Raw genomic sequence first — 230,686 nt, 5'->3', positions numbered from 1 at the left:
AAGGCGGAAGAGATGGCGCAGCAGCGATGGTAGAAGTAGCTAAAGCTATTGACGGAATAGAAGACCCAGTTAAGAAAAATCAGGTTGGGGTTAAAGTTCTAGCCACTATGTTTGAAGATCAAGGTCAAAATTTAACAAACACTTTAATTGAAGCTTCTAAGAAAACAAAAGATCTTCAACAAAACCAAGACAACTTAAATGAATCTGTTAAAAAATTAGATGCAAATCCAGCTGTAAAGTTCCAAAAAGCGATGGGTGATTTACAAATGGCTCTTGAACCTATACTAGGAGTAATTGCTGATGTTGTTGCTAGTATCGCTGATTGGATTTCTAATAATCCAGAATTAGCATCGACATTAGCAGCAGTTGCAACGGCTATTGGAGTAATTTCAGGGGCACTTATGGCTATTGCACCAATTGTTGTATCGGTCATGGGGGTATTTGAAATTGGGGCCGCCGCGGCACTAGGTATAGTTGCTATTGTTCCTATTATCATAGCTGCTATAGTTGCTCTAGGAGTGGCTATTTATAAAAACTGGGATGATATTAAAAATTGGACAATAGAAGCATGGGATTCTATTAAAGAGTACTTAGTAGAGCTTTGGGACGGGATATCCCAATCCTGTAGTGAAGCATGGTCTTCATTTTTAGAAGTAATGCATGAATTTTTTGATCCGATAGGTCAATTTTTTAGTGATTTATGGGAGGGTGTAAAGCAGGCGTGTAGCGATGCATGGAATTCTACTGTTGAATTCTTTTCTGAAGCATGGTCTTCTTTCATAGAAATGATGCATAGTTTCTTTGATCCGATAGGTGAATTCTTTAGTAGTTTATGGTCTGGCATTGTTGAAACTGCTTCCTCTTGGTGGTCCTCTTTAGTTGGAACGGCGTCTGAATTGTGGGGAACATTAACGCAAGCATGGCAAGAAACATGGGATACAATTCTTACTGTTTTAGATCCAATTATTTCGGCAGTTTCTACCGTTTTAGAAGCTGGTTGGTTGTTAATACAGGCAGGTGCACAAATTGCATGGGCGGCAATCTGTCAATATATTATTCAACCGATTCAGGAAGCATACGACTGGGTAAGTACACAAATCGGTGAAATGGTCACTTGGCTTGGTACACAATGGGAAATTGCAAAAGCTATGGCACAAATTGCTTGGGGACTATTTAAGCAATATATTATTCAACCTGTTCTAGACACTTGGAACTTAGTAAAAGAAAAGTTCAGTGATTTAGTTTCTTGGCTAAATTCACAATGGGAGACAGTTAAATCATATACATCAGCAGCATGGGGGTTATTTAAACAATATATTATAAAACCTGTACAAGATACTTGGAATTTAGTAAAAGAAAAGTTTAGTGATTTATCCAATTGGATGTTAGGAATTTGGGCGAAAATAAAAGGTTATACACTAGAAGCGTGGAAGATGGTTTACACATACATCGTTGAACCAGTTATTTCAGCTTATAATTCTGCAAAAGAGAAATTCAATGATATGTACAACACAGCACGGGAAAAATTTGATTCTGTTAAGAATGCAGCTCAAGAAAAATTTGAAGCGGCAAAACATTTTATTATAGATCCAATTAAAGATGCAGTTGACAGTATAGAAAAATTCATTGGGAAGATTAAAGGATTCTTTAGTGACTTGAAGTTAAAAATTCCAAAACCAGAAATGCCACCTCTTCCACACTTTAGCTTACAAACAAGCACGAAAAATGTTTTAGGTAAAGATATTACATTTCCGTCAGGAATTAATATTGATTGGCGCGCAAAAGGTGGTATCTTTACTAAACCAACTATCTTTGGAATGAATGGCGGAAACTTGCAGGGTGCAGGAGAAGCGGGGCGAGAAGCAGTGCTTCCTCTGAATAAAAAGACACTTGGAGATATTGGTGCAGGAATTGTGGCAGCCATGCCACGACAACAATTTGCTATGCCGAGAGAAATAAATCAACTAATGGGTGACATGGGCCGTATGATGGCTAGTTCTGTGAGTCAATTATCAGGATTAAAGAGTGTCATGAGTGGTGTGTATGGAAGCATGTCAAATAGTAGACAAGCTATGGCAAGCAGCGTATCAAATCAAGTGATTAATTACGGATCTGGTTCGTCTTCTAGTGGTGGAGTTATTCCAATGCTTGGTGGAGATTTAGTTATTGAAGTGCCTGTTAATTTAGAAGGGAGAGACGTGGCACGCGGTACTTATCGCTATACAACCGAGTATCAAGAAAGAGAAGCAAAAAGAAACTCAGCCTTTTAGGTTTGGGTTTCTTTTATTTTATAAAGAAATGAGGTGTTGGCATGAGTTCTTTTACTTTTAACCACCAACGAAAGGAGTACATTCAAATAGAAAAGGGATGGAGTCCACCAACATGGGCACCTTTAAAACGTAATTTCTTAAAAACACCTGGATATCCAGGTGCAAGATTATTAGGAACGGATACAGATCCTCGTCCACTTCCTGTCCCTGTAGGAATTATCGTTCCAGATGGAACAGATTTAGAAACGTTAAAAGAAGAAATAGCAGCATGGTTAATTACAGAAGAAGCAGTTGAGCTAGTATTTGATGCAACTCCTGATAGAACATATTTAGTTGTGATTGATGAAGATTTTAATCCTGATGATTTCGTTACGTTAGGTAAAGGCACTTTGAAGTTTATTTGTCCGATGCCATATAAATTAGGACCTACTCGAACAGTAGATTTTCAAACAGGTGCGCTTGGGTTAACGGCAAATGTTCAAAACAAAGGAACCGTTCATTCTAATCCTATTATTGAGATTGACATTAAAAAACCAAACACTTTTTTAGATGTATGGTTTGGTGGGATATCTTTAAGTAATCGAGATTATTTTCGTATCGGTATGCCACTCAAAACTGTAGAAAAGCCTGTGGAAAGGAATCAACGTATAGTATGGGATGAAATGGCCACTACTGTTGGATGGAGTAAAGTCAGTTCAATGGAAGATGGTGAACCGGTTGGTGAAATGAAATCAGATAAATACCAATTCTATTGTTCTGATTTTGGGACTGGAACGGGAAAAGGATGGCACGGTGCAGCTGTCAAAAAGAGTATACCTGGTGGTCCAGTACAAGATTTTATTATGCAAGCCTACGTTACATGTAAGAGTAAGAAAATCAATGAAATGGGCCGAGTTGAGATAGCGATATTAGACGAAAACAGTAAGGTGCTTTCAAAAATTGCTATGAATGATCTCTTTTGGCAAGCTGAACAAAATTTTGGAACGATGGTTATTGGATACGATAACAAGCCAGGGAAAACAGGGCTGATTTATGAGAGTGGTGATTATCCGAATACATGGAATCAATATTTTGGACGATTGTGGATAGCTAGAACAGGAAATGTATGGGAAGCGTATATTTCGAAATTTCTTCCTGGGACAGAAAAAGATGATTCAGAGCGTTTTGCACGGTGGACAGATGAAAATAACTATCACATGGAAAAAGCAGCTCAAATACAGATTAGCATTATGCAATGGCAGGATGTACCACCAGTAGAAGCAATGTCAGTTAGTGATTTAAAGTTTTGGAAAGTGAATTTAAATACGAAAAACACACCGCCTTATATAGTAGATGTTGGCGATAAAGTCGTAATTGATACCGAAAATAGTCATGTAACGATTGAAGGGAAGGATGCGATTAATATTAAGGACATTTTCAGTAATTTTCCTATCATTAATAAAGGTATGAATACACTAGAAATTATGCCTTATGATATCGGAACAGCAAAGGTTACATATAGGGAGCGATTTAGATGAGAACGCCAAGTGGAGTCTTACATATTATTGATTTTAAAACTAGCCAAATCGTTTCAGCTATACAACCAAAAGATTATTGGGATGATAAACGTCATTGGGAAATCAAGAATAATATCGATACTTTAGAGTTTAAAGTATTTGATAACACGAAATATGCAGCAACACTTATGCAACAAAACTTAGTATTAAAAGAAGTAAGGGATGGGCGTATTGTTCCGTATGTAATCACTGAAGTAGAAAAAGACCCTGACGATAGATCCGTAATTACTTATGCATCAGGTGCATGGATTAATCTTGCTAAAGATGACTATATTCGTCCGCAGAAAATTGAAGGTAAGACAGTAAATGAATTTATGGATGTTGCTCTTGTAGGTACAAAATGGAAGCGTGGTAAAACGGAGTATGCTGGATTTCATTCTATGACTATTGATGAATTTATAGATCCATTGAGTTTCTTAAAAAAGATTGCTTCCCTATTTGAACTAGAAATTATATACCGTGTTGAAGTGGTTGGTTCTCGAATTGCAGGTTGGTATGTAGACATGGTGAAAAAAAGAGGTAGAGAAACAGGAAAGGAAGTCACGTTAGGTAAAGATTTAGTTGGAATTAAACGTATTGAAAACTCACAAAACATTTGTACAGCTTTAATTGGCTTTATCAAGAAAGAAGGTGGAGAAGTTCTCACTATCTCAGATATAAATAAGGGTATTCCATATATTGTGGATAACGATGCATTTCAACGTTGGAATGAAAAAGGTAAACACAAATTTGGATTTTATACTCCAGAAACAGAAGAAGATATAACACCAGAACGCTTGTTGACTCTTATGAAAACAGAGTTAGCAAAACGCGTGAATACCTCTGTCTCTTATGATGTTCAAGCACAGAGTATAGGGCGTGTATTTGGACTGGCTCACGAGTTAATCAATGAAGGAGATACAATCCGAATTAAAGATGTTGGATTCGCACCTAAGCTTTATTTAGAAGCAAGGGCAATCGCCGGTGATGAATCACATACTGATCCTTCACAAGATAAATACGCATTTGGTGATTACCGTGAGATTACAGATCCAAATGAAGAACTACGAAAGATTTACAATCGTATTCTTAGTTCACTAGGAAGTAAGCAAGAACTGATAGATCAGTTAGATGAATTAGTGAAAAAAGCAAATGAAACAGCTAATAATGCTAAGAAAGAATCAGAAGTAGCAAAAACACTGGCTGAAAAAGTTCAAGAGAATCTTAAAAATAATACGGTAAATATAATTGAAGCTAAAAATCCACCGACCGATAACCTTATAATAGGCAAGACACTATGGCGAGATATTAGCGACGGTAAACCAGGTATTTTAAAAGTGTGGAACGGTAAAGGTTGGGAGCTTCTTATTCCTGATGTGGAAACTATCAAGACAGAAACAATGGAACAGGTTAATAAAGATATTAAACTTACAAAAGAAGAATTAAATAAAAAAGTGGAAGAAGCGCAAAAAGAAGCTTCGGGACAATTCAAGGAAGTTAAAAATAGTCTCCAAGAAGTTTCGCAAACTATTAAAAATGTACAAAACTCTCAAGGTGAAATTAATAAAACTGTTTCTGAAATGAAACAAACTAACGAGGGTTTTACTAAATCTATTGAGTCCTTAACAAAAAAAGATGGAGAAATCACTGAAAAATTAAATACAGTGGTAGAGACTGCTGAAGGTACGAAAAAGACAATCTCTGAGGTGCAGAAAACAACAAATGATCTAAAGAAAACCACCACTGAAATTACAGAAAAAGCTGGTCAGATTAGTGAGAAGTTGGAGGGCGTAGAAAAGAAAGTTAATAACGATAAAGCTGGAGGACGTAATCTTTTATTAAATTCAAATGCTAAATATGAAAAAGCAGATTATTTAATTAATCAATATTCTCTAACTGAAAATTTCTCTACAGGTGAGGAATATACTTTTGTAATTAAAGGGAGTGTCCCTGCAGGTCAAAAGTTCGGGATTTGGCAAAATGGCGGTTCAAATAATGTTGGATATGCAACAAGTGTTTATGCAAATGGAATTACCTATGTAACTTTTAAAGCTGTAGCAGCAACGAGTGGAAATGAAAGAAAGTTGAGTCTGTATAACTTTCCAAGTAACACTACAAAAGCCATTGTAGAATGGGTTGCTTTATATAAAGGTAATAAGCCACAGGATTGGACACCAGCTCCAGAAAATCAAGTAACGAGCGATGAATTCACTAAGAAAACAACCGAGATTGAAAAAAGTGTGGATGGTATTAAAGAAAGTATTAAAACGGTAGAAAAAACACAAACCTCTTTTAATGAACGTGTTAACACTGTAGAAAAGAATGCAGAAGGAACAACTGCAAGTGTTAAGAAATTACAGGAAACACAAACTGAGCAAGGGAAAACATTAACTCAGGCGGCCACAACGATACAGCAACACTCTGAAGCATTGAAATTAACAATGAAAAAGAAAGATGTTGAGGATTATGTAGGCGGTTTAGGTACTGTCAACGAGTTGCGTGATGCTGATTTTAAGTTAGGACAGAAATATTGGTTTTGGAATAGCGGTAATGGGGCTATTGGTTCTGTTGATACGAATTTAAAATACAAAGGTATGAATACATTTGCAATTACCGTTACTGGCCAGACTCAGGATCGTTGGTGGGGACTTACAAGCCAATTCATTGAGTGTCAGGTTAACGAAGAATTTGTTGCATCAGGTTATTTCAATACTGATGGGAAAACACCTATTGATAGTGGTGGTGCATTTATTGAAATTGAATGGTGGACCGGTGACAAAAAAACTCGCATTAAAACAGCTAAAACAAATATCAAGGTTGTAAATCATACATGGGTTCGTGCTGTATGTTCAGATAAAGCGCCAGCCAATACATCGTTTGTGAGATGGCGTTATTATGTTACAAGAAATGGGCGTTTATGGTGTACTGCACCTATGTTACAACGTGGCATCATAGCTACAGAATTTTGGTTACATCCGAAAGATCAAACGGATGTTGATAAAATGCTAGAAGATATAGCTAATAGAGTAGCTACTGAGAAATACAATCAGAAAGTTACAGAGTTAGAAAGAAGTATTGGCGCAAATGAAAAAGGTATTACAATTGTTTCTAGAAAACAAGAAACGTTTATAAATGAGACTTATAATGCCTATGCAAGGAAAACGGAATCTAGGTTAGAAGTTTTAGATGAAGGGATTTTAGCGCAGATTTTAAAGGACGGAATTGTCACTGCCATCAATATGTCCCCTGGGAAAATTACAATCAATGCTGCAAAACTGGATATTAATGCAGATACAATGGTCAAATGGCTAACAGCAAAAGGTATTGATACGAATCTTATTAGAATTAACGGTGATAAGATAACCATTGATAAAGATGGTGTAACTGTTAAAATGCTAGATTTTCTATTCCAAGACGAATGGGGAACAAAAACAACTGCAGTATCAAGACGAAACCTAATAGCAGATCCCGACTTTTCTAGTGTTACAAAGAAAAACATTGGACATAACGATTATTATGGCTTTGAAGGTGGATACGGTCTTACTTGGAGGTCATGGGGAAATGTCGTAATAGAAAAGAATACACATATATTCGATTACGAGCAAATGGTGAATGCTACAAGGGTAGACATGTATAACTATCCAGAAGCGATCGTGAATAATGGGATACATCCTGGAAATGAATACACAGTATCTGCTCACTTTAGAGCATCTATGATAAATGGTGTACGTAAAACAGGGAAACCACGCTTACATGTATGTTGTGTTAAATTCCGAGACAATGTAAGTTACGATATATGGAATGAACAAAAAATGGACTTTCCTGAGCCGTCTACATTTTATGGAGAAATCAGAAGATATTCATTTACCTTCAAAGTGCCGAAAAACTATATTCCGCAACAACATGCATTGATTATTAAAGTTTGTTCTGGAAGTGCTGACATGAGACAAGGGACAGCGATTTGTGTAAGTGGTGTAACGCTATACAGTGGCAAATATGCATCTATGTATAATTGGGATCGTGCAGCAGCAGAAAGAGCGGATGGCATTCAGCCGTTTAACGCACTTGCTATAGGTGGTGTGAATAATAATATAACTCCAGCACCAGACGGACAAACGTTTGATATAAGTACTGAAAAAGAAGTTAAAATCTTTAGGAATATACGAGCAATGCAGGGAGTTAACTTAGGTGGGGGTGGATTCCAACAATGGGGGCATATTCGTTTTACAGACGGTAATGCTGGAGCAGGTTTTTATGCGAGTACTCCAAGTGGTTGGAAATTTAATGCACTTGGATAGAAAGGAGAAGTAAGAATGGATGAGAATCAAATGATGCCACTTCAAGCAGGTGAAAGCTTTCCTTTTATGGGGAGGCTGGTGGATGCAGAGCGTACAGAGACAGGGATTTTTGTTCAAATACCTGCTGATATGTTAAATAATGCAGGTCTGCTAAACGGTGTTAGCAGGGTCGAAGTATGGAGAGAAATGGATGGGACAGTAAAGTTTCGAATTGCTACGTTGTGTGAAATATGTAAACGCGGAGCGCGTTTGTACCCACTAGATATGGGATTTGCGAAAAAGAATATTTGTTTAGAGTGTTATGCATCACTTACAGGGAACTACCCATCTCAAGAACCGCCAACACCAACTAATGAAAATAACACACAAACAGAGCAGGAGCAGCCATAAGCTGGTCTTTTTTTATTGTCAAAAAAGGAGATGAGAACAGTGGAAGATGCAATTTTCAACTCAGTTATTCAACAAGGTGCATTTGCAGCGTTATTTGTGTGGATGCTATTTACTACACAAAAAAAGAATGAGCAGCGTGAAGAAAAGTATCAACAAGTAATTGATAGAAACCAACAAGTAATAGAAGAGCAAGCAAAGGCTTTTGGATCTATCTCTAAAGATGTAACAGAAATCAAACAAAAACTATTTGAAGGAGATGTTCAATAATGGGGTATATCGTCGATATTTCAAAATGGAATGGTAATATTAACTGGGATGTAGCAGCACTGCAATTAGACTTAGTAATTGCTAGGGTGCAAGATGGTTCTAACGTAGTTGATCATATGTATCAAAGTTATGTTGGTGAAATGAAAAAACGTGGTGTTTCTTTTGGTAACTATGCGTTTTGTCGATTCGTTTCTGAAAATGATGCACGTGTAGAAGCTCGTGACTTTTGGAATCGTGGGGATAAAGAAGCATTGTTCTGGGTAGCTGATGTGGAAGTGAAAACAATGGGGAATATGTTAGCTGGAACGTTAGCTTTTATTGATGAATTACGCCAGTTAGGTGCTAAAAAGGTTGGTCTATATGTTGGTCATCATACATATAAAGAGTTCCAGGCGGATAAAGTAAACGCTGATTTTGTATGGATTCCCCGATATGGTGGGAATAGACCAGCTTATCCATGTGATATCTGGCAATACACAGAGACAGGTAATGTACCTGGTATCGGTAAGTGTGATTTGAACCAATTGATTGGCAGTAAACCGTTAGCTTGGTTTACAGGAGAGGAACAAACAGAAAAATTTGTTGCTAATGGTGGCTATCAATACGTTAAATCTGGTGGATTTGGCATTTCACTGGTTCAGGAAGTCGTAAATGCTATGAATGAGCGTGGAACAAAAGGGAAGGTTGTCTCTGATCCATTAACTGGTTTAGCTTACTTACAAACTGAAGTACTACCTAATGGCGAGCTTGATAAGATTACAGCTTGGATGGATGAAAGAAACTGGTGGTACGAGTACATTAAAAAATAAAACAAAAGAATAGTTTTATTAATAAAAATTATTATCTGGTTCTATATGTAGATAATTATATATTGATTTTCATCTTTATAAATGTTAGGGTAAATATACACCGTTTCTTATTTATCTATGAGTACTGTCTGTAGAACGAATAGAATAATTTGAAAAAAATCCCCTTTTGCACCTATATGCAGAAGGGGATTTTAATATTTATGAGATTTAAAATTTACTTTTAGATAACGCTTTAAGTATTGGCTTTACAATTAAACCTATTAAACGAAAGCCTTTAAATATAGAGCGTACAACTTTCATGAAGATGCTCCCCCTAAATTAAAGGACATATCTTATTCCTCTATTTCTTTTATACCGCTTCCTTGCTTTCATTATGTATACCCCTTTTAGAAAGTGTTGTAATTAATTAACATATTGTACCATAACATAAATTATAAATGTTAGATATATAAATTTTGTATCTTTACCGTGGAATTCATTTATTGTATTAATGAAGAATATGAAATACATGTTTGGAAATGAAAATAAATTTATAGGATGTGAAATGACAATATAATAGAAGGAAAAATACAACATACGATTCTCTTTTTGGCAGAGTATGTAGATATAGATAAGGAATTTACAATTGATGAGAAGGTAAATGTGAATGGTTCACTACGATTTAAGATACACAATAGCCAAAGAGAAACATATCATATAACGATAAATGAAACTTATGTATATGTATGGTAACTGTATATATTACTACAATACAGTATACTCATAGGAGGTAGGTATGTGTTTGATAAAAATGAAATAAAAAAAACAAATGAAGTACTTCAAGCTAATGCATTAGATCCAAATATAATTGGCCCTACACTGTCCCCTATCCCACCATTTACTTTACCAACAGGTCCAACAGGTCCAACAGGTCCAACGGGTCCAACGGGTCCAACAGGTCCAACAGGTCCAACAGGTCCAACAGGTCCAACGGGTCCAACAGGTCCAACAGGTCCAACAGGTCCAACAGGTCCAACAGGTCCAACAGGTCCAACAGGTCCAACAGGTCCAACAGGCCCAACAGGTCCAACAGGTCCAACAGGTCCAACAGGTCTAACAGGCCCAACAGGTCCAACAGGTCTAACAGGCCCAACAGGTCTAACAGGCCCAACAGGTCCAACAGGTCCAACAGGTCCAACAGGTCTAACAGGTCTAACAGGCCCAACGGGAGCAACTGAAGGCTGTCTTTGTGATTGCTGTGTTTTCCCTATGCAGGAGGTTTTGCAACAACTTGTCGGGCAGACTGTGCTTCTTACCACTATTGCAGACGCACCAAACGTAGCCCCTCGTTTCTTTTTATTCAATATTACTTCCGTGAATGATTTTTTAGTTACAGTTACAGATCCAGTTAGCACCACAACCTTCGTGGTCAATATTTCTGATGTAATAGGGGTAGGGTTTTCACTAACAGTACCACCTCTAACATTACTTCCACCTGCCGATTTAGGGTGCGAATGTGATTGTCGTGAACGACCAATTAGAGAATTACTAGATACACTGATTGGTTCTACAGTGAATCTTTTAGTAAGTAATGGTTCTATTGCAACAGGCTTTAATGTGGAACAAACAGCTCTTGGTATATTGATAGGTACTTTGCCAATACCTATAAATCCACCTCCACCTACACTCTTTAGATTCGCTATTTCAACTTGTAAAATTACAGCTGTGGATATAACTCCTACGGGGACATAGTTCATTTCTTTCAAGAAGTCCCGTTGCAATTTTTCTAAACTTGAGGAAAAATATATATATAGAAGAAAAATGAAAAATTCATTAGCTTTGTTATCACCCTGTTGGTAACAACCTCATGCGCCTAATGGCAACAAAAAACATCTACTTCGTCCCATTCGGTCAAGATGCACCAGAGAAGAAACCAAACTCAATGGTAGCTCGTATGGAATTACTGGAAGATACAGTATTAGAAGCGCTGCAAGGGAAGCAATTGCAACCTGTGGTCGTAGAAAAATTCAGATATATGAATTAAAAAACGAAAAAAAACGGACAATTTTTGATGAAACCATCATTCTTACTGTAGAATATGATAAAATTAACGTTATTAAGATTAGAAGGGGTATTGTATACTCCTTCTGATTCTAAGTTATAGAAGGATTGGTATCTAGAAAGGGGCATAGTGATGGAAAAGCAAAAAACTTTTCATGTCGCTGTAGTTGGAGCAACCGGCGCAGTTGGTGAACAAATGTTAAATACTTTAGAGAAACGAGAATTTCCAATCGGGAAATTAACGTTACTTTCATCTAAACGATCTGCAGGTAAGAAACTTGTATTTAAAGGCGAAGAATTTACGGTTCAAGAGGCAACTCCTGAAAGCTTTGAAGGAGTAGATATCGCACTATTTAGTGCTGGTGGATCTGTATCGAAACAATTAGCCCCAGAAGCAGCAAAACGCGGTGCGATTGTTGTTGATAATACAAGTGCATTCCGTATGACAGAAAACGTGCCACTTGTTGTACCTGAAGTAAATGAAAACGACTTAAAAGAACATAATGGTATTATTGCAAATCCAAACTGTTCTACAATTCAAATGGTAGTAGCTCTTGAGCCAGTTCGTCAGCAATATGGTTTAAAACGAGTAATCGTTTCCACATATCAAGCTGTATCAGGTGCTGGTGCGGCAGCTATTGAAGAACTGCATGAACAATCACAAGCAATCTTAAATGGCGAAGAAGTTAAGGCAAATGTTCTTCCTGTATCAGGTGATAAGAAGCATTTCCCAATTGCTTTTAATGCGATTCCACAGATTGATAAATTCCAAGATAATGGATTTACGTTTGAAGAAATGAAAATGATTAACGAAACGAAAAAAATTATGCATATGCCTGAATTAGAAGTAGCGGCAACATGTGTACGTTTACCAGTTGTATCAGGACACTCTGAGTCTGTTTACATCGAAGTAGAAAAAGAAGGCGTAACAGTAGCAGAATTAAAGAGCTTACTTGCAAATGCGGAAGGTATTGTTCTGCAAGATAATCCAGAAGAGCAGTTATATCCAATGCCAGCTACTGCAGTAGGTAAAAACGAAGTATTCGTTGGAAGAATCCGTAAAGATTTAAATAACGATAAAGGATTCCATCTTTGGGTCGTATCTGATAACTTATTAAAAGGCGCTGCATGGAATTCTGTTCAAATTGCAGAGCGCTTAGTAAAATTACAATTAGTGTAAACGGCTAAGAGAAGGTGCAAAATATGAAAATAATTGTTCAAAAATTTGGTGGCACATCAGTACGTGATGACAATGGACGTAAGCATGCGCTTCATCATATAAAAAAATCATTAGCTGCTGGTTATAAAGTAGTTACTGTCGTATCTGCTATGGGCCGTAAAGGTGAACCATATGCAACGGATACGTTATTAAGTCTTGTAAATCAAGAGGAATCTACTATTTCTAAACGTGAGCAAGATTTATTATTATCGTGTGGAGAGTTAATCTCTGCAATTGTTTTCTCTAATATGTTGAATGAGAACGGTATAAAAGCAGCAGCATTAAATGGTGCACAAGCTGGTTTTGTAACGAATAATGACTTTACGAATGCAAAGATTATTGAAATGAATTGCGATCGTATACATGAAGAGTTAGAAAATGTAGATGTAATTGTCGTTACAGGATTCCAAGGGCAAACAAAAAAAGGTGATACGACAACACTTGGACGCGGAGGTAGTGATACTTCAGCTTCAGCATTAGGTGTTGCACTTCATGCTGAATACATCGATATATTCACTGATGTAGAAGGTGTTATGACTGCGGATCCTCGTATTGTAAAAGATGCACGTCATCTTCAAACTGTAACGTATAACGAAATTTGTAACATGGCTTATCAAGGTGCGAAAGTCGTTCATCCACGTGCAGTTGAAATTGCGATGCATGCAAAAGTGCCACTTCGTGTACGTTCTACGTATTCTGATAGTGAAGGTACGCTTATTTCAGCATATGACGGTGCTACAAGAGGTCGTGATGTAGAAGAACGTCCTGTTACAGGCATTGCCCACGTATCAAACGTAACGCAAATTAAAGTGCTTGCAAAAGAAACGGCATATGATTTGCAACAACATGTGTTTAAAGAGATGGCGAACGAAGGAATAAGTGTTGATTTAATTAATATTTCACCTACTGGCGTAGCATATACGGTGAGTGATAATGTATCAAGTCATGCAGTTAAATTATTACAGAACCTTGGATATGAGCCAATTGTGACAGAACATTGTGCGAAAGTATCTATCGTTGGGGCTGGAATGGCAGGATACCCAGGGGTTACTGCGAAAATCGTTACAGCTTTAGCGGAAAAAGGTATTCAAATCCTGCAATCGGCAGATAGTCATACAACAATTTGGGTTCTTGTAAAAGAAACTGATTTAGTGGAGGCTGTAAATGCATTACATAGTGCGTTTGAGCTTTCAAAAGAAAAGCAACTGGAACAATAAGGAGTGAGACCATGATAGATTTTGGGACAATTGCAACCGCGATGGTAACACCGTTTGATATAAACGGGAATATCGATTTTGCAAAGACAACGAAATTGGTAAATTATTTAATTGATAACGGTACAACAGCAATCGTGGTAGGAGGAACGACAGGAGAATCTCCTACATTAACTTCAGAAGAGAAAGTAGCGTTATATCGCCATGTCGTATCTGTTGTCGATAAAAGAGTGCCCGTAATCGCTGGAACAGGTAGCAATAATACGCATGCTTCTATTGACTTAACTAAAAAGGCAACAGAAGTTGGTGTGGATGCAGTAATGCTAGTAGCACCGTATTATAACAAACCGAGTCAAGAAGGAATGTATCAGCATTTTAAAGCAATTGCTGAAAGCACGCCGCTTCCGGTTATGCTATATAACGTTCCAGGACGATCTATTGTACAAATCTCCGTTGATACAGTTGTTCGTTTATCAGAAATAGAAAACATTGTTGCTATTAAAGATGCCGGCGGCGATGTGTTAACAATGACAGAAATCATTGAAAAAACAGCGGACGACTTTGCGGTATACAGCGGTGATGACGGTTTAACGTTACCAGCTATGGCAGTTGGAGCGAAAGGTATCGTTTCGGTAGCCTCTCATGTTATCGGAAACGAAATGCAAGAAATGATTACAGCATTTCAAGCAGGAGAATTTAAGAAGGCGCAAAAATTACATCAATTACTTGTAAGAGTAACTGATTCATTATTTATGGCGCCAAGTCCAACTCCAGTAAAAACAGCGTTACAAATGGTTGGATTAGATGTAGGTTCTGTACGTTTACCACTTCTTCCATTAACAGAAGAAGAAAGAGTAACGTTACAATCTGTAATGCAATCTATCCCTCGTTAATAAAAAATGACCTAGTGTAGAACTAGGTCATTTTTTATTATATGCAAATCTTTTCCTCTTTTTCTCACTTATATGTGTTCTTATAAGAATATTAATCGCTTCTTCATTATGTGTATAAGAAAATAATCGTACCCCTTTAACTGAGTCGAAAAATGATAGATATTATGGAATAAACGTAATAAACTACGGTGTTTGTTTTTAGAGAAATCCCCTCAAATTTGACGTAATTCATAAAAAAACTCCATTTTGTAAGTGTTTTTGTTGGATTCTAGAAAAATAAATCTTGAAACTCCCTATTATGAAATGAATTTAGCGTATGTATGGCTAGTTCTTCAAAATAATATGGAGTTTAAAATCGAAGTAAATATAAAGGAAATACGTTCGATACTTTTGTTGTCATTCCGTTCTTTTACTCTTTCTTTCGCACGATTTAACTTGTGTTCTATTTCTTGTATCAGGTATAATATGGCTAAGTAGCTTAGTACGGGTATGCTTAGCAAAATTGGGAAAAATTATAGTTTAATTAAATTTTCATATCATATCGAATAAGATATTTGATTTATATAATGAAAGAGAGGTGAAACCTGGTTTAAAAAATAAACAAGGACATGATATCGCATAACGGTAAGGACATTCGTCTTGGACGGTGAAAATATGGTGGTTGTAGAGTTTCCCCTGGTGTCTCTGCAATTTTAGTGAAATCAGTGTTTGCAAGATTTTTAAACCAGGCAACAACATGAAGAGAAAAGAGAATGAGTCTGTTAAAGTATTTGCTCTTGGTGGAGTAGGTGAAATCGGGAAAAACATGTACTGTGTTGAAATTGATTCTGAAATCTTTATCGTAGATGCAGGGTTAATGTTCCCGGGAGATGAAATGTTTGGAATTGATATCGTTATTCCTGATATTACATATTTAGTGGAAAATCAAGAGCGAGTAAAAGGTTTATTTATTACTCACGGTCATGAAGATCATATTGGTGGAATTGTGTATGTGCTTCGTAAATTATCTATTCCAGTCTATGCAACGAAATTAACAGTAGGACTTATACAAGAAAAACTTGGTGAAGCGGGCATGTTAGGCCGTGTAGACCTAAAAACAATCGATTCAAATTCAACAGTAGAATTTAACACTACAACGGTGTCATTCTTCGGAACGACACATAGTATTCCGGATTCTGTTGGCGTTTGTTTCCATACATCAAAAGGTGCAGTCGTATATACGGGAGACTTTAAATTCGATCAAACTCCAATTGGAAATAGTGGAGCAGACCTTGGGAAAATGGCGCAAATCGGAAATGAAGGCGTACTTTGCTTATTATCTGATAGTACAAACGCAGAGCGCCCAGGCTATACAGGTTCAGAAAAAGAAGTTGGTGTAGAAATCTCTAAAGTGTTCTACGGCGCAGAAGGTCGTATTATCGTTGCTTCATTTGCATCGAATGTACATCGTATTCAACAAGTATTTGATGCAGCTGCTGAAACAGGGCGAAAAGTAGCGGTAGTAGGACGTAGTATGGTGAAAGTAGTAGACATTGCAAGACGTCTTGGTTATTTAGATGTTCCAGAAGGTATGGTTATTTCATTACAAGAAGTAGACAACTTCCCAGAGAAAAAGGTAGCTATTTTAACGACAGGTAGTCAAGGTGAACCGATGGCTGCTCTATCTAGAATGGCAAAACAAGCACATAAACAAATTTCAATTCGTAAAGGTGATACTGTTATCATTGCTGCTTCGCCAATTCCGGGTAATGAAATATCTGTATCAAAAATTATTGATTTGTTATTTAGAGCTGGAGCTGAAGTTGTTTATTACGGCGAACGAAAAGTTCACGTGTCAGGTCACGGTAGCCAAGAAGAATTAAAATTAATGTTAAATTTAATGAAACCAAAGTACTTTGTACCCGTACATGGTGAGTTCCGTATGCAAAAAGCACATGCATATTTAGCTGAAGATGTAGGTATTACAAGAGAGAATATCTTTATCGTAGAAAAAGGCGATGTAATTGCTTTTGGTGACGATGAAGCAAACTTAGTCGGTAAAGTACAAGCTGGTAATGTTTTAATTGATGGATTAGGTGTAGGTGACGTTGGTAATATCGTTCTTCGAGATAGAAAGATGTTATCTCAAGATGGGATACTAGTAGTTGTTGTAACGCTTGGTAAAGATGAAAAGAAAATTATCTCTGGTCCAGAAATCATTTCACGTGGTTTCGTATATGTTCGTGAATCAGAAGCGTTAATTGAACGATCTACAGAGATTGTACGTATGATTGTTGAGCAGTCAATTAAAGAATATTCAATTGAATGGTCAATGTTAAAACAAAATATTCGTGAATTATTAGGACAGTTCTTGTACGAAGAGACAAAGAGAAAACCTATGATTTTACCGATTATTATGGAAGTATAAAAAGATCACCCTTATGGGTGATCTTTTTTCTTTTTAACCCTATCGAATGAAATTTATAACTTAAGAAATAATAGTTATATACGAGTGAAAGGGGATGCGAAATGACAGAACGTGATCGATATACAAATGAAGAAAAAGAAGCTGAGCCAAAAGAAGCTGGAAAAGAGGCTTCAATAGTTGAAAAAATTCAACAGCTTGGACAGACAAATGTACCACAGATGAATGAATCACGTATTCATTGTTTAACGATTATCGGACAAGTGGAAGGTCATGTTCAATTACCACCGCAAAATAAAACAACAAAATATGAGCATATCATTCCGCAAATTGTTGCGATTGAACAAAATCCGAAAATTGAAGGTTTGCTTTTAATATTAAATACAGTTGGAGGTGACGTTGAAGCTGGGCTAGCAATTTCTGAAATGGTAGCTTCACTTTCAAAACCAACAGTATCTCTAGTTTTAGGTGGGGGACATTCCATCGGTGTACCAATTGCTGTTTCTACTGACTATTCGTTTATTGCGGAAACTGCGACGATGACAATTCATCCAATTCGTTTAACAGGTCTTGTCATAGGTGTGCCACAAACATTTGAGTATTTGGATAAGATGCAAGAAAGAGTCATTCGTTTTGTGACGAAGCACTCGAAAGTAACAGAAGATCGTTTTAAAGAGCTTATGTTTGCGAAAGGAAATTTAACGCGAGATATTGGGACGAATGTAATTGGTGGGGATGCAGTAAAGTACGGTCTTATAGATGATGTCGGCGGTATTGGAAATGCGATTCGAAAATTAAACGAATTAATAGATGTTCGTGCGGAAGATAGTACAGAAGGGACAATGCTACAATGATTTTATATACAATTATGCCAGAGCAACTTGTGTATCCGGTCGATTATTCACAATGTGAAAGTCAAAAAGTTGTAAATATAAATGGTGTGGAATTAATGGTTTCTGAAGAGGAACATGGATGTTATTCTATTGTACGTGTGCTAAGTACGGACCCACTTCACTATTTAGAGTTTGAGCCCGGTCAGAAAATAACCTTTTAGCAAAAAGAAGGATTTTGTTTAGAAGCTATGGTATAATATAAAAAACAAGACGGTTGAGCAGCCATGAGTAGGCTGCTTTCTTCTGTTTATTTAGCATTTTACAAGAAGTGTAAAAATAGAAGATATAAAGACCTGAAAAATAGAGAAAACAGACATATAAATAGAGCATTTTGAAGGGAGCTTTACTTATATGTAGAACACGAGGTGAAGAAATGGCAAAACAAAAGCAAAGAGGGACGAAGGCAAAGGCAAGACGTACGATAAAGCCAACTTTGTATTATGAAATCGTCGGTTTAACTCTTTTTGCACTTTCAATCATTACGATTTTACAGCTAGGCGTTGTAGGGAAATCGTTTGTGTTATTTTTTCGCTTCTTCTTTGGTGAGTGGTACATAATTGGTGTGTTAGGTGTAATAGCTTTATCGGTTTCCTTTGTTATAAAACGCGGATGGCCGAACCTTTTAAATAAACGATTAATTGGATTTTATTTAATTGTATTGGCGATATTAATGTTTAGTCATATTACATTATTTAACCTTCTTACAAAAGATGGAGCAGTGCAAAATACTTCTGTTATTGTGAGTACGAAAGATAACTTCTTTCTTGAAATGAAAAAGGGGCCAGATAGCGTTCATTTAGGTGGTGGTATGTTTGGTGCGCTTATGTTCGCAACATGTTACTTCTTATTTGACGAAGTAGGAGCTTATATCATTGGTATTATTCTAGTTATTCTCGGTATACTTTGTATAACAAATAAGCATATTGGAGAAGTGTTAGCTCCAGTTGGTAGAATTCTTAGAAGTCAGTTTCAAGTGATGCAAGGGGATTATAAAGATTGGAGAGCCAAAAGAACGGCTGAACAAACAGAAAAGAAAAAAACAACAAGAAGCACAAGAAGCAAACGTGCTGCAGAACAAGAAGAAATTATTGAGCCGATGGAAGAAATCTCAATTGATCCTCCGATTATTTCGAATTTCACTGAGAATTATCCTGTAAATGAAGAAGAGGATAAACGAATCGAAGTAGAGCAAGAAGAGTTGATCACTTCACCGTTTATTGAAGAGACTCCGCCAATTGAAGAACCAAAGAAAAAGCGTGGAGAAAAAATTGTTGAATCGTTAGAGAGTGAAGCGCAAGCACCTCCTATGCAATTTTCAAATGTAGAAAATAAAGATTACAAGCTTCCTTCACTTGATATATTAAAATTTCCAAAGAATAAGCAAGTTACAAATGAAAATGCGGAAATTTATGAGAATGCTCGTAAATTAGAACGTACATTCCAAAGTTTTGGAGTGAAAGCGAAAGTAACAAAAGTGCATAGAGGTCCTGCAGTTACAAAATATGAAGTGTATCCTGATATGGGGGTAAAGGTAAGTAAAATTGTCAGTTTAAGTGATGATTTAGCCCTTGCTTTAGCTGCAAAGGACATTCGTATTGAAGCGCCAATTCCCGGGAAATCAGCTGTAGGGATCGAAGTTCCAAACTCAGAGGTTTCGATGGTAACGCTGAGGGAAGTTCTTGACTCTAAGGCTAATAATCATCCGGAAGAGAAGTTGTTAATTGGTCTTGGCCGAGATATTACAGGTGAAGCTGTATTAGCCCGTCTAAATAAAATGCCTCATTTACTCGTAGCTGGTGCGACAGGTAGCGGGAAAAGTGTATGTATTAACGGTATTATTGTTAGTATTTTAATGCGTGCAAAACCACATGAAGTAAAATTAATGATGATTGACCCGAAAATGGTAGAGCTAAATGTATATAACGGTGTGCCTCATTTGTTAACGCCAGTTGTAACTGATCCGAAAAAAGCATCGCAAGCATTGAAAAAAGTTGTGAGTGAAATGGAACGTCGTTATGAATTGTTTGCTCATAGTGGTACACGTAACATTGAAGGATACAACGATTATATAAAAGAGCATAATAGTCAATCAGAAGCGAAACAACCCGAATTACCTTATATTGTAGTAATTGTGGACGAGTTAGCAGATTTAATGATGGTTGCTTCGTCTGATGTAGAGGATGCAATTATGCGTCTAGCGCAAATGGCTCGTGCTGCTGGTATTCATTTAATTATTGCAACGCAACGTCCGTCAGTTGACGTTATTACGGGTGTTATTAAAGCAAATATTCCATCACGTATTGCATTCGCTGTATCTTCTCAAACAGATTCTCGTACAATTCTTGACGGTGGTGGTGCAGAGAAGCTACTAGGTCGTGGAGACATGCTGTTTATACCAATTGGTGCATCGAAACCTGTACGTGTACAAGGCGCATTTCTATCAGATGATGAAGTTGAGAGAGTTGTAGAATATGTTATTGGACAGCAAAAAGCACAATATCAAGAAGATATGATTCCGCAAGATGTTCCTGATACGAAGCAGGAAGTAGAAGATGAATTATATGATGAAGCGGTTCAACTTGTAGTGGAAATGCAAACAGCATCTGTTTCTATGTTACAACGTAGGTTTAGAGTAGGTTATACGCGAGCTGCTCGCCTAATTGATGCAATGGAAATGAATGGTGTAGTAGGTCCGTATGAAGGGAGTAAACCGAGGGAAGTACTCATTAATGATGTACAAGAAAAAAGTTCTTAAAAAAAGCCTAATTGTTTTTACAATTAGGCTTTTTTATATAGTGTTTTTGTTATATACTATACTCAGCGATAAAGAAAGGGCTTACATTTAGGGGTGCCCTTTAGAATACGAATACTTTTAGTATGTTTTATGTAAATGTTCGATATTTAATGCAGAAAAATGTTAGATTTTGTTGACACGTATGAGAGCAAGTGGTAAGATTACTTCGAAAAGAATCACTGCCTCATATAATCTTGGAGATAAGGTCCATAAGTTTCTACCTGGCAACCATGAATTGCTAGACTATGAGGGGAAAAGTGTGTAACAAAGGATGTAAAGGATCTTTGTGCCGAACTTTTTCTCGAAATGAGGAATGTTTATGGTGCAAAGTTTTTTTTATGCAATAAAGAGTGAAAATTTTATTTTAAAAAATTATTATTATTTATTCGACAATTACACTTATTTTGGTGTTTAGTCATTTGTACTATGTTGTAAGTTGAAAAAAAGAGAAAAGAAGTCTTACATCAGAGGTCGAATAATTGAAATGCGGGGGAGTCTTATGTCAGTAAAATCTGATAGTCGTCACCTATATCTACGGGTGATTGATCACATCAAAGAAAAAATTAAAGATGGCGCTTATAAAGAACGACAAAAGTTACCATCAGAGTTTGATTTAGCGAAAGAACTTGGCGTAAGTAGAGCGACTTTAAGGGAAGCGTTGCGTATTTTAGAAGAAGAAAATGTTGTCATTCGTAGACATGGTGTAGGGACATTTGTAAATGCAAAGCCATTATTTTCTTCTGGAATAGAACAACTTTCTAGTATTACAGATATGATTTCTAGTGTGGGGAAAACACCAGGAACAATCTTTTTATCATCATCTACTACAACTTTAACAGAAGAGGAAAAAGAGAAGTTTAATAGTGAAGATGGTTTTAATGCAGTGATGATTGAACGCGTGCGTACAGCAGATGGGGAACCTGTTGTGTATTGTATCGATAAACTTGCAAAAGAAATATTGCCAGACTTATCGGGTTACAATGAGGAATCATTATTAACGGTGATACATAATAACACGCATAAGCGCATAACATATGCGGTTGCTCACATTGAGCCAATTGGCTATCACCCTAAAATCTCACCAATTTTAGAATGTGAGCCTGAAACAGCACTGCTTGTATTAAAACAAATGCACTATGATCAAAATGATGAGCCAATCTTATATTCTATCAATTACTTTAGAGCTGATAAATTTAGCTTCCACGTATTAAGAAAGCGTATGTAGGTAAATTCCTTTTTAGGGAGGTGACAGCAAGAAGTAAGGAACAGCAGCGTAAGAATAAATAAATATATATCATTTTTGGAGGGGTTTCTAGTATGAAGAAAAAAGCAGGCCTTTTATTATCATTAACTTTAGCAGCAAGTACAGTTTTAGGTGCATGTGGTAACTCGGATAAGGCGAGCAGTGACAAGAAAGACACGAAAGACAATAAAGATTTCAAGGTTGGTCTTGTAACGGATGTTGGGGGCGTTGATGATAAGTCATTTAACCAATCTTCTTGGGAAGGGTTACAAAAGTTTGGTAAAGATAATGGTTTAAAAGAAAAGACAAATTATCGTTACCTTCAGTCTGAAAAAGAAGCTGATTATATTCCGAATTTAAAAAAATTCTCAAAAGATAAATATGATTTAACATTCGGAATTGGTTATAAATTAGAAGGTGCAATTAAAGAAGTAGCAAAAGAATCTTCAAAACAACAATTTGCAATCGTAGATACTGTTGTAGATGCACCGAACGTAACGAGCATTACGTTTAAAGATCATGAAGGATCATTCCTTGTAGGTGCGGTAGCAGCTATGTCAACAAAATCGAATAAAGTAGGATTTGTTGGTGGAATGAAAAGTGATTTAATTAGTAAATTTGAAAATGGATTTAAAGCTGGTGCAAAGGCAGTAAATCCAAACATTGAAATCGTATCTGAATATGCAGAAGCATTCGATAAGCCTGAAAAAGGTACAGTTCTTGCTTCAGCAATGTATGGTCAAGGCGTAGACGTAATTTATCATGCTGCTGGTGGTACAGGTAACGGTGTGTTCACAGAAGCGAAAAACCGTAAGAAAAAAGGTGAAAATGTTTGGGTAATCGGTGTTGACCGTGACCAACATCAAGAAGGTATGCCTGAAAATGTAACATTAACTTCAATGATTAAACGTGTTGATGTAGCAGTAGAAAAAGTAGCTAAAGAAGCAAAAGATGGGAATTTAAAAGGTGGAAAAATTGAAGAGTTTGGCTTAAAAGATGACGGTATTGGTATTTCAAAAACAACTGATAACGTGAAAAAAGTTAACCCTGAAATTTTAACAAAAGTAGAAGAGCTTGAAAAGAAAATTACAGCCGGTGAAATTAAAGTGCCAGCTACAGATAAAGAGTATAAAGAATACGAAGCTTCTCTAAAAAAATAAATAGAGAAATAGCAAAGGTTAGTTCATAGAACTAACCTTTGTATGTATAAAACTTCCGAATTGCTTAATAAGTTAATAGTGTAATAGGGAATGTTCCCTGTTAAAAGGAGGAACACAATGGAATACGTAATTGAGATGAATAACATTACGAAAGTATTCCCAGGCATTGTAGCGAATGATGATATTACGCTGCAAGTAAAGCAGGGTGAGATACATGCTTTACTTGGAGAAAATGGTGCAGGGAAATCCACATTAATGAATGTACTATTTGGTTTGTACCAACCAGAGCAGGGTGAAATTAAAATTAAAGGTAAACCTGTAAAAATCACAAATCCGAATATAGCAAATGACCTTGGTATTGGAATGGTCCATCAACACTTTATGCTTGTTCATAATTTTACAGTTACAGAGAATATTATTCTCGGAAATGAACCGAAGAAAAAAGGGAAAATTGCTGTTGAGGAAGCTGCTAAAGAAATTCAAAAACTGTCTGAACAATACGGTTTATCTGTAGATCCATATGCGAAAATACAGGATATTTCAGTTGGTATGCAGCAGCGTGTTGAGATTTTGAAAACTCTTTACCGCGGTGCAGAAATTTTGATATTTGATGAACCAACAGCTGTGTTAACACCGCAAGAAATTCATGAGCTAATTCAAATTATGAAAAAGCTTGTGCAAGAAGGAAAATCTATTGTTCTTATTACACATAAGTTGAAAGAAATTATGGAAGTTTGCGATCGTTGTACGATTATTCGTAAAGGAAAAGGGATTGGAACGGTTGACGTTGCAAATACGGATGAAAATAAACTTGCAGAATTAATGGTCGGACGTCAAGTGAATTTTAAAACAGAAAAAATAGACGCGAAGCCAAAAGAAGAGGTACTTTCAATTGCAAACCTTGTTGTTCACGATGCACGTCAACTACCTGCTGTAAAAGGCCTTGACTTAACTGTTCGTGCGGGGGAAATTGTTGGGATTGCAGGGATTGATGGAAACGGACAAAGTGAATTAATAGAAGCAATTACTGGTTTACGAAAAGTTGAGTCAGGTTCTATTGCAATTAAAGGAAAAGAAATAACAAATTGGCCTGTTAGAAGAATAACAGAAGAAGGAATTGGTCATATTCCAGAAGATCGTCATAAACACGGACTCGTTCTTGATTTTTCTGTTAGAGATAATATAGTTCTGCAAACGTATTATAAAAATCCATTTTCAAAGAAAGGGATTTTAAATTTCAGCAAAATTACAGAAAAAGCAAAGGCTCTTATTGAACAGTTTGATGTGCGTACACCTAGTGAGCAAACGTTAGCACGCGCTCTATCTGGGGGGAATCAACAAAAAGCAATTATTGCACGTGAAGTAGACCGAAATCCAGATTTATTAATTGCGGCACAGCCAACACGTGGTTTAGATGTAGGAGCAATTGAATTTATTCATAAGAGATTAATAGAGCAAAGGGATAAAGGAAAAGGTGTATTACTTTTATCATTAGAGTTAGATGAAATCTTAAATGTTAGCGATCGAATTGCTGTTATTTATGAAGGGGAAATTGTAGCAATAGTTGATGCGAAAGAAACGAATGAACAACAGCTTGGATTGTTAATGGCTGGAGGAACAAAGAAGGAGCAGGTGGGTACAAATGGCTAAAAAGCTTTTAACAGAACGAACGATAAATATTTTAGTCCCAGTACTATCCGTTATTTTCGGCTTACTTGTAGGAGCGATTGTAATGCTAGTTAGTGGCTATGATCCAATTGTTGGTTATAGTGCACTTTGGACAGGAATGTTCGGCAGCGCAAGTGCGATTGGTGAAACGCTTCGTACAATGATACCGCTTATTCTTGCTGGCTTATCGGTGGCGTTTGCATTTCGTACAGGTTTATTTAATATCGGGGTAGAGGGTCAATTGTTAGTTGGTTGGCTTGCAGCGGTTTGGTTCGGTTATGCAGTCTCACTACCAGCTTTCCTTCATATTCCATTATCTATTTTATTTGCAGCATTGGTGGGCGGAATTTGGGGCTTCATTCCGGGATATTTAAAAGGGAAGTTTCAAGTGAATGAAGTTATTGTAACTATTATGATGAACTATATCGCGTTGTATGTAACGTATGACATCATTAAGCGTTTCTTACATGCGGGTAATGACAAAACGTATGATATTAAAGAGAGTGCGTCACTATCTTCAGACTGGCTTGCTTCTATTACTGATGGTTCACGTCTACACTGGGGAATTATTGTAGCAATTTTAATCGCTATTTTAATGTGGTTCTTATTAGATCGAACAACTTTAGGTTACGAATTAAAGTCAGTAGGATTTAATCAGCATGCTTCTCAATATGCAGGTATGAAAGTTTCTCGTAATGTAGTATTCTCCATGACAATTGCTGGTGCATTTGCGGGGATTGGTGGAGCGATGGAAGGATTAGGGACATTCCAGAGTATGACAGCGATGTCTTCGTTTACAGGAGTAGGATTTGATGGGATTGCCGTAGCATTACTTGGAGGGAATAATCCGTTTGGTATAATCCTTTCAGCTTTATTATTTGGTGGTTTGAAAAGTGCTTCCCCTCAAATGAACTTTGAGGCAGATGTACCGTCAGAGCTTATTAATGTAATTATTGCATGTATCATCTTCTTTGTTGCATGTAGTTATGTGTTAAGATGGGCGCTTACACGCATGAGCAAGGAGGGGAAATAAATGAGCTTTTTAGATATATTAGCCATTCTTGTGACGGGTACGTTATATACATCGGCACCTATCATTTTCACAGCACTAGGTGGTGTATTTAGTGAACGATCGGGTGTTGTAAATATCGGATTAGAAGGACTAATGCTATTTGGTGCATTTATTGGAGTCGTTACAAACTTATTAATGGGTGATACTTGGGGAACGATGACTCCGTGGATTGCGTTACTATTTGCGGCAATTGGTAGTGGATTATTTGCATTACTTCATGCGGTAGCTTCTATTACATTCCGAGCAGATCAAGTTGTAAGTGGTGTAGCCATTAACTTCTTATCTCTTGGTTTAACAGTATTTGCAATTAAGAAGATTTTTGATAAAGGGCAGACTGACTTTATTCAGTATCGTATTGAAAAGATTGATATTCCAGGCCTTTCGGATATTCCGGTTTTAGGGAAAATATTTTTCTCGAACGTACCAATAACGTCATATATTGCCATTATTTTAGCATTCGTTGTTTGGTATGTTATTTATAAAACACCGTTCGGTCTTCGTCTACGTGCTGTTGGTGAACACCCAATGGCAGCGGATACGATGGGGATTAACGTATATAAAATGCGCTATATTGGAGTCTGTATTTCAGGAGTGTTTGCTGGAATTGGTGGAGCGATTTTTGCAATGTCAATTTCTAATAACTTCTCAGGGGCAACTATTACAGGACAAGGTTTCTTAGCTTTAGCTGCTATGATTTTTGGAAAGTGGAATCCACTAGGCGCACTAGGTGCAGCTCTATTCTTTGGTTTTGCGCAATCTCTAAGTGTAACGGGCGGAACAATCCCTGTATTAGACCAAATTCCAAGTGTTTTATTAACGATATTACCATATGTATTCACAATATTAGCGCTTGTCGGTTTTGTAGGTCGTTCTGAAGCTCCTAAAGCATTAGGAACTCCTTATGAAAAAGGAAAACGATAAGTATTTTATAAGTATAAAAAAGCTCGCACATTAGTGTGGGCTTTTTTACATAGAATATATTTAATACGGAATTTTACTATGTTCCTTACATATTAAAGTTTTTAGAAAGAATCATATGTAAGCATAATAAGGGAGAAAAGTTGATTTTTCATTTCTAAAAACTGTATATTGAAGAGGAATATTCCTATATACGTAAAGGAGGGCTATAAATGAAACTAATGGAACAACAACTACATGAGTTAGGTGGTTTGCGCGTACATATTATTCCGACTGATAAATATAAAACGAATACCTTTGTATTTCGTTTTAAAGCGCCTTTAAATGAGGAGACGGTGACAGAGCGTGCCCTATTGCCATACGTATTGCAAAGTGCGACAGAAAAATTACCTTCTGTAATTCGTCTTCGTCAATATTTAGAAGAATTATACGGATCTTCTTTAGCGGTAGATGTAAGTAAAAAAGGGGAAGACCATATTATCTCCATTTATGTAGACATTGCAAATGAAGTTTATTTACATGATGCACCACCGTTATTTGAAAAAGCGCTTTCTATGTTGTCAGATATTGTGTTACATCCAGCAACGGAGGGGAACGGTTTCCTATCTTCTATCGTAGAAAGTGAAAAAAGAGCACTGTTACAGAGAATTGAAGCTACTTATGATGATAAAATGCGTTATGCAAACGAGCGTTTAATTGAAGAAATGTGCAAAGTAGAACCGTATCGTTTAAGTGCAAATGGAAAAAAAGAGAGTGTTATGTCTATTACAAATGAAAGTTTGTATCAATATTATCAAAAGGTGTTAGCGGAAGATGAAATGGATCTATATATTATTGGTGATATTTCAGAAAACGCCGTTGATCTTGTAAGTAAGTATTTTTCTATTTCAACTCGTCCAGTGAGAGAAAGAAATGTACTCCTTCATAGACGAAACAATGAAGAAAAAGAAGTTGTTGAAAAACAAGAATTAAAACAAAGTAAATTACACATCGGTTATCGTACATTTGTCACATATAAAGATGAAGATTATTTTGCATTGCAATTGTTCAATGGATTGTTTGGTGGCTTTTCTCATTCGAAGTTATTCGTAAATGTGCGTGAAAAAAATAGTTTAGCGTACTATGCAGCATCGCGCTTTGAAAGTCATAAAGGTTTATTATTTGTTATGTCAGGAATCGAAGCGAAAAATTATGAAAAAGCAGTTGAGATTATTAAAGAACAAATGCTTGCGATGCAAAACGGAGAGTTTTCTGAAGAAGAAATACATCAAACAAAAAGTGTCATCCAAAATCAAATATTAGAGGCAATTGATACACCACGTGGCTTTGTAGAAATGCTATATCATGGTATTATTTCAGATCGTACACGTCCAGTTGAAGAATGGCTTACAGGTATAGAAAGTGTGACGAAAGAAGAAATTGTAAAAGTTGCTAAAAATATTGAACTAGATACAATTTACTTTTTACAAGGAACGGAGGGAGAGTAAATGGAGAAAATTGTTTATGAGCAATTAAAAGAAACACTCTATTATGAAAAACTTCCTAATGGATTAGATGTATATGTTTTACCGAAACAAGGATTTAATAAAACATTTGCGACGTTTACGACGAAATATGGTTCTGTAGATAATACATTTGTACCATTAGGGAAAGAAGAAATGATTCGTGTGCCTGATGGAATTGCACATTTTCTTGAGCATAAATTATTTGAAAAAGAAGATCACGATGCTTTCCAATTGTTTAGTAAACAAGGAGCATCGGCAAATGCTTTTACATCCTTTACACGAACAGCTTACCTTTTTTCATGTACTTCAAACGTAGAACGAAATTTAAATACATTGCTAAACTTCGTGCAAGAGCCTTATTTCTCTGAAAAAACGGTTGAAAAAGAGAAGGGGATAATTGGGCAAGAAATTCAAATGTATCAAGATAACCCAGATTGGCGTTTGTACTTCGGGTTAATTGATAGCTTGTTTGTAAAACACCCAATTAAAATTGATATTGCAGGGACAATCGAATCTATTAGTAAAATTACGAAAGATTTATTGTATGAATGTTATGAAACATTTTATCATCCGAGCAATATGTTATTATTTGTTGTGGGTGCAATTGATCCAGAGAAAACAATGGATTTAGTACGTGAAAATCAAGCGAAAAAAGATTATAAAAACCAGCCAGAAATTGTGCGTTCATTTGAAGAAGAACCAAATGAGGTAAATGAAAAGAAAAAAATTATTTCAATGCCTGTGCAAACACCGAAATGTTTAGTTGGTATTAAAGCGACTAATTTAAAGGAAAAGGGGCAAGCGCTTTTAAAACAAGAAATTGCGCTTACGTTACTCTTAGATTATTTATTTGGAAAAAGTTCTGTTCATTACGAAACTTTATATAATGAAGGGCTTATTGATGATTCATTCTCGTATGACTATACAGAAGAAAATAACTTCGGTTTTGCAATGGTTGGCGGTGATACGAAACAACCTGATGAATTGGCAAATCGTTTAAAAGATATTTTATTAAAAACAGATTATGATCAATTAGATGCGGCGGCATTAGAACGAGTGAAGAAAAAGAAAATTGGTGGTTTTTTACGCTCGTTGAATTCACCAGAATATATTGCAAATCAATTTACACGATACGCGTTTAATGAATCTAGCCTATTTGACGCATTGACTGTATTAGAAGGACTAACCGTTCAAGACTTACAAGAAGTAGCGAAATTATTGTTATCAGAAGACAAAATGAGTATTTGTCAGGTGTTACCGAAAAAATAAAATTAAAAAGATACCCTCATCTTATCATTGAAAAATTGTAAGATGAGGGTATTATTTAGTTATGTGAAAATTGAACTTGTAGAGATAAGAGAGGGACTTTATGAAAAAGTATGCGTTAGTAACTGGAGGGAGCGGAGGAATTGGCTCTGCTATTTCGAAACAATTAATTCAAGATGGATATACAGTTTATGTTCATTACAATAACAGTGAAGAAAAGGTATTGGAATTGCAGAAGGCATGGGGAGAAGTTATCCCTGTTCAAGCGAATTTAGCTTCTAGTGATGGAGCAGAGCAATTGTGGGGACAAATTGAACATCCTATTGATGTTATTGTATACGCAGCTGGGAAGAGTATTTTTGGACTAGTAACAGATGTAACAAACGATGAATTGGATTATATGGTAGAACTTCAAGTGAAGAACGTATATAAATTACTTTCTATGGCACTTCCGCCTATGATCGGGAGAAGAAGTGGTAATATTGTAATTGTTTCATCTATATGGGGACAAATAGGGGCTTCTTGTGAAGTGCTTTATTCAATGGTAAAAGGGGCACAAAATTCATATGTGAAAGCTTTAGCGAAAGAAGTTTCTTTAAGTGGATTACGTGTGAATGCAGTAGCACCAGGAGCAATTGAAACGGAAATGTTAAGTGTTTTTTCTGAAGAAGATAAAATGGGAATTGCTGAAGATATACCATTAGGTAGAATAGGATTACCAGAAGAAGTAGCGAAAACAGTTTCATTCCTCGTATCACCAGGAGCGTCTTACATAACTGGACAAATTATCGGAGTGAATGGCGGTTGGCACTGCTAAAAAATTCTTACATAAAAAATGAATAGTTGCACAAATTAAGGATGATTTTATTACTCAATAGTGAGGTGCTTAATTATGTCAGTATTAGATAATTTTGATCAGTGGAAGAGCTTTTTAGGAGAACGTTTAGAGCAAGCGCAAGACAAAGGTTTAGATGGCGGTGCGGTATCAGATATGGCGTTTCGTGTTGGCGACTATCTTGCTAATGAAGTAGAAGGACGCAATGACCAAGAGAAATTATTAGCTGAGCTTTGGAAAGTTGCTGATGAACAGGAGCAACATACAATTGCAAATTTAATGGTTAAGTTCGTACAACATAAGTAAAAGTAGAGAGGAGATTCTCCTCTCTACTTTTTTTGTATAATAATTACACAGGGTAGATTATACATTTAGCTTCCCTATTAAGGTGAAATCATATAATATAGTACGTAGGTGTAAAGTAAGCAAGGGGAGTGATCTTGGATGATTGAATGGTATTTTGAATATGAAATACATAAAAACCGACCTGGCTTGCTTGGTGACGTTTCTTCGTTAATCGGTATGCTCGGCATTAATATTGTCACAATTAATGGTGTAGATAATGCACGACGTGGGTTACTTCTTATGTGTGATAATCAAGAGCAAATCTCTAGACTTGAATCAATTTTAAATACGATGGATAACATAACGGTAACGAAATATCGTCCGCCCAAGCTAAGAGATAAGCTAGCGGTTAGGCATGGTAGGTACATACAACGAGATGCAGATGATAAGAAAACATTTCGATTTGTGCGTGATGAATTAGGCTTACTTGTAGACTTTATGGCAGAAATTATGAAAAAAGAAGGCCATAAACTAATTGGGATACGCGGAATGCCTCGTGTCGGAAAAACAGAATCCATTGTTGCTGCAAGTGTTTGTGCAAATAAAAGATGGTTATTTGTATCATCTACTCTTATTAAGCAAACTGTTCGTAGTCAATTAATTGAAGATGAGTATAGCGATGACAATATTTTCATCCTAGATGGAATTGTGTCAACGAAGCGTGCTAACGAAAGACATTGGCAGCTCGTTCGTGAAATTATGAGATTGCCTGCAACGAAAGTTGTGGAACATCCTGATGTATTTGTGAGTCAGTCAGAATACACATTGGATGATTTTGATTATATTATCGAGTTGCGTAACGATTATGATGAAGAAATTCAATATAATTTAGTAGATGAAATTGAGCAAGGTACGCAAAATAATTTCTCTATGTTTGACTTTTAAAGAAATATTGAGGTGTTAGTAGTGACGGAATTGGGACAAAAGCTGAAAGAAGCAAGAGAAGCGAAAGGCTTGTCTATTGATCAGCTGCATGAGATTACAAAAATTCAAAAACGCCATTTAGTGGCAATTGAAGAAGGCAATTATGATGTATTGCCAGGAGCTTTTTATGCGCGTGCATTCATTAAACAATACGCAGATGCGGTTGGATTAAATGGAGAGGAACTGCTCGTAGAACATCAGAGTACGATACCACAATCTGAAAAGCGTGAAGTTCCACAAGTATCAACGGGACAAAAAACACAAGAAACAATGCAAAAATCTTCATCATGGCCAATTGCAGATCACATGCCGAAAATCTTAGTTGCGCTGTTAGTAATCGCAGTTGGAGTGGTAATCTGGTTTGTGTTTCAAGCGTTAACTGGAAAAGATGATGAAAAAGTTCCGAGCGCTCAAAGTGAGAAAATTGAAGTTCAAAAAGCGAAAGATTCTCCGTTAGATACGAAGAAAGATGAAGTGAAAGCGGAAGAGCCAAAAAAAGAGGAACCAAAGAAAGAAGAACCAAAGAAAGAGGAGCAACCAGCACAACCAACTGGACAGCAAGAAGTGAAAGTAGTTGGAACAACTGGAAAGGTATCTACTTTGGAAATTCATAATAATAAAACATTAGAACTGGAATTATCGGGTAAAGGTGCGAGTTATGTAGATGTTAAAGATGAAGCTGGGAATGTGATTCTAAACGCTACAGTACAAGAGGGCCAAATAGAAAAACGTGATGTATCAACATTAAAAGAAGTGCGACTTAATATTGGAAATGCAACGAATGTTGAAGTTAAACTGAATGGCCAAGTGGTCGCTTATCCATTGGATCCAGAAAAAGAACTTCACCAAAGATTGGTGATAAAAAACCAAGGGATAGAGCAACCTGCACAATAACAGTCATCGCTTCGATGACTTTTTTTCGATGAACAAATGTTTTTGATATGATGGAGGAATAGCTGTGAATTTACCAAATAAAATTACAATATCTAGAATCTTCTTAATTCCAATTTTTATGGTAATTATGTTAGCACCCTTTGATTGGGGTTCATACAAAATTGGTGATGTTGATTTACCGATTCAACATTTAGTGGGGGCACTTATCTTTATCATTGCTTCAGCTACAGATTGGATTGATGGACATTACGCAAGAAAATATAATCTTGTAACGAATTTAGGGAAGTTTCTTGACCCGTTAGCTGATAAATTACTTGTTTCGGCAGCACTTATTACATTGGTAGAGATGCAATATGTACCGGCTTGGATTGTTATTGTAATTATCAGTCGTGAGTTTGCGGTAACTGGTTTACGTCTTGTACTTGCTGGAACAGGGGAAGTAGTTGCAGCAAACCAGCTAGGAAAAATTAAGACATGGACACAAATTATTGCAATTGCAGCATATTTATTACACGATGTACCTTTAAATTTAATCCATATTCCAGTTGCGGATATCTTCATATGGATTGCATTAATCTTTACTGTTATTTCAGGATGGGATTATTTCTGGAAAAATAGAGCTGCTTTTGTAAACTCAAAATAGAAGTTTATGGGGGAATTGGGATGAATGCTGAGATTATTGCGGTTGGAACTGAATTATTACTTGGACAAATTGCAAATACAAATGCCCAGTTTTTATCTGAAAAGTTAGCTTCAATCGGAATTAACGTGTACTATCATACTGTTGTTGGTGATAATAATAAGCGATTGCAAAAGGCGATTGAAGCTGCGGAAGAACGTGCTGATATACTTATTTTTACAGGTGGATTAGGACCGACAAAAGATGATTTAACGAAAGAAACGATAGCTACTAGTTTAGATGAAGAGCTTGTGTATGATGAAAAGGCATTAGCCTTAATAAGTAATTACTTTAAGCGTACAGGCCGTGAATTTACGGAGAATAATAAAAAGCAAGCGCTCGTTTTAAATGGAGCAACAGTATTTGCAAATGACCACGGTATGGCGCCGGGTATGGGGGTAAATAAGAACGGAAAAGTTTATATTTTATTACCAGGGCCGCCAAAAGAAATGAAACCAATGTATGTAAGTTACGTAGAGCCTTTTTTACGTAATTTTACAACAGGAGAAAACATTTATTCTCGTGTGCTTCGTTTCTTCGGTATTGGGGAGTCCCAATTAGAGGTGAAAGTTCAAGATTTAATTGATGGACAAACAAACCCAACAATCGCCCCGTTAGCAAATGATGGAGAAGTGACATTACGTTTAACCGCTAAGCATCAAAATGTTAGCGAAGCGGAGAAACTAATTCAACATGTGGAAGATTTGATTTTAGAAAGAGTAGGAGAATTTTTCTACGGATATGACCAAGAATTTTTGCATTATAAGGCAATCGAGTTATTGAAGAGAAAAGGGTTAACTTTAGCGTGTGCAGAAAGTTTAACAGGTGGTCTTTTTGGAAATCAAGTAACTGAAAACGCTGGTGTTTCTTCTGTGTTTAAAGGCGGTGTCATTTGTTATCATAATGATGTGAAGCAACATGTTTTACGTGTGCCTGAAGAAGTGTTGCATACTGATGGTGCAGTTAGTAAAGAATGTGCTCGTTATCTTGCTGAAAATGTTAAGGATGTACTAAAAGCGGATATCGGAATTAGTTTCACTGGTGTAGCAGGGCCAGATGCTTCAGAACAGAAAGAACCAGGAACAGTATTTGTTGGGCTTTCGATTAAGGATGAACCAACTGTAGTCTTTCCTCTTAATTTAAGCGGAAGTCGTCAACAAATTAGAGAACGAACAGCAAAATATGGATTTTATCATTTATATAAAAAGCTAGAAGAGATATAAGTTTCTTCTAGTTTTTTTACGGTTAAATTTAGATATTATTTGATAGAAAATAAAAAAATCGAATAAATGTTCGTTTTTTGTTGGCAAATTGAATTGAAAATAGGTATAATAAGATTAGCAATTCAGTTAAGGAGGAATTTTGAATGAGTGATCGTCAAGCAGCGTTAGATATGGCGTTAAAACAAATAGAGAAGCAATTCGGTAAAGGTTCAATTATGAAATTAGGAGAACAAGCGGAGCGTAGAGTTTCTACGGTTTCTAGTGGTTCTTTAGCACTTGATGTGGCACTAGGGGTAGGCGGATATCCACGTGGCCGTATTATCGAAATTTACGGACCTGAAAGTTCAGGTAAAACGACAGTTTCATTACATGCAATTGCAGAAGTACAACGTCAAGGTGGACAAGCAGCATTCATCGATGCGGAGCACGCAATGGATCCTGTATATGCACAAAAATTAGGCGTTAACATAGATGAATTACTATTATCACAGCCTGATACAGGGGAGCAAGGATTAGAAATCGCGGAAGCACTTGTACGAAGTGGTGCGGTTGACATTATCGTAATTGACTCTGTAGCAGCTCTTGTACCGAAAGCAGAGATTGAAGGCGACATGGGTGACTCACACGTAGGTTTACAAGCACGTTTAATGTCACAAGCACTTCGTAAGCTTTCAGGAGCAATCAACAAATCAAAAACAATTGCAATCTTTATTAACCAAATTCGTGAAAAAGTTGGGGTTATGTTCGGAAATCAACTACAAGTTGCTTAATCAAAGTGATGTACTTGAGTCTTTATTTGTCTTCTTCGACTAAGTCTTTATAAGGGATTTCTTATAGGGAGAGATTAAAGTGGCAGTGACAATTGGAAATAGAACTTATCGAAACATAGAACAATGGCAAGTGGATTTTATTGTGAAACATGCGGATAGAAAATTGAAAGATATAGGTAAAGAAATTAATCTTGATGAAAGGCGAGTAGGTGAAATATTAAAGTTACTCGGAATTAAAAGAACCAGACATAGAAAGATTTACTTGCCTAAAACCGCAGAAGTTGAACAAGAATTGAAAAATCCATATTTATCACATGTTGAAATTGCTATTAAGTATGGCGTATCCGATACATGTGTTGCTAAGAGGAGAAAAGAGCTTAATGTAAAGGTCAGAAAGAAAAATTATGATACTTTACTGGAACAACAGGTTGAACAGATGTTGTTAAGTTTAGATCTGGCGTTCATTAAGCAAAAAAGAATCGATAAGTGGTCTATTGATTTCTACTTAGGTAGAAAATATTGTTTAGATGTCCATGGGAAATGGGCACACTCACTCAAAAAGATAAAAGAACGAGATAAAAGAAAACTTTTATTTATGGAAGAGGGCTGCTATAAATATCTTGTTATACATGAAGAAGAGTTAGCAAATAAAGAAAAAGTCTTACAAAAGATTAAGGAGTTTACCATGGGTTTCCCTTGCTAGTGATAGCATGTTAAAAAACCTTGTGAACCTTATTGCCTAAGGGTGTAACTATCCATATAGTTGCTAACGGTGAAGCCCACCATTATTTAGGGTAATACCGTGCCAAGCTCCATAGTGATATGGGGAAGGTGTAGAGACTACCGAAAAGGACTTTTAGTTAACTGAGTAGGGTACGGCAGATGATAGGCTACTGCTGGAAGTGCAAGGCTCTCTGTAAAGAGATGAAGAGATAGTCCAGACTATAGAGATGGAAAATCTATAGATAGTGCCAGAAACAACTCCAGGTGGTCGTGCGTTGAAATTCTATTCAACTGTTCGTCTTGAAGTGCGTCGTGCGGAGCAATTAAAGCAAGGTAACGACATCGTTGGTAATAAAACAAAAGTAAAAGTAGTGAAAAATAAAGTAGCACCACCATTCCGTGTTGCTGAAGTTGATATTATGTACGGAGAAGGTATTTCAAGAGAAGGTGAAATCTTGGATATGGCTTCTGAGCTTGATATCGTTCAAAAGAGCGGTGCTTGGTATTCTTATAATGAAGAACGCCTAGGACAAGGTCGTGAAAATTCGAAGCAGTTCTTAAAAGAAAATACAGATTTAAGAGAAGAAATTGCCTTCTTTATTCGTGAGCATCACGGAATTAGTGAAGATTCTGGTGCTGAGGGCGCAGAAGATTCAACTCTTCTTGATTAAAAAAATAAAAGACACGGCCTCGTGTCTTTTATTTTTTTATCTACTATTAAGGAGCATAATATTATAGATAAAAAATATTTTTTTACTTCAAATGCGTTGTGTAAAGAGGGATATTTAAATATTTTAAGTAAAAGAAATGGTAATTACTAAGGTTTTCCAGTATAGTAGGCTCCTTACTTTTAAAATTTAGGTCACATTCAAGGCTGAAGGCAAAGAAAGTAAAAGTAGACAACGCTTGACAATGAAAATTACGATAGATACAATGAGAATGTATATTTTTTCTTATATACAATATACTCTTCTCAAGAAGAGAAGTAATATTCGGAGTAAGGTTTAAATCTTACCGAAATAATAATATGACATTTTAATTGTGAAATGAAGAAAGTCCCTTAAAAAAGCGGGACGACGGTCTTTGCTGTATGTTGTAATTCAATGTACATGCCGACAGTCTTTTTTCATTCATAGCAAGGGGAGGTGAAATCATGACGAGTACAGTTTGGATACTCATCTCCATTTTGCTTGCAACAGTCGGTGCAGTTGTTGGCTTTTTTGTTCGAAAGTCTATTGCTGAAGCGAAGATTAATGGTGCGGCTAATGAAGCGAGACGTATTTTAGACGAAGCGAATCGTGATGCTGAAGCACTTAAGAAAGAAGCGCTTTTAGAAGCAAAGGATGAAATTCATACACTTCGTACAGAAGCTGAATTAGAAATTCGTGACCGTAGAAGCGAATTACAAAAACAAGAAAATCGTTTAATGCAAAAAGAAGAGAACCTTGATCGTAAAGACGAAACGCTCGATAAACGCGAGCAACAGTTAGAGAAGAAAGAGGAATCTCTTGTAGCGAGACAACAACAGATTGAAGAGTTGGAAAGCAAAGTGGGAGAGTTAGTTCAAAAGCAACAAACAGAATTAGAGCGCATTTCCAATCTGACACGCGAACAAGCGAAAGCAATTATTCTTGGTAAAGTAGAAAGTGAAGTTTCTCATGAAATCGCTGTTATGGTAAAAGAAAGTGAAGTTCGCGCGAAAGAAGAAGCGGATAAGAAAGCAAAAGAGATTTTATCTCTTGCAATGCAAAGATGTGCAGCTGATCATGTTGCTGAAACAACCGTTTCGGTTGTAAATCTTCCAAATGACGAAATGAAGGGACGTATTATCGGGCGTGAAGGTCGTAATATTCGTACGTTAGAAACGTTAACGGGTATTGACTTAATTATCGATGATACACCAGAGGCGGTAATCCTTTCTGGATTCGACCCAATTCGTCGTGAAACAGCTCGTATCGCTCTTGATAAACTAGTGCAGGACGGACGTATTCACCCAGCGCGTATTGAAGAGATGGTCGAAAAATCAAGACGTGAAGTGGACGAGTATATTCGCGAAGTCGGAGAGCAAACAACGTTTGAAGTGGGTGTTCACGGATTACATCCAGATTTAATTAAAATTTTAGGTCGTTTAAAATACCGTACAAGTTATGGTCAAAACGTCTTAAAACACTCTATGGAAGTTGCATATTTAACTGGACTTATGGCGGCAGAGCTTGGCGAGGATGAAAAACTAGCAAGACGTGCAGGTCTATTACATGATATCGGAAAAGCGATTGACCATGAAGTAGAAGGAAGCCACGTTGAAATTGGTGTTGAACTTGCAACGAAATATAAAGAGCATCCTGTAGTTATAAACAGTATCGCATCTCACCATGGTGACACAGAACCAACTTCTATCATTGCAGTTTTAGTTGCAGCAGCAGATGCTTTATCAGCTGCAAGACCGGGAGCTCGTAGTGAAACACTTGAAAACTATATTCGTCGTCTTGAAAAGTTAGAAGAGATTTCAGAGTCTTATGAAGGCGTTGAAAAGTCATTTGCAATTCAAGCAGGACGTGAAGTTCGTATTTTGGTAAAACCAGATACAATCGATGACTTAGAAGCTCATCGTTTAGCTCGTGATATCCGAAAACGTATTGAAAATGAACTGGATTACCCAGGACATATTAAAGTAACTGTTATTCGTGAAACACGTGCAGTGGAATACGCAAAATAAAGTGGTGAAACACCACTTTATTTTTTTGTGTTGGAATTGGATAAAATAAAGACAGTTAGTTATATAGTATAAAAGTGAAACAAACTTATAATAAACATATTATAAGGAATTTACTTGATGCTATAGCAATAAAAAATGCAGTACATAGAAAGGGTAAGACATATGAGAATATTATTTGTTGGGGATGTAGTAGGATCTCCTGGTAGAGGTATGATTCAACAATACGTACCGGCATTAAAGAAAAAATATACACCTACAGTAACAATCATTAATGGAGAAAACGCAGCAGGTGGCCGTGGGATTACAGAAAAAATATATCGAAACTTTTTAGAATGTGGGGCGCAAGCAGTTACACTTGGAAACCACGCTTGGGATAATCGTGAAGTATTTGAATTCATCGATGATGCAAAATATCTTGCAAGACCAGCTAACTTCCCAGAAGGAACTCCAGGAAAAGGACTTATCTTTGTGAACTGTAATGGAACAGAAGTTGCAGTTATTAACTTACAAGGACGTACTTTCCTTCCTCCGATTGATTGTCCATTCCGTAAAGTGGATGAATTAATTAATATTGCGAAAAAACGTACGAATATTATCTTTGTTGATTTCCATGCGGAGACTACAAGTGAAAAACAAGCGCTAGGTTGGTATGTAGATGGGCGTGCTACAGCAGTAGTAGGTACGCATACGCATGTCCCTACAGCAGATAACCGTATTTTACCAAGCGGAACAGCATACATTACAGATGTTGGGATGACAGGGCCATATGACGGAATATTAGGTATGGACAGAGAAGCAGTATTGAAGAAGTTTTTAACAAACTTACCAGTACGATTTGAAGTAACAAATGGTAGAACGCAATTAAGTGCAGTGTTAATTGATGTGGATCCAAATACAGGAAAAGCAAAGAAAATTGAACGTATTTTAATTAATGACGATCAACCATTTTTTGAGTAAATTCTCGTTAAATTTTAGATAAGTTATTATATTTTAATTTTTTAGAAAAATTACGAAAATTTAGCAGGAATACGCGCCATTCCTCGTGAATATAAGTTAAAGTGAAATAATTGCTAATACTTTTTAAAGAAACGAGGAGGAAACGCGGAATGGAAATATTAAAAGTTAAAGCAACGTCGGTCCCTAATTCTGTAGCTGGTGCACTTGCAGGTGTTATTCGCGAACGCGGAACAGCAGAAATTCAAGCTATTGGTGCAGGTGCATTGAACCAAGCGGTAAAGGCAGTAGCAATTGCAAGAGGATTTGTAGCGCCTAGTGGTTTGGACCTGATTTGTATCCCAGCGTTTACAGATATTATGATTGATGGCGAAGAGCGTACAGCAATAAAATTAATTGTAGAACCTCGTTAAGTTTTAAACAACCTGTTTGCAGTATGCAAACAGGTTGTTTTTATAATGGAGGAATGAAAATGAAAATTTTTGATGCTCATTGTGACGTGCTTCTTCAGTTATGGAGTGCACAAGGGAAAAGGAATTTTAACGATGATTCACAATTACATATTACATTTGAACAGTTAAAGAGAAGAAAAGGAAGTATACAATGTTTTGCTATATATGTACCAGAAACAGTGGCATATGAAAACCGATTTGAAGCAGCATTACAAATGGTAGATATTTTTTATAATGAAATTTTATCCCTACCAGGTGTAAAGTTTATTCAGACAAAAGATGATATTAACATGTTAAAACAGGACGAGGTTGGAGCGATATTAACACTAGAAGGATGCGAAGCAATTGGAAAAGAAGCAATGAAATTACGGTTGTTGTATCGCCTAGGAGTACGTTCTTTTGGACTAACATGGAATTATGCCAATCTCTTAGCTGATGGTGCGCTAGAGACACGTGGGGCGGGTTTAACGTATTTTGGTAAACAGGTTGTACAAGAACTGAATGCGCTACATGTATGGACTGATGTGTCTCATCTGAATGAAAGAAGTTTTTGGGATGTTATAGAGATTGCAAAAAATCCTATTGCTTCCCACTCAAATTGTATGAAACTTTGCGAGCACCCACGTAATTTAAACGATGAACAACTTAAAGTTCTTATAAAGAAAAATGGCATGATCGGTGTCACTTTTGTACCGCAGTTTCTAACGAATGAAAATGAAGCAAATATAACAGATATAGTAAGACATATCGAATATATTTGTTCATTAGGTGGAGAGTACAATATAGGATTTGGTTCAGATTTTGATGGGATTTTAGAAACAGTTGTAAATGTATCAGTTTATCGAGATTATGAAAATGTAATGAATGAGCTTTGTAAACACTATGCTGCATCTACTGTAGAACGATTTTTATATGATAATTTTGTAGAACATATGAGTTTTTAAGTTTTGGTTTAAAATTCAGAAAAATTAAAATTAATTCATTTGATTTTATTGCTTTTTTTAAGACCTAATACTAGAATGAAAAACAAAATAGCTTTATACTAAAGATTCAGGGAAATCAGAAGAGGCATAATTTGCGTCCGTTGTAGTTTATTTGCATAAAAAATGCTAAACTATTACTGTAAAAAAATACACTACAATGAATGCAGCCAAAAGGGGTGTAGGAGATGATTAGTCAACTTTCATGGAAAGTTGGAGGCCAACAAGGTGAAGGAATTGAAAGTACAGGAGAAATCTTCTGTATTGCATTAAACCGATTAGGATATTACCTATACGGTTACCGCCACTTCTCATCACGTATAAAAGGCGGCCATACAAATAATAAAATTCGTGTAAGTACAACAGAAGTACGAGCGATCTCAGATGATTTAGATATTTTAATTGCTTTTGACCAAGAAACAATTGATTTTAATTTCCACGAACTACGTCCAGGTGGAATTGTAGTTGCGGATGCGAAATTTAATCCAACAATACCTGACAATACAGATGTAAATCTATATGTGATACCGTTTACAGATATTGCTTCAGAATTAGGCACATCATTAATGAAAAACATGGTTGCTGTTGGAGCATCAAGTGCAGTATTAGGATTAGATGAAACAGCTTATTTAGATGTTGTTGAAGAAATCTTTGGTCGTAAAGGAGAGCAAGTCGTTCAAAAGAATATGGACGCAATTAAACGCGGCTCTCAATATATGAAAGAATTACTAGGTGAGAAAGTAAACATGATGCAGCTTGAAAAAGCTGATGGTAAAAAACGCATGTTTATGATTGGAAACGATGCAATCGCATTTGGTGCGGTAGCTGGTGGTGCTCGTTTTATGTCAGCATACCCAATCACACCTGCATCAGAAATTATGGAATACTTAATTAAAAAATTACCGAAAGTCGGCGGAACAGTAATCCAAACTGAGGATGAAATCGCAGCTTGTACAATGGCAATCGGTGCAAACTATGCTGGTGTTCGTACATTAACGGCATCTGCTGGTCCAGGTCTTTCATTAATGATGGAAGCAATCGGTTTAGCAGGTATTACAGAAACTCCATTAGTAATTGTTGATACACAACGTGGCGGCCCAAGTACAGGATTACCAACTAAGCAAGAACAGTCTGACTTAATGGCGATGATTTACGGTACGCATGGTGAAATTCCAAAAATCGTAATGGCGCCAAGTACAGTTGAAGAAGCTTTCTATGACATTGTAGAAGCATTTAACTTATCTGAAGAATATCAAGTTCCTGTTATTTTCTTAACAGATTTACAGCTTTCTTTAGGAAAACAAACAGTAGAACCACTTAAATTAGATAAAGTGGAAATTCGTCGTGGTAAGCTTGATTTAGAAGTAGAATTACCAGAACGTGAAAATAAAGCATACTTCAAGCGTTATGAAGTAACAGAAGGCGGCGTTTCACCACGTGTTTTACCTGGTATGAAAAATGGTGTTCACCATGTTACAGGTGTAGAACATGATGAAACTGGAAAACCATCGGAATCAGCAATAAACCGTAAAGATCAAATGGACAAACGTTTCCGTAAAATGGAGAACTTGAAGTTTAATACCCCTGTTTATAAAAATGTTAAGCATGAAGAAGCAGACGTATTGCTTGTTGGATTTAACTCAACTCGTGGTGCGATCGAAGAGGCAATGACGCGTTTAGAACAAGAGGGTATGAAAGTAAACCATGCTCATGTGCGTTTAATTCACCCGTTCCCAACAGCTGAAATCGATCCACTTGTGAAAAAGGCGAAGCGTGTTGTAGTAGTAGAAAACAATGCAACAGGTCAGCTTGCTAACATTATGAAAATGAATCTTGGTAATGGTGAGAAAATTTCTAGTCTTTTAAAATATGATGGAAACCCATTCTTGCCGAAAGAGATTTACAACGAATGCAAAAAAGGGGTTGTATTAAATGGCAACATTTAAGGACTTTCGTAACAGTGTAAAGCCAAACTGGTGCCCAGGTTGCGGAGACTTCTCAGTGCAAGCTGCAATTCAACGTGCGGCAGCTAACGTTGGCCTAAATCCAGATGAACTTGCTGTTATTTCTGGTATCGGCTGTTCAGGCCGTATTTCAGGTTATATTAATTCATATGGTGTGCATAGTATTCATGGTCGTGCCCTTCCAATTGCGCAAGGTGTGAAAATGGCAAATCGTGATTTAACAGTTATCGCTTCAGGTGGTGACGGTGATGGGTTTGCGATTGGTATGGGTCATACAATCCATTCTATTCGTCGTAATATCGACATTACGTACATCGTAATGGATAACCAAATTTACGGATTAACAAAAGGGCAAACTTCACCACGTAGTGAAGCTGGATTTAAAACGAAAAGCACACCACAAGGTTCAATTGAACCATCACTAAATGTAATGGAAATGGCCTTAACAGCTGGTGCGACATTTGTGGCGCAAAGCTTTTCGAGTGATTTAAAAGAATTAACACAAATTATTGAAGCTGGTATTAACCATAAAGGATTTTCATTAATTAACGTATTTAGCCCATGTGTTACTTACAATAAAGTAAATACTTACGATTGGTTTAAAGAGAATTTAACGAAACTAAGCACAGTAGAGGGATATGATCCATCTAATCGCATGATGGCTATGCAAACTTTAATGGAAAATAACGGTTTAGTAACAGGGTTAATTTATCAAAATACTAAGCAACCATCATATCAAGAACTTGTTAAAGGCTATAGTGAAGAGCCTTTAGTGAAATCTGATTTAAATATGGATCAGAAAATGTTTGATGAGCTTGTTGCTGAATTTATGTAATGTAAGAAGAGGAGGTTGCCGATTTGGTAACCTTTTTTTATGTACAAAAATATAGGGTAGCCTTATTTACTTAGAAAATTCAGAATGATAAAATAATATATAAATCGTTGTATGAAAATGGCAAGTTCATTGCTTATGAAATGTAAGATAATAAAGGGCCTCTTTATTGTTAAAATTGGCGAAATACATCATACTATGGTAATGTTTATAGGGATAAAGCAATATGCTTTTTGGTAGGACAACAAGAAATGATAAAAAGGGAATGTCTATTTGCGTGGGGAAGACTTCATTCTTATGAATGATTAGATTGATTACTCAAGTTTCAAAGGACAAGTTATCTCTCAAGCTATCTAACCATTTTTGAGGTGAGTCTAGGCGCATTAAAATGGACTATAGAGTATGTATAGTTAAGGGTGAAAGGAGATTACCGATGAACGAGCAACAACGATTAGCAAGTCAACAAGCAAATTCCTCTACGAAAAAAGAAGAGAAAGATTATAGTAAATACTTTGAAAATGTATATCAACCACCTTCCTTAAAGGATGCGAAAAAGCGTGGGAAAGAAGAAGTTAAAATTGAACGGGATTTTGGCTTACCTGAAGAGTTTCGCAATTTTGGTACAGGAAGAAAGTTCTATATTCGTACATATGGTTGTCAAATGAATGAGCATGATACGGAAGTAATGGCAGGTATTTTCACCGCACTTGGATATGAACCAACTTTTTCAACTGAGGATGCAGATGTAGTTTTATTAAACACTTGTGCAATTCGTGAAAATGCTGAAAATAAGGTGTTTGGTGAGCTAGGCCATTTAAAGTCACTCAAACGAAGAAATCCAGACCTTTTAATTGGTGTATGTGGTTGTATGTCTCAAGAGGAATCTGTTGTAAATAAAATTATGCAAAAAAATCAGCATGTAGATATGGTATTTGGAACGCATAATATTCATAGATTACCGTACATTCTAAAAGATGCGATGTTCTCGAAAGAGACGGTAGTTGAAGTATGGTCAAAAGAAGGTGACGTAATTGAAAACCTTCCGAAAGTACGTCGTGGTGATATTAAAGCTTGGGTAAATATTATGTATGGCTGTGATAAATTCTGTACGTATTGTATTGTACCGTATACACGCGGAAAAGAGCGAAGTAGACGTCCAGAAGATATTATCCAAGAGATTCGTCATTTAGCTGCAAATGGTTATAAAGAAATTACTTTACTTGGTCAAAACGTAAATGCATATGGTAAAGACTTTGAAGATATAGAATACGGTCTTGGCGATTTAATGGACGAACTTCGTAAAGTTGATATTGCCCGTATTCGTTTTACAACGAGCCATCCACGTGATTTCGATGATCACTTAATTGAAGTGCTTGGAAAAGGTGGCAACCTAGTAGAACATATCCATTTACCAGTTCAATCTGGAAGTACGGATATGTTGAAAATTATGGCACGTAAATATTCGCGTGAGCATTATTTAGAACTTGTAAGAAAAATTAAAGAAGCAATTCCAGATGCAGTATTAACAACAGATATTATCGTTGGTTTTCCAAATGAAACAGATGAGCAATTTGAAGAAACGATGTCGTTATATCGTGAAGTAGGGTTTGATACTGCCTTTACATTCATTTACTCTCCTCGCGAAGGTACACCAGCTGCAAAAATGAAAGATAATGTACCGATGGAAGTAAAGAAAGAACGTCTTCAACGCTTAAATACACTAGTAAATACGTTGGCAATTGAAAAGAATAGTCGTTACAAAGGTCAAATTGTAGAAGTGTTAGTTGATGGGGAAAGTAAAAATAATCCGGAAGTACTTGCAGGTTATACTCGTACGAATAAACTTGTAAACTTCGTCGCTTCAAAATCTTTAATTGGTCAGCTTGTGAAAGTAAAAATAACGGAAGCAAAAACTTGGTCTCTTAACGGGGAATTAGTTGAAGAGCCGATTGAGGTGAAATAATAGATGAAAGTATATTCGAAAGATGACATTGTTGAACAAGCGAAAGAATTAGCAAAAATGATTTCTGAAACAGAAGAAGTTGATTTTTTTAAGAAAGCAGAGGCGCAAATTCATAAAAATGAAAATGTAAAGCGCGCAATCGATGAAATTAAAGCACTGCAAAAACAAGCAGTAAACTTGCAACATTACGGGAAATGGGAAGCTTTAAAAAAGGTAGAAGCTGAAATTGATGCATTGCAAGATAAGTTAGACAGTATTCCAGTCGTACAACAATTTAAATCTTCACAAACATACGTAAATGACTTATTACAGTTAGTTGCTAGTACAATTTCTAACAACGTAACAGATGAAATATTAATTTCAACTGGTGGTGATGTACTAAAGGGTGAAACTGGCGCAGCGGTAGAAAGTAAAAAAGGAAATTGTGGTTGTTAAAGAGATGTCATATTGACATCTCTTTTTTTGTGGATTAAACGTAAGGTCTTCTCAAAAAAAGAATGACACATTCCGCTATTGTCACGCATATGATTAAGTGAATAGTGATTGAGGAGGGTTACGAATGTCCGAATTTAGAGAGATTATTACAAAAGCAGTGGTTGGAAAAGGACGTAAGTATACAAAGTCAACGCATACATGTGAATCGAATAATGAGCCAACAAGTATTTTAGGGTGCTGGGTAATTAACCACTCGTACGAAGCAAGAAAGAATGGAAAACATGTGGAAATTGAAGGTTTCTATGATGTGAACACTTGGTATTCATTTGATGGAAATACAAAGACTGAAGTTGTAACAGAACGTGTGAACTACACGGACGAAGTAAGTATTGGTTATCGTGATAAAAACTTTTCTGGTGACGATTTAGAAATTATTGCTCGTGTTATTCAGCCGCCAAATTGTTTAGAAGCACTTGTATCACCAAATGGTAATAAAATTGTTGTAACTGTAGAACGTGAATTTGTAACAGAAGTAGTTGGAGAAACGAAAATTTGTGTAAGTGTAAATCCTGAAGGCTGCGTAGAATCAGATGATGATTTCCAAATTGCTGATGATGAATTTGAAGAATTAGATCCGAACTTTATCGTTGATGCAGAAGAAGAGTAATAGAAAGCTAGGGAGAAGTTCTTCCTAGCTTTTTACTTTACATAAGTGGCGCTGAATGAACATGATTCTTTATGAAATATGTTATAATGAAGAAAGACTCCTGAAATAGGAGATAAGAGTGTCCGTGAAATGCGACATATATGAAAATAGATTATCATGTAAGAATTATGGAGGAAAAGTATGACTCAATATACGCCTATGATACAGCAATATTTAAAGGTTAAGGCAGATTATCAAGATGCCTTTTTATTTTTTCGCTTAGGCGATTTTTATGAAATGTTCTTTGAGGATGCTGTTAAAGCAGCCCATGAACTTGAAATTACATTAACGAGCCGAGATGGCGGTAGTAGTGAACGTATACCAATGTGCGGTGTACCATATCATGCGGCTAAAAACTATATTGAACAACTTGTTGAAAAAGGATATAAAGTAGCTGTTTGTGAGCAAGTAGAAGATCCGAAAACAGCTAAAGGTGTAGTACGTCGTGAAGTAGTACAATTAATTACGCCAGGAACGATGATGGAAGGGCGTACAATTGATGAGAAAGAAAACAACTTCTTAGCCGCATTAACACATTTTGAAGATGGATCATATGCATTAGCTTGTAACGACTTAACGACTGGACAAAATACAGTAACGTTACTGACTGGTTCAGTAGAAGATATTTTATTAGAAGTGTATGCAACTGGTTCGAAAGAAATTGTTGTTGATTCTTCATTTTCTAAAGATGAACTAAACAAGTTAACTGAAACATTGAAAATGACGATTTCGTATGAAGATGCAACGGCAATTCCGGAAGGATTAGAACATCTTGTGAAAAATGTTTCACAAGCAAAATTAATTAAAGCAGTTGGACGTTTATTTAACTATGTAATAAGAACGCAAAAACGTTCTTTAGATCATTTGCAACCAGTAGAAATTTATTATACGAATCAATTTATGAAAATTGATGTACATTCAAAGCGAAATTTAGAACTGACAGAAACACTTCGGACGAAAGAAAAAACAGGATCACTATTATGGTTATTGGACAAGACGAAAACAGCTATGGGTGGTCGTATGTTAAAACAGTGGATGGAACGTCCACTTATACAGAAAGAAAGAATTGAAGAGCGTTTAGAAATGGTTGAAACGTTTGTAAATGATTACTTCTTACGTGAAGATTTAAAAGAAAAGTTAAAAGAAGTATATGATTTAGAACGCTTAGCAGGAAAAGTTGCATTTGGTAACGTAAATGCAAGAGACTTATTACAATTAAGACGTTCATTACTTCAAGTGCCAGCTATTTTAGAAGCAATTAGTTTGTTAGATAACGCTTATGCATCGAGATTAATTCAAGGTGCAGATCCATGTGAAAGCTTAACAGAATTACTAGGAAGAAGTATTCAAGAAAACCCACCGCTTTCAATTAAAGATGGAGATATTATTAAAGATGGTTATAATGACAAGCTTGATCAATATCGTTACGTGAGTAAAAACGGGAAAACGTGGATTGCTGAGCTTGAAAAAAGAGAACGTGATATTACTGGAATTAAATCGTTAAAAATCGGATACAACCGTATTTTCGGTTACTACATTGAAGTAACGAAAGCGAATCTTGCAGCACTTCCAGAAGGTCGCTATGAACGTAAACAGACGCTTGCTAATGCTGAACGTTTCATTACAGATGAACTGAAAGAAAAAGAAACGTTAATCTTGGAAGCTGAAGAAAAAATCGTACAGCTAGAATACGATTTATTTACAGCACTTCGTGAAGAAGTAAAAGTATTTATTCCGAAATTACAACATTTAGCGAAAGTAATTAGTGAATTAGACGTACTGCAAAGTTTTGCGACAGTTAGTGAAGAAGAACAGTTTGTAAAACCTGTACTGACAACGAAGCGCGAAATCTTTATTAAAGATGGTCGTCATCCTGTCGTTGAAAAAGTATTGAACGGGAAATTGTATGTACCGAATGATTGTATTATGCCAGAGAATATGGATGTCTTTTTAATTACAGGGCCGAACATGTCTGGTAAAAGTACGTATATGAGACAATTAGCACTTGTAACGGTTATGTCGCAAATCGGTTGTTTCGTACCAGCAACAGAAGCAGTATTACCTGTATTTGATCAAATCTTTACGAGAATTGGTGCAGCGGATGATTTAATATCAGGTCAAAGTACATTTATGGTCGAAATGTTAGAAGCGAAAAATGCAATTGCAAACGCATCAGAAAGAAGTTTAATTTTATTCGATGAAATTGGACGCGGTACATCTACCTATGATGGTATGGCACTTGCACAAGCAATTATTGAACATATTCATGACCAAATTGGTGCAAAAACGTTATTCTCTACGCATTATCACGAATTAACGGTGTTAGAAGAGAGTTTAGATCAACTGAAAAATGTACACGTTTCAGCAATTGAAGAGAATGGAAAAGTAGTATTCCTTCATAAAATTCAAGACGGGGCAGCAGATAAAAGTTACGGAATTCACGTTGCGCAACTTGCAGAGCTTCCAGATAGCTTAATCGCCCGCGCGAAAGAAGTGTTAGCACAGCTAGAAGGACAGGAAGAAATTATTATTCCAAAACGAGTAGAAGTGAAAGTACAAGAAGCTGCTCCAGAACCTGTAGTTGTAAAAGAGGAAATAGCAGAAATACAGGAAACGAAAGTAGAGACTGAAGAAGAATCGCAACTATCTTTCTTTGGAGGAGAACAGTCTTCGAAGAAACAAGACAAACCTCTGCTAGATCAAAAAGAAACAGCAGTATTGGCGCAAATTAAAAAAATCGATTTACTTGATATGACACCTTTAGAAGCGATGAACGAATTGTATCGCTTACAGAAAAAGTTAAAGAAAGGGTGAGTAAGTAGATGGGGAAAATTCGCAAACTCGATGACCAACTCTCTAACTTAATTGCGGCAGGGGAAGTAGTAGAGCGCCCTGCTTCAGTCGTAAAAGAACTTGTGGAAAATTCTATCGATGCGAATAGTACATCTATTGAAATCCACTTAGAAGAAGCTGGGTTATCGAAAATTCGTATCATTGATAACGGTGATGGTATTGCAGAAGAAGACTGTATCGTCGCTTTTGAACGCCATGCGACGAGTAAAATTAAAGATGAAAACGATCTGTTTCGCATAAGAACACTCGGTTTCCGCGGTGAGGCATTGCCGAGTATTGCCTCTGTTAGTGAATTAGAATTAATTACTAGCACAGGTGATGCGCCTGGTACACACCTCATAATTAAAGGTGGAGACATTATAAAGCAAGAGAAGACTGCGAGCCGAAAAGGAACAGATATTACAGTACAAAACTTATTCTTTAATACACCAGCGCGTCTTAAATATATGAAAACCATTCATACGGAGCTCGGGAATATTACAGATATCGTGTATCGTATTGCAATGTCACATCCAGAAGTATCGTTAAAACTGTTTCATAATGAAAAGAAATTGCTTCATACATCAGGTAACGGTGATGTAAGACAAGTACTTGCATCGATTTACAGTATTCAAGTTGCGAAGAAGCTTGTTCCAATTGAAGCTGAATCTTTAGACTTTACAATTAAAGGTTATGTAACATTACCAGAAGTAACGAGAGCATCTCGTAATTATATGTCAACGATCGTAAATGGTCGTTACGTTCGAAACTTTGTACTAATGAAAGCAATTCAGCAAGGATACCATACATTACTGCCAGTCGGCCGGTATCCAATTGGCTTCTTATCGATTGAAATGGATCCAATGCTAGTTGACGTTAACGTACATCCAGCGAAGTTAGAGGTTCGTTTTAGTAAAGAACAAGAATTGCTAAAGCTGATCGAAGAAACATTGCAAGCTGCATTTAAAAAAATACAGCTCATTCCAGATGCAGGCGTAACAACGAAGAAAAAAGAAAAAGACGAAAGTGTGCAAGAACAGTTCCAGTTTGAGCATGCGAAGCCGAAAGAACCATCTATGCCGGACATTGTTTTACCAACTGGCATGGATGCAAAACAAGAAGAACCGCAGGCTGTGAAACAGCCACCACAACTGTGGCAACCGCCGAAACAAGAATGGCAACCACCACAGTCGCTCATAAGAGAAGAACAAAGTTGGCAACCATCCACTAAACCGATAATCGAAGAACCAATTCAAGAAGAGAAATCGTGGGACAGTAATGAAGAGGATTTTGAACTAGAGGAATTAGAAGAAGAAGTTCGGGAAATAAAAGAGATTGAAATGAACGGGAATGACTTACCACCACTTTATCCAATTGGACAAATGCATGGAACATATATTTTCGCTCAAAATGATAAAGGCTTATATATGATTGACCAGCATGCCGCGCAGGAACGTATTAATTATGAATACTTCCGTGATAAAGTAGGAAGGGTAGCGCAAGAAGTACAAGAGTTACTTGTACCGTACCGTATTGATCTATCTCTTACTGAATTTTTACGTGTCGAAGAACAGTTAGAAGAACTAAAAAAAGTCGGGCTATTTTTAGAACAATTCGGCCATCAATCTTTTATCGTCCGCTCGCATCCAACATGGTTCCCGAAAGGACAAGAAACAGAAATTATCGATGAAATGATGGAGCAAGTTGTTAAACTAAAAAAAGTGGATATTAAAAAGTTACGTGAAGAAGCAGCCATCATGATGAGCTGTAAAGCATCCATTAAAGCGAATCAATATTTAACGAACGATCAAATATTTGCCTTACTGGAAGAATTACGTACAACAACAAACCCATACACATGCCCACACGGAAGACCGATTCTTGTGCATCATTCTACTTATGAGTTGGAGAAGATGTTTAAGAGGGTTATGTAGAGTGAATAAATTATATTTCAAAAGGGAGCAACATTTACTGTTGCTCCCTTTTCATATGTAGATTTAATAGTTAAACGAGAATAAGGTGGAGTAATTTTGCAGTTTATTTCTTGGTTGCGTTAGCTTAAATTTATCTATGTATAAAAAAGCGCTGTATACAGCACTTTTTAAAATGTGCATGAATTGTATCATTACTAACTAAATAACTATGCATGGCCAAATGTTGCTTCTTATTTGGCTAATTGTTATAAAGGTCTATACAATTACTTATTTTTATTATTATTAATTTTTTCAGTGTATAGAACTTGCTCTTTATAGTGCTTCTTAATTGGGAAGTTATGTGTACCTGTGCCGTTCTTGAATTTTTTATCAATGGGGTTCTTTAGAGGAACTGTTGTAGTTTCAGTAAATTCATATGGGTAATTTATTTTAGATTTATCTTCAAACATGAAAATGCCTCCTTTTAGGATCTCCTAAATTCTTTACTATAACATGATATGCATATAGATATTTTTTGGACTAGTTATTTATATAGGTTAATGGAATTTAATTACATAACTACTGAAACATTTTAAAGGAAAACAATTTGAGAAAGAAATGGTATGAATAGCTGTTGGCTCCTATTGTTGTTTTTTTGTTTGACAGCACAGTGAATTATGTATATAAATTCAATATAGATTGTTTTTATAATATGGTTTATATGGGATTTTCCTGATAATATAATGTGGAATATTATAGTGTTATTAGGTTATTAGGAACATTTAATGCTGTTTCATAACTGAAAGGGAATTGAAAAAAAACTGAAACTTTTCTCATAAAAATTCAATCTAACTTGAAAAATGAAAGGAAAATGAAATTTTCCAAAAGATATTCTTTGTTAAGATAAAAAGCATACATACAAAAAGTATTGACATATCTTAAAAATGTATTTTCAAGATATAGTGGGGGAAAAGATGAGATTAGAAAAACAATTAATAAAAAAGATGTATTATGAAACATTCCTAATGGAGAATGAAACAAAACCAACTCTTGACGTACTTGGACAAGCTTATGTAAACGAAGAAAAAAATGAGATTTCTGATGGGTCTTATATTCGTTTTGCACAAGGTGAATTTTATTATCGTCATCAAGATTTTGAAGCAGCTATTTTTAAATGGGAGAAGGTTAGTAATGAATTAGCACCATGGGCACAAAAAAATATTGCGGATGCTTATTTCGAACTGAATCAGTTATCATTTGCTGAAAATATTTATACTTCTATTACTACTGATAATAAAATATTGATGACCGAAATTAGACTACAATTACTTTCTCTTTACATTGAGCAAAATAATTTTGACTCAGCTTTCGGTGTTATTAAAGAAGCAGTTTCTTTAAATCCTGATTATCCGAATGTCACAAAAATTGCCCGTTCCTTTTATGAGGAACAGCAAGATTTTGATAGTGCAGTAGAGCTTGCTGTGAATGAGTTAATTCGCATAGAATCGTATCCTTGGTTTGAGGTGTTAAAAGGATATATCGATAAAGGGTTTACTAAACATATTTCACCAGACTATTTTTATGATGCATTAGCTACATTAAATAATGTAGATCAAGTACAATTTACGCAAATGGTTTCATCACTCTGGAACAGTTATAAAAATGAAAAAAATTACTTATTGTGGCTTAACACAATAAATGAATTTTTCTTACATATTGAAATACATTCGTCCGATATATGGAACAAAGTTTCTGCTCTTTACGAAGAAACGTACTTTGCATTAATTCAAGGTCAATATACGCTTAGACAATTAAACGATATCATTCCAAATCTGTTAGCAAATTGGTTAAAGGTAGTCAATCCATCTTATGCTGTATTTCCATCTGCAGCTGTATTGGCATGGGATGAGATTTTCCCTTCCAAAATAGATTCAGCAAATATAGAACATGCGGAAAACTTACTGTCACATTCTATTAATCATGTAAATGGCTTAGAGTACAGCTTACACCTTTTTGAATCTATTACACAGTGGGCACAAAAGCAGAATATAGAAATAGGTCACCGATTTAAATGGTTAGTTGACGAGCTCGCAGATTTAAGAACAAATCGTATTTTAGTAACGGGAACTTCAGGGAACGGAAAAACTACATTTATTAACTCTATATTAGGAGAAAATATATTAGAAAAATCAATTTCAAATGTAGTAGTTTTAAAAAATGATGCTCATATAGAAATAAACGCTATAACAGACTCAGCAATTACAACAACGGAAGATGTCTCTGATTACCATAATATGATGTCTCAGCACCATCAAACATATAGAGATAGAGCGTGTGTTGAATTTAAATTACCATGTAGATTTTTAAATGAAAATAAACTTACATTTGTAGTGACACCTGGCTTTAATAGGAATAACGACACTAGAGATGAGATATTCGAATATTTAAATTCTGTAGACGAATTACTGTTCGTATTGAATGCGGATTCACCTTTTACTGATAAAGAACGTGACATTCTATTAAGTATTCAAGAGCATACGCCAAATTTACAAATTCATTTCTTATTAAATAAAATCGATAACATTTACAGTGAAGCAGAAGTGAAAAGGGTATTACATGATACGGCAACGAGAATAAACACATATTTCCCGTATGCGAGAATTTTCCCTTATTCCTCGTTATATACAAGTAGTCAACAATTAAATGATTTAACTGAGTTTATTCATTTTAACTTTAATCATAAAAATATCGATGCAGAACGTACTGAAAAGTTATTATTTTTCATTCGAAAAACAATTACATATCTTTTGGATAAACGTGTTGAGAAAGAAAATAATCTGGTGGATGCTATTAATTGGAATGAAGATATGCTAGTGAAACTAAACGGTAGCATTAATAACCTTACTACATTTGAGAGGGAAAAAATTCATTTCATTACACAATCATATCGTTCAATGAAGACTGAAATTACAAATGATCTTACTGAAAATATTCCGAAGATATTAAAGAGCTGTTCTAATTTAATTAGTGAAGAAAGTGATTTCGGGCACATGGATACGGAACTAAATAAAGCAATGAATGAAAGAGTGCATAAATATTTAGAACAAACTGTGTTACCTAATCTGGCTCTTTCTATGCAAAATTGGATTGCAACTTCTAATAATGAGCTTCTTCAAAGTCAAACGTATTTAGAAGAACTTAGTGAAGGGCTTAATTCACTATTTGGAGAAAATAGAATACAGTTAGAATGTGACTTTAAAGTACTTGATGACTGGCGCAGAGATACTGACAGGATGACGACTAGAATACAAATGGATGAAGTAAATATTTTACGTCGATTTACGCCAGCACAATTTTTACTGAAAAGTGCCGGTAAATTATTTGGAGTTCTTCCTAAAAATAAATCTATGCTATATAACAAATACAAACAGTATGTAGAAAATGAAGATTATACTGAAGTAACGGCTTCTATTATGAAGAAATTTTTCTTGCAATTTGAGCTGTTTGAAAACACACAAGAGCGAGATATTAATATATTCTTTAGGAATCCATTTAACTCCTTAAAGCAAGCTGTAGAAAACACGCATTTAGAAATACAAGAAAAACAAGAGATATTACATAAGATGAAATCAAATCCTGAAATCTATCACGATTCTATCATGCTCTTTGAATTGAGATTGCGTCAATGTGAAGTGATTTTAAATATAGGTGATGATAATACTTTTGCGGATGTAGTTTTAGAAACAAGCGTAGAATAAAAAATCTGATGTGTTATAAGAAAGTAAAAAGGAACAACTGTAATAAGTTGCTCCTTTTTCATATAGATTATTTTTCTGTTTCTTTAATTTTAGTTTGTACTTCGCCAGTTTTAATTTTATTACTTTCTGAGAAACGTAATAAATCGCCTTCAATAATTTTGTCAGACATTCGTAATTCATTTTGTGCACGTTTAATGAGGGCTTGAGCTTCTTTTTTTGGTAAATCTACAATTTCACCTGTTATACGGTCGTAGAAAGTGTTGTTTTTGTATGCATACTTATCTGTAACGAAGCTACCATCACGTAAAACAACAAAGCCAGTATATTCATCTGAAAACATATCATGGCCAAAACGGATATCATTCGTAGAATCAACACCTAATAAATTTAGAATAGTAGGTTTCATATCGATTTGTCCCGTAGGCTTTGAAATAGTTTGACCTTCTGTTTGTCCAGGAATATGAATATATAAAGGTGTACGTTGTAAATTTAAAGTATCAAATTCTGTTATTTGATCTTTTTCTAAAAACTGTGCCATTGCACGATTATGTTTTTCGGAAATGCCATAATGATCACCGTATAACATAATAATAGAATTATCGTAAAGCCCCTCGGCCTTTAGACGTTCAATAAATTTTTTAATGGATTCGTCTAAGTAACGTGCTGTTACGATGTAACGATCAAATACGCCATTACCAGAGTTGTATGGTTCAATGAATTTTGTATCTTCATCATACGTAAATGGATAATGGTTTGTTAAAGTAAGGAAACGAGCATAGAATGGTTGATTAACAGTTTTTAATATATCTACTGATTGATCAAAGTATTCGATATCTTTTAATCCCCAATTTAAATTTGTTTCTGGCGTGATTTTGTAATCAAGTTCATTATAGTAACGGTCATAACCAAGAGCGGAGTACATAATATTACGATTCCAAAATGTTGCGTTATTCGCATGAAATACAGAAGTGAAATAACCTTGCTGACGTAAAATTTCTGGAGTTGCAGTATAATCATTGTTACCGTGTGTAAAGAATACAGCTCCTCGATTTAATGGATACAACGACGTATCGATTAGAAATTCAGAATCAGATGTTTTCCCTTGACCAGTTTGATGGAAAAAGTTATCAAAGTAATAACTTTCATTTATGAATTCATTTAGGAATGGTGTAACTTCTTGCCCGTTCACTGATGCGCCTATTAAGAAGGTCTGCAAGGATTCAAGAGTGACGACAATTACGTTTTTTCCTTTCGCTGCACCAAACATATTAGGGTTTGGCTCGCTTTGATTTGCTTTTACGTAGTTTTCAGTTTCTTGTAATTTACTACTATCAGCAAGTGCTTTTTGTGACCCAGCTTTTACTTGCAGTGTTAAGTCATATACTTGGTGAGTATATAAGCCTAAATTTTTGACAAGCATGACTCGGTCGAATGATCTTGTTAATAATTCAGGGCGCTCTTTTTCTGCAAGATGTAGATTCGCAAAGAATACACCAATCGTTAAAAGAAAGTATAACAAGCGCGTAGAATGAGTTACACGTTCTGTTTTAAAGACCAATGATTTCTTTTTTAATAAAATAAAGAAGAAAACAATGTCTACGAATGCGAGTATAATTTTGTAGTTTAATATTTCTATAATACTGCCGCCTAATTGGCCAAAGTTTGAGGTTTGTCCAAGTACTGGTAATGTAACGAAATCATTATAAAAATCATAGAACATTACATTTCCAACAAGCACGATTGTTAATAAGAAATTAATACAGAGCGCTATATAATTTCGCTTTTCACCAGTTGCAAATAATGCTAATCCAACAAATGCTAATGATGCGGCTAGAGGGCTAATAAACAAAATGAGCTCTTGCGTCGAAGACTCGATTTTTAAATCAAAACTGAATCGCGTAATAAGATATGTTTTTAACCATACCGCTAAAGCCATTATTATAACAAAACTTATATTTTGCATTTGTAAATTTATTTTGTTCTTCATTTTTACACCTTCTTTATATAATTTATTTAACTAAAGTTATATATTATGTTTTTATAACTATTAGAGTGTAATGAACCATTTAGACTTTGTTTTCTAAAGGGAATAATTTGAAGTATTCATATATATAATGGGGTTTTTTAAAGCGTAGTAGCATAAATATAACTCTTTTTGAGAAACGGGCAGAACAAGTCATAGTTGTAGTGAAATTGACTTATAGACATCCTACCATATTAAACACTATGATGATGTTACAAAATATCGAACAAATAAAAGTGAAAATGGATAGAGACTTTTAAAACGGTTGACATTCAATTTATTAGAATTGAATGTCAATCGTTTTAAATATACAGTTATATTACATATGTATTTTGTAAAATCAAGATTTTTTGTCTGTTAATCATTAGCCGTGAAGGGTAGGGGACTTATTAATATACTTTTACTATATAAGTAAAGTGTTTTGAAATTGAAAATATTTGATTGACATCTTAATGATAAAAATTAAATGTCAGATAAGTACTTTCCAACATACAGACCACTTGCAGCTGCTTGAGATAATGAATGCGTAAAGCCTGAACAATCTCCAATTAAAAATAGCCCATGTACACTAGTTTCAAAATGATTATTAATTTTTATCGTAGGAGCATAGAACTTTCCATCAATTCCATATAGTAAAGTATGTTGATCGATAGGCTCTTGTATAAATTGTTCTAAACGTAATAAAAATTCTTTTAGCCCTTCAATATATAATTGAGGAATTTCTTGATTCAAATCTCCATAATCTCCCTGTAGTGTAGGTTGTATACGATTATGTTCCATGCTGTTTTCCACCGTAGGTTGTTTCTTTAGTAAGTCCTCTAAGCGCTGTATAACAATCCGATCTCGTCCTTGGTTAATGCCTTGAATAATTGAACTTGCGTATACATTTGCTTCTTTGAGAGTTGGAAAATAGCGAGGAATAAATAAAGTGAAATTTAAGTTAGAAGTGCCAGTTCCTTGCTCTCGAAAATTTTGACCGTCAGGCATAACTAAACATTCTTCGTACTTTCGAATGATTCGTCCTTTTGGATTCATACAGTAAGTAGTTGCTATGAAATGCTCACCTTGATAAGAAAGTTTTGTTTCAAAAGTATCTTTTAATATAGAGCGTAATTGATGTTCTTTCATTTCTACTCTAATTCCTAAATCTACACGTGTTTGCTCCTGAGAAATATTTAGGGAACTGCACATTTCTTTTAACCAATCGGCCCCAGAGCGCCCAGTTGCAAATACTAGTTGCTTAGTTTGAACTGTTCCTTGATTTGTATCTATTGTAAAATGATCTTCCTGTTTCAGAATATGTTGTACATCTATATGAAATTGGATCTTTATTTTCGTCAGTAAAAATTCATAGAGCTGCTGAAAAATGTTACTGGAAAGTGTAGTACCAAGATGTCTTACTTCTGTTGTTAGCATTTGTAAACCACACGCTTCAGCTCTCTTAGTGAGACTTGAATTTTCAGTAGAATATTTTGAAACCGAACTTCCACCAAACTGACATAGAATTTCATCTACTTCAGCCATGAGTTGTATAAAACCCTCTTTACCGACTTTTTTCTCAAGTTCTCCGCCAAATCCGTTTGTATAATTAAATTTCCCTTCAGATTTGCCTAAACCACCAAACCCGAAATATTTATCACATGTAGTACAATTACACACTTTTCCTTCGTCTAAAGGACAATGGCGATCTTCTAGCGCTTTACCTTTATCAAGAATTAAAACTTTTTTGTTACTTTTAGCTAGTGAATACGCCATAAAAATGCTACTTACTCCAGCGCCGATAATCGTAACATCATACATATTTTTCCACCTGCTAACGAATAGTTTGTTTTTTATTTTTCTAGTGTATAACAATTTTATGAAGTTAAGAAATAGCTTTTATTAATAAAGTGGGAGTTTTTGAACTTGATGCTTTATTAATTTCTACGAGTGGTGGAGTAAATACAAAAATTTTTATTTGAAAGAAGAAACAGTTTAAAAAATAACTATGTCATATGATTAATAACATCTTACATAGAAAAAAACAGACCTTTTAAGTGAAGAGGTCTGTTAATGATTTTAAATCTTATTTAGCAAACACATGATTACCAATCACTGCTACTGTTTGACGTGTCGTAATCCACTTGTCCGTTGATGTTTTTGGATTGTAGAAATAAATCCAGTCTGAATCTACTCCATTTGTGGAGATAGCCTCTTCTACAGCCATTTTTGCTTCTGCACTTGCAGGTTGATTAATTCTTCCATCTGTAACAGGAGTAAATGCATATCCGTATTTAATAGGTTCATAAATAACGCCTGTTATTGTATTTGGAAAACCTTTTGCATTTACACGATTTAGTATAACTTTCGCTACTGCTACTTTTCCTTTATACGATTCGCCACCTGCTTCAGCAGTAACTAAGCGTGCCATTAAGTCTTTTTCTTTTTGTGAAATACTTAAGTTGATTTTTAAATGTTGTCCTGTATAAAGCTTGTTTCCGACTGTATTGTTCATTTGTTTTATAGATTGGACAGTGACATTGTAACGCTTTGCTATCGTTTCTAATGAATCTCCCGGTTGTACTTGATAAATAATTTGTTCAGAAATGTTCGCAGGCTTGGCGTTTTGAGGAACAGTGATTTCATTTGATTTCACGGACCCTGGAATATGTAACTGTTCGCCAATAAAGGTTTTATCGTTTCCTTTATTATTAGCCTGTTTAATGGATTGTATTGAAACTCCGTATTGTTTACTAATGCCCCAAAGTGTATCGTTCTTTTTTACTGTATGAATGATAGAAGCTTCAGCTGTACTTTGACTACATACGAATGTAATTGCAGCTGCAGATAAAGGGATTATATGTTTTAGTTTTAGTAATTTCATTGTAAATCCTCCTAAGAAAAAATTAAGGTGAAACTATTAAGTAATGTAGTTTGAAATGTATATATGCGTAATATATTAATGTAAGTATATTAGCACATATAAAATAAATAATCACTATAAGTTTCATATTCGTGTAGTGTAGAGTCCGAATATGAAATATTGCATATGAAAATACATTGAAGTTCATATTTCTGATTACTATAATCTATTTAGTAGAAAGGGAATACGTTATAGAAACGAAATCATTATAGATTAATATAATGATTAATTATTAATAGGAGGATTAATGCAATGGAAATATTTCGAAAAATGTGTGCGTCAACTGTAATCATTACAACACTTTTAGGAACAGGGGGTACTATCAATAGTGTACATGCTGATTCTATAGAACAGCAGATTAAATCAGGGATAGAACAAGAAACAGATAAGCAAATCATTGTAAAATTTAAAGCGGATTTGGATTTGCCATATGAAGATGGTATTGAAAAACAAATACAATCTCAAACGAATGATAAAGTAATAAAAGATCTTTTGACAGAATATCCAGATGTAACATTTACTCGTTTATTCACATCTGTAAGCCCGGAACAAATACAAAACCTTGAAGTGAAAGCACCTAATCATGTATCTACAAGTTTATTAAACTACTATATTCTTCAAAATCAAAATAGTGGGTATGAAGAAGAAATAGTAGATAAGTTAAAGGCATCTTCTTTAATAGAAGATGCGTATATGAAGAAACAAGAGAAAATAATGCCACCTGAAGTGCAATCATCAAGTGTAGCTCTTAATCCTAGTAACAATCCTAGATTTAAAAAACAAGGTTATCTTGAAGCGGCCCCATACGGTATTAATGCGCCTTTCGCCTGGGGAATTCAAGGCGGTAATGGAAATGGTATCACTTTTGTTGATATGGAATACGGATGGTTATTAAATCATGAGGATTTATTACATCAAAAAATTGAGTTAATGTCTGGAAGAAATATAGATCAGCATGTCGGTCATGGGACGTCTGTACTAGGAATTGTATCCTCTGAGGACAATGAAGTTGGGAATATTGGGATTGCGCCAAAAGCGAAAGCAAAGGTTATCTCTCAAATAAGAGATAATGGACAGTATAATACGGCTGATGCAATATTAAGCGCTGTAAATCAGTTAGAAGCTGGGGATGTTTTATTGTTAGAGGCACAAGCATCTTTCGATGGATATGGTGATAAATATTTACCTGTTGAAGTACAACCAGATATCTTTGATGCAATTCGTGCTGGTACAGATAAAGGGATTGTAATTATAGAGGCCGGAGCAAATGGGTGGAATGATTTAGACCAGTTCAAAGATAGAAAAGGTAAGCAAGTCTTAAATCGTAATAGTAAAGATTTTAAAGATTCGGGTGCAATTATGGTAGGAGCTGGCTCTTCATCTTTCCCTCATGAACGTATGTGGTTTTCGAATTATGGAAGCCGTATTGATGTGTACGGATGGGGAGAAAATGTAGATACAACTACAGCCGAGCAAAGTAGAAGTGCTGTAAATCTTTATACTTCAAGCTTTAGCGGAACATCTAGTGCTTCGCCAATTATTGCTGGGGCAGCGACTTTAGTACAAAGCATTGCTAAAGAAAATTTAGGACAACCATATAGACCAAGTGAACTAAGAGCAATATTAAGTAACCAGAGCACAGGAACAAAATCTAAAGATCCATATGCAGATAAAATTGGTGTTTTACCAGATTTGAAGTCTATACTAGCAAACTTAGGCTATGAACAAAGAAAACCAAACGGTGGGAATGAATTACAAGTAACAGAAAATGAACCAAATAATGAGCCTAGACAGGCAAATAAAGTTAACTTTCATACACCGGTGAAAGGAACGCTACATAATAGTGATAGAGTAGATGTATTTACTTTCCAAATTGATTCGCCGGAAAATATTAATATTTCTTTACTAAATGAACAAAATATCGGAATGACATGGGTACTTCATCATGAATCAGATTTAAATAACTATGTAGCATATGGTGAAAATGAAGGCAATGTAGTTAAAGGAACTTATAATGCAAAGCCAGGTAAATATTATTTATACGTCTATAAATATGAGAATAAAAATGGTTCATACGTATTGAACATAAAATAAGTAAAAGGAACTTCAGATGAAGTTCCTTTAAATTTTTCTAATTTAGTATATGTGAATGATTTTTTAACTTTACTTCTATGCAATATTTCATATTGATGAAATGTTATTTATTTTTTCTGAGCTAGCTTATATTATATTCAATAAGTTTGATATAAAAACAGAAAGAGAGAGGGATAATAATGAGCAATAAGAAGTTAATTTTGAAATTATTCATATGTAGTACAATATTTATCACATTTGTATTTGCTTTACATGATAAGAGAGTAGTTGCAGCTAGCTCTGTTAATGAGCTTGAAAATTTGTCAAAATGGATGCAACCTATACCTGATAATATCCCGTTAGCACGAATTTCAATTCCAGGAACACACGATAGTGGGACGTTCAAGTTGCAAAATCCGATTAAGCAAGTATGGGGAATGACGCAAGAATATGATTTTCGCTATCAAATGGACCATGGAGCTCGCATTTTTGATATAAGAGGACGTTTAACAGATGATAATACGATAGTTCTTCATCATGGGCCATTATATCTTTATGTAACACTGCATGAATTCATAAATGAAGCGAAACAATTTTTAAAAGATAACCCGAGTGAAACAATTATTATGTCTTTAAAAAAAGAGTATGAGGATATGAAAGGGGCAGAAGATTCATTTAGTAGCACGTTTGAAAAAAAATATTTTGTTGATCCTATTTTTTTAAAAACAGAAGGAAATATAAAGCTTGGAGATGCTCGTGGGAAAATTGTACTACTAAAAAGATATAGTGGTAGTAATGAATCTGGAGGATATAATAATTTTTATTGGCCGGATAATGAGACGTTTACCACAACTGTAAATCAAAATGTAAATGTAACAGTACAAGATAAATATAAAGTGAGTTATGATGAGAAAGTAAAATCTATTAAAGATACAATGAATGAAACGATGAACAATAGTGAGGATTTAAATCATCTATATATAAATTTTACAAGCTTGTCTTCTGGTGGTACAGCATGGAATAGTCCATATTACTATGCCTCTTATATAAATCCTGAAATTGCAAACCATATAAAACAAAAGAATCCTGCGAGAGTAGGCTGGGTAATTCAAGACTACATAAATGAAAAGTGGTCACCATTATTGTATCAAGAAGTTATAAGAGCGAATAAGTCATTAATAAAAGAATAAAGATGATGAGAGTGAGAAGCGATAAAATATATCGCTTCTTTTTATTTTTAAAGTGGATGAGTAAAAAAACACGAAAGTGGTTGGTTCGCTTTTTACAAACATCTATTATGATAAGAGAAGAAAGGTAGTATGTTATCAACGTTTTAAAGAGGAAGGTTTTTATGTAAGTTCTTTAATTAAAATAGATGGGTCTTAGAGAGGTGAAAAGACAATGAGTTTTGCAATTTCACTAGTCGTTATTATTGTAATTGTATCGCTATTTGGGACTGTACTAGTTGCAAGAAACGTGGAGGAGAATTACGGAAAGTCTACAAAGAGAAATGTGAAAAACTTATCAACTATTTATATTATCCTTCTTTTCGTACTACTTGTTGGAGTAACGTGGTATGCAGTAGTGATTTAATAGTTTTTAAAGAAAAAGGTTAATATTGTGTATGATGGAGGAAGATGATTTTGATAAAAAATGAACGTCACGTTTTAATTGTTTTTCCGCATCCAGATGATGAGTCATATTGCGTGGCGGGTACAATTTTAGCTTATGTCCAGCGGAATGTTCCTCTAACTTATGTTTGCTTAACGTTAGGTGAAATGGGGAGAGCGATGGGAAATCCTCCTTTTGCAACACGTGAATCATTATATGCTATAAGAGAGAAAGAACTAAAGAGGGCTACAAATATTTTAGGTATTAAAGATTTACGTATGATGGGATATCGTGATAAGACCCTTGAATTTGAAATTCCTGGAGAGTTAAGACGTGTAATACAAAAATGTGTAGAAGAATTGAATCCTTCATTGGTCATTTCTTTTTATCCGGGATATGCAGTTCATCCAGATCATGATGCAACAGGAGAAGCGGTGGCTGCGGCTTTAGCTACTATTCAGGAAAATAAAAGACCAACGTTTTATGCGGTAGCTTTTTCAAATAATCATGAAGTGGAAATAGGTCCGCCACATTTTAAAAATGAAGTGAAAGAATATGTTCCAAAAAAGCTAGAAGCATTGCAAGCACATGCATCACAGTTTACGACTAAAGTAACAGAACTAAAAAGAGAGTATGAAGATGGTGTACCGGAAACAGTCGAGTGGTTAGAAAGAGAACCGTTTTGGATATATTCATTCAAAGATAAAAATAAGTGATGCTACAGCTGAAGGTGATGAATATGTATTTTGTATATAAGAATCGAAAGGTTTTTTATAATATAGAAGGATCAGGTCCAGTCATATTGTTTTTACATGGGCTTGGAGGAAACGCAAATAATTGGTTATATCAAAGGCAATATTTTAAGGGAAAATGGACAGTGATCTCACTTGATTTACCAGGACATGGAAAATCTGGAGGGCTAGAAATTAACTTTAAAGAATATGTAAATGTTTTGTATGAGTTATGCAATTATTTAAAGTTACAAAAAGTAGTCATTTGTGGACTTTCAAAAGGGGCTAGAGTAGGTGTTGATTTTGCTATCCAATATCCAGAATGTGTTTCTAGCTTAATTATTGTAAATGCATTTCCCTATTTGGAGCCTGAGGATCGAAAGAAGCGGCTTGAAGTATATGATTTGCTTAGCTTACATGATAACGGGAAAAAATGGGCGGATACATTGTTGAAGGCGATGGGAGTAGCGAATAATGAAGTAATTGTCAGGGGATTTTATCAATCTTTACAGTTTATTAATCCGGTGCATATTCAAAGATTATTTGCTGAATTAGTAGATTATGATCAAAGACCATTTCTTTCGAATATTACATGTTCCGCTTTAATTATAAGAGGGGAAAATGATGATTTTGTTCCCGAGAAATATGTAAGAGAGTTTGAAAGCCGTTTGAAAAATACAACTTTTATTGAGTTTAAAAATAGTGGACACTTACCTTATTTAGAAAAGCCAAGTAGCTTTAATATGACAGTAGAAAGATTTTTAAATCATGTAATTAATTAATTAATTAATACTATTATTACAGTCAATACTGTTATTAGTGAGTAAAATATAGTTAGTTTTGAGAGGGGGCAACTATATGGAATGGAAACCAAATCGTGCAGATAAGACACCTGTATATAAACAAATTGCGGATTATATTGAAAGAGGCATTTCTTCAGGCGAATTTCCTTCTGATAGTAAGTTACCTTCTGAGCGTATGTTAGCAAAGAAATTACAGGTGAACCGGAGTACAATAGTAGCTGCGTATGAAGAATTAAAATCACTTGGAGTAGTAGAACGACAAAAGGGAAGCGGAACACGGGTCAATACAGATATATGGGGTGTCTCACATAAACGAATACCGAACTGGGGTAGGTACGTGGAGGATGGATCGTTCTTACCTAACGTACCACTCGTTCAACAAATTCGAACGGAAACACAAAAAGATGATTTAATTAATTTAGCAAGTGGTGAACTGTCACCAGAATTAATTCCAAGTGATAGATTTCGAACAATTTTGTCGGAGAAAACATTTATGGAAAACCTCGGCTATGACCATCCACTTGGAAATGAGATGTTGAGAAAAACAATTGCAGCACATGTTCAGCAATATAAACAAATTGAAGCAGATTCAAGCTCTATTCTTATTACGTCAGGAGCACAACAGGCGCTTAATCTTATCGTTCAATGTTTATTAAAACCTGGCGATGCGATTGCGATTGAAGATCCGTCATATTGTTTTTCGCTTCCAATGTTTAAATCGGCCGGTTTAAACATATTTCATTTACCTGTTGATGAGCATGGAATGAATCCAGATGACTTAATAGATTTGCACAAAAAGCATCGCATTCGTATGGTATTTTTGAATCCAGATTATCAAAATCCAACAGGTACTGTGCTTTCATTAGCGAGACGTAAAAAAATTTTAGAACTGTCTTCTGAGTTCGGTATACCAATTGTAGAAGATGATCCGTATAGTTTAATTTCTTTTAATGGAGAAGTGAACCCGACATTAAAATCAATGGACCAAAATGGAAATGTTCTTTATATAAGTTCATTATCAAAAATTGTTGCATCAGGATTACGTATTGGATGGATAATTGGTCCTACACGTGTAATTGAGCGTTTAGCAGATGCAAAGCAACAAGTTGATTTTGGCCATAGTGTATTTACGCAGTGGGTAGCAAATCAATTTTTAGAATCAAAGGATTTTCATACACATATTACGATACTTCGTGGACAATTGAAGCAAAGAAGAGATGAATTAATTGCAGAGCTTGAAGGAACATTGGGAGACCGAGTTGAATGTTTCGTGCCAGAGGGTGGAATACATGTATGGTGTAAAGTGAAAGGAAAGTTTGATGAATATCACTTATTAGGTGAATCTATACGGAATGGTGTCGCATTTGTTCCGGGCAGTGTTTTAGGTTCGAAAAATGAATATATACGATTTACGTTTGGTAGAGCGAATATAGAACAAATTCAACTTGGAATTAAACGGTTTGCCGACACGCTACATGAGATTTCATAATATGGATGTGTGATAGTGAAATGAGGGAAAGAAATGAAGTACGTGACGCTTTTACTTCAAGTAGGCGTGCTATATGTATTTAGCCTAGTGGGTACGTGGATTCAAGGAGTATTCCATCTATCAATGCCAGGAAGTTTAATAGGGATGTTAATGCTGTTCCTGCTCCTTTCCACTCGCATTTTACCGTTAAAATGGTTTGAGTTAGGTGCGGAAAAGTTAATCGTATTTTTACCGTTATTTTTAATCCCTTCGACAACAGGGCTGATGGAATACGGGTCTTTTCTTTTCAGTAAGGGGAGTATTATATTCCTTTTAGTAGTTGCAAGTACTGTAGTAACTTTGATTGTTTCAGGGTATATAAGTCAATTATTAATAACAACAAAAAAATAAAATCGACAAGGTGCACGATTCAAATGGTCTTAATTATTATTACTGTAGCAATTTATTTCTTGGCGACAAAGCTATATGAAAAATTTACGTTTGCATTTACGTTACCGGTGTTAACAGTTACGGCAATTATGATTTGTTTATTTTTCATTTTTGGTATTTCTCATCATGAGTATAGGGAAAATGGAGGAGACATTCTTTCAAGCTTATTGAGCCCTGCAATTGTAGCATTAGCCATACCTCTATTTAAAGAGCGAAAGATACTTATGAAAAATTTTTTATCGATACTTATTGGAGTAGTGATAGGTATAGTGGCTGTAACGAGTATGAATGTAGTGATTGGCGGAATTTTAAATATAGATAAGGAACTTATATTAACTACTTTACCACAGTTAGCAACGATGCCTATTGCCCTATCATTAGCGGATCAAATTGGTGGTATTCCATCTATGACTTCTAGTTTTGTAGTTGTTGCAGGAATAACAGGCGCTATGATCGGACCAACAGTACTTAAGTTTTTCAGTATAACAAGTACGATTGGAAAAGGAGTTGGAATGGGCTGTGCATCACATATTATCGGTGTGAGCCGTCTCGTGAAGGAAGGCGAGAAAGAGGCGACAATCGGTTCGGTGACGATGATTGTAACTGGAATACTCATTAGTATATTCATACCGTATGGAACGAAATTTATATTTTAAAATGTAATGGAGATGATGAAAATGACAACATGGTTTATAGTTACATTATTTATTTTTGGCGCTCTTAAAGTGCTAGTTTCTAGTATGCCCACTTCTGTTGTAGAATCAATTATTAGTAGATTTGAATTGCATCAAAAGCTTGAGGCGGAAAATACTTCTATATCGATAGATGGAAAAAATATAGAGGGAGAAATGAAACTACAAGTTATTCATGAATTTAATGAGGCTTTGTTTTTAGATAAACATTATTTCCCGCCGCAAGGAGAAGGGACACCAATAGTCATTGATACGAAGAAAGGGAATAAAGAGATTAGATTTTCTCTATATAGCTATGAGGAACATGTTGATGTCATTAAGCAATATAAGAAGAAAGTCGTTGCCTATCGTTTACGCTCTAAAAGCCTTCAAACATTGGCACCATTGGCAATAACGGAAGAGTATGCTTAAGAAGGGACCTATAATGGTCTCTTTATTTTTTTATCCAATTATATACGTTCCAAATAAAAGAATGAAAAATCATATAACCAAATAAAGAATATGTATGGTTCCAATTCGCACTATGTACAAATAAACCTAAACTTTCAGCAACCTGTTCAAAAAGGCTAGCACAAATACCGATTGAAATAATAAATAAAATTCTAGAAACTTTAGATAATTTTTTTGAAATGTGTATAAAGATAACTGTTAAAATCGGCAGTACGAACAATGTAAAAGCTATATTAACCGAAAATGTGGATGAGAAGGGCCTAGCCGGAAAGGAATATATTTGTTTATGAACAAAAAAGGCATCTAAGCAAGTTCCAATAATAGAAGAGAGAAAGATTGTAACTACTAATGCTAGAAACTCATTCTTCTTCTCGGAGGAGGACATTTTTCTTTGCGAGAATGGCGAGTTCAATTTTTTCGAGTGTTTTGCAGTAGTCTTCTGTAATTTGTCCATTTATATTTTCCTCCTTATCAACTAAGTAATTTACAACTTGCCAATCGGTAAACCAATCTTCACTGTCAACTTCTTCATGCTTCATATCTCGCCATGCATAGATGAGTGCAGGGCTGTATATGCGATAAGCGCCATTTCGTAACTGGCATTTCTTTATTCGGCGCTTATAAAACTCACGGGAAAAAGATTCATTTACACTTGAAAATAAATGGGGCCAGTAATCTTTCCTTGATCCTGTATGTGGATGGTGTTGAGCCCAGCTTATTATTTGAGATAAAACATGTGTATCTCGAAATAATAATGAGTACAATCTTTTTCCGATTAATATCCGTTCATGTAAGGAAGTGAAATGTTTCATTGTATCACCAAATAGTAATACTTTTTGTTTCTTATCATTTTCGTAGAATGGGAAAAGAATATGATTAAACTGAAAGAAATCAAAGAGTTTAAATCCAATACTATTTAGTACAGTCTTTTTAAATTGTACATTTTGAATCACTCTTTTTTCTAAGTAGTTTTGTTCATTAATAATAGTTGCAATCGCTAATGTTTTTTTGTTGCCTGTTTTCCAAAAATCGTTCCACATCGTTTCCATAAATGTAGAAACATTTAGGTGAGGGAGAAGGTGAAATAACTTTTGTGATCTCTTTACACTTTGTTCGTAAAGTAAAAATTGAGGGTATACATCTTGGAAAATAAGCCAATTCCCTCTTTCTAAAAAAGAAAAAAATATGAATTGATCTTTCTCTGATAAAATTCTCGTATATAAATCGCCCTTTAAATCAGTCATATTCCAACCGCCGTTACGTGATACCATATGCCCAAGCAGTGCCCAATGTATTTCTGGATATTGAATGTAAAATTGGTAGTATGCGCGTGTTCTTGTAACATTATTTTTATTTAGCTGTTCTGTTTGTATTTTTATTTTGTTGATGATGAGTTGCTCTTCTTTCGTTAATTTATACATGGTATCAGAAGGAATAAGTTTGCTTTTTTGTTTCAATTCATTTTTTACATCGAATAGGGAAAGAGGCAGTGCTTTGGAAGGTCCGTTATATGTATGATATGAATTGTTTCGGTCCATTCCGTTACCTCCCTTTTTCATAAATTTAAACATGATTATTGGCTATGAATCATTCTATTTATTTTATTACGAGTATAAGAAATAAATGAGCGGTGTTTTTTACAAGGAATTTATTTATCATGCAAACAGTATAAAAAATCTTACTGTTGTGAGGTGAAATGAAAAACAGAAACTAAGTTTAATAGTTTCTGTTTTTTTATTTTGTCAATTAAATGTAACAAACGACGATTATGATTTGAATCAATTGAAAATAATTCAATAAATATTATTTAAATTGAGATGTTTCGTAGGAGGAAAAGGAATGTTAAATAAAATAATTTTAATTACTGGTGGTACAGGTTCGTGGGGGCATGAACTTATAAAACAACTATTAGAAAAATCACCGAAAGAAATTAGAGTTTTTTCAAGAAATGAAACGGTCCAGTTTGAAATGCAGCAACAGTTTATAAATGATGATAGGCTAAAATTTATTATTGGAGATATTCGTGATAAAGATCAACTAGTCTATGCATGCCAAGGTGTACATTATGTATTCCATCTTGCAGCTTTAAAACACGTTCCAGTATGTGAGTATTATCCTTATGAAGCTATAAAAACTAACATACATGGTACGCAAAATGTAATTGAAGCCTCTACACAGACGCAAGTTGAAAAAGTTATATATGTTTCAACGGATAAAGCAGCTGATCCATCAAATACGTATGGGATGACAAAAGCAATTGGTGAAAAATTAATGGTTCATGCGAATATACAAACGAAGAAAACAAAATTCATTTGTGTTCGTGGTGGAAATGTTTTAGGAACGAGTGGAAGTGTAGTACCGCTTTTTAAACAACAAATTAAAAGATCTTCACAAGTAGGGATTACCGATGCGAATATGACTAGATTTTTCTTAACAGTTGAAGATGCTGTTGGATTGTTATTTAAAGCAGTATATCAAGGTAGAGGCGGGGAAATCTTTGTTATGAAAATGCCGGCATGTAAAATAACAGATTTAGCAGAAATATTAATTGAAGATTCAAAAAAAGAAAACATTAAGGTGAAAGAGGTAGGGATAAGACCGGGTGAAAAATTAAGTGAAATGCTTCTATCTGAGGTAGAGAGTAAAACAAGTATAAGTTTTGATCAAAATTATTTTGTGGTACTACCGACGATTCCTATCGAAGGACTTCAAGAATATTATTCTAGCTATCCGCTAGTGGATGTGAAGAGTTTTAGTTCTCAACAAGACTTGCTTGCAAAACATGAGGTGAAACAAATGCTATTAAAAGGAGGGTTTTTGCGATGAAAAAAAATGCGAGCCTTTTAATAACTGGTGCAAATGGTTTCACAGGACGCCATGCTTGCCACTATTTTTTAGAGCAGGGCTTTCATGTAATTCCTATGTTTCAAAATCGTGCACATAGAGAAAAAATTAGAAATGGTATTACGTGTAATTTAACTAATAAGAGCGAAGTAATGAAGGTAATGAAACAAATAAAGCCAGACTACGTATTGCATTTAGCAGGAAGGAATTCGGTTATAGAATCTTGGACAGCTGCTCTTGAGTATATAGAGATTAATGTAATAGGAACGTTATATTTATTAGAAGCAATTAAGCAAGAAGCCTCGCATTGTAGAACATTAGTTATAGGATCTGCTTTGCAAGCAGATAGTATGAACGAAATAAAAATTTCAAATCCATATAGTTTAAGTAAAACGATGCAAGTCATTATCGCAGAGGCTTGGGGAGGATTAATGGATTCAAATATTATCATTGCAAAGCCCTCAAACTTAATTGGTCCAGGGGAATCGAATGGCATTTGTTCGATTCTCGCAAAGAAAATGATAGATATAGAATCAGGTAGAAGTAAAGCCATTATTGAAGTAAACAGTTTGAAAGATAGTAGAGATTTTCTAGATGTACGTGATGCGATTAAAGCGTATCATGTGTTATTACGAGATGGAATAAATGGAAAACAATATAATATCGGATCAGGAGTAAAACAATCTTTATTAAATGTACTAGAACAATATAAAGAATTAACACAGCTAAATTTTTTTATAGAGGAAACAGGGAAAAGTGGGAGCGACTCAAATGAGAGTTTAGCAATAGAGGAAATAAAAAGGTTAGGTTGGATCCCAGAAATTGAATTTCATCAATCATTAAAAGATGTACTTGAGTATGCGAAGTGTAGTGACATCTGCATGCAATGAAAAATAAAAAAGGGTGTAAGAAATATATGAATGATTATGAAATAATAGATAATCAAAATACGCTATTTCTTTCAATTGTTGATACGTTGGATTGGAGAGATGAAGAAGCGCATGTATTGCGTCTGTATGAGGCAATACATAAATATCAAGCGTATGTAGAAGAAAAAAGGGTTAATCAAATAAAGTCAGCATTAGAGACGGAAACTAGGTATGTGATTCAAATCTTTGCTCAATACGAGTGTAGTGAGTATGGAAATGATTTTTATGAACTCATTAACGATCTTTTACAAGATATAGAGGTGGAGTTAAAGATTTATATAAAAAATAATAAGTTTATTTACATTTAAAAGGTAAAGAGAAAGCTAGATTTTTAATAATAAAGGTGGGTATAAGTTATGAGCAAAACGATTCTTTTTACTGGGGGCGGTACAGCCGGACACGTTATGATTAATATTGTATTAATTCCTAAATTTATAGAGAAAGGCTGGAGAGTCGAGTATATTGGATCCAAAAATGGAATTGAAAAATCATTAGTGCAAAATGTTAAATACAATAGTGTTTCAACGGGAAAGCTTAGGAGATATTGGGATTGGGAGAATTTTAAAGATCCTTTTAAAATTATACGCGGTTGTTTACAAAGTTATAATTTAATTAAGAAAACAAAGCCTGACGTTATCTTTTCAGCAGGAGGATTTGTTTCAGTTCCTGTAGCTATAGGAGCATGGTTAAATCGTGTGCCTATAATTATACGTGAACCAGATAGCACATTAGGGCTTGCCAATAAAATAGCATTACCTTTTGCTACAAAGCTATGCACAACATTTCCTCAGACAGGAGAAAATGTAAGTAATGAGAAGAAGGTTTATGTAGGACCAATTGTAAGGGAAGAAATTGAGAAGGGTAACGTATTACGAGGAAGAAGATATTGTGAATTTCAGCAAGATAAACCAGTATTATTAATTATGGGTGGGAGTCAGGGTGCTAAGTGGATAAATGATATGGTAAGGGAATGTGTAGATACAATACTATTAAACTTTAATATTATTCATATATGTGGTAAAGGGAAGGTAGACCCATCTATTGGCATGGAGGGATATATGCAATTTGAATATATAGGCGACGAGTTGCCGCATATACTAAATATGGCAAGTGTTGTAGTTTCTAGAGCGGGTTCTACTGCTATTTCTGAATTGTTATTTTTGAAGAAACCGATGTTGCTTATCCCGTTAACTAACAGTTCCAGTAGGGGAGATCAAGTTTTAAATGCTGAATATTTTTCACGGCAAGGATATGCGGAAGTTATACTCCAAGACAGAGTAAGTACGAATACATTTATACATGCAGTAAATAAGTTGTATACAAATAAGGAGAAATATATTCAAAACATGAATGGATATAAGAAAACAAATGATGAGGGAATTCATCAAATAATAGATATAATAAATGAAGTGGTGAAGTAATAGAAATGTAAATAGAAAAACAAAAGGAAAGAAGGTATCTTCTTTCCTTTTTGCTATATTTGTTCTAATTAGTTATGTACTATGGGTGAATGCCGTTTTCTAATAGCTCAGTAAATGCATGAATATGGATAGGTTTACTGTAATAATAACCTTGAATAAACTGACATTTATTTTTTTGAAGGAAATTTACGTGCTCTTTCGTTTCTACACCTTCAGCAATGACAGACATTCCTAATGTATTTGCTAATGTGATGATCGTTTTAATAATTTCCATTCCATCATCACATGTTTCAGACATTGTAATAAATTCTCTCGGGATTTTTAACGTATCAATTGGATACAAAGGTAAGTAGGCTAGCGAAGAATAACCTGTACCAAAATCGTCGATAGAAATGTGAATCCCTAAACTTTTTAGTGTACGCAGTTTTATCAATGTTTCTCGCTCATCCATCATTGCAATTCGCTCTGTTAATTCAAGATCAAGAGAGCTTGCTGGTAAACCTGTATTTGTTAAAGTAGAAGAAATAGATTTTACAAAATCCTCTTGTTCAAATTCCTTAGCAGATAAATTTACACCTATTTTTAAATGTGAATATCCGAGTGCGTGCCAACGTTTCATTTGTTTACAAGCCTGCTCTAATGTCCATTTACCTATTGAAATAATTTGTAGTGTTTCTTCTGCAATCGGAATAAACTCGTATGGAGAAATAATACCTAATTCAGGATGATTCCACCTAATTAAAGCTTCTGCACCGATAATTTTATTAGATTCACTATCAACTTGAGGTTGATACAAAAGGAACAATTCTTCATTTTGTAGTGCGTTTGGTAAATCTTTTTCTAATCGCAATCGTCTTTCAATTTTTTTAGCGATTACATCGTCATAAATAGATACAGAGTTAAGTTCTTTTGCTTTTGCATCATACATTGCAACATTAGCGTTTTTCAGAAGTGTAGCGGTATCGATTCCGGAATGTGGATAAATAGCGATGCCGATACTCAGTGATAAAGTTAATTTATGCTCATGTATGATAAATGACTTTTTCATGCATTTAAATAATTGGTTACATAATTGGAATAAGTAATCTTCGTCAGTATAGTTTTCAATTATGATTGTAAATTCATCGCCACCGATTCTTGAAAGATGAGTATGTGATGGAAGACATGATTGGAATCGCTTTGCTACTTCTTCTAATATGTAATCTCCTGATGAATGTCCAAGTGTATCGTTAATTGCTTTAAAGCGATCTAAATCTAAATATAATAATGCAAACTCGCTTTCTGTTATTTCAGCATTTTTTATAACTCTCTTTAATTTCTTATGGAAAAAGGCACGGTTACCAATTTTCGTTACAGTGTCATGGAATGCTAAATATTTTATTTCTTCTTGCTGTTTTTTTAGTGCAGTAATATCTTTCACCATAATATAGCTTCCTGAAATTTGTCCGTCTATTATAATAGGAATGATTGTAACGTATAAAAAATAAGTAAAGCCATCTTTATATTGAGAACTAAGTTGTAAGAATGCCGATTCTTGTTGTTTCACTTTTTCTAATGCCAATGCTAGCTTATGCTTATCTTCATCTAAAATGATCGAAAAACAAGTTTCACCTAGTAACTCATCCGTTGGTGCCCCAAGTAGTACACTCCCAGCCTTATTTACATTTAAGAATATTCCATTTAAATCAATGGTGAAGATAGGGTCAGGATGATATTCATATAATGATTTAAACTTTTGCTGTTTTTGAGAAAGAGCCTCTGATTTATGAACTAGATCAGACGTCCGTAAAGTAACTTTTTCTTCTAGTTGGGCATTAAATGCCTGCAAACGTTTTGTTAAGGAATTGTTTTGCATACGTACGATAGAATGACGAATGAGTACGAAAATAAAAGTAATACAATTTCCTGTAATGAGAGTTGAAGATGATGTTTGTTCTTTTAATGTAAACCCGATTAGTATTGCAACAGCAAGATAGGGAAATACAACTAAAGCTTTTTTTCCTATTATAGGGTTTACAATGAAATAATTTTTATGGCTATTATGATCTTCTGAAATAGAGCCAGCTATTGCAATAAGTAATATAGGTATTCTATATAAAAGACGTAATAATGTTATTGTTTCTGTTGATAAGTGGTTATTTAAGTAAAAATAAATATAGTTAAAAGTTGCAGAACTTATTAATACAAAAATAAATATATAAATTTTCCGTTTGGAATTAAAAATTGTTGGACGGAAAAAGAGACTAACACCTAGCAGTAGAAATAATAAATCTGCAATTGGATATAAAAATGAAAGGAAAACATCTCCTAGTGAAAGAGCGAATATATTTAAATTTGGTTGATTAAATAAATACCATTCTAATGTAAATATGGAAGTAAGCACTATGCATATATCACAAATAAAGAACGCTTTTTCCCATTTATTGCATTCCTTTAAGATTTTATAGGAGAAAGCGATAAGACAGAAAAATAGAAAAAACATGTAAAATACATCAGAAACCGTAAAACGATGTATTGGAATTTCGAAGAAGCTATCTTGATATGTATATACTATTTTCCCTAATAAAAAACTACCAATTGCTATTGTAATACATATCCAAAACGGATTTGAACTGACTTTTTTAGAATATATAGAGTAAATCAGTGATACAAATGTAATGGCTTCGACGACAAGTGAAGCGAAGCGTACATCTGAATTTGAAAAATGAGTAGGGAACAGATAGAAAAACATAAAATAGATTGAATAGCATATTAATGTTCCGATTAATATACATAATTGTAAATTTTTATTTAATTTCAATGAAATCACCTTCTTTAATTATGCACTATGTTCGTTATATCTATACATAATAATATTATTTAAGAATTGTATCAGATTTCCTTATAAAAATCATGTTTATAAGGAAAGTGTTAAAGAGTGTAAGTATTCTTAAGGTTGAAAAAATATTGTGGTTGATAGTATAGACTGTATCAAGACTTTAAATAGAAATTGTATATTTAGTCATCTTTTGAATTGTAAAGTTTTTTTAGTGATTTGTAAGTGGAGATGCAAAATTGCATATAAAATGATGGGGATTTTTATTTTTAGTCTGAAAATTAATATTTGTAGAAATGTTAGGGAAAGATATAAAATAAGAACGTGTATTCTTACAGAGTGGAATAGTATTGCCACTAAATAGGGAGGTTTTTTTATGATATATCGAATTAAAGATGCAGAAATATACTATGAAATTGTGGGGGAGGGTAAACCGGTCATTATCATACATGGCTGCGCTCCTGACCATAGGTTAATGATGAAATGTATGGAATCAGTATTTCAGAAATATGAAGGTTATAAGCGAATATATATTGATTTACCTGGAATGGGAAAATCGAATGCTCCAAATTGGATAAATAGTTCAAATCGTATAGTAGATGTGCTTATCACATTTATTGAGGAAATCATTTCTACTGAAAAATTTTTATTGGTAGGAGAATCATATGGAGGCTATTTAGCCAAAGGTATACTTACAAAGATGTTTGAGAGAGTTAGCGGATTATTATTAGTATGTCCTGTTGTTGTAGCGGAGCCAGAAAAAAGGATTCTTCCAGATAAACAGGTAATTGTACAAGATCAGGAATTTTTAAATACGCTCACTTCCGCAGAAAGAGAGGAGTTTTGTGAGTTAGCTGTAATAGCAAATGAATATACATATAAGCGATTTAAAGAAGAAATTAAGCCTGGGTTAGATGTTGCTAATTATGAATTTATTGAAAGGTTGCAAAAGAATTACTCTCTTACTATGGATTTTCAGCATGAAAAATATGAAAATCCCGTTCTTTTACTGACTGGAAGACAAGATATATCAGTAGGTTATCAAAATATTATAGAAATTATTGAAGAATATCCAAGGGCAACATTAGCAGTGTTAGATATGGCAGGGCATAATTTACAAATTGAGCAGCCTGAATTATTTGAGAGTTTAGTAGGAGAATGGATTAGACGAACAAATCAGCACAGTTTATAAAGTATTTTAGTATTACCCCTAAGTGTTGAAATGGGATAAATGAACGTGATTTATTAACTTATCTCGCTATTTGCCGGGCAGCCCGATTAGTGAGGGCTGATTAAAGTTTCACTTTATAAAAAATTTTAAGGAGAAATTATGAGCACATATATTTATATGGTTAGACATGGTGAATCACCAAAACTAGAAGGAAATGAAAGAATGCGTGGATTAACTGAGAGGGGACATATGGATGCCCGTGGAGTAACTGACATATTAAAAGCGGAGAGGATTGATACTTTTATTTCCAGTCCTTATAATCGGGCTATGCTAACGATAGAGGAGTCAGCTAATTTCCATGAAAAAGAAATAGTAGTATATGAAAATCTTAAAGAGTGTATGTTTTCAAGTGAGGATCAGGTTATATCAGACAAGGAGTTGTATCCACTTGTACAGAAGATGTTCTCTAATCCGGACTTTGCACGAACGGAAGGAGAGTCATATGCAGATTGCCAGAGAAGAGTAGTGAAAGTATTAAAAGAAATCTTAATGGATTTTCGAGGATGCAAAATTGTAATTGGTACACATGGGCTTGTTATGACATTAATGATGAACTATTTTGATAAACAATATGGTTTTGAATTTTTAATGAATACGTCAAAACCGGATATATATAAGATGGAGTTTAAAGAAGAACAATTAATGAATGTAAAGAGATTATGGAAAGCGGAATAAAATTAGTTGCATGGATTTTGTTGTAAAAGTTACTTTTATAGCAAAGTCTTTTTTTGAATAGAAAGCATCTTTATCAACTATTTTTAGAATGTTAAATCAATAAGTAATTATTCAGTATTTGAATAAATTATTGGGAAATTGGTTTAGGGAAACAATTTTAAATGTGTCAAAACTCCAAACGTTGGATTTATATTCAATAGGAGAAAAAGATGTAGAATTTTGTCTTACAGTCCCCGTTTACTTTTCATTTCATTACATATAGGCTTTGTGGTGTAAGGGAGGACATTACCTTTACGCAAAATCTATAAGGAGGTCATTGTAATGAAACAGATTAAAAAGTTTGCGGGAGTTGCTTTAGCGGGGACGATTGGATTAAGTGGACTACTGTTTTTAGAACCAAGTGTAAGCGTTGCGGAAGCACAGCAAGTGAAAGTAGAAAATTTCAATACAATTGATGTAACGATGAATCTAAATGAATTGTATGTATTAAGTGGCAGAAGCATTGATATTCTTTCTGGAGATAAAGAAGCAATTCAGTTAAATAAATACACAATTAGTTTTAATAAACCTGGGAAGTATGTGATTAAAGTAAATGGCTGTATTTATGATGATGTATATACTTTTATTGTAAATGAGTAGTATATATTCTTAAATTGCGAGATAAAAACAGAAACACCCTATTTGCGATGAGAGTCGTAAATAGGGTGGATTTATTTGTATTAAGCTGTACTTTAAATATGTTCGCTAATTTTCTTTTTGCCATGTAAAGTATGTAAAAGTGTTTGAAACATCTTAAATGATTGCTGAAAGATTGGACTTTGAATAAAGGTGTACAGAAAAGTTACGATGAAAACAGGACCTCCTAGCATAAATCCAATAACTAGTACAATACATTCTACTATGATTCTAGCACGGCTAATAGAAAGTCCTGTTTTGTCTGAAATAGTAAGCATGAATCCATCACGGGGTCCAGCGCCAATCCCAGCCGCAACGTACATACCTCCCCCGATACCTGTAATGGCAATACCAGAAAATAAAATGAGTAAGTTTATCCATAAATAATTACTAGCGTCTGGAAGCATGTTTGATTGTAAGAAAAAGTCCATAATGGGACCGATAAGTAGTGCATTCAAAAATGTCCCCACATTTATATATTTTCGATCTACTAGTAAAGATATTAGAACGAGACATAACCCACATATGACACTCCACGTACCGATGGTCCATCCAAACTTTTGGTAGAGAGCCATATTTAAAACTTCCCAAGGGTGCAAGCCGAGAAATTTAACTTTGACTGCAAGAGCGTTTCCAAGGCCAAAGAAAATTAATCCTAAGAAAAAAAGAAAATAGCGAAAGAGAGTTAGCCTCATCTTTACAACCTCCCATATTTTATAATTATGTATGTTACCTGTTACAGTTTTAATGTACAAATATTATGTCTTTTTATCATTCGTTTAAAAGTGTTAACTATGTAAATGAAATATACATCTTCACAGTCAAAAAAGTTAAAATATTTCGTTTTAAGGATTATAATGGAGGGAGAAACATAAAAGGGAGTGAATGAACTTGAAACAAGAACTTATTGAAAGATTTACGAGATATGTAAAAATTGATACGCAATCAAATGAAGAAAGTCATACAGTACCAACAACACCAGGACAAATTGAGTTTGGTAAGTTATTAGTGGAAGAGCTAAAAGAAATTGGTTTAACAGAAGTAACGATGGATGATAATGGCTATGTAATGGCAACACTTCCAGCTAATACGGACAAGGATGTTCCTGTAATCGGATTTTTAGCCCATTTAGATACGGCAACAGACTTTACAGGGAAAAACGTCAAACCACAAATTCATGAAAATTTTGATGGTAATGCAATTACGTTAAATGAAGAGCTAAATGTTGTGTTAACACCAGAGCAGTTCCCGGAATTACCATCATATAAAGGACATACCATTATTACAACTGATGGTACAACACTTCTAGGAGCAGATGATAAAGCTGGTCTTACAGAAATTATGGTTGCAATGAACCATTTAATACATAATCCGCAAATTAAGCACGGGAAAATAAGAGTAGCATTTACACCGGATGAAGAAATTGGTCGTGGGCCAGCGCATTTTGATGTAGAAGCGTTTGGTGCATCATTCGCTTATACGATGGATGGAGGTCCATTAGGTGGTTTAGAGTATGAAAGTTTTAATGCTGCAGGTGCTAAGTTAACGTTTAACGGAACGAATACACATCCTGGAACAGCGAAAAATAAAATGCGCAATGCTACTAAACTTGCTATGGAGTTTAATGGGTATTTACCAGTAGAAGAGGCGCCAGAATATACAGAAGGCTATGAAGGATTCTATCATTTACTTTCTTTAAATGGTGATGTTGAGCAAAGTAAAGCGTATTATATTATTCGAGACTTTGATCGTGAAAATTTTGAGGCACGTAAAAATAACGTTAAAAATATTGTGAAGACTATGCAAGAAAAATATGGCGAAGATGCAGTCGTTTTAGAAATGAATGATCAATACTATAACATGCTTGAAAAAATTGAACCGGTAAGAGAAATTGTTGATATTGCATATGAAGCAATGAAAAGTTTAGACATTGAACCAAATATTCATCCGATTCGCGGAGGCACAGATGGATCACAATTATCATATATGGGATTACCGACGCCGAATATTTTCACTGGTGGTGAAAACTATCACGGTAAATTTGAGTATGTTTCGGTAGATACTATGGAAAAAGCCGTTCAAGTCATTGTGGAAATTGCAAGACGTTTTGAGGAGCAAGCTTAAAAAAGAACCAAGTAGTACGAATGTGCTACTTGGTTCTTTTAATATAGTACTCGCCACAAATAAAAAGTCGCATAAGACTCCCAATTAGCCCAGTTTGCCGCGAAATCTTTTATTTCATTTTTTGTCGGTTTATTTTCGGAACCTGTTATAAATTTAATTGCATTATGCAGACCAACATCATCAATTGGAAAAGCCGAAGGAAATCTTAAACAACGCATTAAAACATAGTTGGCAGTCCATGGTCCTATACCATGGATAGCAGTTAATTGTTTCTCAGCAACCTTTACATCTTGTGTTTGCAGTAAATCCTCTTTTGATAATTTTCTCTCTGTAATAAGCTTCGCAATACCGATTAAATATTCACATTTTCTAGTCGTCATTTTTAATTGTTGAAGATTTTCTACATGTAGATTTGCAATTGTTTCAGGTGATGGGAATATCCAATGTTTTCTACCGTCCCATTCTACATAACTTCCAAATTGCTCAACTAATCTCCTTTTTAGCGTATAAGCATATGTTAGGTTAATTTGTTGACCGATAATTCCCCAGGAAAGTGCCTCAAATAAGTCTGGAATGCCTAAAGTACGAAGGCCATAATATTGTTCAATTGGTCCTTGAAGGAGTAAATCATGTTTAGCTAATGTATAAAATGGGGCTAAATCAGTAGTTAAATCAAACCATTCTTTTACATAGTTAACTACAGCTTCACGTATCGATTTTTCAGATGTATATGGTTCTTCTAAACAACGTATTTGAATATTTCCATCTGTATTCACACTAATTTCAACTAAAGGATTTACATCTTGAACAGGGATAACTTTATAAATTTTGTTATCTTCAATATGGAACATACATTCATTGTTAGAACGTGATAGATAACGTAAATTTTCTTGGAAACAAAATTCTTTTGGAACTGCTATAGATAATGCGCTATTATATTCTGTTGTCATATGAATTCCACCTGCAACTTTTCTAATATAAGCAATTTTTTCTTCATTTCTAATCCGCCCCTAAATCCGGTTAGTTTCCCATTCTTCCCAATAACGCGGTGACAAGGAATGGTAATAAGAAGAGGGTTAGCAGCAATAGCAGAAGCAACGGCGCGCACAGCTTTAGGTTTTTGAATTCTTTCAGCAATTTCTGTATAAGAATATGTCTTTCCATAAGGAATTTCACGTACCGTATTCCAAACAGATAATTGAAAATTAGTTCCATAAGCATCGATAGGAAATGTGAAAGTTTCTCGCTTGTTTTCTAAATACTCGATAACTTCTTGCGTATATATTTGCAAGTAATCTGGACTATGGGTCAATATATGTTGGGGCAGTTTTTTTCTAGCCCATATATTTAATTCTTCAAAGTTTTCGTCTTGTGATCCAATGAAACATAGTCCATTTTCAGTTGCAGCAATATGAAATCGCCAATTTTTATGTGTAAGTAGCGTCCAATATATATAATTATTTTTGTAGGAATTCATTATCGTATCCCTCTTTCATTTCGTTCTTTTTTCGATATTCAGTAGGAGTAAATCCGGTTTTCTTTTTAAATAAAGTAGCGAAATACTCTGGGTTTTCTATCCCGACAGCAGTACTAATTTCTTTAATAGATTGATTTGTTTGTAAAAGGTATTCGGTTGCTTTAAGAACCCTCAATTGTTGTATATATTCTATAGGAGTTAACCCTATTATTCTTTTGAAAGTACGTTGTAAATGAAAAGGGCTACCGTGACACATTTCCGCAAGCATGTCGAGAGTTAAGGATTCGTCATAATGCTTTTCGATATAGTCTTTAATTTGTTCTACCCACTCTTCATTAGGTAAAGTGATCCCATTTGGCTTACAACGTTTGCACGGGCGAAAGTTTTCACTTAATGCTTGCTCTGCATGATGAAAAATTCGTACATTGTTTCTATTTGGTATTCTTGATTTGCATGATGGTCTGCAAAAGATTCCAGTTGATTTCACAGCATAAAAGAATTTGTTATCATATGAAGAATCATTATGAATAATTGCATGCCAATACTCACTCGTTAATGTTATCCCTTCATTGTGCAAAGAACATCACCTCTGAAATTAGTATAACCTGAATAAAGTGCGTATGTACGTATTTACAAATGTAAGAGCAAGATTACAAAGATGAAAATATGATTGTTTTTCTATTTTGTGATAGCATGAACTTTGAAAGTGAACATCAAGAGGAGGACTATAAGTGAAGTTAATTTCATGGAATGTAAATGGTTTACGTGCAGTTATTGCAAAGGGTGGATTTTTAGAATATCTCGAAGAATCCAATGCAGATATATTTTGTCTACAAGAGATTAAATTACAAAGTGGCCAAATTGATTTAAATCTAGAGGGATATTATACATACTGGAATTACGCTGTGAAAAAAGGGTATTCGGGAACGGCTATTTTTACAAAAAAAGAACCGCTTTCTGTTACATACGGCTTAGGAATTGAAGAGCACGATCAAGAAGGAAGAATCATTACTTTAGAATTTGAAGATTTTTATATGATAACGTTATATACACCAAATTCCAAACGTGGATTAGAGCGATTAGATTACAGAATGAAATGGGAAGATGATTTCAGGTCCTATATCAAACGATTAGATGAGAAGAAACCAGTTATTTTTTGTGGAGACTTAAATGTTGCTCATAAAGAAATCGATTTGAAAAATCCGAAAAGTAATCGTAAAAATCCTGGATTCTCTGATGAGGAACGAGAGAAATTTTCATGTATTTTAGAAGAAGGATTTATTGATACATATCGTTACCTTTATCCTAATCAAGAAGGTGCATACTCGTGGTGGTCGTATCGTATGGGCGCGAGAGCGAAAAATATCGGATGGCGTTTAGATTATTTTGTTGTTTCGGAAAGAATGAAAGACCAAATAACAGAAGCGAAAATTAATAGTGAAGTAATGGGGTCAGACCATTGTCCAGTTGAATTACATATAAATTTCTAAAAAAAGAAGTATCTCCCTAATATTAGGGAGATACTTCTTTTTTTAATTCAGTTTGTTAAAATTTTTCAAATCATTCTTGAAATAATTTCATATTAAATATATACTTAGTAACGATAATCATTATCAGTGAAAATGATTATCAAGTGATGAAGGCGTAAAAGAATTATAGTCTAGGGGAAGTGAACGGGAATGAGTTCTGGATAAAATTATTAATCTAATGAAATATATATATGGGACAAGGTTCATATAGTTAAATTTTATTGAGAATATAGTTTGAAAATTCGAGAGGAGACATATAAAGATGAACAAGAAATTATTTACTTTAGGGATGGTTACAGTTTTAAGTGTAGGTTTAGCGGCATGTAATAGTGCGGATAAAACTTCAGGCGAGCAAAAACAACAGACAAAAGCTACGGAAACGAAAAAAGATGAAAAACGAAAAATCACATATTTAGGTAAAGAGTATACAGTGCCAGCAAAAGTAGATAAAATTGCGACAGCTAGTTTAGAGTCAATGGAAGATGCGGCAGTACTTGGAATTAAACCAGTTGGTGCCATTACTGTAGGTGGTAAATTACCAAAATATCTTGAAAAAGAGTTAGAAGGTGCTAAATCTGTTGGTGAGAAAATGCAACCCAATTTCGAAACATTACTACAATTAAAACCAGATGTTATTACATCGAGTACGAAATTCCCAGCAGAAACAGCTGAAAAGTTTACGAAAGTAGCTCCTACATTCCCGGTATCACACGTTTCAACAAATTGGGAAGATAACTTAAAGTTAATGGGAGAATTAACTGGTAAAAAAGATAAAGCAGAAAAAATTATTAAGGATTACAATTCGGACGCTGAAAAAGCAAAAGCAAAACTAGGAGATAAGTTAAAAGATAAAAAAGTACTTGTCATAAGACTAAGAGCAAATGAATTATTCCTATATCCAGAAGGAGTATACTTCAACCCTGTAATTTATAAAGATCTTGGACTAACTGCTCCAGAACAATTGAAAACTGTAAAAGCACAAGAGAAAATTTCATTTGAAAAACTTGCTGAACTTAACCCAGATTATATTTTCTTACAATATGAGGCAAGTGAAAATAAAAACCCGAAAGTGTTAGAAGAAATTGAAAGTAATCCAATTTGGCAAAGTATGAATGCTGCGAAGGAAAAGAAAGTATTTGTAAATGTTGTAGATCCAATGGCACAAGGTGGTACAGCTTGGAGTAAAACAGCATTCTTAAAAGAAGCCGTGAAAAATTTATCTAAATAATACAATAAGTAAGGTGCGTTGAATGATATGCAGAAAACAAATGCAGTACCAGTAACTATATTATGTATAGCACCCATACTCATCTTATTTACAATTATACTTTCGATTTTGTATGGGGCAAAAAGTATTGACGCTGAAACAGTGTGGAACGCATTATTTCATTTTGATTCAAGCGATGTAAATCATAATATTATTATTACTTCACGTTTACCAAGGGTAGTTGCAGCTCTTTTAGTCGGAGCATTTCTAGCCATATCAGGAGCACTTATGCAGGGGATGACAAGAAACTATCTTGCATCCCCTTCTATTATGGGTGTGACGGATGGCGCTGCCTTTGTTATTACACTTAGCATGATTTTTCTTCCGGGAATGTCATCAATTGGTATGGTTGTATGTTCAATGATTGGTTCTGCACTAGGAGCCGGTATCGTATTTGGTTTTGGTTCGCTCCTTCAAAATGGCTTATCACCAGTTAGGTTAGCGATTATAGGAACAGTTATTGGAACATTTTTAAGTAGTGTATCGGCTGCAATGGCTTCGTATTTCCAAATTTCTCAAAATGTTAGTTTTTGGTTTAATGCAAAGTTAGATCAAGTAGATCCTAATATCATTAAAATCACGATACCGTTTGGGATAATTGGAATAATTTTAGCATTGTTAATATCAAAATCAATTACCATTCTTTCATTAGGCGAAGAGGTTTCTATTAATTTAGGGCAACGTACAAAACTAGTTAAAGCGATGGCAATTTTATCGGTAATTTTCTTAACAGGAACAGCAGTTGCTTTAGTGGGGAAAGTTGGTTTTGTAGGTTTAATTATTCCGCACATTACGCGCTTTATAATTGGGGTAGATTATAAGTGGATTTTGCCATGTGCAGGTGTTATTGGTGGCGTTTTCTTAGCGTTATGTGACGTTTTGAGTAGATTTATAAACTATCCATTTGAAACACCTATTGGAGTCGTTACCTCTTTAATTGGAATTCCTTTCTTCCTTTATTTAATCCGTACTAGAGGAGGAGAGAGACATGCTTAAAAGTTCAAGTCAACGTTTCGGAATGACGATGGGGATTATTATATTTTTAATACTATGTGCTATTTATATTAGTTTAACAAATGGTACGTTCGACATTACGATTACAGATGTATTTAAAACACTTTTTAGAATTGATCCAGTACCAGAACATGATTTAGTTATTTTTGAGTTTCGCCTTCCGCGCATCGTAATTGCTGGATTAGTAGGATTAGGCCTTGGTGTTGCGGGTGCCGTTATTCAAGGGATTACGAGAAATGGGTTGGCGGACCCAGGTATTTTAGGCGTAAATGCCGGAGCAGGAACAGCGATTGTCATTTTTATGTTTTTCTTTCAAGGGCAATTAAAAAGCACAGACTGGGTTTCTATTATGATGATGCCAATGTTTGGTTTAGTAGGCGGATTAGGTGCAGCTATCATCATTTATCTGTTTTCTTGGAAAAACGGTAAATTAGATTCGCAGCGACTTTTATTAACAGGGATTGCAATTGGATCAGGATTTGGAGCCTTTTCTATGTACTTATCACTCAAAATGAAGTCAACTGATTTTGAAATGGCCGCAGTGTGGGTGTCTGGAAGCATATATAGTGCAAACTGGAAGTATATTGTGGCTATGTTACCATGGCTTATTATCTTAATTCCGCTTATACAAAAGAAAGCTTATTTATTAGATTTATTTCAATTGGAAGAAACGAGTATTACAAGTTTAGGTGTTTCAGTAGAAAGAGAGAAATCGATTTTACTATTAAGTAGTATCGGGCTTGTGAGCGCATGTGTTGCTGTTTCAGGGAGTATCGGTTTTATTGGCTTAATGGCACCGCATATAGCGAAAAGGCTTGTCGGTATTCAACATAAGTATATAATTCCTACGTGCGGCGTAATCGGAATGTTTCTTGTAATTGCTTCAGACTTTATTGCGAAAACAGTTTTTACACCTGTAGAGCTACCAGTTGGAATCGTTATTTCTATTGTCGGTGTACCGTATTTCTTATATTTACTTTATAAGGCGAAAGCGTAAGAGGAGGAATAAAAGTGAGTATTTTAAGTGCAAAAAATTTAGAAACAAGTTATGAAAAGCTTACAGTGTTTCGCGATTTAAATGTGGAAATACAAGAAGGAAAAGTAACGACAATTATAGGTCCAAACGGTTGCGGTAAATCGACATTGTTAAAAACAATGGGAAGAATTTTAAAACAAAAAAGCGGTAAAGTATATTTGCAAGGACAGGATTTACATACAATTCCAACGAAAGAAATTGCGAAGCAGTTAGCTTTACTCCCGCAAACTCCAATTGCACCAGGTGAGCTTAAAGTGGAAGAATTAATTTCTTATGGACGCTATCCACATCGAAATAACGTAAATAAGTTAACGACAAAAGATAAAGAAATGATTGATTGGGCATTAGATATAACGAAAACTTCTGAATTTCGAACGAGACAAATTGCAAATTTATCAGGTGGTCAAAGACAAAAGGTATGGCTAGCGATGGCATTAGCACAAGAGACAGAAGTGTTGCTATTAGATGAGCCAACTACATACCTTGATATGTCTCATCAATTAGATGTATTACAAATTGTGGAGAAGTTAAATAAAGAACATAATTGTACGGTTGTTATGGTATTACATGATATTAACCATGCATCAAGGTTTTCAGATGAAATTATTGCAATGAAGGAAGGAGAAATTGTTACAACTGGTAGCCCGGAAGAAATCATTACAAATGAAGTGTTAAAAGAAGTATTTCATATTGATGCACGTGTCATGATTGATCCGTATAACGGGGCTCCTGTTTGTTTCGGATATGATAGCGTTGTATCTGAAGAAGAAAAAATCGAAATATATGTAACAAGTTAAAAAAGAGGGGGAATAGGGTGAATACTACAGTTGAAAAACAGCAGATTATAACATCTAATACAGAGCAGTGGAAAATGTATTCAAAATTAGAAGGTAAGGAATATCAAATTCATATTTCAAAGCCGAGGCAACCAGCACCGGATTCAGGATATCCTGTCATTTACGTATTAGATGGCAATGCCTTTTTTCAAACATTTCATGAAGCAGTTAAAATACAATCAGTAAGAGCGGAAAAAACCGGTGTTTCACCAGCTATTATAGTAGCAGTGGGTTATCCAATTGAAGGCGCATTTTCAGGGGAAGAAAGGTGCTATGATTTTACGCCTAGCGTAATTTCAAAAGATGCCCCTTTAAAACCAGACGGTAAACCGTGGCCTAAAACAGGAGGAGCACATAATTTCTATACTTTTATTGAAGAAGAACTGAAACCACAAATTGAAAAGAATTTTGAGATTGATAAAAGTAAGCAAACGTTATTTGGACATTCTTTAGGTGGACTATTTGCTCTTTATATACTATTTACAAACTTAAATGCTTTTCAAAATTATTTTATTAGTAGTCCATCTATATGGTGGAATAATAAATCCGTACTTGAAAAAGAAGAGAACCTTATACATGAATTAAACAATGCTAAGTTTGAAACAGGAGTGTTCCTTACAGTTGGGTCACTAGAACGAGAGCATATGGTTGTAGGTGCAAATGAATTATCAGAGCGCCTTCTCCAAGTAAACCACGATAAACTTAAATTTAAGTTTTATGAAGCTGAAGGGGAGAATCATGCATCTGTTGTGCCGACGTCTTTAAGTAAAGGATTGAGGTTTATTAGTTACGTATAGGAAAAAAGGTTATGGATAAAACATTCCATAACCTTTTTTAATATGTAGAATTGTCCTTTTCGAAAGTTTTGTTTCAACTTTTCGTCTAAAGAGACAAAAAGTTGTCACAAATCGGTCACAATTAGCATAAACATAAAATAGACGAAATGAACTTATTTCCAAAAAGGCTTGGTTTATTTCAATCATGATTCGTAGAGTTGAAAAAGCATGGATTAAAAGTTCACTATATTCCCAAGGAGGTAGATCGTATGAAAACAATTCTTGCTATCGCTGGACTTATTTGGGTTTTATCGCATGGCATCCCAATTTATGAAGGAGAACAAATTCGCAGTGCTCTGAATAAAAATTTTAATGAATATCATATCATTAATCGGCAAGATAATGTTGTGACAGTTCGAGTGAATGATTGTTTTCATACGGTAACCGTTGAAGGAACTTCAGTAGTGAATGATACAAAAGTATGTGATCAGCAATAATTATATATGGAAAGAAAAATTCTAGGGTTAAATATCTGAAAATTAAAATTAAAAAATTATAGACGAAGAATAAGCGGGGGCGGTTAATCCCCGCTTATTCTTGTTTCACTTTATTGAATTTTGATGAGAGATATAATGATTTTGTGACAAAAAGGAAAGGGTATACTGAAAATTGAGATTAAGAAGCTAATGAGTTGTTAAGAATAATCATAAAGTGTAAATATACTCTTATGGGGTATCATGCGTAGATATTTAATGCTATAATTGGTATACTCATAAAAAACAATTGTTTTATTGAATGAAGAGAAACTTTAAGAAGGTGATAATATGGATCATAAAGAGCATGAAGCAGTAACACATAGATCAGAAAAAGAAAAAGAACAGATTATAAATAGATTAAAGAGAATTGAAGGACAGGTCCGCGGTATTCAAAATATGATTGAAAATGATCGTTATTGCGTGGATATTTTAGTGCAAATTTCAGCGATTAATGCAGCGATGAAAAAAGTAGGAATGGGTGTATTAAAAAACCATACAAGTCATTGTGTTTCAGGTGCTATTAAAGATGGCAATGGTGACGAAGCAATTGAAGAATTAATGACTGTATTTGAACGTTTTTCAAAAGCGTAAAAACAAGCTAGTATGTCACTGGCTTGTTTTTTTGTTTACCTTCATAATAAGATCTCGGCGTATTGATGTGAAAAAGTGTGTGTAAAATAAACTATTAGAAAATAATTGAAAAATCATGATATAAAACCATTGATTACCTTAGGGGGGTATGGTAAGATGTAATTGTGATTAACAAACAATGAATAAACAAGAGGAGGATTTTAAATGGAACAGTTAACATTACAGGTTGAAGGTATGTCTTGTGGACATTGTGTAAATGCTATCGAAAGCAGTGTGAAAGAGCTAAACGGTGTTGAACAAGTGAAGGTTCAATTAGCAGAAGGAACTGTTGAAGTTACTATCGACTCGTCTGCCGTAACATTAAAAGATATCGTTGCTGTAATCGAAGACCAAGGATACGATGTTCAATAATTATTTTTAGATATGGAAATAAATCGTACTTTAAATAAAGTACGATTTATTTTGCTAATCATTATACCTCATAAGGGTATATAGAGGTGAGAGACATGAATGAAAAAAAAGAGGCCAATCTTCAAATATCGGGAATGACATGTGCGGCATGTGCAAATAGAATTGAAAAAGGTCTAAAAAAAGTAGAAGGTGTTCATGAGGCAAATGTAAATTTTGCACTTGAAAAAACAAAAATAATGTACGATCCAACTAAAACAAATCCGCAACAGTTTAAAGAAAAAGTTGAATCGTTAGGATATGGAATTGTAAGTGATAAAGCTGAATTTACTGTTTCAGGAATGACATGTGCAGCATGTGCAAATAGAGTTGAAAAGCGTTTAAATAAGTTAGATGGTGTGAACAAAGCGACAGTAAATTTTGCTTTAGAATCAGCTACAGTAGACTTTAATCCTGATGAAGTTAATGTAAATGAAATGAAGAGTACGATTACGAAGCTAGGATATAAATTAGAAGTGAAACCAGATGATCAAGATGCATCAACTGATCATCGATTACAAGAAATTGAAAGACAAAAGAAGAAGTTTATTATTTCGTTTATTTTATCTTTCCCATTATTGTGGGCAATGGTTAGTCATTTCTCATTTACGTCGTTTATTTATTTACCAGATATGTTAATGAACCCTTGGGTGCAACTAGCACTTGCAACTCCTGTTCAATTTATCATTGGTGGACAGTTTTATGTTGGAGCTTATAAAGCGTTACGTAATAAAAGTGCGAATATGGATGTTCTCGTGGCGCTTGGAACGTCGGCCGCGTATTTCTATAGTGTATATTTAAGTATTCAATCTATTGGTTCTTCGAAACATATGACAGATTTATATTTTGAAACGAGTGCGGTACTTATTACATTAATTATTTTAGGTAAATTATTTGAAGCGAAAGCAAAAGGGCGCTCATCAGAAGCAATTAAAAAATTGATGGGTTTACAAGCGAAGACAGCTACAGTTGTGCGAGATGGAACAGAAATAAAAATTTTGATTGAAGAAGTAGTAGCTGGTGATATCGTCTATGTAAAGCCTGGTGAAAAAATACCAGTAGATGGTGAGATTGTAGAAGGAAAGTCAGCAATTGATGAATCGATGTTAACGGGTGAAAGTATTCCTGTTGATAAGTCAATTGGGGATGTAGTAATAGGTTCGACAATAAATAAAAATGGATTTTTAAAAGTGAAAGCAACTAAGGTAGGAAGAGATACTGCATTAGCTCAAATTATTAAAGTAGTAGAAGAGGCACAAGGTTCAAAAGCTCCTATTCAAAGGGTAGCAGATCAAATTTCAGGTATTTTCGTACCGGTTGTAGTTGTGATTGCGATTATCACATTTGCAGTATGGATGATATTTGTTACACCTGGTGATTTTGGCGGAGCACTTGAGAAAATGATAGCAGTACTTGTTATTGCTTGTCCATGTGCATTAGGTCTTGCAACGCCTACATCTATTATGGCAGGATCAGGAAGATCGGCTGAGTATGGTATTTTATTTAAAGGTGGAGAGCATTTAGAAGCAACGCACCGATTAGATACGGTTATTTTAGATAAAACGGGTACAGTGACAAATGGGAAGCCGGTATTAACAGATGTAATTGTAGCAGATGGATTCAATGAAAATGAACTGCTTAGATTAGTAGGGGCAGCAGAAAGAAATTCTGAACATCCGCTTGCAGAAGCGATTGTAGAAGGAATTAAAGAAAAGAAAATTGATATCCCAAGTTCAGAAACGTTTGAAGCGATTCCGGGATTTGGTATCGAATCAGTTGTAGAAGGAAAACACTTATTAATTGGTACACGTCGATTAATGAAGAAATTCAATATTGATATTGAAGAAGTTTCTAAATCAATGGAAGCGCTAGAACGAGAAGGAAAAACAGCAATGCTTATTGCAATCGATAAAGAATATGCTGGTATAGTTGCCGTTGCAGATACTGTGAAAGATACTTCAAAAGCAGCTATCGCAAGACTGAAAAAAATGGGTCTAGACGTTGTGATGATTACAGGAGATAATACACAAACTGCTCAGGCAATTGCAAAGCAAGTTGGTATTGATCACGTAATTGCAGAAGTATTGCCAGAAGGAAAAGCAGAAGAAGTGAAAAAACTGCAAACAAATGGTAAGAAAGTAGCGATGGTTGGAGACGGGATAAATGATGCTCCTGCTCTTGCTACAGCGAACATTGGTATGGCAATTGGAACGGGAACGGATGTAGCGATGGAAGCAGCGGATATAACGTTAATCCGTGGTGACTTAAATAGTATTGCTGATGCGATATTTATGAGTAAAATGACGATAAGAAATATTAAACAAAATTTATTCTGGGCATTAGCTTATAACGCGTTAGGAATTCCAATTGCGGCATTAGGTTTCTTAGCCCCTTGGGTTGCTGGAGCAGCGATGGCATTTAGTTCTGTATCCGTTGTATTAAATGCATTACGATTACAAAGAGTTAAATTAAAATCTTAAAAAGCTACATTAAGTAATTGAATAGAATTAAAAAACAATACTTGAATAAGTATTGTTTTTTTGTTCGTATAGAAATTAAAACGATATAATAAAGCAGAAATATAGAATCGTATGTAGTAGAAAAGTTAAGAGGTAGTTTGGTAAGGAGACTTATATATGTTAAAAGATATTATAATTAGAACATTCCAGAAAAAAGATTTAGATCAAGTATTACAATTGTTCTATGAAACAGTTCATACGGTTAATGCAAAAGATTATAATGAGTTACAGCTACAGGCGTGGGCACCGGAGCGACTAGATAGAGAAAATTGGTTACAGTCTTTAGAAAAGAATATTAGCTATGTAGCCGATCATAAAGGTATGATTGTGGGGTTTGGGGATTATAACGATGATCGTTACGTAGATCGTTTATTTACGCATAAAGATTATCAAGGGAAAAGAGTCGCTTCATACATACTACAGAAGTTAGAAAAAGAAGCAGTGAACCTAGGGCATAGGGAGATATATACAGAGGCGAGCATTACCGCAAAACCTTTTTTTGAAAGTAAAGATTTTATTTGCATAAAAGAACAAAAGAAACAGCATAATGGTCAGATTTTTATTAATTATGTTATGAAAAAATATCCTTCTCATAAATGAGAAGGATATTTTTCATTATTTTACAGCTTCTTTTAGTTCTTTACCAGCTTTGAAAGCAGGTACTTTAGAAGCTGCGATTTGCATTTCTTCACCAGTTTGTGGGTTACGGCCTGTACGAGCAGCTCTTTCGCGAACTTCGAATGTACCGAATCCGATAAGTTGTACTTTTTCACCAGCAGCTAAAGTGTTAGTGATTGATTCTACTACAGTTTGTACAACTACAGTAGCTTCTTTTTGAGAAATCTCAGCATTTTGTGCTACGTTTTTAATTAATTCTGTTTTGTTCATGTTTTTCACCTCATATGTAAATAATGCTATTTAAGTTGTTATTATAACGTATAAAACATTCGAGAACAAGTGTACGTACATATATTCGCAAAAAAAATGAAATTTGTAATATTTTTAGGGTTCTTTATAGACATTCTATTTAAGCCGACAGAGATTTGTTCTTCATTTCAGTCTTCTCTTGATAAGAAGATAGTTTCTTATTATAAGATATGAAGTAAGGTAGTGCTACAAATAACATACCTCCTACTAAATTTCCAAAGAAAACAAAAATAAAGTTTGGAAAATATTCAGCCCAAGTGAAATGACCGGCAAAAATTGCGGCTGGGATGACAAACATATTTGCTACAACGTGTTGAAATCCAATCGCAACAAAAGTCATAACTGGGAACCAAATACCGATAATCTTTCCGATAAATTCTTTACTTCCCATACTGAGCCAAACAGCTAAACAAACGAGCCAATTACATCCGATTGCAGAAATAAATGCTTGCAATGGTGTATCTTGTAGTTTCGCTTGAGCGATAGAAATAGTTTTCGCTAAAAAAGCTCCTTCAGTTAAGCCAACGATATGACCGAAAAAATAGGCTACAAATACAGCTCCTATGAAATTGCTAAATGTAACAATAACTAAATTTCGTATGAAATAAAATAAAGTAATTTTCTTTTGGAGCCAGGCCATAGAAACTGTCATCATGTTACCAGTTACTAGTTCACCGCCTGCAAGAATAACGAGAATAAGACCAACAGGGAATACAGCAGCGCCTAGAAAACTAGAAAATGATCCCCAATATTTTGGCATTGTCCCAATAACATGAATATCGAGTAAATACCCTAATGCGATAAAAGCACCGCCAAAAAAACCGAGAATTAGCATAGGGAGTAATGATAAATGAGCTTTTTTCCTTCCGGAATTCGCAGCAAGTTCCGTAATTTCTTCTGGTGTAAATACAGACATGAATAACCCCTCCGTAATAAAATGATGGAATGAATAGAAAAAGATTCGAAAATATATGTATTATAAAAATATGGTATGACTTCTGTATAAAATTGTCAAAGTGAATAGGGAGGAAATTACATATTAATAACATTGTTCATGTTGTCACATTAATGTAACAATAAGGATTTAAAGTGTTTCTAGAGGTGAAAACATGAATACGAATCATGTAAAAAAAGAACGAAAAAAATCAATCGTAAAGATATTTATTATTAGTTTTATAAGTATATTAATGATACTAGTAAGTTTGTATTATTATGCGACAGAAATAGAACGAAAACTAGTAACAGTTACATGGAATGAAATAGAAGCTTCTGCAATTCCTAAAGAATTTAATAATAAAAAAATGTTACAGTTTTCAGATGTACATTTAGGGCCAGAGTTTACATTGAAGCAACTTGAACATTTGGTGGAGAAGATGAATGAATTACATCCAGATATAGTAGTTTTTACCGGAGATTTAATAGATAAATTTGGTTCTTATAGTGCAGAAAGAGAGGAAGCGAAGGCTATTTTGCAGAAAATTTATGCTCCCTTAGGGAAATATGCTGTGTTTGGGAATCATGATAGGGGCGGGGGCGGTAGTTTATTTTACAAAAGATATATGGAGGAAGCTGGTTTTTCTGTATTAGTAAATGAAGTGCAGAAAATTAAAGTGGAAAACGGCAAATATATTACAATATCAGGTTTGGATGATTTTCTATTAGGGAAGCCGAAAATAGATTCAACTTTAAAAAACTTGAAACAAAATGATTTTAACATGTTATTAGTACATGAGCCGGATGTTGTAACCAAAATAAATCGTTACCCAGTTGATCTTCAACTGTCAGGACATAGTCACGGAGGACAAGTCCAAATCCCTTTTGTAGGTCCGTTAATTACTACCAAACTAGCTGAGAGCTATGTTGAAGGTATGTATGAAGTGGAGGGGAAGAGTAAGCAGTTATATTTATATGTAAATCGTGGTATTGGGACTACTAGGATGCCTGTTAGATTTTGTAGTGTACCTGAACTTTCAGTTTTTGTGTTGAAGCAAAAGAGTGACTAGAATATTTAACAATATGATTCGGAGGAACGTGCGATGTTGGGCGATGGAAAACAGTTTCTTGAAACTTTAGATGTGACAAAGTAGTTTTCATAAATAAAAAACAACAATAGGACCTATAAAGGGTCCTATTGCTGTTTTTATCCTGCATTGATTGCCCATAAATGTCCGATTGATGGGGGCTAATTATAGTTTTACTTTGTTATTTTTGCAAGGAAAGACCATCAAAATATGTTCTATAGTTATTTGAGAATTCGAAGTTGTTTTTTGCATCCCAATTAATAGACCAAGACATTAGGCCGCGGAATGCAGGATAGCCACTCTGGTTAGAAAGTTTATACTTTCCTCCGAACGGAACTCCTTTAATGATATAATTTAAAGCTTTTTTCATTTCAGTTGGCGAAATGTATCCACCACTTGGAGCTGCCGCTGGTGCTGCTGGAAGCCCAATCATGACTTGATCTGAACGAAGAGCTGGGAAAATGTTATTTGCATTACCACCTACAGGAAAACCATGTAAGAGCATATCTGCCATAGCGACCTCGTAGTCTGCAGTACCTTGATTGTAGTTATTACCGTCCATTCCAATCCCGCTACCAGCGTTGTAGTGTTGAACATGAATGTATGTTAGTTTATCTTTCACTCCGTAAATAATTGGTAAATATGCACCCCATATGCTTCCATATGCGCTATAACCGCCTTGAACATAAGCTGTTTCAGGAGCCATGCTTAATAGAAAATCTGGACCATAATGATCTGAGATTGTTCGAATAGCTGATATAAGATTTACGATTTGGGGAGTAGTTGGATTTTTGAAATTAGTATCATTTCCGTTTAAGTAAATACCTGATTCAAGGTCAATATCTATTCCATCAAAACCGTATTTATCGATTAGAGACTGTATGGAATTAATAAAACGATCCTTAGCGGCATTGTCAGGAAGTAAAACGACTCCATTTTGTCCACCTATTGAAAGAACTACTTTCTTTCCTTTACTTTTTAAATAAGAAATATCTGATTTGAAGTCTGCATCTGTACCATACACAGGAGAAAATTCAACAGTGGAACGATCACCACCAGTTTCACCAAAAGATACATTGATTACATCCCATTTTGGTGAAACGTCTTTTAATTTAATAATGCCAGTACCGTTATCAAAGTTATGCCAATATCCAACGAGTAATTTTGAACCTAAATTGTTTGCTGCTTGTGCTTGGAAAGGGGATAGCGGTAGAAGTAAGAACATTACTAAAATACAACAAAAAAATTTGAACTTGTTTAACATATCAACACTCCTATACAAAAAGTTGTCTAGATGTATAATCTTGTTTATTTAATAATATCTGAAAATTCTTTCTTTTGTAAGGGGACTATAATTTTCTCAACAATTGTGTATGGGGAAGTATTAAACCTAATGTAATAATTTTTGAAGAAGGTTGAATTGCAATTGTTAAATTCAGAATATTTTGATATATTTTAAAGTATAGGACAAAATCTTTCGCACAGTACTCTTACATAAGTTTCAAAATTTAGTTTGGAAGGGGATGTACAAGATTTGGATAAAAATCTAAAGAAAGACCTCAAAATACGCCACATTACAATGATTTCAATTGGCGGCGTAATAGGGGCTGGTTTGTTTGTTGGAAGTGGTGCAGTTGTACATTCGGCAGGACCAGGTTCTATCGTTTCATATGCATTAGCAGGACTTCTAGTCATTTTCGTCATGAGAATGCTAGGAGAAATGGCAGCTGTTAATCCGACAAGTGGTTCATTTGCAACGTATGCAAGAGAAGCGATTGGTCCTTGGGCGGGTTATACAATAGGCTGGTTATACTGGTTTTTTTGGGTAATTGTTATTGCAATAGAAGCCACAGCAGGTGCTGGTATTATCCAATATTGGATTCCACAAATACCGCTTTGGTTATTAAGTTTAATATTAACAATTTTATTAACGCTGACGAACGTTTTTTCGGTGAAATCATTTGGAGAGTTTGAATATTGGTTTTCTTTTATTAAAGTAATAAGTATTGTTTTGTTCCTTTGTCTAGGTCTTGCTGTTATTTTAGGATTTGTTCCAGGAACAGAAGCACCCGGCACTTCGAATTTAATTGGACAAGGTGGATTTATGCCAAACGGTATAAGTTCGGTCCTGCTTGGAATTACTGTTGTTATATTTTCATTTATGGGATCAGAGATTGTAGCAGTAGCCGCAGGTGAATCTGCAGAACCTGTAAAAGCAGTAAAAACAGCAACAAACAGTGTGATTTGGCGTATTCTTGTATTTTTTATTGGGTCTATAGCGGTAGTTGTCACGCTACTGCCATGGAATTCAGCAAACATATTAAAAAGTCCATTTGTAGCTGTACTTGAACATATAGGAATACCAGCGGCAGCACAAATTATGAATTTTATCGTTTTAACAGCTGTACTTTCTTGCTTAAATTCAGGCTTATATACAAATTCAAGAATGCTTTTTTCAATGGCAGAAAGAGGAGATGCTCCAAAGTCATTTTTAAAATTGAACAGTAGTGGTGTTCCCGTTCGAGCGGTTTTATTTGGAACTTTCTTCGCTTATATTGGAGTTGTGTTTAGTTACATTTCTCCAGATAAAGTCTTTTTGTTTTTAGTGAATGCATCTGGCGGGATTGCGTTACTAGTTTATCTCGTTATTGCAGTTTCGCATTTAAAGATGCGTAAAAAAATGGGGAAAGTAGAACAACAAAATTTGAAAGTGAAAATGTGGCTTTTTCCGTATGTAACGTATGTTACAATTGCTGCTATTATAGCAGTTTTAGTTGCGATGTTCGCAATTGATACTTTACGTTCACAAGCATTTTTAACAATGTTTGTTACTGTTCTTATAATACTTTCTTATTTTATTTTTAATAGAAATAAAAATATCACAGTTTTGCATCCTAAAAGTAAGAATGAGGAATCTGTTCGATTCTAATTTTCTTATTTTCGAAGAGAGTTACACCCAATCATTGCTATAAAAGAATCATATATAATCATAGAAACAAGTAATTACTATTGTCATAGTGAATATAAACTTTTTTCTTGACTTTTTATACGAAGGCGAGCAAAATGGTAAAAAAGGAAGGGGGGATGATGATGGAAGAGTATGTATTAGAGCTGTATAACCTGTTATATACGACAGAATGGCAAGATATTGTTTCGTTTCTAGGAATCGTATTTTGCATGAAAATTGTAATTGTATATATGGAAGAGCAAGGTATGTTCTATTCCTTCTCATCTCCGTTCGATGTGCAGCGCGAGCCGTTGCTAAACTATGCCAATGTGAATTACGAACAATTTCCTTTTGTAGTTTTCTTTATGATTCGATTTATTACAGCAATTGTAAGGAAAAAGGAAAGTGACGATGAAGAGTGCCACTCAACTTGTAATATAGCGAATGTTTTTTAAGCTAAATACAAGGAGGAGATTTATATGTGGTTTCGATTTCTTATGATTGGTTTCTTTTCATTAACAGCAATTTCATTAATGGGATATCAAGTGTCTGAAATTTTTCAAGCATATAGCGATACATTTTTTAACAAAAACTAATCGCATTGCTATTTGGATAATAAAGCGATAAAATCCTTCTTAAGAAGTTTTATTAAGAAGGATTTTTTTCTTTGTCTTGTCTTGCTGTGTCAAACTATTGTCACATTTACACTGTGAATAATATGTTAAAATAGTGAGGTTATGTATACATACTTGAAGGAAGAGGGAGTGACCATTTTGGTGGATCAATCAACAAATCAGAAAAGCTATGCTCCTATTGTGATAACGCTTTCTGTAATTGTAAATGCGATTATTTTATTTTTGTTCTTTGGACCTGTTGGCTATGAAGGAGAAGTACATTTTGATGTAACGATTTTACCAATGTTAAACGCGATTTTTAATAGCTTTACGTTCGTATTTTTATTAGCAGCGTTATTCTCTATTATTAAAAAGAATGTGAAAATGCATCGTGGTTTTATCCTTGCAGCATTTACGACAACTTTACTATTTTGTGTGTCGTATTTATCGTATCATTACTTAGCACCGGCAACACATTTTGGCGGAGAAGGATTCATTAAATATGTGTATTTCATCATTTTAATTACACATATTATCCTAGCAGCAATTATCGTACCACTTGCATTGTTTGCGCTTGTATTTGGTTTTACAAATCAATTAACACGTCACCGTAAAATTGTACGTTGGACGATGCCGATTTGGTTATATGTAAGTTTATCTGGTGTTATTGTTTACTTAATGATCTCACCTTATTACCAATAAAAAAATCTCAGCCTGTAGGCTGGGATTTTTTTATTAAGCAAATATTTTTGTGAAATGAAAAAAATATGGTATACAAAAGTATAGTTGCTTTTCATATAGAAGGGATGGTAAAGAAATATGCAAAATTTTGTATTTCGTAATCCAACGAAACTTATTTTCGGTAAAGGTCAATTAGAACAGTTAAAAACTGAAATTCCACAGTTCGGTAAAAAAGTTCTTCTCGTATACGGGGGAGGCAGCATTAAAAGAAACGGTATTTATGATAATGTAATTTCTATTTTAAAGGATATTAATGCAGAAGTATTTGAATTAACAGGTGTTGAACCGAATCCACGTGTATCAACTGTAAAGAAAGGGATTCAAATTTGTAAAGAGAATGGTGTTGAATTTATTTTAGCAGTTGGTGGAGGGAGTGTAATCGACTGTACGAAGGCAATTGCAGCTGGTAGTAAGTACGATGGAGATGTATGGGATATTGTAACGAAAAAAACATTTGCTAATGAGGCATTACCATTTGGTACTGTACTTACTCTTGCAGCAACAGGATCTGAAATGAATGCAGGCTCGGTAATTACAAACTGGGAAACGAATGAAAAGTATGGATGGGGTAGCCCGGTTACTTTCCCGCAGTTTTCGATTTTAGATCCAGTTCATACTACTTCTGTACCGAAAGATCAAACAATTTACGGTATGGTAGATATTATGTCGCACGTATTAGAACAATATTTCCATCATGGAACGAATACAGAACTACAAGATCGTTATTGTGAAGCTGTTTTAAAAACAGTAATTGAGACAGCTCCTAAGCTTTTAAGTGATTTAGAAAATTATGAGCATAGAGAAACTATTTTATATTGTGGTACTATGGCGTTAAACGGCATTTTAGCAATGGGAGTAAAAGGAGATTGGGCGACTCATAATATTGAGCATGCAGTTTCTGCTGTTCATGATATACCACACGGGGGTGGCCTTGCGATTTTATTCCCGAACTGGATGAAGCATGTTGTAGAGGAAAATGTAAGTCGTTTTAAACAGTTTGCTATTCGAGTATTCAATGTAGAAACAGATGGAAAGACTGATCGAGAAATTGCGTTAGAAGGAATTCAGGCGTTACGTCAATTTTGGACTTCAATTGAGGCGCCAGTAACATTATCTGATTACGCTATTGGAGAAAATGAAATTGATTTAATGGCGGATAAAGCGATGGCGTATGGTGAATTTGGTAACTTTAAAAAATTAAATAAAGATGATGTTTTAAGTATATATAAAGCTTCTTTATAAGTGAATTTAGAAAAGAAACCTATTTGATTGTTTGATCGAATAGGTTTCTTTTTGCTGTTTATAAACGTTTTTGGATGTTTTTGATTATTTTTGATTGTTTACGGTTGATTTTTGTGACCGTTTTCATTATACTGTAATCAAAGAAGAGGTGAATAAAATGTTAACTCCTGAACGTCATCAAATGATATTGCAACTTGTAAAAGAACAGAAAGTTGTAAAATTACAGCAATTAGTTGAAAGAACAGAAAGCTCTGAATCGACAATTCGCCGTGATTTAGCGCAATTGGAAAAGCAAAGGTTATTAAAAAGAGTTCATGGTGGTGCCGCTGTTTTAACAGGAAAAGGGCAAGAACCAACGATGGTTGAAAAATCATCCAAAAACATTCAAATAAAACAACAAATTGCTAAGTATGCGGCTAGCGTTATTGAACAAGGTGATTGTATTTATTTAGATGCAGGAAGTACAACATTTGAAATGATTCCATTTTTAATAAATAAAGATGTTACTGTCGTTACGAATGGACTTATGCATATTGAAGCTTTAGTTGAAAATAATATTCGTGCGTATTTACTAGGCGGAATGATGAAGAGTAGGACGAAAGCTTTAATCGGTGCTATGGCACAGGAAAGTATGCAGAAGTATCGTTTTGATAAATGTTTTTTAGGTGCAAATGGTGTACATGAACAGCTTGGCTTTACAACGCCAGATCCAGAAGAAGCGCTCTTAAAACAAATGGCATTAACATTAGCAAACGAAGGATATTTCTTAATTGATGAAAGTAAGTTTTCAGAAGTTGCATTTGCGAAAATTGCAAATGTTGAAGAAGCAAATATTATTACAAACCATTTAGAAATTGATTTAGAAAAATATAAACAACAAACCAATGTAATTGAGGCTGATAAACAATGATCTATACAGTTACTTTAAACCCATCTATTGATTATGTAGTGCAAGTTTCTTCTTTTGATTTAGGAACAATAAATCGAGCGGAGAAAGATATGAAGTTTCCTGGAGGAAAAGGAATTAATGTTTCTCGTGTTCTTCAGCGTTTAGGTGTTAAAAATATAGCACTTGGATTTACTGGTGGATTTACTGGTCAATTTATTAAAGAGGTATTACAGACGGAAGGTGTAACAACAAACTTCGTCCAAGTAGATGAAGATACTCGCATTAATGTGAAAATAAAAGGGGAAGAAGAAACAGAATTAAATGGCCAAGGTCCTATTGTAACAAAAGAGCAGTTCGAACAGTTAATGAAAAAAATTGAGAGTATGCAACCTGGAGATTGTGTTGTACTTGCTGGGAGTGTACCGGTCTCTATTCCAAGTACCTTTTACGAATCAATTGCTGCGTTTGGAGCTGAAAAAGGTATTCGTGTAGTAGTAGATGCAAGTGGAAGCGCACTGCAACATGTAATTAAAAATAAGCCATTTTTAATTAAGCCAAACCATCATGAACTTGGTGAGTTGTTTGGAGTGGAGCTTTCAACAGTAGAGGACGTTTTACCTTATGGAAGAAAATTAATTGAACAAGGTGTAAAACACGTTATCGTATCGATGGCTGGAGAGGGAGCTTTATTATTTACGGCAGAAGGTATATATGAAGCGACTGTTCCAAGAGGTGTTGTAATTAATTCAGTTGGGGCCGGAGATTCTCTTGTTGCAGGGTTTGTAGGCAAATATGAACAGACAAAAGATATTGAAAAGGCATTTCAATACGGCGTTGCAACAGGGAGTGCAACAGCATTTTCAGCTGATTTATGTAAGAAGGAAAAAGTAGAAGAATTATTGTCGCAAGTAATTGTAGCTAAGCGATAGGGGGAAGCAACATATGAAAATTACAGAACTATTAAAAAGGGATACAGTCATTATGGATTTGACAGCTTCAAATAAAGAAGCTGTCATAGATGAATTAGTTGAGAAATTAAACGGGGCAAATCGTTTAAATAGTAAAACGGAATTTAAAGAAGCTATTTTAAAGCGGGAGTCCCAAAGTACGACTGGAATAGGGGAAGGTATTGCAATACCTCATGCGAAGACAAAGGCTGTTAAACAACCATCGATTTGTTTTGGTAGAAGTGTAAGCGGTATCAATTATGAGTCGCTTGACGGACAGCCAGCACACTTATTCTTTATGATTGCTGCAAGTGAAGGAGCGAATAATACTCATTTAGAAACGTTGTCTCGTTTATCGACATTATTAATGGATGAAGGATTTCGCAAGCAACTATTAGAAGCAAAGGATGAAAGTGAGCTTCTTCAACTATTTGATGAAAAAGAGAATGAAAAAGAAGAAGAGACTGAAGTCGCAAAACCAGAAGGAAATGAACCGTACGTACTTGCTGTTACAGCGTGTCCAACTGGAATCGCTCACACATATATGGCAGCGGATAGCTTAAAAGCAAAAGCGACAGAGTTAGGAATAGCGATTAAAGTTGAAACAAACGGATCAACAGGTATTAAAAACGGTTTAACGAAAGAGGATATTGAACGTGCAACAGCTATTATTGTTGCGGCGGATAAACAAGTAGAAATGAATCGTTTTGCTGGTAAACATGTCATTCAAGTGCCAGTTGCTGATGGGATTCGAAAAACGGAAAATCTGCTTAAGCGAGCTGTCAAACAAGATGCACCAATCTTTAAAGGTGTAAAAGAGGACGGGAAATCAGAAAGTATTGAGGGAGAAAAAGGATTAGGAATTTATAAGCATTTAATGAGCGGTGTAAGTAATATGCTTCCATTCGTTGTTGGCGGCGGGATTTTAATAGCGCTAGCGTTTTCGTTTGGTGGTATAAAGGCGGAAGGTCCTTTAGCTGAATTGTTCATGTCAATTGGTGGAGGAAAAACAGGTGCGTTTTTATTCCTTGTACCAATTTCAGCTGGATTTATTGCAAGTTCTATTGCTGATCGTCCTGGTTTTATGCCTGGTGTTGTAGGTGGATTTTTAGCGGCGAATGCGAATGCTGGATTTTTAGGTGGGTTAATTGCTGGTTTCTTAGCTGGATATGTTGTTTTAGGGTTGAAAAGATTATTTTCAGGACTACCAGTACAATTAGAAGGAATTAAACCTGTATTGTTATATCCAGTCTTTGGATTATTGATTACAGGAGTTGTAATGCAAAAAGTAGTAATTCCGCCTGTAGTAGCATTAAATGAAATGTTGACAGGGTGGTTAAATGGTTTAAACGGTACGAATGCTATATTACTAGGTCTTATTTTAGGTGGTATGATGGCAATTGATATGGGGGGGCCAATTAATAAAGCGGCATTTACGTTTGGTATTGCTGCAATAGAAGCACAGAATTTTGGAGTGCACTCAGCAGTTATGGCTGGTGGGATGGTACCGCCACTTGCGATTGCATTCGCAACTACATTCTTTAAATCAAAGTTTACAGAAGCGGAACGTAAATCTGGTTTAACCAATTATATTATGGGAGCATCGTTCATTACAGAAGGTGCGATTCCGTTTGCTGCTGCAGATCCGGTTCGAGTAATCGTAAGTTGTGTTGTTGGTTCAAGTATTGCAGGTGCGTTATCTATGTTATTCCAAATTACATTACCGGCACCGCATGGTGGATTATTTGTAATAGCGTTAGTAAATAAACCGTTACTATATATTTTCTCTATATTAATTGGAACAATTGTTTCGGCTGTTATGCTAGGTGTTTGGAAAAAGAAAGTTCAATAACAAATAAAAAGAGAGCAGTTTTTAGTAGCTGCTCTCTTTTTATTACAAAAAAATAGGTTAACAATTGAATATTGATGTTTTTTGGTAAAAGATGTAACGAATTGTGAATTTTTTGTAACAAAAAAGTAACACTGTAATTTTTTCTGGAAAAAAGTTCTTGTGCTCGTATATGAAAAATATATGAAAACCACTGGAGATTGTATGAGGAATACATTTTATTAATATGGAAATTTATGTTACAACTCGTTAATCGTATATTACGAATGCTTTGTAATTGTGTGATTTCTAAAAATTCTAAAAATCTGTTGCTATAATGAAAATACGAAAACAAAGCAAATGGAGGCTATTCATGAAAAAATTATTAAGTATAGCAACAGCAGCAGTTTTTGGTCTTGGGATTTTTGCGGGTTCTGCTAAAGCGGAAACAATTGTAACAACAGACGTATTAAATGTTAGAGAAAACCCAAATGTAGAGTCAAAGCTTGTAGGTAAAGTGTTAAGTGGGAATACACTAGATGTTATAAATACAGAGAATGGATGGACAAAAATTAAGTTAAACGGTAAGGAAGCGTTTGTAAGTGCTGATTTTACAAAGAGCACATATTATGTAACGGCGGGCGTATTAAATGTTCGTGCTGGAGCGAATACTGATTCTGAAATTTTAGGTAAACTTAATAAAAATGATGTGATTGAAACGACGAATCAAGTTCAAAATGAATGGTTACAATTCGACTACAATGGAAAAGTCGGATATGTTCACGTGCCATTTTTAACAGGAACGGCACCTGTAATTGAAAAGAAAGAGGTTGTAGCTCAAGAAGAAGCGCCGGTTAAAAATAATACAGCAGTTAAGAATAAAGAGTCTGTTAAGAGTAACGATTCTATTAAGAATGTAGAATCAAGTAAACCTGTGGTAAAAGAAAAGCCGGCTGCAAAACCAGTTGCGAAATCTACTGAAACAAGTGCGCCTACTGGTGGTCGTGAAATTACAGTAGAAGCGACGGCATATACAGCAGATCCGAGTGAGAATGGTTCGTATGGTGGTCGTGTATTAACTGCAATGGGGCATGATTTAACAGCAAATCCAAATATGAAAGTAATTGCTGTTGATCCGAAAGTAATTCCGCTTGGATCAAAAGTATGGGTAGAAGGATATGGAGAAGCGATTGCTGGAGACACCGGTGGTGCGATTAAAGGAAATCGTATTGATGTATTAGTCGGTTCAGATGGTAGTGCTAATAGCTGGGGGCGCAAATCTGTAAAAGTGAAAGTTATACAATAGGTTATCGATATTAATATAAAAAGCGGTTGCTTGAAACTATGTAAGCAGCCGCTTTTTATGGATTATTGAAATGGATAAATAGTTTTACCTGTGATAATTTTATATGCACTGCAAAATTGCGTTTGTATATATTCTGTATTTTTATTTTCTGGATGTAATGTTGTTTCATGGAGAGTAGAATGAAAAGCCCGTAGTAAACAATTTAGGGCGAAGTATAATTCCTCTTGTGAACAATTTTGTTCTTTTGTAGAAGTGGCTAAAATGAGGTCTTTTGTCAAAGATGAAAAATTGATGGTGGATTGTTTCATAGTTAACTCATCCTCTCGAAACTATTTTTATCATGTATATGCAGAATTGGACAAACTATGTTCTTTTTTCTGTGTAATTTCATGTACCGAAATGAAAGAACTTGCAATCATGCCGTTAAAATTGGTAAGATTGGGTATAATCAATAGATGGAGTATATTACATAAAGAGAGTTGAATGATATGGGAGAAGTGCAACGTGAAAAAGTTGCTGTCATCATTGGACCAACTGCTGTTGGAAAGACGAAGTTAAGTATCGATCTTGCCAAAGCGTTGAACGGTGAAATTATTAGTGGTGATTCCATGCAGATCTATCGAACGATGGATATTGGAACTGCAAAGGTAACAAAAGCAGAGATGGACGGAATTCCACATTATATGATCGATATAAAAAATCCGGAAGATTCATTTTCTGTCGCGGAATTTCAAGAACGTGTTCGCAAGCATATTCGAGAAATTACAGAACGTGGTAAATTACCAATTATAGTTGGTGGGACCGGTCTTTATATACAATCTGTTTTATTCGATTATCAGTTTACAGATGATGCTGGTGATGTGATATACCGAGAGCAAATGGAAAAGTTAGCTTTAGAACGCGGTGTGGAATATGTACATAAAAAATTGCAAGAAGTAGATCCAGAAAGTGCGGAGCGTATTCATGCAAATAATGCACGACGTGTCATTCGGGCGTTAGAAATTTTCCACATGACGGGTGAAAAAATGAGTGACCAAATTGAGAAACAAGAAAAAGAGTTACTCTATGATGTTTCATTAATTGGCTTGACAATGGATCGAGAAATGCTATACGATCGCATTAACTTACGAGTGGATTTGATGATGGAACAAGGCCTATTAGAGGAAGTAGAAGGGCTGTATAATAGAGGGATACGAGATTGTCAATCTATTCAAGCGATTGGATATAAAGAAATCTATGATTATTTTGAGAATCGAGCCTCTTTAGAAGATGCGGTGTCACAATTAAAGACGAATTCGCGTCGTTATGCAAAACGTCAATTAACGTGGTTCCGTAATAAAATGGATGTCACGTGGTTTGATGTTACAGACGGTGAAAAAACGTCAGAAATTTTACGATACATAGAAGGAAAGTTACAAGTAAAGTCGAATAATAGTAAGTAGAGAAAAAGAGGAGGATTCGACATGAAGCAATCAATCAATATTCAAGATCAGTTTTTAAATCAACTCCGTAAAGAAAATACGTTTGTTACGCTGTACTTATTAAATGGTTTCCAGCTTCGTGGATTAATTAAAGGATTTGATAATTTTACAGTCCTGCTGGAAACAGAAGGTAAGCAGCAGCTTATTTATAAACATGCAATTTCTACATTTGTACCACAAAAAAATGTTTCAATTGAATTAGAATAGTAATGAATTATTGTACATAACAAAAAAGAGCGAGTTTCCTCGCTCTTTTTTTATTTGTCATAAACAATATATGATGAAATTTAAGCGATTCTAAATACAGTAAGGCGGATATTAGTATTTCCTGTCGCGGGGATTGTAATCTCATTAAGAGTAGATTGGACAGAAATTCTTGCACCAGCTGCTAATGTTTCGATTGTAGTAAATGAAAGTGAGTCGCCTATTAAATTTGAAGAGAAATTATCAGTTGCGACTGCTCCATTAATTGAAATGCCTACTCCGAGTGGAGCGCATCCTGGCGCAGTTGTAGAAATGGATACGCTAATTACATAAATACCACCGTTAATAACAGTAACTGTATCTGTGCCGTTGAAGATAATATTGTTTACGTTAATTGCAGTACTAAAAATAAAGTTATTAAATTGCAGTACTGTTTGCTGAATATTGTTTGTTACAACAATTGTTGCTATAGGGAAGCTAGGTCCAGTTGGCCCAGTAGGTCCGGTAGGTCCACCAGAAGGTCCAGTAGGTCCAGTAACTCCTATGCCAGTAGCGCCGGTAGCACCCGTTGGTCCTTGAATGCCTTGAGGTCCGGTAGCGCCCGTGTTACCTTGAACACCCTGAGGTCCAGTAGCACCCGTGTTACCTTGAACGCCTTGAGGTCCAGTAGCGCCGGTAGCACCCGTGTTACCTTGAACGCCTTGAGGTCCAGTAGCGCCGGTAGCACCCGTGTTACCTTGAACACCCTGAGGTCCAGTAGCACCCGTGTTACCTTGAACGCCTTGAGGTCCAGTAGCACCGGTAGCACCCGTGTTACCTTGAACGCCTTGAGGTCCAGTAGCGCCGGTAGCACCCGTGTTACCTTGAATGCCTTGAGGTCCAGTGGCACCGGTAGCACCGGTAGCACCCGTGTTACCTTGAACACCTTGAGGTCCAGTGGCACCAGTAGCACCCGTGGCACCCGTGGCACCCGTGTTACCTTGAACACCTTGAGGTCCAGTAGCGCCGGTAGCACCCGTGTTACCTTGAACACCTTGAGGTCCAGTAGCGCCGGTAGCACCCGTGTTACCTTGAACACCTTGAGGTCCAGTAGCGCCGGTAGCACCCGTGTTACCTTGAGCACCTTGAGGTCCAGTAGCGCCGGTAGCACCCGTGTTACCTTGAACGCCTTGAGGTCCAGTAGCACCGGTAGCACCCGTGTTACCTTGAACACCTTGAGGTCCAGTGGCACCAGTAGCACCAGTAGCACCAGTAGCACCCGTGTTACCTTGAACACCTTGAGGTCCAGTAGCACCGGTAGCACCCGTGTTACCTTGAACACCTTGAGGTCCAGTGGCACCAGTAGCACCCGTGTTACCTTGAACACCTTGAGGTCCAGTAGCACCCGTGTTACCTTGAGCACCTTGAGGTCCAGTAGCACCCGTGTTACCTTGAACGCCTTGAGGTCCAGTAGCACCGGTAGCACCCGTGTTACCTTGAACACCTTGAGGTCCAGTAGCGCCGGTAGCACCCGTGTTACCTTGAACACCTTGAGGTCCAGTGGCACCAGTAGCACCCGTGGCACCCGTGTTACCTTGAACACCTTGAGGTCCAGTGGCACCGGTAGCACCAGCAGGTCCTTGAGCACCTTGAGGTCCAGTAGCGCCAGTAGCACCCGTGTTACCTTGAGGTCCCTGAGGTCCAGTAGGTCCAGGAGGCCCGCCAGAAGGTCCGGTAGGTCCGGTAACTCCTATACCAGTAGCGCCAGTGGCACCGGTAGCACCCGTGTTACCTTGAGGTCCAGTAGCACCAGTAGCGCCCGTGTTACCTTGAACACCTTGAGGTCCAGTAGCGCCGGTAGCGCCCGTGTTACCTCGAGGCCCAGTGGCACCGGTAGCACCCGTGTTACCTTGAGGTCCGGTAGCACCAGTAGCACCTGTGTTACCTCGAGGCCCAGTGGCACCGGTAGCACCCGTGTTACCTTGAGGTCCGGTAGCACCAGTAGCACCTGTGTTACCTCGAGGCCCAGTGGCACCGGTAGCACCCGTGTTACCTTGAGGTCCAGTAGCGCCGGTAGCGCCCGTGTTACCTCGAGGCCCAGTGGCGCCGGTAGCACCAGTAGCACCCGTGTTACCTTGAGGTCCGGTAGCACCAGTAGCGCCAGTGTTACCTCGAGGCCCAGTGGCGCCGGTAGCACCAGTAGCACCCGTGTTACCTTGAGGTCCAGTAGCGCCGGTAGCGCCCGTGTTACCTCGAGGCCCAGTGGCGCCGGTAGCACCAGTAGCACCTGTGTTACCTTGAGGTCCAGTAGCGCCGGTAGCGCCCGTGTTACCTCGAGGTCCAGTGGCACCGGTAGCGCCAGTAGCACCCGTGTTACCTTGAGGTCCAGTAGCGCCGGTAGCGCCCGTGTTACCTCGAGGTCCAGTGGCACCGGTAGCACCAGTAGCGCCTGCTGGTCCAGTAGGTCCGGTAGGTCCTTGAATAAACGAAGCGGAATTAACTAGAGCAGTTTGTAATGCTGCTATTAATTTAAGGAGCTCTTGAAGTGTGCAAGGGTCAATTCGGAATAATTTTGTAATGTATAGTAAATAGTTAATGAGATTTTGAAGCTCAATAAATACAGCGCTTGCTACAAAGGTTGGATTTCTTAATATAGTTATTAAGTTTTTAATGATAGCTAACCCTTGTGCTTTCAGGGAGGAAGTAGCGTCTAGTGAACAAATAAATTTACTCAGTAGGTTCAATGTATCGATTAGATCTTCAATATTTTGGGGAGATGGATTTGCGAAAAGTGTTGGGATTATTTTTGTTAAATCAATAATAATCGCACGAAATGTTCTAAGTTGAGCTTTAGTAATTGGGATTGATGGAGTATTTGGGATTCGTCCGGCGCTACTTGGAAAGCATGGTTTGGAGAATTTGTTTTGATTGTCGTTATAACGAGACATTAAATCTCTCCTTTCTCACGAAAATGTGAACGAAACTCATCATAGTAGATGCAGAAATTAGTTAAATGGTCATAGTAAAATCGTTTGTTTAAAGAAAAAATAGAAAAAACGCCTTACAATAAGGCGTTTTTTCTATTTTCTGCGTATTGATAATATCGCTTTAATGAAATTTTTGATTTGAATCCAGCGAGTTTTATAATTTCTGATTCAGGAGTTTCTTTTTTTATTAAGTTTAAAATATAGGTGTTACGAAAATGTTGTCCTGAAATTCCTTTACGTAAATTGGCTCTAGCCACTTCGAGGCGAATCATTTTTTGTATAGCAATTTCCGTTAATGCCTTTGGTGCATCATTTTCATATACCCACCTGTATGTTCCACGGTTAAAATCGAATGCGACAAATAATGGATCATCACTATGGTATTTAGGACGAACTGGTTCCGGGATGCTTTTGTAATAATTATATAGTTGTTTTTTGTCTTCTTTTGCTAATGTAATTGTTCTTTCTACACCTGCGGTTGCTGGGATTGATAATGTGTTAGTTTCAAAGTGAACGTGATGCATTGTTAATGCTGTAAGTTCCTGTAAGGATAAACCGTAGTCAATCAATAGATTTAAAATAGCAATATTGCGATCCATTAATAAGGGGCGCACAGGAAGTTGTTTTTCTGAAAGTCCTTCTAATGAAGTGACTATATACTTTAACCTTTTTTCTTCATCAGGTGAAATGAAATCTTCGTTACGAAGTGTACGGTCTGGTTGAATAGATATCTCCATATTTTTCAATGGATTAGGAATGTTTAGAAAATGATGCATTCTATTTAGTACAATAAATACACGATGCATCGTTTTTTCTGAGTAATGTCGATTCGTTTTTAAATCGGAAAAGTAATCTTCGTAGTCTTTTGTACAAAGTGTAGCCCATATATTACTGGAAGGGAGCTTTTTGTTTTTTTCTAACCAATGTCCGAAGTCTTCAACGTCATAAACATAACGTTTAATAGTTGAGGGTTTTCGGCCTTTATTCAATAAAAAAATAGAAAAGGCTTGTATTGTATCATGGAATTCCGTTGTCTCCATAGTCCCACCACCTTAATTATTTCTTATATTATAGCAAACTTTTCTGAAAATAGGCATTTACAAGGGGGACAGGAATAATAATATTTGGTGAGTGGATAAAATGAGGTGATTGTATGGAACAATCGATGCGAAAGAAAAACAACAATCAAATTAATATTGTGTTAAACCATCGAAAGAAAATTTCTTTGCCAGCCGCAGAAAATAAAACGGTAATTTCAAATGAAACTGCAATTAAACATGAAATGCTGCAGAGAATTGAAGAAGAGATGGGGAAGCTTGTTGGGATGGATGATATAAAAAAGATAATAAAAGAAATATATGCTTGGATTTATGTGAATAAAAAAAGACAAGAGAAGGGATTGAAGTCAGAGAAGCAAGTACTTCATATGCTGTTTAAAGGGAATCCAGGTACAGGGAAGACAACTGTTGCTAGAATGATAGGGAAATTGCTGTTTGAGATGAATATTCTATCGAAAGGCCACTTGGTTGAAGCTGAACGTGCTGATCTTGTAGGAGAGTACATCGGCCATACAGCTCAAAAAACAAGAGACTTAATAAAAAAAGCAATGGGAGGTATTTTGTTTATTGATGAGGCGTATTCTTTAGCTCGAGGAGGAGAGAAGGACTTTGGAAAAGAAGCAATTGATACGCTTGTAAAACATATGGAAGATAAACAACATGGTTTTGTATTGATTTTAGCTGGATATTCAAGAGAGATGAATCACTTTCTTTCATTAAATCCAGGGCTGCAATCTCGTTTTCCATTTATTATTGAATTTGCGGATTACTCGGTAAATCAGTTGTTGGAAATTGGGAAAAGAATGTATGAAGATCGTGAATATCAGTTATCGAAAGAGGCTGAATGGAAATTTAGGGATCATTTACATGCTGTAAAGTATTCGTCGCAAATTACATCGTTTAGTAATGGGCGGTATGTACGGAATATTGTTGAAAAATCAATTCGTACACAGGCGATGCGGTTGTTGCAAGAAGATGCCTATGATAAAAATGATTTAATTGGAATATCGAGTATGGATTTGATGCTCGAAGAGGAGACGCACAGTACATAAACTGTGCGTCGATTTTTGTGTATAAGTTCGTTTACTCTTTTTTTTCTTTTTCTTGGTGTACTTTATGGAAGTGTTCCATTTTAGCGCTCTTTTCGTGTGCTGAATTAGGATCGTGTCCAAATTGATTTACTGAGCTTTTTTGAGCTCCTTTATTAACGTGGTTTGTCATTTGTATTCACCTCACTTTAAAAATTAGTATAAACATTATATAAAGAAAAAATCGTTAGAAAAGAAAAACCTCTTTACGATATGTAAAGAGGTTAGATTGCTATTTATGGATTGAACGTTCTTTCGTTTCGATACGTCTGTGTGGTAAATGCCATTTGTAATGAATAGAAACCATGCGGAAGCAAACAATTAAAATGAATAAAATGTAAAGAGCCCAATCGCTAACAATAATTTGAGCGCCAATTAAAAAACCTGCTAAAATTGTCCAAAAGGCATATACTTCAGCTCGAAGAACGAGAGGTTTCCTGCGGGCTAAAAGATCGCGAATGATACCGCCGCCAATACCAGTTAAAACAGCTGCTACAATTGTGGCGCTAATTGGTAAATTTAATTTTTGGGCATATAATGCTCCTTGTACAGCAAATGCTGATAAGCCGATAGCGTCAGTGATATTTTCCCACTTTTTCCAATGTCTAATTAACTTATTTGGAAAAAGAAAAATAATAGTCATTGATAAAAGTGCGATTTGGAATAACATGTCTTGTTGCCAAAACGCGACAATCGGATAACCGATTAATAAATTACGAAGGGCACCTCCCCCAAATGCGGTTGCCATTCCTAAAATATACACCCCGAAAATATCATAATCCTCTTCCATTGCAACAATGGCTCCGCTTAGTGCGAAAGCGATTGTGCCTATGATGCTAAAAATCTCCCATGCCATGAATTTTCTCCCCCGCTAACTAGATGAAATGTGCTTCCTCTGCTATTATATTAGAAGGTTTAAATTTCGAAAAGGATGAGTGAACATATTTGATGGAAGAAAAAGAAAAAGTCATATTAGTAGGCTGTCAATTGCCACAAGATGATGATGAAAAATTTATGCATTCCATGAAAGAGCTTGCATCACTAGCGAAGACTGCACGAGCAGAATTGTTAGTGTCAACAACGCAAAAACGACCAAAGTTTCATCCGGCAACTTACATAGGTAAAGGGAAATTAGAAGAGCTTACAATGTTAACTGAAGAATTAGAGCCGGATGTTATTGTATTTAATAATGAATTAACGCCGAGTCAAATTCGGAATTTATCCTCAGTATTAAATGCGAGAGTAATTGATCGAACGCAACTAATACTGGATATTTTTGCGCAACGTGCGAAGTCGAGGGAAGGTAAGCTTCAAGTAGAATTAGCTCAGTTGCAATATACAATGCCGCGTCTTATGGGGCAAGGATTGTCCTTATCGCGTCTTGGTGGTGGTATTGGAACGAGAGGACCAGGTGAGACGAAATTAGAGACGGATCGTCGTCATATTCGATCCCGTATTGATGAAATAAAGAAACAACTTGCAGTTGTTGTGGAACATCGAAAAAGATATCGTGAGAGAAGAAAAGATAATAAAGTATTTCAAGTTTCGTTAATAGGGTATACAAATGCAGGGAAATCGACACTGTTTAATAGATTAACGGAAGCTGATACGTTTGAAGAAAACCTTCTGTTTGCAACATTAGACCCAACGACGAGGAAGATGCCGTTACCTTCTGGTTATACAGTATTACTAACTGATACTGTTGGTTTTATACAAGATTTACCCACTTCATTAATCGCTGCTTTTCGTTCGACACTGGAAGAAGCGGGGGAAGCAGATGTCATTTTACATGTAGTTGATTCCGCGGATCCTAACTACATAGGGCATGAAAAAACAGTAAAACGATTATTATCAGAACTTGAAATTAACCATATTCCTATTATTACGTTATATAATAAAAAAGATGAATTACATCAAAACTTTATTCCGTTTCCGAAAAGTGATTTCTTAATGACTAGTGCTTTTGAAGAAAGTGATTTATTGCGTATAAAAGAAGCGATAGAAACGAAGATGAAGAAAGAAATGGATTGTTATCGAGTGGAAATCCCTCCGAGTGAAGGTAAGTTGTTAACGCTTTTAAAGACGGAAACTCTATTAGCAAAGATGGAGTTTCTAGAAGATAAATTTGTATATGATTGTGCAGGGTATATTTTTACTCATTCATCGCTTAATGTGCAATTAAAGAGATTTTTAGTGGAAGAAGGAGAAAATAAAAATGTTTGATCGTTTGAAAAATGGAGAAAAAATTGCTCCAATTGTAAAAGAAGTAGAGAGTCAGATTACAGAAGTACATAAACGTGCGGATGAAGTGATTGAAAGCAATCAGTTTCGTGTATTAGAAAGTTTTCGGAAACATAAAATTAGTGACTCGCATTTTATCCCGACAACAGGTTATGGTTATGATGATATTGGCCGTGATACGTTAGAAAAAGTGTATGCTGATGTATTTGGGGCGGAAGCTGGACTTGTTCGTCCGCAAATTATTTCAGGTACTCACGCTATCTCTACAGCGTTATTTGGTATTTTACGCCCGGGAGATGAGTTATTGTATATCACTGGGAAACCGTATGATACGTTAGAGGAAATTGTTGGTGTACGTGGGAAAGGTGTAGGTTCATTTAAAGAATATAATATCGGTTACAATGCAGTTCCGCTAACTAGTGCTGGGCTTGTTGATTTTGAGGCTGTTGCAGCGGCGATTCATAATAATACGAAAATGATCGGTATTCAGCGTTCGAAAGGTTATGCTACTCGTCCATCGTTTACTATTTCTCAAATTAAAGAGATGATCGCGTTTGTTAAAGAAATTAAACCTGATGTTGTTGTGTTTGTAGATAACTGTTATGGCGAGTTTATTGAAGAGCAAGAGCCATGTCATGTTGGTGCAGATTTAATGGCGGGTTCGCTTATTAAAAACCCGGGCGGCGGAATTGTTAAAACTGGTGGTTATATTGTCGGGAAAGAACAGTATGTTGAAGCGTGTGCATATCGTTTAACGTCTCCGGGAATTGGTGCGGAAGCTGGAGCGTCTTTATACAGTCTGCAAGAAATGTATCAAGGGTTCTTCTTAGCGCCACATGTTGCAGGACAAGCGCTGAAAGGTGCAATTTTTACAGCTGCGTTTTTAGAAAAGTTAGGAATGAACACGTCACCAGCGTGGAATGCGCCAAGAACAGACTTAATTCAATCGGTTCAATTTGATGATAAAGACCGTATGATTGCCTTCTGCCAAGCGATTCAATATGCATCTCCAATTAATTCGCATTTTACTCCGTATGCAAACTATATGCCAGGTTATGAAGATGATGTAATCATGGCGGCGGGAACGTTTATTCAAGGTGCAAGTATTGAATTGTCTGCTGATGGTCCAATTAGACCACCGTATGTTGCGTATGTGCAAGGTGGCTTAACGTATTCGCATGTTAAAATTGCGATTTGTTCTGCGATTGACGAATTGATTGAAAAGAATTTATTAATAATTTCTTAATGGGAAGCTGTCGATTTTGGCAGCTTTTTTCGTATAAAAGTAATGATTTATGCGATTAGAAAAAAGAATGAAAAAATTCATAAAAAAATTATAAAAAATCATGTAAGAAAAGCTAACATCTATTGACACTAAACATAACATGGTATAAAATGAGAAGCAGTTAAGGCGAAGGAGGAACTGAAAAATGAAAGAAGATAGACGTTCTGCCCCGCTGTTTCCTATTGGTATTGTTATGGATTTAACACAATTGTCTGCACGTCAAATTCGCTACTATGAAGAGCATAATCTTGTTTCTCCAACCCGTACAAAGGGGAATCGTAGATTATTTTCATTTAACGATGTAGATAAGTTGTTAGAAATTAAAGATTTGTTAGATCAAGGCCTGAATATGGCTGGTATTAAACAAGTGTTACTAATGAAAGAAAATCAAACAGAAGCAGTGAAAGTAAAAGAAGAAACGAAAGAAATTTCAAAAACTGAGCTTCGCAAAATACTTCGAGATGAACTACAACATACAGGTAGATTCAATCGAACTTCATTGCGACAAGGTGACATTTCAAGATTTTTTCACTAAAGATAACTGATTCTGAAGGCGATTAGAGGGACTAAGGAGGAATTTATAATGTCTAGATACACAAAAGAAGATATTTTCCGTTTGGCGAAAGAAGAGAATGTAAAGTATATCCGTTTACAATTTACGGACCTTTTAGGGGTAATTAAAAACGTAGAGATTCCAGTGAGACAATTAACGAAAGCTCTTGATAACAAAATGATGTTTGATGGATCTTCGATTGAAGGTTTCGTACGTATTGAAGAGTCTGATATGTATTTATATCCTGATTTAGACACTTGGGTAATTTTCCCTTGGACAGCTGAAAAAGGTAAAGTAGCTCGACTAATCTGTGATATTTACAATGCAGATGGCACTCCATTTGATGGAGACCCACGTAACAACTTAAAACGTGTGTTAAAAGAAATGGAAGCTTTAGGATTTTCAGACTTCAATCTTGGACCAGAGCCAGAATTCTTCCTATTTAAGGTTGATGAAAAAGGAAATCCAACATTAGAACTAAACGATAACGGTGGATACTTCGACCTTGCGCCGATGGATCTAGGAGAAAACTGTCGTCGTGATATCGTTCTTGAACTTGAAGAAATGGGATTTGAAATTGAAGCATCTCACCATGAGGTTGCTCCAGGACAGCACGAAATTGACTTTAAATATGCAAATGCAATTCGCTCATGTGATGACATTCAAACATTCAAACTTGTTGTAAAAACAATTGCTCGTAAACATGGTTTACACGCAACGTTTATGCCAAAACCACTATACGGTGTGAACGGTTCAGGTATGCACTGTAACTTATCATTATTTAAAAATGGTGAGAACGTATTCTTTGATGCAAACGGTGACTTACAATTAAGTGATGATGCTCGTCACTTCATCGCAGGTATTTTAAAACATGCACCAGCATTTACAGCGATAGCAAACCCAACTGTAAACTCATATAAACGTCTAGTACCTGGATATGAAGCGCCTTGTTACGTAGCATGGTCTGCACAAAACCGTAGTCCGTTAGTACGTATCCCTGCATCTCGTGGTATTAGTACACGCGTAGAAGTGCGTAGTGTTGACCCAGCTGCAAACCCATATTTAGTAATGGCTACATTATTAGCTGCAGGTCTTGATGGAATTAAAAACAAATTAACTCCACCAGCAGCAGTAGATCGTAACATCTATGTAATGACAAAAGAAGAGCGCGAAGAAGCAGGTATCGTTGACTTACCAGCAACATTAGCGCAAGCATTAGTTACATTACAATCTAATGAAGTAGTATGCGGTGCACTAGGAGAACACTTACTTGAGCACTTCATCGAAGCGAAAGAGATTGAGTGGGATATCTTTAGAACACAAGTTCACCAATGGGAACGCGATCAATATATGTCTCTATACTAAGAGGCTTGAACCCTTGATACAACTCGTATCAAGGGTTTTTTAATTCCCTATTATTACAATTTTATGTGGTTGCAAAATGAAAAATAGCCACATAAAAGCCAATAATTAATAACAAGTAGTGATATCATAGAAAAACATTATCAGATAAACGTAAGTTTTATATAATTTATGAACTAAAAAAGCCTTGATACTACGGTATCAGGGCTTTTTTAGTGAAGTTATTGGATATATTAACTACTAGATAATGGATTGTTTTTGGTTATTTTAAATCATGTTACTAAGAAAATCTTTTCAAAAGAATTGATTTTATCTTTTTTAAATCACTTGTGCTATAACTTAATAATTCTTTACTGCCTGTACAACGCGACCAATTATTTTTACATCTTCAGCTGAAAGGTCGTAAGTTTTTGGTTCGTGGATAGGGTCATTACTCAATGGTATTAAAGTAATGATGCTTCCGGATTTTGAAATCTTTTTCACGGTAGCATCATAACCATTGACTTTTACAACAGCAATTTGTCCGTTTTCAACATAAGGAGTTTCCTCTACTAAAACATAAGAACCATCAGGGAATTCGAGATTCATGCTAGTGCCTTTTACAGTAAGATAAAAATACTTTTTACGTTTGTTTAAAAATGTACTCAGCATGGGTAAATAGCCTTCGATATTTTCTTCAGCGAATATTGGTGTACCAGCTGCTACAGAACCAATGATAGGAATATGAAGAATGTTTGATTGATCGTTTTGGATGGTTTCATAAATAGAAACTTCTTCTTTAACAGTATTGTCCTCTTGAGTTGCGAGTCTTTCTAAATCATCAGTAGTAATTCCTAATCCCTTACAAACTTTTATGACATTATCAACAGACGCTTTACCAATCCCTCTTGATAACATGGATTGCAGTGTTGTGGGGGGGAGACCTATTTTTTCGGCGAAGGCTCTTTTGCTATAGCCAGCTTCTTTTATTAAGCGTGTTACAACCTCTGCTTTTTTCATTACTTTCACCATCTTTCTTATTAAAATGCATACGATATTGCGTATTTCTGTATATATCATAACCTAACTAAAATTGTTAGTAAATAGAAAAATATACGAAATTGAGTATTTAAATACGTTTTTTTGTTGACTAAATACGAAACTGAGTTTATATTTAAATGGAAATGAACGCAATATCGTACAAAAAACAGGTGGTGAGTCAATGTATCCGAATTTGCGTGCAGAGATGGCGAGAAAAAGAATTATGATTACACAAATTTCTTCGCATCTGAAACTTCGCCACGCAACAGTGAGCGACAAAATAAATGGTAAATTTCGTTTTTATTATGATGAAGCTTTTGAAATTAAGAAAACTTTTTTTCCAGAACATAGTTTGGAATATCTTTTTGAATTTGAAGAAAATGAAGCGAATTGAAATCGGAGGAAATTTACTTAAAATGTAACCCTATAATCGAATTATTGAATGATGATTTAATAAGAGGGTTCATATCAAAGTATTTAATTTAAATTCCGATAACTAGTTAATTTGTAAAAAGAAAGTAAAGAATTATGCGTAGTGCGAAATTATCTCAATGCAATAAAGATAGTCCAAAATTAGTAGTGAGGAGGAGATGAGGATGGGGCAATTAATTGACTCATCAGTACATAGTTCATTAGTATTTGAAGTTAATGGCAAAGTAGTAACGGATAGTTTGATAATTGCGAAGATATTCAAAAAAAATCACTTCGACGTTTTGAAGGAAGTTCGAAAACAAATTGTATATGTAGGTGAAGAGTTTGGAGGAGAAAATTTTCACGAGTCCACTTATTTTAATTCAAAGAATAGGCGAATCCCTAAATATGATTTAACAGAAGAAGCATTCACGTTACTTGTTATGGGATATACCAGTAGAGAAGCGGTTGGAATGAAAATCAAATTTATGAAAGAGTTCAAACGAATGAAGCAATATATACAAAATCAACAAAATGTGCCAAAGGATCCAATGGGGGTTTTAAAGTTAACATTTGCTGCGTTAGAAGGACATACTCAGGAGATACAAGAGATAAAGTCTGAGGTGAAGGGTTTGCGAGAAAATACGCCGCTTTATGCTATCGAGTGTGAAGAGATAACAAGGGCTGTAAAAAGGTTAGGTGTTATGTTATTGGGAGGTAAAAATTCAAATTCTTATCAGGATATCGGTCTTAGAAGGAAGTTATATAGAGATATTTATAGTCAGTTACATCGGGAATTTGGTGTGAATAGTTATAAAGCTATTAAACGTTATCATTTGGATAGAGCAATACAAATGATTAATGAAGAATATTCAATTCCAACTGTTTTAAATGAAGAAATTACAGTTAAAAACTCACAAATAAATATGGCAGACATTCAGTAGGAGGAAAGAACATGCAAAGAAAGATTTTAGTAATTACTAGCAGTTTAGCAGGGTTACCAACTGTCAGTGAATTTAAAACAAAAGAAGATGCAAAAGAGCAGGTGAGAAAGCTTATTCAAAAAGGAATGAGTCAAAATGTGATTCGTATAACACAAGAAATTCCAATGAATATCGAAATCCAAGTGGATGTTGAACTTGAGGAATAAGAGAGGTTTAGAAGAAAATAGATATGGATAGCATGATTGTTTTGAATGAATGCATAAGAAAAGAATCCGTTGCAGCGGATTCTATAAGAAAAAATATCTCTAGATAAGTATAACATTGAATACCGTTTTTGAGAATTGATGAGGTGGCTAGTATGGGGATTATTCGAGTGAAAAAAGATAGTAATTATTCCGTTATAAATAATACTGGTTTAAAAGATGAAAGGTTGTCATGGAAAGCGAAAGGAATCTTAGCCTATGCGCTTACATTACCAGACGATTGGACTTTTCATATTAGCGAATTAGCTCGACATGCTAAGGATGGAGAAGATTCGCTCCGTACAGGTTTTAAGGAATTAAAAGAATTAGGTTATGTAAAACGTTATCCTGTTCGTGATGGGAATACGAAAAAAATTACAAGGTGGGATACGGAAATTTACGAAACGCCACAAAGGAACATGCCACAAATGGAAAACCAAGATGTGGTAAAGCCATATGAGGAAAATCAGAAACTACTAAATACTAATAGACTAAATACTAATAAACGAAATAATAATGAGGATATGGATAAATTAGAATCTCGTGTATTCATCAATGAGAGGGTTAAAGTAAGTTGTAACTTTATTAAGGGGATGGGCATTCCGTTAAGTGAAATTGCAATTGCAGAGTTGGGGAGTTTTTGTAATTTGTTTAGTGGGGAGTTAATTCAGCATGCAATTAATAAAGCCGTTGATGAGAATGCGCCAAGATGGAACTACATTAAGGCTATATTGAGGAATTGGAAGGAGCAAGAAGTTAAAACATTAGTTGATGTGGCCATACTAGATAGACGTTTCGAAATGAGCAAGAAAAAGAAATATAACGGGACAGGTAGGAAGTATTCAAATAGAAAAGAGATTGTACCCGATTGGTTATATAAAGATGATGAATCAACAAATCTAGAAGAGGAAAGAAAAACCGTGCAGTCTACTGATGAAGAGCGTGAGAGATTACAAGAAGTGTTAAATAAATATAGGTCATAAGAAAAAATGCTAGATGATTTACAAGTAATAAAGATTGAAAAGGCTAATAAGCATATTCATGCTATTAAATTAGTATTAAGAGACTTTGTAAAAAGAACGGAAGTGGGTGAATCAGTAAGTGTTCGAATGGCTCAAAGATTATAAGAAGTTAGAAGAAGAAATTGCTTATTTAGAATACAACTTAGATAAATCAAAAGCCGAATTGAAGCGTTGGATTAGCGGTGATTTGCAAAATGTAAGATTAACCGCTGAATCGGAAGGGGCTAAGGTAGAAGGGCGGATTGAAGCAATTGAATATGAATTAGCTCATAAAATGAATGAAGAGTATGATTTAAAGCTTTTGATTAATAAGTTTACAGGACTGGATCATCAAATACTTAAAATGAAATATGTTGATGGAATGACTTTAGAGCAAATTGCGTTTGAATTACATTATAGTACAGGCTATATACGCCGAAAACATGCTGAAATAAGGAAGATTGTCAAGTTTTTAGATGGATTTTAGTGTTACCTTTTTGTAGGATACATGTAGTGTACAGAAAGTATTGAAAAAGTGATTTATAGTAGTAATATAAGATTTCGACGAAAGAGCAACTATTTTTATGGTTGCTCTTTTTGTTGTGAAAGAAGGTGAGTAATATGAAGTGATTTGATGGATTAATAGGTCTTTAGCTTCTAGTTATATTTAGTAAAGTAGTAGTTTTACAGGCGAAAATAATAGAAAAATGAGGAGATGTTTAATGATGAGTTTATTAGCTGCTTCAGTCAAAACAAAGAATTTGCCACAACAGGTATTACGTTGGCAATCAATGGTAGAAAGCGAATGTTCTGCACAAGGTGTACCTGAGTTAGTTCCTTACGTGCTTGGAATTATTATGGTGGAAAGTGGAGGGAATTCTGAAACGACACCTGATATTATGCAGTCTAGTGAATCACAAGGATGGGCAATGAATACAATTAAAAACCCGAAAGATTCAATTTATTACGGAGTGAAGCATTTAAAGGGTGCTTTTGATGATGCGAAGAAAAATGGCATTACAGATTTAAGTGCCATTGTTCAATCGTATAATTTTGGACGAGCTTACCTTCGCTGGTTAGCTTCTAACAATAAACAGCATTCATTACCGGTGGCAGATCTGTATTCTAAAACGGTTGTTGCGCCATCACTTGGAAATACGACCGGTGCTATGGTGAAATATAGTAACCCTATCGCTGTTGCCTACAATGGTGGTTATCGATATAAAAACGGGGGGAATTTCTTCTACTCTGAAATTGTTAAACAATATGTAGATTTTGATGGAGGAACTGGTGGCGGTGACAATAAGCCGTTACAACCAAAAGGACTGGGAATTGCAACGTCTAAATACCCAGAAGGATGGGGCATCAATTTATATAGTGGTCCTGGAAAAGATGCTTGGTTTACAGGTCATGTCATTAATACAAAAATGCCATATTTAATTATAGATGCTGCTTGGTATGGCGGGAATGAAAATATGCTTTGCTTAGGTTGGGAAGCCTGGGCAAAAGAAGAACACTTTGAAGTGCAGTGGTTCCACGCTTACTCAAAATATCCAGCAGGTTATGGTATTAACACATATGATGGTCCAAATGGAAATTATAAAGGAAATGTGGATGGATCTTATCCATATGGTGTTTTTGCGAGAAAAGATGGTTACATTGATATTGGACAAAACACATGGGTAAAAGAAGAACATTTTAATGTAAGGTAATAACAAAGTTTTTTATTATTTGATTTTAAATTATAAATTTTAATATATAGAAAAAATATAAAAGGGTGCTTTTTTAAGTGCCTTTTTATATTACGTATGAATAGAAAGGAAGATTATTATGGCAAAATTTATTTATCCAACAGATACAACGAGAGTAACAAGTGGATTTCGGGGGAGCAGACCAGATCATCATGGGATAGATCTTGCTGAATCGGGCTATCATCCAATTTATGCAGCAGCTAGCGGACGAGTTAGTCGTTCTTATATTTCATCCAGTTATGGTGAATGTATTATGATTGTGCACACTATTGATGGGGTTACATGGGAAACAGTATATGCCCATATGCGTAGCGGTTCTCGAACAGTAAAAGAAGGTGATTATGTTACACAAGGACAAACTATTGGGGTTATGGGGAACACAGGGGATTCTAGTGGTCAACACTTGCATTTTGAATTGCATAAAGGGTCTTGGAACATCAATAAGAGTAATGCTGTGAATCCATTAGACTACTTAGGAAAAGGAGACGGTGGTGGTACAACTGAACCTTCTGATAAACCGCTACAACCAAAAGGGCTGGGAATTGCAACGTCTAAATACCCAGAAGGATGGGGCATCAATTTATATAGTGGTCCTGGAAAAGATGCTTGGTTTACAGGTCATGTCATTAATACAAAAATGCCATATTTAATTATAGATGCTGCTTGGTATGGCGGGAATGAAAATATGTTATGTCTAGGTTGGGAAGCCTGGGCAAAAGAAGAACACTTTGAAGTGCAGTGGTTCCATGCTTACTCAAAATATCCAGCAGGTTATGGTATTAACACATATGATGGTCCAAATGGAAATTATAAAGGAAATGTGGATGGATCTTATCCATATGGTGTTTTTGCGAGAAAAGATGGTTACATTGATATTGGACAAAACACATGGGTAAAAGAAGAGCATTTTAATGTAAGATAATATCTTTAAATCAGCATGTATTAAGTAGGATGAAAAAACTTGTTATCATACCTCTTGAGATGAGAGTAATATCTGTAAAATGCTGGGCGGAATATAGAGTGCGATTTTTGAAAGAGCAACTGATGTAAAAAGTTGCTCTTTTTCTTTTTTTGAATGTGAGGACCATAACCCATTATATAGAATATGGCCTGTCTGAGGATTTAGTTTCTAGATGTACTTAATAATTCAGTGGAATTTTAAATGATAAAAAATAAAAAAGGAGATAATCAGTAATGGAAATTAGAAAAAAATTAGTGGATCCAAGTAAATATGGTATAAAGTGTCCCAATACAATGACACCAGAATTCATCACAGTACATAATACGTACAATGATGCATCAGCAGAAAATGAGATATCGTATATGATTGGGGATAATAATTCAGTGTCGTTTCATGTTGCAGTAGATGACAAAGAAGCAGTACAAGGTATTCTGTTTGATCGTAATGCTTGGCATGCAGGTGATGGTAACGGAAATGGTAATCGTAAATCTATCGGAGTGGAAATTTGCTATTCTCTAAGCGGTGGGGATAGATATTACAAGGCGGAGGATAATGCAGCAATTGTTATTGCTCAGTTAATGAAACAATTCAATATACCGATTAGTAATGTACGTACACATAAATCGTGGAGTGGAAAGCATTGCCCACATCGAATGCTCGATGAAGGAAGAGTGGATCAATTCATTGAGAAGATAAACAAAGCATTTAATGAAGATAACAATAAACCACTACAACCAAAAGGGCTGGGAATTGCAACGTCTAAATACCCAGAAGGATGGGGCATCAATTTATATAGTGGTCCTGGAAAAGATGCTTGGTTCACAGGTCATGTCATTAATACAAAAATGCCATATTTAATTATAGATGCTGCTTGGTATGGTGGGAATGAAAATATGTTATGTCTAGGTTGGGAAGCGTGGGCGAAAGAAGAACACTTTGAAGTAGAGTGGTTCCATGCTTACTCAAAATATCCAGCAGGTTATGGCATTAACACATATGATGGTCCAAATGGAAATTATAAAGGAAATGTGGATGGATCTTATCCATATGGGATTTTTGCAAGAAAAGATGGTTATATCGATATTGGACAAAACACATGGGTAAAAGAAGAACATTTTAATGTGAGATAAGGATATGAGAGTAGGATCACTCGTATGATTCTCTTTAATTTTTGAAAAGGAGATGAGAACGATGGAAGAACAAATCTTCAATTCAATGATTCAACAAGGAGCATTCGCAGCTTTATTTGTATGGATGCTGTTTACTACGCAAAAAAAGAATGAACAGCGCGAAGAACAATATCAAAAAGTTATTGAAAAAAATCAACAGGTCATTGAAGAACAAGCAAAAGCATTTAGTTCGTTGTCGAAGGATTTATCAGATGTTAAGCGAAAAATCTTGGGGAACGATGATGAGAAATAAAATATGGTATTAAAGTATTTGTCGCATATGCAGGTTCTCAAATAGGAATTCGATTCATATATAGCTAATGAGAAAAAGCCCTAATACCGATAAGTATTGGGGCTTTTTCTCATTAGCTATAGTGAATAAGGTTGTGGTGGATTTTTCAAGAGGAAAGAGTGAATGAAGTCTAATATTAATGTAAATGAAATGAAACTTTGAATGCTGCTTAGTTATAACATAGTTTTATTCAGAATTTTGTTAGTTCATTTTCTAAATTTAGGGAATAAATATAGTTTAGTACCTTGCAATAAACAATACTAAGTGGTATATTATGGATAAAACAGGTACCGTGTATTGAACAGTACTAAGATAGGAAAGGAGGATGGCACTTGAACGTTCAATTTAAAAAAGGTGTGCTTGAACTTTGTGTATTAGCACTTGTAAAACGTAAAGATAGTTACGGTTATGAACTTGTTCAGCAAATTTCTAATAAATTTTTAATATCGGAAGGATCAGTATACCCTTTATTACGTCGTTTGACGAAAGAAGGGTATTTTCAAACGTATTTAAAGGAATCTACGGAAGGGCCACCTCGTAAATATTATCAATTAACAGAGCAAGGGGAGACGCAATTTCATTTGTTAGTAACAGAATGGCGTGATTTTGCGAAAGGGGTACAAGAAATTATTGAAGGGGTGGAATGGGATGAGTAAAGAAGGGTTTCTTAAAGAATTATCAAGTTATCTTAGAAAGTTACCAGAGGAAGAGAGGCAAGATATTTTATTGGATTATGAAGAGCACTTTCAGTTTGGACTAGAAGAGGGGAAAACTGAATCGGAAATAATACAGGGCCTTGGTTCTCCGAAAGTAATCGCGAAAGAATTACTTGCGATGTATCGCTTCGATGAAATGAAAAAAAATCCATCGACTTCAAATGTGACAAGAGCTGTTATGGCAGCGATTGGACTTAGTTTGTTTAATTTTATTATTGTGTTAGGCCCGTTAGTCGCAATTATTGCTTTTATATTTTCTTTTTGGATCGGTGGTATTGCTAGTGTAGTAACACCACTTTTCGTTATTGGAAAAGTATTTATGGGTACTTTTATATGGTTGGATCTTTTCGTTAGTATAACGTTTGTTGGAGTAGGTTTATTGTTATGTATTATCGCTTTTTATAGTACAAAGTGGTTTAAGAGATTGTGTGTACGATATGTAATATGGAACTTCAAAATGATAAAAGGAGAGTAAATGATGAAAAAACTATTTTTAATCGCTATCGCTTGTATCGTTATTGGAGTAATAGGAATTTCCCAAACATATGAAAAAGCAGTACAAACTGCTGAAAAAGGCGATAAAGAAAATGTAATTAAAAACAAAACATTAAAAAATATAGAAGTTAAGTTAGATGCCGGGGATATTATTGTTCAAAAATCTCCTGACTCTTCTTTTTATGTAAAGCAATCGGGAGATGTACGTAAACAAGAGATTCGTATCGCAGAAGATGGTGACACATTAAAAATTATTGGGGAAAGAGAAAAAGGTGCTTCATTTGATTTTTCTTTTTACGATTTTAGGTTTCAAACGTCTAAATTGACTCTACTTGTGCCCGAACGCTCTTACCAAGATGTAAAAGTAAATTCATCTGCTGGACAAATCGAAATGAGTGATGTGAAAAGTGATAGCGTAAGTGTTAGAACACTTGCTGGAGAAGTAGAGTTGAAACAAGTAACGGCTAAGAATGTGGAGGGATCGACAAAAGCTGGTGAGGTGAACTTTAAGAAGGTATTAGGGAAAGTGACCGCAAAAACAACAAGTGGGGAAATAAATATTCAAGATCATGATTCTAAATATAATCTAGAAGCAAGTTCAACTGCGGGAGATATAGATATTACTTTATCGGAAAAACCACAAGATGCGGTAATTACTGGGCAAAGTGCTGCGGGAGATGTAACGATTTTTAATGAAGAAAATAAAAATGTAACAATTGGAAATGGTAGTAAAAAGATTAGCGGTAAAACGGCTGCGGGAGATGTGACGATTGAAACTCGTTAATAAGAAATAGAATGCATGGAAATCTATCAAAATACAAAAAGAAGATAATTACCGTATATAAATAAGGTAATTATCTTCTTTTTGTTATTTTTAATGTAAATCACGATATACGCCAATTACTTTCCCGATAACTGACACTTGTTTTAAAATGATAGGTTCTAATGAAGAGTTTTCTGGTTGTAGACGGAAATGGTCTTTTTCTTTATAGAAACGTTTAACTGTTGCTTCGTTATCCTCTGTTAAAGCGACTACAATTTCACCATTATATGCAGACTGCTGTTGGCGAACAACAACTAAATCTCCATCGAAAATACCAGCTTCAATCATACTATCTCCAGAAATACGTAACATGAACACTTGGTCTGCTCCAGCAACAATACTAGCTGGAAGTGGGAAATGTTCTTCTACGCTTTCGACCGCTGTAATTGGTAAACCAGCAGTGACTTTTCCGACAATTGGAACTTGAATAACAGATTGTGTTTCCGTATCCATTCGGTCTTCACCTAAAATTTCAATGGCACGTGGTTTTGTTGGATCGCGTCGAATGTATCCTTTTTCTTCTAATCGTGATAAATGTCCGTGCACTGTAGAACTAGAAGCGAGGCCGACTGCTTGACCAATTTCACGTACGGAAGGTGGATATCCTTTTTCTTGTACTTTTAGCTTAATAAAGTCGAGAATGTCTTGCTGGCGTTTCGTTAACTTTTCCATGTTTTCTAACACCTCGTTTTCTTTCATTTTTCTTATTAATAAGTATAACATGTGAAAAAACATTCTACAAACATAAGTTCGAACAAATGGCGGATTTATGTTACACTATAGGGAAATAATAGGGAGAAAGAGGGGTTCAAAATGAATGCAATTATTTATGCACGTGTGAGTACAACGAAAGAAGCGCAAGAAACATCATTATTACGTCAAAAAGATGAATTATTGCATTTAGCTGAGCGCTATCAAATGAATGTTACTAAGGTGATTGAAGAGCAGGCTAGTGGATATACAATTGAACGTGACGGTATATTAGAGGTGTTGGATACAATTCGAGACGAACAAATTGATGTGTTACTTATACAAGATGAAACGCGTCTTGGTAGAGGAAATGCGAAGATCGCGTTAATGCATTGTTTACATAAAGAAGGCATAAAAGTATATACGCATACACATAATGGTGAATTACAATTGTCGGATTCTGATTCAATGGTATTAGATATTATTGGTATTGTTGAAGAATATCAAAGAAAGATTCATAATTTGAAAATTAAACGAGGTATGCAACGTGCAGTAGAAAAAGGTTATCGTCCAGAAAAAAATTTAAAAAATCGTCATTTAAGTGTAGGAAGAGAGAAAAAAGAAGTGCCAATTGAGGAAATTGTACGTTTGCGAAAAAGTGAACTCACGTTTGAAGAAATTGCAGCAACATTACGTGGATTTGGTCATAATGTTTCAAAGGCGACTGTACATCGTAGATATGTAGAGTATACGAAGCAATTGCTTGATAAAGAAGAGTAACTATTGTATGATAATAATCAGTTTTGATTAGAAGGGGGATTCGAGATGATTAATCACGAACTCGTTGAACGCATTAACTTCTTAGCGAAAAAAGCAAAAGCTGAAGGTTTAACTGAAGAAGAGCAACGTGAGCGTCAATCGCTACGTGAACAATATTTAAAAGGATTTCGTCAAAATATGTTAAACGAACTTAAAGGTATTAAAGTTGTTAACGAAGAAGGTACAGATGTTACACCGACGAAATTAAAAGCTTTAAAAAAGCAAGATAATGCAAGATTAAATTAAAAGATGGGCGAAGCCCATCTTTTTTATATGTAAAAATCGTTATTTAATAACTTTCCAGTTGTTATTAACTGTTGCTTCTATCGTTTTATGTTCCAATATATAATTAGCGATAAGTTCAGACATATCTGTGGGGATATCTTTTACTACCGGTTTGTTTTGAAACATAAAGAAATTTCCCCCGCCACTTGCACGATAATTATTCATTACAACGTCATATTCTTCATTCATATTAAGAGGAGCACTGTTATGCTGTAAAGATTCTACTCTTTCACCAATTGGTTTTGAAATGTTTAATACGTATGAAATCCCTTCCCACATATCATAATTATAATGTTGTGGCTTTGGTTCTATGTAGGTAGGACTTACGGTGATGGATCCATCTGTTTTTAATGTGAAATAAGAAGCAGAGAGTTCAAGAGCATTTTTTATGTCCGCTCCAGTTAGTCTAATTACTTTTAATGTGTTCGGATAAATATAATTAGAAACGATGTCACGCATTGTTACATGTTCCGGGAAACCTGGAGATGTATTATGGAACAAACTTGTACAAGAAATTGATACATTAGCTATATCCATCTGTATTTTATTTATGAATTCGATAAAAGGATGATCATGCAAACGAGTTTGCATAGCATCTGAAATTTGCATATCCCCCTGAATGATTCCAATAGGTTGATCAAGCCACTTTTGTGTTTTCTCTTCGTAATCGGCTACCAATGAAAGTACATCTTGGTCAGCCTCAACTCCTTGTACAGATAATAATTCAGAAGAACTCTCTTTTTTAACCCATTTATGTTTTGTTTTTTCGAATGTTATTTTTACTTTTCCAACTGAGTTTCCATTACATCCGGTCTGTAAAATTGTTACACCGTTAGCCATTGTGTGAGCAATTTCCCGGTGCTGGTGGCCTGTTAATAAAATATCTATGTCTTCAATTTCATGGCACATTGCATATCCTTGGTTTTCTCCTGTTAAAACTTCAGTCGGTACCCCGGTTTGTAAATCTCGTTCAACTCCCCCGTGATACGCTACGACTAGTAAATCTGGTTTCTCATGTTTGCGAATGTAAGAAACCCACTTTTTCGTTGTTTCTAATGCATCTTCAAATTGTAAGTCTTTAATGTGATGGGGTTGTTCCCAATTGGTAATGTAGTGCGTTGTCACCCCTAAAATAGCAATTTTTATATTGGATTCAATCTGTTTGATTATATAAGGTTTTCCGAAATAAGGCTTCTTTATGTTTTTATCTAAAATGTTTGCTGATAGGTACGGGAAGTTCGCAGTAGTCACAGCATTATTTAATATATCCATCCCGTAATTAAACTCATGATTGCCGATAATTGCAGCGTCATACTGTAAGTAATTCGCTAATAAGGACATTGGGTTTTTTTTGTTTTTTTCGTATGTAACATAATGATAAGTAAATGGTGTTCCTTGAATAAAGTCGCCATTATCAATTAAAAGAACGTTTGTATTTTGGGAACGTTCTTTTTTTATAAGAGTAGAAATTTTAGCTAAACCAAGTTCTGCTGGGGAGTTATCTTGGTAGTGAATAGGATAAACAGTGCCATGTATATCGCTTGTTAATAAGATGTTTAAAGTTACAGTTTGATTTTGTTCCAATATGACTCACCTTTTCTATTGTTATCTTCCAATTCATCATATCAAATATGTGAAGAGAATTTTAATGTGAGTGTATAGAATGTGTAAAGATTCTGTAAATAATCAATTATTTGTAAAAATATGTGATATATTTCTTCATGTTTATGAAAGGTTATTTTATAACAATGAAAAATGGAGGCATTAATATGTTGAAAAAAGTTTTTGCAATGAGCACAACAGTTGTACTAGCAGCGGGATTATTAAGTGGCTGTGGAACGAAGGAATCAAGTGCAAGTAAAAATGAAGATACGAAAAAAGGGTATGTACCGAAGACTTTAAATGTTCAATTTGTTCCTTCTCAAAATGCAGATACGTTAGAGGCGAAGGCAAAACCGCTTGAGAAGCTATTAAGTGATAAGTTAAATATTCCAGTAAAAGTTAGTATTTCAACGAACTACAATACAATTGTAGAAGCGATGGCATCTAAACAAGTAGATGTAGGATTTTTACCGCCAACAGCGTACGTATTAGCACATGAAAAGAAGGCTGCAAATGTAATTTTACAAGCACAACGTTTTGGAGTAGAGGATGAAACAGGAGCTCCTACAAAAGATTTAGTAGATTATTATAAATCTGAGTTTGTTGTTAAAAAAGACTCTAATATAAATAGTGTAAAAGATTTAAAAGGTAAAAAGATTGGTTATCAAGATGTAACATCATCAGCAGGGTATGTATGGCCTGCAGCTGTTCTATTAAAAGAGGGAATTGATCCGTTAAAAGATGTGAAACCTGTTACATTAAAAGGTCACGATCAGTCGCTTATTGCTCTTTTAAATGGTGACGTAGATGCAGCTGTTGTATTCCAAGATGCTCGTAATATTGTAAAAAAAGATTATCCGAATATATTCGAGCAAACGAAAATAGTGAAATTTACGGAGAAAATTCCAAACGATACGATTTCGGTACGTTCTGATTTAGATGAAGAGTGGAGCAAGAAATTACAGGATGCTTTCATTGAAATTGGAAAAAATGAGGAAGGTCACAAAATCATTAAAGAAGTATATTCACATGAAGGATATGTTAAATCTGATGATAGTAAATTTGACATCGTTCGTGAATATGGGAAGAAAGTAAAAACGCAATAATACATATGGAAATGGCAGCTAGCTGAAAGGGAATGTTTTCAGTTAGTTTGCCGTTTTGAATACATAGAAGGTAGGTAAGATGTGTGATAGAATTTCGAAATGTCTCCAAAGTGTATCCAAATGGTACAAAAGGATTGAATAATATAAACTTGAAAATTCAAAAAGGTGAGTTTGTTGTAATGGTAGGGCTGTCCGGAGCTGGAAAGTCTACACTTCTAAAATCGGTAAATCGTCTTCATGAGATTACAGAAGGCGAAATCATGATTGAATGTGAGTCTATTACTGCTGCAAAAGGAAAAGATTTACGACGTATGCGCCGGGATATTGGTATGATCTTTCAAAGTTTTAACCTTGTAAAGCGATCAACAGTATTGAAGAATGTATTAGCTGGCCGTGTTGGATATCATTCGACATTGCGTACAACGTTAGGTTTGTTTCCGAAAGAGGATGTGGAGCTCGCATTTCAAGCGTTAAAAAGAGTGAATATTTTAGAAAAAGCATATGCACGTGCTGATGAATTATCAGGAGGACAACAACAACGTGTATCGATAGCTAGAGCATTGGCGCAAGAAGCAAAAATCATATTGGCAGATGAACCTGTTGCGTCGTTAGATCCGCTAACAACAAAGCAAGTATTAGATGATTTAAAGAAAATTAATGAAGATTTTGGAATTACAACAATTGTAAACTTACATTCTATTGCTTTAGCTAGGCAATATGCGACGCGTATTATTGGATTACATGCAGGCGAAATTGTTTTTGATGGTTTAGTAGAAGCAGCAACGGATGAAAAGTTTGCTGAAATTTATGGTGACGTAGCACAGAAAAGTGAATTGTTAGAGGTGGCAGCTAAATGAATGATGTGACGATATATTCGAAGTCGATACCGAAGCCGCCGAGTAAGTTAAAACATATGTTAACGTTTATTCTATTCATTTTACTGTTGTGGGGAAGTAGTATACAGGTCGACGCATCATTTTCAAAGCTAGTAGTTGGTTTTCCTAATATAATGGATTTGCTAAAAGAAATGGTGCCGCCAGATTGGAGTTATTTTCAAGTTATTACAACAGCAATGTTAGATACAATACGTATGGCGATTATTGGGACGACTTTAGGAGCGATTTTAGCTATTCCACTTGCACTGTTTGCGGCAAGTAATGTGTTTACTAGTACATTTTTATACAGTCCAGCTCGATTGATTTTAAATTTTATTCGAACGATACCAGATTTATTATTAGCGGCAATTTTCGTAGCTATTTTTGGAATAGGACCACTTCCGGGTATTTTAGCTCTTACTTTTTTCTCAATTGGGCTCGTGGCGAAATTGTTGTATGAATCAATTGAATCAATTGACCCTGGCCCACTAGAAGCGATGACAGCTGTAGGGGCTAATAAGGTGCAATGGATTGTTTATGGAGTCATTCCACAAGTAAAAGCACACTTTGTTTCCTATGTACTATATACATTTGAGGTGAATGTACGGGCAGCGGCTGTCCTAGGTTTAGTAGGAGCAGGTGGTATTGGACTATATTATGATCGTACACTTGGATTTTTACAATATCAACAAACTGCATCTATTATCATCTATACTCTTGTTGTTGTATTGGTAATTGATTATGTAAGTACATTGTTGCGGGAGAAATTATAATGAGTAAAACGACGATAATCGTACCAAAACCGAAGAAACCGAGTGTGTATCGCTCGTTTATTTTTATAGCACTTACATTTGTTTATATATGGGCTTTTTCAGGAGTACCGCTAGAGGGAATAAAGGAAACGGCGGGAGAAATTACAAAAGCAATTATGACAGGGATATTGAGTCCAGACTGGTCGTATGTATCTTTGCCAGATGGTGAAGATTTATTACATGGATTAATTGATACGTTGGCAATTGCGATATTAGGTACATTTATTTCTGCATTTTTATCTGTTCCGTTTGCCTTTTGGGCGGCAACGAATATGAGTAGTGGAAAATTAACTTCAGGATCTGGGAAAATTGTACTTAGTTTTGTTCGTACGTTTCCTGAATTAGTTATGGCTCTTTTATTTATAAAAGCTGTTGGTCCAGGCTCTTTTGCAGGAGTATTAGCCTTAGGATTGCATTCTATTGGAATGTTAGGAAAACTATATTCAGAAGGAATTGAAAACATAGATAAAGGACCGACGGAAGCGTTACTAGCAACAGGAGCAAATCGTTTTCAAATACTTTGGTATGCGGTGTTACCGCAAGTGTTACCAGATTTTCTATCGTATACGTTATACAGATTTGAAATTAATGTACGATCCGCTGCAATTTTAGGGGTTATTGGAGCAGGAGGGATTGGTACACCTTTAATTTTTGCGCTGAGTTCACGGAATTGGTCTCGTGTTGGTATTATTTTATTAGGTATTATTTTAATGGTAATTATAATTGATTTGATTTCAAGCTCGATTCGGAAACGGATTGTTTAACTTATTTGAAAAGCATCGAAGTTAGATGCTTTTTTATGTTTTTAAAAACTTATTTAAAAAAGTAAGTATAGAAGGGATTTGTATAAATATACAGATAATTCCCTTTCTTTTTAAAATAAAAATAATGAAAAAGTATGTCATATTGAATGCCCATACATTCCCGGAAACATTGATTTTTTTATAAAAAATCAAAAAAATATCAACATATTTGTCGATACATGTTGTATAATCTTGCGTGGGAAGCTATCATATAAATGTATAAAACGTTTACTAATATAAGCGAAGGGAAGAATAGCATGTCACATTCAATCGAACAACTTTCTATCAACACGATTCGCACATTATCCATCGATGCGATTGAAAAAGCAAACTCTGGTCACCCAGGAATGCCAATGGGTGCAGCACCAATGGCTTATACATTATGGACTCAATTTATGAAACACAATCCAAATAACCCAACGTGGTTTAACCGTGATCGTTTCGTATTATCTGCAGGTCATGGTTCAATGTTATTATACAGTCTACTTCACCTATCTGGTTATGATGTAACAATGGATGACTTAAAGAACTTCCGTCAATGGGGAAGCAAAACTCCAGGACATCCTGAGTACGGTCATACAGCTGGTGTAGATGCAACGACTGGTCCACTTGGACAAGGTATTGCAACTGCTGTAGGTATGGCAATGGCTGAAAGACATTTAGCTGCTAAATATAACCGTGATGCGTATAATGTAGTAGATCATTATACATACGCTATTTGTGGTGATGGAGATTTAATGGAGGGCGTTTCTGCTGAAGCATCTTCATTAGCTGCTCATTTACAATTAGGTCGTCTTGTTGTGCTTTACGATTCAAACGATATTTCATTAGATGGCGATTTAAATCGTTCATTCTCTGAAAGTGTAGAAGATCGTTACAAAGCATACGGATGGCAAGTAATCCGTGTTGAGGATGGAAACGATATTGAAGCAATCGCGAAAGCAATTGAAGAAGCGAAAGCTGACGAAAAACGCCCAACGCTAATTGAAGTAAGAACGACAATTGGTTTCGGTTCTCCAAACAAATCAGGAAAATCAGCTTCACATGGTTCTCCACTTGGTGTAGAAGAAACAAAATTAACGAAAGAAGCATATGCTTGGACTGCTGAGCAAGACTTCCACGTAGCAGAAGAAGTATATGACAACTTCCGTAAAACAGTACAAGATGTTGGTGAAACTGCGCAAGCTGAGTGGAACACGATGCTAGGTGAATATGCACAAGCATACCCAGAATTAGCAAACGAATTCCAAGCAGCAATGAACGGTCAACTTCCAGAAGGTTGGGAGCAAAACTTACCGACTTATGAATTAGGATCAAAAGCAGCAACTCGTAATTCTTCTGGTGCTGTAATTAATGCAATTGCAGAGTCTGTACCATCATTCTTCGGTGGATCTGCTGACCTTGCTGGTTCTAACAAAACATACATGAATAACGAAAAAGACTTTACAAGAGATGATTACAGCGGTAAAAACATTTGGTACGGTGTACGTGAGTTCGCAATGGGTGCAGCAATGAACGGTATTGCACTACATGGTGGTTTAAAAACTTACGGTGGTACGTTCTTCGTATTCTCTGATTACTTACGTCCAGCAATTCGCCTTGCAGCATTAATGCAATTGCCAGTAACGTATGTATTCACACATGACAGTATCGCTGTTGGTGAAGATGGTCCAACACATGAACCAATCGAGCAATTAGCAGCGCTTCGTGCAATGCCAAACGTTTCTGTTATTCGTCCTGCTGATGGTAACGAATCTGTTGCAGCTTGGAGACTAGCTTTAGAATCTACAAACAAACCAACTGCTTTAGTATTAACTCGTCAAGACCTTCCAACATTAGAAGGTGCAAAAGATGATACGTATGAAAAAGTAGCAAAAGGTGCATATGTAGTTTCTGCAAGCAAGAAAGAAACGGCTGATGTAATCTTACTTGCAACTGGATCTGAAGTAAGCCTAGCTGTTGAAGCTCAAAAAGCATTAGCAGTAGACGGCGTTGACGCAGCTGTTGTCAGCATGCCATCTATGGATCGCTTCGAAGCTCAAACTGCAGAGTACAAAGAATCTGTATTACCAAAAGCAGTAACAAAACGTTTCGCAATCGAAATGGGTGCTACATTCGGATGGCACCGTTACGTAGGTCTTGAAGGAGATGTGTTAGGTATCGATACATTCGGTGCTTCTGCTCCTGGTGAGAAGATTATGGAAGAGTATGGATTTACTGTAGAGAACGTTGTTCGTAAAGTAAAAGAAATGCTTTAATGATTTCAGAAAAATCTCTCCGGCATGGAGAGGTTTTTCTATGTAAATGAGTTTTTTCGACAGAAAAAGTTTTTTATCTCTCCGCAGTCAGACAATCATTGCAAATTTTCTTATATATAATGAAGAGAAAAGGTTGTCCAGATTGGGAGTGGAAAAATGAAAACGTATGAATTGTATTTAATTCAAGAGGATATTGCGAAAGCTTATTTTGGTCGTGAATATTTGTTTTTTGATTTATTTGCTCGATTTTCAGAATCTGGGTCCCTTTCGGAGAAAAAAGTGTTATATAAGCAAATGATGTATATAACGATGCCATTGCAAGTAATGAAAATTCATCATAAATTAGAACAAGCTTTGCGCGTTCTTGGTAAATATGATAGAACACATCATACACATACACTTTATACGGGAGCGGAGTACGGCGAAATAATGGTGAAACCGCACTATATTCGTATGAATACCTCTGGAAATGTCTCTATGGAAACGACGTTCTTTGAGGTGTTAAGAAAGTGTGAATTAACATTTTTAGCTATGGATTATGAAAATACAAAGTACGGATGGCTGAATCCTCTAAAACAAGTACGAACATATGTGTAAAAAATGTCGAATTGTATCTTGTCTTATTGAAAAGGTTTTAGTACACTGTAAGGTAGACAACATGAAGGAGGAAAATATATGCCAATTTGGTTAGGTATTCTAGTGGGCGTAGTAGCACTAGTAGCAGGCGTGGCGTTAGGATTTTTCATTGCCCGCAAATACATGATGAATTACTTACAAAAAAATCCACCAATTAACGAACAAATGTTAAAAATGATGATGATGCAAATGGGACAAAAACCTTCCCAAAAGAAAATCAATCAAATGATGAGCGCAATGAACAAGCAACAAATGAAATAAGCGCTAAAAGACACTCGCTAAGAGTGTCTTTCTTTTTGTTAGTTATAGTTTTTAAAACTTTTAAAAATTCTGTATTTTTGGTAAACTGAAAACATCGCTCATTTTAAGGGAGGAGGAAAAAAATGAAAGTGTTTATGAATTTAGCATGGTTTTTTAAACAAGAAAAACGAGCGTACATAACTGGAATTATTTTATTGTTTGGCGTTGCACTTTTAGAACTTGTAACACCAAAAGTAATTGGAATCGTTGTAGATGAAATTAATGATGGAACATTGACGACCGATAAGTTACTAAAATGGGTTGTACTATTAGTAATTGTAGGTATTACGATGTACATATTACGTTACATATGGCGTATTATGATTTTCGGGTCTTCATTAAAATTAGCTCGCCAATTACGAAAAAATTTGTATGAACATTTTACAAAGATGAGTCCATCTTTCTATCAGTCAAATCGAACAGGTGATTTAATGGCACATGCGACCAATGATATTCAAGCGATCCAGCAAACTGCTGGAGCAGGTGTTTTGACGCTTGTTGACTCATTAGCTGTCGGAGGATGTGTACTCGTAGCGATGGGTTTTACAATTAGTTGGAAGTTAACATTATTAAGTTTAATTCCAATGCCGATTGTAGCTATTTCGACAAATTATTATGGAACTTTATTACATAAAAGGTTTCATAAAGCACAGCAATCGTTTTCGGAAATCAATGATAAAGTGCAAGAGAGTATGAGTGGAATGAAAGTGATTCGCTCGCTTGGACAAGAGAAAGAAGATTTACAGGCGTTTCGAAGAAAATCAGAAGATGTTGTACATAAAAATGTGTTAGTTGCACGTATTGATTCGTTATTTGATCCGACAATCTCTCTTATCGTTGGATTTTCTTTTTTAATCGCAGTATGTTACGGATCAGTATTAGTTGTAAGAGGTGAATTAACAGTAGGTGATCTCGTTACATTTACGACATATTTAGGTACCCTCGTTTGGCCAATGTTAGCGTTTGGATGGTTATTCAATATTATGGAGCGTGGGCGTGCTTCATATGACCGTGTAGAAAAAATTCTTTCACAAAAATCAGATGTAGTAAATAGCGAAAATGCTGTACATACAATAGCGAGCGGTAATGTTTCGTTTGCCGTTGATTCATTTTCGTATAAGAAAAATGAATTGTTACATTTAAACGATATTCACTTTGATTTGAAGAAGGGCGAAACGCTAGGAGTTGTAGGACGTACAGGCGCAGGGAAAACGACTTTATTAAAATGTTTAATCCGTGAGTATGATCATTTTAATGGTGAATTAAAAATTGGGGAGCGAGATATTCGAGATATAACACTTCATGGTGTCCGTTCTGCCATTTCATACGTGCCGCAAGATCATTTTTTATTTTCAGCAAGTATTGGTGAGAATATTGCCTTTGGAAAGGCGGATGCTACATATAATGAAATTACCAAAGCTGCAGAGATTGCTTGTATTCATAATGACATCCTCCAATTTTCAGAAGGATATGAAACAGTAGTAGGGGAAAGAGGTGTTTCGTTATCTGGTGGTCAAAAACAGCGAATCTCTATTGCTCGTGCTTTATTAACAAATGCTGAAATTTTAATTTTGGATGATTGTTTATCAGCGGTAGATGCAAAAACAGAAGAGACGATTTTAAGTGCCTTAAAGAGGGAGAGAGCAGGGAAAACGACGATTATTACTGCACACCGATTAAGTGCAATTCAGCATGCCAATCTTATTCTTGTTGTTGATGAAGGTAGAATTGTACAAAGAGGTACACATGAGGAATTAATGAAGGAAAACGGCTGGTATAAGGAAATGTATGAAAGCCAGCAATTAGAAGCTTTAGTCGAGAAAGGAGGCGTATGATGGTAGAGAAGAAGCGAAGTGATTTAAGTAGATTGCTTTCCTATATGAAGCCATATAAAGGGTTACTATCTTTAGCATTTATCTTTTTAGTTGGTGCGACAGTAACGGAAATGATGGGTCCTTTTTTAATTAAACAATTCCTCGATGAACACCTAGTACCGCGGGATTTTGAACGATCAGCGCTCGTTACTTTATTTGTAATTTACATAGTTGCTCATTTATTAAAAGTACTATTTACGTATTTAAATCTATTGTACTTTCAGAACATTGCTTTTAAGATTGTTCAAGATATGCGAGTTGAAGTATATGAACATGTTCAAAAGCTGTCATTAAGTTTCTTTGATCGTACGCCGATTGGTACACTTGTATCGCGTATAACAAATGATACGGAAGCGATTAAAGATTTTTATGTCAGTGTATTATCAACATTTGTAAAAAATGTAGTCTTTTTAGTAGGTATTTTAGTAGCGATGTTTTTATTAGATGTAAAATTAGCGCTATTTTCTCTCGTATTAATTCCGATAATGTTTGCGATTATGGTATTATATCGCCGGAAAAGTGCAGCTTTTTATTTAGAAGTACGTAATCAACTAAGCGTGTTAAATGCAAAGTTGAACGAGTCCATACAAGGAATGAATATTGTTCAAGTGTTCAGACAAGAAAAACGTATGAGAAAAGAGTTTGAAGAAGTGAATAATAAACATTATAGTGCAGGGCGACGTACTTTGAAGTTAGACGCATTACTTTTACGACCAGCTACGGATTTAGTACATATTGTAGCTATTGCGTTAGTACTAGGTTTATTTGGGATTGATGCTTTAAAGAGTCCTGTTGAAGTAGGAGTTTTATATGCTTTTGTTAACTATATACATCGTTTCTTCCAACCTGTAAATGAGATGATGATGAAATTGTCCTTCTTCCAACAGGCACTTGTTTCGTCATCACGTGTATTTCATTTAATGGACGAGAAAGATTTAGCACCGGTTCAAAAAGGCAATGAGAATCCTCAAATCGTGGATGGAGATATTGAATTTAAAAATGTTACTTTTTCATATGATGGAAAGCGTGACGTTTTAAAAAATGTATCATTTCACGTGAAACAAGGGCAAACGGTTGCTTTTGTTGGGCATACTGGTAGCGGAAAAAGTACGATTATGAATTTGTTAATGCGATTTTATAATATTAAGTCAGGAAATATTGTAATAGACGGTGTAGATTTAGAAAAATTTGAAGAACGAGAAATTAGAAAGAAAATAGGACTCGTATTGCAAGATGCATTTTTATTTGCTGGAAATGTAAAGCAAAATATTCGTATGTATAATGAAGAAATTACGGATGAAGAAGTAAAAGAAGCTGCTCGATTTGTGCAAGCGAATATGTTTATTGAAAAGTTACCAAAACAGTATGAAACAGAAGTAGTAGAAAGAGGTGCAGCATTTTCAAGCGGTCAACGACAATTAATTGCTTTTGCTAGAACGATAGCAACGAATCCGAAAGTATTAGTATTAGATGAAGCAACAGCTAATATCGATACAGAAACAGAAGAGGCTATTCAAACAGCGTTGCAACAAATGCGAAAAGGTAGAACGACGATAGCCATTGCGCATAGGTTATCTACAATTCAAGATGCGGATCAAATTTTTGTGATGCATGATGGAGAGATAGTAGAGAGAGGGACACATCAAGAATTATTAAGTGAGCAAGGTTTGTATTATAATATGTATTTGCTACAAAATAAAGTGAGTTTGCAAAAGGCCTTGTAATACAAGGTCTTTTTTATTTTGTATACAAAATATGTTTACTCTTTGTTTCTATAGCATAAATGTCGTGTCCTCTTATGAAACTTGTACATATTGTATGTATACGAAGTAAAAAAATGATAGGAGATTTTATATGCAAAACAGATCAAGTTCAAATGTTACGTTTATTGATGTGTCTCATTGGGAAGGGAATATTGATTGGAATGCAGTGAAGGCATCTGGAATTCCAGCAGCGTATGCAAAAGCGACAGAAGGTGTAAACTACATTGATCCTACTTTTACTAAGAATGTACAAGCAGCACGAAATGCGAATGTATTAATTGGTGCATACCATTTTGCACGCCCAGAACAAAATGATGCAATTTCAGAGGCAAAATATTTTGTGAGTATATTACAAAATAACCAGACAGACTTAATGCCAGTTCTGGATTTAGAATCACCAACAGATCCGAGTAACAGTAATTTAACTGGTAACGCTATATCGAATTGGGCAAGAAGCTTCATAAATTATGTGAAACAGGCTACTGGAAAAGATGTAATGTTATATACAGGAGTTTGGTATATTAATGAGTTCGGAATTAGCGGATTAAGTGATATACCGCTTTGGATTGCTAAATACTCGAGTACACCGCCTGCTGATGCTGGTGGATGGACAACGTGGACAGCGTGGCAGTACACAGATTCTGGACAAATTTCAGGCGTAGGAAATTGTGATGTATCAGCTGCAGTTTCATTAGAAGCTTTAAAAGGGAATGGAGCAAGTGGTGGAGGTAATGTTTCCCCGCCTAATAATGCAACTCCAGTGTACGGGGTTGCTATAATTAATGGAGATAATGTGAATTTGAGAAGTGGACCATCTTTGCAGTCTAGTGTAATTCGCCAATTGAATCGTGGCGAAACATATGAAGTTTGGGGAGAACAAGATGGATGGCTTTGTTTAGGGACAAATCAGTGGGTATATAATGATCCGAGTTATATTCAGTATAAACATTATGTGGCGACTATTACTGGTGATAATGTAAATTTGCGTGATGCTCCATCATTAAATGGAAATGTTATAAGACAGTTACATCATGGTGAATCGTATCGAGTATGGAGTAAGCAAGATGGATGGCTTTGCTTAGGGACAAATCAATGGATATACTACGATCCAAGTTATATTCAGTATGGTGTACAATAGAGTGAAAATAAAAGGTGCCCCGTCAGAGGTGCCTTTTATTAAAAATATACAACTTTTACAAAGTCTATATCGAAACCATAGTATACTATAATAGATATATTTATAAAAAATAATCGAAAATGAAATAAAGGGGTAAAAATATGAATTATGTGCTAATAGGTGCGGTTTTAATATTATTAGCTGTAGTATTTGTGCTGTTTTATAAAAATAAACAGTTAGAATCAGAGAGTCAGCAAGTAGAATTTGAAAAGAAACAAGCGATTGAAACGTATAAAAATGAAATTGCAGCTACGGTGATAGAGCATAAAGAACAACAAAATAATTTAAAAAATATGGAACAGAAAAAATACAATGATTTACAAGTAAGTGCAAATAGAGAAATTGAAAATATGCGTATGATGAAAAATCAATTAGCTGTGCAGCATAGTAAAGAACGTAGTGAAATGCAAAATAAACATAATAACGAAATACATATGTTTCAAAAACTAATTGCAAATCTACGAGAATATACTAAAAACGGCGCTGAAATGAATACGTACGAAACATTACATTATATGAAACGAGGATTCATAGAGCAAGGCACCATATTAGATGCTGAAATTCAAATCATGCCGAATATTTTTATTAAAAATAATAGTGAAATAAACGATAATCGAATCCATCATCTCATCTTGTGCAAAACTGGTATTTATCTACTTGAGACGAAAGAATGGGAAGAGAAATTAATTCATGGTTTAACGAAAGAAAATGCTGGTATATATTCATTTATGATTGATGAAATGGGTAAGTATCAACAAGAAGTTGAAAAAGAAGAGACATTTGAATATATAGTAGGTAAAGATTCGTCAACTATACAAGTGAAAAATGAAGGGAATCCAGTATATAGGGCGAAGAAACTATCTCAAATTTTATACAGTGGTTTGAAAGAAATGCAGGCTAATAGTATAAAAGAAAAAGTAAAACCAGTTGTATATTTTTATAATAAAAATGGAAAAGAAATAGTAGACCTTTCTAGTGAGGAAACACCTAGATTAAAAGATCGGGAGCAAATTGTAACGTTCTTTAGAAATGAAATATTAGCAGGGGAAGTAGTATATACAGTGCAAGAATTAGAACAGATTCAAGAAATGATTAGCCGGATGAATTATATAGTGAGTTAAAAGGGGAGATCTTTCTGAACGCTATGCTACGTGGCATTTTGTATGTCTTTTTTTGTTTATATGTAGTAATGTACATTGTATTTATATTCGTCATTGATATGGTCCATATACCCTTAAGTGTAAGGAGCATTTTTGTAGTATTCATACCATTTGTTTTATTAGTCATGATTCAAAGGGCTATTTTATATGTTTCTAAAAATCGTAATGAAGAAAAGAAGCAAATGTTGGGGGGGTTAATAGTAGCACTCATACCATTAATAGTGTGTACTGTACAACTAAGTGTAAATGAATATACATCAAAGTTTAATCAAAATAGATGGTTAAATCATGCAGATAAGCGGGTACATATGGTAGATGATCTATTACAAAAATATAAATTAATAGGGAAATCAAATGAAGAAATTACACAATTGTTAGGAGCCCCAACGGAAACGAGAAGTGGGGAAGAAGGAGTTATCACTTTGTATTATCTTGGGACTGAACGTGGCTTTATTCCAATAGATAGCGAACAGCTTATTTTACAATTTGATAGAGATGGTAAAGTCATGGAATATACGGTGCATAAAGATTAAAGAAACGTGGAGGGAAGCTATAATGTTATAGCTTCTTTTTTATTTTTCAATATGTCAAGGAAGGGGGAGAAGGTTTTTGAGTGGAATAAGGAATGAAAGCGGAGGTGATGCATATATATAGATGCATTGGGCGATTATTCGCCCGATTGGTGAGGGTTAATAATCAATAAGTACGGACAAAAACCCCACTGATGAAAGTTTCACTTTATCATATTGTATAAATGAAAAGGAGGTAAGACGGTGAAAGCAATCCCGACTGATGTCCTGAGTAAAGAATTGATGGAAAGAGAAGGAGTTATATCTATTACAGTAAAGGAATTTGAAAAAATAGAAGTAGCTGGAGTAGTAGTAGCTGGTCCAGCGGTTATTTTGATTAATCAAGATTAAGTACATATCATTGAAATAAAAAGCATCCATCTAGGATGCTTTTTATTTGTATGTAAGGATAAATATGATGGATAATTGTGTTACTGGAGGGAAAGTCTGTGGCAATTATTATAACAATGTTAGTAATGGGTATTTTATTAGGATTTGTTGGAGCTGGAGGAGCTGGGTTTATTATCGCGATACTCACTTTAGTATTTCATATTCCTATTCATGTTGCTCTTGCAACATCTTTAACTGCAATGGCGTTTACGACATTATCAGGTGTTGTCAGTCATTACCGTGAAGGTAATGTAGCACTTATTATAGGCGGGATTGTTGGGGGATTTGGCGCAATTGGCTCTTATATTGGTTCTAAATTTGGTTCACTTATACCAGCACATCTTCTTCATTGGTTTACAGCTGGGATGTTATTTTTATCGGCAATTTTTATGTTTATTAAATTAATTATGTTCCAAAACAAAGAACAGTCATCTTTATATAAGCATAAAAAGTTTTCCATGAACTACTTGTTGAAATGTATATGCCTTGGATTAGTTACTGGAATGATGGCTGGTTCATTTGGGATTGGTTCTGCACCGTTTATTCAGCTTGGATTAATGGTTCTATTGGGATTAACGATTCAGCAATCTGTAGGGACAACAATGCTTGTTATATTACCGATTGCAATTGGAGGCGGTCTAGGATATAGTTCGGAAGGATATTTAGATTATATATTGTTATTGCAAGTATTAATTGGGACCATGTTAGGGGCATATATTGGCGCGAAGTTTACAAATTATGCACCGCGAATGCTTTTGAGGTTTTCGATGATTATGACACCGGTTTTAGCTGGATGTATGCTATTGATGGAATAAGGTGAAATTATAATAAGTAGGGGGTTACTGCTTACAAATAGCGGGATAAAATTAATATAGCAAACTATTAATATATTTTACGAATGAATTATGTAGGTAATTCATATTTCCCATATAAAAGGATTTGTTTTAATATTATGAGTGTAAAGTTCGAGTATTCGAAGTACTACTTGAATTATATCCCTATCCCTTTTCTAAAAATGCGAACAAGTTTTGCCCTATTCTATTCAATAGTTAATTGCATAGAAATATATTGTTCGATGACCATTATGGAACGTACATAATGGGAAAATCCCGATCCTTAAAGAGGATGCCCCTAATCTTCATGTGAAAATATGATCGGATAAGAAAGCTGACCAATTTATGGTCGGCTTTCTTTTTGTTCAAAAACAATTTTTTCTTTAATTTCTGTTTGTAATAATACAGTTTTTCCGAAGCGACGTTTGCATTCCGCACGCACTTTTTCAATGGCTAGTAGCTGAGTAGTCGCGGGAACTGTGACAATAGCTTGGCGAGCCTTTCGATTTTCTTCACAAAAGACACATTCCACAACATAATTAGAAATCATATTTTCATCCTTCCAGTTTTAATTTCTAAAAAAGGATTGTCTATGAAGTTGATGTAATTTTTCGTCATTGTTTTATTATTTTCCTCTTTTTTTCAAGGGGAAAATAATAAAGAGGGCGAATTTTAGTAGGGGAGGGATGTTTATGGAGAGATGGATAGGTAGTGCAGCGGTATGTGTAAATGAAAGAAATGAAGTTTTAATGGTACTGCAGGGCAAAGAGGGAGAAGAAAAAAGATGGTCTGTCCCAAGTGGAGGACTTGAAAAGGGAGAGACACTAGAAGAATGTTGTATCAGGGAAGTTTGGGAAGAAACAGGTTACAATGTGGAAGTGGTAAATAAAATATATGAAAAAGAGGGTATTACATACGGTGTTCCAGTGTATGTCCATTATTATTTTGTTAAACAAATAGGCGGTAATATGAAAATCCAAGATCCTGATAAGTTAATACATGAAATTGCTTGGAAAGGGATACATGAAGTTGAACAATTGTGTTTAGCTTTTCCAGAGGATTATGAATTGCTGTGCCAATATATAGATAAAGAAGCAAGTATGTAAATACTTGCTTCTTTAATGTATCCAAGACAAGAAAAGCGGAACGATAACTAAACTAGCGCCTGCTGTTAAAAGCATGGATAAACTTGCAATTGTTCCTTCCACAGGACCGATTTCGAATGCTTTTGATGTACCGGTTCCATTTGCGCTCGTTCCTAACATAATACCTTTTGCGATTGCTGTTTTAATACGGCAAATACGTATGAGAGAAGGACCGAGCAATGCTCCTGTTAAGGCAGTTAAAACGACAAATACAGCAGTTAATTGTGACATACCACCAATCATTTCTGAAATAGCCATTGCGATTGGTGTTGTTACGATATGTGGCGCTAAACTATGTTCTAGTGATGAATCAATTTGAAAATAATTTGCTAGTAGTGCTGAAGTAATGACTGATAAAAACGAACCGACAATGACATTAAGTAAGATAGCCATTCCATGTTTCTTTAATAAATCAAAATATTTATAGATTGGCCATGCAAAAGCAACTGTTGCGGGCTTTAATAATTCAGTTAACCAGTGACCACCAGATTCATATGTTTCATAAGGTGTATCTAATCCGAGCAATAAAGCAATTAAAATAATGGGACAGACGAGAAGAGGAGAAAGTAGACTCCAATTCCAACGTTGATACATTTTTTTTGATATCCAATATGTGAATAGTGTTAATAGTAAACAAAGAAATCCGATCATTGCGTTGATCCTTTCCGCTTTAGTAGCAATTCTGTTAAAAGTCCTGTAACTAAGGTAACGCAAAGAGTGCTAATCATAATAATTAAAATGAGATCGATTCCATATTGTGTTAGTGTATCTCTGTAACGTATGACAGCGACTGCAGAAGGGATGAAAAATAAAATAAGTTCTTTTAATAAAAAATCTGCTCCGTCCTGTATCCATTCTTTTTTAACTAGGTTAAATTTTAACGAAATTAATAATAAAAAAATACCGATTATACTTCCTGGAACTGGGAGGTGTGCCTGTTTTGCAATCCATTCACCTGTCCAAGCGAAACAAAATAGTAATAAAATTTGTCCGCTTAACTTCCACCATTTCATACAGTAACCACCTCTTTCTTTTTTTACATAAAAATTGTAAAAAAGAATTAACAATTTCTACTATACGTTCATTCAAAATATTTGTCTAATATATAAATTATATGTTATTAATATATTAGACATATTAATCGAAAGTGAAAAGGGTGTCCAAAAATGGAATTACGGCATTTGCAATATTTTGTTGTTGTGGCAGAAGAGTTACACTTTGGACGGGCAGCTGCTCGTTTACAAATGACACAACCACCACTTAGTCAACAAATACAGCAATTAGAAAAAGAAATGGGAGTTACATTATTTTCAAGAACGAAAAGAAAGGTTGAACTAACAGAAGCAGGAGAAATGTTTTTAAAAGAAGTAAAAAAAGCGTTTGAACAAATTGAAAAAGCAGTAGAAGTTGCACAAAGTGCGCAAAGGGGAGAAGTAGGATCACTTTCAATTGGTTTTGTAGGTGCGGCGATATATGATATTTTACCATCAATTGTTAGGGAATATAGAAAGAAATTTCCGAGAGTGTCTGTTGCATTACATGAATTGTCAACACCAGATCAAGTTCATGCACTTCATGATAACCGTATCGATATTGGCTTTTTACGTCCACCAATTCCAACACAATTATTAGAATTAGAGCCAATTCAAAGGTTATCTTGCACCTTATGTTTACCAAAGGCACATCCACTTGCAGAGAAAGATGAAATACATATAGAAGATTTACGAGATGAGCCGTTTGTATTTATTACGAGACCAGTATGGCCAGCTTTGTATGATACAATTTTATCTCTTTGCAGAGAAGTAGGATTTAGTCCACGTATTGTACAAGAAGCAACAGAGTATCAAACAGTTATGGGGCTTGTAGCAGCAGGGATTGGAATTACAGTAATACCCGTATCGGCAAATAAGTTATATAAAACAGAAGTTGTATATAAAGAATTATATGATTCTAATTTTGTGGCAGAAATGTCAGTGGCTTACAAAAAAATGAATACTAATCCAGAGCTACTAGAGTTTTTAAAAATTGCAAGAGAGAAGAAAAGAATAGAAGTAGAAGATGAGTAATAGTAGTAACAGAAAATGGAGTTAATTCAGATTTATAAAAGTACACCTTGTTAAACAATAAAGCGGAAATGCAACTTAAGTTGCATTTCCGCTTTATTGTTCTTTTTTTAGCTCGATACTAAATAGATAAACGTGTTCATTTTCTTTTAAGAGTAAATCAATACCTTTGTCTTCGTCAATTGTAGGGACGCTTACAGTTTCTTTACTTGTTTGGATTACAGCAGCTAAAATTGTTTTTTGATTGTATTTTAAATTTTTTATAGATTGGATTGTAGTAGTTGCGGAGCTATTTACGCTTGGTGGTGCTTCTTCATGAACAAGCGTTGAACCACCTTCAATATTCATATACCACTGCCTTTTTTCTTGTATATCTTTATTGAATTGGAAATGTGGTGGTAAAAAAGAAAGCTTTACTTTCTTTTTTGAAAAATGTGAGGTAGCTATATTAGCAATTTCTTTTGTTTTTTTACCATTGTTATAATAATCAATTGTAGCATTTATTTCATCTTTATCATTTTTAAGCGTAACGTTATAAAACATGCTATTTCCTTCTTGAAAAGGAGTCATTTGTAAAATAGAAGCTTGCTCTTTTGTTAATTTGTATGGCTCAACAATGGCAACTTCATTGTTTTTTATTTGGCTACAACTTGGGAGTAATAATAAACACAAGATTGATAGTAATTTTATACGCATGCAATCTCCTCCTTTTTACAATTATATTCTAAATGTGATTTTTTATCATTTCGTTTTCTAGGACTAAAGACTTAGAAGAAATTCCGATTGTAGTGCGATGTTTAAAATGTCATATTTTTATACACTAGTAGTATAGAATGCGTATGTAATAAGGTAGGGGAAGAATTTTATGTCTTTATGTCGGTTAGCGAGAAAAAATATTAGAACATTTGCTACCAAAAGGATGAAGCAATTTATGTGGATTGCTATGAGTACTATGATTTTGTTTTTTATGATATCGTTACAATTTAATGAAGTAGTTGCTGGGGAATTAGGGACTACGCTTTTATTTCAAATGTGTTTTTACACGTTGTTTATCGTAGTCATTTTCATATGTACGTTTATTACATATAAAATGACTTATTCTCTTCTGCAAGTGAGGAAAGAAGAAGTTAAATCTTATGTAGCAGAGAATAGGAAGAGAAATGATGTACTATGTTTATTATGTCAGGAGCAATTATTCATTTATGGAGCAGCGTTTGTTTTTGGATTAGTTAATGGGATGTTATTTTTAAAATTATTTACGATTATCTTTATAAGAATAGCAGGAATACAAGGGATAAATAGTGCACCGATTACAATATATGCAATAGTAGTAGTGAGTATAATTATGATTGTTATCCTTCTATTATCGATGGTGCAATGTTTTCGATTTGTTCAAAGTTTACAAGATAAAAATTCGTTGCATTTCAAGAAAAAGGCATGAGAAATCATGCCTTTTTCCATTTTACACATAAAAATAATCATGTTACAGTGAAAAGACCTGACAAAGAATGGGAAGGAAAGGTTGTATAGAATGACAAATGAACAATCAATTGTAAAAGTCGATCGGTTAACGAAGCGAATCGGATCAAAGACACTTGTACAAAATATTAGTTTTGAAGTGAAAAAAGGCGAGGTTGTCGGTTTACTCGGACCAAACGGTGCTGGAAAAACGACTTTAATGAGAATGATGGTTGGTATGATCCGTATGACAGAAGGTGAAGTATGGATTGATGGTCAATCTGTGAAACAGCAATTCGAAAAAACAGCTGCGAAAATTGGAGCGGTAATTGAGACACCTGAATTTTATCCTTTTTTGAGCGGCTATGAAAATTTAACATATTTCGGACGAATGAATGGTAATGTGACCGAAGAACGTATCGATGAAGTAGTGAAATTGTTAGGGATGGGACAAGTAATTGATCGCAAAGTAAAAGCGTATTCACTCGGCATGAGACAACGTTTAGGAATCGCTCAGGCACTTATTCACGATCCAGACGTGTTGATACTAGATGAACCGACAAATGGATTAGACCCTAGTGGAATACATGAAATGAGAATGTACATAAAAAAAATTGCACATGAACAAGGAAAAGCTGTACTTGTATCAAGTCACTTACTTTCAGAAGTTGAATTAATGTGTGACAGAGTTATCATTATTCAGCACGGGGAATATGTGGCTACGCAAAATATTCAGCATAGCCAAAGCGAAGAGATGGAGACGATCCGTATACGTGTAGATGATGCGAATAAAGCAGCAGAAATATTAGGGCATGATGTTTTAGTAAAAGATAATGAATTACTTATTAATGTAAAAGATGAAGAAATCCCAAATGTTATTCGTACATTGCTTGAGAAAAATATTCAAGTGTATCGTGTATATGAAGAAAGAAAAACGTTAGAAGAGCAATTTTTAGAATTAACAGGGGGAAAAGATATTGTTTAATTTAGTATATAACGAACTGTATAAAATATTTAAGCGGAAGCGAACGATTATTCCATTTGCAGTTATTGCAGTATTAATAATCGGATTAGGATGGGTTACGGTAAAGTATTTTGAACCGGAAACAAAAGGATGGAAAGTAGATTATACAGAACGAACTGTAGAAATTGAGAAAAAGCTTGGCATGAAAAAAGAAGCTATTTTAGCAGAAAAATCAGGGGATGAGCTTGTAAAAGAATACCAGCTTAAGATGAAGCATTTAGATACGGATACAGCACCGGCAAGCAGTTCTCCACTTTCTTTCATGAGAGATACAGGTTTTATCGTATTTCCAATTTTGCTCCCATTTATCCTCGTGTATGCAAGTACAATTTTTGCGAATGAATATAGCTGGGGAACATATAAATTTTTAACGATACGACCAGCGAGTCGCTTTAAAATTTTAACAGCAAAATTTTTAGCAATCGTTATATTTGCAGCTTTATTATTTATATTTAATATGATCTTCTCCGCTTTATGTGGACTTGTTATTTATAAATTCCAACAGCCTGCATGGAGTGAGTTTATTTTCCAAGATGGAAATATAATAAAACAAAACATTTTTGTAGAAGCAAGTAAATATTATGTTTTATCGTGGTTACCAACGGTTGTGTACGCATCGTTTGCATTTATGATTTCTGTGTTAACGAGATCTAGTGGAGGTGCAATTGGTATTTCACTATTCCTTGCTTTATCAGGCAATATTGCGTTATTAGCAGCCACTAGATATAACTGGGCGAAATATTTATTGCCAGCAAACACAGATTTATATAGTATTTCAAAGAACGGAAGTTTTATTGATGGAGTAACATTCCCGTTTGCATCATGTATGTTGCTACTTTATTTGTTCGTATTTTTATGTATTTCATATACTGTGTTTTTAAAACGTGATTTAACTTAATAAGAAAAGCCGTTCAGGGTGCTGAGATGCACTTTGAACGGCTTTTTTTATGAGAATTGTTTAAGTGCTCTTTCGGCTAGTAAAGCAAAGTATTCTGCACTTATAGGCAGTGCCTCTTCATTAATTGTAAAAGCAGGATGATGCCATTCATGTGTACCGCTCGTTCCCATAAAGACGAATGAACCTGGTATTTCCTGTTGGTAAAATGAGAAATCTTCTCCAGCCATTGATAGACTAGGCGAGATGATATTAAGATTCATCTTTGTGGCAACTTGAATAGATAAGTCTGTAAGAGCTTTATCGTTGTGAACAGCAGGAGGACCTGAATAAAAACGGAATTTCGTTTTTACACCTAATGCATCAGATACACCTTTAATAATACGCTCCATGAGTGCTGGAATCTTTTCACGTGTTTCAGCTTGGAACGTGCGAATCGTTCCTTCTAACGTAGCTTTTTCAGGAATCACGTTCCACGTATTTCCTGCGTGAATATTTGTAACACTAACAACCGCATTATGAGATGAACTTATATTTCGGCTTACAATTGTTTGCAGTGCCATCACAATTTGAGAGGATGCGACAATAGGATCTACGCCAGCATCTGGTACAGCCGCGTGTGTACCAACTCCGTGAATTTCAATTTCAAATCGATCAACTCCAGCCATCAGTGGACCATCTTTAATGCCAATTGTACCTACTGGTAAATCAGGTTTATTATGCATGCCGAAAATCGCTTGCACATTACGTAAATGTCCAGCATCAATAACTTTGCAAGCGCCATTACTACTTTCTTCAGCTGGTTGGAATATGAAGCGAACCGTTCCATTTAGGGAAGATTCTCTTTCTTTTAATAAGAAAGCAGTACCTAAAATGGCAGCTGTATGAAAATCGTGTCCACAAGCATGCATTTTCCCTCGTACTTTAGATGCATAGGACAAATGTGTTTCTTCTTGAATAGGAAGGGCATCAATATCAGCACGAACTGCTACAATCGGTCCGTTTTTATTACCAGACACTTCAGCGATAATTCCTGTTTCTAAATTAGAGTCAATGATAGTAATGTTTTTTTCTTCTAACCAATTTTTTATTGCTTTTGTTGTTTCGAACTCTTCATATGATAGTTCTGGATACTCATGTAAATGTCGACGGATGGAAATAAGTTTTTCTTTTAGTTGATTTGAAATAGATACCATGTAGTATGCCTTCTTTCTTCAGCAAAATATTTATCATAAGTATACAACAATAAAAGAGAGGATTCTCAAATGAAAATCCTCTCTCGTTTATCCCGTATTAATGGGCAGTCCGATTGGTTCAACTAATTAAAGTTTCACTTTATGCTGCGACTTTTTTATGCGTATGATGTTTACGATAACGTCCACGCATTGCGTATGCAATTTGCGGGATTGCAATCCCGATTAAAATAAGTGATACACCGAACCATTGTGAAGATACTACAGCCTCTTTTAAAACGAATACTGACATAATTGTTGTAACTGGTAGTTCCGCTGCACCAAGAATAGTTGCTAAGCCAGAACCGATTTTTGGAATACCGATTGTAAAGGCAATAGATGGAATTACGATACTAAATGTTCCTAATCCTAAACCGTATTTCCAAAGACCTTGAGAAATGGCACCATTAAAAATAAATGTTGGTGGGAATACAATCATGACTAAAGTTAAAGCACCGGTCATTAAGAGAACACCGCGCGGTAATGAAGGTACTTCAACAGCAACTTTTCCGCTCACGAAAATGTATGTTGCGAATGTAACTGCAGATAATAAACCTAAAATGATCCCAGTCGTATCGAAAGCACCTGCTGATTGTTCAAGTAAACCACTTGATAAAAATGTCCCTACAAGTAAGAAAATAACAGAAATAACTTTTTCTCTTGAAGGTAATGTTTTTGTTGCGACTGCTTCAATGATAATTCCGACCCAAACAAATTGGAATAAAAGAATAATTGCAATAGAAGCTGGTACAGTTTTTAATGAAGCATAATAAAAAATTCCGGTAAAACTTGCAGATGTTCCTGCAACGAATAAAAGTAATGCTTGCTTTAAAGGAACGCGATGTCTAGAAAATAGAAGTGTAATAGCAAGCAAAATAATCCAACCGAACAAATATTGGCTGCCAATTACCTCTCCAAGTGAAAATCCTTCTGCATATGCAAGCTTAACAAAAATAGCTAAAATTCCATAACTACACGCTCCTAATAAAACTAAAAGAGAATAACGAAGCATGAAAAATTCCTCCCATCTATATGAAGTTGTTCCGTATCGAAAATATATAACTAGAGGGAAGTATACAAAATTAGAAATAAAGGGTCAAATGAAAGAAAAGTATGACATTTTATAGAATAATAATAAAAGTATGATATTTATGCATAATCTTGAAATTATTAATAGTAGAAGTATTATAAAATCAACTTTGCATTGTATAGAGCCAGCATTTAAAAAAAATATTTTTTAAACCAATATGTATATAGACGTACTAGTAACGTGCTAATTATTTGAGAAACTATGTTACCTTTGTTATGGTAATGACAATTAAAGGAGTTTCATAATCCATTTGAGTTTTTTCTATATAATAGAAGGAAATGAAAACGTTTTATTAGAAACTGTGAGGAAGTACGGTTTTTCTTATTGCCACGTTGTAAAAGTGATTTCACGAATTGTTCATAGTATTTTTATGTGTTTTTGTTACAATATTTAGGGAGAGGAGTGGAATGATGCAAGATATTAGTATTTTTTTAGCGTTTGGCGCCGGGTTCTTATCATTTATTTCCCCATGTTGCTTACCGCTTTATCCGGCATTTTTATCGTACATAACAGGTATGTCGGTTTCTGAATTGAAAGAAGAAAATGCAATGCTTCGCAAAAGAAGTATGATACATACAGCGTTTTTCTTACTTGGATTTTCAATTATATTTATTGCAATTGGATTTGGTACAAGTTTTATTGGAGGAATCTTTACTGACTATAAAGATTTAATCAGACAGTTAGGTGGTATATTTATCATCGTGTTCGGCTTAATTATTGTCGGGGTGTTTAAGCCGAAATTTTTAATGCAAGACCGTAAATTTACATTTAAAAATCGTCCAAGTGGCTATTTTGGATCAGTACTAATTGGATTAGCCTTTGCAGCAGGGTGGACGCCATGTACCGGACCAATTCTAGTGTCTGTAATTGGATTAGCAGCAACAAACCCAGAATCAGCAATGATTTACATGATTGCTTACATACTTGGATTTGCTATCCCGTTTTTCGTACTGTCATTCTTTATTACGAAAATGTCTTGGATTAAAAGAAATAGTATGGCCTTCATGAAAGTCGGAGGATATATTATGATTGTTATGGGGGTCTTCCTATACTTTAACTGGATGACGAAAATTATCGTATATTTCTCAAGTTTATTTGGTGGTTTTACCGGTTTTTAGTATTATTCTGCGAAAATGTTGGAAATACTAACGGAAAAGCATATAATGAAAGTATATTTTGCATATAGCCACAAAAAAGGATGAGAAAATATGAACATAGTTCTTTTATCAAGTATCGTTGCTGTTTGTATGGCTGTCGGTGCGATGTTTATTCGTTTAAAAGCAGCTAAGAAACCTGCAACATTGAAAAAAATTATACTTCCGCCATTTTTTATGAGCACGGGAGCATTGATGTATGTTTTTCCTGAATTTCGATTAACTCCAGCGGAAATGTTAGAAGCAATTGGCGTCGGTTTGTTTTTCTCTATTTTTCTTATTAAAACATCTAAATTTGAAATTAGAGGACAAGAGATTTATTTGAAGCGTTCAAAAGCCTTTGTTTTTATATTAATTGGATTACTTGTAGTGCGGATTGTATTTAAAACATACTTAAGCCAATCTCTTGATTTAGGACAACTTAGTGGCATGTTCTTTTTACTTGCGTTCGCGATGATTGTGTCATGGAGAATTGCAATGTATCGTTCCTTTACGAAATTACAGAAGGAAATGGAAAAAGAAGATGGTTTTTATAATGAAAAAGATATGAAGCTAACTTAAAAACTGTATATGTACCAAATAAAAAGACAGCGTCAAAGGCGCTGTCTTTTTTATCGAAAATAATATGAAGTTACTTTGCGAGTAAAGATCGATAGTTAGAATAATCAATCTTTTTTTCTTGTAGTTTTTTAATTAAAAATTTATGATCACGCTTTGGTGTGGCAATGATATATCCTTTAATAATTAAGTCTTGTGTAATTTGAGAGGCATTTTCTTGTAATGCAAGTTCCCCGATTTTTCCAGCGATCTTTGATTTTGCAACATCGCGAAATAGTTCTGGAACAGGGCTTACAAGCTCTTCTAACAATTGTTTTTGTTCGTCAGCCCATAAATGTCTCGTTTTATTTATGTAGTGTTCTTCCCAATCCAAAATGGACATGCCGTCTTCTTTTGGTAAACGTTTTAAAAATTTTCTGAACATAAAGTATCCACCGATAGACATAAGCCCTAATAAAATAACCGTCCATAATACAATGAACCAACTGAACCATCCTTCGAGCACGCATATCCCCCCTTAATGATAGCGGTTTTCTTTTATTCATATTATATACAGTGAGATTCATAGAAAGCAAGAACGCTTGGTCATTTTGACCAAGCGTTATAGTTTAAACGAAGTATAGTTGTTCAACACATAAATTATTATTATCGTCTTCAACATACTCAATAATAAGTGTGCCAACTTTACGATCTTTATCTTCAGTTGTGAAAATAGAGTAAGAAGTAAAACGTGTTTTTGATAGGCCGCTTATATGTGTAGGTAAAGAAATGTAGTCGTTATCGCGGAAGAATTCCATCAGTTCAATATCCTCAAATTCTTTTCGGTCAACTTGTTTGTTTGTATAGCGGCGTTGAAGTTGTTTTAAAGATTCATTCCAAGAAATTGCTTTTGTGTCGTATACCATTGTTCTATCTCCTTACTGTATGTAATCACTAAGAACATACGTTCTAATCTAGTATACTCTTTTTATTAGAAAAGGGAAAGCAAAAAATAATGTAAGCTTGGATTTCCAAGCTTACATTATTGATGCGTCCGTCATAATCTCTATTTTTCATTATAAGTTAGATATGAATAAGAAACAAGATGATATATATAATGTTGAGAGTTTTCAAGATTCTGTATATTATAGGTGTACTAAAGTGTAAGGGAATGAGAGGTGTGGCATACGTAATTTCACTGCAAGGGCCGATGGCTAGCGGAAAAACAACATTAGCAAAAAGGTTAGAAAAGAGAGGGTTTCGAGTTATATATGAAAATCCATATCCAATTGTAGAGAAGCGAAAAAATTGAATTTAGATATGAATTCAAAAGTAGGGTTTATTATGAATCAAAAAATGTTTATGGAAGCAAAAATAAAGGAGTTTCAAAATGTGAAAGATTCAGTCGTAATTTTTGATCGCGGACCAGAAGACATTGAGTTTTTTACACTCTTTTATCCAACGATTATAGGAGAAGAGTGGGATATAGAAACTGAATTGAAAGATGAATTATATAAATTAAGAGCATGCCGTTCGGATGTGATTTTTTACTTAGATGTTACGAAAAAGAATGTATATGATAAAAAAAATAATGATAGAACAAGAAACAGAAGTACGTTTGAGGAGCAATTTAAATTAGTAGAAACTGAAAAAGACTGGTATAAAAAATTTCCTGTAACTTATGTGGACACGAATAGATTAACAGTGGACGATTTAGAGGTATATTTTATGGACTGGTTAAAGGAGAGAGGGCTATGAAAAAAATACTTTTATTTGTATACTCAACATTTGCAGAGTTTGAAATAACAGTAGCGACGGCATTGCTGAAAAATAAATATGAAATCATTACAGCGGGCTTAACTAAAGAATTGGTTATAAGTGAAACTGGATTGCAAGTGCAGCCGCATATAGAAGTAAGTGAAGTACGTGTAGATGAGTATGAGGGGATACTTATTCCAGGTGGAGAAGAAGGACAGTTGGAAGATGCAAAACCTCTTTTTTCAATCATTCGTCAATTTCATGAACAAGAAAAATTAGTGGCGGCAATTTGTGCTGGACCGTATGCGCTAGCAAAAGCAGGGTTATTTAAAGGGATTTCTTATACTGCGACTATAGATTATCAAAAATTTGATTGTTTTCCAGTAGAAAATTTCGTGTATGAAGAAGTTGTGAAACACTCAAATATCATTACAGCACAAGGGCATGCATTTGTACCATTTGGAATAGCAATTGCCTCTTATTTTGGAGTGGCAGACGAACATAATACAGATTTTTATTGTGGTAAAGGCAATGTAGTAATGGAGAAACTTTTACGAGAAAACGTGTAGAAGCTAGCAAATGCTAGCTTTTTTCTTTTTGACACCGATAAATTACTAACGTTTTTGGATCGCGCCATATACCGTTATGGAGAGATAATTCCTGGTTGATTTCTTCTGTTAGCCATTCTTTCATCTCGGCTTGAAGATACATATTATCGGGTATATTTAGCGACGGAAACATGCTAGAAATATAGTTTACAATCGGAGTAGCATGATGAAAAACGAGAGCATTATGAATAACTGTTTCTTCAACAGTTGGAAAAACAGATTGTAATATCTCTTTACCGTTTTCTAAACAAAATGGAGTGACTGATGATGTTGTTTTCGGTAAATCAAATGCGTCTAACATACGGTTACACATTTCAACTATACGAGGTAGTGTAACGCTAGAATTTGTTGTAGCTAAAAGTGTTCCGCCAGGACGAATTACTTTATGGAATCCTTGAATTGTTTTTTCAACATCTTTCACATGGTATAACATATGTCTTGCAATTATTAGGTCATAACAATTTGTTTCGAAAGGAAGTTTACTAGCATCCCCTCGTTTCCATTCTATTAAGTTATTTGTTTTAGCAGCTTCAGCAAGCATAGCTTCGGATTGATCAAACCCGGTTAATGGGCCTTTATGACCATTTGTTTGTAAAAGGGAAAGGAATTTTCCACTAGCGCACCCAACCTCTAATATGTTTTCTTCCCCTTGAAGTTGTAAATGTTTAATGACGAGTTTATCTAAATCTACGTGTTTTTCTTCGTAATGTGTATGTGTGTCGATGCGTGTTTGTAAATGGTTGCTAACGTTATATTGACGTTTTACATCATTCGTTTTTTCACATTCCACCTTCGTGCAAAATTGCTGAATCGCATGTGTTAATACGTCGGTTTTCTTTAAACCTTCGTAATGGAGTGCAGCTTCAAACCTTGCAAGTAATTTTTCTTCAATTCGAAAATGAATATCTTTTCGCTTCGTCATTGAAATCTCGCCCCTTTGCATCTGTTAATGAGACTATAGCATGCTTGGAAAAATTGTGTAAATAATTTGTGTACACAAATGGAGGGGATGAAAAAATTGTTTGAATGTGAGTTTAAACTATTGACGATTTAAACGTTTTCATATATTCTTAAATTAAGTAATATTCAAATAATTCAAAAGAAATGAGAGAGTCACATGCTTCTTCAAGGAACACATCGAATTGGTCGTATGGCCATGCTGTTGGCACTTGCGGATGAGAATGAAAGTCCTGTATTATCCATTCCAAAAGGTTGGAAGTATTGTACGGGGAAAGTGGGTTCGATGAATTCGCAAAAGGTTGTCGCAGCAATGGAAACAGCGGCTAAAAGCAACCAAGTTATTGAAACAGACGTTTACAGAGAAACACATGCACTTTATCATGCAATTATGGAAGCTTTGTACGGAGTGACGAGAGGTCAAATTCAGTTAGCAGACGTTCTTCGTACAGTAGGACTTCGTTTTGCGATTGTGCGCGGTACACCATACGACGGAAAAAAAGAAGGCGAATGGGTTGCTGTTGCATTATATGGAACGATTGGTGCACCTGTAAAAGGATCTGAGCATGAGGCGATTGGTTTAGGAATTAATCACATATGATTTGCCCATAGTCTATTAGTTAGAAGGGGGCCTTACTTTTTTAGGACAGAAGTCTGTCTTAAAAAGATAAGGTCCCCTTTTGCCTTTTTAAGGAGGAAAAATGATGATTACGTTAACAGGACATACATTGACAGTTGAAGAAATGAAGAGGTTATTACTGGAAGGAGAAGGTGTAACAGCTTGTCCAACTAGTATGCAAAAGGTAGCGGAGTGCCGCGAAGTAGTTGAGAAAATTGTAGAGGACGGAAAAGTCGTTTACGGAATTACAACTGGATTTGGAAAGTTTAGTGATGTGCTTATCCAAAAAGATGATGTAAAGGCACTTCAACATAATTTAATTCAGTCACATGCATGTGGGATTGGTGATCCATTCCCGGAAGAAGTATCGCGTGGAATGTTAATTTTACGAGCGAACACGATGCTTAAAGGAGTATCTGGTGTTAGGCCGCTTGTTGTAAATATGCTTCTTGAGTTTGTAAACCGTAAAATTCATCCAGTCGTTCCGCAACAAGGTTCACTTGGTGCAAGTGGCGATTTAGCACCTTTATCTCATCTTGCGCTCGTATTATTAGGCGAAGGTGAAGTGTTCTATAAGGGGGAACGCGTTCATGCAATGGTTGCTCTTACAGAAGAAGAGCTTGAGCCAATTGAACTTGAAGCGAAAGAAGGTCTTGCGTTAATTAATGGTACGCAGGCGATGACAGCACAAGGAGTTCTTTCTTATATAGAAGCAGAAGCAACGGCGTATCAAGCAGAACTAATTGCTTCGATGACAATTGAAGGGTTACAAGGCATTATTGATGCATTTGATGAAAATGTTCATAAAGCACGTGGTTATAAAGAGCAAGTGGATGTAGCGAGCAGAATTCGTGACATTCTTCACGATAGTAAATTAACAACAAAACAAGGAGAATTACGAGTGCAGGATGCCTATTCACTTCGTTGTATCCCACAAGTACACGGTGCTTCTTGGCAAGTTTTAAATTATGTAAAAGAAAAATTAGAAATTGAAATGAATGCAGCAACAGATAATCCGCTAATTTTTGATGGCGGAGAAAAAGTAATTTCAGGTGGTAACTTCCATGGTCAACCGATTGCGTTTGCGATGGACTTCTTAAAAGTAGGAATGGCGGAACTTGCAAATATTTCGGAGCGCCGTATTGAGCGTTTAGTGAATCCGCAATTAAATGATTTACCACCATTTTTAAGTCCAGAACCAGGACTTCAGTCTGGTGCAATGATTATGCAATATGCTGCAGCGTCACTAGTTTCTGAAAATAAAACGTTGGCACATCCGGCGAGTGTAGATTCAATTCCGTCTTCTGCTAACCAAGAAGATCATGTAAGTATGGGAACAATTGCTTCACGCCATGCACATCAAATTATTCAAAATGCAAGACGTGTTCTTTCTATTGAGATGATTTGTGCAATGCAAGCAGCAGAATATCGCGGAATTGAAAACATGAGTACAGTGACGAAGAGCTTCTACCATCAAGGTCGTCAGCAGGTGCCATCTATTAAAAATGACCGTATATTCTCAACAGATATTGAAAATATTGCGCATTGGTTAAAAACGAATTATTCGATAAAAGAAAGATTAGATGTAAACGCAGCACTATAAAATGAGAAAAGGGAGAGATTGAAATGGAAAAAGTACAACAAACAATTCGCGCGCCAAGAGGTACAGAGTTACAAACGAAAGGGTGGGTGCAAGAAGCTGCACTTCGTATGTTAATGAACAATTTAGATCCTGAAGTTGCTGAAAAACCAGAAGAATTAGTTGTATATGGCGGAATTGGCCGTGCAGCTCGTAACTGGGAAAGTTATCAGGCGATTGTAGATTCATTAAAAACGTTAGAAAGCGATGAAACGTTACTTGTTCAATCAGGAAAGCCAGTTGCCATTTTTAAATCACATGAAGATGCACCTCGCGTTTTGTTAGCGAACTCAAACTTAGTACCAAAATGGGCAAACTGGGATCACTTCCGAGAACTAGAGAAAAAAGGTCTTATGATGTACGGACAAATGACAGCTGGTAGCTGGATTTACATTGGAACGCAAGGGATTCTACAAGGAACATATGAAACATTTGGTGAAGCAGCTCGTCAACATTTCGATGGTTCATTAAAAGGTACATTAACACTTACTGCTGGTTTAGGTGGTATGGGTGGTGCACAACCTCTTGCTGTAACGATGAACGGCGGTGTTGTCATTGCTATTGATGTTGATAAGCGCAGCATCGATCGTCGTATTGAAAAGAGATACTGTGATATGTATACAGAATCATTAGAAGAAGCGTTAACGGTTGCGAACGAGTATAAAGAGAAGAAAGAACCGATTTCTATTGGTTTATTAGGAAATGCGGCAGAAATTTTACCAGAACTAGTGAAGCGCAATATTACACCAGACTTAGTTACAGATCAAACATCTGCTCATGATCCATTAAACGGTTATATTCCAGTAGGCTACACGTTAGAAGAAGCAGCGAAACTTCGTGAAGAAGATCCAGAACGCTACGTACAATTATCAAAAGAAAGTATGACAAAACATGTGGAAGCAATGCTTGCTATGCAAGAAAAAGGCGCAATTACATTTGATTACGGAAATAACATTCGCCAAGTTGCTTTCGATGAAGGTTTGAAAAATGCATTCGATTTCCCAGGATTCGTTCCAGCATTTATCCGTCCATTATTCTGCGAAGGAAAAGGACCATTCCGCTGGGTAGCACTTTCTGGTGATCCAGAAGATATTTATAAAACAGACGAAGTAATTTTACGTGAGTTCGCTGATAATGAACATTTATGTAACTGGATTCGTATGGCACGTCAACAAGTTGAATTCCAAGGGCTTCCATCACGTATTTGTTGGCTTGGTTACGGTGAGCGTGCGAAATTTGGTCGCATCATTAATGAAATGGTTGCAAATGGTGAATTATCAGCACCAATCGTTATCGGTCGTGACCATTTAGATTGTGGATCAGTAGCATCTCCAAACCGTGAAACAGAAGCGATGAAAGATGGTAGTGATGCAGTAGCTGACTGGCCAATTTTAAATGCATTAATTAATAGTGTAAACGGTGCAAGCTGGGTATCTGTTCACCACGGTGGTGGCGTTGGTATGGGTTATTCACTTCATGCGGGAATGGTTATCGTTGCAGATGGAACAGAAGCAGCAGCAAAACGAATTGAGCGCGTATTAACTTCTGACCCTGGTATGGGTGTTGTTCGTCACGTGGATGCAGGGTATGACTTAGCTGTGGAAACTGCGAAAGAAAAAGGCGTTAACATTCCGATGATGAAATAAGGAGGAGAAAACATGCTGGACACTTTACTAATAAATATCGGTCAATTACTAACAATGGATCAAGAAGATGGCTTGTTAAGACGGGAAGCGATGAACACGCTTCCTGTTATCGAAAACGGTGCGGTTGGAATTGAAAATGGTGTAATTACTTTCGTTGGAACAGCGGAAGAAGCGAAAGGATTACAAGCGAGAGAAGTTATTGATTGCGGCGGGAAAATGGTTTCTCCTGGTCTTGTTGACCCGCATACTCATCTTGTATTTGGTGGATCTCGTGAAAATGAAATCGCACTAAAACTACAAGGAGTTCCGTACTTAGAAATTTTAGAACAAGGCGGAGGCATACTTTCAACTGTAAATGCAACGAAACAGGCGTCGAAAGAAGAACTTGTTCAAAAAGCGAAATTCCATTTAGACCGTATGCTATCTTTCGGAGTTACTACTGTAGAAGCGAAGAGTGGTTACGGATTAGATGATGAGACGGAATGGAAACAATTAGAGGCAACAGCACAATTACAAAAAGAGCATCCGATCGATTTAGTTTCAACATTTTTAGGTGCTCATGCAGTTCCGAAAGAGTATAAAGGTAGATCGAAAGAATTTTTACAATGGATGTTAGACCTACTACCAGAAATGAAAGAGAAGCAATTAGCGGAGTTCGTTGATATTTTCTGTGAAACAGGTGTGTTCTCTGTAGAAGAATCAAAAGAATTTTTATTAAAAGCGAAAGAGCTTGGCTTTGATGTGAAAATTCATGCAGATGAAATCGACCCTCTTGGTGGTGCGGAAGCAGCGGCAGAAATCGGTGCAGCATCAGCGGACCATTTAGTTGGTGCTTCTGATAAAGGAATTGAAATGCTTGCAAATTCTAATACAGTAGCAACTTTATTACCAGGAACAACTTTCTATTTAAATAAAGAAAGCTTTGCTCGTGGACGTAAAATGATTGATGAAGGTGTTGCAGTTGCGTTAGCTACAGACTTTAACCCAGGTAGCTGTCCAACTGAAAATATTCAGCTTATTATGAGCATTGCGATGCTAAAATTGAAAATGACACCAGAAGAAGTTTGGAATGCCGTAACGGTTAACTCATCATATGCCATTAACCGTGGTGATGTAGCTGGGAAAATTAGAGTTGGTCGTAAGGCAGATTTAGTTTTATGGGATGCTTACAATTATGCTTACGTACCGTATCATTACGGCGTAAGTCATGTGAATACAGTATGGAAGAATGGTAATATTGCATATACAAGAGGTGAACAATCGTGGAGCACGGCCACTATTTAAAGAAAAATGCAAAGTTTATTGATCGTGAAGTGACGAAATGGAGTGAGATGATTAAAGATTGGGAGGAAGGTGTGGAAATATTCGGTGCTGCCTTAATTGGAGCACCCCTTTCTAAACCGTCTATTAGTCATTCAGGAGCGAGTTTTGCGCCAAAAACAATTCGTGCGATGTTAGATGCATATAGCACATATGCAATTACAGAAGAACACGATATGAAAGAAAGTGTCTTATATGATTGCGGCGATATTACGATGCATGTGACGGATATAAAAGAAAGTCATAAACGAATTGCGAAAACAGTTGGGCATGTAACGAAAGTAAACCCGAACATGATACCAATCGTTCTTGGCGGTGACCACTCGATTAGTTTTCCGAGTATAACAGGTTTTGCAAACAGTAAAGGAAAGGTCGGAATTATTCAATTTGATGCTCATCATGATTTACGTAATTTAGATGATGGAGGCCCGTCAAATGGTACACCATTCCGTAGTTTACTAGAAAATGATGTCATTGCAGGGAAACAACTTGTTCAAATTGGAATTCGTAATTTTTCTAATGCACGTGCGTACCATGAATATGCAATAGAGCATGGTGTAACAGTGTATACAATGAAAGACGTACGAGAGCGAGAAATAAAAGATATTATCACGGAAAGTATTGAAGTATTAAGAAATCAAGGTGTGACTTCTATTTATATTTCTCTTGATATGGATGTGCTAGACCAAGCGTTTGCACCAGGTTGTCCAGCAATTGGGCCTGGTGGAATGGATAGTACGACTTTACTAGATGCGATTGAATTCCTTGGTAAAGAACCGCTCGTTCAAGGGATGGATATAGTAGAGATTGATCCAACTCTTGATTTCAGAGATATGACGAGTAGAGTAGCAGCGCAAGTGATTATGAGTTTTCTTTTAGCGAGGGAAACGGTTAGTAAGCAAGTTAGTATATAGACGGAAAAGTAGATCTTTATTTATGCCTTAACAAAAACACATCACTACTTAAATGTAGTGATGTGTTTTTGTATTAAAAGAGAATGAATGTGTGTGGAACCGTTAATGGAATTGCGATTTTTATAGTTTATTGTGTAAATTTAATTTCTTGCTTCTGAAGTGTTGACGTGTAAAATAATTTTATGATAAAATAAAAATTTTGCTAAAAAACTAAAAGTATGTTAAGCTTGAGAAGGTTACCATATATGGAGGTGGATTATTTGTTTCAAATTGGCGATAACATTGTTTATCCAATGCAGGGAGCAGGTATAATTAAAGCCATAGAAGAGAAGGAAATCTCAGGAGAAAAACAACAGTATTATGTTATAAAAATGTCGGCTAGTAATATGGAACTAATGATTCCAGCAGGGAGAATATTGAATTCGAATATACGTCCAGTTACGGATATAACCGCATTAGCACACATAATGGATATTTTTCAACATGGGGAATCAGATAGATTACTTACGTGGAAACAAAGGTATAAATTGAACACTGATAAAATAAAGACGGGTAAAATGCAAGAAGGTGCTGAAGTTGTGCGTGATTTAATGCGTATACAGAAAGAAAAAGCACTTAATGCAAGCGAAAAGAAGATGTTAGATAACGCATATGAATTTTTGATTAGTGAACTGGGATTAATTGAAGGTATCACAGAAAATCAGATAAAAAGCTTTTGTTAAGGTTCATTACAAATAATGTATTATATCCCAAAAAAGATCTTGAATTTTTTGGGAACATAATTATAGAAAATTTATCATTTCAAAGACATTCAACTCTTTCAAACCACTTTTAGAGCATTACCTCTATTGTTATTACTACAATCAAATCCATTTTTATTTTTTAATTTCATTTATGAATGTTCGAAGTTTAATTGAATACTTCGATAAAATAGTTACTTGATTTTTGCAATCCTGATTCACACTGGCACGGACGAGGAGCCGTAAGGATGAAAGAGAGGTAGGGCTTTCATTGTTTTAGGTATATAAGTTATTATTTTTAGAAGAATACTGAACCATTTTCACTTCTATTGATAAGGTGTTTTTTTATTAAAGAGATAAACGAATTGACAGCCATATATGTTCAACAAAAAAGGTTTCCTCCTAAGGAAACCTTTTTAATATTATTTATAGTATTTTATTTTTTGAGTATTCGGATTTTTCATTGTAAAGTCGTAAAAATTGACGTTACTATCTAAAAGTAAGTATGATGCGATTATAGTAAGATTTTTTAGGGGGAAGAAAAATGACAAGTTCAAGTAATAAAGCAGCGAGTATTTATGAAGGAACAAATGTAAATGCTGGGGGATTTTTTGAAAACGTTGAAGAAACAAAGTTGTTTGATCCAATTCAAGTTGGAGCTTGGTCTCTTCGTAATCGTATAGCGATGGCACCGATGACAAGATGCTTTGCAGATAATGAGACTGGAGTAGTTGGTGCGGATGTAGTGGAGTACTACAGAAAACGTGCTGCGGATGGAATTGGACTAATTATTACAGAAGGAATTGTCATTAGTCCGAGAGCAAAAGGAAACCCAGGAGTACCAGGTATTTATACACAAGAGCAAATCGATTCTTGGAAACCTGTTACAGAGGCGGTACATAAAGAAGGCGGGACGATTATTGCTCAAATATGGCATGTTGGGCGTATGAGTCATCATGAAATAATTGGTGGTCAAATGCCACAAGCACCGTCGGCTATCGCTGCAGAGGGAAATGTTCCACGCTTTCGTAAACCGTTTGATACGCCAGAAGCAATGACGTTAGAAGAAATACAAGAAGTGATCGGGCAATACGCACAAGCTGCGAAAAATGCGATCGAAGCTGGATTTGATGGAGTAGAAATTCACGGTGCACACGGATATTTAATCGACCAATTTACGTATGAGTTTGCGAATAAGCGAACAGATAAATATGGCGGTGATTTAAAACAAAGGTTAACGTTTATGAAAGAAGTAACGGCGGCTGTAATAGAAGCTGTTGGAGCTAATAAAACACTTCTTCGTTTCTCTGCTTTCAAAGGTGATAATCCTACTTATATGTGGGAAAACCCTGAGTTTGCAATTGAAACGTTCATAAATATGTTTAAAGAGGTTGGGTTAACGATGATCCATCCTTCAACGATGAATTATACCCAAGAGATTGCTGACGGAAAGAATTTTCATCAACTAGTAAGAAAATATTGGGATGGTACGATTGTTGGGGTTGGTAATTTAAATCCGAAAGAGGCCGAAGAAGCGTTGCAAGAAGGAACGATTGATGTAGCGGCATTCGGAAGACCGTTAATTGCTAATCCAGACTTTGTTCATCGAATTAAACACGCTGAAAGTTTAATTGAATATGACGCGAAAGAGCATCTTGCTACGTTAGTATGAATAAAGATAAAAGGAGAGCACATCTAGTGTTCTCCTTTTATTATGGAATTTCATAGGGGGAAGCGGGATGAGTGAAACGCTACTCGTTATTATTAGTATATTACTATTTTTAATGTTGCTTTTAATCGTCTTTTTTATCATTACATTTTTTATAAAAAAACGAACACACCATTCTATTTTAAAATTGCATCCGTACTTAGGAAGAATGCGCTACTTACTGGAAAAGATAGGGCCTGAATTTCGACAATATTGGTTTGATCATGATACGGATGGAAAGCCTTTCTCACGTTATGATTTTCAAAGTGTTATGTTTTTAGCGAAATATCGCTCTGAAATACTTGGTTTTGGATCAAAACGAGATTTTGAAGCTTCTGGATATTATATTGCTAATACATTATTTCCGATATTAACTGAGGAATTAAGTGTGAATCTCACGCAAGAGCGGGAAGGTAAAAAGTACGTGATTCATAAAGAAGGATTATTTTCAAGAAGAGAAAAATTGACAGCGGATACAACGAATCTTTGGCTGTACGAAGAAGATGATGCAATTATAGTCGGTGAAAACCGTAAATATCCGTGGAAACTACATGGCATGTTTGGAGCATCTGCGACTTCTTACGGCGCGATTGGAGAAAATTATATTTTAGCGAGTGGTTTTGGAGCGGAAATGGCAGGCGGATCGTGGATTAATACTGGTGAAGGTGGCGTTATTCCAGAACATTTACATACAGGAGCGAATATCGTTGCGCAAATTGGTCCAGGGTTATTTGGATACCGTGATGAGGACGGTAATTTTTCAATGGGAAAATTCATGGAGAAAGCGAAAGAAAGTAATATTAGAGCATTCGAATTGAAATTTGGGCAAGGTGCTAAAATACGTGGTGGTCATCTAGAGGGACAAAAAGTAAATGAGAAAATTGCTTTTGTTCGCAACGTCCGAAAGGGAGAGACGATTAATTCACCGAATCGATTTTCATTTTTAAAGAATGCAGTGGATACACTTTGTTTTATTCAACAGTTGCAAGAAAGCGGCGGTAAACCAGTTGGAATGAAAATTGTAATTGGTCAGCAGGAGCCTTTGGAAGATTTAATAAAAACAATGAAAGAACTAAACATTTACCCGGATTTTATTACAATAGACGGTTCAGAAGGCGGATCAGGGGCAACGTATAAATCGATGGCAGATTGTATGGGACTGCCACTTATTCCAGCATTACTTACATTTATCGATACAGCAAATTATTATGGTGTCCGTAACAAGTTTAAAGTATTTGCATCGGGTAAATTAATCACACCAGATAAAGTGGCGATTGCTTTAGCAATTGGAGCGGATGCTGTAAGTTCAGCCCGCGGATTTATGATGGCAAGCGGCTGTATTATGGCCCTTCAATGTAATTCTGGCCAATGTCCATCTGGTGTAGCCACGACGAATCCACATTATCAAAAAGCGTTAGATCCGTATGAGAAGAAGTGGCGAGTCATGAATTATATTATTAGTATGAGATATAGTTTATTTTCATTAGCAGCGGCAGCGGGAGTGAAGAGCCCGCGCCATTTAACTAGAGAGCATATTGTGTTTAAAGACGAGGTGGGGAGAGTAGTTCCTCTTTCGGAATTGTTTCCTATAGTAAATCAAGCCTAAAAGTATATTTGATATGTAAGATTTTTTAAAGGAATAATCATATTTTTGGAAAAATTAGAAGTATAATAGGGAAGTATTTTTAAAAATGACTATTTTTAGGGAGAGATTCACTTGCAGCAAGGTTCTTACAGTATTACAATTTTTTTACTCGTCATAGGGCTCGTTATATTTAGACGCATGCGCTCTATGAATCGACCAATTAATAATAAAGGAAGACGACTACTATTGCCATTATTTTTCTTATTACCAGGTTTTTCTTTATATGCTGCACCGATACAACTTGCTGATTGGCAAATTGGTATAGCTGCTGGGATCGGACTGTTATTGTCAATTCCACTTATTATTTTAAGTGGGTATGAAGTCAGAGAAGATGGTCAAATTTATGCAAAAAAAAGTATCGCTTTTATTGCTACATTTTTAGTTATCGTTCTTTTACGTGCTTATTTTAGAAGACATTTACAAGGTTTAGATCCAAAGTCAATCGGCATTCTTTTCTATACTCTTGCGGTTTGTTATATAGTACCTTGGCGTATTGGATGCTATATGAAATTTCGTAAAGTATATGTAGAGAAAGCGAAAATTGAGACGTCAATAAGCTAAAAGTCATACATTTGTATGGCTTTTTCTTTTAAAATTTATCGGGTAAACGAATGAAAATAAGGTGTGAAAAAACACTGTTTAATTTTCTGAATATTATTACTTTAATTTCTTGAAAAATCATTGTAATCCACTGGGATAAAGGCGTTTATAAAGGTTTTCACATGTAATGAAAAGTGCTCGTTCACTTGAAAGAACAAAAAATGTTTGTTAAGGTAGGGAACCATAAGCGAAAACAAGAAAATAGAAAAAGTCATTTTTCGAAATTTTGAATGGCTTATGGAATAAGGGAGAGATTTGGTGAAGATTGAAATTATGGTTTCGCTTGCTATTTATATGGCAGGTATGTTGTATATCGGATATTGGTCTTATAAGAAGACATCCGATTTATCAGATTATATGTTAGGTGGAAGGGGACTCGGTCCAGCAGTTACAGCTTTATCAGCTGGTGCTTCTGACATGAGTGGTTGGATGCTAATGGGATTACCTGGTGCGATGTATGCAACAGGATTATCAAGTGTATGGATTGCGATAGGTTTATTAATAGGTGCTTATGCAAACTATTTAATCATTGCCCCACGTTTACGAACGTATACAGAAGTGGCAAATGATTCAATTACGATTCCAGACTTTTTAGAGAATCGGTTTAAAGATCGTACGAAAATACTTCGTTTTGTCTCCGCTATCGTCATTTTAGTATTTTTCACATTTTATGCGTCGGCTGGTTTAGTTTCGGGTGGACGTTTGTTTGAAAATTCTTTTAACCTTGATTATAAAATTGGTTTATTTGTAACAGTGGGTGTCGTTGTTGCGTATACACTATTTGGTGGCTTTCTAGCCGTAAGTTGGACGGACTTTGTGCAAGGTTGTATTATGTTTATTGCGCTTGTACTAGTGCCAATTGTTGCCTTTACGGATGTCGGTGGTATAACAGAAACATTTAATACCATTAAGCAAGTCGATGCATCGCATTTAGATATGTTTAAAGGAACCACAATACTTGGTATTATTTCATTTTTAGCATGGGGCCTTGGATATTTTGGTCAACCACATATTATTGTCCGCTTTATGGCAATTACCTCTATTAAAGATTTAAAAACTTCTCGTAGAATCGGTATCGGTTGGATGACGATTTCAATTATAGGTGCAATGCTTACTGGTCTAATTGGTATCGCCTATTATGCTAAAAATAATACGACATTACAAGACCCAGAAATGGTCTTTGTAACATTCTCAAATATTTTATTCCATCCGTATATTACAGGATTTTTATTATCAGCTATTTTGGCTTCGATTATGAGTAGTATTTCCTCACAATTACTTGTTATTTCAAGTGCAGTAACGGAAGACTTTTATAAAACATTTTTCCGTCGTAACGCAAGTGACAAAGAACTTGTATTTATCGGTAGATTATCAGTATTAGTAGTAGCTATGATCGCAGTTGTTTTAGCGTATCATCCAAGTGATACAATTTTAACACTTGTCGGTTATGCTTGGGCTGGATTTGGTTCAGCATTCGGACCAGCCATTTTATTAAGTTTATATTGGAAAAGGACGAACAAGTGGGGTGTTCTTGCAGGTATGATTGTTGGTGCAGTAGTTGTTATAGCATGGGTACAAATTCCAAGTTTAAAAGCAATTATGTATGAAATGGTACCGGGATTCTTCTGTAGTTTATTAACTGTTATCGTTGTAAGTTTATTAACGAAAGAACCCGTTAAGGCAGTTCATCGTGAATTTAATGAGATGGAAGCAGTACTGGAAGAAGAAACGAAATAATTAGTGGAGAGAGTAAACGAAACTGGCGTTTACTCTCTTTTTATTTAAAATGAAAATAAGGAACTTGTTGACAACTAAAAGTAAGTAACTTATAATAAATTTGAGTACAAAGTAATTTGTGCTTTGAATAAAGATTTCAAATGGAGTAAATATTTTTTGGGAATTATCTCGAATTTGAGATAATTTGATAAGCTGGAAATTAATTTGTAATTTTATAATCAATATCTCGAATTCGAGATAAAATTATCATGACGGATTTTACTATGCAGTATGGACAAAATGAATAATGAGTTTTAATGTATAAAAATTTTTATAAAGGACTAAAAAGGAGTGAACGAAATGGAAAAGAAAACAATGGGAATCCATCACATTACAGCGATTGTAGGGCATCCACAAGAAAATGTAGACTTTTATGCTGGTGTATTAGGGTTACGTTTAGTGAAACAAACAGTGAATTTTGATGATCCAGGTACGTACCATCTTTATTTTGGAAATGAAGGAGGAAAGCCTGGAACAATTATTACGTTTTTCCCATGGGCAGGTGCTCGTCAAGGTATTATTGGGGACGGTCAAGTAGGAATTACGTCTTACGTTGTACCAAAAGGTGCAATGGAGTTTTGGGAAAATAGATTAGAAAAATTCGATGTTTCGTATACAAAAATGACTCGTTTTGGAGAGCAGTATTTAGAATTTGATGATCCGCATGGTTTGCATATAGAATTAGTTGAAAGAGAAGCAGGCGAATTAAACAATTGGAGTTTTGGAGAAGTTACACCAGAAGTAGCAATTAAAGGGTTTGGAGGTGCTGTTCTTTTATCTGCACAGCCTCAAAAAACAGCTGAATTGTTAGAACATATTATGGGTCTTGAGAAAATTGGAGAAGAGGGCGAATTTGTTCGATTCCGTTCTTCTGCTGACATTGGAAATATTATTGATTTGAAATTATCAACAATCGGTCGTGGCCAAATGGGCGTTGGCACAGTTCATCATATTGCCTGGAGAGCGAGTGATGACGCTGATCAGCTAGACTGGAAAGAGCATGTGTCGCGTTTTGGATATCACGTAACTCCTGTACAAGATCGAAATTATTTTAACGCGATTTATTTTAGAGAACATGGTGAAATCTTATTTGAAATTGCAACAGATCCTCCTGGTTTCGCTCATGATGAATCGTTAGAGACGATGGGGGAGGAATTAAAGTTACCGGAACAATATGAACAACATAGAAAACAGATTGAACAAACGCTTTTACCATTTGAAGTGAGAAATTTAGATTAAAGTGATTGAAGGGGGAACAGGATTATGATGAAACATGTTTTTCAAAAAGGAAAAGATACGTCAAAACCAGTGTTGTTATTACTTCATGGCACAGGTGGTAATGAATTAGATTTACTACCACTTGCAGAAATAGTTGATCCGGAAGCGTCGGTATTAAGCGTTAGGGGAAATGTGTTAGAGAATGGGATGCCGCGTTTTTTCCGCCGATTAGCAGAGGGCATTTTTGATGAAGAGGATTTAATTTTCCGTACGAAGGAATTAAATGAATTTTTAGATGAAGCGGCTAAAGAATATAAATTCGATAGAAATAACATTGTAGCTATCGGTTATTCGAATGGGGCAAATATCGCAGCAAGCTTATTATTTCATTACGAAAATGCATTGAAAGGTGCTGTGCTTCATCACCCAATGGTACCAAGAAGAGGAATGCAATTAGCAAATTTAGCAGGGAAATCTGTGTTTATTGCTGCTGGGACAAATGACCCAATTTGTTCATCAGCAGAGTCAGAGGAATTGAAGGTACTATTAGAAAATGCAAATGCGAATGTAACAATGCATTGGGAAAATCGAGGGCATCAATTAACGATGGGTGAAGTAGAAAAAGCAAAAGAGTGGTATGACAAAGCATTTTAAAAAAGAAGCATCTGCTAACGATTAGCAGATGCTTCTTTTTTATTTAAGACTGGATTGCAAGATGAGATGAAGAAAGTGGTAGCTCAATATCAACAATTGTACCTTTATTTAATTCGCTTGAAATGTGTAATTTACCATGATGTTCTTCAATTATTTTGTAACACATCATTAATCCTAGTCCTGTGCCTTTTTCTTTTAAACTATAAAAAGGTTCGCCTAGACGGGAGATACGATCTTCTGGAATGCCACAACCTTCATCGATAATTCGTATTAAGATGAAATTATCCTTTGATGGTTTTGTTTGGATGAAAATATTTCCGCCATTTGGCATCGCTTCTATCGCATTTTTTAATATGTTTATAAACACTTGTTTTAATTGGTTACCGTCACATTGAATATCATATACGTAATCAAAATGATCCATGATGATATGAACGCTATGCATAATTGCAGTCGGTAAAATAAATGTAACTACCTCTTCAATTAAAGTTTGTATGTTACAAGTTTGGATAGATAATACTTGTGGCTTAGACATCGCCATAAATTGGCTCGTGATGGATTCCATTTGTGAAATCTCACTTAACATAACATCGATATACCATTTTTGCTCCTCATTTATTTCAGGGAGGAGCAACGTTAGAAAACCTTTTAGAGAAGTGAGTGGATTTCGAATTTCATGGGCAATTCCAGCTGTCAGTTGTCCGACTACTGCGAGCTTCTCAGATTTTCGTAATAACTTTTCAGTTTCTTTTAGCTCAGTAACATCTCTTCCCATCACAATAAGACCTTTGCGAGAACCGTCAGGATGATAAAGCGGGACTTTTGATATACTTAAGATTAGATCGAAATCATCTCTATGTATAATAAATTCCTCGCCATGAAGAATTTGTCTTTGTTGCCATGCTAGTTCATCAATTTCTTCACAATGTAAAAAAGCTTCTCGGTATGCTTCATTATATTGAATGAGTTCGCTATCTTTTTTTCCATGGTAAGGTACATGATGGAAATTGAAGCAAGAAAGTGCGTAGTCATTTGCCTCAAGCCAGCGCCCTTCATGATCTTTAAATATAACAAAGGCAGGCATGGAGTTTACTAATGTACGTAATCTCTTCTCACTTTCTTTTAGCATATTCTCAATTCTTTCTGATTTTTCAAGCGGCTTCATAATAGCGTATACGCCAGTAAGACGATTTTGAACAAAAATAGGAACTAGTTTTGTCACAACATCTAATAAGAATCCATTTTTATGATAAATAGATAAGATATACTCTTGTTGATTATCCGCTTCAGTATTCTTTATATTTTGTAATACTTGCTCAGAAATATGGGCTTCTAAAATAGAGGTAATATTTTTCTGTTCTAATTCTAAAGAAGTGTAACCTAATATTCTTTCGGCAGAAGGATTTATATGTAGAATAACTCCTTCTAAATTCAATGAAATAATACTATCAGGATTGTGTTCGAACAGAGATGCGTACATTTCTGTTAATGAACGATCTTGTATATGGTTTCGCAAACGTCTAGAAATGTTCGGATGACGTTTTTTTTGAGTTGGTGAATATTTTTTACGACTCATAATAGTTCCTCCGTACAAATAGCATCTAAAAAGATTTGTCTATTCATAACTATAATATAGATGTGATGTGTATTTCTATAAAAAATGGAAGTTATAGAATAAATTTTGTTTTTTTATTTTTTGCAAAGTGAATGCAGGATGGTAATAAGGGGAGCTTATATTGTTTTATAAACCTTTTGTAAGTTACAGACGGCTGTTTTCCGTATAACATTAGGGTAGAGGAGGGAGAGAAAATGAAAAATTATATTCAAGGGATTGATCACGTGCAAGTAGCTGCACCTGTAGGGTGTGAAGAAGAGGCGCGTGATTTTTATGGGAATACGATTGGTATGGAAGAAATTCCAAAACCAGAAGAGTTGAAAAAACGAGGTGGATGTTGGTTTAAATGCGGAAAGCAAGAAATCCATATTGGTGTCGAGCGGAACTTTACACCAGCTAAAAAGGCTCATCCAGCTTTTTATGTGAATGAAATTAATGAATTTAAGCAAACACTTATAGAGCAAGGTGTTAAAGTGATTGATGATTATGCACGGCCAGATGTAATTCGATTTTACGTATCAGACCCGTTTGGAAACAGAATTGAATTTATGCAAAATAAAGACTAGGTGGATTCCCATCTAGTCTTTAACTTCTTCTGAAAAGTCCTAACACTTCTACAGTTTCTGTAATATTAACAAATGCATTCGGGTCGATTTCAGAAATTGTTAGTTTCATACTTGCTAATTCTTCACGAGAAACGACCGTCATAAGTACACGCTTTTTCTCGCTTGAATAAGCACCTTCGCCATCAAGTAACGTTATTCCACGTACAACAGTTGAAAGAAGTTGTTTTTTCATTTTTTCTGCTTCATTTGTTACAATCATAAGTGTAACTTTACGATGTTTTGTATGAACAGCATCAATTACTTTACCAGTTACATAAATTGAAAGTAAGCTTGTAAGTGCAACATCCCAAGTGAAGAAGAATCCTGCGATTATTACAACGACTGCATTTAAAATAATAAGGAATCCGCCAAGTTTAATGTCTCGCTTGCGGGATAAAAGCATACCGATAATATCAAATCCACCAGTGGATCCATTACAGTTAAAAACAAGACCAATACCAGCTCCGGCGATGACACCCCCGAAGATAGAAGATAACAATGGATCTGTTGCTACGACTTTTACTGGAACGTAGTATAATGCAACAGATAATACAACTACAGAGACAACTGTGTTAAAAATTACTTTTTTTCCAAGGCCTATGTACCCTAAAATAAGGATAGGTAAGTTTAATACAAAGTTAATAATGCCTGTGTTTACAGGGGTTACAATCCCTAAAATAATAGCAATTCCGCCAATTCCACTACTTAAAATTTTGTGGGGGATAAGGAAAAGATTAAAGGCAACCGCAATAATAATAGAACCGATAATAACACCAAGGAATCTGACCATTTCTTTCCCGTCCTTCACTGAAAAATTCATATTATTTCAAGATTATATATGATATTGAAAGTTTTGGGTAAAAACAGTTTATTTTGGTAAATTAGATTAATCGAAAGAATTTGAGTATTTTATCATTTGAAAGGGGATACAGTTGTGAAGATAAAAACATATCAACAGAAAAGCCCGTTGAAGCAAGAATGTGAGGATTCTTATTTTTGTAATAAAGATAAAAAGATTTATGGTGTATGTGACGGTGCAACACCACTTGTCCCGTTTCGTGATGAAAATGGACATAATGGAGCATACATCGCTTCGCATTTATTTGCAAATTATTTTACTGCATTACGAGAGAATCATAGTTTACAATTTGCAGTTGCCAAAGCAAATGAAGCATTACAAAGCAAAATGTTAGAATATGAAGTAGACACGAGAAAAAAAGAGCATTTGTGGTGCACATGTATCGCGGCAGTTCAAATAGTTGGTGAGAAAATTGAATATGCGCAGCTTGGGGACTGTATGATTGTCGCAACTTTTCAAAATGGAACGATGCAAGTATTAACGAAAGACACAGTTGAAGGAATTAGTAAACGAGCAAAAAGGAAGAGGGAAGAAGATCGTAAGAAAGGTTTATCTGTGCCGGAAGAACCTGTTTTTCAAGATGTTCGAGAACAATTAAAGTACAATCGTTATCTTGCAAATATGCCAAATGGTTACTCAGTTGCAAATGGAATGAAAGAAGCGATACATTATTTACAACATGGTGAATTACATACAGATGAAGTGAGTGGAATTTTTATTTGTTCAGACGGGTTATTTCACCCAGATTGGTCATTAGAACAAACTGTTGCATATATAAGAAAGAATAGTATAAATGAATATGTAGCAATCATTGAAGAGCTAGAAGCGGAAAAGAGAATAAGGCCAGATGATAAAACGATTATTATGATTGATTTTTAAGAGGAGGCAGTTCAAATGGAAATTAAATATGTCAATCTAACATTTCAAGATGAATTAGTTCCTTTAGAAAAAGTAAATCAACTGATTATCCACCATACAGCTGAAGATGGATGGGACGTGTATAAAACGCATGAATTTCATCAAACTGTAAGAGGGTGGAGCGGGATTGGTTACAACTATTTTATCGAAAAGGACGGAACTGTAGTGGAAGGGCGAGGTTTACATATTGGAGCGCACGCGAAAGACCATAACCGCCATACAATTGGAATATGTATGACGGGAAATTTCGATAAATACGATCCAACTTCTGCACAAGTGAATGCATTATATTCTTTATGTAAAATGTTTATGAAGCAATTTGCTATAAAGAAAGAAAATATACTAGGTCATAGGGAGTTAGAAGGAGTTACAAAAAGCTGTCCTGGTAATCGTTTTTCTATGGTAGAGTTAAGGAAGATATTATCTTAAATATAGAGGAGTAACAACGATGATGAATATAAAAATACCAAATGATAAAAAAGAAGAACTTGTAGCGCAAATTCAGCAATTTTTCGTTGAAGAAGATTTAGATGAAATTGGACGTTTCCAAGCAGAGCGTTTAATAGAAGAAATGGTTAAATTAGTTGGACCATTTGCATACAATCAAGCAATTGGAGATGCAAGAAAGCTTGTAAGTGAGAAATTAACGAATATCGAAGAAGATTTATACGTGCTAGAGAAGAATGAAGGAAAATAAAAAAAGAGCCGATGGGCTCTTTTTTATTTTTCTTTCTTATGTTCTTTATATTCATGTACTTTTTCCTTCGCATTACCAACTGTATCTTTAGCAGTGCCTTTCACCTTATCCCATTTTCCTTCAGCTTGTAATTTCTTATTGTCAGTTACTTTCCCAACAACTTCTTTTACTTCACCTTTTACCTTATCAATGGCACCTTCTACTTTTTCTTTTAAACCATGATCATGTTTAGTCATACATTTCTCCTCCTTGTAGTTTGATTAGAATTCTCTTTTCATATTGCAAGTTGAATGATGTATCTAGTAATATCGTAACAAATCTAGTTTGAATATTCAAATGATTAATAGGGTAGAAAAGGATTTGTCATAAAATGTTTAAAAATGTAACGGAAGGAGAAATAAAGTAAATTATATGTCTTTTGCGGTCCATATTGATTTTGTATAAGCAATTTTCATGTGGGCACGTTCCATGTTATTTTGACTGCCGCTACCGAACCTTGCTTGTCCAACTATTAAATTACAATTGAATTCAATAGCTGTTTCAATTCGCTTTTGAATTAATGCAGTATGACAGCCTTTACGCTGAAATTCTGGCAAAGTAGCAGAAGCAGCTAATGAAGCAATCCCATTATTTATGTACAGGACACCAATGCCTGCAGGAGTATTTTGAACTTCGGCTATGAAAAAATGCCATCCTGGTTTATCGTAAAGAATTTCGTTATTTTGGCGCACTCCATCTTTTGTAAAGGATGGCATATTAAATCCACGTACATATATGTCTGCCAAAATATGAAATTCATTTTCTTTCAGTTGGCGTACTGAAATGTTAGCAGGAAGCAGGGATGGATCTACTCTCGGTATACTATATAAAGCGGTATGGAAGCTGGATTGGTAAAATCCTTTTTGAGACAAGTATTGAAATAATTCAGCTGTCCCTTGAGCTGGTGTAATTTCAAAACGACAAGGGATTTGTAGTGATTCATAATAAGAAATGATTGCATCAATCGCATCTGCATTTGTAATACCTTTTACCGTATTAAAAGCAGGACCAGCAATTATTTTTGATGAAAAGGCAATGGCACTACCGAATTTTTTCATTTGCACTTGCATTGGGTTTCCGCTTATTGTTTGTAGTCTCTCTAATCTAGAAGAGAGCATATCAATTTCTGCATTTTCAATTTCTGTTGCTATATCGATTGTCATAACAGTAGTCATAAAATTCCTCCATTAATAAATATATTTCATGGTATATATACGATTTTTGTTTTGAGATTCCTGTTGAAATGTGAGAGAATAAGAGGTTTTTTGGAAGGGAAATGGAAGTGAACTGTCGAAGGGAGTGGAAACAGATTAAAGGTGGTGCTCTCATGAAACAAAAAACCGTGCAGACATGCTCTAATTGTGGTTCTCAAAATATAGGAGAAGGTGAGTTTGTCGGATATGCACAAATACGGAAAAAGGAAACGATGTTCACATCTTCACCGGTGGATGCTTATATTTGTACAGATTGTGGGAATATCCTTCTATTAAAAGTACGACATTATGAAAAGTTTAAGCAGAAGCCGTTATGATCATTGAGAAATGGTCATATCCAACGTTGTATACGAAACGACTTATGTTAAGGAAAATGAATATGAGTGATAGTTTACATATATATGAGTATGCTACAGATAAAGAGATGACAACTTTTACTGTATGGGATGCTCATCAATCGTTATGTGACACATATAACTATGTAGAAGAAATTGTGGGGCAATATAATGAAGGGCAAGTAGCACCTCTTGGAATTGTATTAAAAGAGGAGAAGAAACTTATAGGCACGTGTGGATTTATAAAATATGATTTGGTCACACATACAGCAGAAATTGCATACGCCTTATCTCGAAAATATTGGGGAAGAGGATTAGCTACGGAGGCTGCATTAGCTTTTTTCTACTATGGTTTTCATGAGTTGCATCTTAATAGTATTGAAGCGGGATGTGATTCAGAAAATGAAGCATCTGAAAAATTAATGAAACGTTTGAATATGGAGTACAAATATACAATTCAGAAGGATATGTTTATTAAAGGTAAGAATCGCGATACAAAAAGATATTGTATATCTAGAGAAGGATATATGAATCAATGAAATATCTTACATTGAAAACTCCTTTAAATGAATCAAGGAGTTTTTTTATTTTGATAACAACAATTGGGCTATTAGGAAGCGCTATTTTTATTAACGTTCTAAGTATAGAAAAAAAACGCTATATAACACAATCGCAACCGTAAGTTGACAAAGTGCAACCGCAGGAAGATAGAGGTAAGAGCAATGTTTACATACAATTTAGGTAAGAAAACGAAGGGGGACACACATATGGGATTTGGTGAGAAGCTTTTTAAATTAAGAAAAGAAAAGGGTCTTTCTCAAGAAGCATTAGCCGAGAAATTAAACACAACAAGGCAAGCGGTTAGTAAATGGGAAAACGGTCAAGGTTTTCCTGAAACTGAAAAGTTAATAATGATTGGAAATGTATTTGAAGTATCACTTGACTATTTATTAAAAGAAACTGCTGAGCAAAGTAACGAAAAGGAAAATGGTTATTATGTAAGTAAGGAAATGGCAGAAGGGTATGTAGTGTATGGACAAAAAATTTCTAAATATATTGCGTTAGGATTTAGCTTGCTTATTTTATCTACAATACCGTACTTATTATTTAAAGAAAATGCAACAATGTCTACATTCCTTGTCATTATCATTGCAGTTCTTGGGATCGGAGCAATGATGGCACCTGTAACGATAGAAGAGAGTCGATACAATGTATTGAAAAAGGAAGAACTACTATTTGATCAAAACTTTCTAAAAGAATTGACCAAAAGATATGCGACTATTAAGAAGAAGTATGCGGCAGTAGTGATCGTTGGATTTTGTTTTATAGCAGCAGGCGCGATACCGTTTTTGTTTGAGAAAAAACGAATTACTTCAGGAGAACTCGTACAGTATTATCCTTATTGTGTTGTACTTATTGCTATCGGAGTTTATCTTTTTGTTCGTGTGTTAGGGGTGTTAGAGACGTATCGGATTTTAGTAGAAAATAAGGAATACAGTAATCGTTTTATTTTTAAATTGAAAAAGAAAGTAAGGAAAAAGGTAGATAGTTTATAAAAAATAAAAAACATGTTTCGAATCAATGTATTCAAAACATGTTTTTTATCGTTCTGAATTATTTCCAAAGAAATAATTCAGAAAATACAGAAAAATATCGTAATCATTTGTAGAAGTCTGTTATAATAAACGGAAAATGAAAACGTTTTAAAGGGGGACATAACCAATATGATGATGAATGTACCGCTAACAATTAGTTCTATGATGGAAAGAGCAGAGAAACTGTTTTCGAAGAAAGAAATTGTTTCACGGACGCATGATACAGTTACAACGTTAACGTATAAGCAGTTAGGGGAAAGGACGAGAAGACTCTCCAGTGCGTTGAAAAAGCTTGGAATTAAAGAAGGTGAACGTGTAGGAACATTAGCGTGGAACCATCATCGGCATGTGGAAGCGTATTTTGCTATTCCAGGTATTGCTTCTGTTTTGCACACAATTAACATTCGTTTATCTCCTCAACATATTTCATATATTATTCAGCACGCAGAAGACCGAATTCTACTTATAGATGAAGATCTCGTACCGCTTGTTGAAAATATTCAATCACAATTATCAACTGTACAAGCTTACATTATTATGACTGATAAAGATGAACTCCCAAACACTACGCTGAAGCCTGTATATCATTATGAAAAGCTATTAGAAGAAGGCGATCCAAATTTCCAATTTGTAAAAGATATTGATGAAAATACACCAGCTGGTATGTGTTATACGTCAGCGACTACAGGAAATCCGAAAGGTGTTGTATATACGCATCGTAGTACTGTATTACACTGCATGGCACTCGGTTTAGCGGATACAGCTGCTTTATCGGAAAGTGATGCTGCAATGGCGATTGTACCGATGTTCCATGTGAACGCTTGGGGACTTCCTTTCGCTGCTACTTGGTTTGGGTCAAAACAAGTTCTTCCAGGACCGATGTTTACTCCGAAAATTTTATTAGAGATGATTCAATCAGAAAAAGTGACGTTAGCTGCGGGTGTGCCGACAATTTGGCTCGGCGTATTACAAGAGTTAGAAAATAATAGTTACGATTTATCTAGTATGACGAGAATACTATGCGGAGGTGCAGCGGCGCCGAAAAGTGTTATTAAAGCATTTGAACAGAAACATAATGTTCCGTTCATACATGCATATGGTATGACTGAAACGAGTCCACTCGTAACACTTGCGCGTTTAAAAAGTTATGAAACGGAAGTATCGTATGAAGAGCAACTAGAAATTCGCTCTAAACAAGGATATCTTGTACCTGGTGTCGAGATGAAAGTAGTCGGTACAAATGGTGACGTGAAGTGGGATGGTACTGAGATGGGAGAATTATGTTTACGAGCACCTTGGATCGCTGAAAGCTATTATAACGATGATCGTACTGTCGAAGGTTTTCGCGATGGATGGTTATATACTGGTGATGTTGTCACAGTGGATGAGGAAGGTTGCGTGAAAATTGTTGACCGTACGAAGGATGTTATTAAAAGCGGGGGAGAATGGATTTCTTCGGTCGATCTTGAAAATGCTTTAATGGCACATGATGCTATATTTGAAGCGGCTGTCGTTGCAGTTCCTCACCCTCAGTGGCAAGAGCGACCAATTGCCTGCGTTGTTCAAAAGAAAAATAGTACGGTTACAAAAGAAGAAATATATGAGTTTTTAAAACCACAGTTTGCGAAGTGGTGGTTGCCAGACGATATTGTCTTTATGGAAGAAATACCGAAAACATCTGTTGGGAAGTTTTTAAAACAGGCGCTTCGGAAAGAACTGGAGCATTTGCATAGAGAGAAATAAGTGAACTTCTATTTGTAAACTCTAATACATTAACGGTTGACAAAAGAGGGGTGGAAAGATAATATAATTTTTGTGATATGTTATCTAAAAATAATTTTAAGTTTACAAATAGGAGAAGCAAATATGAATACAAAAAATTTAGTTTTCGTCGCTTTATTTAGTTCTATTATGGGAGTGTTAGGGTTAATACCTCCGATTGCTCTTTCTATTACACCAGTTCCAATTACATTGCAATCACTCGGTGTTATGCTTGCGGGTGGGTTGTTAGGATCACGTCTAGGTGCGTTAAGTCAGCTTATTTTCTTACTTATTGTAGGAGTTGGAGCACCATTGCTTGCTGGTGGACGTGGTGGCCTTGGTGTATTTGTTGGACCAAGTGCAGGATATTTACTTGGTTACATCATTGGGGCGTTTGTTATTGGTTATTTAATTGAGCGTTTACGTGAAGTTTCTATTATAAAAGTATTATGTATTAATATAATCGGTGGTATTTTCGTAGTTTATGTATTTGGTATTACTGTACAAGCACTTTTAATGGATGTTTCTGTATGGGAGACAATGAAAGTGAGTGCTGTGTTTTTACCAGGGGATTGTATAAAAGCAATTATTGCGGCAGTTCTCGTAACGAAATTACATCGTTCATTGAAACATATTATTACGCCCGCTTTAAAGAATGGGAAATATACAAATGCAGGATAAGAAAGAGAAGAAACACGCTCATTGCGTGTTTCTTTTTATTATTTTTTAGAGAAAGGACGTCTCATATGGGGATTACAAAAGAATATAAAAAGCATGCCTCTGTACAACCGAATAAAATAGCAATAAAGGAAAATGATCGAGTTTTAACATATAAAGAGTGGTTTGAGTCAGTGTGTAAAGTAGCAAACTGGTTGGATGAAAAAAAGTCAAAGAATAAAACGATAGCAATCCTATTAGAAAATCGTATAGAGTTTTTACAACTATTTTCTGGTGCCGCTATGGCCGGGTGGGTTTGTGTTCCGTTAGATATAAAGTGGAAACAAGATGAGCTCAGAGAAAGAATTGAAATTAGTAATCCGGATATGATTGTGACAGAACGATATAAGGTGAATGATCTATTGGATGAAGAAGGAAGAGTAATTGAAATTGATGAGTGGAAAAGAATGATAGAGAAATATCTTCCTACATATTCCACTGTAGAAAGTGTACAACATGCTCCTTTTTATATGGGATTTACATCAGGATCAACAGGAACAGCAAAAGCATTTTTACGTGCACAACAATCGTGGGTTCATAGTTTTGATTGTAATGTACATGACTTTCATATGAAAAGGGAGGATTCGATTTTAATAGTTGGGACGCTCGTTCATTCTCTTTTCTTATACGGGGCAATAAGTGCATTATATGTAGGACAAACAGTGCACATTATGAGAAAGTTCTTTCCAAATCAAGTATTAGATAAGTTAGAAACTGAAAATATATCAGTTATGTATACAGTTCCGACAATGCTTGAATCTTTATATAAAGAAAGTAGATTAATAGAAAATAAAGTGAAAATTATTTCGTCAGGAGCGAAATGGGAAGCTGAAGCGAAAGAAAAAATAAAGAATATATTTCCTTATGCGACAAGATATGAATTTTATGGTGCATCAGAGTTAAGTTTTGTAACAGCACTAGTCGATGCAGAAAGCGAAAGAAGGCCAAATTCAGTAGGAAAACCTTGTCATAATGTGCAAGTTCGAATATGTAATGAAGCAGGCGAAGAAGTACAAAAAGGTGAAATAGGAACTGTTTATGTGAAAAGTGATCAGTTTTTTATGGGATACATAATAGATGGGGTTTTAACACGGGAGTTGAATGCAGAAGGCTGGATGACAGTGCGAGATGTAGGCTATGAAGATGAAGAAGGCTTCATATATATTGTTGGTAGAGAGAAGAATATGATTTTATTTGGAGGAATCAATATTTATCCAGAAGAAATAGAAAGTGTATTACATGAACACCCAGCTGTTGATGAAATAGTTGTAATTGGTGTGAAAGATAGTTACTGGGGTGAAAAGCCGGTCGCGATCGTAAAAGGAAGTGCTACGAAACAACAATTAAAGAGTTTTTGCTTACAACGATTATCCTCGTTTAAAATACCGAAAGAATGGCATTTTGTAGATGGAATACCTTATACAAATAGTGGGAAAATCGCTCGTATGGAAGCAAAAAGTATGATTGAAAACCGGGAGAAAATATATGAATAGAGCAGTTATTGTAGAGGCGAAAAGAACACCTATTGGTAAGAAGAATGGGATGTTAAAAGAGTATGAAGTTCAGCAATTAACAACGCCGCTTCTTACGTTTTTAAGTAAAGGGATTGAGAGGGAAATAGATGATGTCATACTAGGTAATGTTGTTGGGCCAGGAGGGAATGTTGCGAGACTATCTGCTTTAGAGGCGGGACTTGGCTATCATATTCCTGGTGTAACGATTGATCGGCAATGTGGTGCTGGTTTAGAAGCAATTCGAACTGCGTGTCATCTCATTCAAGGCGGGGCAGGTAAGTGTTATATCGCCGGGGGAGTGGAGAGTACAAGTACGTCACCTTTTCAAAAAAGAGCACGATTTTCACCTGAAACAATTGGTGATCCTGACATGGGAGTAGCGGCTGAATATGTTGCGGAGCGTTATAACATAACGAGAGAAATGCAAGACGAGTACGCTTGTCTTAGTTATAAGCGGACACTGCAAGCGTTAGAAAAAGGCTATATACATGATGAGATATTTTCTTTTAATGGATTATTAGATGAATCTATAAAACCAGAAATGAATTATGAACGAATTATTAAAAGAACAAAGCCCGCATTTTTACAAAATGGAACAGTGACGGCAGGTAATTCATGTGGTGTAAATGATGGGGCATGTGCTGTTCTTGTAATGGAAGAGGGACAAGCCCTAAAGTTAGGTTATAAACCTGTCCTTCGTTTCGTTCGTAGTGCTGTAGTGGGAGTGGATCCCAAGCTTCCAGGGACTGGTCCGATATTTGCGGTGAACAAATTATTAAACGAAATGAATGTAAAAGTAGAGGACATCGATTATTTTGAAATAAATGAAGCATTCGCCTCAAAAGTTGTTGCTTGCGCAAAAGAGTTACAAATTCCGTACGAAAAAGTAAATGTAAATGGTGGAGCAATTGCGCTCGGTCATCCGTACGGTGCATCTGGTGCTATGCTTGTAACACGTTTGTTTTATCAGGCTCAAAGAGAGTCTATGAAATATGGAATTGCTACATTAGGAATTGGAGGCGGGATAGGGATGGCGCTATTATTTGAGAAAGTAGAAGACTAGCGAGGTAACTAGTTTTCTACTTTTTGAGGAACATAAACATTACTACCAGGCTTCGCTTTCATTTCGTTCCAAGCAGCAATCGCATCAGCTTTTGCTTTCCCTTTATTATTTGGATCTTCGAAAAAGTCACGAGTAAAGCGATTGTATTCAAATTGTGCACCGATAGTTGTTTTGTATGTAGGGTCTTTTTTTCGTTCGTTTTCTTCATGCCAAAAAGCTACCGCGTCTTCATATGTTTTTCCAACATTCTCTTTGAAAAATTTTTGAAGAGCTACTGTAAAGCGGAAGTTTGTTCCGATTTTTTCTTTGAAAAAAGCACGAACCTCTTCGCTACAGCGGTGATTTTTAGTAATAATCGTTTGAAGAGAAAGGTCTTTATAAGAGAGGGAAGCTTTACTCACTTTTTGCCCAGAGCTGTTATTTAACACTTTCCCCGTAGTTAAATAATGTGAGATACAATCGGTTATTTCAATCTTAGAGCCACTAGCTGGCAACCCATGCTCACGACAAAATGTTTGGAGTTCTGCTTTTAACCAATAATAGTTTTGGAAATCTTCAATTGATATAGACTTTGTTAAAGGTGGACGCATGAATGTAACAACTACTTTCTTCCATAATTTTCTTTAATTATAAAACATACGTTCTTTTTATGGAAGGGTTAATTTGTAAATATAATGGGAAGAGGAGATTACATATGGAAAATGTAATGCAAGTTCGTGTTACGGGAATTTTAATTGAAGGTGAAAAATTATTGCTAGTAAAGCAAAAAGTTGCTAATAGGAATTGGTCTTTACCTGGAGGAAGAGTGGAGAATGGTGAAATGTTAGAAGAGGCGATGATTAGAGAAATGAGAGAAGAAACGGGATTAGAAGTTAAAATTAAGAAGCTACTCTATGTTTGTGATAAACCGGATGCCAGTCCATCTTTATTACATATTACATTTTTACTTGAAAAGATTACAGGGGAAATTACGTTACCCTTAAATGAATTTGATCATAATCCGATTCATGATGTGCAAATGGTGCCGATTAAAGATTTAAGTCACTATGGTTTTTCGGAAACTTTTATAACTCTTATAAGTGAAGGTTTTTCAAATGCAGGGAGTTACCAAGGATTGAAACAAAATATTGGCCTGTAACTATAGAGGAAGGATAGCTATTAGCTATCCTTCCTAAAAATGTTTTACACCGCCGACTGTAAAGAAGAAACAAGCTGATTTAAAAATTCATCTCCACTCATAATTGCTTTCCCGCCACCGCGGGCACTCTTCTTATTTCCGCCACCTTTTCCTTCGATTGTAGGAAGAGCGTCTTTTAAAAGAGCATTCATATCGAGCGATACTGATTTTCCGCAAGCGAGAATACATTGTAGTTTGTCATCATTTTCGATGACGAAATACGTAATTGCATGCTCTTGTTGTTCTGTAATAATAGCGGAAAGCTTTGCGATTTCTTGCATAGAACGATTTGTAAATACTTTAGAAATAAGTATGCCGGCATGTATTTCCGTCGGGTGTTGAAGTAGTTCATTTGCCTCTGCAAATAATAATTTTTCATTCATTGTTTGTATTGCTTTTTCGTTTTCTTTTTGAGAAGTAAGCAGTTGCGCCACTTTTGCTGGAATATCAGTTTCGCTACTGTTTAATTGTTTGGAAACATTCTTCATAATTTGTTGTTGCTGCCCTATTAATTTAAGTGTGCGCCAGCCAGCGATAAACGTTAGTCGTATGCCACCTTTATTGCGTTCCCAGCTAAGAACTTGAATAGGACCTACTTCACCAGTACGTTTCGGGTGTGTTCCGCCACAGCCGTTGTAGTCAAAGTTTTCGATCATAACAACGCGTATATTTTCTGTCATAGTCGGTTCTTTACGAAGGGGCAACGTTTTCGCTTCTTCTAAGTTCATCCACTGGATGCGGATTGGATGGTTTTCAAAAACAATTTTGTTTGCAATTTGTATTGCTTTTTCAACCGTTTCTGCATGAAGATTTTCTGTTTCTAAATCAATTGTTACTGTTTCTTTACCAAGATGGAATCCAATTGTAGGCATGTTAAAATGGTCCCAAAAGGCAGCAGATAAAATGTGCTGAGCCGCATGTTGCTGCATATGATCAAAACGGCGCTTCCAATTGATCTTACCTTCTACGTCTTCTGTATGTAATTGTTCTGCAATGTAATGACGAATTTCTCCGTTTATCTCTTCTACATTGATTACATTGATATCATTTAATGTACCAGTATCATATGGTTGTCCGCCACCTGTCGGATAAAATGCTGTTTCATTCAAAACAACGTATAAGTTACCGTCTTTATCATAATCTTGCTTTATAATTTTAGTAGTAAAGTCTTGCTTATAAGCGTCAGTGTAATATAATTTGTGCTCCAATTTTCTTTCTCCTCTCGCATTAACTAGTTTCATTGTAAAGCAATTGAAATTAGTTTCCTAATATTTCAGAAGAAAGAAACTATTTTTAGAATTTTCTTGCTATAATAAGAAAAAGAAAATGCGGGGGTGGAATGAATATGTTATATGAAAACGGCGTAGATAAACTGCTTAGTTTAAGCAGAAATATTTCTGAATTATATCGAGAATTAAATGAAATGACCCGGATTTTAACGGATTGTAATCGAGAAAGTGTGAAGTTTGATCGGTTATATGTAAAAGAGTTACTTTGGAAGAAAGAAGATGTAATAGAGAAATATGACCAGCTACTTGTACAACTTTGTATTAACGAATGCTTTGATCTAAAAAGTGTCATTACAGGGGAATATAAGTATACATATGAAGAAGTAGAAAACATAGTTTTACAATTTAATGAAAAGTATAATGTCGCAATCTTAATTAAAGATGTGTGTAAAGAATTACAGTTCACATATGGAATTGATATGGACATAACGAGAACAACTCGGGTATCAACAGCTCAAGTATAGAAAAAGGAAAAGAAAGCAGATCCTTTGCTTTCTTTTTTTTGTGAAAATAGAGAGAGTAGGTTTAACGATGAAGGGGAAGTTACAGCATATTCATCCGCTTGGAATGAGTATTATTTTAGGGACATTGTTTGCTAGGTTTGCAACTTCAATGAGTATCCCTTTTTTAGCGATTTATTTAACGACTGTTAAAGGTGTATCAGCTGGAATGACTGGTGCTATTATCGGAACGAGTGCACTTGTTGGTGTTTTTGCTAGTTTTATCGGAGGGAATTTATCAGATCGATTTGGCCGGAAAACAATTATGCTCTGGTCCATGATCGTTTGGATTTTTGTGTTTATAGGTTTTTCACTTGCGGATCATGTTTTAAGTTTCTTTTTATTAAACGCTTTAAATGGATTATGTAGGTCGTTTTTTGAGCCAACATCAAGAGCATTATTATCAGATTTAACAAAGCCTGAGTATCGGTTACTCGTCTATAACTTACGATACGGTGCAATAAATGTTGGAGTTGCTATTGGACCAATTGTTGGATTACAGATTGGAAGTGCAAAATCAACAATTCCTTTTTTAGTAGCAGCTGGGGTATATATTCTATATACAGCTATATTAGCGTTCCAATTTAAGAAGTATCCAATGGAAAAAAAGAAAGTGAGTACAGAAAAACCTGTTACAATGTTAAATGCAATGCGTATATTGCGAAAAGATATAGTATTTTTAGTTGCTTTAGTCGGTATTATTTTGAGTAATTGCGGTTTTTCACATTTAACGACGACAGTATCTCAATATTTTGCAAATGCACATATATTTGAGGATGGGGTGAAGCTATTCTCATATATGCTCGCTTTAAATGCAATTGTTGTAGTGATTATCCAATACCCTGTTATTCAAATGTGCAAAAAGTATACACCGTTAACATCAATTATGGTTGGGACTTTATTTGTGAGCGGGGGATTATTTGGCTTTGGAATAGTAGAATCTATGCTAGGTGCTGCCGTTTGTACAATTATGTTTACAATTGGAGAAGTCTTAATGTTTTCGATGACGGATGTATTTATTGATGATATTGCTGTTGCGCATCTAAAAGGAACATACTTCGGTGCGATGGGTTTTTCGGGAATTGGAGCAGTAATAGGTCCGTGGTTTGGAGGAGTACTTCTCGATTACTACGGGTACCAAAATGGGTTTGCGGTATTTTCAGCATTAGCTATATTTTCAACGGTGGCATTTCCTGTGCTTTTAGTTACAAAAGGTTTATCGAAAAAAAGATATGATAGAAATTCTAATATAGAAATGCATGCGAAATAACATAAGCCCCAGTAACCAACTGGGGCTTAGTGTGTATTATATTAACTCTTAATTTGAAAAAAGAACTTTCTTTTCATGCTTATCAGCAACTTCATTTTTGGAAATATGAATGGCTAAATATCCATTTTCTAAGCAGGCTAGCATCTTCTTATAAATAATATTATCGGGTAAAGGAATGATCCGCTGTAAAGAAATATTATTATGAAGTATGCAAATGGTTAGGCCTGTCTTCATCTTTTTAATGACTACATTTTGTTCAGTTACATTTGGTACATCTGTTTCCAAAATGTATTCTTGTTCCGTTTCGCAAAGGTCAATATGAATTTGATTTGGGAAACTAAAGTTACTACAAGAGTCAGAACAAAATTGATCCATCCATTCTTCGAAACCATCAACATGAAAAAGACAATCCTTCTTTTTCTTGCCCATGTAAGACACCCTCCGTAAAATCTCAATTCATACTATGTTATGCATGAATGAATTAGGGGTGAAGAATAAATGGAAAAATATAAACATTGTATGTGGAAAAGATAGCTAGTGTGCACTTTTTGTTTTACATATCATGATGCGCATGATGTTTTTGGCGTGAATGGTTACGGTTTTTTACTTTATGAGATCCGCTTAATGGTTCAGGTTGTCCTTTTTTTTCTTTCGCTTCACGATTGTTTTTTCCCATTGTATGTGACACCTCCTCTTCCTCTTTAGAATGAGAGAAGTTTGCAAATTTATACGAGAATGTTTTTAGAAAAAAAGGTAAAGATAATTGGGACTAACTATTACAGAAAGGGGATTATATAATGCCATATCATAAAGATAAACAACAAGCGTTTCAAGCAGCGCAGCAAGGCGTTACACAAGCAGAAAATGCATTTAACAACATTGTGAAAAATGATCCAAACTACGGTCATGATTTAAAAGAATTACGCCAAGAGGTTCAGGAAGCATATGAACAAATTCAAAATGCACTAGAGGTAGCTTCAGAAACACAACGTCCACAACTTGAGCAATATGAAAATAATCTCCAAAATATAATGCGAAATGTAGATCGATTAGAAAAGTAAATGAGGTTGTTGTTTATTCGACAACCTTGCTGCTTTAGTAAACGTTATGCTAAAACAGAAAATTTTTCTATTAGTTTTTTCTTTGCTATGTGCAGTACATATATTTCAAGTGGAAAAAGTGGAAGCGAAAATGTTGCTCAGAAAAGAGTTAGAACCAACTGGTTATGTAACATGGGAAGTACCTAATAATGAAAAAATTATTGCAATTACATTTGATGATGGACCAGATCCAACGTATACACCACAAGTTTTAGATTTATTACGTCAATATAAGGCTGAAGCGACATTTTTTATGATTGGATTTCGAGTTCAGCGCAATCCATATTTAGTGAAACAAGTGTTAAAAGAGGGACATGAAATTGGAAATCATACGATGAATCATTTGTATGCGAGTAATTCATCAGATGAAAAATTAGAAAATGATATTTTAGATGGAAAGAAATTTTTTGAAAAATGGGTGAAAGAACCTTTGTTATTCCGTCCTCCTGGCGGATATATTAACGACGCTGTATTTAAAACAGCGAAAGAAGCTGGTTATCAAACTGTTCTATGGTCGTGGCATCAAGATCCACGTGATTGGGCAAATCCAGGGGTTGAATCCATTGTAAATCATGTAGTGAAAAATGCTAAAAGTGGCGATATTGTATTGTTACATGATGGAGGAAATGATCGTAGTCAAACGGTAGCAGCACTAGCAAAAATTTTACCTGAGCTGAAAAAGCAGGGCTATCGATTTGTAACGGTTTCGGAATTGTTACGTTATAAACATTAGAAAAAATCCCAAAAGGTGAATGCTCCTTTTGGGATTTTTCGTTACTGGTTCTTTTTGCGTTTCTTATTATTTTGTCGTTCTGCAGCAGTTAAGTTTTCATTTGCAAACTCTTCGTTATAACCAGCACCTTGTCCTTGTGCAGATGCCGCATTCATTCCTGAAATAGTATGATTTGCTTTTCTTTTACCCATTTTATTTCACCTCTATAACTTTTTTTGTAAGTTGCATGATGAGCAGTTCATAGTATGTATGAACTGTAAAGAAAGCGCTAATAGAGCACTTTACTTTATGGTAATAGTATTCATAAGGAACATGAACACTATTCAAATTTAGAAACATAAAGAAAACTTATGATAATCTATAAGTTTCTTATTATTTACTTATTTAGAAAGTTGTAATAAGATATTATCGTAAGGTATTGAAAAGTTTGTCTACATTTTATATTCAGACAACTTAGTCACGTTTAACAGGGGGGAAACATAATGGTCAAACATAATCCATTTCAATCACGCGCCACTTTTGAAGTAGATGGAAAAACGTATCATTATTATGATTTGAAAGCGCTTGAAAACGCAGGGGTTGGCAACGTATCTCAATTACCATATTCCGTGAAAGTTTTACTTGAATCAGTACTTCGTCAAGTAGACGGACGTGTAATCACAGAAGAGCATGTTACAAATTTAGCGAAATGGGGAACGAAAGATGTGCAAGATATCGATGTTCCATTTAAACCATCTCGTGTAATTTTACAAGATTTCACTGGTGTTCCAGCTGTTGTTGATTTGGCTTCGCTTCGTAAAGCAATGGCAGACATGGGCGGAGATCCTGACAAAATTAATCCTGAAATTACTGTAGACCTTGTAATTGATCACTCTGTACAGGTTGATAGAGCGGGTACGGCAGACGCGCTTGCATTCAACATGGACTTAGAGTTTAAACGTAATGAAGAACGTTATAAATTTTTAAGCTGGGCACAGAAATCATTTGATAACTACCGTGCGGTTCCACCAGCTACAGGTATTGTACACCAAGTAAACCTTGAATATTTAGCACCAGTTGTTCATGCTGTGAAAAATGCTGAAGGTGACTTAGTTGCATACCCAGATTCATTAGTTGGAACAGACTCACATACAACAATGATTAACGGTATCGGCGTTCTTGGATGGGGCGTTGGTGGTATTGAAGCAGAAGCAGGAATGCTTGGACAGCCTTCATACTTCCCAGTACCTGAAGTAATCGGTGTGAAATTAACTGGTACACTTCCAAGTGGTACTACAGCGACAGACGTTGCATTAAAAGTAACACAAGTATTACGTCAAAAAGGTGTAGTTGGTAAATTTGTTGAGTTCTTCGGTAATGGACTAAAGAGCATGCCTTTAGCTGACCGTGCAACAATTTCAAATATGGCACCAGAATACGGCGCAACTTGTGGATTCTTCCCAATCGATGATATTTCATTAGAATACTTACGTTTAACAGGTAGAGATGAAGAACAAATTCGCGTTGTTGAAGAATACTGTAAAGCGAACGGTTTATTCTATACAGCAGACAGTAAAGATCCAATCTATACTGATCTTGTTGAAATTGATTTAAATACAATTGAATCTAACCTTTCTGGACCGAAACGCCCACAAGATTTAATTCCACTTTCAGATATGAAAGATGCGTTCCACAAAGCTGTTGTAGCACCAGTTGGAACACAAGGACTTGGATTTAATGAGCAAGAGTTCGATAAAGAAGTGAAGGTTACATTAGAAGATAAAGAAGTAACGATGAAAACAGGTGCAATTGCAATCGCAGCAATTACAAGCTGTACAAATACATCAAACCCATACGTATTAATTGGAGCAGGTTTGGTTGCGAAAAAAGCAATTGAAAAAGGCCTTGTAGTACCTGAGTACGTAAAAACATCATTAGCACCAGGATCTAAAGTTGTTACAGAGTACTTAGATAAGTCTGGTTTAACAACATATTTAGATCAATTAGGTTTCCAAACAGTTGGTTACGGCTGTACGACTTGTATCGGTAACTCTGGTCCATTAGCGCCAGAATTAGAAGAAGCAATCGCAGCAAACGACTTATTAGTAACATCTGTTTTATCTGGTAACCGTAACTTTGAAGGTCGTATTCATCCACTTGTAAAAGCGAACTACTTAGCATCACCACCACTTGTTGTGGCATATGCACTTGCAGGTACTGTTGATATTGACCTGAAAAATGATGAAATCGGTAAAGATGCAAATGGTAATGCTGTTTACTTCAACGATATTTGGCCATCAGCTAAAGAAATTGAAGATGTAGTTCAAAGCGTTGTTACATCTGAGCTGTTCAAGAAAGAATATGCACAAGTATTTAATAGCAATGAGCGTTGGAATGAAATCCAAACTTCAAACGAAGCTTTATATACTTGGGATAATGATTCAACATACATTCAAAATCCACCATTCTTTGAAGGTTTATCTAAAGAACCAGGTGAAGTTGAAACGTTATCAGGCTTACGCGTAGTTGGTAAATTTGGTGACTCTGTAACGACAGACCACATTTCACCAGCAGGTTCAATCGGTAAGCACACACCAGCTGGACGCTACTTATTAGAAAACGGCGTACAACCAGTTGACTTTAACTCTTACGGTTCTCGTCGTGGTAACCATGAAGTTATGATGCGTGGTACATTCGCGAACATCCGTATTAAAAACCAAATTGCACCAGGAACAGAAGGCGGATATACAACATACTGGCCGACTGGTGAAGTAACATCAATCTATGATGCTGCTATGAAATATAAAGAAGATGGCACAGGTCTTCTAGTTGTTGCTGGTAAAGATTATGGTATGGGAAGTTCTCGTGACTGGGCTGCGAAAGGTACTAACTTATTAGGTATTAAAGCAGTAATCGCAGAAAGCTTCGAACGTATTCACCGCAGTAACTTAGTGTTAATGGGTGTATTACCACTTCAATTTAAAGATGGCGAAAGTGCTGAAACGTTAGGTCTTGTTGGTAACGAGTCATTTGAAATTCAAATCGACAAATCAGTTAGACCACGTGATCTTGTAAAAGTAGTTGCAACTGATTTAGATGGCAACGAAAAACAATTTGAAGTAGTAGCTCGTTTCGATAGTGAAGTTGAAATTGATTACTACCGTCACGGTGGTATTCTGCAAATGGTTCTTCGTGAGAAAATTGAAGAATCAAAAGTGTCGAACTAAATAATTGAAATGAACAATAAGGAAGCTAACAATAGTTAGCTTCCTTATTTTATGGAAAGGGATGAAACCATTTGGTTTCATCCCTTTCTTTTTACTATAAAAATGGAGGAAACGTCATGACAGAGTATAAAAGAATATTGTTGCCGTTACGACAAGAGAAAATATTAGTAATAGCAGCTGTATGTAGTGGGATAATTGCTGCCATTTTAAATTTATCACGCCCAATTTTCATGGGATTAATTGTAGACAATCTTATTCAAAGAGAGCTAAAAGGTGCGTATTTATATATAGCTTTGTTTGCGGGTAGTCGCTTTTTAATGTGGGCGAACAATCTTTTATTTGATTATATAAGTTCAAAAGCGAGTCAACGTATATTACAAACGAAACGTATAGAATTATTGCGAGCGATTGTATCAAATCCAACTCTTATTATTTTAGATGAACCGACGGCTGGGTTAGATCCAGGCAATCAAGAACTGGTTTGGAATATGATTGAAGGGATAGGAAGAGATGTAACGAGAATTGTGGCAACACATGCTGTAGAGAGAGCGATGATAGCAGATTGTGTTGTTGTCATAAAGAATGGGACTATTGTGGAATGTGGGAATCCTAGAGAATTATTAAATTGCAACTCATTGTACAAAGAGTTGCAAACAAAAAGATAAGAGATATGTAATGCCCTTATCTTTATTCAGCTATTTGCCGGGCAGCCCGATTGGTGAGGGCTGATTAAAGTTTCACTTTATTCGTTCTCATTAAGTTGATAAGTATAAGAATTCGGATCACTAGAATTAACTTCTTTGACGAGAGTAAGTTGATTTGTATCTGGATTATATTTGAAAATCTTAATTGTATGTTCGCTACTTAGTAATGGATTATATTCTTGAATAGCGAATGTATTTTCCGCAATTTGTGTCATATTACTGGTGGGAACATTTTCTATGGAATCATGATTTGTAGAAATTTCAACGACTTTTTCACTGTTGAAAAATAAAAGAACGATTACTAAAATAACTAAGCATATTCGTATATAGCGTAGCTCTTTGGTGATAGGGTGTTCTCCCAAAATAATCATCCTTTCTATAACTATTCTATAGTAGTAATGGTAGTCATCGTGAAAAAAGTAATAATGCCGAGGCCTGCCCAAAGGATAAATGAGATTAATGCGATATAGAGACAAATACGTCCAACTTGTTTTTTTTCAGGGTCTTTACTAAATAGTGAGATAATCCATGTGATAATTCCGATTGGGGAAAATATAAAACTAAGAATATATAGAAGTATTTTTTCAAATAAATTCATGAGAGCTCCTTTCATTGTAAAATATTCTATTTATTTCTAATTATATGATGGAAAGGTAAAAATTTCATCACAGTTATAAAAATTCTAATTATTTCGACTCTGAATATTTCCAAGCTTGTCCGTATAAGCTAAAATAAGGTATATAGTATTTTGATGAATGTGTTAAAAGAAGATAATACGTTAGGGTGATATAAAATGTGGCGGAAGCTTACGATTATTGTAGTGTTACTTTGTTTAGCGGGATACGCAGCTTATGAACAGTTTGGTAATAAAGAGCAGGCGGTAAAAGTGAAGCAAGAAAAAAGTGAAGCTGCGATGAAAGAGATTATCGCAAGGAATGGTATTGAAATAGGGAAGAGTGCGCCAGACTTCGAATTAACGAAGTTAGATGGAACGAATGTAAAGCTATCAGATTTAAAAGGAAAGAAAGTGATTTTAAACTTTTGGGCAACGTGGTGTGGACCTTGCCAACAAGAAATGCCGGATATGGAGGCTTTCTATAAAGAACATAAAGAAAACGTAGAAATTTTAGCAATCAACTATACGCCTTCAGAAAAAGGTGGGGGGGAAGAAAAGGTAAGCAATTTTGCTAAAGAAAAAGGAATTACTTTTCCTATTTTATTGGACAAGAACATTGATGTGACAACAGCGTATAAAGTAATTACGATTCCAACTTCGTATTTTATAGATACAAAAGGTGTCATTCAAGATAAGTTTATTGGGCCGATGACGCAAAAAGAGATGGAGAAAAGGGTTGCTAAATTAAAATAATGGTGAAAAGGTAGAGGTGGAGAGTTCCCATTTCTGCCTTTTCTTTTTCAAGTAGTAATAACTTCATGATATGATGTAAGAAATATAATCGTTTAGAGATAAAGGAGTGTATGGAGTGGGGAATGTATCCTTACCGTTAGATTATGTTGTAATTGATTTTGAAACAACAGGATTTAACCCTTATAATGATAAAATTATTCAAGTTGCAGCGGTGAAATATCGTAATCATGAACTGGTAGATCAATTTGTTTCATACGTGAATCCAGAGCGGCCAATTCCGGTCCGAATAACGAGTTTAACCGGTATTACCAATTATCGTGTTTCAGATGCACCGACGATTGAAGAGGTATTACCTTTATTTTTAGCATTTTTACATACAAATGTTATTGTGGCCCATAATGCTTCTTTTGATATGCGCTTTTTGAAAAGTAATGTAAATATGCTAGGGCTACCTGAACCTAAAAATAAAGTAATTGATACTGTATTTTTAGCGAAGAAATACATGAAGCAGGCGCCTAATCATAAACTTGAAACGTTAAAGCGAATGCTTGGAATTCGTTTAAGCTCTCATAATGCATTTGACGATTGCATTACGTGTGCTGCTGTTTATCAAAAGTGTGCAGCTATTGAAGAAGAAGGACAGAGAAAAGTAAATAAGGTCTCACTTGATGAAATCGTAGTATACGAAGCGGTGAAAGAAATGCTTGCACGTAATAAACGTAATGTAGAATGGCTACGTTGTATGAATGTAGGAAGTTATTTAGATATAAAAGCTTTTTATCCAGTTATGAGAGTAAAGGTAAAAGGGCGAAAGAAATATGTATTAACAGAGATATTAGAAGAAGATGTGAAAGAAATATGTACAAGTTTAAAATGTGAACCGGCGTTAAAAAGTGAAGTTGGTAATACGAGAATTATGCTTAATAGCTTAGAGGATGTTATGAAATTAGAAAGTTATATTTTAGAGCAGTATGATTTTGTATTACAGGCGCTTCATGATTATAAAGAAAATGAAATGAATGCAGATGAAAAGTTGAAAGAGTATTTAAATATTATGGTATAAAAAACTCCGTGTGCAATATATTGTACACGGAGTTTTTTTAGGAGTACTAAAACATAAAATTTTCTTGCAAATCTGATTAAAGAGTTTTTTGTTTGCTCATACTATGTAATAAGAAAGCGAAGGAGAGAGGGTGAACAACATGAGAAGAAGTCGCCGTAAATCGTTTGAAGAACTTGTAAATGAAAATAAACAACAATTATTAAGCGATCGTGATGCAATTGATCGCATTGAAGAGCGCATTGAAAAACGTTATGAAATGAAACTTTTTAAGCAAGCTGAATAATTCTTAACACTAGTACGATACTAGTGTTAAGGAGGCGATAGTAATGGGTAATCCGAAAAAAAATTCAAAAGACTTTGCACCAAATCATATTGGAACACAATCGAAAAAAGCTGGTGGAAATAAAGGAAAGCAAATGCAAGATCAAACAGGTAAACAACCGATTGTTGATAATGGTTAAAGAAAAGGAGAATATTACATTCTCCTTTTTTATGTATAAATTTGAGGAAAGATAGGTAATTTAAGATGGTGTGTATATACAATATTAGGAGGGAAGTACATGCCAAATCCAGATAATCGAAGTGACAACGCTGAAAAGTTACAAGAAATGGTGCAAAATACAGTTGATAACTTTAATGAAGCAAAAGAAACAGCGGAACTTTCTAATGAAAAAGATCGTGCTGCTATTGAAGCAAAAAATCAAAGACGTTTAGAAAGTATTGACTCATTAAAAAGTGAAATCAAAGATGAATCTTAACAAAATGTACAAAAAGGGCTGACTTTTGTCAGCCCTTTTTCGTAATCGTAAAATTTTCAACGAGTAAACGCCAATTTTGTGGGAATGGTAAACCGATTTTCCAGTAACTAATACCACCTATACCTTGTTCTTTCATTAAATTGAATTTACTTTGAACAGACCGTGAATCTTCAAACCAAACTTCGTGTTGCACGCCGTTTTCATCAAAATAATTAAAATGAGGAGCTTGGGCTGTGAAATCATAACGAATAGGGACATTATATTTACGAGCTAGTGCAACAGCTGCGACAGAGCTAATTGCTTTTGCGGGTGGATTTCCTTGTTTAAATGGAAGCTTCCAATCAAACCCGTATAAATTTTGCCCCATCATAATTTTTTGTGGAGGCATTTGAGATTTTGCATATTGAAGTACTTCTTTCACTGGACCGATAGGAGAAATCGCCATCGGTGGACCGCCTTGCCATCCCCAGTCATATGTCATAATGACGACGAAATCAACAATTTGCCCTTGCGCTTTATAATCGTGAGCTTCGAAAAATTTTCCCTTTTGATTTGAACTTGTTTTCGGTACGAGAGTTGTGCTCAATGTGTACCCGCTAGGTAAGCGTGTTTTTACATTTCGTAAAAAGCGATTATACGCCTCGCGGTCTTCAGGTGCTACACTCTCGAAATCGAAATGAATGTCTCGCATGCCATATTTTTGAGCTGTTTGCAAAATGTTAGTAATAAATTTGTTTTGAATCGTTGCGTCGCGTAAAATAACTGATGTTAGATCGGCACTGAAATTACCATTTTCAATATTTGTAATAACGAGCATAGGGATTGTTTTACCTTGCGTTGCAATATTAGCAATTTTAGCTGTTTCAGTAGGTTCTTTTAATGTGCCATCTCTTTTTGCCTCAAAACTAAAATAGGCTAAGTATGTTAAAAATGGATTGATGGCGCGTGTCGCATTAACTAAACTCTCTTTAATCGGTATAGTTGAAGGTTGTAAATAAGCGATGGATTCTACAGCTCGTTTTGTGCCTTTTGGTACATATAATTGTTGTCCGACATGGAGAATAGATTTTAAAGATAAATTATTAACTTTAGCTAAACTAGCGAGGGGGACATTATATGTTTGAGAAATTCGATATAGGCTGTCACCAGGCTGTACATAATAATTATTCCCTTTCGTATTAACGATAAGTGCCTGACCAACAACGAGCGTTTCAGCTGGATTTAATCCATTGTCTTTTACTATTTCGTCAGGTGTTGATCCATATTTTGATGCCAAGCTATATACGCTATCACCACTACGAACCGTTACAATTTGAATCATATGCTGGCTCCTTTCGGGAAAAGATTCACTATTTTTATTTTATTTTTGATGTCACTGTATTATGATTAAATGTATGCAAGGTAGCAGAAGTGAAAGAAGGCGAATACATATGTTTGTAGCAGAACATGAAGTTGAAATCCGTTATGCGGAAACAGATCAAATGGGTGTTGTTTACCATTCAAACTACTTAGTGTGGCTTGAGTTAGGTCGCACGAAACTTATACAAGATTTAGGTTTTTCATATGTTGAAATGGAGAAAGAAGGAATTATTTCTCCTGTGTTAGATTTACAAATTTCATACCGTAAAGCGATGCGTTACGGAGAAAAAGCAATCGTAAAAACATGGGTAGATACTGTGAGCCCACTTCGCGTTGTATATGGATATGAAATATATAATGGTGATGGTGAACTGTGTATTACTGCAAGCACAACGAATATTTGTGCGAAAAAAGAAGGGTTCCGCCCTGTATCATTTAAAAAGTTATATCCTGAGTGGTATGCGAAATATGAGGAAATTAAGAAAAAATAAAAAAGCGTGGCAGAAGCCACGTTTTTTTATTTTTCATAATTAAATTGTGGGAAGTCGTCACCTTCGTTAAGTGTAACAGATAAATTATGTCCATCGAAGAACCATTCATCATCGCCTTCAATAAAGAAATTAATACCTTCTTCTTGAATTTGAACAGCAGGATGTGCAGGATCATCTTTACGAATACCTAAAGAAAGTCCTTTTTGCACAGTACTGCAACCACCGTATTGTACGAAAAAGCGTAGTGTTTCATTTGATTGTAAGTTTAATTCAGTTTTATACCATTGTGCTGCTTCTTTTGTTACGGAAAGATTCATGTATAGTTCCTCCAAATTATGTTGCTTTTTCTTTAGTATAAAAAATAACGCAAAAAGACGCTATTAATATGCTTCACGTTTTCTTTTTGCGTTATGTGGGTTACGATCTTATTTTTGCTTTTTTGAAAAGTTTGCTTTTGGTTCAGTTTTATTTATAATTCGTCCGATATTTGCACGGTGTTTATAAATAACCATACCTGCTAATAAACACATCGCAATAATGAAGATTTTATCCCCGCTAACAATGGATGCAATAACAGCAACAACTGCTGTTACCATAGAAGAAAGTGATACGTATCTTGTTGTAAATAAAAGGGTGAAAAATACAACAGCCAATATTGCAAAAACAACTGGTGAATAGCATAATAGCACCCCAGCAGAAGTTGCAACTGCTTTACCACCGCGGAATTTCGCGAAGATTGGATAGACATGTCCAAGAACAGCCGCTAACCCGAACCATAGTGGATGAATATCTAACCCGAAAATCATTGGTAGACTTGTTGCTAATGTCCCTTTTAAAATGTCAGCAATTGTAACGGTAAAACCTGCTTTTTTCCCTAATGTGCGGAATGTGTTTGTTCCGCCTAGATTACCGCTCCCGTGCTCACGAATATCGATTCCGTAGCCGATTTTTCCAACAACTAGTGCAAATGGAATCGAGCCAAGTAAGTAGGCAACGATAAATAAAAGATATGTAGTAACCATAAGTTCAGTCTCCTTTATTCAAATGTGTTGATAAAGGGTAAAAAGAGTTTTTCCCGTATATTGTACCATACATTTGTAAAGAGCACATTTCTTTTTTGTAAATGAAAAATTCATTATTTCGTGAAAAAAATTTCACAGTAATGTTACATTTCTCACAGAAACAGTAAGACTATATGTAGTAACATTTTAATCAAAAGATAACAACATATTGGTGGAGGGTTATAAATGTTACAAAATAATACACGTGGAGAAGAAGAATTAATGAAAGTGTTTGAGACAATAGTCCACGGCAATGAACAAGATTTGATGCAAGAAAATGCAAATGTAGACGGCCGCTCTCCAATGGGCGTAATGGGAACATTCGCATCTGAGAGTGCAAAATATTATGCTGTTGAGAATTTATTGTCAGATCAAGTGAAAAAAGCCATAAATGAAAATATATTATATCCACATGATTTAGATTTTTATGCAACAGGAACGACGACTTGTTCACAAATTCCGTTAGCGCAAATGCTTGCTAATGGTTTTCATACTGGACATGGACATATGAGACAACCGCAAGACATTAAAAGTGCATTGGCTCTTTCGTCTATTATTTTTCAAGCGAATCAAAATATGCAGCATGGTGGTCAATCGTTTGCACTCTTTGATATTGATTTAGCACCTTATGTACGAAAAACAATTGAGAGACATAAAAAACGATTACAATCATATCCGCTTACGAAAGAACAAATAGAAGAATTTGCATGGGAAGAAACGGAAAATGATACGTATCAAGCGTGTGAGGCTTTCGTTCATAATTCGAATAGTATGCATAGTAGGGGCGGAGGACAAGTACCGTTTATTTCTATTAATTATGGAACAGATACATCAAAAGAAGGAAGAATGTTAATTAAACAACTTTTAAAAGCGACACAAGCTGGACTTGGTAAAGGGGAGACACCGATTTTTCCGATTCAAATTTTCAAGATGAAAAAAGGTGTGAATTTTGAAGAAAGTGATCCGAACTACGATTTATTTGAATTAGCATTAGAGACAACGGCTGAACGATTGTTCCCTAACTTTTCATTTTTAGATGCTCCGTTTAATGCAGTACATTATGATGGAAGACCAGAAAGTGAAGTATGTTACATGGGATGTCGTACCCGTGTTATGTCTAATATACATGGAGAAGAAACAGCGATTGGTAGAGGGAATTTATCATTTACGTCTATTAATTTAGTGAAATTAGCGTTAATTAGTGGTTCAAAAGAAGCGTTTTTTGAAGCGCTAAACTATTATTTAGATTTAGGAATTAAGCAGTTATTAGAAAGATTTGCGTATCAATGTACGAAGCGAGCAAGAGATTTTCAGTTTTTATATTCACAAGGTGTATGGCGTGGTGGAGAAACGTTGCAGCCTGAAGACTCCGTAGCCTCGATTTTAAAACAAGGGACGTTAAGTATTGGTTTTATCGGTCTTGCGGAATGTTTAGTAGCTTTAACAGGAAAGCATCATGGGGAAGATGAAGAATCATGGAAACTTGGGTATGAAATTATTTCCTTTATGAGAGATAGAATGGATAAAGCGACAGAAGAACATCAACTGAATTTCTCAGTAATTGCAACTCCAGCAGAAGGATTATCAGGGAAGTTTGTGAAAAAAGATAGAAAAGAATTTGGCGTGATTAGCGGTATAACGAACCATAATTACTATACGAATTCATTCCATATTCCAGTTTATTATAACATTCAAGCGATAAATAAAATCCGTTTAGAAGGCCCGTTTCATGCTCTATGTAACGGGGGACATATTACTTATATTGAACTAGACGGAGCAGCAATGCATAACAAAAAGGCATTAAAACAAATTGTACAAGCCATGGCAGAACATGGCGTTGGATACGGTTCAATTAATCATCCTGTTGACCGTTGTAAGTGCTGTAGTTATCACGGGGTTATTGGGAATGAATGTCCAAGTTGCGGGAATGAAGATGAGGCTAATATAGAAAGAATTCGCCGTATAACAGGCTATCTTGTAGGAGATATGTCAAAGTGGAATAGTGCGAAACGTAGTGAAGAGATAGATCGGGTGAAACATAAATGAAAGTGATGAATATTATTCATGATAGTGTAGTAGATGGAGAAGGATTGCGGACAGTCGTGTTTTTTGCGGGCTGTCCGCATCGTTGCGTTGGTTGCCACAATCCGAAATCGTGGAATATTTGCAACGGAACGGAAATGACAGTAGAAGAAATTGTGAAAGAGATTGCAAGTAATCCATTAACTGATGTAACATTTTCAGGTGGAGATCCATTTTTTCAAGCTGCTGAAGTGAAAATGGTAGCAAAAATCGTGAAAGATTTGAAAAAAAACCTATGGATGTATACAGGTTATACGTTAGAAGAGATACAGAGTTCTCAAAATAATGATATGATAGAGTTGTTACATTATGGGGATGTTTTAGTCGATGGAAGGTTTGAAATTGAGGAAAAAGATTTAACACTTCCATTTCGCGGAAGCTCCAATCAACGTATTATTCGATTGAAAGAGTAAAAAGGCGGGATAGATTATATGAACAAAACGGTATTGCTTGTTGAAGATGAAAGAAGATTACGTGAAATTGTTAGTGATTATTTTCGTAATGAAGGCTTTGAAGTAATCGAAGCAGAAGATGGAAAAAAAGCGTTAGAGTTATTTGCAGAGCATGAAATTGATTTAATTATGTTAGATATTATGTTACCGGAAATAGATGGATGGTCTGTTTGTAGAAGAATTAGAAAAGAATCAGCAGTACCAATTATTATGTTGACAGCACGTTCGGATGAGGATGATACATTGCTAGGTTTCGAATTAGGTGCAGATGAGTATGTAACGAAACCATTTAGCCCGAAAGTATTAGTAGCTCGTGCAAAGACGTTATTGAAACGTGCGGATGGTGCGGTAGGAGTAGCGGAAGAAAATGCTATGTCTTTAGCTGGAATAGAAGTGAATCGTCTATCTAGAACTGTTTTAGTAGATGGAGAAGAAATTATATTGACACATAAAGAATTTGAACTTCTTGTGTATTTAATGGAGAACAAAGGAATTGTGTTATCACGTCAACATTTATTAGACCAGTTATGGGGATATGACTATTACGGTGATGACCGAACGGTTGATACCCATATTAAAAAACTTCGAAATAAGCTAGGAGATAAAGCGAAGCATATCGGTACTGTTATTCGAGTTGGTTATAAATTTGAAGAATAATCTAGAACGATTTGTGTAATTTAGCCTAGGGAAATGGTAATTTTATACTCTCTTTTGAAGGTAAAATGTACAAAAAATACTTTTTTTGTCTACAATGTTAGATAAGTGTATTTTTTTAATTGGATTTCACGATGAGTTCACAAGAAGGACACAAAACGTGACTATACTGAAAATACGAATTCACCAGAGAGGGGAAATAAAACATGGGATATTACGACGGACCAAATTTAAATGAAGAGCATAGTGAAACGAGAGAAGTGAGAAAATCAGGTAGTAAAAAAGGCTATTTCTTCACAGGTTTAGTGGGAGCTGTAGTCGGAGCGGTTTCGATTAGTTTTGCAGCACCATATATGCCATGGGCTCAAAATAATGGAGCGCCAGTATCATCATTTAGTTCGGATTCAAAAGTAGAAGGTACTGTAGTTCCTGTTGTAAATAAAGCGAAAAATGAAACTGATTTACCTGGTATGATTGAAGGGGCGAAAGATGTTGTTGTAGGTGTTATTAATATGCAACAAAGTGTTGATCCATTTGCAATGCAACCGACAGGTCAAGAACAACAAGCCGGTTCAGGATCAGGTGTTATTTATAAAAAAGCAGGAAATAAAGCATATATTGTAACAAACAACCACGTAGTAGATGGAGCAAATAAACTTGCTGTGAAGCTGAGCGACGGAAAGCAAGTTGATGCGAAATTAGTTGGTAAGGACCCTTGGTTAGACTTAGCGGTTGTTGAAATTGATGGATCTAATGTAAATAAAGTTGCCACTTTAGGTGATTCAAGTAAACTTCGTGCGGGTGAAAAAGCCATTGCAATCGGTAATCCACTTGGATTTGATGGAAGTGTAACGGAAGGTATAATCAGTAGTAAAGAACGCGAAATTCCGGTTGATATTGATGGGGATAAACGACCAGATTGGCAAGCACAAGTTATTCAAACGGATGCAGCGATTAATCCAGGTAATAGTGGTGGTGCATTATTTAACCAAAATGGTGAAATAATTGGGATTAATTCAAGTAAAATTGCACAACAAGAAGTTGAAGGAATTGGATTTGCTATTCCAATTAACATCGCAAAACCAGTTATTGAATCTCTTGAAAAAGATGGAGTAGTAAAACGTCCAGCTCTTGGAGTAGGTGTTGTTTCACTAGAAGATGTGCAAGCTTATGCAGTCAATCAATTGAAAGTACCGAAAGAAGTAACAAACGGCGTTGTATTAGGTAAAATTTACCCAATATCACCAGCTGAAAAAGCTGGTTTAGAGCAATATGATATTGTAGTAGCATTAGATAATCAAAAAGTAGAGAATGCTCTTCAATTCCGTAAATATTTATATGAAAAGAAAAAAGTAGGCGAGAAAGTAGAAGTTACATTCTACCGTAACGGTCAAAAAATGACGAAATCGGCTACTTTAGCAGATAATTCAGCTACAAAGAATCAATAATCGAAATAAAAGAAAGTCTCTTTCATATTGAAAGAGACTTTCTTTATCGGCTATACTAAAGGAATAGGAGGGATTAATTATGACAATTGAAAACCCAACTCGTACGGAAATTGGTGAAGTGTTAAAGAAAAGCAAAACAATTGCGGTTGTTGGATTATCAGATAAGCCAGAACGTACATCGTATATGGTTTCAAAAGCAATGCAAGATGCTGGATACCGCATTATTCCAGTTAATCCAACAGTAGATGAGGTGCTCGGAGAAAAGGCAGTTTCTTCACTAAAGGATATTAAGGAACACGTTGACATTGTAAATGTATTTCGTCGCTCAGAGTTTTTAATGGATGTTGCAAAAGAATTTGTAGAGATTGATGCAGATGTTTTTTGGGCACAATTAGGAGTACAAGATGAGGAGACATATAAACTTTTAAAAGAAAAAGACTATACTGTAATAATGGATCGTTGTATTAAAGTAGAACATGCGATGACAAAATAGTATAGATTTAAAGGTAGAAAGATTGATTCAGCCCTCATTATAGATAAGTAGGGCCGATGAACGAGGTGTTCATCATGAGATTTTTTAAAGGCTGTTTTTGGGGATTGTTATTTGTAATCCCATTTTGGATCTTGATCATTTGGATCATAATAAAGGTTTGGAATGTGTAATCTTGGAATACATATCCATTTCTCGTTGACAAACGATTATTTTTCTGAAATAGTAGCCTAGAGGAATCCTTGTGAGAAAACAAGGATTTTTCTATTGAAGATGGTATATAAAAGAGATAAGATAACTTGCCAAAACTATAGTCGAGGCGTTATTCTATAATAGAAACATATGTTCTGATTTTGGATTAGGAAAGGGGCAAGGAGTTTGGCGAAGCATCAGTTCCAATATAATGAAGATGCGATTCAAGTGTTAGAAGGACTTGAAGCCGTTCGAAAACGCCCGGGTATGTATATCGGGAGTACGGATAGCCGTGGATTGCATCATTTAGTATATGAAATAGTAGATAACTCCGTTGACGAAGCGTTAGCGGGATTTGGCGACGAAATTTCAGTCGTAATACATAAAGATAATAGTATTAGCGTTATAGATAAAGGGCGAGGAATGCCTACGGGAATGCATAAACTTGGGAAACCTACACCTGAAGTTATTTTAACTGTACTTCATGCAGGTGGTAAGTTTGGTCAAGGTGGCTATAAAACGAGTGGTGGTTTACACGGTGTTGGGGCATCAGTTGTAAACGCTTTGTCAGAATGGTTAGTAGTAACAATTAAGCGTGATGGTAACATTTATGAACAACGTTTTGAAAATGGTGGCGTTCCTGCAACAACGTTAGAGAAAATCGGGAAAACAAAAGAGTCTGGTACGACAATGCATTTCAAACCAGATACAACGATTTTCAGCACGACAAATTACAATTATGAAACATTATGTGAGAGATTACGTGAATCTGCATTCTTATTAAAAGGAATGAAAATCTCGATAAAAGACGAACGTAATGATTTAGAAGATATATTTCATTATGAAACAGGAATCGAAGCTTTCGTTTCATATTTAAACGAAGAAAAAGATTCAATTCACCCGGTTGTATATTTCACTGGTGAACAAAACGGGATTGAAGCAGAACTAGCATTCCAGTTTAATGATGGTTACTCAGAAAATATTCTTTCGTTTGTAAATAACGTACGTACAAAAGATGGTGGAACACACGAAGCTGGATTTAAAACAGCGATGACGCGTGTGTTTAACGAGTATGCTCGTAAAGTAGCACTATTAAAAGAAAAAGATAAAAACTTAGAAGGTACAGATATTCGTGAAGGTGTAGCGGCTATCGTTTCGGTACGTGTACCAGAAGAAGTGCTTCAGTTTGAAGGGCAAACGAAGGGGAAACTAGGTACAAGTGAAGCGCGTTCTTCAATTGATGCCATTGTATCTGAGCATTTAGCATACTTTTTAGAAGAAAACCCTGATGTAGCTACACTTCTTGTGAGAAAAGCAATTAAAGCAGCACAAGCCCGTGAAGCAGCCCGTAAAGCAAGAGAAGAAGCGCGTAGTGGTAAGAAAAAGAAAAAATCAGAAGGTACGTTAAGCGGGAAATTAACACCTGCACAATCACGTAACCCGCAAAAAAATGAACTGTACCTAGTAGAGGGTGACTCTGCCGGTGGTTCTGCGAAACAAGGACGAGACCGACGTTTCCAGGCCGTATTACCGTTACGTGGTAAAGTAATTAATACAGAAAAAGCAAAGCTTGCTGATATCTTTAAAAATGAAGAGATTAATACAATCATTTATGCGATTGGCGGCGGTGTAGGAAATGAATTTGATGTTGAAGATATTAACTACGATAAAGTTGTAATTATGACCGATGCCGATACGGATGGGGCTCATATTCAAGTATTGTTATTAACGTTCTTCTACAGATATATGAAGCCACTTATCGAAGCTGGTAAAGTATTTATCGCACTTCCTCCTTTATACAAAGTAAGTAAAGGAAAAGGTAAGAGTGAGGTAATTGAATACGCTTGGTCAGATGAGGAATTAGACGGTGTAACGAAAAAAGTTGGAAAAGGCTATATGTTACAACGTTATAAAGGACTTGGTGAAATGAATGCGGATCAATTATGGGAAACAACAATGAATCCTGAAACGCGTACATTAATTCGCGTGAAAATTGATGATGCAGCAAGAGCAGAGCGTCGCGTTACAACATTAATGGGCGATAAAGTAGAACCGCGCCGTAAATGGATTGAACGTAATGTACAGTTTGGTATGCAAGAAGAAGGAAATATTTTAGAAAATGAAATGATTATGGAGACGGAGGTGGAATAACATGCAAGCAGAGAAGTTTCATGACCTCCCGCTTGAAGACGTGTTAGGTGATCGCTTTGCACGTTATAGTAAATATATTATTCAAGATCGTGCACTTCCAGATGCACGTGATGGCTTAAAGCCAGTACAAAGACGTATTTTATATTCTATGTATGTAGAAGGTAATGTACATGATAAAGCGTTTCGTAAATCAGCTAAAACAGTAGGTAATGTTATCGGTAATTATCATCCACATGGAGATTCCTCTGTATATGAAGCAATGGTACGCTTAAGCCAAACTTGGAAAGTACGTAATGTTTTAGTTGAAATGCATGGTAATAACGGTAGTGTTGATGGGGACCCAGCGGCAGCGATGCGTTATACGGAAGCTCGTTTATCACCAATCGCATCTGAATTATTACGTGATCTTGATAAAGAAACAGTTGAATTCGTGTCAAACTTTGATGATACGAGTGAAGAACCAGTTGTATTACCAGCAGCGTTCCCGAATTTATTAGTGAACGGATCTACAGGGATTTCCGCTGGTTATGCAACAGAAATTCCTCCGCATCATCTTGGAGAAGTTATTGATGCTACAATGATGCGTATCGATAAGCCAAATAGTACTGTTGACGATTTATTAACAGTTATGAAAGGACCAGATTTCCCAACAGGCGGTATTATTCAGGGGATTGATGGTATTAAAAAGGCGTATGAAACAGGTAAAGGTAAAATTATTATTCGCGGAAAAGCAGAAGTTGAAACAGTGCGCGGTGGGAAACAACAAATTGTAATCACTGAAATTCCTTACGAAGTGAATAAGGCAAACCTTGTAAAGAAAATGGATGAATTACGTCTAGATAAAAAGTTAGATGGTATTGCTGAAGTGCGTGATGAGACAGATCGTACTGGTTTACGAATTGTTGTTGAATTAAAGAAAGAAGCAAACTCCGAAGGTATTTTAAATTATTTATATAAAAATACAGATTTGCAAATTCCATATAACTTTAATATGGTAGCGATCAATAATCGTCGTCCAACACTTATGACATTACCGAAAATTTTAGATGCTTATATTGGACATCAAAAAGAGGTTATTACGAGACGTTCGCAATATGAATTAAGAAAAGCAGAAAATCGTCAACATATTGTAGAAGGTTTAAAGAAAGCATTATCGATTTTAGACCAAGTAATTGAGACAATTCGAGCTTCAAAAGATAAACGTAACGCGAAAGATAATTTAAGTGCAAAATTTGGCTTTACAGAAGCACAGGCAGAAGCAATTGTTTCCTTGCAATTATATCGCTTAACGAATACAGACATTACGGCGTTACAAGAAGAAGCAGATGAGCTTAATAAGAAAATTATTGAGCTACAGGCAATTTTACAAAGTGAAAAAAGATTACTTCAAGTAATTAAAACAGATTTAAAGAGAGTTAAGAAAACATATAGTGATGATCGACGCGCGATTATTGAAGATCAAATCGAGGAAATTAAAATCGATGTAGAAGTGATGATCCCACAAGAAGATGTCATCGTTACTGTAACGAAAGAAGGATATGTGAAACGTACTGGATGGCGCTCACATAATGCCTCAAACGGCAAAGACTTCGGTATGAAAGAGGGTGACATCTTACTTGAACGATTCGATACGAATACGACAGAGACAGTCCTCTTATTTACGAATAAAGGAAACTATATATATCTGCCAGTATACGAAATGCCAGATATTCGTTGGAAAGATTTAGGTCAGCACGTTGCTAATATCGTTTCACTCGACCGGGATGAAACAATCATTTGGGCAACGGTTGTACCGAACTTTGAGGAAGAAAAACGATTTATCGTATTTGTAACACGAAATGGTATGATAAAGAAAACAGAATTAAATCAATATAAAGTTCAGCGTTATTCAAGGGCATTCGTTGCTGTAAACTTGAAAAAAGATGATGAAGTTGTCGATATATTTGCGACAGATGGAACGAGTGATATTGTTCTTGCTACACACGGTGCATATGCACTTATTTTCCATGAAGATGAAGTAAGTCCAGTCGGTGTAAGAGCTGCTGGTGTTAAAGCAATTAATTTAAAAGAAGATGACTATGTCGCTTCTGGTAAACCGTTAAATGGTGACAAAGATCAACTTATTCTCGTAACACAGCGCGGTGCTGTAAAACGTCTAAAAGCATCAGAAATTGAAAAGTCAACGAGGGCGAAACGCGGTCTTGTTATTTTCAAAGAATTAAAACGTAATCCGTACCGCATTGTCGGTATTGAAATTGTTCGGGACGATGAATTAGTTTACATGAAGACAGAGAAAAACATTGTAGAAGAGATTGATCCGAAAGCGTATCGAAATAAAGACCGGTATAGTAATGGTAGCCTTGTGCTAGATGTTAATGATACTGGTGAAGTAGTAGAAACGTGGACGAAGAAAAGACCAGAATAAAGAGGGCATCTTGCTATGAATAGTAGCAAGATGCTTTTTTCTAGGCAATTTATTATGTAAATAATAATAATCTTGTTATAATAACTGAATGAAATCGTTCTCATAAAGTGAAACTTTAATCAATGGGGAGTTTCTTCATCCTCACTGATTATTAGTTGAACCAATCGGGCTTTAACAAGCAGTTGATTCCTCACCTAATGCCTTAGCTTTCACTGAATTTTGAGTTAGGAATCTTACTGCCCGTTAAAGCGGGACAAATGGAGGGGCAACATGAAAAAAATAGGTGTAGGGATTGTAGGATATGGTTTTTCTAGTACGACATTTCATATCCCACTATTACAAACAATAGAAGAATATGATATTCGTGCTGTATTATCCTCAAAAGAAGAGGTAGTAAAAGAAACATTACCAAACGCTAATGTTGTTAGTACAATTGATGAATTGGTGAAGCGAGCTGATGTTGACTTAGTTGTTATTACATCACCTAATACAACTCATTTTCCATATGTAAAAGAAGCAATTTTAAAAGGTAAGCATGTTGTTGTAGAAAAACCATTTGTTGTCTCAATTGAAGAAGGAGAAGAGCTTATTTCATTAGCAGAGCAGCATAATGTAATGTTAAGCGTATATCATAATCGTCGTTTTGATAATGATTTCTTAACAATTAAGAAATTGTTAGGAGAAAACAGAGTAGGGAATGTATACGCATATGAATCGAATTTTGATCGTTTCCGTCCACATGTACGTGATCGATGGAGAGAAAAAAATCTACCAGGATCCGGTATATTATACGATTTAGGATCGCATTTAATTGACCAAGCGTTATCAATATTCGGGAAACCAGATGCGATAAGTGCAGATGTAATAAAACAACGACCAGGTGCAGAGGTGGATGATTATTTCCACATAGTACTTCATTACGGAGTTAAACGTGTCATTTTACGTAGTAGCAGTTATGTGAAAAAAGCTGGACCGCATTTTATAGTGCATGGAGAGAAAGGTTCTATCGTGAAGTACGGTATGGATTCGCAGGAAGAGCAATTAAAAAATGGAATGAAGCCAGGTGATAACGGTTATGGAGTAGACGATGAAGAGAATTTTGCTACTTTAGAAACAGAAGAAAGCTTAGAGCGTATTCCAACAGAAGTCGGTTGTTATGACAATTATTATAAAGGTGTACGAGATAGTATATTAAATGGTGAGGAACTACCTGTAACAGCAAAAGAAGGTTTAGATGTTATTAAACTGATTCAATTAGCGATTGAAAGTAGTGAAAAGGGTAGAGTCATTTCTATAAAATAAAAAAGACACGAAATTCGTGTCTTTTTATTTTTGTGGAACAGAAAGACCATAGAAGAACATCGTAACAATATCTTTTATATGTTTTTCCCGATCTCCTTCAAGAAGTTGTGCTCCAAATTCATCACCTAATTTTGTAAACATTTGAATGTAAAGTAACATCATTTCTTTAGTAAGGTGTGGATTAATTTCGTTTTTGCGCTGAGCTCGTTCTAATATTTCTAAATACCAGGGTAGGATTTTTTCATTTTGATAACTATAAATAAACTTACGGAGTTCTTCGTCCCTTTGCATCATTTGTAGTAACATATCAGGTTGAAATAATCCGCCAGTATTCATTTTTCTTACAATCATTTTTTGCATCATATCATGAAAAGGTAATTTTTCTTCTGCAAGCTCTTTATAATATTGAAATTCAGATATGATAAATTCTTGTATAAGCTCCCTAAATAACGCATCTTTACTTCCGAAATGATTATAAATTGTAACTTGAGAAACGTTTGCTTCTTTTGCGATATGTTCTATTTTCACTTCATTAAATCCACGTTCTGAAAATAATACGAATGCTGCTTCTTTAATGGCACGCTTTTTCTTTTCTTTTACTCTTTCAAAGCCGTTCAATGCAATCACCTCACTTAAAATATACAAGAAAAAATAATGGAAAACAATAATTTTGAAATATGGACTAATAAATATTTCAAAAAGTTGTTGCGAATATGGAAGATGAGGAGTACAATAATTTTGAAATATCACACATTAAATATTTCAAAAAATGAGGTGGAATTATGATTTCAGTTCAAGATGTCACAAAACAGTTTTCGAACGGAAAAGGTTTGTTTCATATTACATTTGATGTAAAAGAGGGAGAAGTATTTGGTTATTTAGGACCGAATGGTGCCGGGAAATCAACGACGATTCGTAATTTAATGGGATTTATAAAACCGACAACTGGTAAAGCGACAATTTTTGGATTAGATTGTTGGAATGAAGCGGCGAAAATTCAAAGGGAAGTTGGTTACTTACCGGGTGAAATTTCTTTTATTGAAGGAATGAACGGATTAGAGTTTTTAAAATTAATGCAAGGAATGCGAGGATTAAAGGATACGAAAAGACGAGATGAACTGATAGAGCGTCTGCAATTTGATGTGAAAACACCGATTCGCAAAATGTCTAAAGGAATGAAGCAAAAAGTAGGGATAGTCGCTGCATTTATGCACGATCCAGAGGTGTTAATTTTAGATGAACCAACATCTGGACTTGATCCACTTATGCAGCAAGTATTTATAGATTTAATATTAGAGGAAAAGCAAAGAGGAAAAACAATCCTAATGTCATCACATATTTTTACTGAAATTGAGAGAACTTGTGATAGAGTAGCTATTATTAAAGATGGTCGACTCGTAACGGTTGAAAATATTCACGATTTACAAAGTATGAGAAGACAGGTGATAGATGTAACAGTATCATCACAAGAAGAGATTGAGTCCCTTACAAAGTGTAATTTGCAATTTGAAGCGGTAAAAGGCAGAGAGGCATCTATCATTGTACAAGGAAACTATCAAACTGTTTTACAAACACTTTCAAACTATAATGTAACGGCACTTCAAACGAGAGCGATGGATTTAGAACATTTATTTATGCATTATTACGATAAGAAAGAAGGGGTAACGCATGAATAAGCAATTATTTTTAGCTAGTTTGAAAGAAACACAAAAAAATATTTTGAGTTATGCGTCTGGTGCAGCTTTATATCTGTGGTTATTAATTTGGATATTCCCGTCAATGGTATCAGCGAAAGGGCTAAATGAATTAATAGCTGCCATGCCTGATAGCGTGAAAAAAATCGTTGGTATGGAAAGTCCGATTCAAAACGTAATGGATTTTCTAGCGGGCGAATACTATAGTCTATTATTTATTATCATTTTAACAATTTTTTGCGTAACAGTTGCGACACATTTAATTGCTCGTCATGTAGATAAAGGCGCAATGGCATACTTGCTAGCAACACCTGTATCTAGAGTGCAAATTGCGATTACACAAGCTGCTGTTCTCATATTGGGACTTCTAATTATTGTATCTGTTACGTATGTAGCTGGGTTAGTAGGTGCAGAATGGTTTTTACAAGATAATAACTTAAATAAAGAATTATTTTTGAAGATAAATGTAGTCGGAGGGCTCATATTTTTAGTCATTAGTGCGTATTCATTTTTCTTTTCTTGTATATGTAATGACGAAAGAAAAGCACTAAGTTATTCAGCGAGTTTAACTATCTTATTTTTCGTATTGGATATGGTAGGGAAGTTAAGTGATAAGTTAGAATGGATGAAAAACCTATCATTATTCACGCTGTTTCGTCCGAAAGAAATTGCTGAAGGATCATATAATATATGGCCGGTAAGTATAGGTTTAACTACTGTAGCGCTTTGTATTTTTATCGTAGCGATTGTAGTATTTAGGAAGAGGGATTTACCGTTATAGAGTAGAAAGTCCACTGAGAAAGTGGGCTTTTTTTATTTGTAAATTTAAACTAGTATGTTTATTGCATCCTTATAAAGGATATTTATCTTTTTAGTTACAAAAATATTCAAAAAAGTGAACCTTTTTCTAGGTTCATACGTCTAATATATGTAAAGTTAAATTGGAAGTGATGAAGTGAGGATGAAACAGGAGGAGCAATTGTGAAAGTAATCCCTTTATATAAAATGATTGTAAAAGAAGAAACGGATGTTTCTTTAGCGAAAAAAGGTGATCATGAAGCCTTTATAGCGCTTATACATACAGAAAAAGCGAAGATGTATCGAATAGCAAAGGCGATGTTACGTGATGAGACAAATATAGAGGATGCGATACAGACAACAATTTTAAAAGCCTATGAAAATATAAAAAAATTAAAAAAAGAAGAATTTTTTCAAACTTGGTTAATTCGAATACTAATAAATGAGTGTAACAATATTATTAGAGCGTATAAAAATGTAATTGTGACAGAAGAGAATGATTATATTATGAGTGCGTGTGATCAGTATGAAGATATAGATTTGTGTAATGCGATTCAATCGTTACATGAAGAATTAAGAGCTGTTACGGTGCTTTATTACTATGAAGACATGAATCAAGAGAGTATAGCAAAGCTGTTAGAAATACCGAAAGGAACAGTGAAATCAAGATTATCACGTGCGAGGGAACAACTACAAAAACGATTAAAGATGGAATAGGGGGTGTAAAGGATGGATAATGAAAAATTATTTGATGAGAAATTAAAAAAGAGAATAAAAGATGAAAATGTTATAGTACCTCCAGAGTTAAATGAAAAGATTAATGGCACGCTACATAATCTTAAGGTAAAAAAGAAGAGTTACAAAATTCATATGATGATAATTAGTGCAGCGGTTTGTATACTTTCAGTGGTATCTATGTCTGAGTTTTCTATACAAAGTTTTGCGCAAAATGGTGGAGTATTTGAATATGTAAAGAAAAAAGCGTTTTCTGATTATGAAAATGAAGAAGAAATAAAATCGAATGTACATTATCCAGATAAAGAAAAGATTCATCAAAAAATGCTAGATTCTATTGATTATTTTAAAAATATTTCAGGACAATTTGAGGAATATTCTAGCTCATCAAGAATTGCTACAACATATAAGTATGCGATTGATACGGAGAAACAAAGAGGTATCTCTTCGAAAGAAGATAAACTAGCCAAAAAACGAACAATTATATATAACGAGGGCAAGAAAAAAGAGTTTGATGATGAGAAGTATACCTATAAAGAGACAAAATGGAACCCGAAAGAAAGAAACAATGAACTATTAAAATTAAATCCTACGGAAAGGTTAGTGAGAAAATCAGATGAGAAAAAGAGATATGATGATGAATATGTAGGGCTAGCTAAATATAGTATTCAATCAGAATTCGCAGATTTATTAATTCGATATAAAGATTGGAATTATAAAGAAACGAAATATCTTGGATTAGATTGCTACAAAATTGAAGGAGTTATAAACATAGAGATGCCTGTTAGCACCTCTGAAGATTTAAGAGGGAAATTCGAAATGGTTGTGGAGAAAAATACAGGGATTATGTTGAAATTTCTTAGTTTTCAAGAAGGCTTGATTCAATATTCAGTTACGACTGAATGGATACAAATAGATAAGGGATTGAAAGAAAGTATGTTTCAAAAGGATAGCGCTAAATATGAAAAAATGAAAAACATATTGGATGAATAGAAACAGGAGGAGAGTAAATGGGGAATCATTCATTTTTAAGAGAAGAGAAAAATAAGCAAAAATATAAAAAGAAAAAGATAATAAGTTTACTACTGGCGGTATTACTATTTGGTGGAATTGGCTATGGAGCCTATGTATATATGAAAACTTCTAGTCTTGTACAAAAATCTAATTTGAATTTAGCACGAGGTGAAAAATCCAATTTACGTGAGAAATCTGTAAAGCCAATTGCAAATCATGTTTCACTTTTAATTATGGGAATTGATGAAAATCAAGAACGACAAAAGGAATATAATGGTGCATTTCATACAGATGCATTATTGTTAGCGACTTTTAATAAAGACGATAAAACAGTGAAATTAACGAGCATACCGCGTGATACATATACATATGTTCCAGTTGAAAAGAAAAAAGATAAAATAACCCATGCATATGGAAGTGGTTTCGTTAAAAATGGTAAAGATGGAGGACCGCAAGCTTCTGTGGAAGCGGTAGAGAAATTGTTACAGGTGCCTGTTGATTACTTTGTGAAATTTAATTTTGGTTCCTTTACTAAAATTGTTGATGGGTTAGATGGTATTGAAGTGGATGTCCCAGTTGAATTTACGGAGCAAAATAGTAAAGATGAACCTGATGCGATTCATTTGAAAAAAGGATTACAAAAATTAAATGGGGAAGAAGCACTTGCACTAGCAAGAACGCGTCATATTGATAGTGATGCAATGAGAGGACAGCGCCAACAACTGGTTATTGAAGCGATTTTAAGTAAATTAAAAAGTGTAGGATCGGTTACGAAGCTAGAAAAAATAGTTGAGGCGGTTGATGGTGATTTTAAAACAAATTTAGTAATGGATGATATTTTATCTTTTTATAAATACGGTTTAAACGGTTCAGTTGAAAAAATACAATTAGCTGGTGATGATTTATACTTACCTAATGGCCCAAACGGGCAACGTGTATATTATTATAATCCTAATAAAAAAGATCTACAGAGTTTGAGTAATACTCTTAGAACACATCTAGGATTAAGTGAAAAACAGATTGAGGAGAATTAAAGCAGATGTAATGTCTGCTTTTTTATTATGTTAAATAGTATGTCTTTTATCCTTGAATGTTATATACTATTTTCAAGTTTGAGATAATAGTGTAACATAAATTATAGTTTAAGTTAAATAACAGGGGGGCTATTACATAGAATATATCATTAGCAATTATTGAAATAGTATGGGAGAAATGAAAATACAGGGGAGTATCAAAAATGAGAATCGTAAAGAATTTAACATTCCAAGTTATTGTGGCTATTATTTGTGGTATTGCAGTAGGGGCAATTTGGCCGAGTGTTGGACAACAAATGAAGCCAATTGGTGAAACATTCATCAATATGATTAAAATGGTTATTGCACCGATTATCTTTTTAACAATTGTGCTAGGTATTGCAAGTATGGGAAGTATGAAAAAGGTAGGCCGTGTTGGTGGGAAGGCACTATTATATTTTGAAATTGTTACAACAGCGGCTTTAATTATTGGTATCATCGTAGCGAATGTTGTACGTCCAGGAGATGGATTAGATCCCTCAAAACTAAAGGGCGGAGATGTTTCACAATATGTTCAAAGCGGACAAGAAATGAAATGGATGGATTTCTTTTTACATATCGTGCCGTCTAACATGTTTGAAGCATTTGCCAAAGGTGATATTTTACAAGTTCTGTTCTTCTCCATTTTATTCGGCGCAGGGTTAACGATGTTAGGGAAAAATGGACAACCGGTTATTGACTTTTTTGAAAGATTATCGAAAGTATTTTTTAACATTTTATCAATTGTAATGAAATTAGCACCGGTTGGAGCATTCGGTGGGATGGCATTTACAATTGGGAAGTATGGTTTAAGCACGCTCATACCACTGGGTAAATTAATGATTTGTGTATATGCGACAATGGCATTATTTGTTTTTATTGTTTTAAATTTTATTTGTAAACTGTACAAATTTAGTTTGTGGAAATATTTAGCGCATATTAAAGAAGAATTACTTATTGTTCTCGGGACATCATCGTCAGAATCAGTACTGCCGCGGATGATGACAAAGATGGAAGACTTCGGGTGTTCGAAGCCGGTAGTAGGTTTAGTCATTCCAACAGGTTACTCTTTTAACTTAGATGGAACAACGATTTATTTATCAATGGCAACTATATTTTTAGCGCAAGTTTTTCACGTCGATCTTTCACTAGGTCAACAATTAACTATAATAGCTATTTTGTTAGTTACATCTAAAGGAGCAGCAGCAGTAACCGGCGGGGGATTCATTGTACTAGCATCTACTCTATCTGCAATGAATGTTATCCCATTAGAAGGTTTAGCGTTATTACTTGGTGTAGATCGTTTCATGTCAGAAGCACGTGCTATCGTTAATTTAATTGGTAACGGTATTGCAACTGTAGTTGTTGCGAAAAGTGAAAATGAATTTGATGATGAGAAGTATACGAGAGTAGTAGAGGAAATGAAAAGAGAGAAAATGGTCGGGTAAAAAGTCAGCTTTGCTGACTTTTTTATTTTTGTAGAAAAGATGTTTTTAGATATATGCATTATTTATTAGCAATAATTAACAAGTATTCAAGTGGTAAATGAGATGAAAGTGATTAAAACAACGAATGTGTATGAATGCGAAATAAGGTTTGAACAAAATATGGAATTTTTATGAATATTACTGTAAAAAAATAATTTTTTAAAAATTTTCAATAATAATACTTTACAAAAATTAAAAAATTAGTAGAATAAGAATTAGTAAGAATCGTCTGATAAATATATAGAGAAAAACAGAATTATCAGAAAATTCTTTAATAGCTATCGTTAAGAATTAGGGAGGGTACAAAATGAAAAAGAAACAAATGAAAAAACTAACAGCAGTTGTAGCACCGGTTTTAGCAATGAGCATGGCGTTAACAGCATGTTCTACATCAGGTGGAGATAAGAAGACAAGCACAAATTCTAGCTCTAGTGGAGATAGTAAATCAGGGGAAAAATTAGCAGCAAAACAAGTGTTAAATCGAACAGTAACACAAGAGATTCCGACGATGGACTCTTCAAAATCAACTGATACAGTATCTTCACAAATGCTAGGTAATACGATGGAAGGGTTATATCGTCTTGATAAAGATAATAAGCCGATTCCAGCAGCAGCAGAATCTAGCACGAAAAGTGAAGATGGTAAAAAATATACGTTCAAACTACGCAAAGATGCAAAATGGTCAAATGGAGATCCAGTAACTGCGAAAGATTTCGTATACGCTTGGCAACGTCTATTAGATCCAAAAACAGCTGCTGAGTATGCATTTATCGCATTCCCGATTAAAAATGCAGAAGTAGTAAATAAAGGAGAAAAACCTGTAACTGAATTAGGAGTAAAAGCAGTAGATGATCTTACGCTTGAAGTTGAGTTAGAGCAAGCAGTACCGTACTTCTTAAACTTAGTAGCATTCCCATCATATTATCCATTAAATGAAAAGTTCGTAAAAGAAAAGGGCGAGAAGTTCGGTTTAGAGTCTGATACAACTGTCTATAACGGACCGTTCGTTCTTAAAGATTGGAAGCATGAACAAGGATGGCAATTAAAGAAAAATGATCAATATTGGGATAAAAAGACTGTGAAACTGGAAGAAGTTAACTTTAGTGTTGTTAAAGAGGCTGCGACTTTAGTCAATCTATATGATAGCGGTCAAGTTGACTTTGCTTTATTAAATGGAGAGTTCGTTGATAAATATAGAAGCAAGAAAGATGAATTTGGCACATATTCACAAGTGAGTACGTATTTCATTCGTATGAACCAAAAACGTGATGGACAAGACACGCCATTAAAGAGCAAAAAATTACGTGAAGCAATTGCGCTATCAATTGATAAAAAGAATTTAGCAAATGTAATTTTAAATGATGGATCAAAAGAAGCTGACTTCTTAGTACCAAAAGGGTTAGCAACTGGACCGGACGGTAAAGATTTCCAAGAAACATTTAAAAACGGTTTGAAACCAAATCCTAAAAAAGCTGCTGCAGCTTGGGAAGAAGCGAAAAAAGAACTTGGAAAAGATCAAGTTACGATTGAATTCTTAAACTACGATACTGGTAATGCGAAAAAAGTTGGCGAATATATTAAAGATCAGATTGAGAAAAACCTAAAAGGTGTAACAGTTAATATTAAACTTCAACCATTTAAGCAAAAACTAAAATTAGAAACTGAACAACAATATGATATTTCGTATGGCGGATGGAATCCGGATTATGCAGATCCAATGACGTTCTTAGATATGTTTGAGACTGGACATTCTCATAACCAAATGAGCTTCTCTGACCCTAAATATGATGGCATGGTGAAAAAAGCTGGAACGGAATTAATGAGCGATGCGAAAAAACGTTGGGAAGAGTTAGGAAAAGCTGAAAAAACATTACTTGAAGAAGATGTAGCGATTGTACCTTTATATCAACGTGGAGATTCTTATGTTTTACAACCAAATGTAAAGGGAGTAGTAAAACATAATATCAGTCCAGAATTTAGCTTTAAATGGGCATATGTAACTGAAAAATAATAGAGTTAAAAAAGCATTTCAAAGTAGCTTAGCTACTTTGAAATGCTTTTTTTGTGAGCTTAAAATACTAATTTTTAGTATGGTTAAATAGAGGAGAATAAGGTGTATAGTATGTACATATAGTAGATGGGGGATAAATCCTACTAGAATAAAAAAGTCAGAATATTTAAAATTAAACTATTTACAAATGCGAAAAAAAGAGTAGAATAACATTAGTTGTAATTTTCTGAAAAACGAATCTTTAGTAAGGGGTCTCTCAAGGGTTGGTAATGTACATATAATTAGGGAGGGTACAAAAATGAAGAGAAAAAAGATGAAAAAGTTAACGGCAGTTGTAGTACCAGTTTTAGCGATGAGTGTTGCATTGACAGCATGTTCTGGGTCAGGTGGGGAAAAGAAAACGACTACTACATCAAATAGTGGGGAAGAAAAAAAATCTGATATTAAATATGCAGCGAAACAAGTATTAAATCGTACGGAAAACCAAGAAATTCCGACGATGGATACTTCTAAATCTACTGATACATTAGGTGCGCAAATTTTAGGGAACACGATGGAAGGCCTATATCGCCTTGATAAAGATAATAAGCCAATTCCTGCTGCGGCAGAGTCTAGTACGAAAAGTGAAGATGGTAAAAAGTATACGTTTAAACTGCGAAAAGATGCAAAATGGTCAAATGGTGATCCTGTAACAGCGAAAGATTTCGTTTTCGCATGGCAGCGCTTACTTGATAAGAATACTGCGGCAGAATATGCATTTATTGCTTACTATATTAAAAATGCGGAAGCGATTAATAAAGGAGAAAAACCTGTAACTGAATTAGGAGCGAAGGCGGTAGATGATTACACGCTGGAAGTAGAATTAGAAAAACCGGTACCGTATTTCTTAAATTTATTAGCATTCCCATCATACTATCCATTAAATGAAAAATTCGTAAAAGAAAAAGGTGATAAGTACGGTTTAGAAGCAGATACAACTGTGTATAACGGTCCATTCGTTATGTCTTCATGGAAACATGAACAAGGTTGGCAGCTGAAGAAAAATGATAAGTACTGGGATAAAAAGACTGTGAAATTAGAAGAAATTAACTATAGTGTAGTAAAAGAGGTTGCAACGAAAGTAAACTTATATGATACAGGATCAATTGATTTTACATTACTATCAGGAGAGTTTGTAGATAAATATAAATCGAACAAAGAAGAATATGGTGAGTATGCGGAATCAAGTACATTCTTCTTACGTTTAAATCAAAAACGTAACGGACAAGACACGCCTTTAAAGAGCAAAAAACTTCGTGAAGCAATTGCATTATCAGTTGATAAAAAAGGATTGGCAAATGTAATTTTAAATAATGGATCAAAAGCAACAGATCAATTGGTTCCAAAAGGACTTGCGACAGGGCCAGATGGTAAAGATTATCAAGATACATTTAAAAATGGTCTGAAATATAATCCGAAAAAAGGAGCAGCAGCGTGGGAAGAAGCGAAAAAAGAACTTGGAAAAGATCAAGTTACAATTGAATTGCTAAGTTATGATGATGGAACTGCGAAAAAGATTGCTGACTATGTAAAAGATCAAATTGAGAAAAATTTAAAAGGTGTAACGATTAATACAAAAATTCAGCCGTTCAAACAAAAATTAAAATTAGAAACTGCGCAAGATTATGAAATTTCTTATGCAGGTTGGAGTCCAGACTATGCGGATCCAATGACATTTATTGATATGTTTGAATCGAAGAGCCCGTACAACCAAATGAGTTATTCAAATCCAAAATACGATGAAATGGTAGGAAAAGCAGGTAATGAATTAATGAGTGATGCGAAAAAACGCTGGGAAACGTTAGGGAAAGCTGAAAAGTTATTCCTTGAAGAAGATGCAGGGTTAGTTCCTTTATATCAAACAGGAAGATCGTACGTAATGAAACCGAATGTAAAAGGAATTGTGAAACATAACATCAGTCCAGAATATAGCTTTAAGTGGGCGTATGTAACTGAGGATGGCGGAAAAAAATAAAGTGAAAGCATTTCAAAAGTGGCTGAGCTGCTTTTGAAATGCTTTTTAGTATGCATAAGGGAATAAATCTCGTTAGCCTATTGAGAATCGGGTAGGTAATTAGGAAGGTTCTATCGGAGGAAAATAGAGAGATCAGTAAGTAGTAAGACAGATGAATGATAGTAAGAGACCTCATGCTAATAAGAAAAATATAGAACGTAGTAATAGATTGGAATAAGGGAAGGGATGTTTACATATAGTAGACGGGGGATAATTCATATAGTAGTTAAAACAGCAAGTTACTATAATAAAAAAATAAATATTTAGAAATTTACAAAAATACTTTACAAAATCTAAAAAAACAGTAGAATATTAATTAATAAGAATTTTCTGATAACGAAAGTTAGTAGAGAATTTCTAAATGTTAATATCGTACATATAATTGGGGAGGGTACAAAAAAATGAAGAGAAAAAAGATGAAAAAATTGACAGCGGTCGTAGCACCAGTTTTAGTAATGAGTATGGCATTAACAGCTTGCTCTGGATCAGGAGATAAAGAGAAGGCAAGCACAACACCGAAAAGTGGTGAAAAAGAAGGCGGAAAGTTAGCGGCGAAGCAAGTGCTTAATTTAACAGAGTCTCAAGAGATTCCATCTATGGACTCTGCTAAAGCGACAGACCAAGTATCGTTTCTAGCTTTAAACAACGTAATGGAAGGTTTATATCGACTTGATAAAGATAATAAGGCAGCTCCAGGGGTTGCTGAATCATATAAAAAGAGTGATGATGGTAAAAAGTATACATTTACATTAAATAAAAATGCAAAATGGTCAAATGGAGACCCTGTAACAGCGAAGGATTTCGTGTTTGCTTGGAAACGTGCGGTAGATAAAAATACAGCAGCGGAATATGCATACATTATGTTTGATTTAAAGAACGCAAAAGCAATTAATGATGGGAAAGCACCACTTGATACGTTAGGTGTAAAAGCTGTAGATGATTACACATTAGAGGTAGAATTAGAAAATCCAGTTCCTTACTTTGTAGAATTAACTTCATTCGGAACATTCTATCCGTTAAATGAAAAATTCGTAAAAGAAAAAGGTGAAAAATTTGGTTTAGAAGCAGATACAACGTTATACAACGGACCATTTACATTAACAGACTGGAAACATGAAGAAGGATGGAAATTAAAGAAAAATGCACAATATTGGGATAATAAAACAGTTAAGTTAGATGAAATCAACTTTAACGTAGTAAAAGATAGCGGTACACGTGTAAACTTATATGAAAGTGGACAAATCGATCGTGCGGGACTTACATCTGAAATGGTTGACAAATATAAATCAAATCCAGACTTCTATACACAAAAAACACCATCAACGTTCTTCTTACGTTTAAACCAAAAACGTGGTGGGCAAGATACAGTATTAAAAAACAAAGATTTACGTTTAGCGATTGCAAAGGCATATGATAAAAAAGGCTTAACGAACGTTATTTTAAATGACGGATCTACACCGGCAGATTACTTAGTACCAAAAGAATTTGCGAAGAGTCCAGATGGAAAAGACTTCCGTAAAGATAACGGAGATATTTTAAAAACAGATGTGAAAAAAGCAAAAGAGCATTGGGAAAAAGCGAAAAAAGAACTTGGAAAAGAGCAAGTAACGATTGAGCTATTAAACTACGATAGCGATAATGCGAAAAAAGTAGGGGAGTTCTTAAAAGGAGAACTTGAGAAAAACTTACCAGGGTTAACAGTGAACTTGAAAAATCAACCGTTTAAACAAAAGTTAAAATTAGAATCAGATTTAGATTATGATTTATCTTACGCTGGTTGGGGCCCTGATTACTTAGATCCAATGACATTCATTGATATGTTCGTTACAAATGGTCCTCATAACCAAACTGGATATTCAAATCCAAAATATGATGAAATTGTAGAAAAAGGTAAAGGCGAGCTATTAACGAAAACGAAAGAACGTTGGGATAGCTTACTAAAAGCTGAGAAAATGTTACTTGATGATGCTGTAATTGCACCATTATATCAACGTGGTGATGCTATCGTTCAAAGACAGAAAGTAAAAGGTATTGTTCACCATCCAGTTGGTGGAGACTACAGCTATAAATGGGCATATATTACAGAGGATAAGTAAGATGAGGGGCGTACAATACGCCCCCTTTTTCTATGCACTTTTCTTCCGTCCTCGAATATATAAAATAAAAAAGGGAGAATCCCATGAAACGAAACACATACATCGATTTCCTAGCTTATTACGGAATAGGAAGTGCTCATCCTGGTGGTTTTACGTTAACAAAACAATTGTTAGCACAACTGCCTTTTAAATATGGAGCGAATGTCCTTGAGATAGGTTGCGGTACGGGGAAAACAGCGGCATATATGACAAGGGAATTTGGTTATAAAGTAACAGCGGTTGAAAAGAATGAAATTATGATTCAAAAGGCAAAAGATAGATGGTTGTTTGAAGGGTTAGATATACAATTAATTGAAGGAAATGTAGAGAATTTACCGTGTTTGAATAACTCATTTGAGTTCGTACTTGGAGAATCAATCATCGCTTTTACAGATAAAGAAAGGGTTATCTCGGAGTGTTATCGTGTATTACAGCAGGACGGTAAGCTTGTTGTCATTGAAATGATTATTGATAGGCACATTGATAAGGGTGAGGAAGAAAAAATCGCCCAATTATATGGCATGAAAGAACTGTTAACTGAGAATGAGTGGGTACAATTATTTCAGAAAGCAAATTTTAAAAGAATTACAATTGCGGGTGGTGGCACGATTGCAGAAACAATCTCTGGCTCTGTAGAAGAGCCAGAATGGAATGTATCCTCACATATTCCGAATGAGTTATATGAGGCGTGGGCACAGCATGAAAATGTACGGCTTATGTACCAACACATTTTAGGGCATCGTATTTTTATATGTGAAAAATAAAGAAAAAGAGTTGGCTAAAGGTAGCCAACTCTTTACTATGTTAAATGAAAAATAATGCAGCTAATGTAATTCCGAAGATGAAACCAAATCCGAGTTCAACACCCCAGCCACAACCGCCGCCTCCCCAGCCGCCGCAACCACAACTACTACAACCACGACCACCACATCCGCAGCTGCTGAATCCACCACCGCATCCGAATCCACAACTATCACACCTGCTAAGGCCTCCACAAAGGTCACAACCACCGTTTGCATAAGCGTCGTAGTATCCGAACCCTGAATCAAAAGATGAGCGCTGTTGCACCGGTTCGATCCATACAGAGTTTTGTGTCACATCGATTATTTTACCTAAATGTATACGGCCATCACGGTCTTCAATCCGAACAACTTTTCCGAAATAACGTTGGCATGTATGATAACATTTTTGTCTATGCATATTCTTTCCTCCTTCCGCATTACAGTAATACGATATGTAAGGGGGACAAGTGCGGCTTGTACGAATGCCCTATCTATCATAATTGTTATAGGAAAGGGGAAATATAAGAAGAGGATATATAAGGAGGAAAAGGCATGAAATCTACAGATCAGTTTCAGACATACGAAGTACCATGGGAAGATTTTATTGAAGCGTTACGAGAGGAAATGAAGAAGCAAGTAGGGACAGATATTATTGATACAGTAGTTTGCAATTTAGAAGATGGTTTTGAAGTGTATACATATGTGCAGGGGGATTTAGATTTTGAATATAAGGAAGCGCTTGAGAGAAAATACGGAAGTGATGCGAAGACACCTAATGTGTTAACGATAATGTTATTAGCTAGTATTTATAATACAGGTGAAGAGAATATACGCTTGCATGCGGATCATAAAGAGAATCCGATTGTTGAAGTGTATGTAAAGCAATGAAACACGCTGTGAAAGGCGTGTTTTTTAATTGTATGATAAAATGTTAGAAAATTAAGAAAGAAGGTGATGAGTTGGGAATTAAACATCTTAATTTAACAGTTGCAGATGTAGTAGCTGCAAGAGAGTTTTTAGAAAAGTATTTTGGCTTAACTTGTAGTGGAACAAGGGGGAATGCCTTTGCAGTTATGCGTGATAATGATGGATTTATACTAACGTTAATGAAAGGGAAAGAAGTTCAGTATCCAAAAACA

The 230,686-nt window shown here is 35.3% G+C and carries 225 protein-coding genes, 4 pseudogenes and 1 riboswitch (2 of these 230 cut by a window edge); of the genes and pseudogenes, 182 read left to right on the top strand and 47 right to left on the bottom strand.

Features of this window, described 5'->3' with window-relative positions; translation table 11 throughout:
* The 42 genes and pseudogenes from GBN91_RS14160 to mutL all read left to right on the top strand — a co-directional run.
* On the top strand, window positions 1–2,270 hold the 3' portion of the coding sequence (locus tag GBN91_RS14160) for a phage tail tape measure protein (RefSeq protein ID WP_152121626.1). The gene continues 1,357 nt to the left of window position 1, outside the view; only the last 2,270 of its 3,627 coding nucleotides appear in the window; its start codon lies beyond the left edge, outside the window; the stop codon is at window positions 2,268–2,270.
* Window positions 2,271–2,311: 41 nt separating this feature from the next.
* Entirely contained in the window at window positions 2,312–3,787 is a 1,476-nt protein-coding gene (locus tag GBN91_RS14155; protein ID WP_152121625.1) for a distal tail protein Dit, read from the top strand.
* Window positions 3,784–8,103 (top strand): phage tail spike protein, encoded by a 4,320-nt coding sequence (locus GBN91_RS14150; RefSeq protein WP_152121624.1) that lies wholly within the window; start codon window positions 3,784–3,786, stop codon window positions 8,101–8,103. Before GBN91_RS14155 ends, GBN91_RS14150 begins: the two co-directional genes overlap by 4 nt.
* Window positions 8,104–8,118: 15 nt before the next feature.
* Complete coding sequence (locus GBN91_RS14145; protein ID WP_097999696.1) at window positions 8,119–8,493, top strand: hypothetical protein; 375 nt, start codon at window positions 8,119–8,121, stop codon at window positions 8,491–8,493.
* Window positions 8,494–8,523: 30 nt separating this feature from the next.
* Complete coding sequence (locus tag GBN91_RS14140) at window positions 8,524–8,760, top strand: BhlA/UviB family holin-like peptide (RefSeq protein WP_001261076.1); 237 nt, start codon at window positions 8,524–8,526, stop codon at window positions 8,758–8,760.
* The gene (locus tag GBN91_RS14135) at window positions 8,760–9,569 is read left to right on the top strand and encodes a GH25 family lysozyme (RefSeq protein ID WP_152121623.1); all 810 of its coding nucleotides are present in this window, start codon (window positions 8,760–8,762) and stop codon (window positions 9,567–9,569) included. The genes GBN91_RS14140 and GBN91_RS14135 overlap by 1 nt, the downstream gene beginning before the upstream one ends.
* Window positions 9,570–10,346: 777 nt before the next feature.
* A complete protein-coding gene (locus GBN91_RS14130; RefSeq protein WP_152121622.1) occupies window positions 10,347–11,300 on the top strand; it encodes an exosporium leader peptide-containing protein in 954 nt (317 codons plus the stop codon).
* Between the two features lie 103 nt (window positions 11,301–11,403).
* Window positions 11,404–11,592: pseudogene (gene spoVFB, locus GBN91_RS14125) on the top strand (dipicolinate synthase subunit B); the annotation flags it as partial.
* Window positions 11,593–11,742: 150 nt separating this feature from the next.
* Window positions 11,743–12,789, top strand: a complete 1,047-nt coding sequence (asd, locus tag GBN91_RS14120; RefSeq protein WP_000414846.1) for an aspartate-semialdehyde dehydrogenase — start codon at window positions 11,743–11,745, stop codon at window positions 12,787–12,789.
* Between the two features lie 23 nt (window positions 12,790–12,812).
* A complete protein-coding gene (gene dapG, locus GBN91_RS14115; RefSeq protein ID WP_152121621.1) occupies window positions 12,813–14,045 on the top strand; it encodes an aspartate kinase in 1,233 nt (410 codons plus the stop codon).
* 11 nt (window positions 14,046–14,056) lie between these two features.
* On the top strand, window positions 14,057–14,935 hold the full coding sequence (dapA, locus tag GBN91_RS14110; protein WP_000564763.1) for a 4-hydroxy-tetrahydrodipicolinate synthase: 879 nt from the start codon (window positions 14,057–14,059) through the stop codon (window positions 14,933–14,935).
* 736 nt (window positions 14,936–15,671) lie between these two features.
* A complete protein-coding gene (locus GBN91_RS14105; RefSeq protein ID WP_000823096.1) occupies window positions 15,672–17,342 on the top strand; it encodes a ribonuclease J in 1,671 nt (556 codons plus the stop codon).
* A gap of 101 nt (window positions 17,343–17,443) precedes the next feature.
* Entirely contained in the window at window positions 17,444–18,193 is a 750-nt protein-coding gene (gene tepA, locus GBN91_RS14100) for a translocation-enhancing protein TepA (RefSeq protein WP_000139806.1), read from the top strand.
* On the top strand, window positions 18,190–18,393 hold the full coding sequence (locus GBN91_RS14095; RefSeq protein WP_000605036.1) for a YlzJ-like family protein: 204 nt from the start codon (window positions 18,190–18,192) through the stop codon (window positions 18,391–18,393). Before tepA ends, GBN91_RS14095 begins: the two co-directional genes overlap by 4 nt.
* Window positions 18,394–18,605: 212 nt before the next feature.
* Complete coding sequence (locus tag GBN91_RS14090; RefSeq protein ID WP_001118782.1) at window positions 18,606–20,987, top strand: DNA translocase FtsK; 2,382 nt, start codon at window positions 18,606–18,608, stop codon at window positions 20,985–20,987.
* 203 nt (window positions 20,988–21,190) lie between these two features.
* Window positions 21,191–21,292: riboswitch (purine riboswitch) on the top strand.
* Between the two features lie 233 nt (window positions 21,293–21,525).
* Window positions 21,526–22,251 carry a GntR family transcriptional regulator gene (locus tag GBN91_RS14080; protein ID WP_000114182.1) on the top strand — a complete coding sequence of 242 codons (726 nt, stop codon included), beginning with the start codon at window positions 21,526–21,528 and terminating at the stop codon, window positions 22,249–22,251.
* 92 nt (window positions 22,252–22,343) lie between these two features.
* A complete protein-coding gene (locus GBN91_RS14075) occupies window positions 22,344–23,429 on the top strand; it encodes a BMP family lipoprotein (RefSeq protein WP_000725771.1) in 1,086 nt (361 codons plus the stop codon).
* Between the two features lie 117 nt (window positions 23,430–23,546).
* The gene (locus GBN91_RS14070) at window positions 23,547–25,079 is read left to right on the top strand and encodes an ABC transporter ATP-binding protein (RefSeq protein ID WP_000456914.1); all 1,533 of its coding nucleotides are present in this window, start codon (window positions 23,547–23,549) and stop codon (window positions 25,077–25,079) included.
* Window positions 25,072–26,130 (top strand): ABC transporter permease, encoded by a 1,059-nt coding sequence (locus GBN91_RS14065; RefSeq protein ID WP_001085254.1) that lies wholly within the window; start codon window positions 25,072–25,074, stop codon window positions 26,128–26,130. Before GBN91_RS14070 ends, GBN91_RS14065 begins: the two co-directional genes overlap by 8 nt.
* Complete coding sequence (locus GBN91_RS14060; protein WP_000008857.1) at window positions 26,131–27,090, top strand: ABC transporter permease; 960 nt, start codon at window positions 26,131–26,133, stop codon at window positions 27,088–27,090. It abuts the gene before it with no gap.
* Window positions 27,091–27,299: 209 nt separating this feature from the next.
* Entirely contained in the window at window positions 27,300–28,574 is a 1,275-nt protein-coding gene (gene yfmF, locus GBN91_RS14055; RefSeq protein WP_000772418.1) for an EF-P 5-aminopentanol modification-associated protein YfmF, read from the top strand.
* Entirely contained in the window at window positions 28,575–29,861 is a 1,287-nt protein-coding gene (gene yfmH, locus GBN91_RS14050) for an EF-P 5-aminopentanol modification-associated protein YfmH (RefSeq protein ID WP_152121620.1), read from the top strand.
* Window positions 29,862–29,961: 100 nt separating this feature from the next.
* Window positions 29,962–30,675: an elongation factor P 5-aminopentanone reductase gene (gene ymfI, locus GBN91_RS14045; RefSeq protein WP_000759604.1), complete on the top strand. Its 714-nt coding sequence runs from the start codon at window positions 29,962–29,964 to the stop codon at window positions 30,673–30,675.
* A gap of 75 nt (window positions 30,676–30,750) precedes the next feature.
* Window positions 30,751–30,999 carry a DUF3243 domain-containing protein gene (locus tag GBN91_RS14040; RefSeq protein ID WP_000114450.1) on the top strand — a complete coding sequence of 83 codons (249 nt, stop codon included), beginning with the start codon at window positions 30,751–30,753 and terminating at the stop codon, window positions 30,997–30,999.
* A 138-nt stretch (window positions 31,000–31,137) separates the two neighbouring features.
* A complete protein-coding gene (locus tag GBN91_RS14035; protein ID WP_000574107.1) occupies window positions 31,138–31,923 on the top strand; it encodes a DUF3388 domain-containing protein in 786 nt (261 codons plus the stop codon).
* A 21-nt stretch (window positions 31,924–31,944) separates the two neighbouring features.
* The gene (locus GBN91_RS14030; RefSeq protein ID WP_139848859.1) at window positions 31,945–32,856 is read left to right on the top strand and encodes a helix-turn-helix domain-containing protein; all 912 of its coding nucleotides are present in this window, start codon (window positions 31,945–31,947) and stop codon (window positions 32,854–32,856) included.
* A 64-nt stretch (window positions 32,857–32,920) separates the two neighbouring features.
* Window positions 32,921–33,499: a CDP-diacylglycerol--glycerol-3-phosphate 3-phosphatidyltransferase gene (pgsA, locus tag GBN91_RS14025; RefSeq protein ID WP_001052967.1), complete on the top strand. Its 579-nt coding sequence runs from the start codon at window positions 32,921–32,923 to the stop codon at window positions 33,497–33,499.
* Window positions 33,500–33,519: 20 nt separating this feature from the next.
* Window positions 33,520–34,758, top strand: coding sequence for a competence/damage-inducible protein CinA (gene cinA, locus GBN91_RS14020; RefSeq protein WP_065222980.1), 1,239 nt, complete (start codon window positions 33,520–33,522; stop codon window positions 34,756–34,758).
* Window positions 34,759–34,901: 143 nt separating this feature from the next.
* Window positions 34,902–35,510, top strand: a pseudogene (recA, locus tag GBN91_RS14015) (recombinase RecA); the annotation flags it as partial.
* A 97-nt stretch (window positions 35,511–35,607) separates the two neighbouring features.
* Window positions 35,608–36,231 carry a PDDEXK family nuclease gene (locus tag GBN91_RS14010; RefSeq protein ID WP_000301532.1) on the top strand — a complete coding sequence of 208 codons (624 nt, stop codon included), beginning with the start codon at window positions 35,608–35,610 and terminating at the stop codon, window positions 36,229–36,231.
* A gap of 268 nt (window positions 36,232–36,499) precedes the next feature.
* A pseudogene (locus GBN91_RS14005) lies at window positions 36,500–36,922 on the top strand (recombinase RecA family protein); the annotation flags it as partial.
* A 482-nt stretch (window positions 36,923–37,404) separates the two neighbouring features.
* Window positions 37,405–38,967 carry a ribonuclease Y gene (gene rny, locus GBN91_RS14000; RefSeq protein ID WP_000204911.1) on the top strand — a complete coding sequence of 521 codons (1,563 nt, stop codon included), beginning with the start codon at window positions 37,405–37,407 and terminating at the stop codon, window positions 38,965–38,967.
* A 162-nt stretch (window positions 38,968–39,129) separates the two neighbouring features.
* On the top strand, window positions 39,130–39,924 hold the full coding sequence (locus tag GBN91_RS13995) for a TIGR00282 family metallophosphoesterase (protein ID WP_001221095.1): 795 nt from the start codon (window positions 39,130–39,132) through the stop codon (window positions 39,922–39,924).
* A gap of 149 nt (window positions 39,925–40,073) precedes the next feature.
* Complete coding sequence (spoVS, locus tag GBN91_RS13990; protein WP_000404341.1) at window positions 40,074–40,334, top strand: stage V sporulation protein SpoVS; 261 nt, start codon at window positions 40,074–40,076, stop codon at window positions 40,332–40,334.
* Window positions 40,335–40,393: 59 nt separating this feature from the next.
* On the top strand, window positions 40,394–41,317 hold the full coding sequence (locus GBN91_RS13985; RefSeq protein ID WP_152121619.1) for a dipeptidase: 924 nt from the start codon (window positions 40,394–40,396) through the stop codon (window positions 41,315–41,317).
* A 224-nt stretch (window positions 41,318–41,541) separates the two neighbouring features.
* Window positions 41,542–43,299, top strand: coding sequence for a 2-oxoacid:acceptor oxidoreductase subunit alpha (locus GBN91_RS13980; RefSeq protein ID WP_152121618.1), 1,758 nt, complete (start codon window positions 41,542–41,544; stop codon window positions 43,297–43,299).
* On the top strand, window positions 43,286–44,152 hold the full coding sequence (locus tag GBN91_RS13975) for a 2-oxoacid:ferredoxin oxidoreductase subunit beta (protein WP_000190155.1): 867 nt from the start codon (window positions 43,286–43,288) through the stop codon (window positions 44,150–44,152). The genes GBN91_RS13980 and GBN91_RS13975 overlap by 14 nt, the downstream gene beginning before the upstream one ends.
* Before the next feature lie 430 nt (window positions 44,153–44,582).
* Window positions 44,583–46,112 carry a tRNA (N6-isopentenyl adenosine(37)-C2)-methylthiotransferase MiaB gene (miaB, locus tag GBN91_RS13970; RefSeq protein WP_001005378.1) on the top strand — a complete coding sequence of 510 codons (1,530 nt, stop codon included), beginning with the start codon at window positions 44,583–44,585 and terminating at the stop codon, window positions 46,110–46,112.
* Window positions 46,113–46,115: 3 nt separating this feature from the next.
* A complete protein-coding gene (locus GBN91_RS13965) occupies window positions 46,116–46,547 on the top strand; it encodes a YlbF/YmcA family competence regulator (RefSeq protein WP_000870461.1) in 432 nt (143 codons plus the stop codon).
* Between the two features lie 124 nt (window positions 46,548–46,671).
* The gene (gene cotE, locus GBN91_RS13960; RefSeq protein WP_001288799.1) at window positions 46,672–47,214 is read left to right on the top strand and encodes an outer spore coat protein CotE; all 543 of its coding nucleotides are present in this window, start codon (window positions 46,672–46,674) and stop codon (window positions 47,212–47,214) included.
* Window positions 47,215–47,394: 180 nt separating this feature from the next.
* Window positions 47,395–50,067, top strand: coding sequence for a DNA mismatch repair protein MutS (gene mutS, locus GBN91_RS13955; RefSeq protein ID WP_000196026.1), 2,673 nt, complete (start codon window positions 47,395–47,397; stop codon window positions 50,065–50,067).
* Between the two features lie 8 nt (window positions 50,068–50,075).
* A complete protein-coding gene (gene mutL, locus GBN91_RS13950) occupies window positions 50,076–52,019 on the top strand; it encodes a DNA mismatch repair endonuclease MutL (protein WP_000516465.1) in 1,944 nt (647 codons plus the stop codon).
* A gap of 263 nt (window positions 52,020–52,282) precedes the next feature.
* On the opposite strand, the gene GBN91_RS13945 is transcribed toward mutL, so the two are convergent.
* Window positions 52,283–52,468, bottom strand: a complete 186-nt coding sequence (locus GBN91_RS13945) for a hypothetical protein (protein ID WP_000461138.1) — start codon at window positions 52,466–52,468, stop codon at window positions 52,283–52,285.
* 504 nt (window positions 52,469–52,972) lie between these two features.
* Between GBN91_RS13945 and GBN91_RS13940 the strand changes: the two genes are divergently transcribed.
* Window positions 52,973–55,756 (top strand): dynamin family protein, encoded by a 2,784-nt coding sequence (locus GBN91_RS13940; protein ID WP_001235307.1) that lies wholly within the window; start codon window positions 52,973–52,975, stop codon window positions 55,754–55,756.
* Window positions 55,757–55,823: 67 nt separating this feature from the next.
* Here the strand turns inward: GBN91_RS13940 and GBN91_RS13935 are convergent, their stop codons facing one another.
* From GBN91_RS13935 to GBN91_RS13920, 3 genes are all read right to left on the bottom strand, one after another.
* The gene (locus tag GBN91_RS13935) at window positions 55,824–57,743 is read right to left on the bottom strand and encodes an LTA synthase family protein (RefSeq protein ID WP_152121617.1); all 1,920 of its coding nucleotides are present in this window, start codon (window positions 57,741–57,743) and stop codon (window positions 55,824–55,826) included.
* A gap of 498 nt (window positions 57,744–58,241) precedes the next feature.
* Window positions 58,242–59,579, bottom strand: a complete 1,338-nt coding sequence (locus tag GBN91_RS13925; protein ID WP_152121616.1) for an NAD(P)/FAD-dependent oxidoreductase — start codon at window positions 59,577–59,579, stop codon at window positions 58,242–58,244.
* A 265-nt stretch (window positions 59,580–59,844) separates the two neighbouring features.
* Window positions 59,845–60,642: a cell wall hydrolase gene (locus GBN91_RS13920; RefSeq protein WP_152121615.1), complete on the bottom strand. Its 798-nt coding sequence runs from the start codon at window positions 60,640–60,642 to the stop codon at window positions 59,845–59,847.
* Between the two features lie 291 nt (window positions 60,643–60,933).
* Here GBN91_RS13920 and GBN91_RS13915 point away from each other — a divergent pair, with 291 nt between their 5' ends.
* The 9 genes from GBN91_RS13915 (at window position 60,934) to GBN91_RS13875 (ending at window position 68,920) form a co-directional block, all read left to right on the top strand.
* A complete protein-coding gene (locus GBN91_RS13915; RefSeq protein WP_097796320.1) occupies window positions 60,934–62,775 on the top strand; it encodes a S8 family peptidase in 1,842 nt (613 codons plus the stop codon).
* A 179-nt stretch (window positions 62,776–62,954) separates the two neighbouring features.
* Window positions 62,955–63,944, top strand: a complete 990-nt coding sequence (gene plcA / locus GBN91_RS13910; protein WP_152121614.1) for a phosphatidylinositol diacylglycerol-lyase — start codon at window positions 62,955–62,957, stop codon at window positions 63,942–63,944.
* Window positions 63,945–64,155: 211 nt separating this feature from the next.
* Window positions 64,156–64,347 (top strand): hypothetical protein, encoded by a 192-nt coding sequence (locus GBN91_RS13905; RefSeq protein WP_000006467.1) that lies wholly within the window; start codon window positions 64,156–64,158, stop codon window positions 64,345–64,347.
* Between the two features lie 53 nt (window positions 64,348–64,400).
* A complete protein-coding gene (gene bshB2 / locus GBN91_RS13900) occupies window positions 64,401–65,081 on the top strand; it encodes a bacillithiol biosynthesis deacetylase BshB2 (RefSeq protein WP_042867561.1) in 681 nt (226 codons plus the stop codon).
* A 23-nt stretch (window positions 65,082–65,104) separates the two neighbouring features.
* Window positions 65,105–65,878: an alpha/beta fold hydrolase gene (locus GBN91_RS13895; RefSeq protein WP_042867390.1), complete on the top strand. Its 774-nt coding sequence runs from the start codon at window positions 65,105–65,107 to the stop codon at window positions 65,876–65,878.
* Window positions 65,879–65,954: 76 nt separating this feature from the next.
* On the top strand, window positions 65,955–67,388 hold the full coding sequence (gene pdxR, locus GBN91_RS13890; protein WP_016123267.1) for a MocR-like pyridoxine biosynthesis transcription factor PdxR: 1,434 nt from the start codon (window positions 65,955–65,957) through the stop codon (window positions 67,386–67,388).
* A gap of 33 nt (window positions 67,389–67,421) precedes the next feature.
* Window positions 67,422–67,778 (top strand): CidA/LrgA family holin-like protein, encoded by a 357-nt coding sequence (locus tag GBN91_RS13885; RefSeq protein ID WP_000878492.1) that lies wholly within the window; start codon window positions 67,422–67,424, stop codon window positions 67,776–67,778.
* A gap of 23 nt (window positions 67,779–67,801) precedes the next feature.
* Entirely contained in the window at window positions 67,802–68,473 is a 672-nt protein-coding gene (locus GBN91_RS13880) for an LrgB family protein (RefSeq protein WP_006922209.1), read from the top strand.
* A 21-nt stretch (window positions 68,474–68,494) separates the two neighbouring features.
* Window positions 68,495–68,920: a YfmQ family protein gene (locus GBN91_RS13875; protein ID WP_152121613.1), complete on the top strand. Its 426-nt coding sequence runs from the start codon at window positions 68,495–68,497 to the stop codon at window positions 68,918–68,920.
* Window positions 68,921–68,942: 22 nt separating this feature from the next.
* On the opposite strand, the gene GBN91_RS13870 is transcribed toward GBN91_RS13875, so the two are convergent.
* On the bottom strand, window positions 68,943–69,344 hold the full coding sequence (locus GBN91_RS13870) for a CBO0543 family protein (protein ID WP_033692454.1): 402 nt from the start codon (window positions 69,342–69,344) through the stop codon (window positions 68,943–68,945).
* A complete protein-coding gene (locus GBN91_RS13865; protein ID WP_152121612.1) occupies window positions 69,319–70,497 on the bottom strand; it encodes a DUF2515 domain-containing protein in 1,179 nt (392 codons plus the stop codon). Before GBN91_RS13865 ends, GBN91_RS13870 begins: the two co-directional genes overlap by 26 nt.
* Window positions 70,498–70,798: 301 nt before the next feature.
* On the opposite strand from GBN91_RS13865, the gene GBN91_RS13860 reads away from it, so the two are divergent.
* Genes GBN91_RS13860 through GBN91_RS13845 form a run of 4 tightly spaced genes read left to right on the top strand, consistent with a single transcriptional unit; the run spans window position 70,799 to window position 74,153 of the window.
* Window positions 70,799–71,785 carry a UDP-N-acetylglucosamine 4,6-dehydratase family protein gene (locus GBN91_RS13860; RefSeq protein WP_000932612.1) on the top strand — a complete coding sequence of 329 codons (987 nt, stop codon included), beginning with the start codon at window positions 70,799–70,801 and terminating at the stop codon, window positions 71,783–71,785.
* Window positions 71,782–72,693, top strand: a complete 912-nt coding sequence (locus GBN91_RS13855) for an SDR family oxidoreductase (protein WP_000739075.1) — start codon at window positions 71,782–71,784, stop codon at window positions 72,691–72,693. Before GBN91_RS13860 ends, GBN91_RS13855 begins: the two co-directional genes overlap by 4 nt.
* A complete protein-coding gene (locus tag GBN91_RS13850; RefSeq protein WP_015055176.1) occupies window positions 72,690–73,040 on the top strand; it encodes a DUF6572 domain-containing protein in 351 nt (116 codons plus the stop codon). Before GBN91_RS13855 ends, GBN91_RS13850 begins: the two co-directional genes overlap by 4 nt.
* A 48-nt stretch (window positions 73,041–73,088) precedes the next feature.
* Window positions 73,089–74,153, top strand: coding sequence for an undecaprenyldiphospho-muramoylpentapeptide beta-N-acetylglucosaminyltransferase (locus tag GBN91_RS13845; RefSeq protein ID WP_000047564.1), 1,065 nt, complete (start codon window positions 73,089–73,091; stop codon window positions 74,151–74,153).
* Between the two features lie 79 nt (window positions 74,154–74,232).
* On the opposite strand, the gene GBN91_RS13840 is transcribed toward GBN91_RS13845, so the two are convergent.
* A complete protein-coding gene (locus tag GBN91_RS13840) occupies window positions 74,233–76,953 on the bottom strand; it encodes a putative bifunctional diguanylate cyclase/phosphodiesterase (RefSeq protein WP_152121611.1) in 2,721 nt (906 codons plus the stop codon).
* Window positions 76,954–77,344: 391 nt separating this feature from the next.
* On the opposite strand from GBN91_RS13840, the gene GBN91_RS13835 reads away from it, so the two are divergent.
* The 3 genes from GBN91_RS13835 (at window position 77,345) to GBN91_RS13825 (ending at window position 79,513) form a co-directional block, all read left to right on the top strand.
* Window positions 77,345–78,160, top strand: a complete 816-nt coding sequence (locus GBN91_RS13835) for an alpha/beta fold hydrolase (protein WP_078994040.1) — start codon at window positions 77,345–77,347, stop codon at window positions 78,158–78,160.
* A 138-nt stretch (window positions 78,161–78,298) separates the two neighbouring features.
* Complete coding sequence (locus GBN91_RS13830) at window positions 78,299–78,874, top strand: histidine phosphatase family protein (RefSeq protein ID WP_152121610.1); 576 nt, start codon at window positions 78,299–78,301, stop codon at window positions 78,872–78,874.
* Window positions 78,875–79,195: 321 nt separating this feature from the next.
* Window positions 79,196–79,513, top strand: coding sequence for a hypothetical protein (locus tag GBN91_RS13825; RefSeq protein ID WP_000809495.1), 318 nt, complete (start codon window positions 79,196–79,198; stop codon window positions 79,511–79,513).
* A gap of 92 nt (window positions 79,514–79,605) precedes the next feature.
* Here GBN91_RS13825 and GBN91_RS13820 read toward each other — a convergent pair whose 3' ends face one another.
* Window positions 79,606–80,244, bottom strand: coding sequence for a YczE/YyaS/YitT family protein (locus GBN91_RS13820; RefSeq protein WP_001241256.1), 639 nt, complete (start codon window positions 80,242–80,244; stop codon window positions 79,606–79,608).
* A gap of 196 nt (window positions 80,245–80,440) precedes the next feature.
* Between GBN91_RS13820 and pepT the strand changes: the two genes are divergently transcribed.
* Entirely contained in the window at window positions 80,441–81,673 is a 1,233-nt protein-coding gene (gene pepT / locus GBN91_RS13815) for a peptidase T (RefSeq protein WP_000807014.1), read from the top strand.
* Between the two features lie 38 nt (window positions 81,674–81,711).
* On the opposite strand, the gene GBN91_RS13810 is transcribed toward pepT, so the two are convergent.
* Genes GBN91_RS13810 through GBN91_RS13800 form a run of 3 tightly spaced genes read right to left on the bottom strand, consistent with a single transcriptional unit; the run spans window position 81,712 to window position 83,727 of the window.
* A complete protein-coding gene (locus GBN91_RS13810) occupies window positions 81,712–82,623 on the bottom strand; it encodes a DNA glycosylase (protein WP_023522808.1) in 912 nt (303 codons plus the stop codon).
* Entirely contained in the window at window positions 82,620–83,150 is a 531-nt protein-coding gene (locus GBN91_RS13805) for a methylated-DNA--[protein]-cysteine S-methyltransferase (protein WP_152121609.1), read from the bottom strand. Before GBN91_RS13805 ends, GBN91_RS13810 begins: the two co-directional genes overlap by 4 nt.
* Entirely contained in the window at window positions 83,131–83,727 is a 597-nt protein-coding gene (locus GBN91_RS13800; RefSeq protein WP_152121608.1) for a bifunctional transcriptional activator/DNA repair enzyme AdaA, read from the bottom strand. The genes GBN91_RS13805 and GBN91_RS13800 overlap by 20 nt, the downstream gene beginning before the upstream one ends.
* 154 nt (window positions 83,728–83,881) lie before the next feature.
* Between GBN91_RS13800 and GBN91_RS13795 the strand changes: the two genes are divergently transcribed.
* The 11 genes from GBN91_RS13795 (at window position 83,882) to GBN91_RS13745 (ending at window position 94,301) form a co-directional block, all read left to right on the top strand.
* On the top strand, window positions 83,882–84,640 hold the full coding sequence (locus GBN91_RS13795; protein WP_152121607.1) for an exodeoxyribonuclease III: 759 nt from the start codon (window positions 83,882–83,884) through the stop codon (window positions 84,638–84,640).
* A 301-nt stretch (window positions 84,641–84,941) separates the two neighbouring features.
* Complete coding sequence (locus GBN91_RS13790) at window positions 84,942–85,907, top strand: iron-hydroxamate ABC transporter substrate-binding protein (RefSeq protein WP_001035506.1); 966 nt, start codon at window positions 84,942–84,944, stop codon at window positions 85,905–85,907.
* Window positions 85,908–85,934: 27 nt separating this feature from the next.
* Window positions 85,935–86,942 (top strand): FecCD family ABC transporter permease, encoded by a 1,008-nt coding sequence (locus GBN91_RS13785; protein WP_006922226.1) that lies wholly within the window; start codon window positions 85,935–85,937, stop codon window positions 86,940–86,942.
* Entirely contained in the window at window positions 86,935–87,957 is a 1,023-nt protein-coding gene (locus GBN91_RS13780; protein ID WP_000920450.1) for a FecCD family ABC transporter permease, read from the top strand. Before GBN91_RS13785 ends, GBN91_RS13780 begins: the two co-directional genes overlap by 8 nt.
* 14 nt (window positions 87,958–87,971) lie before the next feature.
* Window positions 87,972–88,793, top strand: coding sequence for an ABC transporter ATP-binding protein (locus GBN91_RS13775; protein WP_006922230.1), 822 nt, complete (start codon window positions 87,972–87,974; stop codon window positions 88,791–88,793).
* 17 nt (window positions 88,794–88,810) lie between these two features.
* Window positions 88,811–89,629 carry an alpha/beta hydrolase gene (locus GBN91_RS13770; protein ID WP_006922233.1) on the top strand — a complete coding sequence of 273 codons (819 nt, stop codon included), beginning with the start codon at window positions 88,811–88,813 and terminating at the stop codon, window positions 89,627–89,629.
* Window positions 89,630–89,877: 248 nt separating this feature from the next.
* A complete protein-coding gene (locus GBN91_RS13765) occupies window positions 89,878–90,105 on the top strand; it encodes a hypothetical protein (protein ID WP_000849104.1) in 228 nt (75 codons plus the stop codon).
* Window positions 90,106–90,432: 327 nt separating this feature from the next.
* Window positions 90,433–90,735 carry a metal-sensing transcriptional repressor gene (locus GBN91_RS13760; RefSeq protein ID WP_000349636.1) on the top strand — a complete coding sequence of 101 codons (303 nt, stop codon included), beginning with the start codon at window positions 90,433–90,435 and terminating at the stop codon, window positions 90,733–90,735.
* Between the two features lie 204 nt (window positions 90,736–90,939).
* On the top strand, window positions 90,940–91,146 hold the full coding sequence (gene copZ / locus GBN91_RS13755) for a copper chaperone CopZ (RefSeq protein WP_000436973.1): 207 nt from the start codon (window positions 90,940–90,942) through the stop codon (window positions 91,144–91,146).
* A 95-nt stretch (window positions 91,147–91,241) separates the two neighbouring features.
* A complete protein-coding gene (locus GBN91_RS13750) occupies window positions 91,242–93,662 on the top strand; it encodes a heavy metal translocating P-type ATPase (RefSeq protein ID WP_006922241.1) in 2,421 nt (806 codons plus the stop codon).
* 156 nt (window positions 93,663–93,818) lie between these two features.
* Entirely contained in the window at window positions 93,819–94,301 is a 483-nt protein-coding gene (locus GBN91_RS13745) for a GNAT family N-acetyltransferase (protein ID WP_000910167.1), read from the top strand.
* 15 nt (window positions 94,302–94,316) lie between these two features.
* Here the strand turns inward: GBN91_RS13745 and GBN91_RS13740 are convergent, their stop codons facing one another.
* A complete protein-coding gene (locus GBN91_RS13740; RefSeq protein WP_001043904.1) occupies window positions 94,317–94,589 on the bottom strand; it encodes an HU family DNA-binding protein in 273 nt (90 codons plus the stop codon).
* A 139-nt stretch (window positions 94,590–94,728) separates the two neighbouring features.
* Entirely contained in the window at window positions 94,729–95,544 is an 816-nt protein-coding gene (locus GBN91_RS13735; protein ID WP_033696389.1) for a formate/nitrite transporter family protein, read from the bottom strand.
* 193 nt (window positions 95,545–95,737) lie between these two features.
* Here GBN91_RS13735 and GBN91_RS13730 point away from each other — a divergent pair, with 193 nt between their 5' ends.
* Window positions 95,738–96,631, top strand: a complete 894-nt coding sequence (locus GBN91_RS13730) for a metallophosphoesterase (RefSeq protein ID WP_001095338.1) — start codon at window positions 95,738–95,740, stop codon at window positions 96,629–96,631.
* Between the two features lie 199 nt (window positions 96,632–96,830).
* On the opposite strand, the gene GBN91_RS13725 is transcribed toward GBN91_RS13730, so the two are convergent.
* Entirely contained in the window at window positions 96,831–97,913 is a 1,083-nt protein-coding gene (locus GBN91_RS13725; RefSeq protein ID WP_000932436.1) for a chitinase, read from the bottom strand.
* 270 nt (window positions 97,914–98,183) lie between these two features.
* Between GBN91_RS13725 and gabP the strand changes: the two genes are divergently transcribed.
* The 8 genes from gabP to entD all read left to right on the top strand — a co-directional run bounded on the left by gabP (window position 98,184) and on the right by entD (window position 107,163).
* A complete protein-coding gene (gene gabP / locus GBN91_RS13715; RefSeq protein WP_000360111.1) occupies window positions 98,184–99,578 on the top strand; it encodes a GABA permease in 1,395 nt (464 codons plus the stop codon).
* A 134-nt stretch (window positions 99,579–99,712) separates the two neighbouring features.
* Window positions 99,713–100,051, top strand: a complete 339-nt coding sequence (locus tag GBN91_RS13710) for a hypothetical protein (RefSeq protein WP_002026213.1) — start codon at window positions 99,713–99,715, stop codon at window positions 100,049–100,051.
* A 318-nt stretch (window positions 100,052–100,369) separates the two neighbouring features.
* A complete protein-coding gene (locus GBN91_RS13705; RefSeq protein WP_000228315.1) occupies window positions 100,370–100,912 on the top strand; it encodes a DUF420 domain-containing protein in 543 nt (180 codons plus the stop codon).
* A 117-nt stretch (window positions 100,913–101,029) separates the two neighbouring features.
* Complete coding sequence (locus GBN91_RS13700; protein WP_025708990.1) at window positions 101,030–102,193, top strand: iron-containing alcohol dehydrogenase; 1,164 nt, start codon at window positions 101,030–101,032, stop codon at window positions 102,191–102,193.
* 157 nt (window positions 102,194–102,350) lie between these two features.
* Window positions 102,351–103,103, top strand: a complete 753-nt coding sequence (locus GBN91_RS13695) for a DeoR/GlpR family DNA-binding transcription regulator (RefSeq protein WP_016123256.1) — start codon at window positions 102,351–102,353, stop codon at window positions 103,101–103,103.
* Window positions 103,100–104,011, top strand: a complete 912-nt coding sequence (gene pfkB / locus GBN91_RS13690) for a 1-phosphofructokinase (protein ID WP_006922254.1) — start codon at window positions 103,100–103,102, stop codon at window positions 104,009–104,011. The genes GBN91_RS13695 and pfkB overlap by 4 nt, the downstream gene beginning before the upstream one ends.
* A gap of 13 nt (window positions 104,012–104,024) precedes the next feature.
* Window positions 104,025–105,881 (top strand): PTS fructose transporter subunit IIABC, encoded by a 1,857-nt coding sequence (locus GBN91_RS13685; RefSeq protein WP_152121606.1) that lies wholly within the window; start codon window positions 104,025–104,027, stop codon window positions 105,879–105,881.
* Between the two features lie 349 nt (window positions 105,882–106,230).
* Complete coding sequence (gene entD, locus GBN91_RS13680; RefSeq protein ID WP_023522798.1) at window positions 106,231–107,163, top strand: cell wall-binding protein EntD; 933 nt, start codon at window positions 106,231–106,233, stop codon at window positions 107,161–107,163.
* A 62-nt stretch (window positions 107,164–107,225) separates the two neighbouring features.
* On the opposite strand, the gene GBN91_RS13675 is transcribed toward entD, so the two are convergent.
* Entirely contained in the window at window positions 107,226–107,471 is a 246-nt protein-coding gene (locus GBN91_RS13675) for a hypothetical protein (protein ID WP_000814429.1), read from the bottom strand.
* A gap of 180 nt (window positions 107,472–107,651) precedes the next feature.
* Between GBN91_RS13675 and miaA the strand changes: the two genes are divergently transcribed.
* Together miaA and hfq are read left to right on the top strand one after the other, a co-directional pair.
* Window positions 107,652–108,605: a tRNA (adenosine(37)-N6)-dimethylallyltransferase MiaA gene (miaA, locus tag GBN91_RS13670; protein ID WP_006922262.1), complete on the top strand. Its 954-nt coding sequence runs from the start codon at window positions 107,652–107,654 to the stop codon at window positions 108,603–108,605.
* A gap of 21 nt (window positions 108,606–108,626) precedes the next feature.
* Window positions 108,627–108,851 carry an RNA chaperone Hfq gene (gene hfq, locus GBN91_RS13665; RefSeq protein ID WP_000813896.1) on the top strand — a complete coding sequence of 75 codons (225 nt, stop codon included), beginning with the start codon at window positions 108,627–108,629 and terminating at the stop codon, window positions 108,849–108,851.
* A gap of 80 nt (window positions 108,852–108,931) precedes the next feature.
* On the opposite strand, the gene GBN91_RS13660 is transcribed toward hfq, so the two are convergent.
* On the bottom strand, window positions 108,932–111,775 hold the full coding sequence (locus tag GBN91_RS13660) for a Gly-Xaa-Xaa repeat protein (protein WP_152121605.1): 2,844 nt from the start codon (window positions 111,773–111,775) through the stop codon (window positions 108,932–108,934).
* Between the two features lie 113 nt (window positions 111,776–111,888).
* A complete protein-coding gene (locus GBN91_RS13655) occupies window positions 111,889–112,854 on the bottom strand; it encodes a tyrosine-type recombinase/integrase (protein ID WP_000450326.1) in 966 nt (321 codons plus the stop codon).
* Window positions 112,855–112,967: 113 nt separating this feature from the next.
* Here GBN91_RS13655 and spoVK point away from each other — a divergent pair, with 113 nt between their 5' ends.
* Window positions 112,968–113,924: a stage V sporulation protein K gene (spoVK, locus tag GBN91_RS13650; protein WP_000438174.1), complete on the top strand. Its 957-nt coding sequence runs from the start codon at window positions 112,968–112,970 to the stop codon at window positions 113,922–113,924.
* A gap of 31 nt (window positions 113,925–113,955) precedes the next feature.
* On the opposite strand, the gene GBN91_RS28875 is transcribed toward spoVK, so the two are convergent.
* Together GBN91_RS28875 and GBN91_RS13645 are read right to left on the bottom strand one after the other, a co-directional pair.
* Complete coding sequence (locus GBN91_RS28875) at window positions 113,956–114,093, bottom strand: hypothetical protein (RefSeq protein ID WP_000181503.1); 138 nt, start codon at window positions 114,091–114,093, stop codon at window positions 113,956–113,958.
* Window positions 114,094–114,192: 99 nt separating this feature from the next.
* Window positions 114,193–114,816 (bottom strand): trimeric intracellular cation channel family protein, encoded by a 624-nt coding sequence (locus tag GBN91_RS13645; protein WP_000312266.1) that lies wholly within the window; start codon window positions 114,814–114,816, stop codon window positions 114,193–114,195.
* A gap of 92 nt (window positions 114,817–114,908) precedes the next feature.
* On the opposite strand from GBN91_RS13645, the gene hflX reads away from it, so the two are divergent.
* From hflX to glnA, 4 genes are all read left to right on the top strand, one after another.
* Complete coding sequence (gene hflX / locus GBN91_RS13640; RefSeq protein WP_000391407.1) at window positions 114,909–116,183, top strand: GTPase HflX; 1,275 nt, start codon at window positions 114,909–114,911, stop codon at window positions 116,181–116,183.
* Window positions 116,176–117,447 (top strand): methionine gamma-lyase family protein, encoded by a 1,272-nt coding sequence (locus GBN91_RS13635; RefSeq protein ID WP_000460304.1) that lies wholly within the window; start codon window positions 116,176–116,178, stop codon window positions 117,445–117,447. The genes hflX and GBN91_RS13635 overlap by 8 nt, the downstream gene beginning before the upstream one ends.
* A 184-nt stretch (window positions 117,448–117,631) precedes the next feature.
* Window positions 117,632–118,021, top strand: a complete 390-nt coding sequence (gene glnR / locus GBN91_RS13630; protein WP_000656783.1) for a transcriptional repressor GlnR — start codon at window positions 117,632–117,634, stop codon at window positions 118,019–118,021.
* A gap of 48 nt (window positions 118,022–118,069) precedes the next feature.
* Window positions 118,070–119,404: a type I glutamate--ammonia ligase gene (gene glnA / locus GBN91_RS13625; RefSeq protein WP_000092763.1), complete on the top strand. Its 1,335-nt coding sequence runs from the start codon at window positions 118,070–118,072 to the stop codon at window positions 119,402–119,404.
* A 336-nt stretch (window positions 119,405–119,740) separates the two neighbouring features.
* On the opposite strand, the gene GBN91_RS13620 is transcribed toward glnA, so the two are convergent.
* Window positions 119,741–120,400, bottom strand: a complete 660-nt coding sequence (locus GBN91_RS13620; protein WP_033692152.1) for a LexA family protein — start codon at window positions 120,398–120,400, stop codon at window positions 119,741–119,743.
* Between the two features lie 202 nt (window positions 120,401–120,602).
* Between GBN91_RS13620 and GBN91_RS13615 the strand changes: the two genes are divergently transcribed.
* The 13 genes from GBN91_RS13615 to GBN91_RS13560 all read left to right on the top strand — a co-directional run bounded on the left by GBN91_RS13615 (window position 120,603) and on the right by GBN91_RS13560 (window position 129,187).
* Window positions 120,603–120,815: a hypothetical protein gene (locus GBN91_RS13615; protein ID WP_000283431.1), complete on the top strand. Its 213-nt coding sequence runs from the start codon at window positions 120,603–120,605 to the stop codon at window positions 120,813–120,815.
* Between the two features lie 202 nt (window positions 120,816–121,017).
* Window positions 121,018–121,776, top strand: a complete 759-nt coding sequence (locus GBN91_RS13610; RefSeq protein ID WP_006920058.1) for a phage regulatory protein — start codon at window positions 121,018–121,020, stop codon at window positions 121,774–121,776.
* Between the two features lie 11 nt (window positions 121,777–121,787).
* Window positions 121,788–121,982 (top strand): hypothetical protein, encoded by a 195-nt coding sequence (locus tag GBN91_RS13605; RefSeq protein ID WP_001189065.1) that lies wholly within the window; start codon window positions 121,788–121,790, stop codon window positions 121,980–121,982.
* A 152-nt stretch (window positions 121,983–122,134) separates the two neighbouring features.
* Window positions 122,135–123,001, top strand: a complete 867-nt coding sequence (locus tag GBN91_RS13600) for a DnaD domain protein (RefSeq protein ID WP_152121604.1) — start codon at window positions 122,135–122,137, stop codon at window positions 122,999–123,001.
* A 6-nt stretch (window positions 123,002–123,007) separates the two neighbouring features.
* Complete coding sequence (locus GBN91_RS29235) at window positions 123,008–123,145, top strand: hypothetical protein (RefSeq protein WP_000883317.1); 138 nt, start codon at window positions 123,008–123,010, stop codon at window positions 123,143–123,145.
* On the top strand, window positions 123,120–123,506 hold the full coding sequence (locus GBN91_RS13595) for a DUF1492 domain-containing protein (protein ID WP_000464425.1): 387 nt from the start codon (window positions 123,120–123,122) through the stop codon (window positions 123,504–123,506). The genes GBN91_RS29235 and GBN91_RS13595 overlap by 26 nt, the downstream gene beginning before the upstream one ends.
* A 238-nt stretch (window positions 123,507–123,744) precedes the next feature.
* Complete coding sequence (locus GBN91_RS13590) at window positions 123,745–124,731, top strand: lysozyme family protein (protein ID WP_033692154.1); 987 nt, start codon at window positions 123,745–123,747, stop codon at window positions 124,729–124,731.
* Between the two features lie 118 nt (window positions 124,732–124,849).
* A complete protein-coding gene (locus GBN91_RS13585) occupies window positions 124,850–125,692 on the top strand; it encodes a M23 family metallopeptidase (RefSeq protein ID WP_006920050.1) in 843 nt (280 codons plus the stop codon).
* 272 nt (window positions 125,693–125,964) lie between these two features.
* On the top strand, window positions 125,965–126,861 hold the full coding sequence (locus tag GBN91_RS13580) for a peptidoglycan recognition protein family protein (protein WP_152121603.1): 897 nt from the start codon (window positions 125,965–125,967) through the stop codon (window positions 126,859–126,861).
* 61 nt (window positions 126,862–126,922) lie between these two features.
* A complete protein-coding gene (locus GBN91_RS13575) occupies window positions 126,923–127,153 on the top strand; it encodes a BhlA/UviB family holin-like peptide (RefSeq protein ID WP_000392444.1) in 231 nt (76 codons plus the stop codon).
* Window positions 127,154–127,524: 371 nt separating this feature from the next.
* A complete protein-coding gene (locus GBN91_RS13570) occupies window positions 127,525–127,848 on the top strand; it encodes a PadR family transcriptional regulator (protein ID WP_001102628.1) in 324 nt (107 codons plus the stop codon).
* The gene (locus GBN91_RS13565; RefSeq protein ID WP_000031384.1) at window positions 127,841–128,383 is read left to right on the top strand and encodes a DUF1700 domain-containing protein; all 543 of its coding nucleotides are present in this window, start codon (window positions 127,841–127,843) and stop codon (window positions 128,381–128,383) included. Before GBN91_RS13570 ends, GBN91_RS13565 begins: the two co-directional genes overlap by 8 nt.
* Window positions 128,384–129,187 carry a DUF4097 family beta strand repeat-containing protein gene (locus GBN91_RS13560; RefSeq protein WP_006920048.1) on the top strand — a complete coding sequence of 268 codons (804 nt, stop codon included), beginning with the start codon at window positions 128,384–128,386 and terminating at the stop codon, window positions 129,185–129,187.
* Window positions 129,188–129,277: 90 nt separating this feature from the next.
* Here the strand turns inward: GBN91_RS13560 and lexA are convergent, their stop codons facing one another.
* Window positions 129,278–129,898, bottom strand: coding sequence for a transcriptional repressor LexA (lexA, locus tag GBN91_RS13555; protein ID WP_000413738.1), 621 nt, complete (start codon window positions 129,896–129,898; stop codon window positions 129,278–129,280).
* A gap of 141 nt (window positions 129,899–130,039) precedes the next feature.
* On the opposite strand from lexA, the gene GBN91_RS13550 reads away from it, so the two are divergent.
* Window positions 130,040–130,696, top strand: a complete 657-nt coding sequence (locus GBN91_RS13550) for a YneB family resolvase-like protein (RefSeq protein WP_000991469.1) — start codon at window positions 130,040–130,042, stop codon at window positions 130,694–130,696.
* 45 nt (window positions 130,697–130,741) lie between these two features.
* A complete protein-coding gene (locus GBN91_RS13545; protein ID WP_000607016.1) occupies window positions 130,742–130,981 on the top strand; it encodes a DUF896 domain-containing protein in 240 nt (79 codons plus the stop codon).
* Window positions 130,982–131,020: 39 nt separating this feature from the next.
* Here the strand turns inward: GBN91_RS13545 and GBN91_RS13540 are convergent, their stop codons facing one another.
* Complete coding sequence (locus tag GBN91_RS13540) at window positions 131,021–132,604, bottom strand: bifunctional metallophosphatase/5'-nucleotidase (protein WP_006920043.1); 1,584 nt, start codon at window positions 132,602–132,604, stop codon at window positions 131,021–131,023.
* Window positions 132,605–132,789: 185 nt separating this feature from the next.
* Between GBN91_RS13540 and GBN91_RS13535 the strand changes: the two genes are divergently transcribed.
* The 14 genes from GBN91_RS13535 to GBN91_RS13470 all read left to right on the top strand — a co-directional run bounded on the left by GBN91_RS13535 (window position 132,790) and on the right by GBN91_RS13470 (window position 147,160).
* Window positions 132,790–133,728: a phosphate/phosphite/phosphonate ABC transporter substrate-binding protein gene (locus tag GBN91_RS13535; RefSeq protein ID WP_000915065.1), complete on the top strand. Its 939-nt coding sequence runs from the start codon at window positions 132,790–132,792 to the stop codon at window positions 133,726–133,728.
* Window positions 133,729–133,811: 83 nt separating this feature from the next.
* Window positions 133,812–134,585: a phosphonate ABC transporter ATP-binding protein gene (gene phnC / locus GBN91_RS13530; RefSeq protein WP_000569244.1), complete on the top strand. Its 774-nt coding sequence runs from the start codon at window positions 133,812–133,814 to the stop codon at window positions 134,583–134,585.
* On the top strand, window positions 134,582–135,376 hold the full coding sequence (gene phnE / locus GBN91_RS13525) for a phosphonate ABC transporter, permease protein PhnE (protein WP_001000763.1): 795 nt from the start codon (window positions 134,582–134,584) through the stop codon (window positions 135,374–135,376). The genes phnC and phnE (GBN91_RS13525) overlap by 4 nt, the downstream gene beginning before the upstream one ends.
* Window positions 135,376–136,179, top strand: coding sequence for a phosphonate ABC transporter, permease protein PhnE (gene phnE, locus GBN91_RS13520; protein WP_000047893.1), 804 nt, complete (start codon window positions 135,376–135,378; stop codon window positions 136,177–136,179). Before phnE (GBN91_RS13525) ends, phnE (GBN91_RS13520) begins: the two co-directional genes overlap by 1 nt.
* 296 nt (window positions 136,180–136,475) lie before the next feature.
* The gene (gene tkt, locus GBN91_RS13515) at window positions 136,476–138,476 is read left to right on the top strand and encodes a transketolase (protein ID WP_000019766.1); all 2,001 of its coding nucleotides are present in this window, start codon (window positions 136,476–136,478) and stop codon (window positions 138,474–138,476) included.
* A 156-nt stretch (window positions 138,477–138,632) separates the two neighbouring features.
* Window positions 138,633–139,073 (top strand): sporulation inhibitor of replication protein SirA, encoded by a 441-nt coding sequence (gene sirA / locus GBN91_RS13510; protein ID WP_000860645.1) that lies wholly within the window; start codon window positions 138,633–138,635, stop codon window positions 139,071–139,073.
* 78 nt (window positions 139,074–139,151) lie between these two features.
* Complete coding sequence (locus GBN91_RS13505; protein ID WP_001123317.1) at window positions 139,152–139,373, top strand: YneF family protein; 222 nt, start codon at window positions 139,152–139,154, stop codon at window positions 139,371–139,373.
* A 122-nt stretch (window positions 139,374–139,495) separates the two neighbouring features.
* Entirely contained in the window at window positions 139,496–141,247 is a 1,752-nt protein-coding gene (locus GBN91_RS13500; RefSeq protein ID WP_152121602.1) for an ABC transporter ATP-binding protein, read from the top strand.
* Window positions 141,247–143,010: an ABC transporter ATP-binding protein gene (locus GBN91_RS13495; protein ID WP_152121601.1), complete on the top strand. Its 1,764-nt coding sequence runs from the start codon at window positions 141,247–141,249 to the stop codon at window positions 143,008–143,010. The genes GBN91_RS13500 and GBN91_RS13495 overlap by 1 nt, the downstream gene beginning before the upstream one ends.
* A gap of 130 nt (window positions 143,011–143,140) precedes the next feature.
* A complete protein-coding gene (locus GBN91_RS13490; RefSeq protein WP_001181398.1) occupies window positions 143,141–144,187 on the top strand; it encodes a GH25 family lysozyme in 1,047 nt (348 codons plus the stop codon).
* Between the two features lie 140 nt (window positions 144,188–144,327).
* The gene (locus GBN91_RS13485; protein WP_139849083.1) at window positions 144,328–145,347 is read left to right on the top strand and encodes an NERD domain-containing protein; all 1,020 of its coding nucleotides are present in this window, start codon (window positions 144,328–144,330) and stop codon (window positions 145,345–145,347) included.
* Window positions 145,348–145,370: 23 nt separating this feature from the next.
* Entirely contained in the window at window positions 145,371–145,919 is a 549-nt protein-coding gene (locus GBN91_RS13480) for a hypothetical protein (protein ID WP_152121600.1), read from the top strand.
* 240 nt (window positions 145,920–146,159) lie between these two features.
* Entirely contained in the window at window positions 146,160–146,306 is a 147-nt protein-coding gene (locus GBN91_RS13475; protein ID WP_000644411.1) for a BC1881 family protein, read from the top strand.
* Window positions 146,307–146,404: 98 nt separating this feature from the next.
* Window positions 146,405–147,160: a sulfite exporter TauE/SafE family protein gene (locus GBN91_RS13470; RefSeq protein ID WP_000974660.1), complete on the top strand. Its 756-nt coding sequence runs from the start codon at window positions 146,405–146,407 to the stop codon at window positions 147,158–147,160.
* Window positions 147,161–147,521: 361 nt separating this feature from the next.
* Here GBN91_RS13470 and GBN91_RS13465 read toward each other — a convergent pair whose 3' ends face one another.
* The gene (locus GBN91_RS13465; protein ID WP_000625222.1) at window positions 147,522–147,728 is read right to left on the bottom strand and encodes a DUF3903 domain-containing protein; all 207 of its coding nucleotides are present in this window, start codon (window positions 147,726–147,728) and stop codon (window positions 147,522–147,524) included.
* Between the two features lie 142 nt (window positions 147,729–147,870).
* Here GBN91_RS13465 and GBN91_RS13460 point away from each other — a divergent pair, with 142 nt between their 5' ends.
* Complete coding sequence (locus tag GBN91_RS13460; RefSeq protein WP_016123240.1) at window positions 147,871–148,284, top strand: NUDIX hydrolase; 414 nt, start codon at window positions 147,871–147,873, stop codon at window positions 148,282–148,284.
* Window positions 148,285–148,296: 12 nt separating this feature from the next.
* Here the strand turns inward: GBN91_RS13460 and GBN91_RS13455 are convergent, their stop codons facing one another.
* Both GBN91_RS13455 and GBN91_RS13450 read right to left on the bottom strand, forming a co-directional pair.
* A complete protein-coding gene (locus tag GBN91_RS13455) occupies window positions 148,297–148,974 on the bottom strand; it encodes an LrgB family protein (protein ID WP_000578954.1) in 678 nt (225 codons plus the stop codon).
* The gene (locus tag GBN91_RS13450; RefSeq protein WP_000872365.1) at window positions 148,971–149,336 is read right to left on the bottom strand and encodes a CidA/LrgA family holin-like protein; all 366 of its coding nucleotides are present in this window, start codon (window positions 149,334–149,336) and stop codon (window positions 148,971–148,973) included. The genes GBN91_RS13455 and GBN91_RS13450 overlap by 4 nt, the downstream gene beginning before the upstream one ends.
* Window positions 149,337–149,489: 153 nt before the next feature.
* Between GBN91_RS13450 and alsR the strand changes: the two genes are divergently transcribed.
* Window positions 149,490–150,389: an acetoin biosynthesis transcriptional regulator AlsR gene (alsR, locus tag GBN91_RS13445; protein WP_152121599.1), complete on the top strand. Its 900-nt coding sequence runs from the start codon at window positions 149,490–149,492 to the stop codon at window positions 150,387–150,389.
* Between the two features lie 93 nt (window positions 150,390–150,482).
* On the opposite strand, the gene GBN91_RS13440 is transcribed toward alsR, so the two are convergent.
* The gene (locus GBN91_RS13440; protein WP_086412324.1) at window positions 150,483–151,082 is read right to left on the bottom strand and encodes a histidine kinase; all 600 of its coding nucleotides are present in this window, start codon (window positions 151,080–151,082) and stop codon (window positions 150,483–150,485) included.
* 169 nt (window positions 151,083–151,251) lie between these two features.
* Here GBN91_RS13440 and GBN91_RS13435 point away from each other — a divergent pair, with 169 nt between their 5' ends.
* From GBN91_RS13435 to GBN91_RS13425, 3 genes are all read left to right on the top strand, one after another.
* Window positions 151,252–151,827: an FtsX-like permease family protein gene (locus GBN91_RS13435; protein ID WP_065224083.1), complete on the top strand. Its 576-nt coding sequence runs from the start codon at window positions 151,252–151,254 to the stop codon at window positions 151,825–151,827.
* Window positions 151,828–151,917: 90 nt separating this feature from the next.
* Entirely contained in the window at window positions 151,918–152,829 is a 912-nt protein-coding gene (locus tag GBN91_RS13430) for an ABC transporter ATP-binding protein (protein ID WP_000180622.1), read from the top strand.
* On the top strand, window positions 152,822–153,766 hold the full coding sequence (locus GBN91_RS13425) for an ABC transporter permease (RefSeq protein ID WP_000482759.1): 945 nt from the start codon (window positions 152,822–152,824) through the stop codon (window positions 153,764–153,766). Before GBN91_RS13430 ends, GBN91_RS13425 begins: the two co-directional genes overlap by 8 nt.
* A gap of 47 nt (window positions 153,767–153,813) precedes the next feature.
* Here GBN91_RS13425 and GBN91_RS13420 read toward each other — a convergent pair whose 3' ends face one another.
* Together GBN91_RS13420 and GBN91_RS13415 are read right to left on the bottom strand one after the other, a co-directional pair.
* Window positions 153,814–154,959 (bottom strand): M20 peptidase aminoacylase family protein, encoded by a 1,146-nt coding sequence (locus GBN91_RS13420; protein ID WP_086412323.1) that lies wholly within the window; start codon window positions 154,957–154,959, stop codon window positions 153,814–153,816.
* A 139-nt stretch (window positions 154,960–155,098) separates the two neighbouring features.
* Window positions 155,099–156,007, bottom strand: a complete 909-nt coding sequence (locus GBN91_RS13415; RefSeq protein ID WP_139849079.1) for an EamA family transporter — start codon at window positions 156,005–156,007, stop codon at window positions 155,099–155,101.
* A 322-nt stretch (window positions 156,008–156,329) separates the two neighbouring features.
* Here GBN91_RS13415 and GBN91_RS29580 point away from each other — a divergent pair, with 322 nt between their 5' ends.
* From GBN91_RS29580 to GBN91_RS13400, 3 genes are all read left to right on the top strand, one after another.
* Window positions 156,330–156,479 (top strand): peptidase T, encoded by a 150-nt coding sequence (locus tag GBN91_RS29580; protein ID WP_071732505.1) that lies wholly within the window; start codon window positions 156,330–156,332, stop codon window positions 156,477–156,479.
* A gap of 16 nt (window positions 156,480–156,495) precedes the next feature.
* A complete protein-coding gene (ccdA, locus tag GBN91_RS13405) occupies window positions 156,496–157,203 on the top strand; it encodes a cytochrome c-type biogenesis protein CcdA (RefSeq protein WP_001152676.1) in 708 nt (235 codons plus the stop codon).
* A 90-nt stretch (window positions 157,204–157,293) separates the two neighbouring features.
* A complete protein-coding gene (locus tag GBN91_RS13400; protein WP_001028439.1) occupies window positions 157,294–157,800 on the top strand; it encodes a CcdC family protein in 507 nt (168 codons plus the stop codon).
* A 70-nt stretch (window positions 157,801–157,870) separates the two neighbouring features.
* On the opposite strand, the gene GBN91_RS13395 is transcribed toward GBN91_RS13400, so the two are convergent.
* Both GBN91_RS13395 and GBN91_RS13390 read right to left on the bottom strand, forming a co-directional pair.
* Window positions 157,871–158,302, bottom strand: coding sequence for a DUF2621 domain-containing protein (locus tag GBN91_RS13395; RefSeq protein ID WP_000889373.1), 432 nt, complete (start codon window positions 158,300–158,302; stop codon window positions 157,871–157,873).
* Window positions 158,303–158,405: 103 nt separating this feature from the next.
* Entirely contained in the window at window positions 158,406–158,702 is a 297-nt protein-coding gene (locus GBN91_RS13390; protein WP_000262400.1) for a hypothetical protein, read from the bottom strand.
* Window positions 158,703–158,947: 245 nt separating this feature from the next.
* On the opposite strand from GBN91_RS13390, the pseudogene GBN91_RS13380 reads away from it, so the two are divergent.
* Window positions 158,948–159,534, top strand: a pseudogene (locus tag GBN91_RS13380) (AAA family ATPase).
* A complete protein-coding gene (locus GBN91_RS13375) occupies window positions 159,531–160,103 on the top strand; it encodes a DJ-1/PfpI family protein (protein WP_000722232.1) in 573 nt (190 codons plus the stop codon). Before GBN91_RS13380 ends, GBN91_RS13375 begins: the two are co-directional and overlap by 4 nt.
* A gap of 13 nt (window positions 160,104–160,116) precedes the next feature.
* On the opposite strand, the gene GBN91_RS13370 is transcribed toward GBN91_RS13375, so the two are convergent.
* Window positions 160,117–161,064: a class I SAM-dependent methyltransferase gene (locus GBN91_RS13370; protein ID WP_113303656.1), complete on the bottom strand. Its 948-nt coding sequence runs from the start codon at window positions 161,062–161,064 to the stop codon at window positions 160,117–160,119.
* Between the two features lie 195 nt (window positions 161,065–161,259).
* Here GBN91_RS13370 and hutP point away from each other — a divergent pair, with 195 nt between their 5' ends.
* The 12 genes from hutP to GBN91_RS13310 all read left to right on the top strand — a co-directional run bounded on the left by hutP (window position 161,260) and on the right by GBN91_RS13310 (window position 175,578).
* Complete coding sequence (gene hutP / locus GBN91_RS13365) at window positions 161,260–161,700, top strand: hut operon transcriptional regulator HutP (RefSeq protein ID WP_000926516.1); 441 nt, start codon at window positions 161,260–161,262, stop codon at window positions 161,698–161,700.
* Between the two features lie 103 nt (window positions 161,701–161,803).
* Window positions 161,804–163,321, top strand: coding sequence for a histidine ammonia-lyase (hutH, locus tag GBN91_RS13360; protein WP_152121598.1), 1,518 nt, complete (start codon window positions 161,804–161,806; stop codon window positions 163,319–163,321).
* Between the two features lie 23 nt (window positions 163,322–163,344).
* Window positions 163,345–165,003, top strand: coding sequence for a urocanate hydratase (gene hutU / locus GBN91_RS13355; protein WP_000416946.1), 1,659 nt, complete (start codon window positions 163,345–163,347; stop codon window positions 165,001–165,003).
* A 12-nt stretch (window positions 165,004–165,015) separates the two neighbouring features.
* A complete protein-coding gene (gene hutI, locus GBN91_RS13350; protein WP_000887540.1) occupies window positions 165,016–166,287 on the top strand; it encodes an imidazolonepropionase in 1,272 nt (423 codons plus the stop codon).
* Window positions 166,266–167,237, top strand: coding sequence for a formimidoylglutamase (gene hutG / locus GBN91_RS13345; protein WP_000399826.1), 972 nt, complete (start codon window positions 166,266–166,268; stop codon window positions 167,235–167,237). The genes hutI and hutG overlap by 22 nt, the downstream gene beginning before the upstream one ends.
* 260 nt (window positions 167,238–167,497) lie before the next feature.
* Window positions 167,498–167,959, top strand: a complete 462-nt coding sequence (locus GBN91_RS13340; protein ID WP_170317877.1) for a CarD family transcriptional regulator — start codon at window positions 167,498–167,500, stop codon at window positions 167,957–167,959.
* Between the two features lie 562 nt (window positions 167,960–168,521).
* Window positions 168,522–169,649, top strand: coding sequence for an alkene reductase (locus GBN91_RS13335; protein ID WP_113303967.1), 1,128 nt, complete (start codon window positions 168,522–168,524; stop codon window positions 169,647–169,649).
* 67 nt (window positions 169,650–169,716) lie between these two features.
* Complete coding sequence (locus GBN91_RS13330; protein WP_113303968.1) at window positions 169,717–171,291, top strand: FMN-binding glutamate synthase family protein; 1,575 nt, start codon at window positions 169,717–169,719, stop codon at window positions 171,289–171,291.
* A 111-nt stretch (window positions 171,292–171,402) separates the two neighbouring features.
* Window positions 171,403–171,891, top strand: coding sequence for a cytochrome c biogenesis protein CcdC (locus tag GBN91_RS13325; RefSeq protein ID WP_043936438.1), 489 nt, complete (start codon window positions 171,403–171,405; stop codon window positions 171,889–171,891).
* Window positions 171,892–172,188: 297 nt separating this feature from the next.
* Window positions 172,189–173,667, top strand: a complete 1,479-nt coding sequence (gene putP / locus GBN91_RS13320) for a sodium/proline symporter PutP (RefSeq protein WP_113303969.1) — start codon at window positions 172,189–172,191, stop codon at window positions 173,665–173,667.
* Window positions 173,668–174,006: 339 nt separating this feature from the next.
* Entirely contained in the window at window positions 174,007–174,945 is a 939-nt protein-coding gene (locus tag GBN91_RS13315) for a ring-cleaving dioxygenase (protein WP_113303970.1), read from the top strand.
* A 24-nt stretch (window positions 174,946–174,969) separates the two neighbouring features.
* A complete protein-coding gene (locus GBN91_RS13310; RefSeq protein WP_000975488.1) occupies window positions 174,970–175,578 on the top strand; it encodes an alpha/beta hydrolase in 609 nt (202 codons plus the stop codon).
* 43 nt (window positions 175,579–175,621) lie between these two features.
* Here the strand turns inward: GBN91_RS13310 and GBN91_RS13305 are convergent, their stop codons facing one another.
* Complete coding sequence (locus GBN91_RS13305) at window positions 175,622–177,154, bottom strand: BA3702 family sensor histidine kinase (protein ID WP_113303608.1); 1,533 nt, start codon at window positions 177,152–177,154, stop codon at window positions 175,622–175,624.
* Window positions 177,155–177,387: 233 nt separating this feature from the next.
* On the opposite strand from GBN91_RS13305, the gene GBN91_RS13295 reads away from it, so the two are divergent.
* The gene (locus tag GBN91_RS13295; RefSeq protein ID WP_113303607.1) at window positions 177,388–177,759 is read left to right on the top strand and encodes a VOC family protein; all 372 of its coding nucleotides are present in this window, start codon (window positions 177,388–177,390) and stop codon (window positions 177,757–177,759) included.
* Window positions 177,760–177,778: 19 nt separating this feature from the next.
* Here the strand turns inward: GBN91_RS13295 and GBN91_RS13290 are convergent, their stop codons facing one another.
* Entirely contained in the window at window positions 177,779–178,588 is an 810-nt protein-coding gene (locus tag GBN91_RS13290; RefSeq protein ID WP_000251344.1) for a YitT family protein, read from the bottom strand.
* A 126-nt stretch (window positions 178,589–178,714) separates the two neighbouring features.
* Between GBN91_RS13290 and GBN91_RS13285 the strand changes: the two genes are divergently transcribed.
* From GBN91_RS13285 to GBN91_RS13275, 3 genes are read left to right on the top strand one after another with little or no spacing between them, the layout of a single operon-like run.
* Window positions 178,715–179,536 (top strand): protein phosphatase 2C domain-containing protein, encoded by an 822-nt coding sequence (locus GBN91_RS13285; protein ID WP_002062026.1) that lies wholly within the window; start codon window positions 178,715–178,717, stop codon window positions 179,534–179,536.
* A gap of 15 nt (window positions 179,537–179,551) precedes the next feature.
* On the top strand, window positions 179,552–180,004 hold the full coding sequence (locus GBN91_RS13280; RefSeq protein WP_098280106.1) for a peptidoglycan recognition protein family protein: 453 nt from the start codon (window positions 179,552–179,554) through the stop codon (window positions 180,002–180,004).
* A gap of 19 nt (window positions 180,005–180,023) precedes the next feature.
* Window positions 180,024–180,272 carry a DUF2164 domain-containing protein gene (locus tag GBN91_RS13275; protein WP_000981075.1) on the top strand — a complete coding sequence of 83 codons (249 nt, stop codon included), beginning with the start codon at window positions 180,024–180,026 and terminating at the stop codon, window positions 180,270–180,272.
* A gap of 23 nt (window positions 180,273–180,295) precedes the next feature.
* Here GBN91_RS13275 and GBN91_RS13270 read toward each other — a convergent pair whose 3' ends face one another.
* Together GBN91_RS13270 and GBN91_RS13265 are read right to left on the bottom strand one after the other, a co-directional pair.
* Entirely contained in the window at window positions 180,296–180,508 is a 213-nt protein-coding gene (locus tag GBN91_RS13270; protein WP_113303606.1) for a CsbD family protein, read from the bottom strand.
* 171 nt (window positions 180,509–180,679) lie between these two features.
* Window positions 180,680–181,486 carry a GNAT family N-acetyltransferase gene (locus GBN91_RS13265; RefSeq protein WP_113303605.1) on the bottom strand — a complete coding sequence of 269 codons (807 nt, stop codon included), beginning with the start codon at window positions 181,484–181,486 and terminating at the stop codon, window positions 180,680–180,682.
* Window positions 181,487–181,638: 152 nt separating this feature from the next.
* Between GBN91_RS13265 and GBN91_RS13260 the strand changes: the two genes are divergently transcribed.
* The 7 genes from GBN91_RS13260 to GBN91_RS13230 all read left to right on the top strand — a co-directional run bounded on the left by GBN91_RS13260 (window position 181,639) and on the right by GBN91_RS13230 (window position 188,510).
* A complete protein-coding gene (locus GBN91_RS13260; RefSeq protein WP_000810948.1) occupies window positions 181,639–181,842 on the top strand; it encodes a hypothetical protein in 204 nt (67 codons plus the stop codon).
* Window positions 181,839–182,399 carry a GNAT family N-acetyltransferase gene (locus GBN91_RS13255; RefSeq protein ID WP_113303604.1) on the top strand — a complete coding sequence of 187 codons (561 nt, stop codon included), beginning with the start codon at window positions 181,839–181,841 and terminating at the stop codon, window positions 182,397–182,399. The genes GBN91_RS13260 and GBN91_RS13255 overlap by 4 nt, the downstream gene beginning before the upstream one ends.
* Before the next feature lie 228 nt (window positions 182,400–182,627).
* Window positions 182,628–183,416: a helix-turn-helix domain-containing protein gene (locus GBN91_RS13250; protein WP_321160749.1), complete on the top strand. Its 789-nt coding sequence runs from the start codon at window positions 182,628–182,630 to the stop codon at window positions 183,414–183,416.
* A 168-nt stretch (window positions 183,417–183,584) separates the two neighbouring features.
* The gene (locus tag GBN91_RS13245) at window positions 183,585–185,198 is read left to right on the top strand and encodes a long-chain fatty acid--CoA ligase (protein ID WP_000980205.1); all 1,614 of its coding nucleotides are present in this window, start codon (window positions 183,585–183,587) and stop codon (window positions 185,196–185,198) included.
* 123 nt (window positions 185,199–185,321) lie between these two features.
* Window positions 185,322–185,897, top strand: coding sequence for a biotin transporter BioY (locus GBN91_RS13240; protein ID WP_113303602.1), 576 nt, complete (start codon window positions 185,322–185,324; stop codon window positions 185,895–185,897).
* A gap of 65 nt (window positions 185,898–185,962) precedes the next feature.
* Window positions 185,963–187,426: an acyl-CoA synthetase gene (locus GBN91_RS13235; RefSeq protein ID WP_113303601.1), complete on the top strand. Its 1,464-nt coding sequence runs from the start codon at window positions 185,963–185,965 to the stop codon at window positions 187,424–187,426.
* Window positions 187,419–188,510 (top strand): acetyl-CoA C-acyltransferase, encoded by a 1,092-nt coding sequence (locus GBN91_RS13230; protein ID WP_113303600.1) that lies wholly within the window; start codon window positions 187,419–187,421, stop codon window positions 188,508–188,510. Before GBN91_RS13235 ends, GBN91_RS13230 begins: the two co-directional genes overlap by 8 nt.
* An 8-nt stretch (window positions 188,511–188,518) precedes the next feature.
* Here GBN91_RS13230 and GBN91_RS13225 read toward each other — a convergent pair whose 3' ends face one another.
* Window positions 188,519–189,100: a DUF6434 domain-containing protein gene (locus GBN91_RS13225; protein WP_113303599.1), complete on the bottom strand. Its 582-nt coding sequence runs from the start codon at window positions 189,098–189,100 to the stop codon at window positions 188,519–188,521.
* 104 nt (window positions 189,101–189,204) lie between these two features.
* On the opposite strand from GBN91_RS13225, the gene GBN91_RS13220 reads away from it, so the two are divergent.
* Window positions 189,205–189,648 (top strand): NUDIX hydrolase, encoded by a 444-nt coding sequence (locus tag GBN91_RS13220; RefSeq protein WP_113303598.1) that lies wholly within the window; start codon window positions 189,205–189,207, stop codon window positions 189,646–189,648.
* A 44-nt stretch (window positions 189,649–189,692) separates the two neighbouring features.
* On the opposite strand, the gene GBN91_RS13215 is transcribed toward GBN91_RS13220, so the two are convergent.
* Window positions 189,693–190,895, bottom strand: a complete 1,203-nt coding sequence (locus GBN91_RS13215) for an alanyl-tRNA editing protein (RefSeq protein ID WP_152121597.1) — start codon at window positions 190,893–190,895, stop codon at window positions 189,693–189,695.
* A gap of 137 nt (window positions 190,896–191,032) precedes the next feature.
* On the opposite strand from GBN91_RS13215, the gene GBN91_RS13210 reads away from it, so the two are divergent.
* Together GBN91_RS13210 and GBN91_RS13205 are read left to right on the top strand one after the other, a co-directional pair.
* The gene (locus GBN91_RS13210) at window positions 191,033–191,440 is read left to right on the top strand and encodes a hypothetical protein (RefSeq protein WP_000965149.1); all 408 of its coding nucleotides are present in this window, start codon (window positions 191,033–191,035) and stop codon (window positions 191,438–191,440) included.
* A 67-nt stretch (window positions 191,441–191,507) separates the two neighbouring features.
* Window positions 191,508–192,746 (top strand): MDR family MFS transporter, encoded by a 1,239-nt coding sequence (locus tag GBN91_RS13205; protein WP_152121596.1) that lies wholly within the window; start codon window positions 191,508–191,510, stop codon window positions 192,744–192,746.
* Window positions 192,747–192,794: 48 nt separating this feature from the next.
* Here the strand turns inward: GBN91_RS13205 and GBN91_RS13200 are convergent, their stop codons facing one another.
* Together GBN91_RS13200 and GBN91_RS13195 are read right to left on the bottom strand one after the other, a co-directional pair.
* Window positions 192,795–193,175, bottom strand: a complete 381-nt coding sequence (locus GBN91_RS13200) for an Hsp20/alpha crystallin family protein (RefSeq protein WP_000516748.1) — start codon at window positions 193,173–193,175, stop codon at window positions 192,795–192,797.
* A gap of 124 nt (window positions 193,176–193,299) precedes the next feature.
* Entirely contained in the window at window positions 193,300–193,422 is a 123-nt protein-coding gene (locus tag GBN91_RS13195) for a small acid-soluble spore protein P (RefSeq protein ID WP_000517649.1), read from the bottom strand.
* A gap of 121 nt (window positions 193,423–193,543) precedes the next feature.
* Here GBN91_RS13195 and GBN91_RS13190 point away from each other — a divergent pair, with 121 nt between their 5' ends.
* Complete coding sequence (locus tag GBN91_RS13190) at window positions 193,544–193,807, top strand: hypothetical protein (RefSeq protein WP_001146296.1); 264 nt, start codon at window positions 193,544–193,546, stop codon at window positions 193,805–193,807.
* 46 nt (window positions 193,808–193,853) lie between these two features.
* Window positions 193,854–194,579: a polysaccharide deacetylase family sporulation protein PdaB gene (gene pdaB, locus GBN91_RS13185; protein WP_061665781.1), complete on the top strand. Its 726-nt coding sequence runs from the start codon at window positions 193,854–193,856 to the stop codon at window positions 194,577–194,579.
* A gap of 41 nt (window positions 194,580–194,620) precedes the next feature.
* Here pdaB and sspO read toward each other — a convergent pair whose 3' ends face one another.
* Window positions 194,621–194,770: an acid-soluble spore protein SspO gene (sspO, locus tag GBN91_RS13180; RefSeq protein WP_000518051.1), complete on the bottom strand. Its 150-nt coding sequence runs from the start codon at window positions 194,768–194,770 to the stop codon at window positions 194,621–194,623.
* A gap of 291 nt (window positions 194,771–195,061) precedes the next feature.
* On the opposite strand from sspO, the gene acnA reads away from it, so the two are divergent.
* Together acnA and GBN91_RS13170 are read left to right on the top strand one after the other, a co-directional pair.
* Window positions 195,062–197,785 carry an aconitate hydratase AcnA gene (gene acnA, locus GBN91_RS13175; RefSeq protein ID WP_000238564.1) on the top strand — a complete coding sequence of 908 codons (2,724 nt, stop codon included), beginning with the start codon at window positions 195,062–195,064 and terminating at the stop codon, window positions 197,783–197,785.
* Between the two features lie 116 nt (window positions 197,786–197,901).
* A complete protein-coding gene (locus tag GBN91_RS13170; RefSeq protein ID WP_044306936.1) occupies window positions 197,902–198,450 on the top strand; it encodes a hypothetical protein in 549 nt (182 codons plus the stop codon).
* 77 nt (window positions 198,451–198,527) lie between these two features.
* Here GBN91_RS13170 and GBN91_RS29575 read toward each other — a convergent pair whose 3' ends face one another.
* A complete protein-coding gene (locus tag GBN91_RS29575) occupies window positions 198,528–198,860 on the bottom strand; it encodes a YmzC family protein (protein WP_074555548.1) in 333 nt (110 codons plus the stop codon).
* An 11-nt stretch (window positions 198,861–198,871) separates the two neighbouring features.
* On the bottom strand, window positions 198,872–199,087 hold the full coding sequence (locus GBN91_RS13160) for a hypothetical protein (protein ID WP_001047912.1): 216 nt from the start codon (window positions 199,085–199,087) through the stop codon (window positions 198,872–198,874).
* Window positions 199,088–199,282: 195 nt separating this feature from the next.
* Between GBN91_RS13160 and GBN91_RS13155 the strand changes: the two genes are divergently transcribed.
* The 5 genes from GBN91_RS13155 to tlp all read left to right on the top strand — a co-directional run bounded on the left by GBN91_RS13155 (window position 199,283) and on the right by tlp (window position 201,679).
* Window positions 199,283–199,858 (top strand): redoxin domain-containing protein, encoded by a 576-nt coding sequence (locus GBN91_RS13155; protein ID WP_000269083.1) that lies wholly within the window; start codon window positions 199,283–199,285, stop codon window positions 199,856–199,858.
* A 115-nt stretch (window positions 199,859–199,973) separates the two neighbouring features.
* Entirely contained in the window at window positions 199,974–200,921 is a 948-nt protein-coding gene (locus GBN91_RS13150; protein WP_152121595.1) for a 3'-5' exonuclease, read from the top strand.
* Between the two features lie 139 nt (window positions 200,922–201,060).
* Window positions 201,061–201,204: an FbpB family small basic protein gene (locus GBN91_RS13145; RefSeq protein ID WP_001254699.1), complete on the top strand. Its 144-nt coding sequence runs from the start codon at window positions 201,061–201,063 to the stop codon at window positions 201,202–201,204.
* Window positions 201,205–201,247: 43 nt separating this feature from the next.
* Entirely contained in the window at window positions 201,248–201,382 is a 135-nt protein-coding gene (gene sspN, locus GBN91_RS13140) for an acid-soluble spore protein SspN (RefSeq protein ID WP_000527987.1), read from the top strand.
* A gap of 99 nt (window positions 201,383–201,481) precedes the next feature.
* On the top strand, window positions 201,482–201,679 hold the full coding sequence (gene tlp / locus GBN91_RS13135) for a small acid-soluble spore protein Tlp (protein WP_001133511.1): 198 nt from the start codon (window positions 201,482–201,484) through the stop codon (window positions 201,677–201,679).
* Between the two features lie 28 nt (window positions 201,680–201,707).
* Here the strand turns inward: tlp and GBN91_RS13130 are convergent, their stop codons facing one another.
* Window positions 201,708–203,000, bottom strand: a complete 1,293-nt coding sequence (locus tag GBN91_RS13130) for a glycoside hydrolase family 18 protein (protein ID WP_000614858.1) — start codon at window positions 202,998–203,000, stop codon at window positions 201,708–201,710.
* Window positions 203,001–203,109: 109 nt separating this feature from the next.
* On the opposite strand from GBN91_RS13130, the gene GBN91_RS13125 reads away from it, so the two are divergent.
* Entirely contained in the window at window positions 203,110–203,529 is a 420-nt protein-coding gene (locus GBN91_RS13125) for an acyl-CoA thioesterase (protein WP_000495812.1), read from the top strand.
* Window positions 203,530–203,555: 26 nt separating this feature from the next.
* Here the strand turns inward: GBN91_RS13125 and GBN91_RS13120 are convergent, their stop codons facing one another.
* Window positions 203,556–203,846, bottom strand: coding sequence for a HesB/YadR/YfhF family protein (locus tag GBN91_RS13120; protein ID WP_001054455.1), 291 nt, complete (start codon window positions 203,844–203,846; stop codon window positions 203,556–203,558).
* A 108-nt stretch (window positions 203,847–203,954) separates the two neighbouring features.
* Window positions 203,955–204,551: a glycerol-3-phosphate 1-O-acyltransferase PlsY gene (gene plsY / locus GBN91_RS13115; RefSeq protein WP_000258974.1), complete on the bottom strand. Its 597-nt coding sequence runs from the start codon at window positions 204,549–204,551 to the stop codon at window positions 203,955–203,957.
* Between the two features lie 225 nt (window positions 204,552–204,776).
* On the opposite strand from plsY, the gene GBN91_RS13110 reads away from it, so the two are divergent.
* The 8 genes from GBN91_RS13110 (at window position 204,777) to GBN91_RS13075 (ending at window position 215,786) form a co-directional block, all read left to right on the top strand.
* Complete coding sequence (locus tag GBN91_RS13110) at window positions 204,777–206,636, top strand: anaerobic ribonucleoside triphosphate reductase (RefSeq protein WP_000940063.1); 1,860 nt, start codon at window positions 204,777–204,779, stop codon at window positions 206,634–206,636.
* Complete coding sequence (gene nrdG, locus GBN91_RS13105; protein WP_000867081.1) at window positions 206,633–207,085, top strand: anaerobic ribonucleoside-triphosphate reductase activating protein; 453 nt, start codon at window positions 206,633–206,635, stop codon at window positions 207,083–207,085. The genes GBN91_RS13110 and nrdG overlap by 4 nt, the downstream gene beginning before the upstream one ends.
* An 18-nt stretch (window positions 207,086–207,103) precedes the next feature.
* The gene (locus GBN91_RS13100; RefSeq protein ID WP_001044679.1) at window positions 207,104–207,781 is read left to right on the top strand and encodes a response regulator transcription factor; all 678 of its coding nucleotides are present in this window, start codon (window positions 207,104–207,106) and stop codon (window positions 207,779–207,781) included.
* Window positions 207,782–207,984: 203 nt separating this feature from the next.
* The gene (locus tag GBN91_RS13095) at window positions 207,985–209,226 is read left to right on the top strand and encodes a S1C family serine protease (protein ID WP_000542646.1); all 1,242 of its coding nucleotides are present in this window, start codon (window positions 207,985–207,987) and stop codon (window positions 209,224–209,226) included.
* 79 nt (window positions 209,227–209,305) lie between these two features.
* The gene (locus GBN91_RS13090; protein WP_044306934.1) at window positions 209,306–209,719 is read left to right on the top strand and encodes a CoA-binding protein; all 414 of its coding nucleotides are present in this window, start codon (window positions 209,306–209,308) and stop codon (window positions 209,717–209,719) included.
* A 375-nt stretch (window positions 209,720–210,094) separates the two neighbouring features.
* Complete coding sequence (parE, locus tag GBN91_RS13085) at window positions 210,095–212,059, top strand: DNA topoisomerase IV subunit B (protein ID WP_001062194.1); 1,965 nt, start codon at window positions 210,095–210,097, stop codon at window positions 212,057–212,059.
* A gap of 1 nt (window position 212,060) precedes the next feature.
* Entirely contained in the window at window positions 212,061–214,484 is a 2,424-nt protein-coding gene (gene parC / locus GBN91_RS13080; protein WP_001147470.1) for a DNA topoisomerase IV subunit A, read from the top strand.
* 270 nt (window positions 214,485–214,754) lie between these two features.
* Window positions 214,755–215,786, top strand: a complete 1,032-nt coding sequence (locus tag GBN91_RS13075) for an oxidoreductase (protein ID WP_000719783.1) — start codon at window positions 214,755–214,757, stop codon at window positions 215,784–215,786.
* A 24-nt stretch (window positions 215,787–215,810) separates the two neighbouring features.
* Here the strand turns inward: GBN91_RS13075 and GBN91_RS13070 are convergent, their stop codons facing one another.
* The gene (locus GBN91_RS13070; protein ID WP_002024578.1) at window positions 215,811–216,413 is read right to left on the bottom strand and encodes a TetR/AcrR family transcriptional regulator; all 603 of its coding nucleotides are present in this window, start codon (window positions 216,411–216,413) and stop codon (window positions 215,811–215,813) included.
* Between the two features lie 155 nt (window positions 216,414–216,568).
* On the opposite strand from GBN91_RS13070, the gene GBN91_RS13065 reads away from it, so the two are divergent.
* The 10 genes from GBN91_RS13065 to GBN91_RS13020 all read left to right on the top strand — a co-directional run bounded on the left by GBN91_RS13065 (window position 216,569) and on the right by GBN91_RS13020 (window position 229,529).
* Window positions 216,569–217,462 (top strand): ABC transporter ATP-binding protein, encoded by an 894-nt coding sequence (locus tag GBN91_RS13065; RefSeq protein ID WP_000626577.1) that lies wholly within the window; start codon window positions 216,569–216,571, stop codon window positions 217,460–217,462.
* A complete protein-coding gene (locus tag GBN91_RS13060) occupies window positions 217,455–218,261 on the top strand; it encodes an ABC transporter permease subunit (RefSeq protein ID WP_001041419.1) in 807 nt (268 codons plus the stop codon). The genes GBN91_RS13065 and GBN91_RS13060 overlap by 8 nt, the downstream gene beginning before the upstream one ends.
* Before the next feature lie 200 nt (window positions 218,262–218,461).
* Window positions 218,462–218,995, top strand: coding sequence for an RNA polymerase sigma factor (locus GBN91_RS13055; protein WP_000864730.1), 534 nt, complete (start codon window positions 218,462–218,464; stop codon window positions 218,993–218,995).
* Between the two features lie 12 nt (window positions 218,996–219,007).
* Window positions 219,008–220,006, top strand: coding sequence for a hypothetical protein (locus GBN91_RS13050; RefSeq protein WP_000368242.1), 999 nt, complete (start codon window positions 219,008–219,010; stop codon window positions 220,004–220,006).
* Between the two features lie 17 nt (window positions 220,007–220,023).
* Window positions 220,024–221,061 (top strand): LCP family protein, encoded by a 1,038-nt coding sequence (locus GBN91_RS13045; RefSeq protein ID WP_000526716.1) that lies wholly within the window; start codon window positions 220,024–220,026, stop codon window positions 221,059–221,061.
* A gap of 203 nt (window positions 221,062–221,264) precedes the next feature.
* Complete coding sequence (locus tag GBN91_RS13040) at window positions 221,265–222,527, top strand: dicarboxylate/amino acid:cation symporter (RefSeq protein WP_001223628.1); 1,263 nt, start codon at window positions 221,265–221,267, stop codon at window positions 222,525–222,527.
* Between the two features lie 346 nt (window positions 222,528–222,873).
* The gene (locus GBN91_RS13035; protein WP_000730167.1) at window positions 222,874–224,577 is read left to right on the top strand and encodes a peptide ABC transporter substrate-binding protein; all 1,704 of its coding nucleotides are present in this window, start codon (window positions 222,874–222,876) and stop codon (window positions 224,575–224,577) included.
* A gap of 298 nt (window positions 224,578–224,875) precedes the next feature.
* Window positions 224,876–226,591 (top strand): peptide ABC transporter substrate-binding protein, encoded by a 1,716-nt coding sequence (locus GBN91_RS13030; RefSeq protein WP_000823467.1) that lies wholly within the window; start codon window positions 224,876–224,878, stop codon window positions 226,589–226,591.
* A gap of 440 nt (window positions 226,592–227,031) precedes the next feature.
* Window positions 227,032–228,726: a peptide ABC transporter substrate-binding protein gene (locus GBN91_RS13025; RefSeq protein ID WP_000823441.1), complete on the top strand. Its 1,695-nt coding sequence runs from the start codon at window positions 227,032–227,034 to the stop codon at window positions 228,724–228,726.
* Between the two features lie 83 nt (window positions 228,727–228,809).
* Entirely contained in the window at window positions 228,810–229,529 is a 720-nt protein-coding gene (locus tag GBN91_RS13020) for a class I SAM-dependent methyltransferase (protein WP_000828241.1), read from the top strand.
* Between the two features lie 40 nt (window positions 229,530–229,569).
* On the opposite strand, the gene GBN91_RS13015 is transcribed toward GBN91_RS13020, so the two are convergent.
* Entirely contained in the window at window positions 229,570–229,965 is a 396-nt protein-coding gene (locus GBN91_RS13015) for a hypothetical protein (RefSeq protein WP_000555006.1), read from the bottom strand.
* 134 nt (window positions 229,966–230,099) lie between these two features.
* Here GBN91_RS13015 and GBN91_RS13010 point away from each other — a divergent pair, with 134 nt between their 5' ends.
* Together GBN91_RS13010 and GBN91_RS13005 are read left to right on the top strand one after the other, a co-directional pair.
* The gene (locus GBN91_RS13010; protein WP_000842887.1) at window positions 230,100–230,435 is read left to right on the top strand and encodes a hypothetical protein; all 336 of its coding nucleotides are present in this window, start codon (window positions 230,100–230,102) and stop codon (window positions 230,433–230,435) included.
* 71 nt (window positions 230,436–230,506) lie between these two features.
* On the top strand, window positions 230,507–230,686 hold the 5' portion of the coding sequence (locus GBN91_RS13005; protein WP_000511518.1) for a VOC family protein. Its footprint extends 159 nt past the window's final position; 180 of the gene's 339 nt are visible here — the first part of the coding sequence; its start codon is at window positions 230,507–230,509; its stop codon lies off the right edge, out of view.

The sequence above is a fragment of the Bacillus sp. B1-WWTP-T-0.5-Post-4 genome, from assembly GCF_009183795.1.
Taxonomy (GTDB): domain Bacteria; phylum Bacillota; class Bacilli; order Bacillales; family Bacillaceae_G; genus Bacillus_A; species Bacillus_A cereus.
This window is presented reverse-complemented; position numbering and strand designations above follow the sequence as displayed.

Bases quoted from the DNA above. Each gene is read 5' to 3' on its own strand.
- GBN91_RS13065 (WP_000626577.1), top strand. From the start codon at position 216,569: ATGATTTCAGTTCAAGATGTCACAAAACAGTTTTCGAACGGAAAAGGT.
- GBN91_RS14095 (WP_000605036.1), top strand. From the start codon at position 18,190: ATGATTTTATATACAATTATGCCAGAGCAACTTGTGTATCCGGTCGAT.
- GBN91_RS13225 (WP_113303599.1), bottom strand. From the start codon at position 189,100: ATGCGTCCACCTTTAACAAAGTCTATATCAATTGAAGATTTCCAAAAC.
- GBN91_RS13780 (WP_000920450.1), top strand. From the start codon at position 86,935: ATGCTTAAAAGTTCAAGTCAACGTTTCGGAATGACGATGGGGATTATT.
- mutL (WP_000516465.1), top strand. From the start codon at position 50,076: ATGGGGAAAATTCGCAAACTCGATGACCAACTCTCTAACTTAATTGCG.
- plsY (WP_000258974.1), bottom strand. From the start codon at position 204,551: ATGGTTACTACATATCTTTTATTTATCGTTGCCTACTTACTTGGCTCG.
- GBN91_RS13845 (WP_000047564.1), top strand. From the start codon at position 73,089: ATGAGCAAAACGATTCTTTTTACTGGGGGCGGTACAGCCGGACACGTT.
- GBN91_RS13075 (WP_000719783.1), top strand. From the start codon at position 214,755: ATGAAAAAAATAGGTGTAGGGATTGTAGGATATGGTTTTTCTAGTACG.
- GBN91_RS13310 (WP_000975488.1), top strand. From the start codon at position 174,970: ATGATGAAACATGTTTTTCAAAAAGGAAAAGATACGTCAAAACCAGTG.
- GBN91_RS13195 (WP_000517649.1), bottom strand. From the start codon at position 193,422: ATGGGAAAAAACAATCGTGAAGCGAAAGAAAAAAAAGGACAACCTGAA.
- GBN91_RS13025 (WP_000823441.1), top strand. From the start codon at position 227,032: ATGAAGAGAAAAAAGATGAAAAAATTGACAGCGGTCGTAGCACCAGTT.
- GBN91_RS13820 (WP_001241256.1), bottom strand. From the start codon at position 80,244: ATGAGGCTAACTCTCTTTCGCTATTTTCTTTTTTTCTTAGGATTAATT.
- glnR (WP_000656783.1), top strand. From the start codon at position 117,632: ATGAAAGAAGATAGACGTTCTGCCCCGCTGTTTCCTATTGGTATTGTT.
- GBN91_RS13575 (WP_000392444.1), top strand. From the start codon at position 126,923: ATGGAAGAACAAATCTTCAATTCAATGATTCAACAAGGAGCATTCGCA.
- GBN91_RS13415 (WP_139849079.1), bottom strand. From the start codon at position 156,007: ATGCTTCGTTATTCTCTTTTAGTTTTATTAGGAGCGTGTAGTTATGGA.
- GBN91_RS13560 (WP_006920048.1), top strand. From the start codon at position 128,384: ATGATGAAAAAACTATTTTTAATCGCTATCGCTTGTATCGTTATTGGA.
- rny (WP_000204911.1), top strand. From the start codon at position 37,405: ATGACGAGTACAGTTTGGATACTCATCTCCATTTTGCTTGCAACAGTC.
- GBN91_RS13125 (WP_000495812.1), top strand. From the start codon at position 203,110: ATGTTTGTAGCAGAACATGAAGTTGAAATCCGTTATGCGGAAACAGAT.
- GBN91_RS13725 (WP_000932436.1), bottom strand. From the start codon at position 97,913: ATGTTAAACAAGTTCAAATTTTTTTGTTGTATTTTAGTAATGTTCTTA.
- GBN91_RS13315 (WP_113303970.1), top strand. From the start codon at position 174,007: ATGGAAAAGAAAACAATGGGAATCCATCACATTACAGCGATTGTAGGG.
- tlp (WP_001133511.1), top strand. From the start codon at position 201,482: ATGCCAAATCCAGATAATCGAAGTGACAACGCTGAAAAGTTACAAGAA.
- GBN91_RS13940 (WP_001235307.1), top strand. From the start codon at position 52,973: ATGAGATTAGAAAAACAATTAATAAAAAAGATGTATTATGAAACATTC.
- ymfI (WP_000759604.1), top strand. From the start codon at position 29,962: ATGAAAAAGTATGCGTTAGTAACTGGAGGGAGCGGAGGAATTGGCTCT.
- GBN91_RS13040 (WP_001223628.1), top strand. From the start codon at position 221,265: ATGAGAATCGTAAAGAATTTAACATTCCAAGTTATTGTGGCTATTATT.
- GBN91_RS13675 (WP_000814429.1), bottom strand. From the start codon at position 107,471: ATGAAACAATCCACCATCAATTTTTCATCTTTGACAAAAGACCTCATT.
- mutS (WP_000196026.1), top strand. From the start codon at position 47,395: ATGACTCAATATACGCCTATGATACAGCAATATTTAAAGGTTAAGGCA.
- GBN91_RS13275 (WP_000981075.1), top strand. From the start codon at position 180,024: ATGATGAATATAAAAATACCAAATGATAAAAAAGAAGAACTTGTAGCG.
- GBN91_RS13205 (WP_152121596.1), top strand. From the start codon at position 191,508: ATGAAGGGGAAGTTACAGCATATTCATCCGCTTGGAATGAGTATTATT.
- GBN91_RS13980 (WP_152121618.1), top strand. From the start codon at position 41,542: ATGATTAGTCAACTTTCATGGAAAGTTGGAGGCCAACAAGGTGAAGGA.
- GBN91_RS14150 (WP_152121624.1), top strand. From the start codon at position 3,784: ATGAGAACGCCAAGTGGAGTCTTACATATTATTGATTTTAAAACTAGC.
- GBN91_RS14155 (WP_152121625.1), top strand. From the start codon at position 2,312: ATGAGTTCTTTTACTTTTAACCACCAACGAAAGGAGTACATTCAAATA.
- GBN91_RS13920 (WP_152121615.1), bottom strand. From the start codon at position 60,642: ATGAAATTACTAAAACTAAAACATATAATCCCTTTATCTGCAGCTGCA.
- GBN91_RS13855 (WP_000739075.1), top strand. From the start codon at position 71,782: ATGAAAAAAAATGCGAGCCTTTTAATAACTGGTGCAAATGGTTTCACA.
- sirA (WP_000860645.1), top strand. From the start codon at position 138,633: ATGAAAACGTATGAATTGTATTTAATTCAAGAGGATATTGCGAAAGCT.
- pdaB (WP_061665781.1), top strand. From the start codon at position 193,854: ATGCTAAAACAGAAAATTTTTCTATTAGTTTTTTCTTTGCTATGTGCA.
- GBN91_RS13435 (WP_065224083.1), top strand. From the start codon at position 151,252: ATGTCTTTATGTCGGTTAGCGAGAAAAAATATTAGAACATTTGCTACC.
- GBN91_RS13985 (WP_152121619.1), top strand. From the start codon at position 40,394: ATGAAAATTTTTGATGCTCATTGTGACGTGCTTCTTCAGTTATGGAGT.
- GBN91_RS13230 (WP_113303600.1), top strand. From the start codon at position 187,419: ATGAATAGAGCAGTTATTGTAGAGGCGAAAAGAACACCTATTGGTAAG.
- GBN91_RS13370 (WP_113303656.1), bottom strand. From the start codon at position 161,064: ATGACGAAGCGAAAAGATATTCATTTTCGAATTGAAGAAAAATTACTT.
- hflX (WP_000391407.1), top strand. From the start codon at position 114,909: ATGGAAGAAAAAGAAAAAGTCATATTAGTAGGCTGTCAATTGCCACAA.
- GBN91_RS14090 (WP_001118782.1), top strand. From the start codon at position 18,606: ATGGCAAAACAAAAGCAAAGAGGGACGAAGGCAAAGGCAAGACGTACG.
- GBN91_RS13490 (WP_001181398.1), top strand. From the start codon at position 143,141: ATGCAAAACAGATCAAGTTCAAATGTTACGTTTATTGATGTGTCTCAT.
- GBN91_RS13825 (WP_000809495.1), top strand. From the start codon at position 79,196: ATGAAACAGATTAAAAAGTTTGCGGGAGTTGCTTTAGCGGGGACGATT.
- hutH (WP_152121598.1), top strand. From the start codon at position 161,804: ATGATTACGTTAACAGGACATACATTGACAGTTGAAGAAATGAAGAGG.
- GBN91_RS13740 (WP_001043904.1), bottom strand. From the start codon at position 94,589: ATGAACAAAACAGAATTAATTAAAAACGTAGCACAAAATGCTGAGATT.
- sspN (WP_000527987.1), top strand. From the start codon at position 201,248: ATGGGTAATCCGAAAAAAAATTCAAAAGACTTTGCACCAAATCATATT.
- GBN91_RS13535 (WP_000915065.1), top strand. From the start codon at position 132,790: ATGTTGAAAAAAGTTTTTGCAATGAGCACAACAGTTGTACTAGCAGCG.
- GBN91_RS13615 (WP_000283431.1), top strand. From the start codon at position 120,603: ATGTATCCGAATTTGCGTGCAGAGATGGCGAGAAAAAGAATTATGATT.
- GBN91_RS13220 (WP_113303598.1), top strand. From the start codon at position 189,205: ATGGAAAATGTAATGCAAGTTCGTGTTACGGGAATTTTAATTGAAGGT.
- GBN91_RS13860 (WP_000932612.1), top strand. From the start codon at position 70,799: ATGTTAAATAAAATAATTTTAATTACTGGTGGTACAGGTTCGTGGGGG.
- GBN91_RS13655 (WP_000450326.1), bottom strand. From the start codon at position 112,854: ATGGAGACAACGGAATTCCATGATACAATACAAGCCTTTTCTATTTTT.
- GBN91_RS13305 (WP_113303608.1), bottom strand. From the start codon at position 177,154: ATGAGTCGTAAAAAATATTCACCAACTCAAAAAAAACGTCATCCGAAC.
- sspO (WP_000518051.1), bottom strand. From the start codon at position 194,770: ATGGGTAAAAGAAAAGCAAATCATACTATTTCAGGAATGAATGCGGCA.
- GBN91_RS13710 (WP_002026213.1), top strand. From the start codon at position 99,713: ATGGTAAAAAAGGAAGGGGGGATGATGATGGAAGAGTATGTATTAGAG.
- GBN91_RS13925 (WP_152121616.1), bottom strand. From the start codon at position 59,579: ATGTATGATGTTACGATTATCGGCGCTGGAGTAAGTAGCATTTTTATG.
- GBN91_RS13100 (WP_001044679.1), top strand. From the start codon at position 207,104: ATGAACAAAACGGTATTGCTTGTTGAAGATGAAAGAAGATTACGTGAA.
- GBN91_RS13450 (WP_000872365.1), bottom strand. From the start codon at position 149,336: ATGAAATGGTGGAAGTTAAGCGGACAAATTTTATTACTATTTTGTTTC.
- GBN91_RS13485 (WP_139849083.1), top strand. From the start codon at position 144,328: ATGAATTATGTGCTAATAGGTGCGGTTTTAATATTATTAGCTGTAGTA.
- GBN91_RS13880 (WP_006922209.1), top strand. From the start codon at position 67,802: ATGGTCTTAATTATTATTACTGTAGCAATTTATTTCTTGGCGACAAAG.
- GBN91_RS13260 (WP_000810948.1), top strand. From the start codon at position 181,639: ATGAAACAAAAAACCGTGCAGACATGCTCTAATTGTGGTTCTCAAAAT.
- GBN91_RS13240 (WP_113303602.1), top strand. From the start codon at position 185,322: ATGAATACAAAAAATTTAGTTTTCGTCGCTTTATTTAGTTCTATTATG.
- GBN91_RS13545 (WP_000607016.1), top strand. From the start codon at position 130,742: ATGATTAATCACGAACTCGTTGAACGCATTAACTTCTTAGCGAAAAAA.
- GBN91_RS13400 (WP_001028439.1), top strand. From the start codon at position 157,294: ATGAACATAGTTCTTTTATCAAGTATCGTTGCTGTTTGTATGGCTGTC.
- ccdA (WP_001152676.1), top strand. From the start codon at position 156,496: ATGCAAGATATTAGTATTTTTTTAGCGTTTGGCGCCGGGTTCTTATCA.
- GBN91_RS13505 (WP_001123317.1), top strand. From the start codon at position 139,152: ATGCCAATTTGGTTAGGTATTCTAGTGGGCGTAGTAGCACTAGTAGCA.
- GBN91_RS13130 (WP_000614858.1), bottom strand. From the start codon at position 203,000: ATGATTCAAATTGTAACGGTTCGTAGTGGTGATAGCGTATATAGCTTG.
- hutI (WP_000887540.1), top strand. From the start codon at position 165,016: ATGCTGGACACTTTACTAATAAATATCGGTCAATTACTAACAATGGAT.
- GBN91_RS14040 (WP_000114450.1), top strand. From the start codon at position 30,751: ATGTCAGTATTAGATAATTTTGATCAGTGGAAGAGCTTTTTAGGAGAA.
- asd (WP_000414846.1), top strand. From the start codon at position 11,743: ATGGAAAAGCAAAAAACTTTTCATGTCGCTGTAGTTGGAGCAACCGGC.
- GBN91_RS13020 (WP_000828241.1), top strand. From the start codon at position 228,810: ATGAAACGAAACACATACATCGATTTCCTAGCTTATTACGGAATAGGA.
- yfmF (WP_000772418.1), top strand. From the start codon at position 27,300: ATGAAACTAATGGAACAACAACTACATGAGTTAGGTGGTTTGCGCGTA.
- phnE (WP_001000763.1), top strand. From the start codon at position 134,582: ATGAATGATGTGACGATATATTCGAAGTCGATACCGAAGCCGCCGAGT.
- GBN91_RS29575 (WP_074555548.1), bottom strand. From the start codon at position 198,860: ATGATTATTTTGGGAGAACACCCTATCACCAAAGAGCTACGCTATATA.
- GBN91_RS13590 (WP_033692154.1), top strand. From the start codon at position 123,745: ATGAGTTTATTAGCTGCTTCAGTCAAAACAAAGAATTTGCCACAACAG.
- GBN91_RS13430 (WP_000180622.1), top strand. From the start codon at position 151,918: ATGACAAATGAACAATCAATTGTAAAAGTCGATCGGTTAACGAAGCGA.
- entD (WP_023522798.1), top strand. From the start codon at position 106,231: ATGAAAAAATTATTAAGTATAGCAACAGCAGCAGTTTTTGGTCTTGGG.
- GBN91_RS13160 (WP_001047912.1), bottom strand. From the start codon at position 199,087: ATGAATTTATTTGAAAAAATACTTCTATATATTCTTAGTTTTATATTT.
- glnA (WP_000092763.1), top strand. From the start codon at position 118,070: ATGTCTAGATACACAAAAGAAGATATTTTCCGTTTGGCGAAAGAAGAG.
- GBN91_RS13760 (WP_000349636.1), top strand. From the start codon at position 90,433: ATGGATCATAAAGAGCATGAAGCAGTAACACATAGATCAGAAAAAGAA.
- dapA (WP_000564763.1), top strand. From the start codon at position 14,057: ATGATAGATTTTGGGACAATTGCAACCGCGATGGTAACACCGTTTGAT.
- GBN91_RS13245 (WP_000980205.1), top strand. From the start codon at position 183,585: ATGATGATGAATGTACCGCTAACAATTAGTTCTATGATGGAAAGAGCA.
- tkt (WP_000019766.1), top strand. From the start codon at position 136,476: ATGTCACATTCAATCGAACAACTTTCTATCAACACGATTCGCACATTA.
- GBN91_RS13580 (WP_152121603.1), top strand. From the start codon at position 125,965: ATGGAAATTAGAAAAAAATTAGTGGATCCAAGTAAATATGGTATAAAG.
- GBN91_RS13480 (WP_152121600.1), top strand. From the start codon at position 145,371: ATGCTACGTGGCATTTTGTATGTCTTTTTTTGTTTATATGTAGTAATG.
- GBN91_RS13120 (WP_001054455.1), bottom strand. From the start codon at position 203,846: ATGAATCTTTCCGTAACAAAAGAAGCAGCACAATGGTATAAAACTGAA.
- GBN91_RS29235 (WP_000883317.1), top strand. From the start codon at position 123,008: ATGCTAGATGATTTACAAGTAATAAAGATTGAAAAGGCTAATAAGCAT.
- GBN91_RS13550 (WP_000991469.1), top strand. From the start codon at position 130,040: ATGAATGCAATTATTTATGCACGTGTGAGTACAACGAAAGAAGCGCAA.
- cinA (WP_065222980.1), top strand. From the start codon at position 33,520: ATGAATGCTGAGATTATTGCGGTTGGAACTGAATTATTACTTGGACAA.
- nrdG (WP_000867081.1), top strand. From the start codon at position 206,633: ATGAAAGTGATGAATATTATTCATGATAGTGTAGTAGATGGAGAAGGA.
- GBN91_RS14080 (WP_000114182.1), top strand. From the start codon at position 21,526: ATGTCAGTAAAATCTGATAGTCGTCACCTATATCTACGGGTGATTGAT.
- GBN91_RS13250 (WP_321160749.1), top strand. From the start codon at position 182,628: ATGGGATTTGGTGAGAAGCTTTTTAAATTAAGAAAAGAAAAGGGTCTT.
- GBN91_RS13945 (WP_000461138.1), bottom strand. From the start codon at position 52,468: ATGTTTGAAGATAAATCTAAAATAAATTACCCATATGAATTTACTGAA.
- spoVS (WP_000404341.1), top strand. From the start codon at position 40,074: ATGGAAATATTAAAAGTTAAAGCAACGTCGGTCCCTAATTCTGTAGCT.
- GBN91_RS13440 (WP_086412324.1), bottom strand. From the start codon at position 151,082: ATGCGTATAAAATTACTATCAATCTTGTGTTTATTATTACTCCCAAGT.
- lexA (WP_000413738.1), bottom strand. From the start codon at position 129,898: ATGGAAAAGTTAACGAAACGCCAGCAAGACATTCTCGACTTTATTAAG.
- GBN91_RS13235 (WP_113303601.1), top strand. From the start codon at position 185,963: ATGGGGATTACAAAAGAATATAAAAAGCATGCCTCTGTACAACCGAAT.
- GBN91_RS13745 (WP_000910167.1), top strand. From the start codon at position 93,819: ATGTTAAAAGATATTATAATTAGAACATTCCAGAAAAAAGATTTAGAT.
- GBN91_RS13790 (WP_001035506.1), top strand. From the start codon at position 84,942: ATGAACAAGAAATTATTTACTTTAGGGATGGTTACAGTTTTAAGTGTA.
- GBN91_RS13095 (WP_000542646.1), top strand. From the start codon at position 207,985: ATGGGATATTACGACGGACCAAATTTAAATGAAGAGCATAGTGAAACG.
- GBN91_RS13190 (WP_001146296.1), top strand. From the start codon at position 193,544: ATGCCATATCATAAAGATAAACAACAAGCGTTTCAAGCAGCGCAGCAA.
- GBN91_RS13605 (WP_001189065.1), top strand. From the start codon at position 121,788: ATGCAAAGAAAGATTTTAGTAATTACTAGCAGTTTAGCAGGGTTACCA.
- miaB (WP_001005378.1), top strand. From the start codon at position 44,583: ATGAACGAGCAACAACGATTAGCAAGTCAACAAGCAAATTCCTCTACG.
- GBN91_RS13330 (WP_113303968.1), top strand. From the start codon at position 169,717: ATGAGTGAAACGCTACTCGTTATTATTAGTATATTACTATTTTTAATG.
- hfq (WP_000813896.1), top strand. From the start codon at position 108,627: ATGAAGCAATCAATCAATATTCAAGATCAGTTTTTAAATCAACTCCGT.
- miaA (WP_006922262.1), top strand. From the start codon at position 107,652: ATGGGAGAAGTGCAACGTGAAAAAGTTGCTGTCATCATTGGACCAACT.
- GBN91_RS13935 (WP_152121617.1), bottom strand. From the start codon at position 57,743: ATGAAGAACAAAATAAATTTACAAATGCAAAATATAAGTTTTGTTATA.
- GBN91_RS13200 (WP_000516748.1), bottom strand. From the start codon at position 193,175: ATGGGCAAGAAAAAGAAGGATTGTCTTTTTCATGTTGATGGTTTCGAA.
- yfmH (WP_152121620.1), top strand. From the start codon at position 28,575: ATGGAGAAAATTGTTTATGAGCAATTAAAAGAAACACTCTATTATGAA.
- GBN91_RS13170 (WP_044306936.1), top strand. From the start codon at position 197,902: ATGACAGAGTATAAAAGAATATTGTTGCCGTTACGACAAGAGAAAATA.
- GBN91_RS13460 (WP_016123240.1), top strand. From the start codon at position 147,871: ATGGAGAGATGGATAGGTAGTGCAGCGGTATGTGTAAATGAAAGAAAT.
- parC (WP_001147470.1), top strand. From the start codon at position 212,061: ATGCAAGCAGAGAAGTTTCATGACCTCCCGCTTGAAGACGTGTTAGGT.
- phnE (WP_000047893.1), top strand. From the start codon at position 135,376: ATGAGTAAAACGACGATAATCGTACCAAAACCGAAGAAACCGAGTGTG.
- GBN91_RS13585 (WP_006920050.1), top strand. From the start codon at position 124,850: ATGGCAAAATTTATTTATCCAACAGATACAACGAGAGTAACAAGTGGA.
- GBN91_RS13210 (WP_000965149.1), top strand. From the start codon at position 191,033: ATGTTATATGAAAACGGCGTAGATAAACTGCTTAGTTTAAGCAGAAAT.
- GBN91_RS13495 (WP_152121601.1), top strand. From the start codon at position 141,247: ATGGTAGAGAAGAAGCGAAGTGATTTAAGTAGATTGCTTTCCTATATG.
- GBN91_RS13500 (WP_152121602.1), top strand. From the start codon at position 139,496: ATGAAAGTGTTTATGAATTTAGCATGGTTTTTTAAACAAGAAAAACGA.
- pfkB (WP_006922254.1), top strand. From the start codon at position 103,100: ATGATCTATACAGTTACTTTAAACCCATCTATTGATTATGTAGTGCAA.
- hutU (WP_000416946.1), top strand. From the start codon at position 163,345: ATGGAAAAAGTACAACAAACAATTCGCGCGCCAAGAGGTACAGAGTTA.
- cotE (WP_001288799.1), top strand. From the start codon at position 46,672: ATGTCCGAATTTAGAGAGATTATTACAAAAGCAGTGGTTGGAAAAGGA.
- GBN91_RS13290 (WP_000251344.1), bottom strand. From the start codon at position 178,588: ATGGTCAGATTCCTTGGTGTTATTATCGGTTCTATTATTATTGCGGTT.
- GBN91_RS14060 (WP_000008857.1), top strand. From the start codon at position 26,131: ATGAGCTTTTTAGATATATTAGCCATTCTTGTGACGGGTACGTTATAT.
- GBN91_RS13660 (WP_152121605.1), bottom strand. From the start codon at position 111,775: ATGTCTCGTTATAACGACAATCAAAACAAATTCTCCAAACCATGCTTT.
- alsR (WP_152121599.1), top strand. From the start codon at position 149,490: ATGGAATTACGGCATTTGCAATATTTTGTTGTTGTGGCAGAAGAGTTA.
- GBN91_RS13155 (WP_000269083.1), top strand. From the start codon at position 199,283: ATGTGGCGGAAGCTTACGATTATTGTAGTGTTACTTTGTTTAGCGGGA.
- GBN91_RS13765 (WP_000849104.1), top strand. From the start codon at position 89,878: ATGAAAACAATTCTTGCTATCGCTGGACTTATTTGGGTTTTATCGCAT.
- GBN91_RS14105 (WP_000823096.1), top strand. From the start codon at position 15,672: ATGAAGAGAAAAGAGAATGAGTCTGTTAAAGTATTTGCTCTTGGTGGA.
- GBN91_RS13785 (WP_006922226.1), top strand. From the start codon at position 85,935: ATGCAGAAAACAAATGCAGTACCAGTAACTATATTATGTATAGCACCC.
- dapG (WP_152121621.1), top strand. From the start codon at position 12,813: ATGAAAATAATTGTTCAAAAATTTGGTGGCACATCAGTACGTGATGAC.
- GBN91_RS13375 (WP_000722232.1), top strand. From the start codon at position 159,531: ATGAAAAAAATACTTTTATTTGTATACTCAACATTTGCAGAGTTTGAA.
- GBN91_RS28875 (WP_000181503.1), bottom strand. From the start codon at position 114,093: ATGACAAACCACGTTAATAAAGGAGCTCAAAAAAGCTCAGTAAATCAA.
- GBN91_RS13035 (WP_000730167.1), top strand. From the start codon at position 222,874: ATGAAAAAGAAACAAATGAAAAAACTAACAGCAGTTGTAGCACCGGTT.
- GBN91_RS13730 (WP_001095338.1), top strand. From the start codon at position 95,738: ATGAATACGAATCATGTAAAAAAAGAACGAAAAAAATCAATCGTAAAG.
- acnA (WP_000238564.1), top strand. From the start codon at position 195,062: ATGGTCAAACATAATCCATTTCAATCACGCGCCACTTTTGAAGTAGAT.
- GBN91_RS14035 (WP_000574107.1), top strand. From the start codon at position 31,138: ATGATTGAATGGTATTTTGAATATGAAATACATAAAAACCGACCTGGC.
- GBN91_RS13010 (WP_000842887.1), top strand. From the start codon at position 230,100: ATGAAATCTACAGATCAGTTTCAGACATACGAAGTACCATGGGAAGAT.
- GBN91_RS13030 (WP_000823467.1), top strand. From the start codon at position 224,876: ATGAAGAGAAAAAAGATGAAAAAGTTAACGGCAGTTGTAGTACCAGTT.
- GBN91_RS13865 (WP_152121612.1), bottom strand. From the start codon at position 70,497: ATGGACCGAAACAATTCATATCATACATATAACGGACCTTCCAAAGCA.
- GBN91_RS13600 (WP_152121604.1), top strand. From the start codon at position 122,135: ATGGGGATTATTCGAGTGAAAAAAGATAGTAATTATTCCGTTATAAAT.
- GBN91_RS13975 (WP_000190155.1), top strand. From the start codon at position 43,286: ATGGCAACATTTAAGGACTTTCGTAACAGTGTAAAGCCAAACTGGTGC.
- GBN91_RS13895 (WP_042867390.1), top strand. From the start codon at position 65,105: ATGTATTTTGTATATAAGAATCGAAAGGTTTTTTATAATATAGAAGGA.
- GBN91_RS13110 (WP_000940063.1), top strand. From the start codon at position 204,777: ATGTTACAAAATAATACACGTGGAGAAGAAGAATTAATGAAAGTGTTT.
- GBN91_RS13455 (WP_000578954.1), bottom strand. From the start codon at position 148,974: ATGATCGGATTTCTTTGTTTACTATTAACACTATTCACATATTGGATA.
- GBN91_RS13565 (WP_000031384.1), top strand. From the start codon at position 127,841: ATGAGTAAAGAAGGGTTTCTTAAAGAATTATCAAGTTATCTTAGAAAG.
- GBN91_RS13735 (WP_033696389.1), bottom strand. From the start codon at position 95,544: ATGTCTGTATTTACACCAGAAGAAATTACGGAACTTGCTGCGAATTCC.
- GBN91_RS13695 (WP_016123256.1), top strand. From the start codon at position 102,351: ATGTTAACTCCTGAACGTCATCAAATGATATTGCAACTTGTAAAAGAA.
- spoVK (WP_000438174.1), top strand. From the start codon at position 112,968: ATGGAACAATCGATGCGAAAGAAAAACAACAATCAAATTAATATTGTG.
- GBN91_RS13830 (WP_152121610.1), top strand. From the start codon at position 78,299: ATGAGCACATATATTTATATGGTTAGACATGGTGAATCACCAAAACTA.
- GBN91_RS13915 (WP_097796320.1), top strand. From the start codon at position 60,934: ATGGAAATATTTCGAAAAATGTGTGCGTCAACTGTAATCATTACAACA.
- GBN91_RS13645 (WP_000312266.1), bottom strand. From the start codon at position 114,816: ATGGCATGGGAGATTTTTAGCATCATAGGCACAATCGCTTTCGCACTA.
- GBN91_RS13255 (WP_113303604.1), top strand. From the start codon at position 181,839: ATGATCATTGAGAAATGGTCATATCCAACGTTGTATACGAAACGACTT.
- GBN91_RS13635 (WP_000460304.1), top strand. From the start codon at position 116,176: ATGTTTGATCGTTTGAAAAATGGAGAAAAAATTGCTCCAATTGTAAAA.
- GBN91_RS14075 (WP_000725771.1), top strand. From the start codon at position 22,344: ATGAAGAAAAAAGCAGGCCTTTTATTATCATTAACTTTAGCAGCAAGT.
- GBN91_RS13810 (WP_023522808.1), bottom strand. From the start codon at position 82,623: ATGACAACAGAATATAATAGCGCATTATCTATAGCAGTTCCAAAAGAA.
- plcA (WP_152121614.1), top strand. From the start codon at position 62,955: ATGAGCAATAAGAAGTTAATTTTGAAATTATTCATATGTAGTACAATA.
- GBN91_RS13060 (WP_001041419.1), top strand. From the start codon at position 217,455: ATGAATAAGCAATTATTTTTAGCTAGTTTGAAAGAAACACAAAAAAAT.
- GBN91_RS13045 (WP_000526716.1), top strand. From the start codon at position 220,024: ATGGGGAATCATTCATTTTTAAGAGAAGAGAAAAATAAGCAAAAATAT.
- GBN91_RS13835 (WP_078994040.1), top strand. From the start codon at position 77,345: ATGATATATCGAATTAAAGATGCAGAAATATACTATGAAATTGTGGGG.
- GBN91_RS13015 (WP_000555006.1), bottom strand. From the start codon at position 229,965: ATGCATAGACAAAAATGTTATCATACATGCCAACGTTATTTCGGAAAA.
- GBN91_RS13270 (WP_113303606.1), bottom strand. From the start codon at position 180,508: ATGACTAAACATGATCATGGTTTAAAAGAAAAAGTAGAAGGTGCCATT.
- GBN91_RS13995 (WP_001221095.1), top strand. From the start codon at position 39,130: ATGAGAATATTATTTGTTGGGGATGTAGTAGGATCTCCTGGTAGAGGT.
- GBN91_RS14145 (WP_097999696.1), top strand. From the start codon at position 8,119: ATGGATGAGAATCAAATGATGCCACTTCAAGCAGGTGAAAGCTTTCCT.
- GBN91_RS13875 (WP_152121613.1), top strand. From the start codon at position 68,495: ATGACAACATGGTTTATAGTTACATTATTTATTTTTGGCGCTCTTAAA.
- GBN91_RS13685 (WP_152121606.1), top strand. From the start codon at position 104,025: ATGAAAATTACAGAACTATTAAAAAGGGATACAGTCATTATGGATTTG.
- GBN91_RS13465 (WP_000625222.1), bottom strand. From the start codon at position 147,728: ATGATTTCTAATTATGTTGTGGAATGTGTCTTTTGTGAAGAAAATCGA.
- hutP (WP_000926516.1), top strand. From the start codon at position 161,260: ATGCTTCTTCAAGGAACACATCGAATTGGTCGTATGGCCATGCTGTTG.
- GBN91_RS13050 (WP_000368242.1), top strand. From the start codon at position 219,008: ATGGATAATGAAAAATTATTTGATGAGAAATTAAAAAAGAGAATAAAA.
- GBN91_RS13390 (WP_000262400.1), bottom strand. From the start codon at position 158,702: ATGGTATACGACACAAAAGCAATTTCTTGGAATGAATCTTTAAAACAA.
- GBN91_RS13700 (WP_025708990.1), top strand. From the start codon at position 101,030: ATGCAAAATTTTGTATTTCGTAATCCAACGAAACTTATTTTCGGTAAA.
- GBN91_RS13850 (WP_015055176.1), top strand. From the start codon at position 72,690: ATGAAAAATAAAAAAGGGTGTAAGAAATATATGAATGATTATGAAATA.
- copZ (WP_000436973.1), top strand. From the start codon at position 90,940: ATGGAACAGTTAACATTACAGGTTGAAGGTATGTCTTGTGGACATTGT.
- pdxR (WP_016123267.1), top strand. From the start codon at position 65,955: ATGGAATGGAAACCAAATCGTGCAGATAAGACACCTGTATATAAACAA.
- GBN91_RS13750 (WP_006922241.1), top strand. From the start codon at position 91,242: ATGAATGAAAAAAAAGAGGCCAATCTTCAAATATCGGGAATGACATGT.
- GBN91_RS13965 (WP_000870461.1), top strand. From the start codon at position 46,116: ATGAAAGTATATTCGAAAGATGACATTGTTGAACAAGCGAAAGAATTA.
- tepA (WP_000139806.1), top strand. From the start codon at position 17,444: ATGACAGAACGTGATCGATATACAAATGAAGAAAAAGAAGCTGAGCCA.
- GBN91_RS13280 (WP_098280106.1), top strand. From the start codon at position 179,552: ATGGAAATTAAATATGTCAATCTAACATTTCAAGATGAATTAGTTCCT.
- GBN91_RS13610 (WP_006920058.1), top strand. From the start codon at position 121,018: ATGGGGCAATTAATTGACTCATCAGTACATAGTTCATTAGTATTTGAA.
- GBN91_RS13335 (WP_113303967.1), top strand. From the start codon at position 168,522: ATGACAAGTTCAAGTAATAAAGCAGCGAGTATTTATGAAGGAACAAAT.
- GBN91_RS13620 (WP_033692152.1), bottom strand. From the start codon at position 120,400: ATGAAAAAAGCAGAGGTTGTAACACGCTTAATAAAAGAAGCTGGCTAT.
- GBN91_RS13145 (WP_001254699.1), top strand. From the start codon at position 201,061: ATGAGAAGAAGTCGCCGTAAATCGTTTGAAGAACTTGTAAATGAAAAT.
- GBN91_RS13090 (WP_044306934.1), top strand. From the start codon at position 209,306: ATGACAATTGAAAACCCAACTCGTACGGAAATTGGTGAAGTGTTAAAG.
- GBN91_RS13805 (WP_152121609.1), bottom strand. From the start codon at position 83,150: ATGAATTCCTACAAAAATAATTATATATATTGGACGCTACTTACACAT.
- GBN91_RS13265 (WP_113303605.1), bottom strand. From the start codon at position 181,486: ATGACTACTGTTATGACAATCGATATAGCAACAGAAATTGAAAATGCA.
- GBN91_RS13885 (WP_000878492.1), top strand. From the start codon at position 67,422: ATGAAGTACGTGACGCTTTTACTTCAAGTAGGCGTGCTATATGTATTT.
- GBN91_RS13870 (WP_033692454.1), bottom strand. From the start codon at position 69,344: ATGTCCTCCTCCGAGAAGAAGAATGAGTTTCTAGCATTAGTAGTTACA.
- GBN91_RS14140 (WP_001261076.1), top strand. From the start codon at position 8,524: ATGAGAACAGTGGAAGATGCAATTTTCAACTCAGTTATTCAACAAGGT.
- GBN91_RS13905 (WP_000006467.1), top strand. From the start codon at position 64,156: ATGAGTTTTGCAATTTCACTAGTCGTTATTATTGTAATTGTATCGCTA.
- GBN91_RS14065 (WP_001085254.1), top strand. From the start codon at position 25,072: ATGGCTAAAAAGCTTTTAACAGAACGAACGATAAATATTTTAGTCCCA.
- GBN91_RS14070 (WP_000456914.1), top strand. From the start codon at position 23,547: ATGGAATACGTAATTGAGATGAATAACATTACGAAAGTATTCCCAGGC.
- GBN91_RS13295 (WP_113303607.1), top strand. From the start codon at position 177,388: ATGAAAAATTATATTCAAGGGATTGATCACGTGCAAGTAGCTGCACCT.
- GBN91_RS13420 (WP_086412323.1), bottom strand. From the start codon at position 154,959: ATGGTATCTATTTCAAATCAACTAAAAGAAAAACTTATTTCCATCCGT.
- GBN91_RS14135 (WP_152121623.1), top strand. From the start codon at position 8,760: ATGGGGTATATCGTCGATATTTCAAAATGGAATGGTAATATTAACTGG.